The sequence below is a fragment of the Paenibacillus sp. HWE-109 genome (genome assembly GCF_022163125.1).
Classification (GTDB): domain Bacteria; phylum Bacillota; class Bacilli; order Paenibacillales; family NBRC-103111; genus Paenibacillus_E.
In genome coordinates this window covers 7,667,844-7,898,529 of the sequence record NZ_CP091881.1, presented here as the reverse complement: position 1 = coordinate 7,898,529, position 230,686 = coordinate 7,667,844, and the positions used below count along the sequence as shown (strand labels likewise).

Genomic DNA, 230,686 nt, shown 5'->3' with positions numbered 1-230,686 from the left:
CATTCCCTCGACAACAAGCGCATAAGTCAGCATCTCTGTTAGCACAAAAAAGCTATCCCCAGGTTCTTCAACCTGCCGGATAGCTTAGCTTTTATACCGATTCCTCATACCAAGGATTCAGATGCACGAGCACCTCATCCACGTCGCTATGAGCTTCTTTGATTTTTTGCTTGATAGAGCGGCTGATATCATGGCCTTCTTGAATGGTCAATGTCCCGCGAACGGCAAGCCTGGCGTCGACTAGTATGTAATGGCCATGCTCCCGCGCCCGCAAACGGTCAATGCGTTTGATTTCTGGTACAGAACGGATCAAGGCCGCGTATTGTTCAATCTGATCCAAATTTACACTTCGCTCCATGAGAATGTCGAAGGATTCTCTGCCCATTTCGTAGGCCAGCTTCAAGACCAGAAAAGAGACGATGATCCCCGCTACGGGATCTCCATACGCCAGGATGGCATAGCCGAAATGCTCGCCAATCAGAGCCAAACCGATACCTACGGATGCAGCAATAGAGGCATAGACGTCCGCCAAATGATCGTAGGCGGTAGCGATTAAGCCTTTGCTGTTGAGTTGGCGGCCGATGCGCATGGTGTAGACATAGAGAATTTGCTTCCAGATCAGCGAGATGACCGCTGCGACAAACGCGATCCAATGCGCCGCGCCCGCTGGCTCGAATAGCGCATGTATGGAGTGATAGCCCATATAAATGGCCGCTCCGGCCAAAATAATCGCGACGATAAAGGCGCCAAGCACCTCAGCCTTGCCGTGGCCATAAGGATGATCCGCATCGGCCGGCTTCGAAGACACGCGCATGGAGCTGTACGCCGTCGCAGAGGCGATAACATCACCGGCGTTATGGATGCCGTCGGCGATGAGCACTTGGCTTTGGAACGTGAGTCCGACGATGATTTTGATGGCGGTAAGCACGACATTGCTGGCAAGGCTAATCCAGATCGCCAGCATCGAGGCTGTCTTCTTCATACTTGCCACATCCTTTCCCACTTCTAGTATGGACCTCCTAGAAGATAAGCATCCGTCGCCGCTAGCGCAGCATGGTCCCCATCCGCCGCGCCGCTTCCATAATCAGCGGCGCCTGCTCTTGCATGACCTCCAGCGTCAGCCTGTTCGCTGGGCCAGAAACGGCAAGGGCGGCGACCAGCCGGCCGCCCCGATCCAGTACCGGTGCGGACACGGCCGCTGCACCGGGCTCGCGCTCTTCGACGCTCGTGGCGAAGCCAGCGAGCTTGGTGTCGCTGAGCTGCTGCAGGAACGCCTGCTGGTCCAGCCCTGTCGGCCAGTCGGCCGAGGCTAGCAGCTGTTCCCGCAGCGCGGGCTCAGCGAAGGCGACGAGCACCTTGCTCGAGGCGCCGACGTACAAAGGCATTCGCGCCCCGACAGGGGCTACGCGGCGAATAGCCTGGTTGCTTTGCACGGCTTGGATGCGCACGCGAAGCAAGCCGTCCTGGACGTACAGCGAGATCGTTTCGCCGAGTTGGTCGCGCAGCCGCTCCATCTCCGGCAGCAGGATAATGCCGGGGTCTCCCTCTTTGGAAAGGTTGGCGGACAGCTCCCAGAGCCGGTAGCCAAGCCGGTACTTATCAGTTGCGGCATCACGCATGACAAAGCCCTTCCCTTCCAGTGAAGCAAGCAAACGGTGGACGGTGCTTTTGTGCAAATCAACGCGGCTCGCAATTTCTGTTAAAGTAAGCTCGGTTGCCCCCGTAAAACAGAGCATAATATCTAAAGCGCGCTCTACAGCACGCACGGTCAGCTTGCCATCTTCCATGACGAACACCACTTTCCTTATATGGATATCTAAGATATGCCAGTTGTGCAAAGAAGTTGATTAGTTTCACTATATGAAACCCAATTACATCTAGTATAACCAAACTCCCCCTATGCGTAAAGGTCAATGATCTGTTTCTTCCATTGTTACAGAACGATTACAGAGGCCTTACAATTGGTGCATCTTCATTGACTTGAAAGCGCATTCAGAATAATATTAAGTTAATAGACTACTTATCAGAATATTTTGTCAATTCCGCTCCTGATTCATTCTCCCTATGACCTCTTAGAGCAACTTGGATAACTCACACTAACTTTTATGGAGGGAGGGTGCTGCGATGTCAACAACATCTCTATCCCCTGGTTCACTGCAACCCACACTTGACGAGGTCGTAACTCGACCCCTTTTACGCAAAAAAAGGCTGGTTCTCACCATCCTCATCTCATTCCTGACCCTATGTCTGTCACTCTTGCTTGCCTTTCATGCTTATATTGCTTGGACGCTCGCCAGGCCGCACATTGACCCGCTTCATTCAGATCCGATGAGAGCTGTCGGACTGCCTTTCAGCAGCGTCACTTTCCCGAGTATGGACGGAACATCGCAATTGGACGGCTGGTTCATTCCCGCTCAATCGACCAAAACTGTCATCTTCTCGCATGGCTATGGCGGCAATCGCGAAGAGTTATGGGTACCGCTCTACAACTTGGCGCGCGAGCTTCATTTGCAAAACTACAATGTCCTCATGTTCGACTATGGCTATGTCCACCCTGGCAGCAAACGATTGATGACTGGCGGTATTCAAGAATCTCAGGAACTGCTTGGCGCTATTAATTACGTTAAGCATCTTTCCAACAACGGTTCCATCTATATTTGGGGCTTCTCCATGGGGGCAGGAACCGCGCTGCAAGCCGCTCTCCAGAATGGCAATGATATCTCAGGAATGATCCTGGACAGCACCTTTCTGCTGAATCCGGATACACTCTATCACAATATGAAGCAGGTCGTGAACGTTCCCAAATTCCCATCTTTACCGCTGGTTCGTTTATTCTTCCCTCTGCTTAACGGCGTTAGCCTGCACGAAGTGCCTTATAATAAGGTCACCTCCACTGCTTACCCGATGCCGATCTTCTTCATCCACGGGACTGAGGATTACAAAGCTCCCTACGGTATGGTGGAGGATATGTTCAAGCAGCAGAAAGATGCCGAATCCAAGCTATGGATCATTCCCAAAGCGCAGCACGAACTGCTCTACCGGGCAGAACCCAAAGCCTATATTCGCAAAACGATGAACTTCCTGAATGGCATTGCGACGGCGCCTGTCTCTTAATTCTGGTATTCCCTCCTCCCTATAAAATCGGCCCTAAACAGAACAAGAACGCTGACACTGGTCAACGTTCTCGTATCTGCCTATGAGGTCGATATTTTTTTGGCCTAATCCATCTCGTAGATCGATCCGGACTTGCTTGCGAACAGCTCCGCATAGACTTTCTCCGCGTACGCATCCGTCATCCCTGAAATATAATCGGCAACGAACCGCGGCCAGCTCCAATTGCCTTTGCGCCGCTCATAGCTGTCGATCCAGTCAGGCGGAATAATCCATTGTCCCTTGTCTTGATCGATAAAGCTGTCCCACAAGCGTTCCACGATGATTTCACTGCGTTTTTGCAGACGCAGCACACGGAAATCTTTGATCAGTGTGACCCAAGCGAGCTTCTTGAGAATTTCCATCGTCCGCAGCATGTTCATGTTCTCCGCTCCGTCTTTGACGAGGGCAACCTTCTTCCAGCCACGGTCAGGATCATCTATAATATCCAGACAACTGGCGAAGGAGCTTACCCAACGCGCTTTCATCTCTCTGCGCGTCCGTGATTCTTCCCGATTGCATTCGATGAAAATCTGCTTCCACTGCTCCAAGTAATCAGTCAGCACCTGTCTGACCATGACTTCAATATCCACTTGCTCCCAGCCGAATTTATGCTTATTGGGATCATTCAGGATCTCCATGACCAGATGCCGGATCAATCGCTGATCTTCAAAAAAGGTCGCGTTCATTTGAATTTTCCCCGCACGGATACCGTCTTCGATGTCATGGGTCGAGTAGGCGATATCATCACACAAATCCATCAATTGGGCTTCCAGCGTGGAGCACCCCTCCGGCATCTGCCACTGTGCTCTCAAATCACGGATAATGTCCCATTCGGAACCGTACACCCCTTTGAGCCTGCCTTCCTCCTCAATCAGGAACGGATATTTATTAATCCCCAGCAGTACCGCCGCGGTTAGATCCAGACCGCTTTCACTGCCTGCTCTTTTTTCCAGGAACATCAGGATTCTGAAGTTCTGGGCATTGCCCTCATATTTCAGGCCGTGATCCTTCAGCAGAATATGGTTCAGCACTTCCTCCCCTTTGTGCCCAAAAGGCGGGTGACCGAAATCATGGGCGATCGACGCGCATTCTACCACAGTAGGATCGATTACGAGCCCTGGATGCTCTCTTTTTTGAAGAAAAGGATTCGTGCGTTCCAGACGTTTGGCCACTTCTCTGGCAATTTGTGCAACCTCCAGCGAATGGGTGAGTCGTGTCCGATAGTAGTCCCCTGAACCAGCACCGAACACCTGTGACTTCCCTTGCAGCCGACGAAAGGTCGGTGACTGAATGAGCCGCGCATAGTCGCGTTCAAATTCATCTCGTTCTTCACTCACTTTAGAGGAAGCGGCCTCGCCGGGCCGATATTTCCGTATGTCATTCATAAGTTTGCCTCCCCTAGTGCTTTGCCAAATCCCTGCAACGTTTATAAAAGAATACTATATCTGTCGCCCCTGCAACAAGTCGTTACCAGCGATCTGAACAAAAAAAAGGAATGCCGCACAAGACCACTGTCTTCATGCACATTCCTACGCGAGTCTCTTATTTTAACAATGACAGAAATTCCGACCGCAATGTTGCGTCTTTTCGGAATGAACCGCGAACCGCCGAGGTAATCGTCTGACTGCCATATTTCTTCACGCCTCTGGCGCACATGCACATATGTTCACCTTCCACCACAACCATCACGCCATGCGGTTTCAATACTTCATCCAGAATGTCTGCAATTTCAGATGTAATCCGTTCCTGCACCTGCAGCTTGCGAGTAATAACATCGACCAGACGGGCAAACTTGCTTAATCCCGCCACTTTGCCGCTTGGCAAGTAACCGATATGCACTTTACCGAAAAATGGCGCCATATGATGCTCACATTGGCTGTAGTAAATAATGTCCTTAATAATGACCAGCTCTTCGTGCTTCTCGTCGAAGGTCACACCCAATACATCGCGGGGATTCGCTTCATAGCCGGAGAAGATTTCTTCATACATCCGAGTGACGCGAGCCGGAGTCTCCAGCAGACCTTCCCGATCTACATCTTCACCGATTAACCTCAATATTTCCCGGACATGCTGTTCGATGAGCTCCCTATTCTCGGAAACTCTGCTATTTTTATAATCGATTGAAGCCATGTTTTCTCTCACACCTCTTTCTATGTCTCTACCCCATGCAAACCGTCAGAAGCTTGATACTGTCGCGCATTGCTCTACTATCTTTGTGCGCTTTGGTCAGCAGCATACCACCCTGCAGCAAAGATACAATAGGCATCGCGAACTCCACGGGCGTTAACCCTTGCAGAGACAGCTCCCCCCGCTTCGTACCGTCTTGCAAGCAATTCTTGACCTCAGTCTCCATCTCGCTAAAAAAACGGCTTAGCGGCTTGCGCAGCTCCTCTGAGCTGTCACTAAGCTCCAAGGCCAGGTTGCCGAAGAAGCATCCTTTCCGACAAGCGTGCTCTTCACAGAAGCTCAGCATTCTTTCGAACAAGTCCAATACGCGCTGTTTTGGCGATAATTGCGAATTGCCCAGACTTGGTTCCAAGACGACTTGCCGCATCTCCTGCACCTTGCGTTCAATTACTTTCACGCCCAGCTCTTCTTTGCTTTTAAAATGATAATAAAAATTACTTTTACAAACCCCGCTGCTCGACAAAATATCTTCCAGTCCCGTTCCTTGAAAGCCATGGTCGTGAAACAGCACCATCGCTGCTTCGAGGATCCGGTCTTTGTTGCTTGCCATCGATTAGCCACCTCTGAATAGTACTGGTATGTCCTACAGCTTCCATACCTGACCATAATAGGAAGGGCTCATGCTGTCAGCCGTTGGTACGGTGGACAGCAAAGCCCTTGTGAAGGGTCATCTAACACCCAACGTCTTATTTCCATTTTTGGTTTTTCATCATTTGCTGCGCTTTGTTCAGTTGCTGCTTATTCATGTTGTAGCCCATTTGCTTAGCCATTTTGGCCAGCATTTCGGGATTGTTCTGCATCGACTCCAGCTGTCTTTTCAAATAGAATACGCCGATGAAAAAACCGCCGACTAAGCCCACAATCAACGTGAGAATAGGTATAAGATAACTCCACATCGTGAATGCCCCCTGCTTGTACATAGTCATATTGTTGCATTACTTTATCATATCATTTCTGTTCATCGCTTTACAAATGGGTTTCTAGGCCAAAATCACAGTACTTGCTCAATAAATAGAGTGGTGTGTTTGGCCAAATCAATCTCCTTGATGTCCAGTTCCCGGTCCATCGCGTCTTGCTTCACAATGCGGACAATGGGACGGCTTGGCAGTCCGCGGTGCTGTCCCACCACGACGCCGGTCTCCCGACTTGAGAGACGCACCGAAGAGCCCGTCGGGTAAATCGAAACGATTTTCAGAAATTGAATTAATATATCACGATCCAGCTTCGTCTCAGCTAACGCCATCATATGCTCACAAGCCTCATAAGGCATCATCCTTCGCCCTAAGGAAATATCGAAGAGCAAGTTATCATACATGTTAGCGACAGCTGTGATTTTGGCATAGACATGGATCTCCTCACTCAGCAGCCCTCTCGGCAATCCGGACCCATCCATGGCTTCGTGGTGCTGGAAGGCGACGTGCGCCACCAACAGGCTGAATTCCCGTTTGCTTTTCAAAAGTTCAAAGCCTCTCCACGTATGATGCCGCTTCAGATCAAGCGATTCATCGTCAAACAGAAGCTCTACTTTGCCTACATCATGCAGCAGTGCGCCTACGGCGAGCTCTTTCAATTGCGTTTCATTAAAGCCCATATTAATGCCGATCAACACAGCCATCATGCAAACATTCGTCGCATGAACATACATTTCGTTATCCTTCGTGCGGATATCGGTCAACTGAATCAAGACGTCGCGATTTTTCATCACTTCATCCAGCAGAGTATTGATGGAAATACTCATCGAACGGGAGTTAAACTCTTTGCCCGATTGAATCGCCGCGAAGGTCTGGCCCATCTGCTGCATGACGATCCGTTTCGTCTCTTCCGAGAGAATTTCGGGAATCTCCACATCCTCCAGATTGGGATCCTGAATGTAGATCATCGTGACCCCGATGCGATTGAGTGTATTGATCATGAAAACCGTTAGCTGCACGCCTTCAGAAAGCAGGATAGATCCATTGCTGGCAAATATCGTACGCCCCAAATATTGACCCGATTCAACGGAATCCAAATGGACATATTTCATAGAATTCACTCCATTTTATTCAGTTTGTTGGTCTAGTCATAGGAAGGAGTAGTCGTCTTGGGTTGTTCCAAATCCAGCAAACACACTTTGATATCCAACCCTCCGCCGTAGCCAACGAGTTCACCGCTTGCGCCAATCACTCGATGACACGGGATGATGACCGGAATTGGATTTTTATTATTGGCCCCGCCTACAGCCCTTACAGCTTTGGGTGAGCCGATGGCTTGGGCAATATCTTTGTAGGATGCTGTCTTGCCATACGGAATGTCCAGCAGTGCCGTCCAAACACGTTTCTGAAAGTCCGTTCCCTGCAAATCGATGTCCCCCTCAAAACGCTCAAGCTTGCGGCCAAAATACTGGGTGAGCTGCTCGGCAACCGGCGCCAACTGTGAGGCGTCCTCCTGCCATTCATGCTGGACCTTGCCATAATAACGCGAAGCCCAGGCTTGCAGTTGATCTTGATTCTGCTCAAAAGTCCCAAAAGAAATGTTGCAAAGTCCACGCCGGGTTGCAACGATGACAAGCTGACCTATGGGAGAGGCCACTTCTGTATAGGAAAGAACGTTGTTTGTAGTCGGTTGTGTTTCTTTCATTGGTTTTCCTTCTCCTTCAGGGAGTTCGACCTGTTCATTGCCTGCACAGCTTTCTCCACATCCTGCAGGACAGCGGGCTCCTGTTCCTTGGCTTGGGCTCTAGCCAGCGCAGCCTCGGCTTCCTCCCCGCCAATCCTCCCCAGCGCCCATGCACAGGTTGCCCGAATCTCGGGCCTTGGGTCGCTCAGGAGCAGTTCGCTTAGAACCGGCACAGCCGACACGTCCTTGAAATTGCCAAGGGCGATAATCGCGTTGCGCTGAATCGGCTTCTTGCCTCTCCATGAGGCAGCGATACGTCCGTATTGTTCCTTGAATTCCTTGTTCGTCATGGTGAGCAATGGAATTAGCAGCGGCTTGACTTTCTCTGGGTCAGGCTGCAGCTCAGGCTGATGTGTCCAATTCATTCCTTTATTCTTAGGGCAAACGATTTGGCAGGTGTCACAGCCATAGATACGGTTGCCAATTTTAAGTTTAAACGCGTCATCGACATACCCCTTGGTCTGTGTAATGAAGGAGATGCAGAGGCTTGAATTCAGCTGCCCCGGGCCAACCAGCGCCCCTGTGGGGCAGGCGTCTATGCAAATCGTGCAATCCCCGCACTGATCCATAATAGATGTATCGGATGCAAACGGAATATTCGTAATCATTTCGCCCAAATACACCCACGAGCCCCACTCCGGCGTGATGACCGCACAGTTCTTGCCGCTCCAGCCGATCCCTGCGCGCTCGGCCACGGCCCGGTCGACCAGGACACCGGTGTCGACCATGCTCATCAACCGCGCATCCGGCACGCGCTGCGCGATGAAAGCTTCCAGCTTCGCGAGACGGTCGCGAAGCACATCATGGTAGTCGCGCCCCCACGAGGAGCGCGAGATGATGCCCCGATAAGCCCCTGGCTCGGATCGGGGCGGGTTCGGCAGTTTCGACGGGTACGCCACCGCGATGGCAATGATCGACCGCGGCGCGTCGAAGCTCAGCTCAGGATGGACCCGCTTCTCGATATCCGGCTCCTCGAAGCCGGATTCGAACCCCTTCTCCCGGTGGCGGAGAAGGATGTCTTTCAGCGCCGTGAACGGCTCTGCTGACGTGAAGCCGATCTTGTCGATGCCGAGGGACGACGCGGCTTCCACGATCTCTTGCTGCAGCTTGCTGAAATCCGCAGGCGTCCCTGCTGCGATGGTGGTGGGAACCGCCATTCGTCACACCTCTCTTCTGCGTTTAGAGTTTCGCGGCCATCGAGAATGGCCATAGGACAAACTCGGCTCGGCCTTGAATCAGGCTCGCCGGGACAGCCCCAAATCTGCGGCTGTCGGCGCTTGCCGCCGCATGGCGGTTATCGCCCATAACGAAGACGCAGCCCTGCCCGATATGTATCGGGCCGAAGTCGCCGTCTTCTATGGGCGTATCGGTGTACGGCTCTTCCACTTTGTCGCCGTTGACATACAAGAAACCCGCTCGGCCCTGCACCTCGTCACCGCTGATGGCAACAACCCTTTTCACCAGGTAAAGGTGCTTCACAAGAGCAAATTCCTTAGACTCCTTGAGGATAACAACCTCGCCGCGCTGGGGTGCCTTCAGGTAGGTAATCGCCTTGTTGACGAACAGCCACTCCCCCTCCTGCAAGGTAGGCAGCATTGAATTCCCGCGAACGGTCGAGAGGTTGAACCCGAACTGGTGCACAAGAATGACAACAAGAAGAGCTACGAGAATGGATTTCGTCCAATCCCACAGCTCATGGGTAAAGCTTCTCGACTCCGTATCCTGTCTGGGCCGAGCAGTCGCTTTGTTCGTTTCATTGCGCCCTACAAAGAAGCTCATTCATGCTCCTCCGTTCTTATGCTTTTCCCACTGTTCATAGTAATACAGCACCATCTCATCTTGAAAAGGAGGCTTGTCTGCATTCACCAGTTCGAGAACTGCGGCAAGCCCTTCCTGAACTTTCCTTTCGACAAGCGGCGAATAATGATAATTCAGCTTATGGCGTTCATATTCATCTTGATCCACGATATGCACAGAACGGTCCGGCATGCGTATAACATCAAGATCATAGTCGATATACGTTAAAACTTGTTGGATGACATACATGGGAGAAGCTACATTACAATAATATCTAACGCCTGCTTCTTCGATTAGAGCTACAATGTTAAACCACATTTTGGGAATGAAGAAAGAAACGCCTGGAATACGGCTTACCCATTCCTTGCCGTCAGCTTCCTGAATTTTGGTCTGGCTATTGATAAAAACCATCATTTCTTGCTGCTTATGAGCGGCATGCAAAATATGCTGCGGAACCCGCCAATTCGTCAGCCACATCCGGTGAAGATGTCCATCATGTTTGAAGCTTTTTATCACATAAGGCGCGAAATTATCCATGTCTCAAAGCTCCTCCGTTGATAGCTGGCGATAAGTTCCTTATTATATAGAAAAGCATATCTGACCCCCAAATGCAATGGCGGCACCGATATGCTTCCCTCGATCCAAATCTATTCAACTAAACGAGCTTCCGAACAATCCGTTAGACGCTGACTTTCTTCACAATACTTAGACGATGTGCGGCCCGTGAAAAATCAGATGTGCTGTAACCTACTGACTCATACACAGGTAGTACCATTTCGTTATGGACGTCTACCGTTACCATAATTTTGTGCACGTTCCGTTGGAGGAACCTTGCCTTCATGGACTCGATCAAGGCCTTGCCGATACCCTTACGTTGATACTCTGTGGCAACTGCAATGCGGTAATAGTAGCCGTTGTTGTTATCGATGGTCCCGATGATGATGCCAACAATCTGCGATTCTTCTTGAGCGATCAGAACAAGTTCCGTATCCCAAGAAAGTTGACGAGCAAATGCTTCCATCGTTTCTTCATAGCAGGATTCCGATAAAACGTCCTGCAAAAGTGTTGTCACGGAAGAAGTATCACCAAGTTGAAATGAACGAACATGCATACGGTTCTCTCCCAATCCCCTAGTATTGTTAGGATTAATTTTCTGGTAAATTAGTAAATACGACAAAAAAGTACGGAATCCTGCTGAAAATGTGTTAAAATTCACAAAAATCTTTGTTTTTTTCACATTTCCTCTTGAAAGCGCTTAATTGCAAGCGTTTTCAACAAAATTCATGCTTTTCACACGTTTTTTATGTCACTAAATACCTAGGATTTGCTCCTTGAGTAACCGTTAACAGCTTATTCTAATATTTAATAAAACATTCGCTTAACCTACCGGAAAAAGCCGTCCCTGGAGGGCGACCTCTTCTTAAATCCTATATGGACGGAACGAGAGAGCGCTGCGTTCCGCTAAGTGACAATTCACTCTGCTGAGGGAACAGCCTTCACCTTCGGTCCGCGATGCTTGAAGAAAAACGCGACACTGATGAGCGCCAGACCATTGACCGCAAAAACAAGCGGGATTCCAATCCAGCCGCCCAGGAAGCCGCCGATAATCGGTCCGCTCATCGTCCCTAGCTGTGTAGCTGATTGATTCAGGCTAAACGCCCTGCCTCGAAAGCTGGGATCGGTGAATTTCACGATAAGCGCGTTTAAAGCGGGATACACGGCTGCAAAAAACAGTCCGTAGCTAAACCGCAGTATGCCAAAAGCCAACAAATGATGGGTGCCTAGCTGCAAGAGATTCCCTATCCCGCCGCCCAGCAGGCCGATAAACAGAGTCTTGGAGTAGGTGATTTTTTGGCCGAGCTTCCCCCATCTCGGCGCTGCAATCACGGTCGCGATGCCTACCGCGGAGAAAATAATTCCTGAAGTCAGCGAAGCCGAGCCTTGGCTGCCGCCCATTTGGAGCACGTAGATGGTCAGCAGCGGCTCCACGATCATGACCGAGGTCGCTACCAGCATGGTAACGCCGAGAATCATCATGAAAGGCCGATTATGCGCAGCCGACTTCAAGTCATCCACCACGCCTGATCGCGCAGCCGAGCGGTTAAAGTTGGTTTCTTTGGCTCCAAAGAGCCCAATGAAAGCCGCAACCAAGACAACACAGCCAGAGACGAGGAACGATTCCCGGTTGCCCACCCAATGGCTGACGAATCCCCCCACCAACGGACCAATTACGCTTCCGGCGGCGCTTGCTGTTGACATGACGCCCAGCGCGTAGCCGACTTCTTTTTCCGGCGTATTCGTAGCAATTAATGCAATGGAAGCCGGGACGAAACCGGCCAGCAGTCCTTGAAGAATTCGCACACCCAGAAACAGATAAGGGTCATGTACGAAAAATGTCGCAAAATAAAGCACACTCAGACTGAAGCCGGAGCGAATCAACATCGGTTTACGGCCATACTTGTCCGCCAAGGAGCCCCAGTAAGGGGCAATTAGAGCGCTTGCCAGAAAAGTGATGCCGAATGTGATACCTGACCATGCTTCAAGCCCTTTATTAATGCCGAGTTCTGTGTGCAAAAAAATAGGCAAAAAAGGAATAGAGATCGTATACGCCATCCCACAGAAAAAGACACCGATCCATAACGTGATGAGATTTCGTTTCCATGAAAATGCCATTGTTGTAAACCTCCTGATGCTTAATAACTGCGTCCCCCACGATGATGTTCATCCGACAACCTCACTTGATAAACTTATTTTATCATCTTTGGGTAGATATTAGAAATTTCGCATCACATTCTGTATATGATCCTATTGCTCCTTTCTGTTCGCTTGGGCTGCCACGTTCGGAATCTTTCTATACACAAAGCGGATCACCAATTCAGCCAAAATAAAGTTAAGCAGGATGGCTCCATAAACCCCCATGGTGTAGCTTAATTCATACTTTAAACCAGCGCCTTCATAGAGAATGAAACTGATGAGATGGATGAACAAATTCGTGAAACAGAAGACATAGCTGCGAACCATCCACTTGCGATGCTTGATGATGTTCTTGCGCTTAATTTGCACAATGGCTGCAATCGTCATAGCAAACCAGACCATGCTCACCAGATTGAAAGCCACACTATTAATTTTCCCGCCGGTCGTATAAGGCGCCATATAACCCGAGGTTAGGACAACCACAAACACGGCAATAACATAAAGATAGCCATTTACTCTGTGAAATTTGCGCGCGATGCGCAAAAGGGTCTGCGAGAAGTTGAGGATCCCTGTCAACATAGCCAGGCAAGCGGCGCCTACATGGATATGCATGACATCCAACCAAATGGGTAGATTCATAGGACGTTTCAAATCGATTTTGCGACTCAGAAATACCGTTGCTTGCGGATCTACGAATAAATTCATCAACGTTACATAAGCCATATAAAGGATTAAAACGGTCAGTACAAGCGGATATATGTAGTTCTTTTTCGATGCAGCCTGTTTCGCCATTAGATGCGCTCCCCTTTTTCATTTTTGAGACCGAACCGTACGGTCTTTTTTATTGTACAATAATCTATGCTATGATTCACTTATAAAATGTTACAATATTACGAGAGTGTTATCGTCTCTGTGAAAGGATACTGAACATGCGCAAAGGTGAACAAACCCGACTGCATATTATTATGAAATCTGCGGAGCTCTTTAACGAAAAAGGCTACACAGGTTCAACTATACAAGATATCATGAACGCAACAGGCCTAACGAAGGGCGGCATTTATCGCAGCTTCGCTAATAAAGATGAGATTGCACTCGAAGCTTTCGCCTATGCGGGGCAAGTACTTTGGGGACATTTCGCGGAGGCTGTTGAGGGTGCCTCTACGGCAACGGGTAAAGTTATCGCGATGTGTGATGTCTACAGCGATACCGTTCATAATCCACCGCTTAAAGGCGGGTGCCCTTTTCTCAACACAGCGGTAGAAAGCGACCATTCCTTCCCCATTCTGCGCGAGCGAGCGCTGGGCGCTTATGAGCAAATGCTCGGTTTCATCCAGGGCATTTTGCAGAAGGGCGTTGCTGAAGGCGAGTTCCGAACCGACCTCCCTGCTGAGTCTGTGGCTTCCTTTATTTTCTCCGCCATCGAAGGCGGCATCATGGCCAGCCGTTTGAGCCGGGATAATAAGCATGTCGGCTATGCCAAAGCGAATATTGAACTGCTGCTAACTTCTTTCAAAAAATAACAGAACCCCAATTTCCATCTTAACTGGGATTTGGGGTTTATATATAAGTAAATGCAGGAAAAACGACATAACGGATAGAAACCTTCAAGGAATCTAGAGTCCTACGCACTTAACCGGAGGTCGTTCATCATGTCCATTGACCATAGATTAGCAAACGAATCTTTATTTAAACAAGCTTTTAAGTATGCACCGATTGGCATGGCTCTCGTACATTTGAATGGCGATATGCTAGAAACCAATCCTGCGATCTGTTCCCTGCTTGGCTATTCGGAAGCCGAATTAATCACAATGACGTTTCACGACATTACACATCCGGAAGATCTGGAGCTCGATTGTCTTTATTTGTCCGAATTGCTTGCTTGCCAAAGAGAAACCTATCAACTGGTCAAACGCTATTTGCATAAAGAAGGACATGTCATTCGGGCTTTATTAGCCGTTTCACTTGTTAAGGATGAGGATCATAATCCACAATTTCTAATTGCTCAAGTTATCGATCAAACCGACCATAAACATATAGAAAGTTGTTTGGAAGAGAAGGAACGCATGAGAATGATGTCCAAACTAGAAGAAATCCGAGCCCTGTCGCTCATTATTTCGGAAAATGTGCTGGATATCATAACAATTGCCACACCGGACTGTATAACCCGTTATATATCTCCGGCTGTTCGACGTTTGCTTGGATATGAACCGGAAGAAATGGTCGGAACCAAATTAACAACCCTCTGGCATCCCGATGATCTTGAGGACTTCTTGCAAAGAGGGCTGTTTAAGGACGGCGATGTTGATATCTTAGAATGTCGTATTCGCCATAATGAAGGACATTACGTTTGGTTCGAGACTAGAGTCAAAATGATATGCGACGAGCAAGGAATTGTCGCCCAGGTCGTTGGCATTGGCCGGGATATCACCATGCGCAAGCAAGCTGAAGCCGAGTTGCGCGCAACCAAAGAAAGACTTGAGTCTTTCATTGATCACAACATCGATCCCGTTATGATGATTAATTTGGCCTATGACGTGGTGAAAATTAATCTAGCTTTTGAAAAAACATTCGGCTGGACATCCCCTGAGATTGTTGGCGTCAATGTCTTCAATTTCCCTTTTATTCCCGAAGCTTCTAGGCCAGGCTGCCTCCAGGCTCTTGAACAACGGCAGCCCTATTACCTCGAAACAATCAGAAAGAAGAAAGACGGCGGCGAACTACCCGTGATGGTTTCGTTGTTTACCATGCGGGATGAGTCTGGCATACATAGTGGTTGGGCGGTTACTTTGAGAGACCTAACAGCTCACAAGCAAACGGAAGCGCTATTAATCAATTCAGAGAAACTAACCATCGCAGGTCAACTTGCTGCAGGGATTGCTCACGAAATCCGCAACCCGATTACGGCGATCAAAGGTTTCATGCACCTCATGCGATCAGGCAAGTCCGAGAAACAAATGTATTACGATATTGTCTCTTCCGAGATTGAGCGCATCGAAATGATTCTCAGTGAGCTGCTGATTTTGGCCAAACCGCAGTTAATTCATTCCGAGTGCAAAGATCTTCGTGCTCTTTTGAACCAAGTCACAACCTTGTTGGAATCCCAGGCGAATATGAATAATGTTCAAATCCTAATGGACTTCGAGCCATGTAACACTTACGTTCAATGTGACGAAAATCAACTGAAACAAGTGTGTATCAATTTCATAAAAAACGCGATCGAGGCCATGCCCCACGGGGGGGACCTGTTCATCCATCTCAAAAGCAATCATACCGACAGAATCCTGCTGCGTTTTATTGACCATGGATGCGGGGTTCCTGAACAGATATTAGCTAAACTGGGTCAACCCTTCTTCACAACGAAGGAAAAAGGAACGGGTCTTGGCTTCATGGTGAGCAAAAAGATCATTGAAAATCACCATGGTACTGTAACGGTTATAAGCACAGAGAATAAGGGTACTACAGTAGAGGTTAGTCTTCCGACTGTTCCTAAGAATCGAACCAACTGAAATAAATTATGTGGATGATGCATAAAAGATGGCAAAATTTCGGATTGTATAGGATGAATGCGAGGTGAGACTATTGTCCAACCAAGAGGAATCCTCTTCAGGCTATCCGCGAAACATACGAGATTTCCAAGAATTAACTTCCGTTAAACCCAGTGAGTGGACGGAGATCGAGCTGCACTTCAACCACCGGCAAATGAGTGATTTATCTCCTTGGCTCAATGAGCAAGGCACTCATATCCACAATCAAATTATTCAGGAAATTGAGCGGCGAGGTGTCTGACTTAGTAAACATACATGTTGCTTTATTATCGAAATTCCTTCATAATGAACATGAAACTACATAAATTTAGGAGGTATTTATACAATGGCACATCAATTACCAGCTCTTCCGTACGCAAACGACGCACTAGAACCACATATCGATGCAAAAACAATGGAAATTCACCACGACCGTCACCATAACGCATATGTAACAAACTTGAATGCAGCTCTGGACAAACACCCAGCTTTGCACGAGAAATCCCTTAACGATCTGATCGCTGACCTGAACAGCCTTCCTGAAGATATCCGTACTGCTGTTCGCAACAACGGTGGCGGACACGCGAACCACTCCCTTTTCTGGGAAACAATCGCACCTAACGCTGGCGGAGCACCTACTGGCGCTTTGGCAGCAGCTATCGAGAGCGAGCTTGGCGGTTTTGAGAAATTCAAAGCTGACTTCGCTGCAGCAGCTACTACACGCTTTGGTTCCGGCTGGGCTTTCCTTGCTGTTGACAAAGCTGGCAAATTGAAAGTATACAGCTTGCCGAACCAAGACAGCCCGATCTTCGAAGGCGAAACGCCAATTCTTGGTCTGGATGTTTGGGAGCATGCTTACTACCTGAACTACCAAAACAAACGCCCTGACTATATCGCAGCGTTCTGGAACGTTGTGAACTGGTCTGAAGTTGGCAAACGTTACGACGCAGCGAAATAAGCAGCGTTGATCGTAAAGAACCTCACCCCCTTGTGGGATTGAGGTTCTTTTGCGTTTTTGGACGGGATAAGTTCTTTACGCAACTGCTGGAAAGCTGTACGATATAGATATGGTCAAGCTGAAATTAGCGAGCAGCTGGTCGTTGAATATGACCGAAACGAGATGAATGCATAATGAAAACCATCATTTCTTTGCTTCACAATGTTCCCTTATTTCAACAACTCACCGAAGATGACTTACTGGGAATTGCGCCTTTATTCACGGAAAAAAAGGTCAAGAAAGGCAGCATTCTATTCTTCGAAGGAGATGCTGGCGGAGAATTTTTCCTCATTAAATCCGGTGTCGTCAAAATCTATCGTTTGGATGAAGCCAAAGAAATTATCCTTGCCTTGTTTCGAGATGGCGATTTCTTCGGTGAAATGTCCTTGATCGGCAGCCATCAAACCCGTTCTGCCACCGCCGAAACGCTAGAATCATGCACGCTTTATATATTGAAGCACTCCGATTTCAGTCAATACATGGAAAAGAGCCCGAAGCTCCTTTTCAAGCTGCTTGAAACAACCATGAACCGACTTCGCCAGGCTAATGAGCAAATCTACGATCTAACCTTCCTCGGGGTACGATCCCGCATTATGAAGACCATTATTCGACTTTCCGAGCAGCATGGCGTGGCAACGCCGGATGGGCTTCTGATTAACGTCAAACTGACCCATCAGCAGATTGCCAATATGGTGGGCACTGTCCGTGAATCAGTCACCAAAGTTCTGCAGGAACTCCTCGACGATGAATGCATTCAGATTGATAAAAAGCTAATCACCTTGCGAAATGTAGATGCCATTAAAAATGAGATTCGCTAGACATACAATTCGCGAGAAGAACCTAGCCACAGGCTAGGTTCTTTAATTTATTTTATGCCCTATTCTCACCGTATCGCCCCCCATCCTGCATGGGCCGGATCAGAGATGGTGCTTCTTCAAAGCGACCCATCCTATGAGGGAACTACAGGACGCTATTTAGGCAAATAGCAGGGGTACTATGGCGCAAGCGGAACTACAGGGTCTTATTTCCACGAAAAGCGCTGAATTTCGCATCAAACAACAAAATAGCGTACTGTAGTTCCCTCAAGCTTGCTATAATGGCACTTTTGGCTGGAATAGCGCACTGTAGTTCCTTTATCTCCCCGTGATGCAGGTTAAGACGTAAGTGGGCCGACGGTGTGTACTCCCGCAATGATGCCGGGTGTGGTCCCTCGTCCATGAAAAGATGCGACCATAACCCTTCACACAAATTATTATTCCGCGTCCCGCTCCTGCCATTCCTTCATGATTCGCAAGAATACATTCGGAAAAGCATATTGCTGCAGATCCTCCGGTCCTACCCAACGGTAGTGGAAAGGAATCCATGCCCCCTCATGTCCTGGCCGATTCACATCGCCCAGCTTGGCGCGGTATACTTTCATTTTCCACACAATATGGCTAAAAATATGTTCCGTATCCATAAACCACTCGTCGGGCTGGATTAGAAGTTGCTCTTGATCGGCAAGGCTTTGGCGCAGCACATGACCATTTTCTTCATCGGAAAGCCAGTCGCCAGGCTCCCAAGCCACATGCGGCAGCTCCCACATTCGAGCCAGCAAGCCTTCTTGCGGACGCTGCCGGATCAACCATTTTCCTTCATTCTCACCCGTACCCGCAATCAAAGCCACAGCTCGCAGCTCAGGACGCGGCGGCTTGGCTTTCTTCTTGATTGGCAGCGCCTCTTCCATCCCTGCATCCCGCGCAGAACAATGCGCCATCACCGGACACGTCAAGCAGTGCGGCGAACGAGGCGTACATACCATAGCCCCTAGTTCCATCAACGCTTGATTGAAATCGCTAGCCGTTCCATCGAGGATTAGTTCACGCGCCAGTTTCTCCATGACGGTTCGCGTCGAGGGCTTCATAATATCTTCCTCAATGAGAAAATAGCGCGATAAAACCCGCATTACGTTGCCATCTACAGCCGGCTCTGGCTTATTGTATGCGATACTTAGCACCGCTCCAGACGTATAGGGTCCAACACCCTTCAAGGAAGAGATCTCCTCTTTCGTCTGCGGAACGATGCCGCCATAACGCTCGTGAACCTCGCGGACTGCAGTTTGCAAATTTCTTGCCCGCGAATAATAGCCCAGACCCTCCCAAGCCTTCAATACATTTTCCTCCGGCGCTGTCGCCAAAGCTTCAACAGTTGGAAATTGATCAATAAAACGATGAAAATACGGAATCACCGTATCCACCCTTGTTTGCTGCAGCATGACTTCGGAAATCCATATATAATAAGGGTTTTTACTTCTTCGCCAAGGCAAATCACGTTTATGTGTATGATACCAATTCAGTAAATTAGTGGAAAAATATTGCTTTTGTTCTTCGCTGTACATGAGCTCTCCTTCTCTATGGGGCACGTTCCAGTTATAATGGTTGAATGGACATGTCTCCATCCATTATACGAGAAGTGCGGAACATAAAACTAGAGGTGAATGTATGCAAAACACGAAACAAACCGATTTGGCCACCAAAAGAAAAGCCTGGCTTAGCCAAGCTCATGCCTTAATCCCGCTGTTATTTATCTGGGGCGCGGAATGGATGTTCAGCGCGATCATGGATTTCGCGATCTACTGGCGGGATCTGGATTGGTTAAAACAAGCCGCTTTCATCACGGCCGTAATAGCAAGCTTGGTTCAGATCTGGGGCCTGCGGAAGGACTTCCGCAAGGATGCTTCCGCCGAGCAGAGCGGCTGGGGCCACCCTGCGCTGCTGCTGCTGCCAGGCGTGCTGCTCATCGCAGCTATCGCGCTGCTGGAGGCCATTGGCGCCGTCACGCCACTGTTTGCGCCAATCCTGCGAGCGTTCGTCCTCGCGATTGGATTCGTACAAGTCGGACTCCTGCTCGGCAAGCCGCTCATGTATTTGGGCCTGTGGCTTTTTGCCTTAACCGCCCTGATGGGCGTGTGGTATTTGGGCTACTCTGCCGTCATCCTCGAAGGCATGGGCGGGATTAGTCTGATTGCCGGCGGGTACATGCTGCGGGTCTGGGGACGATAGGGCGAGAGGCGGCGGCGGATGAGCGAGCGTATGGATGAGTGAAGGTTGAGCGAACATGTGGATGAGCGAACTTAAGGTTGTTTTTCACTCTTATGTTGTGTGAATCGAGCGAATTCTTCACGTTAACGTTGTTTTTCAACCTCTCCGCCGAAATAAACAGTGATTTGAGGCAAACGCCTCGGCATAAGGTTGTTTTTCACTCTTATGACGAGGGAAATGAGAGCATTGGTCACTTTAACGTTGTTTTTCACGCTTACGGAGCGTGAAAACCTTACTTTAGCGATGTTTTCACGCCGCTAAAGCTTTAAAAAAAGGCGCATAGGAGGAAACTCATGCTAAAGATGAACAAACAGGCTTGCGCAGACGCCGCAAGCCTGAACGCAAACAAGCCGCGCACGGCGCGGCGTCGTATCACTGCCGCGCTCATCCTCGCGCCGATGGTGCTCGCGCTAGCCGCATGCGGCGGCACTTCGGGCAGCACTTCGGGCGGCAGCGCCACCCCGAAGGCCCCGGCCGCAACCGCTGCAAGCGAGAGCAACCCTGCGTACGTGAAGGCGCAGGAGCTCTTCACTACGAACAAGTGCATCAGCTGCCACGGAGTAGATCTGTCAGGCAAAGCCGGCGCCAAGACGAATTTACAAAAGGTCGGCAGCAAGCTGAGCAGCGAGCAAATCGCGAATCAGATCAAGAACGGCGGAGGCGGCATGCCCGTCTACAAAACGAAGCTATCCGATGAGGAAATCGGACTGCTCACGGACTGGCTCAGCTCCAAAAAATAACAGCCGGTCCTCGCATCTTTACACCTGTTCCACAATCGCATAGGCGGCAGCCATCGATTCCGTATGCGTAATGCTGATATGGATGCGGTGGCTGCCTATTAGGCCTGCCCGCAGCAAGGCCTCTTCCCGCACCTGGCAAACCGGTTTGCCTAGAGCATCCGGCAGCACTTCAATATCCTGAAAGCCAATTTGCTTGCCAATTCCGCAACCAATCGCTTTGACAATCGCTTCCTTGGCGGCAAAACGGCCGGAAGCAAACTCCGCAAGCCGCCCCCGGCGCTTCTGTGCCAGCTCTCTCTCTGGAGCCGTCAGAATCCGCTCCAGAAATCTTTCGCCTGACGAACCCTCGAGCATCTTGCGCAGTCGTGCTATCTCAACCAAATCTGTTCCGACACCTTTAATCATCGTGGCTATGCCCCACTTTTCTTCCAGCATTTTGGGTTCAATTTACATGATTCTGCGCCTGCGGTCAAGGCTCTCTGCCATTTTTCATCAGCCTGGCCTCCCCCCTGGTTACTTCAAGGTAAGTAAGTCACCCTATTTTCAGTTCTTCTACGTTCTCTAAACTGGGGGTATACTGAACATAGACTAAATTGCTAGGAGGCCAACAGAATGAGAATTATGCCGCTTGAGAAACGCGGAATCTCGAATAGCCGGATTGTTTTCGGTTGTATGGGAATTGGCGGAGAATGGAACAACGCCCCTTATACCAAAGAAGATTACATCATTGCTGAGAAAGCAGTGGAAGCTGCCTTATCCATAGGCATTACCATGTTTGATCATGCCGATATTTATAAAAGAGGCAAATCCGAATCTATTTTTGGCGAAATCCTCAAAAAAAGACCTGATCTACGCGACCAAATTATTCTCCAATCCAAAGTTGGTATTCGCTTTCAAGACGAAGTGAATCCACAGCGCTTTGATTTCAGCAAAGGCCATATCATCAGCGCGACGGATGGGATTCTACAGCGCCTCGGTGTAGAACATTTGGATGTGCTTCTGCTGCACCGTCCTGACCCGCTTATGGAGCCGGAAGAGATCGCAGAAGCCTTCAACACGCTGCGTTCCGCTGGAAAAGTGCGGCATTTCGGGGTATCCAATATGAGTTCTGCCCAAATTCGCTTCATTCAAAATTCACTGCCTGAGCCACTCGTAGTGAATCAGCTGGAGATGAGCTTGGCTCGCATCGACTGGGTTGAACAAGGCATCTTGGTCAATCAAAAGGACGGCCTCGGCGTGAACTTTGCTGATGGCATCATGGAGCATTGCCAAATGGCCGATATTCAAATTCAAGCTTGGGGCCCGCTGGCCCAAGGCAAATTCTCCGGCAGCGTGCCGGAAGATGCGCCTGACACGATCGCAAACACAGCCATTCTCGTACAAAAAATGGCTACCGAAAAAGAAACAACACCAGAATCAATCGTTCTGGGCTGGTTAATGAAACACCCTGCGCGTATTCAGCCGGTCATCGGTACATCCTCAGCTAAGCGTGTCCTTGCTTGTGAAGATGCTGTGCGCATTGCCGAAACCATGACACGCGAAGAATGGTACACACTGCTCGAGAGCTCCCGCGGCGCTCGCATGCCATAGATGAACAACAACCCCCGGCCACAATTGGCTGGGGGTTGCTTATTTTAGATACCTGGAATCGGGATCCGTTTATGCTCCGTTTTCAAATATTGCTTCTCCAGCTTCTCTTGCGCCTCAGCCGATATTTGCTTGCCTTCCAAGTAATCGCTGTTGTCGCCATATGTAATTCCCAGCTCATTCTCGTCCGTTTGGCCGTCCCATAGACCAGCTGTAGGCGCCTTATCCAGAACGCTCTGCGGAACGCCCAGCTTCGCTGCAAGGGAACGCACTTGGCGCTTGTTCAGCGTGCTCAGCGGTGTAATATCAACCGCTCCATCGCCATATTTGGTGAAGAAGCCTGTGATCGCTTCAGAGGCATGGTCTGTGCCGACAACGATCAGGCCCAGTTCAAAAGCCAACGCATACTGCATCACCATGCGCGTGCGCGCTTTGATGTTGCCTTTGCCGCCGCGGCTGACATGCTGGTGCACGCCGATATGCTTGAGTCCATACTCAACTTCAATGGCGATTTCATCGACAGCCTCTTCAATGTTATTCTCGATTTGATGTTTCAAATCGAACGCCTTCGCCACCGCATAGCTGTCTTCGATATCGACTTGCTGCCCGTAAGGCTGGAATACGCCAACGGTTTTGTACTCCTTGCCCTTCTCCGCTGTCAGCTCGTCCGTCGCTTGCTTGCACAAGCCAGCCGCTACCGCGCTGTCAATGCCGCCGCTGATTGCAATCAGCAGACCGTTGGCGTTTGCACCCAGCACATAATTTTTCAGGAAATCCACGCGTTTGCGAATTTCTTCATCAATGTCGATCTCCGGTTTCACGCCAAGCTTAGCAATAATTTCAGTTTGCAAACTCATGGTTCTCTCCACCTTTTTCTATCATTTGGAAAGCATCGTTCTTTAAGCTTCAGTATAGACTTTCGTACTGCAAATTTCAAAGGCCAGCCCTGTGCTTTTCCGGTAAAAAAAGAAAAAGCCCCCTTCGCAGCAACTGCAACTGCAAAGCGGGCCTTTCTTATGATGCTATTTGTTATTACTTACAGAATTCGTTGAAAGCACCGATCAAATCGCCAGCAATCATGTCAGCGGAACGATCTTCGATTTGATGACGTTGAATGAAGTGAGCCAGCTCACCATTCTTGAACAACGCGATGGATGGGGATGAAGGCGGGTACGGCGCCAAGAATTCACGCGCTTTCGCAGTTGCATCCTTCTCTTGTCCAGCAAACACGGTGTACGTGTAAGTTGGCAGTGTGTCGTTTTGGAGCGCTTTTGCCACGCCCGGACGACATTGACCTGCTGCGCAACCACAAACGGAGTTCACAACGAGCAGCAACGTGCCATCCTTCGATTTTTCAATCGCTTCTTCCACTTGCTCTGGCGTTAAAAGTTCTGTAATTCCCAGACGAGTCAAATCTTCTCTCATCGGTTTAACCATATCTTTCATGTACGAATCAAAAGACATTGCCATATGTGCCCCCCCTTAGGATTTAATAGTTAATAATAAAACGTAAATGGTATTCATTCTATTATACATCCGTTGGTGATGAAAGCAAAGTGCCGGCACGTCTATTCCATTAATTCGCAGGAATTATTTCTACCTTCAGAGATTGTTCGGGTTTCTCCGTATAGTACCAGAAGATGTTCAGCTCAGCTTCATTTTTCTCATAATTGGCATACATGTCGATCGCCCGATTATTGCCATCACCGTTGAAATTAGCCGTTACTGGCTTCCCAAGAAGCTCATCTTTTCCTTTGCCCATATAGGTCTGGTTCACACCGCCAAAGCTAGGATCAGCACTTTCGCTCTGCACGAACAGATTATTATCCTGCCTATAATAAGTCCATACAACTGGATATCCGCCTACCTGTGTCGTCAAGGTCTGTTTCTTTTCATTAATATTCGTGAGCCTAATCAGATCCTTGGCATCTTTATGTTCCTGCACTTGATAGGAAGCAATGAAGGCGATTGGCTTATCTGCTTTAATCTCCATACCGATCGGCCGTTCGAAGCGGTAAATGCTTTCTGTCGGATCCTTCTCGTTATGGGAAGACCCACCCGTCAATCGCACTCCGTCGATTTCCAGTTCATAATTCTTATATGGAAACTGAACGTATTTGTCATGGCTAACCTTAACTCGAATTTGCGTCGGTGTAATGAGCATTTCCTTCAACACCATCGTGATGCCTGAATCCTCCATCGGAATGTTCAGCTCACGCTTGATCGTGCCGCTAAGCATTTGCTTTCTGTCCAAATGCAACTGATACGTCCACGCCTCGTCCACGCGTCGAGTTTCTTTGGTGTAGCTCAGTTTATAACTAATTCCAGATGCCTTGAGTTCCTCCGTCTTAAAGGCTTGCTGGCCTGTATATTCACCGTGCTCCCCAGGTGTCCCGAATACATTATGGCCGTCACTTTTGAGAAGAACCCCGTCTTTATAGACAGCAATATTCGGGTAGGCCAACGCTTTGGCCTCGGGGTCGTTAAAGGTGATGGCCGATTTCAACAGCGTCTTCTCCCCCTGTTCAAAAGGCCGAAGCGTCAGATTGTCAATGCCGTCCTGATGAATCGCAAATGATCCTGTTTGACCGTCCATCGCATTGAAATCAAGCTCTCTCTCCACCGTCGTGAAAGAATGCAGTTTCTGCGCCGTGAACTGGACATCATCTTCGGACTGTTTGGGGGTCCACTCCGTTTCGAAGTAGCCGTTCATCGATTGGGTCGTTTCATCCCAGCGCTGAAACCTATTGCCTTCAATAACCTTTCCTTGACTGTCCTTCATCGTCACTTCCGTAAAATACATATCTTTCACGGACCCTTTCTGGGCGCTGAGGCTATATAAAATAACGGTACGGTTATCGTCTACAATCGCTTTATTGACTGTAAGCTTAATGCCTTGATGTGTAACAGATTGATCCATAACTTGGCCGAGTCCTTGCTGCAAAACAGCCTGAATCCCGCTGCGATGCGGAAATAAGCTCTCCCAGTTATACGTAAAGGCTGCAAAGACTGGTGTTGCGACCAAAATTGCCGCTGATGCTGCAAGAATTGCGACTTTGCGGTATCTTTTTTTCTTGGGCAAAGATAAATCAACAGCCTTAAGAGCCGATCTTTCACTGGGGAGGCTCGGTTCAATTCGTTCCCACATTTTATCGAAATCGGGGTAAGCCATCTCCTGATTATCGTCTAAAAACCGAGAAAAGGTTTGTTCTGCCTTGTCCATAAGTGCCGCCTCCTTGTCGGGTATCTACGCTATGCTTTTCTACCATGCGCCTCATCAACTGCAAGCTTTTGTTCAAACGCGATTTGACCGTTCCTAGCGGGATGCCAACGATATCAGCAATTTCATTCAAGCTGTATTCATTTAAATAACGCAAGGAGACGACAACTCTCATCTTATCGGGCAGTCGCTCTAATAGCTGTGCGCATTCCATGGCTGATTCCTTATCTGCAAGAATAGCTTCCACCGTCTTCTCCGAAGCTGGCGTGTGGCCTTGCTGCCATCTGAGACGCTTCGCATGATCGCGAGAATGCTTCTTCAAATGGTTTAAACATTGATTTACCGCGACTCGCAGAATCCACGTTTTCAAATATTCGACCTGTCGCCAATCGTGTCTGAACACGCTTATGAATACTTCCTGGCAGACATCTTCCGCATCTTCGCCATGCTGAAGCATGAAGTAACAGGTTCGATAGACTTCCTTCTTATACAGGTCGAATACGTCCTTTTCCGTCAATGCATTCACCTCTCTTTTTACACTATAAACAATCTGAGTCGATAAAAGGTTCATTATTTATGGGCGAATACATAAGAAAAACGGCTTCACCGGCCTGAGAGATCAGCCTCTTCTTATCGACAGACCGATTAAGGGAACTGTAGTCCGCTATTTAGGCAAATCGCAGGAAGGCGAGGGTCTTAGCGGAACTGCAGGGTCTTATTTCCACGAAAAGCGCTGAATTTCTCAGGAAACAGCAAAATAGCGTACTGTAGTTCCCTGAAGCTCGGGTTAAGGACTCTTTTTGCTAGAATAGCGTACTGTAGTTCCCTCCACCTCCATGGAGGCAGCTGGAATAACTCCACGTTCATGCCAAAACATATAAACTCTTATATCTAAACAAAAGGCCCACCGAATGCTCGGCAGGCCTCTTTGTTGTAAATTCGGTTGATTGGTCACGCCTCATCTTCCTTTTGCTTCGTGGTGCTCTCGCCTGGATCGAAAGAAACATCCTTATCGGGATGCGTAAATATACCGCCTTGCGGCGCGATCCCTTTTTCAAAATAGTCGCGGTTCTCAGCTGTTTGGAAGCCGATATCCTTATAAGGATGAACCCACTCATCCCCCGCCATAACCTCGGGATCGGTCTGGGCCGTCCACTGCTCCAGCGGGGAATTGTCGGATTCATATTCATGATCGCCGATGACAACGCCGTGCTCGTTCACGAAAGCTTCATGAGGACCGCGGCCTTGCTCAAATTGCGGGAGAAAATTAATTTCGAACGGGTCAAGCTCACTCTGTTCCTGAGCGGAGGCAGCCTTCTTCTGGTCCTTGCTCATGTCGATGGCCGGTTGGGACCGTCCAGTTTCTTATCAACAAAGCCCTCTTTCCCCGCTGGCGCGGCTTTCTCGCGCTCTTTGTTTTGCTGCTCTTGCTGAACTTGGGTTTTGGAATCATTTTGACTCATATTCATCAGCTCCCTTCTGCCAGTATTATGTGCCAAAGTTGGGAGAAGCATTCCAAGAATGATCATCAATAGGTACGCAAGCTGCGGTACGCTCAGGTAGACAACGGTTGCTTCAGCAGCCGCGAACAAGCTGGCCAGCATCCCCGCCGCGCCCCCATAAAGCAGCGAATATTTAAGCAGATTGCCTTGTCCAATCGAGTGTTTGCGCCATTCCCGCGCATGCTGCCAAATTAGTAGTGGTACCAGAAGAAACGCCGTATAAGCATGATAAGGGTGGAACCGAGATATCGTGCCTTCGGGGCCTATGCCCCACGGCAAATCTGTTGGCAATCCGTAGACTGGCAGTAAGGTGCAGACGAGAAACAAGGAAGCCGTCAGGCCCAGCGTGAATATATCCAGAAACACATAAAGCCGTATGGCATGTTTGCGCAGTTGAATATAGGTGTAGACACAAGCGAAGAGCAAGCCAAGCAAGATCTCCATGCTCGAACCGGACACCATAAGAATTTTCAAAGGACTCTTCCATAACATAGAAGGCTGCGTCAGCAGAATGCCTAGTTTCCAAGTCAGCAGCATGATGACAGCCGCATTAAAGGCAATGTCGCTTATAGGTTTGGCTTGCATATCTTGCGTTCGCCGCACTGACCTCCTGCTAAAGATTCCAATCATCCATAATCCCAGCATTGCCGCCAGCAATACAGCCACTAATTTGCCTTGCAGTTGAAGCGGTCCGATTTGTAACACGTCAGGCATTGCCGCCAGCCCCTCTCTTAACCATTATTTTACTTCTCAACGAAGGGAAATAACAGCTTTTGATTCTCGCTGGTGTACATATTCTCTTTGGTGATCACCTCTGATCCCGTATCTATATTCACCTTCACTTTCTTTCCCTCATAAGCCTCGAGTGCTGTTCTCACTGCTAAATATCCCATGTTAAAAGGTTTCTGCACGACAGTTGCTTGCAAAATGCCCGCTTCCAGAAATGCCACCTCATCCGTCGAGCTATCGAAGCCAATTAATTTAATCCGTTGTTCCGGATCAAGTTCCTTGAGTGCTCTTGCAGCGCCAATGGTAGAAACCTCGTTCAATCCGAAAATGCCGCGAATATCCGCATGCTCGGACAGCAGCTTTTTCGTCTGCTCATACGCTTTGTCTTCCGAGCCATTGCTGTATAATGTGTCTAAAACCTGTATAGACGGGTCCTGCGTCAAATGATCCCGCACGCCGTTTTCCCGATCCATCTGCGTCGTGGACGTTTTGACAAAGCTGACGATCGCATAGGTCGCGGGGCCCTGCACATAGTTTTTCATAGTTTCCACCGCTTTGCGTCCTGCCGCGTAGTTGTCGGTGGCAATCAAGCTAGCCGAAAGACCGCCTTCCAGCCCGGAATCCACCGTAATGAGTGTAATACCTGCATCGATAACTTTCTGCGCTGTAGGGACCAAGCGATTATAATCAGTAGCTGCGAGGATGATCGCTTTCGGCTTCTCGGTTATAGCCATTTCCAGCAATTTGATCTGCTCTTCAATATCAGACTCCGATTTCGTGCCGATGACTTTCACTTCCGTCTTATACTCTTTGGCTGCCGCGCTCACTCCTTGATTCAAGACACGCCAGAATTCCACATGGGGATCGATGGTCTTGGGAATGAGAATCATCGGCCGTTCTTTCCCCTCCAGGCCTTGTGATAAGACAACATACCCAGCCGTTATCAGGAGGATCATAATGACAGCAATCGCTACCGAGCCTACCCTAATTTTCAACCTGACACCTCAATTCTCACGATCGTTTTCATTAGGCAGGGGAGGCATATCCGGAATCCGCACAGTGACCGACGTGCCCTCTTCCCGTTCACTTTCAAACTGCAAGCCATAATGATCGCCAAAATAAAGCTGAATCCGATGGTTAACGTTGTGCAAGCCAAACCCTTTGCCTGACTCTGCCTGCCGTGTCTTGAGCATTAACGACTTGAGCTGCTCTTCGCTCATCCCTACGCCGTTATCGAGCACTTTGAGCTCGATCATCCCGTCCAACCTTCTTCCGGTGATATGGATATGACCACGTTCCGGCGAATGCTTTATCCCATGATAAATCGCATTTTCGACCAGTGGCTGCAAAATAATTTTCAAAATACGACGGTTCTGAATGTCCGGGTCCACCTCAATCGCGTAAGTAAATTTATTGCGATACCGGATACTTTGAATGGTCAAATAGTTCTCGATATGCTGCAATTCAACGGCAATGGGAATCAGTTCTTCCCCTTTGCTGATGCTTGAGCGAAGAAGCTTGGACAAGGCCGAGGTCATCGTGACCACCTCATCCACCTTGCCCATTTCGGCCATCCAAATGATAGAATCCAGCGTGTTGTATAGAAAATGAGGCTGAATCTGCGCTTGCAGCGCCTTCAGCTCACTGATCCGTTTCACCTCCTGATCCTCCAAAGTTTGGCTCATCAGCTCTTTGATTTTACCGATCATCAGATTAAAAGTCCGTGACAGCTTGCTGATTTCGTTCGCACCTTCCACATCGACCCGAATATTGAAGTTGCCTTTCTCCACCTGCTTCATATGGGCTTCCAGCACCTTGATAGGTCTGGTTAACGTGATAGACAACAGAATGGAAATCCCCAGCGCAATAATCAGCGCAATACCGCCCCACATCATCGAAGCCAGCTGCATGTCTTTCTTATTGCCGATCAGATCCCCTGCATACGTAACCCCAACAATTTTCCAGCCAAAACTAGATGTGCTGACGGTATAGATTTTATTCTGCTCCTTCTCCGGCGACGGAAAGGTTCCCTCTTTGGCTTGCATAAGTGTCGGCATATCCTCGGATTTAAGCCCCGAATAAATGAGCTGCTGCTGGGGATGGAAAATAAGATCTCCGGCTTGATCTAGAATGAATACGTAGCCCCGCTGCCCGAGCTGGATTTGATTGCATAGATCATTGATGACGTTATAATTCAAGTCTACCAACAGAACGCCGCTAGCGGTCCCAGGTAATGGATTCGGCATTGGCTTGCTGATCGAAACAACCCATTTGTACTCATCCTTATACAAGTGCTGAACATGAGAAGGGGAGATGAGCACCTTACCGCTGCTTCGACTTGCTTTGGCATACCAATCTTGCGTAATCAATTCGGAATAAGGTTTAAAATCGCTTGCTGGTCGCTCTGAGACTAAGGCGCCATTAGAGCCAGCAAATAAAATGGAAGCGATATCATTTCGCGAAGCAACAATGGATTGAAAGTAATTGCTGATCTGATTCGTGAGTTGTAACCCTTCAGGATCAGCCGGATTTTTCAAGGCGAGGTAACGCTTCAGGTCATTATTGCTCAGTGAAAGGGTTGCTATGCTTTCCATATTCCCGATATAGGTTTGAATGTTTTTATCTACTTGATCGATCAATTGCTTGGTATATGCCAAGGATGTGTCCGTAACGGCCACCGTGGATAGGCGATAAGCGCTGTAGCTTAAGATAACGGTTGTGCACAGAATTAAACAGGAGAACGCCAAGGCAATCTTCGTATGAATGCTTTTGAACTGAATAGGTCGGCTCCAGATTCTCATAGGCTCAACGGGCCTTTGTGCGCAGCTCTGAATTCTTTGGGGGTCATGCCTGTATTTCTTTTGAAAATCACGCTAAAATACTGCGGATCATTATAGCCCACCTTAGCGGCTAATTCATAGGTCTTCAGTTGCGAGGCCACCAGCATTTCCTTGGCTTTCTCCAGCCGATGACGGGTTACATACTCCACGAATGTCATACCTGTGTGGGGTTTGAATAAAGCGCTGAAGTAGCTCATGCTCATATAGATTTGGTTGCATACCTGCTGAAGCGACAATTGTTCGTCGGCATAATGCTCATGAATGTAGGCTACGGCTGCTTCCATCTGGGCTTGGGAAACCTTGATCCGTTTCTCCGTGAGTACTTCCACAAGTTCCAAACATAACGCTTCCAGCCATAACCGCATATCATCTAAGGTCTTCTTCCCATACAGCTCTGCAAAAGAATGATCCCCCAGCACGTTTGCTTCATCATAACCCGTTTCTTCCAAAACATTCATTAAAGCGACGAGCAGTTTATTCATTTTGCCGTAACAGCGGTCCATCAAACAACCAGCCCTCTTCATTTCGTTGATCCATTCACATACGGTTTGCGTGACAACGGCTTGATCCCCCGTTTTGATCGCTGAGATCAACCTCTTCTCCATATGCGTGTAGCTAAGATTATCGAGACTTCTCCCGAATTCCATATCACCGATCGAAATAATTCGATTCTTCCCAAGCAGGAAACGATAATCCAACGCAGAAATGGCTTCTTGATAAGATTTAGGCAAGTCTCGCAGCTGTCCATAGGTTCGTCCGAGGCCCATCGTAACCGTCATGTTCAAATATTTCTCAATGCTGTGCCTCACGTGCTCCGCAAGTGTCTGGCAAGTCAGCTCGATCTGCTGCATGTCCCCGGAGAGCAGGGCAATCAGCTTATCATCCCGCGTGCGGAATACGATGCCACCCTGCTCTTTTTCGGCAATTTCATGCAAAATGTTGTAGGCCGCAAAGCGCAGCAATTCTTCTTCGGCAGCTTGGTCATTGTAAGCCTTGCGATGAAACTCATCGATATCGAGCGCAAGCACCATATAGCCAGGCCCGCTCAGCGAGAGGCCAAACATCTGGAATTTACGCTCGATTTCAGCCTCCAGGATACATGAAGTAACCAAGCGCTCAAGAAAGCGCTCTTTGAGCAAGGGCATGCTCTCGTGAAACTGCCGGCGGAGAAAGCTAACATCCTCTCGCTGCAGTTGCTCCTCATCCAATTCCCCCCTTAATTTACGCAGAAATTCGGTGAATTCCGTGGCGTTGATCGGTTTTAACAGATAATCTTTTACTTTTAATTTAATCGCTTGCTTCGCATACTCGAAGTCCTCATAACCGGTTACAATGACCACCTTAATATCTCTGTAATTCGCCGAAATGAGTGAGGTAAGCTGCAATCCGTCCATGAATGGCATGCAAATATCCGTGATAACGGCATCCGGCTGCAACCGCTCCACCGCTTCGTACGCATCTCTGCCGTTATCGAAATCTCCGATCAATTGAAAGCCGCAGGCGGCCCAATCGGTCTTTCGCTTGATGCCTTCTCTTACTTCATCTTCATCGTCAATTAGGATGATTTTGTACATGCGGGATTCACCTCTGATCGATATCAAGCGCTAAGTTCATTGTACACAGCCATTCCATGACATGACAATAGAGGCTGCCCTTTGGGAGCGCAGCCTCTTTCATTTTATTCGTACAGCAGCGGCTTAATATCAGCGGCATCGATATTCGTTTTGTCGTACCAATGGAAGCCAGTATCGATGGATTTGGGTACGGTTTCCCCTTTAATTGTTTGTACCGCCGCCTTGACTGACCAATACCCGATGCCGATCGGATCCTGCGTAATGGCACCGGCCATTTTCCCGCTGCGGATCGCATCCATCTGCTGCTTGCCGGAATCGTAGCCGATGATAATGATTTTGCCTTCTTTCTTCAGCTCTGACACTGCGTTGATGACACCGATAGCTGAACCTTCATTAGCGCCGAAGAAGCCTTTGATATTAGGGTGTGCTTGCACGATAGCCTTGGCCAAATCGGTTGATTTCAGCTGATCGCCACCGCCATATTGCGTATCAACGATTTTGATTTTCGGATATTTCTCTTTGATCCGATTCGTGAAACCATCCCGGCGATCAATCCCCGTACGGCTGGTTTGATCGTGTACGACCAACGCGACTTCGCCTTCGTTGCCGATGAGCGCAGCCATCTTATCCGCCGCAAGCGCAGCAGCCGCTTTGTTATCGGTGGCGGCCGTCGTCACCGGAATATCGCTGTCGACACCGGAGTCGAAGCCGATGACGGGAATTTTGCCGGCTTTCGCCTTCTCCAGCAGCGGCGTAGCGGCTTTGCTATCGAGCGCTGCGAAAGCGATCGCTGCTGGCTTTTTGCCAAGCGCAGCCTGCAGCATTTCAATTTGCTTATCCACTTGGCTTTCTGTTTCAGGACCTTCAAACGTTATTTCGACGTTGAATTCTTTCGCTGCTTTCTCGGCGCCCTGTTTGACCGCCTGCCAAAATTGGTGCTGAAAGCCTTTGGAAATGACAGGGATATAGATTTTATCTGTCTTTGCTGCCGCAGGAGCTGCTGTGGATGCTGCCGGAGCGGCGGTTGCCCCCACTGTTTTGGTCTCTGTTGTTTTGGCACCGCAAGCCCCTAACATCATGGCCGTGACTACCAATAAGGATGAAACTACCGCAAATTTCTTGTTGCCCTTTTGTCTTTGCAAGTTCGATCTCCCCTAACGTTTCATTTTGGTGTGTATGTGACTCCATCTCGGAGCAGATACCAGCTTATTTCTTGCGGCGCCGCATCATATCTGCGTACACCGCCAGAACAACGACGATGCCTACGATAACGGTTTGCCATTCTTGCTTCACAGACAAGATGCGCAGCCCGTTGGTCAGCACGCTCATGATGAGCGCTCCGATGACGGTTCCGAGAATGGAACCCTTGCCGCCGCTTAGGGATGTGCCGCCAATGACGACGGCGGCGATCGCTTCCAACTCATAGCCAGAGCCAAGGGCTGGCTGAGCGGAGTTCAGCCGGGAAGCCATCATGATGCCGGCGAGACCGCTGAATAAGCCGGTCAGCGAGTAGATCACGATCTTCCAGTAATCCACATTCACGCCGGAAAGCCTTGTGGATTCCTCATTGCTGCCTAAAGCGAAGTTATAACGTCCGATAATCGTTTTGGATAACAGGATGCTCGCAATAATGGCAGCTCCGAAGAAAACTAGAATGGCATTCGGAATTTCGAGACCGGGTATCACTTTGCTGATGACAGAACCCATCGAAATCTGCGAAAAGACAGGCGTATCGTTAAAATAAATCGGTTTCGTTCCCGAAATAACCAAGGACAAGCCTTTGGTCACCATCATCATCGCCAGCGTAGCGATAAATGGCGGGATTTTCATTTTGGCGACGAGCAGGCCACTGATCAGGCCGCAGACAGCGCCGGTGAGAATGCCGCCGATGATGCCCAGCGGCATGGGCATGTGCCACGTCGTAATGATCACACCGGCCATGACGGACGAGAAGGTCATCACGGTTCCGACTGCCAGATCGATACCGGAAGTAATGATGACGAAGGTGGAGCCCAGTGCCAGCACGCCGATTACAGCTGTTGAGAGCATGATCGCGACAAGGTTGTCGAACTGAAAGAAATTGCTTGAAGCGGCTGAGAAAATGATCATTAAGATAATTAAACTTGCGAAAGCGAGCAGTTTCTGGGCAGCTCCTGTTTGGCTGCGTATGGTTGGGACTATTTTTTTACTTTCCAGCCATGTTGACATAAGATTCCTCCTAGATTCCTCCTGAACTGTTTCGACTAACTAATCCGCATCGTTGCGTAGGTCATAATGGCTTCCTGTGTAGCGTCTAGCCGATTCAATTCGCCCGTGATCCGCCCTTCACACATCACCATGATGCGATGACTCATTCGTAATATTTCCGGCAGCTCGGATGAAATCATAATGATCGATTTCCCCTGTGCGGCCAGTTCATCCAGCAGCTTATAAATCTCTGTCTTCGCCCCAACATCAATGCCTCGCGTGGGCTCGTCGAAAATCAGAATATCGCAATCGCGCAGCAGCCATTTGCCAATAACCACCTTCTGCTGATTGCCGCCTGACAGAAATTTCACTTGTTGATGAATGCTTGGCGTCTTAATTTGAAGCGCTTCCACGAAGTGTGAAGCAGAATGATCCATTTTAACGTCGTTCATCCACCCCAACATGCGCTTTACCTTGCGGTAAGAAGCAATTGCAATGTTCGTCTTTACATCCATATCAACCATCAGCCCAAATCGCTTGCGGTCCTCGGATAAATAGCCTATCCCGTGCTTCACGGCATCATGCGGGGCTTTGATCTGCACGCTGTGCCCGTGGATGAGAAGCTCGCCGGAGTCAATCGGATCGGCTCCGAATATCGCTCTGGCCACTTCCGTTCTGCCCGCTCCCATCAAGCCCGCGAAGCCAAGAATTTCGCCTTTCGCCAGATGAAAGCTGACATCTTTGACCGTGGAGCCGCGGTTTAGATGCTTGACTTCGAGCACCTTAATCTTCGATGCTTCGATCTCTTGCTGCTCGGAGGAGACGAACAGTTCGCGTCCTACCATCATCTTGATAATTTGATCAATGGAGGTATCTTGGGTCCGCACCGTATCGATATAGCAGCCATCGCGCATCACCGTGATCCGATCCGTGATTCGCTTGAGCTCTTCCATCCGATGTGAAATATAGACAATGCCCACACCGCGCTCTTTCAGCTGCCCGATGATGCGAAACAGTTCTTCGATCTCCGCATTCGTCAGCGCAGCCGTCGGTTCATCCATAATAAGCACTTCCGATTGGAAGGATAAGGCTTTGGCAATCTCCACCATTTGCTGCTTCGCCACGGTCAGCTCGGACACTCTGGTTCGGGGATCCAGTTGGAGATTCATCTCACTTAGGAGCCGTTGCGCCTGCTCATTCAGCTTCCGATCATCAACGAACAGCTTCATGCCCTTTCTCGGCTCTCGGCCGATAAATATATTCTGGGCAATCGTCAAATCCGGCATCAAATTGAGTTCTTGATGAATCATCGAAATGCCCAACTGCTGTGCTGCTCGCGTATTGGGCAAGTTCACTTCCTTGCCTTTGAACAAGATACGGCCTTCATCTTTCTGATAGACACCCGTTGCAATCTTCATCAACGTAGATTTCCCAGCGCCATTCTCGCCGACAAGCGCATGCACTTCACCAGCAGCTAACTCCAGGCGACATTGATGGAGAGCGTGCACGCCCGGAAAATGCTTCTCAATTCCTTCCATACGAACTAGGAACTCACTCATGACCTCACCTCGTACCTTGTCATTCATCTTCTGTGATATAACGCTATTGTATCTTCTATTTACTGGGAAAAGAGTGGATAAATCTCTTCAAAAACGTTGAAATTCCTCTGATTATTCAGCATACAAAAGAACCCGCCAGCAGAAAATCTCTGTCGGGTTGCTTATGGGGTCATAAATTGAAACGTAAACGAGGATCTATTCAATGTGTCAAAATGGAACCCAGCCGATTGCAGCTTCCCAATGACGACAGGCAGGGCTTCGAGGGTTGTCGTCTTGTAAGTACTATCGTGCATAAGTACGATAATGCTTTTCTTCCCGCGGCTCGCGCTGACTACGGAATCAATAATCATGTCCCGTTCCTGCACAGGCGCAGCGGCATCCGTTGAGCTGACATTCCAGTCAAAATACTGGTAGCCCTCTGCTTTTACCACTTGTGCGACTCTGCTCATGATGCCTCTTCCCCCAGGCTTCCAACTCAGGTGATTATTCGACCCTCCCGGAAAGCGCAGGATATCAGGCCGATAACCAACCGTCTCCTCGAGCAATTGGTCGAGCTTATGGACATCCTTCATGAAAGCTTCCGGTGATCGATAGATACGGTTATAGTCATGCGAAAATGTATGATTGCCAAGAGCGTGGCCATCGGCAGCAATTTCCCTATACAATGTCCTGCCTTCATTGGTATCTGAACCAACAACGAAGAAAGTTGCTTTGATACCGTAGTTTTTCAGAATGCGAAGAATTTTCCTCGTGCTATCAGATGGACCATCGTCGAAGGTGAGAAACGCCGTTTTGCCTGACGAGGCATCGATCGGCTTATGTGGCGGCCCCGTGTAGAAATGTCGAGATTCTACTAGATCCTCCGAGTAAGCTTCGGCAGACAGCCGGTTCGGATTCGGTGGAGCAGGTAACGCGTGATTAGGTGCTAGCTGCTTCGGCGCCTGTTCGATAGTTGGGTGTGTTCCCGAACATCCGACCAAGGCAATGCAAATGCTTACCCATGTGAAGTATTGTTTGCGTAACTTTTTGCGCATTTCACCCATGCCACTCTCCCCCTCGCTGCTGTAACTGAGCAAATCTGCAACTTCACCCAGTCACCCCCTTAGTATGGCTTACTTGCCTTTCGACATTAAAACCAATATTTCCCGGGAAATTTGGAAAATGGACAGGGATTTGCGTGAATCGGGCAGAAATTGAGAGAATTTTCACATATTAAGGAAGGCCCTTCGTCGTACATGCTTGTGCGGATGCGTTAATGGAATAGGAGCCTCTGGGAGCTTCTATTTGCGATAAAATGGTGGTTTCGTCCCGACTAAGAGTCTCAAGGGACTCTTATCTGGCACAGATAAAAAAAAGGAGCGATCCCTCAGGCCATTAATGCCATGGCTTGGGGACGGCTCCATACAATTCAATGCTTATAACCGAGAGAACTACTCAACTTCTTTAATGTTTAATTTCTCTTTCAACAAGTTCAACTGCTCATCCACTTTCGCTTGCTTCGCTACATCAACTGGTGTATAGCTGCCTACTGAACCAGCAGGCACGTATGGCTTGCGAGCGATTTCTGCTTCCACTTCCAGCTGGATGATTTTCTCTTCCATGCGTTGGAAGCCGCGGGATGCGCTGCCGCTTTCGATGACGCCACTGTAGGATACTTGGGCCATTTGTTTTTTGGCTTTCGCTAGTTGAGCGCGGGAAACGAGCTCATTGCGTTTGTTCCGCATTTTGTAGAATTCATCTTTCATTTCGTGCAGTTGTTGCGTCAATTCATCCGCATGCGCTTTAGCGGATGCATGTAGATCTGTATACTCAACGATTTTATCTTCGTGATACAATTTTTCTTCAACGGCTTGGCGAGCTTGCGCTTCTTGGCCGTTTTTGATGGCTGCAGCTGCTTTGCCTTCACGGTCAGCAACCAAGCGTACGGATTCTTCCAAACGTTGTTTCAGCTTGCGCTCGCTTGCGATTTGTCTGGCAACTGTCACTTCAGCCTGTGCAATTTCTTGCTCCATATCGCGCAGATATTGATTCAACATAACGATCGGATCCTCGATTTTATCCAATACCTCGTGAATTGATGCTTTTGTCATATCCTTCATTCTTGTAAATACTCCCATGGTTTACACGTCTCCTTTTTTAATATCAATTGTTGGTTTTTGTTCAAAACGAGCGACTTTGGCTCTCAGTTCTTCCACTTCTCTTTGCAGCGCTTTTTTCTCAATGTCTTTCATCATCTCATCGATGTTGTTCGTCGGTACACCTGCATTGTACGGGGGGGTATTATAGTTCGCAGGCTGCTGTGGCGCTTGATGAGGCGGATATGGCTTATGTCCGTTCCAACCTCCGCCACCGTTATAGTTTTGACGGCCATATGAGCTGGCATAAGGATCGTACGGTTGGTCATAGCCAGGTTCCTTAGGAATCACAATTGCCGCTATGAAGTAGATGAAAATGACCGTACCTCCGGTGAAAAATGTCGTAATGACCACTAGCAATCTTAATAATGTTGCATCTACATTCATGGCCTCGGCGAGTCCGCCGCATAAGCCGGTAACTTTTTTATCTCTTCGTGAGCGGTAGAGTTTGCTCATGATCTTATTATCCCTCCTGCTTCAGTCTATTTCGCAGAGCTTCCAGCTCCGCATCTACGGCTGGGTTACCCCCGCTGTAGTAGCTTTCACGTCCCATTCGGCGTACATCTCGAAGCGTTTTTGCCTGTAACTCCATATCGGATACGCGCTCTTCCAAGCGTCCGAACATCCGCGGCGCTCCGTCTTGCGTCACACTGCTGCGGGCATGCAATCTTTGCTGCAACCGCGCGGATTCCATTCGGGCCAAGAAGTAGCTGCGTTTATCTGCCACTTCTTTGTAATCAGCCTTGAGCTGCTGCAGATCCTCATCCATATCGAGGATCGACTGCTTCGCTTGCTCATATAGCTCACGGTACTGCTCGCTCTTCTCTTCGGCTTGCAATTTCTCTTGCAGCACAATGCGTGCCATATGTTCTTCGCCGGCTTTCAAGGCCAGAAGCGCTTGATGCTCGCGCTTCTCTTTCGTTTCCAGCGCCGTCAAATATTGCTGGCGGAGCGAAGCGGCGTGGCTGACACATTGCTGATACAGCCTCTCAGATTGCTGAAGCTGCTCACGCTGTGCAGCTAAGTACTGGTCAATCAAGCGAACCGGATCTTCGGATCGTTCCAAATGTTCATTCAGTGATGCCACGGTAATGTCTCTCATACGCCTTAATAGGCTCATCTCTCATACCACCTTTTTCACTCTCTGTTTGTTGGTTCAACTTACGCGGTTCTTCTTGTCAGCATCGATACTCCGTAGCCAATCAACCCGATTGCCAGAAGAATGATGACCCAACCAGCTAATTTACCCAGCAGGATGACCCCGCCGATTCCTGCAATTAACCAACCAATTTTGCTGCCGCGCTGAATGCCGACATAACCTAGACCCACCATTGCGATCGGGATCACATATCCCATCACCGAGCCGATAAACGGTCCAAGGTGAAAGCCTAGTTTATTTAACAAAATCAGGGCACCGAATGCGATTAGCAGAGCGGCTAAGCCTGTATTTCTTTTCATCGTTTCGTCACCGCCTTTCGTTTATTTGTTGTGCTCTTGTTCATGTCTTTATTCTAGGTAAAAATGAAGCTTTCCAAAACGGACCGCAGGCGGTATTTGATCCTAGACCTTAGTCGGGGCGCTTCTAAGACCTCCATAAACATTATGTTTATACGACACGGATACGGGTTAAGTACTTTACAAACGAAGTATCGACAAATTTCGGATGCGAAAGGCGGAAACCCTCACATGAAATCAATGAAGCTATCTAATGGACGAATACATACGAAGTCGAACCTAAGATCCGTGGTGATCCGGATCTTGCTCTTCTCGTTATTGGTGCTGCTCCTCCCAACCTATGCCTGGGAAGCAACCGCAACGGCTCCAGCTACACCAGCAGCGACGCAATTGCAATCCTTAGCACCTCTGACTATTAAGAAGCTGCAGATGCCCATAAGCACTGAGCCATTGTTCTCTTTCTCGGTGCTGAGCGATGTGCATGTTGGCGCCAAGGATAAGGATTCACAGGAGCGTTTCCGAGCAGCACTAGCCGATCAACTGGCTATCCGACCGGACAGCAAATTAATGGTTCTGAACGGTGATCTTACGAATGGCATCAACAATGATTACAAAAGTCTATTCAAAATCATGTATGAGTTCACCCTCCCGCCTGTTCATGCAACGATGGGCAACCACGAGTACTACGGCTTATGGGAAACGAAGCAAGAGTACTTGGATACAAGCAAGCTTCGTACGGATTGGTCCAGCAGACAAGCCATTAACTCCTTCCAGCAAATGTTCAATTACGATAAGCCCTACCATGAACTGGTCATGGAGGATTATCATTTTCTGTTTCTCAGCGGCGAAGCCTATCAGGATCTAGATGCCAGTGTCAAAGAAGATGCCTACTTATCCCCCGATCAACTGGCATGGTTCCAAGCCAAACTTAAGCTTGCTGCTGAAGCCGGTCCGGACAAGCCTATCTTCGTATTCCTGCATCAGCCGCTCGTCCATACATTAGGAGGTTCCGACCAAGATCTTGGCGTTGTTCAACATGAAGAACTGCGGGCGATTCTTAACCAATATCCGAATATTGTCTTCTTCACTGGCCACACGCATTGGAACCTAGAAACGACGGAACAAATCAAGCAATTACAATTCCTTGCCGTGGGCAGTTCATCCGTGAGAGAAGTCTGGAATGACCACAATGAACCGGAAGGCAGCAAGGCCAGTCAAAGCTTGGTCGTCGATGTCTTCGCGGATCAGATTGCTATCCAAGGACGCGAACATTCGGAGAAGCGTTGGATTGAGCCTGCTTTTGTGAAGAGGTATAGCGAGAAAAGCAGAAGCTAGCTACTCAACTCTAACTTCATCTAACGCATGATAAACCTAGGCTGTGTGGCTAGGTTCAGTGGTTCAGCCCTCTTGCACCCTGCGAATTGGCAACAAGGAACAAAGTCACGGTGACAGTTAGGCTTCCGTATACATACAATGGGTTTAGAGCGGAAAGGGGGCGGCGGCAATGCCGGCTGTTGTCTATGGAGGTATCAAAATCAATAGTGTGAATTCAGGATCGAATGTCCAGATCGGAGATACCGCCTTTATTCGACTGTCCAGCAATAGCAAGTACTATGCGGGAGCCAATTCTTTTTCCCCTGGGGATAGTTTTGGAAGTAATCAGAACATTGTCGGCAATACCAATACGATTGATCCAGATTTAATTGATAACAATAGCAATAATATTGTATAGAAAAAAAAGCCCAGGACTGTTTGCCGTGGGCTTTAACCTATTGAATTAAACCGCGGCTCTGCGCAGCAAACTATATGTTGCCGTCAGGTAGACGGCTAACAAAGGCAGCATCCACCAAAATAAAGCCATGTAATGCTGGACGAGCCAACCAAAGATTCCTCCCCAAAGTCCAAGGTGTGTGAGGGAATAAGTGCCAACTGTCCCTATAAGGAGCAGCGCCGTGAAAAAGGCGTACATCCCGGTACTCCCGAATCTTCGGTGAATGCTTGAGATGGCAAAGCCGAAAAAATACATATTAAGCAAGAGAATCAGGTAGATACCTAACATGCCAATTACAGAAACATCACTCAGAAAGCCTACTTTAAACAGGCTCATTTGAACCCCCCAGCCATCCGTAGCCTCTTCCAAGACCGAAAATAGCGTCAAAAGCAAGGCTGAAATGGCATTGACAAGAAACGCCGTTAAGATGGTTCCTAACACATAATCCTTGCGTCGAATACTGAGTCCTAAGGCAAAAGGAAATGTCTCCTTAATCGTAACAGTACCCGCTACGAACGTGTAGATGAATATTGAGGTAATCGATCCTGTATTCATCCTCTCCCCAGTGTTCAATGCCGTGCCGATAATGAAATTGATAAGGAAGTTAACACCGAGAATAATCCACGGAATATAGAACCAAGTATATTTGTTGCGCAAATGGAGCTGTACGACTTGTTTGGATCGACTCATACGCCCTCACTCCCCTTTCCAACATTCGATGTGCGTGTTAGATGAATAATCAGTTGCTGCATAGATACTGAAGTAAACTCAAGCCCCAGCGACTCGGCATCCTTGCGATCTCGTTCATTCAGATTCCCCAGAATGGTAGCAGAAGCAGCTGCGCCAATCGCAGTGCGTTCCAGCACCTCCTTGCCTCTCGTGAACGCATCCACAGCTGTTGCCAAGCCGGATACTGTACAAGCTCGGCCCCTAAGTGCATCCGCATCCTCATTAAGGATCAGTTTGCCTTGATCGATCACCAGCACATGCTCAAGTAAGCGGCTTACTTCATCAATCAGATGCGTAGAAAGGATCACGGTCCTCGGAAACTCAGCATAGTCCTCCAGCAAACGATCATAGAAGAGTACGCGAGCAACGGCATCCAGCCCAAGATACGGTTCGTCAAAGATGGTAAGCGGTGCGCGGCTAGCCAGCCCAACCACAATGCCTACAGAGGAGAGCATCCCTCTGGACAATTTTTTAATCTTCCTTTTCAAAGGCAGCCGGAAGTCCTCAATCAGTGCATGGGCATAAGCATCATCCCAATTAGGAAAGAGTGATTTGGCTACCGCCATAACATCATTCACACGGAATGTATCCGGGTACTTCTGGCTCTCCTTAATGAAGCAAATTTGGTTCAGCACCCGGCTGTTCTCATAAGGCTCCTCGCCAAACACCTTCAACTCGCCGCTGGTAGCGAACTGCTGAGCAGAAATCATGTGCATGATGGTCGTTTTTCCTGCGCCATTTCGTCCTAGCAGCCCGTAAATTTTATTGGGTTGAATCGTGAAGCTGACATGATCGACGGCGGTCATTTTCCCGTAGGACTTCGTTAATCCATTCACTTCCACAATGTTCGTCATTACGCTTTCTCCCCTCTGCGCACCATTTCTGTCAATTGTTCCACCGTAATGCCAAGCTTCTCGGCCTCTTTCACCATAGTAACGACATACTGCTCATAAAATAGTTCTTTTCGCTTTTCCATCAATTTCATCCGCGCTCCCTCCGCTACAAACATGCCAATTCCGCGTTTTTTGTACAAAATCCCTTGGTCCACCAACAGATTCACACCTTTGGCAGCTGTCGCTGGATTAATTTGATAAAAAGCTGCGAACTGATTCGTAGAAGGGACCTGGGTTTCTTCGGGCATTCTTGCTTCAATGATGTCATCCTCGATACGTTCCGCAATTTGCACAAAAATCGGGCGGCTGTCGTCCATCATTAATCCCATATTTCTCACCACCACATTGGTTAGTTACTCATGTAATTAACCATACAACCAATTAAGTTGAAAGTCAACACTTTACGATTAATTTGGGCGCTATCTCGCAAATAAATCTCCCGTGAACTGGGAATACCACTAGGACAAATGCCTAAATAATCTTTCTCAGGAAAGGAATTTTACGAATGAATTCTTTTAAAATACGCATAGCTTTCGTTAGCTTGCTGCTGCTTTGGGCTCCCCATCTGTCAGTGAACAGCAAGGAGTTTGCCAGAGCCGAGAAGCCGATATCTGCGCCCTTGTTCTCCTTCTCTGTGATGAGCGATGTTCATATGATCGCTTCGGATGAAGCGGCTCAACTGCTGCTGCGCAATGCACTGGCCGACCATCGTGCGCTGCGCCCGGACAGCAAGCTGCTCGTCTTGAACGGTGACCTCACGAATGGGAGTGAGGCCGATTATCGCAGCTTGCTGGCGCTCCTTAGCCGCCAGCCCCATGCCCCTGTGCATGCGACCATGGGCAACCACGATTACTATGGCGTGTGGCGCACGCCGGAAGGTGGCATGGATACATCGAAGATGAATCCAGCCTGGTCGAGCAAGCAAGCGGTCGCGTTATTCAACCGCATGTGGGGTTACGATAAGCCGTATCACGAGCTGATCGTGGAGGGCTACCGCTTCCTCTTCCTGAGCGGGGAAGCGTACCGGGACGTGAACGCCTCCTACGCGGAGGATGCGTTCCTCTCTCCCGAGCAGCTCGCTTGGCTGCGCGAGCGGCTGACGAACACGACCGCAGCGGACGCCGGCAAGCCCGTGTTCGTGTTCCTCCACCAGCCGCTGCCGCAGACGCTGGATGGCACAGATCGGGAGCTGGGCGTCGTCCAGCACAAGGAGCTGAGGGCGTTGCTCGACGCGCACCCGAACGTGATCTTCTTCAGTGGTCACACCCACTGGAACCTGGAAACGACGAAGCAAGTGAAGCAGCTGAAATTCCTCGCTGCTTCCAGCGCCTCCATCCGCGAGGTCTGGAACGCTGCGAATGAGCCCGAGACGGTGTCGATCAGCCAAAGTCTCGTGGTCGACGTCTACCAAGACCGCGTCGTCATCATGCGCCGCGAACACACGCGGAAGCGATGGATTGAGCCCTCCATCGCCAAAGGCTATGACGCTAGCTAGGCAGCTGCCGTCTCCGCTGCCGGCTTCTGCGCGTATGCTGTAGCGGAGGTGTTCGCCGGCATGCGTGTCCTAACAAGCAAAGGTGCCTTGAAGGTTCAAGGCCGTTTTTATATGGTTCAGTTCGGGGATAGCCTTTACACGATTTCGCAGCGATTTGGCGTTAATGTAGCCGAGCTGCTCACCCTGAATGATCAGTTGCAAAACCAAACTACGGTTTATCCCGGGGAAATTCTATATATACCTGACCTTGGGCTGCAAAGCGGAGGTCAGCAAAAGGGAACCAAGTCTGTCACCGCTTCGCGCAAGAAATCAACGAAGAGAAAACACACTCGTTGATGGCGCCAAGCATCTCATTTGTGCTTTCAGTAGCGTGGACTAACTGGAATTTCTCCAGCTAATTTCGCGATATGGCAAGAAAATTTGATTTTAACTGGAAAAGCTCCCTATAAATTTGGCTAATTTCTTGTATTCAACGTTAATCCGTATAAATAGCGGGAACTTTTCCATGTAAAAGGCGATAAAACGAGAAAACGGAGCGAATAACAGGAGGTTTTCCGGTTACTTGTTGTGCTGGGCGGGCGTTTGGGCGTCACTGGGCGCGGAGCGCGGGGCGGCATTCGATGCTCGGGGTTACGGGTCCAGAAGTTCAAAGTTCGGAGGTTGGGGTTCAGGGTTCAAGCGTCATGGTGTCGCGTTCGGCTTTCGGGGATCGGGGATCGGCGTCACGGGGGGCGGCATTCGGCATTCGGCATTCATCATTCAGCATTCAGCTTTCGGCTTTCGGCTTTCGGCTTTCGGCGTTCAGCTTTCGGCATTCGGCTTTAAGGCCGCGACGTCCCCGCCGCATCTCGGTGCGCGGAGCGGAAGGTTGCCCGGTCCTTGTTTCCAGCTACGCACAGAGGGCTGCCCCAAGTTAGATGACTTGGGGCAGCCCTCTGTTTGAAGTTATCTTACACGTTCACCTTCGTATAGCGATTCGCCGGGATGGGAATACCGAGATTGCCGCGCAGCGTGTCCGCTTCGTACTCTGTCCGGTAGATGCCGCGTTCCTGCAGAATCGGCACGACGAGATCAACGAAATCGTCCAAGCCTTTAGGCAGGGCCGCTGCGATAATGAAGCCGTCGGCTGCGTTTTCCTCGAACCAGGCTTGCACGCGGTCAGCGACATGTTCAGCCGTTCCCGTGAATTCAGAACGCGGCGTGGCAACATTCAGCGCGACTTGGCGCAGCGTCAGGTTCTTCTCTTTGGCGGTTTGCTTGATTTTGTCCGTACCGCTGCGGAAGCTGTTGCTGCCGATATCACCGATATCTGGGAACTGCTCATCCAAGGGGTATTGGGAGAAGTCGTGATGTTCGAAGAAGCGACCCAGGAAATCAAGCGCTTTGTCGATCGTTACGAGGTTCGCAACTTCTTGATATTTGCGCTCAGCCTCTTCTTCCGTACGTCCGATAATCGGTGCGATCCCGGGAAGGATCACCACTTCATCCGGGTTGCGCCCTTCGGCTGCGGCTCTCTTTTTGATATCCGCATAATACGCTTTCGCGTCTTCAATCGTCTCATGTCCTGCGAAGATCGCATCCGCCACTTTCGCCGCAAACGCGCGGCCATCTTCCGACGCCCCTGCTTGGAAAATAACAGGCTGACCTTGTCTCGAGCGAGCAATATTCAAGGGACCCTGCACGGAGAAAAATTCGCCCTTATGATTCAACGTATGCAGCTTGCTAGGATCAAAAAACACGCCGCTCTCTTTATCACGAACGAAAGCATCGTCTTCCCAAGAATCCCATAAGCCGCGCGTTACTTCCAAATATTCATTCGCAATGCGATAGCGCTCAGGATGTGTTGGGTGCTGTTCTTTGCTATAGTTCTTGGCTGAGCCTTCAAGCGGAGAGGTTACAATGTTCCAGCCTGAACGCCCATCGCTGATTTTATCAATGGACGCGAATTGGCGAGCCACCGTAAAGGGTTCACTATAGGACGTCGATAACGTGCCCACAAGGCCGATATGCGAAGTGACCGCAGCCAAGGCAGACAGGATCGTAATCGGCTCAAAACGATTGAGGAAATGCGGAATTGATTTCTCAGTAATAAAAAGACCATCCGCGATGAACACTAGGTCGAATTTACCGGATTCCGCTTTCTGAGCCTGCTGTTTGTAAAAACCAAAGTTCACACTTGCATCCGTAATCGCATCCGGGTGTCTCCAGCCCGAAACATTACCGCCAACGCCATGAATGATGGCACCCAATTTAATTTGTTTTTGCTTAGCCATGGTTATCTCCGTCCTTTCATAATATAGCTGCGGTTTGCAGCTGCAGCCGGTAGCTCTTGACGAGCGTCTCACCTTTATGAATATCTTTATCCTGAGCGCGTTCAAAGCCGAGTCGCTCGTAGAGCTTCACAGCGGATTCCATCATGTCTGAGGTGTGCAAATGCAGCGTTGCTGCTCCTAACTCTCTAGCGCGTCTAACGTGTTCTTTGATCAGAGCTGTAGCGATTCCGCGCCCTCTGGCACTTGGCGAAACAGCCAATAAACGAATGATAGGCGACTGGATCTCAAGTTCCGGCAGCCCATAGGCGGCTTCAGAAGACAGGAACAACTGCGAGCTCCCGACAACTTCCCCATCGATTAAAGCAATTATGCGAGCCGTTGGCTTATCACTATCAACAGAAGCAATAATGTTTTCTCTATATTGATTCCAGCCTTCAGGAGGCAGGACTGCGCGATATTGTCCATAAGCGTCTTCCAGGACTTTGCGAATTGCGTCCCGGTCAGCCTCCGTGGCTTCCCGAATTTCAAGCTCTTTTGCATCCGCCATACGTAAACCCTCCCTTATACACGCGCTTCCAATTCATTCTTAATCCGTGCGATTTGAGCCAAATGAACCTGAACATGAGCGACGAAGGACTGAACAACATCTGTTAATGTGAGAATTTGTCCTTTGAAATTAACGCCTGTTTTCGCCCAATCCTCGTTGGATAATCGCTTAAATAGTAAATGGTTATAAACTAATAACGCCTGAAACACCGCTAAAATATCCGATGCCGAGCCTTCATTCGCTTTGGCGCTGCTGACCCATGGATCTTGGTCAAAAGCTGGCAGCTGCGCCGATGCGCCGGAAATAATCGCGCGGATTCGGAAAGACACGACGATGTTGTGATCGGCCAAATGGGAAAGAACCTCGGTCACACTCCATTTCTCAGGTGCGGACTTCCATGTCAATTGAGCTTCGCTAAGCCCCTGAATGGCTTCTTGCAGTTGATCATGTGTGTGCAAATAGGACGGTAAATCGGGGGTTGCTTGACTCATGGCGATACCTCCAGTGGAATGTCGGATGATAGCTCTTTCAACGCTTTTTCAGCTAAAACAGCAAAGTAATTAGCGCTGATAGGCAAAGCTCGTTCGTCTAAATCGAAAGCCGGATGATGCCATTCTTGTGAACCCTCGGTGCCCATGAATACGAACACACCAGGAATTTTTTTCTGGTAGAAAGCGAAATCCTCGCCAGCCGGGGAGGGCGAAGGTGTAATGACTTCCAAGCCCGCCTCACGGGCTGCATCGGTTGCCAAAAGCGCTAATTCGCTGTCATTGAATACCGACGGCGGCCCTTTGACCCAGCGCACAACAGCTTTGGTGCCATAGGCGGCTGCTACGCCGTGTACGACTTGCTCAAACCGCTTGATAATCAGCGATCTTACGCTCTCTTCGAACGTGCGAAGCGTGCCGTCCAGTATCGCTTTGTCCGGAATAACATTCCAGGCCGTACCGCTGTGAATACGCGTTACACTGATGACCGCGCTTTGCAGGGAGCTAATGTTGCGGCTTACGATCGATTGCAGCGCAGTCACGATATGCGCTCCGGTCACAATCGGGTCAATGCCCGCTTCGGGAACCGCCGCATGGGTGCCAAGCCCTTCGACTTCGATGACAAAGCCATCTGCCGCCGCCATCAAAGGACCAGACTTGATCCCTATCGTACCGACAGGAAGATCGGGCTTGTTATGCATGCCATAGATCGCCCGCACGCCATCGAGAGCACCGCTTTTGATGACTTGTTCAGCGCCTTGCGCTTTCTCCTCAGCGGGCTGGAACACGAATCTGATCGTTCCTTTCAGCTCACTCTCCCGCTCCTTGAGCAGAAACGCAGCTCCCAGGACCGCCGCCGTGTGGAAATCATGCCCGCATGCGTGCATCTTTCCTGCAACCAGCGAGGCGTAGGCAAAGCCCGTTTCCTCTTGAATCGGCAAAGCATCTATATCCGCGCGAATCGCGATGATCGGCCCCGGCTGTTTCCCGCCAACTTCAGCGATCAGTCCAGTTTTGAGCGGGAAGTTCGCAATGCGAATGTCAGCTTCAGTGAGCCAAGCGCGAATCGCGGCTGTTGTCTGGATTTCCTCATGCGATAATTCCGGATTCTGATGCAAATGACGCCGAATATCGACCAGCTTCTGTGCAAATTCCGGCAGCGTCCGCTCCGAAGTTGATGTACTCATTTTCATTCCTCCTTCGAACCTAGACCAAGGTTTCCGAGAATGCCTCACTAAGCAGTTCGAAGGAACGCAGGCGCTTGGCGAAATCTTTGACCGATGTGGTTACGATGAATTCTTCGATGCCGTATTTCTGCTGGATCTCCAGCAATTTCTGACGCACCGTTTCTTTCGTTCCCTTCGTAATCTCAGCTTGCTTCTCCTCTACAGTGAACTTAGCTTGTGTTTGGCGGCCGTATTCCTCGGCTTGTTCAAGCGTACCCACCGTTAAGGTCTTGCCATTTTCCAAATGAATTTTCACATTTTTATATTCGCCAGCCAGTTCAATGGCTTCTTCTTCCGTATCTGCTACGATGAGAGAAAGCGCCAGAAGCAGTCTTGGTTGTGTGCCTTTTTCGAAATTAAAGTTTTGCTGATAAGCCTCGAATGCCGCTTCAGCGATCGCATGATCCCCGTTGATGAACTGTGCGAATACATAAGGAAGGCCTGCTTCAGCTGCTGATTGCGCGCTTGCCGCGCTGGCTCCAAGGATATAGATATCCACAGGTACTGTAGGAATTGGCGAGACGCGCAGACCCTTCAGAGGGTGATCATCATGCAATTTATTCTGCACGAACTGCTGCAGCTCGCTCAATTTATCCGCGAGAGAAGTAGCTTCTACAATACCTTGCTGCAAGGCTTTGGTAGAGCGAGGCAGTCCGCCCGGCGCGCGACCTACACCAAGATCGACCCGGCCCGGCGCCAGGGAAGCCAGCACATTGAAATTCTCAGCCACCTTGTAGGGGCTGTAATGCTGCAGCATGATACCGCCGGAGCCAATGCGAATGCGCTCTGTTTTGGCAAGCAGATGTGAAATCAACACTTCCGGTGATGACCCCGCTACCTGTTCAGAATCATGATGCTCCGATACCCAGAAACGCGTATAATCCAAAGCTTCCGCCTTCTGCGCTAGCTGGATGGTGTGTTTGAAGGCATCAACGGCAGTCTCCCCAGGAAAAACAACGCTTTGGTCCAATATACTAAGTTTAATTCCCATGACCACTCACTCCATTCCGATTCGGACGTTATATGTTATAGCTCCATTCAGGCGTAATTCGTTTCAAAAACTGTCTTGTGCGTTCTTCTTTGGCAGCACCGAAAATTTCCTGCGGCTTGCCCTCCTCGACGATCACGCCTTCATCCATAAACACGACATGATTGGAAACTTCACGAGCAAAGCCCATTTCATGCGTGACAACAATCATCGTGATGCCTTCCTTAGCGATTTTCTGAATAACATCCAGAACCTCGCCAACCAGTTCGGGATCAAGCGCGGAAGTAGGTTCGTCGAATAGAATGACCTCTGGATTCAAAGCAAGCGCACGCGCAATGCCCACCCGCTGCTGCTGACCGCCGGATAGTTGGCTAGGATAAGCGTCCAGCTTACTGCCCAGCCCTACTTTCTCCAACACCTTCACGCTGGTTTCCCGCGCTTTATCCTTGGGCTGCTTCTGAACGATAACGAGTCCTTCCATCACATTCTCGAGCACGGTTTTATGTTTGAACAGATTGTAGTGCTGGAAAACCATCGCTGTTTTTTGCCTGAGAGTATGAATATCCTGCTTGCTGGGGCGTTTGCAATTGACAGTGAAATCTCCGATGGTCACTTCGCCGTTATTCGGTTTCTCCAAATAGTTCATGCAGCGCAGAAGGGTTGTTTTGCCGGACCCGCTGGGACCAAGGATACAAACCACTTCCCCTTTTTTGACAGTTAGGTTAATCCCTTTCAAGACCTCATTTTTACCAAACGATTTGGTGATATTGGCCATTCGGATCATGATACGCCACCTCGGTTATACAGATTGATTCGCTTCTCCAGCAGGCCTGTTGCTCGTTCGATCAAGAAGGTAATTCCCCAGAACAAGATGGCAGCGGCGATATAGGCTTCGAAAAATTTCCAGTTGGTTGTTGCGACAATTTGCGCTTTGGCATTAATTTCAACGACCGATACGGTAAAAGCTAATGTGGAACCATGCAGCATCCCGATCAGCGTATTGGATAGATTGGGTAAGCTGACAGCCAGCGCTTGTGGTAAAATAATGCGTCGAAGCGCCTGCGTCGTCGTCATCCCGATCGAATAAGCAGCTTCCATTTGCCCCCGATTAATGGACACGATCCCTGATCTCACCACTTCAGAGAGGTAGGCTCCTGCTGTAATAGAGAAGGAAAGAAAGGCGAAACCGATCATCGGAATGGATACCGAGCGGAAGCTCCAACCCATCGCAGTCGCGACGGCGTCAATGAGCATCGGCAGTCCGAAATAGATAAGCAGCAAATGCATCAGCATCGGTGTACCACGAACAAATGTAACATAAGCCGTAGCTAGGTAATGGATAAAAGGCACTCGATATAGTCGGATTAAAGCTATCGCTGTTCCGATCAGAAATCCAAAAAAGACGGAAACAGCAGTAATAATCAAAGTCGTCGGCAGGGCAGACAGCAATTGAACAAAGGCGGTCCAAATGAACGCAGGATCTATCTTCATGCTTGGAAGCCTCCTTTATCCGGTTGAGAAGACCAGACGCCTTTGAACCAACGGCGCGATAGCGGCTGACGTTCTTCTGTCACCAACGGTTGTTCATGTGCAAGAAGTCGTTTCTCAATAGAAATAAACAGCTTCTCAAGCCCGAAACAAATGATGAAATAAATAATCGATAAAGACACATAAGTTTCAAAAAAGTGCTGCGTGGCAGCCCCCAATGTCTGCGCTTTGCCCATAAGCTCCATGGCGCCAAGCGAGAAAGCAAGCGATGTATCCTTAAGGTTGGCAATCAGTAGATTCGTAAAATTGGGAAGCGATATGGCCAGTGCCTGCGGAGCAATAATGCGGGTGAACGCTTGGTACCCGGTCATTCCGACGGCATAAGCAGCCTCTACCTGGCCTTTATCGACAGCTTTGACGGCTGCCCGGATCACCTCAGAGATATAAGCTCCGGAGTGAAGGGCAAACGTCAAGATGACGAACGTTAATACCGGCGCTTTGGAAACATCCACATGAATGGCTTTCAACATCTCCGGCAGCCCGTAGTAAATCAAGAATAGCTGGATCAGAATCGGCGTCCCTCGAAAGAAAGAGACGTAGATCTGTGACAACCGCTGCAGCACCGGCACTTTATACAGTCGAGGCAGGGCAATGAGAAGTCCAAAAAGGATGCCGAGCAGCATGGAGCAAGCAACAATGAACAACGTTATGTCGATGTAGGACAATAATTTGGGCAAAAAATCAAATACATAGGTGATATCGAATTGGTTGGCCATGACGGCGATCTCACCTTTCCTTTAATCGTTGTAGGAACTTTACTTGGTATCTTCTTTTTTCGTGAAATCTCCGCCCAACCACTGTGTGCTCAGCTTCGAAAGTGTCCCGTCAGCCTTGACAGCCTTCAGTGCAGCGTCGATTTTATCAGCAAGTTCTTGGCCGTCTTTATCATTTTTGCGGAACAAGAAACGAACCTCAGCCTCTTCGATAATAGGGCCGATTGCTTTCAGTTTGCTTTGGGGATCAACCAGCGGCAGCAAGAAATCTGCTCCTAGCGCGCCGTCCGCACGTCCTGTTGTAAGTTGATTGACTAAATCGTTGGCAGCACCGCTTTGATACACAATTTTGATCGCATTGTCGTGTGCTTTATTGTAGTTTTCCAGCAGTGTCGCTTCCGCGCTCGTTGCTGTTGTCAAAGCTTTCTTGCCTTTCAAATCATCAATAGACTTCACTGTTGTGTTGTCCTTGGCTACTATGACTTTTGTTTTCCAGTAAGCGTATGGCTCGTTATTGAACAGATATTTCTGCTCTCTTTCCTTGTTCTTCTCAATTTCATGAGCGACGAAATCGATTTTGTTCGTTTCGAGGCTAAGCAGCAAGTTCGCGAAATCCATCGTTTTAAATTCAAATTCATACTCTGGAAGACGTTTATCCAGTTCTTTCACAAGTTCAATATCATAACCGGTAAGTTTACCGTCTTTATCTAGGAAAGCTACGTTAGGAAACTGTGTGCCAGTTCCTACGATGATTTTTTTCGTTTTGACAGGTGCTGTTGCAGCAGCGCTTGCAGTTGGAGCTTTGCTGCCTTCTGCAGCAGCTTTAGGGGATGCATCTGTTGCCGTGCTTTTGGAGCCGCAGCCTGCTACCACCAAGGCTAAAGTTAGTGTTGTCACAGCAAGTGTTGTCAATTGTTTCATCGTGAACCCCTCCATTGTATCTTCTGTTTAAATTTAATGCTAATAATTCCTACCTGTTAAGTATGGATTATAGCTATGCCTTTAATTTATCATCAAGTGCAGCAACTGGATAATAGAGTTTTTCTATATGCATATTCAAAAGTCATATATGTTCTCGGATCGACTGAGCAATTCCCTTACACAAATCTAAGGCGCTATTGAAAAATATCGCGTTCTCTCCGTTCAGAGCGATCATATTCGTCTGTAAGGAAATGCCCGCGGTTTGCGGGAAATCGATTGGAAAGAGCTTCCCGTCCCTGACTTCCTGTTCCACGCATAGACTGGGCAGAAACGCGATGCCTGCGCCTTGCAGCACGAGCTTCTTGGCCGTTTCCAGATTATCTGTCTGAAACTCAATGCTCGGCGGCTGGTTCATACTGGCAAATAACCGATGGATTCGCATCCAGTCCAGGGAACCGCACTCGAAGAAAACCAGGGAATATTCGCCAATCTCTTCAAGCGAGACCTCTGCCTTCTGAGTAAAAGGATGGCCTGCATAGACATATAGACGAATAGGGTCATCATAGGCTTTGGCAGAGAGGAGATTCGGATGGCTGATATTACGAACAAAACCGAGATCCAGTTCGCGGTTCAGCACCCTATTGATGATATCCTCAGAAGCCGCTGTGGAGAGTTTATAGTTAACGTCAGGATATTTGTGCTTGAGCTTCGGTATAATCGTTGGAATGATATAATTGGAAACGGACACGGTACACCCTACGCGCAGTTCGTTCGGCAGTGTTCTTTTTTGTTTTAGCTGAATCTTACTTTTCTGAAAGGTTTGCAAAAGCTGCTGGGCAAAGGGCAGAAACTTCTTCCCGTCATCCGTTAGAGAAGTCTGTTTGCCTATGCGATCAAAAAGTCGACAATCCAACTCACGCTCCAGGGACTGTATTCGCGCTGTGACCGATGGCTGAGACAGATAGAGGACTTCCGCTGCCTTGTTGAAGCTGCCATAATGAATCACATAAACGAATGCTTCGATGTTCTCGATGTTCAACTTGAGCCCTCCATTCTCTTGGCGAATGCTTAAATTCACAATTCCGATCTACTAACTTGGTATTAGGTTGTTCTTACTATAGATCATCTCCTAAAAGGTGTCAATACAAAAAATCAACCACTTTCCCTCAAGGGGGCAGCGGTTGATTTATCATTTCGTTTTGATGAACCGGATTCCGGCTCTTAGTTTGTTGCAGCGGCTGCTGCAGTCGGTGCCGGTGCTGCGGCGCCCTTGCCCGCTTTGCCATCCGGACGTTTGTGGTCCGTGCCTTTTTGCTCTACTTGTTTTTTGATGCTGTCTGTCAGGCCATCTTTTATTTTGCTGATCAAGTCGTCTTCACTGATGCCTTTGGATGTGGCTACATCTACGAGGGATTTACCCGCTTCCAGCTCAGTTCTGAGCTCATCCTGCGTGATGCCAAGAATGGACGTTACTAACTCAGGGTTGCCAAAGAATCCACCAGGGCCACCGTGACCGCCAGGGCCTCTTCTGCCTTCTTGACCGCCCTCAGGACGCGTGCTTTCTACTTGCTTCGTCAAGCGGTCGGAAAGACCGGACAGCTTCTTGTCCGCTTGCTCTTGCGTCAATTTGCCAGCTGTGACCTCTGCATTGATGGACGTTGTTTCTGCTGCAACCAGTTTCGCCACGTAGTCAGCTTCTGTCAGCCCCTTCTCCACCGCAAAAGCGGCCAGCGTTTTGCCTGATTTCACAGCATCCTGCACAACACTTTGCTCTACGCCAAGAATCGTAGCTGTTTGCGCGATCAAATTGCTTCCTTTGCCGCCGCGATCTCCGCCTGGGAACTGGTCTTGGCCTCCACCAGGGAATCCGCCGCCGCCGAAACCTTTGCCCTGGATCTGTTTCGTTAATTGATCCGATAGACCCGCGATAACCTTATCCGCTTGTTCTTGGGTGATTTTGCCTGCTGTCACTTGCTCTGTAAGCGATGCCGTTTCAGCTGCAACTAATTTGGCCAGAAAGTCCGCTTCGGTTAGTCCTTTTTCCACGGCAAATGCAGCCAACGTTTTATCAGCTTTCAACGCTTCCTGAACGGCACTTTCTTCAACGCCCAGAATAGTTGCTGTCTCTTTCACCACATTGTTGCCATGGAAGCCGCCACGGTTTCCAAAATCACCACGACCTTTACCGCCATGTGCTTCCTGCGTCGTTGCGTTAGTTGTCGAACCTGTTGCCGTATCTGCAAATGCTTGATTATGTAGGGCGCCAACAAAACCAACTCCGAGTACGAAAGAAGCTACCAATGAACCTGTAAGAATTTTTCTGCCGATGTTTTTCATCATTTGTTTCCACCTTTTTCTTATATTTTTTGTTTGTTTCTTCCTTACAAAACCAAGTATAGCCCCCTTACCTGAATCCCATCTGAGTATAAACTGAGTGTTCGTTGAGAAGTTTCTGAGGGTTGGCTGAAAATGGAAGCATCTGCTCTACAGGTTCTCCCCTATCATCTATCTCCCTCCGCCGGCAGGACAAATGGGGCTCAGAGGGATCGTAGATTCGCTATTTGGGCGTGAACCGCTCAACATGGGGCTTCCGCGGATCGTCGTTCCTCTATTTCATTGTTTCACCCTCGAAATGACGCGGGATTTGCGTAAAATAACGCATCTACGATCCGCGAGGTGGCCTTGCTCCGCCGATTTACCGCAATAGCGGATCCTAGTTCCCTTTGGGCGAATGCGATGACACCGAGCGCAGCGTGAAAAGGAACTATGATCCGCTATTTGGCGGGGACCGGGGTAGAAGCAGCACGAAGGGGAACTGAGGTACGCTATTTAAGCGGAAAATGCAGATTCCGACCGGGAAAGGGTGAAATAGCGGACCGTAGTTCCCTTTTGCGTGGAATTAGGCAGTTTTCAGCTTTTTAGCGGAACCTAGTTCCCTTTGGGCAAATGCGATGACACCGAGCGCAGCGTGAAAAGGAACTACGATCCGCTATTTGGCGGGGACCGGGGTAGAAGCAGCATGAAGGGGAACTGAGGTACGCTATTTAAGCGGAAAATGCAGATTCCGACCGGGAAAGGGTGAAATAGCGGACCGTAGTTCCCTTTGGCGTGGAATTAGGCAGTTTTCAGCTTTTTAGCGGATCCTAGTTCCCTTTGGGCGAATGCGATGACACCGAGCGCAGCGTGAAAAGGAACTACGATCCACTAATTGGCGGGGACCGGGGTAGAAGCAGCACGAAGGGGAACTGAGGTACGCTATTTAAGCGGAAAATGCAGATTCCGACCGGGAAATGGTGAAATAGCGGACCGTAGTTCCCTTTGGCGTGGAATTAGGCAGTTTTCAGCTTTTTAGCGGATCCCTAGTTCCCTTTATGCGATGACACCGAGCGCAGCGTGAAAAGGGACTATGATCCGCTATTTGGCGGGGACCGGGGTAGAAGCAGCATGAAGGGGAACTGAGGTACGCTATTTAAGCGGAAAATGCAGATTCCGACCGGGAAATGGTGAAATAGCGGACCGTAGTTCCCTTTGGCGTGGAATTAGGCAGTTTTCAGCTTTTTAGCGGAACCTAGTTCCCTTTGGGCGAATGCGATGACGCAGAGCGCAGCGTGAAAAGGAACTACGATCCGCTATTTGGCGGGGAGCGGGGTAGAAGCAGCAAGAAGGCGATCTCCATTAAAGCCAAGCTTGCCGGAATAGTTGTCCATTTAAAACACACGGTGAGGCGGTTGGAAGGGACTTCACTATACCAGCGCGCCTGCAACAACGCAAAAAAAGCCTTATCCCCCAACGCGGGATAAGGCTTCTCTCACTTCCCTACAGGCAGCAGCACCTTGAATGTGCTGCCGCCCCCTACTTCACTCTCCACCTCGATCATACCGCCGTGGAGTTCGACGATCGTCTGCGTGATCGACAAGCCCAGTCCGGCTCCGCCGCTGCGTCTGGCCCGCGAGGAATCGATGCGGTAGAAGCGATCGAACAAATGAGGGAGATGCTCCGGAGCAATTCCCGGCCCATTGTCTTGAATGGCGATCTCGACGACGCCTGCCTCCCTTGTCGCCAGGGAAAGGCTGAGCTGGCCTGTCTCCGGATGGGTGTGCTGAACGGCGTTGTGAAACAAGTTGAGCACAACCTGTTTGATTTTGTCCGGATCATACAGACAATGTGTCTGCGGCTCTAGCCGGAACGTAACCGTCCTGTCTCCTGCAAGCAGACGGAGTTGATGCTCCATTTCGCGCAGCAGCTCATCAAGCACACCATCCGTCTTATGGAAAGACGGGGTACGATCCAGGCGCGCGAGCATGAGGAGATCCTCGACTAATTTATTAATGCGCACGGATTCGCCGTGCATGCTTTTCAGCGCTTTCAGCAGTTGCTCGGGCTGTTGATAAGCCCCGCGAAGCAGCACTTCCAGAAAGCCGTGAATCGAGGTGAGCGGCGTTCTCAATTCGTGCGAGGCATCGGCCGCGAATCGTCGCATCTGCTCTTTGGCTTCCTTTTCCGCCTCGAAAGAAAATTCCAGCCGCTCCAACATGCTGTTGAAAGAAACAGCCAACTGATCAATTTCCACTTGTCCTTGATGCGCTGGAAAACGTTCATTCAGATTCCCGGCATCAATTTGCTTCACGGTATCGACCATATTAGAAAGCGGCACCAGCGTCCGCCTCAACACGGGAAGGAAGCCCAGCAAGCCGAATATAAGCGCTAACAAAGAAAGGAAGATGAAGGTCACCAACTGCTGAGCCAGCACATCTTTCAATGGTGCGGTGCTCGTGCTTGCTTGAATCATGCCCTGTATGCCGGCATTTCCCCTTGACCGCTCCGGTTCGCCGCCAATTTGATGAAAAACGACCAATTGCTCGCTGCCATTGGCGTCATTCATAATCTTATATGGCAGCTTCATTCTCTTGGCCATCATCGCAACATATTCCGAAGGCGGAAGCTGCGGTGTAGGCTGCTCATTTTGTGTCGACATCAGCTTATAATTACCGCTGGCATCAATCAAAGCAATCGACAATTCCGAGACGAAGATTCGCTGCGGGTCTCCCCCATTATCGGCACGGTTATTATTGCGTTCTTGTTCTTGTTTCGGAAACGAAGGCGTTCCTATGGGGCCTTGAAAATCCCCCCCGACGGAGCGCCACATATTCGGCGGGAGCGCCGCCAATTGATTGCGAATCGTCTCCGCTTTATTCTGATACATGAACTTCTGCATAACGACATATTGAAATACGCCAATGAGCAGAAGCAGGGCAGACATGACTAGCAATGATCGCGATAATAGCTGAAATTTCAAGGAACCCATCACGAAGAGGTCGGCAAACCTGCCACGCCTTTTCATGTCAAATCCATCCGGTAACCGGCGCCGCGAATCGTGCGGATCAGCTTATGTTCCTTATCTCCCAGCTTATCGCGCAAGGAGCGGATGTACACCTCGACAATATTTTCTTCGCCTCCGAAATCGTAACCCCAGACTTTATCGAGGATCATCGATTTGCTGAGCACAAGCCCGTGGTTAATCGCCATAAATTTAAGCAACTCATATTCAGTTGGCGATAGCTCCAGCACTTTATCGTGCAAGCTGATTTCCTTCCGGCGGTCATCCATTCGCAGAGGTCCGATGACAACCTCACCGAACAAGTTGGGAAAATGATTGCGAATCCGGGCATAGATCCTGGCAAGCAATTCCTCAAAGCTAAACGGTTTGACCATGTAATCGTCCGCGCCCAGCGTGAGTCCCTTCACCCGATCATCCACTTCATCCTTGGCAGTCAGCATGATGACGGCGACATTCTCCGTCTTCTTAATCATGCGGCATACTTCAAATCCGTCCATACCCGGCATCATCACGTCCAAAATCGCAATATGCGGCTGAAATTTATTGCATGTCGTAATGGCTGAAAGCCCATCCGATGCTGTCATCACTTCAAAGCCTTCATTCGTTAAACCTAATTCCAGAAACTCCAAGATATGTGGCTCGTCATCTACGAGTAATATTTTAATCCCTTTTAATTGGCGCATGGGGCGTCTTCCTCCCGAATAAGTTTCCTGCCTTAAAGCTTTCTATACCCAGTATCCCATATCCTGCCTAAAAACAACCTGAGCAGTGGCTGAAAGGTTGCTGAAGATGGGCGATCTAAGATAACCTTACCGGAGTTTTCAGTATTTTTTCAGCTAACTATCAATTGAATCTCAGTTAACCCTCCTATAATAAGGCGTAAGGACACGAAGAAAAGAGGAAACCTTATGGAGCCTATTGCACCATCCTTTCATTCCTTTCAATTTCAAGCCATTGAATCCAATGTGGAACTTCTGCTCAGCTGCGAGGAGAAAGACTATGCCCCTATCAAGAAGCTGGCCACTGACTGGTTTCACCAAATGGAGAAACGTTTCAGTCGCATACTCGCTGATAGTGAAATCAGCCTATTAAATACCTTGGCCGGCGAGAACTGTATGGTCTCCAACACGATGCTAGAGGTACTCTTCCTTGCTGAAATGTATCAAGCCGTCACGGATGGCAACTATAATCCACTCCTGCCTAATGAAACGAATGAAGCCCTGGCTGCATCAACTGCCGCGTTGGAATGGGAAGTCGATCCGTCTTTGAAATCCATTAAACTGCCTGTACACTCCAACATTGACTTGCGTGGTATTGATAGAAGCTGGTCCATCAAACGGTTAGCCGAATATATCCGCAGGCATATGTCCCTGCAGCAAGGCCTGATCTTGGCTGGCGGCGACATGACCGTATGGGGACGCAACGAACAGAAGCTGGACCCGTGGATCATTGGCATCCAAAACCCTTGGCAGGCGAATGCCAAGCTGGGTGCTGTAGCCATGCCGGAAGGCTCCCTGTCTACTTACAACCAGTTTGAAGACCACCAGGCAGCCCCTTCCGCAAGTGACGTCGTGCAGTGCACCGTTGCAGGCCAGGATCTTGTGGAGTGCCAAGTATGGGCACGGCTGCTTTGCAGGCTTGGGGTAGCCGAAGGCCTAGCGCTCATGGCTAAGCGCACTTCGGTTTGCGAAGCTGTTGTGGTTTCTGCGAATCAAGAGCTGCACTATTTTGGAAAGGAAATCTCGCTCCATCGCAGGTGGCTGGATATGCAAATTGACCATTTTCATTTCCACGACTTAGTCTCTTGATTTCAGCTAATGTGGATAGCTACACTCGAGGATACGAGCTGCCATCTGCTCCCGAAGTACTTATCCACATTTATCCACACATTATCCACAACACATTTAGGATTTACCCACAAAATATGCAATTCCATCAACATGTTATCCACACCCTGTGCATGCTTTCGCTCTAAACAGGAACGCCAACAAAAAACCTAGCCTACGGCTAGGTCTTCGAGTCCACGCACCTTCGCAAGCTTCCTTACGAACTCAATACCCTTTATTCGACCAAAATCACTCCTTTTGAAAATCGAATGAATGCCAGATGCGCTATTTCAAGCAAATGATCACCATTTCACCAATAAAGTGATCGATAACGCCAATCCAGTTCGTTAAGTCTCCAAAGCAGCCAATTTCTCGTTGATAAGCATCCTACAATTCATTAGATGCCACTCAAGACCGAAAAAAAAATATCAAAAAAACGACCCGACAAAGCTTCAAGAAGCCTAATGTCGAGTCGTTTTTATTTCGAACCGATAGCCCAACCCCCGCACGGTTGTGAACTGGATGGCCTGCGAGAAAGACGCAAGTTTGCTGCGCAATCTTTTGATATGCACATCAACGGTTCGCTCGCCTCCCTCATAATTGACCCCCCACACCTGCTCAATTAATTGGCTTCTTGTCAGAATATGATTGGGATAACTGGCTAATGTAAACAGCAATTGAAATTCCTTAAGTGGAAGAAAGAGGCTTTGCCCCTGGACTTGAACTTCATGCATCGTTCTGTCAATCATGAACTCGCCGATGTGTATTTTGGTGCATGCCGCCACACGATTCCGCTTCAGCAGCGATCTCACCCGCATCACCAACTCCTCTGGATGAAAGGGCTTGGCCATATAATCGTCAGCGCCCAGCTGAAATCCCTTCACGGCGTCGGTATAATCGCCGCCAGGGCCGATGAGCAGCATTGGCAGATCAGCATCTTGCCGCAGCTGACGCGCGATCTGCCAGCCTCCCATTTGCGCAGCCGTCACATCCAGAATAATTAGTTCTGTCTGTAATTGTTCAATAAGTAGTGGAATTTGCTGTGTTTCATCCGTACAAACAACTTCAAATCCTTCGCGCTGCAGGCTGTATCGGAGAGAATGTCGAGCGGTACCTTCGTCGTCCATGATGAGAATGCGAGCCATGCGATATCCCCTTTCTACATGCAGCTAGTTTATAGGGATAGGCTGAATCCCCTCTGAGCGAAAGCTGAAAATCAGTTGAACATAAGCTGATTGTTTGCTGAAAATTGTTTACTGCAAATATTAGCGCACTAGTCTGAATAGTTGGGTTTGCCTCCATTTAATGCTACAATTTGCAAAAAGGTATAAAGGAGTTTTGTATGATTTATGATGTAACCGTAATCGGCGGAGGTTCCGCAGGATTGATGGCCAGTATCGCAGCCAGTCGCGGGGGCGCCAAGGTTCTGCTTTTGGATAAAGGGGATAAACTCGGGCGTAAGCTGGGGATTTCCGGTGGTGGCCGATGCAATGTCACGAATAATAAAGACATGGATGAACTAATCAAGCATATTCCGGGCAACGGCCGCTTTCTATATAGTGCTTTCACCCATTTCGGGAATAAGGACATTATTGATTTCTTTGAAAATCTTGGCATACGCCTGAAGGAAGAGGACAACGGCCGAATGTTTCCCGTGAGCGACAAGGCCAAGACTGTTGTCGACGCGCTCATCGGCCAAGTGCGCAAGCAAGGCGTCGAGATCCGGACGAACAGTCCGGTCAAAAAGGTCCTGTACCAGGATGGCAGCGTCCAAGGCGTCCTGCTTCAGTCCGGCGAAACGATGCACAGCCGCGCTGTCATCATCGCATCCGGCGGATGCTCGGTTCCGCACACCGGCTCCACGGGAGACGGTTACGCCTGGGCCGAGGCTGGTGGGCACACCATCACGCCGCTGTTCCCGACCGAGGTGCCGTTAACCTCGAAGGAAGCCTTTATCCGCAGCCGTGAGCTGCAGGGGCTGTCGCTGCGGGATGTGAGCCTATCCGTGTGGAACGCCAAAGGCAAGGCGGTAATTTCCCATCGGGGGGACATGCTGTTCACCCACTTCGGCCTGTCCGGTCCTATTGCGCTGCGCTGCAGCCAGTTCGTCGTCAAAGAGCTTAACAAATCGGAGCGCAAAGAAGTCCTCCTTACCGTGGATCTCTTTCCGGATCAAAGCACGGACGACGTGTATAACCACAGCATGGCTCTTGCCAAGGCCGATGCCAAAAAGGCCATCAAGAATGTACTCAAAAGCCTTCTGTCCGAGCGTCTAATCCCGATTCTGCTGGATAAATCCGGCCTCGACGAGCAATTGACCTATGACAATATCCCTAAGCAAAAATGGCTGGAGCTCTGCAAGCTCATGAAAGCTTTCCCTGTCATCATCAAAGGGACACTTTCGTTGGAAGAAGCTTTCGTCACAGGCGGCGGCGTCCAACTGAAAGAAATCGATCCGAGCACCATGCAATCCAAGCTCGTGAACGGGCTGTATTTCTGCGGTGAGATATTAGATATCCATGGATATACAGGAGGATATAATATTACCGCAGCTTTCTCGACTGGGTTTATGGCTGGTAAACATGCTGCTGATTTCTAGCAGAACAGCCGTTTCCTCAAAAATTAGTGGAAGGTTTTCCCGCTAGATGACGGTTCAGCGCTTGCAAAGTAAACTTAACGGGAGGAATTCCCGTTAAACATCAGACAAAAAGAGGGTGCTCTTTCGGTTCTTCAACCGAGAGAGCACCCTCTTGTTATCTCTTTATTACCACTTAAGCTGTAGCCAGCTCAAGATCATCTTCCTCGTCGCGGTCAAAAGCGGCGCGATCAAATTCACCTTCGGATTCTGCCACAAGCAGAGCCGTTACGGTTGTTCCTGTTGCGTTAACAGCTGTACGCCCCATGTCGATCAGCGCCTCAACGCCAAGCACAAGACCCATACCTTCCAGCGGCAAGCCTAATGCTGTAAGCACGACAGTCGTCGAGATTGCAGCAGGACCTGGTACACCGGCCACACCGATGGAAGAAATCACGCTTACTAGAATAAGCAAAGCATATTCAGACACGCTAAGCGGCAAATTGTAAACCTTCGCGACGAATATCGCTACAACTGCCGGCCACACACCGCCACAGCCATTGAAGTTCATCGTTGCGCCAAGCGGGGCAACGAAGCTTGCAATACGCGGTGATACGCGCAGACGCTTCGTGATGACTTCCAAGTTCACAGGCAATGTTGCATAACTGCTGCGCGTTGTAAAGGCAACTGCGATTGTCGGATATGCCTTTCTGAAGAACTTGATTGGATTAACTTTGGCCACGAGAAGAACCAACCCGCCGAAGATCAACACGAAGTGAATGATCAAGGCTACGTACGACGTAAGAATGATTTTAGCCAGAGGAGCAAGTGTATCCAAACCATATTTAGCCGCCATAGCCGCGATTAAAGCATAAACACCATAAGGCGTTAGACGGATTACATACTTAACTACTTGGTGAATAACAGCCGTAGCTGATGTGATAAACGCTTTGATAGGCGCTACCGTTTCTGGCTTTTTGGACCCTACGTGCACGATAGCCACTGCCACGAAAATCGCGAAAATCAGAACTGGAACAACTTTCCCCGTTGCCATATCGTTAATCGGATTGGATGGTACCAGATCGAGAATAACCTGTGAGAACGTAGGAATTTCTCTTGCTTTGAAATCTTTCGGTACAGCTTGGGCAATGCCGTTACCCGGGTCAAATGCCAGAGCAACCAACAGCCCGATTAATGCAGCAATCCCTGTTGTGAGCAAGAACCAACCAATCGTTTTGAGTCCCAACTTGCGAAGCTGACCCAGACTTGAGAGCGATGAAATACTATTAATAACAAGAATGAGGACTAGAGGCATAACCAGCATTTTGATCAAATTGACATAAATCGTTCCGATCGTGCTTACACTTTTGAACTCCAAATGTGTTTGGTTGAACACAATACCGGCCACTAAGCCAAGACCTAACGCGATGAATACGCGGTTGCCGAAGCTAACTCTTTTTCTCGCCAGAAAGACGAGACCCCCAATAATAATCAATGATACAACTAAGCTGACCCAGTTAGATTGAAATGCTGTCACTAGGTTGTTTTTCACTAGAATCATCCCCTTAATCCCTATAATGTCACTTGGTTTTATGGGTTAAGAATATGACATAAGGCATTACCTGTCAATGGTTAATTTTTTTCTATGCATGCGAAAAGCCGTCCCTTCTCTCGACAAGCTGAGATCTGGCACGGCTTTCATGTTCTAGACAATAATCACATCATATGCTGGTCCAATCCATCCCTTAGAATTGCAGGCCAATGCCGGAAAATGTGGCATGGCACTTGAGGAGTCGGCGCTGATACAGGTTACGGAAGCCACAGATTATGATTTGACCAATTGCATGGTTTGATTTTGCCAATCGGGTTTGAATATTCGTTGTTTCTTTGCTTCACTTCCAGCGGATTGACCCGGCTCGATCACTAATTGATCGTCCATAACTTGTAATTGTGTATTTGGAGCATAGTTGAAAGAATCAAACGTCCCCTCATCTGTTTTAAATTTAAAAGAGAAAGCAGCGCTGCCTTTTGTTCCTATTAAATAAAATTCAATACCATGACAGTCTGTGTAACGAGGAGCCAGGACAACAGCTTGAAAATCTTTGAAATGAAGTGTGGGTAAGGTAAGCTGCTTATTCTCAGATGTAATGAAGGTATCGATTTCAGGAAGCACAATGGTCGTTTTTTTCCCCGTACTATCTTTAAATATTGCCTCATAATCGGACTTTATGGAGTAATCCTCCGACTTCCCCAAACAACTAGGAGCTCCAAGCTGTTCTACTATTTCCATTGTTTTGGGAGCAATTAGAATCTCTCCATTAGTTAACGTTCCGATTGCTCTTGCCTCCAGTTGAGAGGGAGCAGAGGACAGAATTGCAGGTGCAGGTGAGGGAGTTGTTGCAGAGGATGGAGTTACAGTTGCAGTTGCAGTTGCAGGTGAAAAGGTTGCTTGGGGTGATGCTGAATTCGTGTTAGATATTGAAGAAGCACAAGCGCTTAGTGTTACAACACTTGCCAGGATGAGCATGCGAAGCCACCTTGCCATAAGCTAATCTCACTCCAATCCATGGGGATTTACTGTTTCCATTCGTTATTTCTCCTTTGAATGGCAATACCCAATAGACGATTAGACACGAATATTAGTTGATCTGCGTGCAACAACGTCATCCTCTAAGCAAACAGCTACTTTCCTTTGCTGCGGCTCTTCGCGGCTCCCGCATCCCTGATCTCGCGGCTCCGCCAGGCGGCACCAAACCATAACAGGAGGCTGTCCCCTAAGTCAATTTAATGACTTATGGGCAGCCTCTTTCTTTCAATGATATTGCACTACATGGAAAAGCTACCGTTAATTTAGGTATTTTTGCATGAAAACCCGGTTTATATGGAAAATCTCCCGTTATTTCTGATAATTTCTCACCGAATAGCGATTTCCCGCTAAATTAGCGGTAGATTTTCCAGTTAGATGACCGTGTAGAATTAGTAAAGCCAAAATAGCAGGAGAAATTCCTGTTAGATTTCACTCCAAATCTAACCTTTTGAGTCAGCGGCCTCCAAAAGCCTCCTGCTGCACGCAGGGAGGCCACTGCACTACGTTAGCGCTGCCGAGCCGCGCCAACCTTCAATTTCCGCCGCCGCCTCGCAGCCGAGGCTGCCAGCGGGCTGCGCCAGCCCCATTTCATATCCGGATGCCCGGGCTGAAATGGTTGTAGTCGTCCGACGACGGGTCGAACGCCGCCTCTTCCTCACTGGGCACCGCGTCGCTATCCAACGGTGCCTGCGCCTGTGCGTAGCTGTCAGGCCAATCCTCATTCACGGTGTGAGCCGGGATGCGGATTGAGCCCTCCAGATCATACGCCATGGCGAACGTCGCCTGCTCTGCCTGCGCCTGCTGCCGCTCCGCGAGCCGGCCACCGTGCGATTGCGCGATTTCCAGCGCAGACGTGATTTCCTGATCGTCCAGATGGATATGCAAGGTAGCCCGCTCTCCATCAAGCAGCTCCGGCTTGTAGCCGAGCTCTTCCAGTGTATCCAGCGCAAGCAGCGCATCACGTTCTTTATCAAATTCAAAAAAAATAGGAACAAAGTTATTCATCGCCCAGCATCCTTTCTTCCTCCGTAGGGAAAGTCTGCCACTAGCTTTTGCAAAATGTTCCTAGCCTATTCGTCGTCTATGCCCCTCTTATTCCTGCCTGCACAATCTTGAGCAGCTCTTCATGATACTCCTCTACAGCAGCCACTACATATATGCCTTCTCCAACGTGAATCCCCTCCGCTGGTTCGCAATGAGCGCTTCCCCCGCCACCCAGCAGCGAGATTGGATGACCTGAGAAATCCGTCACTTTTACGCCGGCCTCTTGCGCCAGCAGCATGCCCGCGTACAGATCCTCACCTTCAGAATTGTACAGCACAATGCCGTGCAAATCTCCGCGCGCCAGCATCGCCCAAGTCAATGATGGAGCCCACATACGCAGCACTCTTTTCAGCGAATGTTCCAGATGATGTCTCAGCCCTAACGCTGCAGCGTCATTCTTGCCCACCCCATGACCCTGAATCCAAGAGATGGTCGATTTCGCAAGGACACCTTGCGGCTTCGCTTCAAGTCGAATTCCTTCCTGCCAGGCGCCTTCCTTATGGGAGGCTAAGTAACTAAGCCCCATCACGGAATCATGGATGACCCCGAGCACAATTTGTCCTCGGTAGCTCAGTGAAATAGAAACACCATAAAGAGGGATCCCCAGAGCAAAATTATTCGTTCCATCCAGCGGGTCTACATGCCATACCCAATCGCTTGCAACCCCGCCTTCTCCTGCTTCTTCACTATAAATACGATGACTTGGGAAGGCAGCCAGTATCTCGTCTACAATTAAACGATCTGCCTCAATATCTACTTCCGTAACCAAATCACCCCGCTCGTCCTTGTGCAAGGCATTCATTGTACTTCCGAAGCGCTCTTTGGCAAGCGCGCCTGCTTTCCGAGCAGCCTCTCGTGCAACTTCTTTGGCTATAATCTTCTCATTCTGTTCCAATTCCTCAGCCCCTTTGTGCCATCTAGTACTCCACTCTCTCATATTACCATATGTTTCCTACGAAAGTTGTTGGTTAAGAGGACGGTTAGATTGACAAGCTGCCTGTTCATAAGTGATAATATAGCAAAATCTTACGCGACATAAGCTGTCGAAAGGGGCAATACGAGCATGGGTAAGCAACATCAACACAAGATATTGGATTGTACGATTCGGGACGGCGGTTTGGTAAACGATTGGGATTTTAGCGTGGAATTTGTCCAAGACATGTATCGCGGGTTAAGTGCAGCCGGCGTAGAATATATGGAAATTGGTTACAAAAACTCGGAAAAATTGCTGAAAGGCGGAGCTTCCGGTCCATGGAGATTCTTGAATGAAGACTTCTTGCGCGATGTCATTACCAAAAAAACCGATACGAAACTATCTGCTCTCGTAGATATCGGCCGTGTCGATGAGAAGGACATTCTGCCTCGTGAAGACAGCTTGCTTGACCTGATCCGCGTTGCTTGTTACATCAAAGATGTAGATAAAGGCCTTGAGCTTGTCCAAAAATTCAATGACATGGGCTACGAAACGTCCCTGAACATCATGGCGCTTTCGCATGTAATGGAAAACGAGCTTGTTGAAGCTTTCGAAGAAATTAACAAAAGTCCAGTTGACGTTGTCTACATCGTAGATTCTTACGGCAGCATGGATCACAAGGATATCGATTACTTGGTTACGAAGTTCCAACGTTTGCTTCCAGAGAAAGAGCTTGGCTTGCATATGCACAACAATATGCAGCTTGCTTTCGCTAACACGATTGCCGGCGCTGCCAAAGGCGTATCCTTCCTTGACTCTTCCGTATACGGAATGGGCCGCGCTGCAGGAAACTGTACGACTGAGCTGCTGCTCAGCTACCTCAAAGGCGCACGTTACGACATTCGTCCGGTTCTTGAAATTATCGAGAAACATATGATTACGATGCGTCAAAAATGGGATTGGGGCTACCTCATTCCATACATGATCGTAGGTGCGCTTGATGAGCATCCACGTACGGCAATGGCGTTATTGAACTCCAAGGAAAGAAATAACTTTGTAGATTTCTATGATCGTTTGACTTCCGTGGAAACAGCACCTGCTATTCACAAAGACTAATTCTTTCCTTGATTTGCACATAAAAACCCCTTGCGGTCCACTCGGCGTGGATTCGCAAGGGGTTTTATTAGTTTTCGTTTATTTAAGCAACTTAGCTGAAACCACATAATCCTCGGCATACGCCCGATCAATGAGGAAGATGAACTCCTCCTCGTCCCGTCGGGACAAATTTCTTTTGCGCGACACCTCGATATATTCACTTTCAATAAGCTCTGTACAGTCTTCATCGGCATAAATCAATCCATCCTCCAAGCGCTTAAGCGCTTCGACCATCACCTCACGCGACTTGAGACTGCCTTGAATTTCTACATAGACCTTACCCGTAGCATCATGATCTTGGAGGATAATGGCTACCTTTTGATTCGCTTTAATACGCACCTTCTTTTTGGGAGATATACTCATTTGTCCTACTCCTTCATTTTGTCTTCTTTATTCTATTTTATGTCGCTAAGGACGAACGCGGACTAGGCATATGAACGCTACATGTGATTTAGGAGAAAAATACATAGGTGATCTCAGGCAAGGAAGGATATTTCTGCTCCGTTCTGAAAATAGTATGGTAAAACAGCACGCCAGGAGTGACATCTACCCACTATGAGCCGCATATTGCTGATTGAAGATGAAGAACGCATCGCCCGTGTCCTCCAACTGGAACTGGAGCATGAAGGATATGAAGTCCACACAAGATCGGATGGACGTTCCGGCCTGAATGCGGCATTGACTGAATCCGATTGGGAACTTATCCTGCTCGACGTCATGCTGCCAGAGCTCAGCGGCTTGGAAGTTCTCCGCCGCATCCGGCAAGTGAATCCAACGCTGCCGATCATTCTATTGACGGCGCGCGACGCCGTGCCTGATCGCGTAAGCGGTCTGGATCAAGGAGCGAATGACTATGTGACGAAGCCTTTCGCCACCATTGAGCTGCTGGCGCGCATCCGCAGCTTGCTTAGACAGCGAAGCCTGCAGGATCAACCGCCGGAACAGCCCCATTTGCTGAAAGTAGATGACCTGACCATGGATTTGAAAAGTCGGGCTGTCGCCCGTGAGGGTGTGCCGATTGAGCTGACGCCAACAGAGTTTGATCTTCTGCGCTTCTTGATTCAACATCAAGATGAAGTGATGACGCGCGAGCAGATCATTTCGGAGGTATGGGGCTATGATTTCGTAGGGGATACGAATGTCGTGGATGTCTATATCCGTTATCTGCGGCAGAAGGTGGACAAGTCCTTCTCCTCTAAGCTGATTCAGACGATACGAGGTGTTGGGTATTTGCTGCGATACGAGCCTTCTGCCACAGACAAAGAAGCCGATGACAACACCGGTGCCTCTCTCCCCAAAGACGAGCCCAAACCCTCATGAGCCTGAAATTGAAAATCACATTGTGGGTTAGCGCGGGGCTTATGCTGATCCTCTTCTTCAGCTTTACATTCGTTTACTACATGTTCATCCGGGTTACCACCAAGGGCGAGCTTGATTTGTTAAAAGAAAAAGCGCAAACGCTGCTGCTCAAAGATTTGCCCAACCACCCGGAGTACTGGCAAGACAATTCCCAAATGGATGAGCTGCTGATTCCCCAAGAAGTGCTGAGATACATTGCTCCAGACTCTAAAGTCATTCATGAAATTTATTCGGATACGAAGCTGTTGCGCTATGCAGGAGGTTATGTCAATAAAGAAACGGTCACCCTTAAGACAGATACCGATGGGATTTTCATCTTCATTAGGATGCCGGTTTACAAAGAAGGGCATCAGGTCGCCACTTTAGAAATTGGAAGAAGCTTGCGAAGGCTGGGCGAATACTCGAATATGCTCATCTCTATTCTACTTTTAACGTCCACAGGGGCATTGATTCTAGCTCTTGTTGGCGGCTATTTCTATACGAATGTGCTCTTTCGCCCGCTTCAGCAGCTCGTCAGCACGATGCAGAACATCGAGAAAAGCGGCTCCTTCCGGCATATCGATTTGCCAGCCAAGAGGCCCAATGACGAATTGACAATGCTTGGCGCTACGTTCAACAGGATGATTGACCGCTTGAAAGATATGTTTCAGAAGCAGGAGCAATTCCTTGCTGACGCTTCTCACGAACTGCGCACACCATTAACCATTATCGAAAGCTATGCCAGCCTGCTGCGCAGATGGGCGCTGCAAGATGATAAGCTGCGGGAGGAAGCGCTGGAAGCCATTATCTCTGAGTCGGCACAGCTGAAACAGCTCACACAGAACCTGCTCTCTCTGACAGATACCGAACGGGAAAACTGTGAACAAGGCCTCTCCTTCGATCTCCTGCCGATCGCCAGAAACACCGCGGCAGCACTGCAAGTGACTTCTGGTCGTGAGATTCATGTGGCATGCCCTGCGGATCTGAATGAGCTTGCCATGACGGGAGATCCGTATAAAATCAAACAATTGCTCGTCATTTTCATCGACAACGCCCTTAAATACAGTCAGGAGCAGGTTGAACTGACTATCCGCTTGCTGGAGAACCAATGGGTCGAAATCAAGGTGATCGATCATGGCATTGGCATCGCAGAAAACGAGTTGCCTCACCTGTTTGATCGCTTTTATCGAACCGATAAGGCAAGAAATCGCAAACAAGGCGGTGTTGGGCTCGGACTTGCCATTGCCCAGCACATTGTCCAGAAGCATGGCGGTCATATTGAGCTTCAAAGCCGCTTGGGCGAAGGGACTACAGCCATTATTCAGCTTCCAAAGACTTGTCAATAGAAAGATTATAATGGGATTATCATCATTTTCTCAGAATCCCTGCCAATACCTGTGACAGCAAGGAAGCGAAGGTTGCAAGGTAAATAATAGGCGGTTTTTCATCTGCTATACTTGGGCTCATAGAACAACAAGACATCCCAAGGAGGCAACTCAGATGAAAAATCAACCAACATGGTACAAGAAATTAGTCATAACGGCTTTGACCGTTTCTATAGGACTCTCGGCAGGAATTGCAGGTGCTCCTCATCAAGCTGATGCAGCAACCGCTTCAATTACGGCAGCTTCTCGTGCAAGTCAGGTCATTTCCATCGGTAAAAACTACCTAGGACGACCTTATCAGTTCGGAGCCAAAGCAGGTCAAACCCGAACATTTGACTGCTCATCCTTTACGCAATATGTATTTAATCGGATTGGCGTGAACTTGCCTAGGACTTCCAAGCAGCAGTCCCATGTAGGCAGCTATGTGTCCAGAAGCAACCTGCGCACTGGCGATCTCGTGTTCTTCTCCATTCCAGGCAAACCTGGCGTCATTAACCATGTCGCCATCTACATGGGCGGCGGCAACTTGCTGCACACGTATGGCGCAGGTGGTGTGCGCATCACTAATATCAACAGTGGAACTTGGTCTTCCCGTTACATGACGGCACGCCGCGTGTTATAAACACTAAGAGCCCCCAACGCATATAAAAAATCCAGTACCGCAGCCTGTGGTACTGGATTTTTTTGTGCTGACCAACATGGGAGCCTCTGTACACTGATGTCCGAGAGTGTCCACCTATCTGACAACGCGCGATTCCACGTGACTGCATCCCAAGTTACTGTTCTCGCCTGCGGCACTACTCACTATGCCGACAATGCGGCATTTCGCTTGACTGCTTCCCAAGCTCCTAATTTCGTGCACCACACCATGCACCCCGCAACTACTCACTCTGCGGCACCATGCACCTAAAACTAGCTAGTGTTTCTACTTCATTGGATTAATCCAATGAAAACACAAAAAACAATCGCAAGATCCCTCCTTGGTGAAACCGATATAACAAAAGCAGCCCGCCCTCTGATGAGGAACGAACTGCTTTTTCTAATATCTAATATACGCTTCAACATAACTTTCTTTCAAACCTCGCTTACGCACCTTAATCTGCAGCAGACGCTGTTTGTAGCTCACCCTGGCCGTTCTTGGAAGCACAAGAGTGGGAAGTTTAAGAATTCGACTTTTGTCGCTTAGAAAGCCCGTCAGCTTGATTTGATTCGATTTGACGAACACCTGAAGCGCTCTTGGATCTTCCTCTTTGGCAATTTTCACCTTAATAATGACGTGCTCATGCGTCTCAAAGATTTCCGTACCCGCCGGATGATGCGAGGAAAGGCTCGCTTCTGCGCCTGGCATCGCTTTTTTCAGCATGTCCTGTACATATCCCTCAACCCACGTCATATTATCTAGAAAGGTCTGCCCATTTTCACCGAAAGGCAGCTTTTGTCCAAGGAACTTTTCGACCTGTTCCCACTTCAGCCAAGGATGGCGATTAAACCCGCTCAAGCCCATCACCTCGTTTTCTCTTGCAGTATATGTGCCTATGTCTGGAAATGACACCCTAAGGAAAATCAGGGCACCTCTAGGCGAATACCCTCATATACTTTAAAGAGTGATAAGCCTGAAGCGAGGGAGATCGACTATGCCATCTATCGTTGGGAATGTCAAAATTATTAGTGTGGGACCGAGCTCTGTCGTCCACTTCGGCGATTCCTTCATCATTGCACCCACCAGTTCCTCCAAAACATTTGCAGGAGCAGGCTCATTTAATACCGGTGACTTCCCACGCATCTATAATGCATATAGCAACACCATAACGAACGATTCCGACTTTATCGATGCCAACGCCAGCGGCATTGTCATCTAGTGCACGCTTGTATGACGCATCGGCTCAGGTCGGCGGTTAACTACTAATTCCCAATCGAGTGAGGTGTTCATTTTCTATGAACTGGTGCATTCATCAAACCATCATGATTCAACATTTAAAGGTGAGCTCTGTGTCCAATTCCTCGGTGTTGCAGATTGGTACGGCTGGATCGATCCGTTCCTTGTCCAATTTATATAACACAGGCGGTTATGTTGAACCAACACCAGAACTGGGCGCATCCCCTACGAATCCCGTGTCTCTCGTCCCCTTGCCAGCCCCAACTTGATCCCCAAGAATCTAGGACCCGCAGGATTTAGGAAGGAGGTGCCTTTCATACATGCATAACTCTATTACGTGGCAGCAATGGGCCCAGCAGCTCTCCGCCTATATTGAAATGCAGAAACAACGCATAGATAAGCTCGAACAAAATGTCAAAAAACTGCAAGACGATCTCACTGCCCTGAAAGATCAAAAACGTGTCCACATCGATAAAATCGAATATAATTTCGATCAGCTTAAAGTAGAAAAATTAGACGGCACCCTCACCATCGGCATCAGTCCAAGCGCGCTGGACAATATCGATGACTTCACCGTCAATGGTTCTCAGATGGGGAAAAGCGATGGCATGACTTCCGACCAGAATGCCTTTGGCTCTGGCTATATGCAGGGACAGGGGCCGGGGCCGGGTATAGGACCGATGCAGGGGCAAGGCCAAGGAGCGGATAAAGGAGGAAATCGGGGACACAGACAGGCAACTCCGCAAGAGGATGCTTATGGCATGCAGCGGGAAATATCGAGCGGACTTGAACAATACTTGCAGCATGGGGTTCAGGCCGATATGAACAACTTGGAAAATAAGTATCGCTATGTGCTGGATGAAGATTACAAAAACCTCATTATCGAAGATATTCGCAAACAACTGGACACTCGAGTCCAGCACTATATCAACCAATACCGCGGCGTGGGATTCAGTGAACCTATGGAGGCTGTTACGACCAGCATCATCGACCGCACCAAACAAGACATAGTCAGTGCCATAGAGAGCTACATATCCAGTTTACCGAGGAAAGAGGGTTAAGCTTATGCTGAATTTGAATGTCGAAAACAAACAGCTTTTCGTGGGCGATGTACGCATCATTGGGGTATCCAGTTCATCGATCTTTCTGATTGGCGATACCGAGGTCATTTCCTTGTCCTCTATGTTCGACACACCACCGGAATCCATCATTATCTCCCCCTTCGTCCCGCTTCCAGCGGAGAGCTAACCATGGTTAGACTATCCATCGTTGGCTGGATGGATATCTACGGCATATCCTCTAGCAGCACACTGCATGTCGGAGATAATATCAACACGCTGCTCCAAAGCCGGGTTTTTGCCGTGCAGCGCGAAATCCCTTATTTCAATGGGAATGAAGGCAGCTTCGCGGCTTACCCTTTTTATCAAAGACCCTTCCCGATCCCGCAGCCGCCAGAGCCATTCACAATGTGTGTGGATAACTTAGGCTCCTTCATTCGTGTCGGGGGCATCCGCATTCTGGGGATTTCTTCAACCTCCCTGTTCCAGATCGGCAGCAACCGCATCACCAGCGCAGAAACCCGCATCAAAAACATCCGCCAATTCGTCACCGACAAACCAGGTCCGAAGGAACAGACCACCTTCGTCAAAACAGACAACGATTGATGGTATCGACACGCGACAGCCGCAGCAAGCGCGAAAAAGCCTTCAATCCCCGCACAGCCGTGTGTGGGATTGAAGGCTTCGCTCATTTCGCGAGCAGCGGTTGGGCGCGGCTGAGCAGCGCCGCCATCTCCCCGCGCGTCAGCGACGCGCTCGGGCGGAACGTGCCGTTCGCGTAGCCGTCGACAAGGCCATTGCTGCTCATCGCAGCAATGGCCCCCGCCGACCAGCTGCCAGCCGGCACGTCAGCGAACACCTGCGCAGCGGCGCCGCCACCGGCCTGCGAGGTCAAGCCCAAAGCGCGGGAGAGCAGCACACTCATCTGCTCCCGCGTTATGATCTGATCCGGCGCAAAGCGATCGTCGCTGATCCCTTGGATCAGCCCACTCAGCTTCGCAAGCCGGATCGACTGCCACGCCCAGTGGGTGGCAGGCACATCACGGAACGAGGCGCTGCCTGCAGCCGCCTCGCCCGTTAAACCCAGCGCGCGTACGATAATCGTCGCCGCTTCAGCCCGCGTGAGCGCCGCGTCCGGCGCGAACCGGTCGGCGGCTACGCCGAGCATCCAACCAAGGTTCGCCGCGGCAAGCACATCCGCTTTTGCCCAATGCTTCTGCACGTCGGTGAAGTAAAATCCATCTGACCAAAGGCTATAATAATCCCACGTATCGGAAGTTTCCTGATTCAGACTCCAGCTGCCTGTCCCCTTGAGATGGTATTTGCTAACCAGCTTGAGCTTCTCCTTCAAGGACTGTTCGTTCTCATACCATACCGTGTAATCGCCAGGGCCCAGCTTATTGCCATACGCGCTGATTGCTGCGTCTGTCGAGGAGATTGAGAATGTAGCCACAGGCGATTGGCTTGCTGCATCATATCGCACAGTTCCTTTATATGTGTCCAAGAGATTCTTTATCATTTGTGAGGAAATACCCGCGCCATTAGCTGCGGGATCTTGATTCCAGTACCTTCCGTAGAATGGCAGACCCAGCACAATTTTATCGGCAGGGGCCATCTTAATCGCATATTGAATGGATTTTTCGACAAAGGGCAAGCTAGCTACTGGACCTGGTGTCGCATCGCCGGGATAGCTTTCATCATACGCCATCACCATCAAATAATCGCTAACGGCAGCCAATGCCGTGTAATCATATAAAGCAATCCAGCTTGTCGTTGCGCCTGTTGGATTCGCGGCTACAGCCACCGAAACCTCAGCTGAACTCGGGAGCTTTGCTCGCAGCATTTTAACCAAATCTGTATATTGATCCCGGTATTCCGCTCCAACATTCTCGATGTCCATATTAATGCCATCCAGTTGATTCGTTGTGATGAATTGAACAATTTGATTCACCAAAGTTTCGCGGTTAACAATGGCTTTCTCCCCAAGCACCTGATCAAAATCATTGCTCAAAAAAGGAACAACCCGCTTCCCTCTTTGGTGCATATCCGTTACGAAAGTCGCTTGGAATGAATCATCGATTTGCAAACTGCCGTCTGTTTGGATATGAAAATAGCTCGGCGAAACGACATCAAGTGTTTGACCGCTTTTATCCACCTGAGACGTATACGAATTGGGTGCCCCAAAGTAAAGATAAGACATAGCAAAGGTGCCTTTAGCTGAACTTGTCTGGGCCTGTGTCACAGGAGCTTCAGTCGTCGTAGCCATCGCTACTAATCCCGCAGTTGCCAGAGCAACCACGACTTTGCGCCATGATTTTCTGGATTTTCTCATCCACATCCCTCTTTTCCTATCCTATTTCGCTCCTTCTATCATCATGGAAAGTCACGAATTGCGCTAGGAGTAAATATTGGTGAACGCAAAAAAACCGCTAGCAGCAAGCGATTAGCTCTCTGCTTAACGGTTCTTTGAGATCGTCAATTAGCCATTACGGGCTATGATAAAATTGATAGTGATTGCGACCTTTTCCTTTTACTTGATACAGCGCAATGTCAACTTCCTTCATCATTTTGGCTGAATCCGTGATCCCCTTATGGTACAAAGTTATCCCCATGCTCACTGTTGCTTTAAAATACTGATCGAGAACTTCCCAAGGTTGATCCACGCATTGAACGATCCGCTGAGCTACACTTTCTACATGCTCTTCGCAATCCACAGCCGGCAGCAAAATGGTAAACTCATCGCCTCCCATACGGGCAAACATATCGACCTCACGAAGACATCCCTGAATTCGCTGAGCGAACGTCTGCAAGAAAGCATCCCCGACATCGTGCCCCATCGTATCATTAATAGCCTTAAAATCATCGATATCCAAATATAAAAGAGCAAACGATCGATTCGTCCTTTTCACTTCGGCAATCATTTGCTGCAGATGATCTTTGAATAACCTTCGATTAGGCAAGCCTGTCAGCGTATCGTGGAAAGCCATCGCGACAAGTCGGCTCTCCTGTTTCTTGCGGAGCGTTATATCATTAAGTACGAATGAAATTTCGACCCACTCACCCGTCTCGTTCCTAATCGGAATCGCCTGGCAGTCTAACCAAATATCGGTTTCCTTGGCACTTTTGGCCCGGAATTCGAGCTTATTGCTGCTGCTGGATTGCAAGGTTTTAATAAACATTTTATATAAATCCATACGGTATTCCGAATCGATAAAATCCACAACTTGTCCAAAATCCTGAGGAATAAATCCGATCACCTGCGTAAAACTCTTCGATGCATAAGTCAAATTCCCATGAACATCGAATGTGCAAAACAGGTCCCACGCTTGCTCGATGAATTGACGTACACAAGCATCTTTCTGAAACCATGGAAGTGCAGCAAGATCCAAATCAGCCTTATGACTCATGACTTTCGTCGCCCCCTCTTATGATTATACATAGAGACTCTGGTAGCTTAGCACGAGAACATAAATTTTCCATAAAGATCAGCTAAATTTTTCGTCAAAAAAAGTAAAAAAATAGGTTTTTATGTAAAAAAAGAAAAATAATCAGGTTTTTCATATAGGCCATAATACCTATTATTAGTCGAAAACCGTATCATACCTCTCGTTTTTACAATAAAAGGATAGAAATTTTTGGGAGAATCGTTCTATAATAAAAGTAACCAGGGGGAATGGGAACACCATTTTCCCAACTGAGCCGTTCCGTGACTGAGGAGGACTTATCGTATGGCAGGAGAAACTATTTTAGTCGTTGATGACGAGCAAGAAATTGTCCAACTCATTCAACTCTACTTAGCTAGAGAAGGATATAAAGTGATAAGCACCAATAATGGACAAGATGTCTTTGAGATCGTGAAAGAACACAGGCCGGATCTAATTATTTTGGATATTCTGCTGCCAGGACTAGATGGTATTGAAGTATGCCGCCAACTGCGCAAAACAAGCAATACTCCGATCCTGTTCATCTCGTGCAAAAGCGAGGACATCGATATTATTCTAGGACTCAGCATGGGCGGCGATGACTACATGACCAAGCCCTTCAGTCCTAGTCAACTGGTTGCGAGAGTCAAAGCCCATTTACGTCGGTACTCCATTCGAGATCAACACAAAGATGACCCGCAGCTGGTGAAATTCCCAGGCCTTGAAATCGATTTGGTCAGCCACATCGTCCGGGTAAATGGTCAAACCATTTCCCTATCTGCCAAAGAGTTCGATCTGTTGTCTGTCATGGCTAAGACACCAAATCGTGTTTACAAAATTGAACATTTGTTTGAACTAATATGGAGCTTGGACAGTATGGGCGATCCACGAACGCTTATTGTGCATATCAGCAATCTACGCAAAAAAATTGAATCCAACCCGGCTGAGCCTCGTTATATTATCACGGTTCGCGGTGTTGGCTACAAATTCAACGGCTCTGCCGTTTAGAAAAATCGGTTCAGCCACCCGGTAAAATGTTCCTGCAAAGGAACCGCTATGGCTGCGATTACAAGCGCGGGGAGCATGTTCGCCACATTGATCTTCTTGATTTGTAAGATGTTGATCCCGACGCCAATGACCAGAATACCGCCTACAGCGGTGATTTGGACAATCATCACATCCAAGGATGCTTGGCTGAATGCCATGGCAATCAATGTTGCCCCAAGTGCAATGACGCCTTGCATCAGGAATACGGACACTGCCGAGAAGATCACGCCGACCCCAAGGGTCGAGGCGAAGATAATGGACAAGAAGCCGTCGAGCAAGGATTTCGTGTACAAAATATCATGATTGTGGCGAAGCCCGCTGTCAAGTGGTCCTAGAATCGCCATTGCACCAATGCAATAAATCAAAGTACACGTCACGAAGCCTTCCGAGATACTGCCTGTACCGTCTGCTGCCGAACCGTCTTTACGCATTATCGACTGCAGCCAGTCACCCAGTTGTCCCAGCCTGTATTCAATTCGCAGCAACTCTCCTATAATGCCACCAATAACCACACTCATAATGACGAGTACAATTTGGTTCGATTTTAACGCCATTGTTATGCCCAGCACAGTGATTGCGAGCCCCAGGCCCTGCATCACTGTGCTTTTTATGCCTTCAGAAATGCGGGGCAGCAGCATGCCTAATAATCCCCCAATGATAATAGCGATTGCATTGACAATCGTTCCCCATAACGCCATGCGATTCATTCCCTTTCTATCTGACAAATCTGTGGATGACTTTCTCATTCTACATGATTCTACTCATAATTTCCTCCATCGTTGGAAATGGTATGGATAAGCAACAGGAAAGGAGGAATACGGTATGTCGAAAGACAAAACGATGGATCCTATGACAGGCGATACGGTTGAGACCGATGGCATTTATGCCAATGAAGCTGGACAAGAGGTTACGTTGAAGCGTGGTGACGAGTTCCCAGCCGATCTTGTCTTGGGCCGAACAACATGGGAATTGCAGGGCTTCGCGGACGAAGCCGAAATTGATCATGATCAAACGGAGCTTAATCCGCTGCGCAAACGCGTAGATACACGAACTTAGGCACAGAACCGAGCTGCGAGGGATGCAGCTCGGTTTTTTGTTCCCATATGGTATACTAAGGAGATGAAATGAATCGTTGGAGGAACAAGCATGAACGGTAAACGCATCATTATTGTCACAGGCGGCACGCTGGGCGAGTGGGCTTTGGGAGAGATCCAAGCCGGTGACATCCTGGTCGGCTCGGATCGAGGCGCTTTGTATTTAATTCAACACGGATACACTCCGTATATCTCAATGGGAGATTTCGACTCCGTCACAGAGCGTGAGCTCGCCCTTATTCGCTCTTCAAGCCTAACTTTCATCGACTGTGATCCTGTTTTCAAGGATTTAACCGATACCGAAATGGCTTTCAATTGGGCACTGGATCAGCATCCTGCTCAGATCACCTTGCTCGGCGCGATTGGCACTCGCTTCGATCATTCCTTAGCCAATGTGCACCTCCTGCGCAAAGGCATGGAGCAAGACATTGACTGTTCCATCATCGATGCCAACAACCAGATCAGAATCATTGAACAATCCACCCGCATTACACGGGGCAACTATACGCACATATCCCTGCTTCCACTCAGTCTGGAAGTGACTGGCATCACATTGCATGGCTTTCAATATCCCCTTCATCAAGCCCGGCTTCAAATCGGTCAATCGCTGGGCATTAGTAATATTCTGGTTGAATCCCAGGGACTTATCGAGCTCGAAAGCGGCCTTTTACTCGTCATTCAAAGCAAGGATTAACAAAGATTTTCAAAATCGACAAATCATTTGGATAAGGTTAGGAAGTAACTCTGTTACAATGAATACAAGTGTTACCATTTTATATACAGATATTGAGGTCGTTCAAGTATGCCGCATGTCCAAGAAAATTCGATACGCATCCTTCCACATACAGGTGCCCACTCCGTCATTATGCAATTCGCAGCCATTCATATGCTCACGAATCGTGAAGCTGAAATCATTGGTCTTATTGCCATGAGAGGGCTCAGCAACAAGGAAATCGCTGACCATTGCAACATCAGTGAGAAAACAGTCAAAGTACATATCGATAAAATTATGGATAAAGTCGGAACGCGTTCCATGCGCAAATTACTGGCTACAATTATCTGCAACGTGGTTTAAGCATGGTTTAGTTTCCTGATTCAACATACAAAATTGACCTTTCAACTGTTCGCAGTTGAAAGGTCAGTTTTTATAATAGACCTACAAACCAGACCTACAAACAACAAGGAGCACTCTGCATGTCACATTTAAATAAGCGCTCCAGCTTCCGCATGCATCTTCAAATTCCTTTGTCTGCTAGATTCAAAATTATCGGGTTTCGCAATCAAGCAGCAGATACGAAGCAATCCAAAATTATGATCAAGGATATTAGCGCAGGGGGTATTCGCATTCATACCCCTTTGAATTTACCCGTAGATTTGAACTTGCTGCTGGAATTCACTTTCCTGCTTTTCCATGAAGAAATGAAGATCTTGGGCGTTATTAAACGAAAAATGACGCTCAACACCTCCCTCTATGAATATGGCATCGCGTTCAGCATCGCTGATCCTCTCATGGAGCAGCAGCTCATTCGTCACCTGATTCAGCTCAGCACCCGCTTAAAACAGACGAATCTGCTGGCCAGCTGCAGCTTCTGTTCGGAGGAAGATATGGCTGATATTTTATCTGCCAACTATGATCTTACATAGCAGCTGCGAGCTTTTGAACAAACTGCTCCAAGTAGTGCTGGTCGATCGTATCGAAGCGGTTTATTATCGGGCTATCGATATCCAGAACACCGATCAGCTCATCGCCGAGCAGAATAGGCACCACAATTTCCGATTGGGAAGCCGCGTCACAAGCGATATGGCCGGGGAATGCGTGAACATCCGGCACCAATACGGTTTCTCTGCGTGCCGCAGACGTCCCGCAAACACCTCTGCCCAGCGGAATCCGCACACAGGCAGGCAGTCCTTGGAACGGGCCCAAGACCAGTTCGTTCTTATCCTGCGTCTGATCAAGCAAATAAAATCCGACCCAGTTCACATCGTTCAGAAACTGGCCCAGCAGCGCTGCAGCATTCGCCAAGTTCGCGATGCGATTCGGTTCTTCGTGTATCAATGCTTCGACTTGCTGAATCAGCAAGGTATATTGTTGTTCCCTTGTTCCTTCATAACTGGATTTGGCAAACATCGGACTTCATCCTTCTTTCTTATTCTTCATTCGACATCTCAAGTAACCTCTCCATCTTACCAAAAAGTGCTCGCTCCCGCCAAAAGGAACAGCCCCAAGAGGTCGATTCAATTCGGTAGATCGTCAAAGAAGCCATTTTCACGTCAATATGCATCATACAGTTCGTTGGCAGAGACCAACTGATCTTGAGAGGCTCAACATTTTCTCGCTCTAGGCGTGCTACCGCATCGCCAACAAAATAGCTGCTCTACCTCTCACCAACTCAGTGCTCCTCCCAACCCTCTATCTAACCCCACACACACATGAGCAAATTTTACTCTAGAGGAGGATCGTAGATTCTCTTTGGGAATTCAGCGTATTCGAAGGCTCCTGCAGTCGCGAATTTACCAAACCCCACTCCCCTGAGAGATAGAGATGAACCTCTTAAGAGCGCCAAATCCTTTGAAAGGAACTCAGAGACGCTATTTAGGCCGATAGCAGGGATACGAGGGCGGTAGCGGAACTACAGGGTCTTATTTCCGCGAAAAGCGCTGAATTTCCCCATCAAACAGCAAAATAGCGCACTGTAGTTCCCTCAACCTCGTGACAATGCCACATTTGGCTCGAATAGCGTACTGTAGTTCCTTCACCCTTGCGATAACTTCACTTTTTGCTACAATTGCGGCTTGACGTTCCCTCACCTCCGCACGAGGCAGCTGGGGCAACTCCTCGATTACTCCAAACCATATGAACAAAGGGGCTGCTCTCCAGGTTTGCAACCTGTTGAGACAGCCCCCTTGTATTATTTTTGCCCGTAATAAGCGTTAGCTCCGTGCTTTCTCAGGAAATGACGATCGAGCAGCGTTTGGTCCATCGGTTCAATCACTGGATTCAGCGTGAAGGTGCGGTAAGCGATCTTCGCTACTTCTTCCAGGACGACTGCGTTGTGAACCGCATTATGCGGATCTTTGCCCCAACTGAAAGGCGCATGGCAATTGACCAGAACGCCCGGAACCATCGCCGGGTCCAATGCTTGGAAGGTTTCGATGATAACATTGCCGGTTTCCAGTTCATAGGCTCCCTTAATCTCAGCCTCTGTCATCAACCGTGTGCACGGCACTTCGCCGTAGAAGTAATCCGCATGTGTTGTCCCGAGCGCCGGAATACCTCTTCCCGCCTGCGCCCAACTCGTCGCCCAAGGGGAATGCGTATGGACAATTCCGCCAACTGCGGGGAACGCACGGTATAAGGCCAAATGGGTTGGCGTATCCGAGGATGGCTTGAGCTTACCTTCCACGATGTTCCCATCCAGATCAACGACAACGAGATCTTCCGCTTTCAAATCCTCATAAGGAACACCGCTCGGCTTAATCACTACCAGCCCTTGTTCCCGATCAATTCCACTCACATTGCCCCACGTAAATGTGACGAGACGATATTTGGGCAAATCCAAATTTGCTTCCAAGACTGCCTGCTTCAAGTTCTCCAGCACTTGATCTCAACACCTTCCGATAAAATGTACGAATAATAACTCATTATACACTTGTACGTACATGTTATCTAGATGGTGGGAATATAAAGTTTTTTCGCCTCACTTGTATGTACAGCCCAATCTTGTTCTAATTATGGATAATGGAGAAAATGATCGTCTTGCCATCCGATTCCAGCCTTGTTTCAACGGAGTAGCTGCCGATCTGTTTCGTGCCCGTTTCGAATACTCCCTTCGCTGCCGCCAACTGACAAGCTTCTGTGAAGTGTCGATAGAAGATATCCGCATCATAGCCAAATAAGTAATCCGTAAACATCCGCACGCTCTCCATATTTCGCGCCAGCGTTCCGTCTTCCAGGTGCACGGTTACACCGTAGGTCGAAAATTGCGGATCCAACCATAAGGAAGCCTCATTGCTATTCCGCTCTGCTGTCGTTGCTCCTTTCAACCCCGTAGCCTTGGCTTCCGCATCGCGGAAAAGTCGCAGCGTTGTTTCTTCCAGATCGTAGTTCGTACCGCGCAGCTTCCCTGCTTGTTCCATCACTTCATAGGCTTTGAGCATACGCTCATCCGGGAATATCAGCTTCTTGTAGCTGCCATCTTTCGTAGGAACAACCTTGATGAATCCGTTCTCGTTAACGACATTAATCCGCTTAGACTTCGTCTGCAAGCGCGTAATGATTTGCAAGGCTTCCGCACGAGTCACATAACGCCCTACACCGAAGTACCCGTTCGGATATCCTTCCATAATGCCCTTGGTCATCACTTCACCGATGAATTTCTGCTGCCTGGATGTCGCACTTTGGAGATCACCGAACTTGGAAGCCGCTTTAAGACTATAGACTTCATCCTCCAAATACTCGGTTTCCTTGAGCAAATAGTACAGTATTTCCGCCACATCTTCACGTTTGAGCTTGGCTTTATAATCCGTAAACTGGCCTTTGCTTATAAAATGAAGATCGCTGGCTAAATCTAGATAGGGCTTAGCCCAATATCCGACCGTATTCGGTTTAAATGTGAAATCCCGGTAGTCCTGCTGTAGAATACTTTGATTGCTTGCGCTTAAGGATTGCGTAAAGCTCGTTTTCCATTTCCGTTCTCCATTTGGATATATATCTGTAAAAGCGAGCAAAACAATTTTCACAAATTGGTCAGCCGTAACCGATTCATCTGGTCGAAAAGTCCCATCCGGGAATCCGTCCAGCAGGCCTTGCTGCACCATTTGGCTAATTGTTTGCTCTGCCCAGTGTCCTTTCACATCTGTAAGGCCCGCTGCTTCACTCTTTCCTGGTCCGACACCAATTGTCATTACGCAACAAATTGTTGCCAAAACGATCCATTTTTTCCATTGCCGCATCCTTCATTCTCCGCTTCTCCATAAGTTTATTAGGCACGAACAGGCGCCATTCTCTAGGATAAACCTTCTATATATCTTTGAGAACGGGCTTTAAGCCTAGTGAGGCCTTCAGGTCAAGGACTAAAGAATTCGGGACTATAGCCGTATAGACGTTGTTACACCAAGCTTCCGGCCCCTTTGGCCGATTGACGAATCTTGGAACTATGTGTCACTATCAGACAATAGGCTGTTAAGGAAAGGAGATCTTGATCATGAATTTTCATCAACTCATCTCAATTATTCCGCTTATGGCACATATTGAAGCCAATACGTCCTCCCAGACATATGAATGCCCGCTCCATCATTATCAGCTTCTTATTGTACGCAGCGGGCATGTGCAAATCCTTATGCAGGATCAGGAGCCGATCGTTTGCGCGCAAGCTTACGCGTTCCATTCCGAACTTGGCGCCTTCACGATCCAAGTGCCCAAAACAAGAGCAGCGGACTATACGCTCATCACCTATCGCATGCTGCCTGAAGATCATCTCTGGTCCCTCCGCGGTCCTCTGACCACCTTAAGCGAATATAAAATTCATTATATGATTGATGAACTTTTGCGTACAACGCATGAAATCCATCCGCTGACTGCGGACGAAGAAGCCGCTCACCAAGTTCGCAAACGCATGATGCTCGAACGTATTCTGTTCATATACCTCTACGAATCTCACCTCACGGAAGAGAAGAAACCAGCTTCCGTTTCGATTGAGGAGACCCTCTCCTATATCAATGAGCACTATATGGTTGAGCTTTCACTCCCCATGCTGGCTAGACGCGCCGCCATGAGTGTGGGCTATTTTACCGTTCTTTTCAAAAAGCATACCGGAACTACCCTCATGGATTACCTTTATGATTTACGTATTGAGAAAGCGCAAAAAATGTTTCAACAAACCGATTTACTCGCCAAAGAAGTGGCGCAACGGGTTGGTTTTATGGATTATTTCCATTTCAGCAAAGTGTTTAAAAAAAGGACGGGCATGTCGCCTCGGACTTTTCTCATCAAGCAAAAAGAAATCTAATAATAAGACATGTCTAATCTGCATCATAGACATGTTCTTAGTATGGAATATTCGGTATGATTCCCAATGAGAATAATAATCATTGTCACAGAGGGAATCACACCAATGAAAAAACGAATCACCCATCTACTCTTTATCGCACTGATTAGCGTATTTGCTATAAGCCTTGCCGCTTGTGGCAAAACGACCAATAATGCATCAGCTGCCTCAACAACGACACCTGCAGCTAGCACACAGCCTGCAACCCCGGCAAGCGGCAAAATTACCGTTCAAGATGCGGCAGGCACCCTTGAGCTGCCCAAAAAACCAGAGCGAATCATCGCCATGGAGTTTGGCTTTACCGATATTCTGGTTTCCATCGGCATACAGCCTGTTGGTGTAGCGGATGATAGCAGCCCTGATTTATTCATGGACTCTGTCAAAAGCAAATTAGGGACATACACATCCGTAGGCTCCCGCTATGAGCCGAACATTGAATTGATTAGCTCGCTCAAACCTGATCTTATTATCGTCGATATCAATAAACATAAAAATGCGATTCCGCAATTAAAAGGCATTGCTCCTGTGCTGGTACTGGATGATTTCCAAGCAGACTACAATCAAATGTTGAAGAACGTCGCGATCATCTCCAAAGCAGTTGGGAAAGAAGAAGAAGGCAAAAAACGGATGGCTGAGCATCAAGCAACGGTTGAAACTTTGAAAAAGAAACTGGGATCTACGAATCTGCGCGTACTGCCTGCGGTTGTGAATCCAAAAGGATTCTTCGCCCATTCCGACCATGCCTACAGTGGATCATTCCTGGCGATGCTTGGCTACACAGACCCGGTGAAAAATGCTGCCGCTTATCCGCAAATCACGTTGGAGCAGTTAGCCGAGGCTAATCCTCAAGTGCTATTCTTGCTTCCGACGGAAAAAGAAACGATTGTTAAACAGTGGGAGACAAACCCGCTTTGGCAAAAAATTGATGCCGTAGCGAACAAAAAAGTTTACACCGTCGAGAGACGCGACTGGTCCCTGTCTCGCGGAATGCTCGGATCCGAGAAAATTCTTGAAGACCTCGTGAAGAATTTGGGGCAATAATCCAATGGGATATAGTGATAAGAAGCAGAGCCGCACACGGCCTCTGCTCTTCCTTTTTTCTGCCTCCATCCTTCTGATGCTGATCGGCATTCTGTGCAGTTTAAAATGGGGCCAATCGCAAGTTTCCTGGCGGACGTTATTTGAAGCCATTACCTATCAGGGCAATGACAAGGCCCATCTGTACATTCAGACCCTGCGTCTGCCTCGAGCCATAATGGCATGTCTTGTCGGGATTCAGCTTGCTTTGGCTGGCTTGCTTACCCAACTCACCACGAAGAACCCGTTGGCTTCGCCACATATCTTCGGCATTAATGCCGGTGCTGCCTTGGCCGTCGTGGTTGGCTTGGTTGCCGTCCCTCATTTCGGGAATTTCGGGTTAATCGGATTCGCTTTTGTTGGCGCGGCGCTAGGGGCCTTGCTGGTTTGGTCGCTCGCTGGTACGGGGAATAAGCAATATGTGCGCTTGGCGCTTGCCGGAATTACGATTCATTTCCTGATGTCCTCGCTTACTGAAGGATTCATCATTATGAATCAACAGGCGACGGACAGTATGATCTTCTGGCTTGTCGGTTCTTTGAACCAATCTGCCTGGACGGAAGTTCGGCTTATCCTGCCTTTCTTTGTCGGCGGCGTGCTCTTGTTCAGCCTCATGCTCCCTTCCCTTAGGATGCTGCTGCTGGATGACGAAATTGCCACAGGCATAGGCGGCCGCATCCACTTCGTGCGCGGCATCAGTATTCTGCTCGTTATCGTTCTCGCAGGCTCAGCCGTTGCTCTATGCGGGCCAATTGGTTTTGTTTGCCTGATTGTGCCGCATATTGCTCGCGCTTTGGTCGGCACGAATTTGGCGGTTCTAGGACCTCTTACCGCCTTGCTCGGCGGAGTTCTCCTGTTGTATGCGGACTTTCTCAGCCGCTTCATCGCTTTTCCGTTCGAATCTCCCGTCGGCATTGTGACAGCCGCGATCGGAGCTCCTTACTTCATCTACTTAGCGCGTAAGCAAGGGGGAGCACGATGAAACGATCCGCATGGACAGTAGGAAAAAGAGTGCTGCCCTTATTGGTTGCCTTAGCCATCCTGATTGGATTAGCCTTCATTTATGCACATGTAGGAGCCGTACGTATCCCGTACCGGGATGTTTGGCCCGCACTTGTGGATGCCAAGCATCCCTCCTATTTCATTATTCATCAGGTGCGGTTGCCACGCATCTTGGTTGGCATCTTGGCTGGCTTCGGTTTAGCTGTTGGCGGAGCCATTCTGCAAAGCATTGTCCGAAATCCGCTCGCCAGCCCCGATGTCATCGGCATCACCAAGGGAGCCGGCTTGATGGCTGCGGCCGTCATCTTCCTGTTTCCCAAATCGCCCAGCTATTTGCTGCCGATTGCCGCTTTTGGAGGAGCCCTGCTGGCGTTCCTCCTGCTCTTGCTGCTTAGCCGGCGCTTGACGCTGCGCCCTTCGTCTCTTGCCCTGGTTGGTGTGGCCATTGGAACGGTGTTCCAGGCTGGCACCCAGTACTTAATCGTAAGACACCCCAGCGACATTAACATGGCGCTGCTGTGGTTGTCCGGCAGCCTGTGGAGCCGGAGCTGGCACGATGTGTACTCCCTGCTGCCATGGATCGCCGTGCTGATTCCGCTCGTGTGGGCGAACTACGCCAAGCTGAACATCTTCCAGCTTGGCGATGACATCACCGCTTCGCTTGGGCTGCATATCGCGAAGCAGCGCTTCTGGCTGCTGCTGCTCGCCGTTGCTCTCGCGGGCATCTCCGTGTCCGCGGTGGGAGCGATCGGCTTCGTCGGCCTGATCGCCCCGCACATTGCGCGAAGCCTCGTCGGCGGCCGGCATCAGTGGCTGATCCCGCTCGCAGCGCTGATCGGAGCGGACTTGATGCTCCTGGGCGACTTGCTCGGGCGGGTCCTCATCATCCCACGGGAGGTACCCGTGGGAATCATGACGGCCGTCATCGGCGCGCCCTACTTCCTTTATTTGCTGCGCAAAGAACGGCGGCGCAAGCTGGGATAGGCAAGAAAAGGACCAACCTTCACACGAAGGTTGGTCCTTTTCTTGGTTAGCCGAGCCGCTTGCCCGCTCCAACGGTTATTGCCGAATTATAATAGCGCAGCCAATCTGCGATGTATAACATTTTCGTCAAGAAATCCACAGAATTCCCTTGCAAATCCGTGTATTTCCCATTTTGCAGCAGCTGATGAAACTCCCAGCTCTTGATGAAAATCGCTTTGATGAACGCTTCTTCGGTTTGCGGTTTATGCAGATCCGACCCGCGTGAGAGTTCAATATCTTCAATAATTACACCTCTATAGTAGGGATGAACATTGACCAATTGCCCCGTATCTACATAAGCAAGTCCCGTATATTCGAAAGGCAGCCAAATTAGATTCGTCTTTCTGTCTTCGAGTTTAACCGTGTAAGCTAAGCCCAAATTCAATGCAATCGGCTGCGGATAATTGTTAACTTGTCCAGATCGTAAGTGATCCATGATATGCTCGACGAAATTCATGATGCTCTTCCTCTCTGAAGGACCTGATCTTGACGCAGTGTCCTATCTTCATATTGCGTGTTAGGACCTCTTATTGTCAAGACATTCCATTAGCAAACTTTCAACAAGCTTATCGCATAATAAAAACCATTTATTTACATACTACCTCAAACGAGTACAGCAGCGAAAAGGATGGGTAGATTATGGCAGCAAATTCCGCCCCCCGATGGGGACTGGCCTCTGTAAGAAGGTTTGACATTATCTATACTCAGCGGCGCAATCCCTATCTCATTGCCTGGTGGTCGGCATCCTTTCCAGGATTTGGTCACCTGCTTATGTACAAAAATGCCGTAGGTGTGCTTCTAACCCTTTCCGAGGTCATCATCAATTCGTTAGCATCTATCAATTTGGCCATGGTCTATTCCTTTTCCGGCAATTTCTCCATGGCCAAGCAAGTGCTTAATCCGTTGTGGCTATACGGTTATATGATTATTTATTTCTTTGCTATTTGGGATAGTTATCGCTGTGCGATTGAAACAAATAAGCATTATGAATTAGCTATTTTAGAGAACGCCCGCTTTCCTGTACAACTGATGCGTTCCACAGGCATCCAATTCCTTGAGAAAAAAAGACCCCTGACTGCCGCCATATGCGCATTGATTTTCCCCGGTCTCGGACATCTGTACAATAAACATATTTGGCTTGGCTTTTATGGCGTTTTCTGGTGGTGGATTTATATAACCTTCTCCCACTTTTATGAAGCGCTGCATGCTTTGATCTTAGGAAATAACCGGCTCGTGGCCAGTATTCTGCATCCTCAGTGGCTCATGTTCATGCCCTCTGTACTAGGGGGGGCTATCTTCCATTCCTATACGAGTGCCATTGAACAGAATCGCTTATTTCGCCTTGAGCAAAGGAACTACTTAACGGATCATTATCTCCAACCGAACCCGCAATCCATTAACAATACCGGAGGCAATCCCCCCTTGTGGATGATAGGTACTTTTGAACATTCCATTGAGTTGGAACAAGCTCTAAGCATACTTGAACATAACGGTATTTCTCGCAGCCGAATAACCCCCGTTCTCATGGATATTGATGCCGATAAATCCATTAATATCGTGGATCAGCGGTTCGATCGGACAGCCAAGTCCGTGGAGATTGGTTTGGCTAGTGCTACGGCATGCAGTGTGATTGGGATTAGCGCCGGTTTTGTCCTCGCATGGGGGCCCATTATCTGGGGACTCCTAACCGGAATAGGGGGCTTCTTGCTAGGGTTTGGAATCAGTCGGTTATTCAAAAACGAGCACAGCTTGCCCGCTAAAGCCAAGAAACTCCCCGAAGTCACTATTCTTGTCCAGTACGATAATGAGCGGGAGGCTGCTCTTATTTCCGAAACCTTTTGGCGGTACAAAGCTTTAACGGTTGGTCAAATGGCAAGCCTTGCAAATCATCCCCCCGTTATATCTTAAATTGCTGCACAACTCTTTGTAAGGCAGATGCCGTCTCTGTCAGATCAACCACGGAGCCATCTATCGCCTCCATCGCAAAGAGTTGGTCCTGCGTATGGGTCACAATGGCTTGGGATTGCCGCGAGGACTGTTTGGCTTGCTCGGCCATATCAGCAATCGTTGCGGCAACTTCCTGGGCTCCGGCCGACATTTCTTCCGTAACCGCTGATAAGTCCTGCACCTGATCTGAAATATGCGATACTGCATGCCTAATACCGTCAAACATATCCCCGGATTGTTTCATCAGATTCACACCTTGCTGTACCTCTGCCCTAACCTCATACATCGAGGATACGGATGCGCCCGCATCGTCTTGTATTCCTTTCATGATCGCATGAATTTGTGACGTCGACTGCAAGGACTGCTCGGCGAGCTTCCTCACCTCTGAAGCTACCACCGCAAATCCTTTGCCGTGTTCACCCGCTCTTGCCGCTTCAATAGAAGCATTAAGTGCAAGTAAATTCGTTTGCGAGGCAATGCCGGTAATAACCTCGACGATCTGATGAATTTCCCGCGATCTGTCTCCTACACGATCTATGATTTGTGTCGAAGCCTCCACAGACGACTCGATTCGCAGCATTTGCTGGATCGATTGCCCAATAACGATATGGCCCTGTTCGGCATCTTCCTTGGCCTCCACAGAAGCTGCTGCTACCGTTGCCGATGATTCTGCCATCCGCTGGATACCTGACGCCATCTCTTCCATGGCACGGGCGCTTTCCGCTGCCCCTTGATCCTGCGCCGCATTTCCCTCCGCAACCACGTGTATAGCTTGTGCAATTTCACTTGTTGCCACGATCGTTCGGCGAGCTTGGGTACCTAATTGATCCCCGGATTGTTGAACAGAATCGGCATTCCTTGTTGCTTGATGAAGCAGGGTTCTCAACTGATCAACCATGATATTGCAGGCATCCATCAATTGCCCCGTCTCATCTTTGCTCATCTTTCCTTCCAAGCGTGAAGTCAAATCCCCAACAGCAACACGACGCAGGAATCCAGCCGCTCTCGTGATGGGTTTGGTAATCATCCGCTCTAACGTGAAAGCCAATACCAAACCAATAATGACAACAGCTATACTAGATATAAGGAGCGTAAGAACCAACTGTGACATACTGTTATTCAGCTGATTTTCAGCGGCATCATTCGATTTATCATACGAGATGATCAACTTGTCCGTCAGCGCATAAATACTATTTTTAGCCTCATCCGTCTCATCATCTACCTTTTTATATTCTGCCTTTAATTGCTGGGCGGTGTAGTTGTTCTGATTATTATAGATCGCAACAACTTTATCGAACATCGCAACATACAGCAGACTTTGCTTCTTAATCTCTCCAACCCACTGACCTTCCTCATCGGTTCGAGCTGAGGCTGCTACGCGATCTACCATGTCGAAAAATGGCGGGGTATTGGCCTTATACTCGTCAATAACCTCTTTATTATTATTAATAATCAAATCCGCCTGATTGCTATAGAGAATACCGACCATCCCTTTTAAAGATTCAGCCAGCTTCTCATTCGTCATACTTGTTGTTTGTTCATTCATACTTATTTTCGTAGAGGACACCATGCGATAAGAAAGACCGGCTGATACCATAAACAACAAGATCAAGGCAATGAAACTAATTAGAAATTTAAAACGAATCGAATTTAGAAAAGCAACCACAAGCCCACCACCTTTGCCACTCATCGTAGATTCTTCTCAACAACTCCGAACCCTATAGCCCAGATAAAGAAGTTATCTCTCTTATTCTCTTCCATGCAGTGAAATTCCTCCACCATTCGACCTCTGCCAATTCCCAACAACGCCGCAAGTTCCGACCCATATGCCGGCCTGCTCCCGAATGATATAAACATACGCAAAAATACCCGAATTTTTTTTGTTTTTTTTCAAACTTTTATTGCACTTGAAGCGTCTAATTCAGAGAGGTGAGAGAATGGAGACGACCGGTGTCCATGTGTTTGATTATTTAAAGTACGTATCCGAAACAACGGATGAGAAAGCAATCCTTCGCAATTTAATGGAAGCCTACGGCAATGACGTATGGAATTATGCGTTCAGTATTTGTCGAAACTCGGATTTAGCCGATGATATTACACAAGATGCTTTCCTAAAAGTTTATCGCAATCTTACCACATTCCGCGGTGAAGCCTCGGTGAAAACCTGGCTATTAACGATTACCCGCAATACGACTTACGACTATCTACGTAAAGCATTCTGGCGCAAAGTTACGCTTGTCGGCTTCATTCAATCCGCAGGCACAACCAACTCGGCAGAAACCGAGGCTATGGAGAAACTATATGCGAGTGATATATGGAAAAAAGTGATTTCTCTGCCACCGAAATATAGAGAAATTCTGATTTTGCATGCTCATCATCAGCTCACGACCAAAGAAATGGCCGCTATACTCAAGATCTCGGAGGGAACCGTTAAATCCCGACTTCACCATGCCAGACTCAAGGTGATCAGTTTGAAGGAGCGTGAAGCGCTTGAACAATCCTGATCCGGATGACTTACATAAGGAGTTGGAATCAGGACCGCTTGAGCAGCCCGGCTTTACTTCCAAGCTTCAACGCAACATCGAGGAAGCGATTGAACGCAAGGAACGTGCAAGACCTAAGGTAAAACCCTTGCTTTGCTTCGCTGGAGTGGGGGCTATCGCTGCAGCGTTACTCCTTTTTCCATGGAGCAGCATTCATACACAGAGCGACGCAGCTCCTGCGCAGGACGCCACGATCATGACGACGGCATCCGTTAGCTCCGCCCCGTCTCCGATCAGCACGGCACTCTTGATCGGTTTAAGGACGGAGCATCCTCCTACTGTCAGTGCGACAGCAGGCTCTGCCAAAGGATTGCCTTACAGCACCTACCGAACCATGCTGATCGCCCCTGTGCGCGGACAGTTGCAGAAAACATCAGAGGGCCCAGGTATTCTAATGCCCTACAAGCAGAATTTCTGGAAGATCGATTCCCTCGTCCATCAAACGAAAACAGATGAATTCCGCTACTTATCTGCTCATTTGGCGGACCAGCCTGTGAAACCGGAAACGTTCATTGATCAACCCGAAGAACATTTGAATCGGGTAGAAACACTGTTATTTGCAGGGAATCAATATGTGTCCATCGCCGAATCCGAACAAGTGCTGCGTGGCTCTGCGCCTTATCAAGCCGATCGCGTCTGGGTGCGCACGCTCCCACAACTGAAAGAAGGGCATACCTTACAGTTCTATAACAAGACAGTAGACAAGAATCATGTGTCTATAACCGATTTATACGGCACAAGCCTGAACAATGTATTTACCAATGTGCGAAGCGGCCCAGCCGCTCCTACCACTGAAATTTCCGGCCAAAGCTGGACCGTTCAACGAGAACCTGGCCGCTGGGTCGGCAAAATTGCCGAAACGCCGCGCGCCGGAAGCACCGCACCGGACAGCTACTTACTGCACGATTTCCCTCGCGAACTGCCGGACAAAGTGGTCAATCACGACGAAATCTGCTGTTCATGGAGCGACATCCAAGCGTCCTGGCCGCAAGCGACTGATGTCTTAACATCGCCGATGAACGACATGCTCGTCATCTTCGAGCAGAGCAAGCTGAATTTCTATCCCTTCGCGCAAGCACCAGGGAATGCCCCACAGTTATCCGTAGACCTGCAGCCGGGCGAACAGCTCGTCATGGCACAATGGGCGACGGATCACTACGTACAGGAATGGATCGATAAAGTCGGCCGTTATTTATCGGATAATACGGCAACTCGAGGCCATCTGACCGAGCAATAACGCTACGCAAAAAGGCTGCCTACAGGGTTTTCAACCTGGTGGGCAGCCTTTTTGCGAAGTACTCGCCCCTATGGCTTATAAACATCCATAAAAGCCTGCGCAAACCGGGGATCCCACTGGGTCCCCTTGCCGTCTGCGAGAATGGCTAGCGCCTTCTCGACCGCCATCCCCTTCCGATACGGACGATCGGAAGTCATGGCATCGAACGCATCCGCCACAGCGATGATGCGGCCGAACTCCGGGATATCCTGGCCCTGCAGGCCGTCCGGATATCCCTTGCCATCATAGCGCTCATGGTGCGAGCGCACGCCGGGCAGCAGAGGCGCCATCGCTTCAGCTGGTTCGATCTGTTTGAGAATCGACTCCCCGAGGACAGGATGAAGCTTGATCTTCTCGAACTCCTCATCCGTTAGCCGGCTTTCTTTGAGGAGAACATCATCTCTCACGCCGATTTTGCCAATATCATGGAGCAGCGCGGTCTTATTCAGAAGATCCAGCTCCGTTTCACTCAAAGCAACAGCCCGTCCGATCATCAGCGAGTATTGGGCAACGCGCGTCGAATGGCCCGCGGTATAAGCATCTCTGGCATCGAGCGCGGCCGCAAGCGTCGCGTAATAGCTTTGCAGCAGCTGATTATTCATCTGTTCGCGGGCTTCAAGCCCTTTGACCATGTGATTAAAACCTGCAACGAGCCGTGAAAATTCATCGGAGTATAAATCGGAAGCTCTTACCTGAAGATCTCCGGCTTGGACTTCCTTCATCGCTCTGTGCAAATCGCTGATCGGCTGTTGAATATCTCTGGTCAGCATTCTGGCTCCCAAGGAGGAGAAGCCGACACCGAGCAGCAGAATAATGCCCGCCCATTTCCAATAATCCGCGGTCAAATCCGATGAATGTGAAATCAGACGAATTTGCGTCGCCAAACTAAAAAGGAAGAGCGGCATCGTGCCAATCAAGAACGCGCTAAGCTGAAACTTCCGCTGTATCGAAACAATCACGCGCCCGTCCAAAGAAACATCTTCGCCGTGCAAGCGCTGACCTACTTGACGGATATGCACAAGCACAGCTCTAATGGCCTGCGCCGTCGAGAAAAATTCAAGTAAAGCATGCATACTCGCAATAAGAATCGCGCCTATGCCGGCAAGCCCGATGTAATAGGCTGGCAGCGACAGCCACCCCATGGCAATTGCGGAACTAGCCATCGCTATCGCAGGTATCGAAAGTCCCAGGAAGTGAGGCCCCAGAATCCGTTTCACAGAAAGCGCCGGAAAGCGGTGGGTTTGCAAATAAGCTTCACGGATCGTTGCAATGTCGGGCTTCTCCTGCTCCAGCATCATCCGGATAGGCTTCATATGCCTGCGAAACATGAGGAATTCGGCATACATCATCACGCATAAGGAACTGATCATAATGAAAAAGATGCGAACCATCTCTACATCTGAAATGGTAAGCGTTGTAGATATAATGACGCCGCCAACTACGATGACAGCTACTCCGGAACCAATGATGTAATTACGAATTAAATCAAGTAAGAACTTCTTGTAAATCTGCATGATGTCTTCCTCATTTCTGTCCAACTAACAAGCATTTCCGCTTAGCCATCGATATGTCCTATTGTAGCGTAATTCGACAAATCCCGCTTCAAACTTAACTCTTTTCTAACAAAAAAATCCTCAGCCCATTGGGCTGAAGACATTTACGATGCTTATTATTCACTTTCCTTGCTAACCAAAGGTTCGATATCTTTCCCCAAGAAAGCGCGAGCGAGATCGGTCACGCTTTGGCCCGTGAGCGTCTGGGTAATCTCCGGCACTTGGGCGATCATCTTGGCAATGTCGCCTGTGATGCGGTTGACGCCTGACGTGGCGCCATCTTGCGAGATCACCGTTATCTTATCCACGTTGCTTAATGGAGCCGCAATTTTCTCCGCCAATTCCGGCAGAATGCGCAAGATTTCCACGGTGACGGCTGCTTGCGTGTACTGCTTATAGGCTTCGGCTTTCTTCTCCAATGCCTCCGCTTCCGCAAGCCCCGCCAAGCGAACGACTTCCGCGTTCGCCTTCCCTTTGGCAAGCTCGGCCTCGGCCGTCGCTTGGCCACGTTTGCGCGTCGACTCCGCTTCCGCCTCGGCTTCAAGAATTTGCCGCTGCTTGTTCACCTCAGCGCGCATAATGGCCGCCAGCTTCTCCGCTTCGGCCGGCTTAATGACCGATGCTTCGAGTTCCTTCTGCTTCAGCTCAACTTCAATCTGCCGAACCGTCTTGTTCGCTTCGGCTTCCATCTGCCGAATCTTCACCTGCTCCGTCACGAGAGATTGCTGAATTTGCTTCTGCTTCAATTCATAAGCCAAATCCGCTTCCGCCTGACGGCTCGTCGTCTCTTGCTTGAACTCCGCTTCCTTCATGCTGAGCTCTTTGCGATACTGCGCTTCCTTGGCGGATGCGGCGCTCTCCGCTTCGATCTTAAGCTGATGCGCTTCTGCTCTGCGAATGGCGGATTCCTTCTCGGTATCCGCCTGACGGATCTGAATATCCCGCTCGACTTCAGCTCGGGCAATGCTGGCGCTTTTGCGAATGCGTTCGACCTCGGGCACGCCCAAGTTCTCGATGTAGCCTTGATCGTCCGCGACCCGCTTGAGTACGAAGGATATAAGGCTCAGCCCCATTTTATCCAAATCCTCCGAGCACGTTTCCCTCATCTTACTGTTTAACTCGTCCGGATTCTTCAGAATCGCTTCGACGGTCAACTGCCCGACCAGCCCCCGCAGATGTCCTTCTACAGAATGCAGAATCATCATTTCCCGCTCGAGCAGCGTGTGATCTAGAAACTGTTCAGAGGCCGTTCCAATTGCCACAGGATCGCTTTGAATTTTGATCTGCGCTACGGCTTCAATTTTCAGGCGTATGCCTTGCTGAGAGAACATCGGCTGATCCGGCTTCACATCGAAGCTCATCAGCATCATAGAAATCGTCTTGAAGCTCTGGAATCCAGGAATGACGAAGGTCCCTCCGCCCTGTACGACTCTTTTGCCGCCCAAACCAAACACGATCATCGCTTCATTCGGCGGTACTTTTTTGTAGGCTCTAACAATCGAAGCTAGTAAGATAAAAACGACAAGCACAATCGCAACAACCGTATACAGAATCGTCAGCATAAATGAATTACCTCCAGTTTGTCTAAATTCTTAGCTAACCTAATCAGAAAATCTGGTGACCGTAGCAACGCCTTTGTTTACGTGCAGGATAATTACCTTCGCCCCTTTGGGGATCGACTCCCCTTGCTCCGATCGGACACTTAATGTACGCGTAGTCCCTTGCAGGACGAACATCATCTCACCGGTACCCGTACCGTGAATAGCTACTGAAAGCTTCCCTAACTGTCCGCTGAGATCAAAATCGCTCTCTTTCATACTGTGATCATGCTTATAGATGACTTTGGCGTAGAGCAGGAAGAACAGCCACCCTATGAAAAGACCTGCCCCTACTGCTATCAGTACGATGAGCAAAACGCTTGTCATCCCTACTTTGCCCAGCATATAACCCATACCGCCGAATACCGTCAAACTTGCCAAAATGGAAGAAAGATTAAAAAAGGACGGACCACCATGGCCATGAGCTGCGCCGTGATCGACATGTAAATCGAAGAAATCGCCACCGAAGAAAGTAATCAATATCGTAAGTACAAGGCCTACGAAAAAGCATATGGCAAACAAGGTCATCATAGACTTCACCTCCTAGACGTAAGCTCAGCTATCCAGTAGAAACTGGTTACACAAGCATTGTTCACCCCTACATATAGACGTTTCTGGGAATAAAAGGTTTCGTTCAAAAAAATTTACTTCTTGCACCGAATCCTTCTCTGCTAGTTCGCGTATAATCTTTCGACGTCTTTTCTAAATGTTTCTATTAAAAATAAGGAGTAGATCATCACATGCACAAAAAGAAACTGACTTGGTGGGTATCCTCACTGCTTGCTCTCATGCTTATTACACTAACAGGCTGCCAAACCGTACAAGGCTTAGACATTGGTGGCGTAATCAAAAACGACTGGTCTGTGAAGTCCTCAGAATCCAAAGGAACATTGCAACTCGAATTCCTGCCTGGCGATATCTCTAAATTGTCAGCGGACGAACAAAAGGCGCTCAGCGCACTGCAAAATGTGAAAATTGAACTCACTAACGTGAAAACAGAAGATGCCGCACATGTTTCTGCCGATGGTTCCCTTACATACAGCAAAGGAAAGATCCCTTTCAAGCTGGCGACGGAAGGCACCAAGATTGCGCTGAGCATCGAAGGCGCCAAGAAGCCGGTTGTGTTTGATCTATTAGGCGGTTCCAGTGTCTCTTTCCTTCAATTGCTGCCTAAAGCACTGCAAGAACAATTTGGCGGTAAAATTGCCGAGATCAAGCCAGCGATTATCGGGCTTATTCTGGCGAATACAGCCAATCCCACCCGTGTCTCCGTCACATCCGTTACGGACAAAGTGAACGGCGAAGATCTTGCTCTGCAGAAAGCACATATCGAGCTTAGCGGTACTGAACTGGCTGCTCTGCTCCAAAAACTGTTAGCGAACATTCTAGCTGATGAAGCTGGCCTCAAAGACTTGATCAATCAATTGTACGATGCTCTATCGCCAGTTATTCAAGAACAGATCACGAATGGTTCTGCCGATTTCACCCTGAAGCTGCTCGGGAACAAACAGTTAGCCGCAGGCTTGGTGTATCCTTCTGTTCATGACTTCCTGCAGAAGGCATCTGATTCTCTGAACGCGGCGATTGCCGGAGATGCATCCGCTGACCAAATCTCGCTGCCAATTCAAGCGCTGTTCAACGCAAAATCTGCGCTGCAAGCTGATATTTATGCTGATGCTGATAAACAAGTCCGCAAACAAGCTCTTGCTCTGAACTTGCCGCTTGCCAATACGCCAGGCGTCTCCGGCCTTAAACTATCTTATGTCAGTGAAACTTGGAACATTAACAAGCCAACCAAAGCCGCAACTATTGATATTTCCAGCGGTGCGGTGAAAGTGAACCCGGAAGCATCCGCTATCTATAGCTTCCTGAACAACCTGGATAAGCAATCACTTCTCTACACCTTGCTCAAAAATGATTTGAAAATCACGAAGAAGCAAGTTAGCCTGGCTACAACGGGTCCTGTGACGGATACACCGCAGCCATTTATCAATGCTGACGGCGTTACAATGGTTCCCGTCCGTTTCATTTCTGAAAAGCTCGGCGCTGAAGTCGGCTGGAGCGGAGAATTGCAGCAAGTTACGATCAAGGATCTGCTATCCGGGGCAACGATTGTGCTGAAATTGGATAGTAAAACAGCTAGTGTAAATGGCTCCTCACTTAATCTTGAAAGTGCAGCAACGCTTCATAACAGCTCTACGTTCGTGCCGATTCGTTTCATCGCCGAGCAGCTCGGCGGCGTCGTTTCCTTCAATGACGATACGCGTGTCGTCACGATCAAACGTGACTAGCCCATTTAAATTAACGGAACATGGGCGTTCGCCTACACCCTTTTCGCGCTGCTGCATAGTCTAGTAAGGAACTAGGCAAACAGCCTGCTGCCCAGAGCAGCAGCGCAATGAAGGAGCGAGCGTTATGTATACAAACCAACCTCATGTTATTTTTCAATCAGATCCTAATTGGCAGCACCAATTGATGCAAAAAAGAGATATGCTGATGGGCACGCTGCATCCGCACGTCGGTCGTACCCTTCGTGTTACAACCCTAGACGGCCATACGTATGAAGGCGTTCTGGTTAATCTGGATGGTCATCATGTCTATCTTCAAGTAACATCACATGGTCATCATCACGGTCAGAACAGACCCATCTATACACCAGCCCAGTACAACCAGATCTTGACTTTAGTTCTGTTCGAGCTCTTGGTGATCGTCCTGCTTTCCTAGAAAAGAAACTCGCGCCCCCTAATCGGTCTTATTGACCTAGGTGGTGCGAGTTTTTTTCTCAAAGTCCGCTTTCCCACCATTTGTATAATTTTACTGCTTCAACCGCATCTTTCTATCAATTAGCGCGTATAATCTATCACGGCTATTATTTATTAGCTATTATATTTAAGGAGTAGATTCGGAGATGGAAAGAAAGAGATGGACTTGGTGGGTATCCGCCTCACTCGTGATTCTGATGTTTGCACTAACCGGTTGTCAGAACCTACAAGGATTAGACGTTTCACAAGCCTTTCAAAATAGCGCAGCCGTGAAGTCCGGCGAATCCAGGGGATCTCTTCAATTGGAGCTTGTTCCCGGGGACCAAACCGCGTTTACTGCCAATGAAAAAGCCATATTCAACGCATTGAAGAATGTGAAGCTAGAGTTAACTAACGTTGCTATGCAGGACAAGCAGCACCTCTCCGTGAACGGTGCTCTCACGTACAGCAAAGGGACTATCCCTTTCCAAGCCAGCTTGGATGAGACCCAGATTGTCCTTCAAATCGAAGGTGCCAAACAACCGATTTTCTTTGATTTAACCGACGCCGAGCGCGGCTCCATGCCAAGTCCGTTAACAGCTGATATGCAGAAGCAAATCATGGATAAAGCCGAGTCGCTGTCACCGGCCATCTTGAAATTCATCATTGCCAATGCGCCGAATCCAAGTCAAATTGCCGTCTCATCCGTCTCGGAGCAAGTGTACCAAGAGACGCTTTCTTTGCAAAAACTCCATTTGGAGATTAAGGGCAGCGAACTTGTCGGCCTCCTCAAAACATTCCTAACCAACATCATCGCCGATGACAAAGGATTGAAGGAACTCATTGGACAGCTTTATGACGTTCTCGCTCCAATCATTAAAGAAGAAATGAAAAGATCAGCTACAGAGAATGAGTTCGCCTCACCTTTTCCTGACTTGATGATGGCCTACCTGGATAATAAAACGCTAGCTGTCGAATTCGTTTACACAACGATTCAACAAGGGCTGCAGAAGGTGCTCAAAGACTGGAATCAGAATGTGGAATCTTCGCTTTCTTCGATTCGAGATGATCAAGTCAAAGCCTTCTTAAGCGATAAAACGGTGCTGAAAACTGATTTATTCATCGATGGCGACAAGCAAATCCGCAAAGTCAATGCGGAGCTTTCTTTCCCTATTGCTGATGCAAAATCAGGGATAAGTGCTGTTAAACTAACATTCGTCAATGAAACCTGGAATGTTAATAAGCCTGTGAAAGCCGCTTCAATTGCCATCACCGACGATGCGCTGGATCTTAGCGAAGCACCTTTCTACGGCAGTGCCATTCTTAACTATTTCAAAAAAGATTCACAAGCCTACTCGCTTTTAAGAAATGATTTGCAAGTAGCCAAAGAAGATATTCATTTGTTGATGAGCACCAATGATGATGCAGATGAATACTCGTTCTATGATGCGAGCCATCCGTTCATTAATGAGGATAACATCTCCATGTTGCCGGTTCGCTTCCTTTCTGAGCGGTTGGGCGCAACCGTGAAATGGGATGATACGGCCAAACAAATCATCGTCAAGGACGACCTGACGGAGAAAACCATTGTGTTCACGTTGAACAGCAAATCGGCTCAAGTTAACGGCACCACAGTTGCTCTGGAAAGCGCCGCTATCCTGAAGAATGGCTCCACGTTCGTTCCACTGCGCTTTATAGCGGAGCAGATGGGCTGCAAGATCGTGTTCGACGATCAGACGCAAAGCGTCAATCTGACAAGACAATAGAAGTATCTATAAGAAAGCTCCCCCTCAGGTCTACGGACCTCTGAAGGGGAGTTTTTCTTTGGTTTTTTTATTAGAAAAAGAATTTTTGATGAAATTGGAATAAGCTTCCCTTTAAATGGATATATTATCAAAGCTGCGTTAACAAGCTGTCCGAGTCGATGTGATCTCGAAGACAAGACGCGCAGGCACAAATTATTGTTGGAGGTTTATGTCTACATGGAAACAGGTACAGTCAAATGGTTTAATGCAGAAAAAGGGTTTGGTTTTATCGAAATGGAAGGCGGAAAAGACGTGTTCGTTCACTTCAGCGCCATTACGGGAGAAGGCTTCAAAAGCTTAGACGAAGGTGAACGCGTACAATTTGAAGTTACTCAAGGTAACCGCGGACCGCAAGCTGAAAATGTAGTCAAGCTGTAGTCCTTCACCACATATTGCGATAAACTGCTTGCGAGTCTGAGTCTACTATGACAAGGAGGAGTTCGATTGTACTTTTCAAAGAAATCGTTGGAGCCTGTTCCTGAAGAGGAAACCAGCATCTGGACCTGCAGCACAGAGCAGTGCTCATGTTGGATGAGAGATAACTTCTCATTCGCGGATAGTCCGGAATGTCCGATCTGTCATTCAACCATGGTCAAGGATCAAAAGATGCTCCCAACCTTATCGAACACAAGCAGCAGGCGATAACCGTCGTACTGGAAGCCCTGACCACTCCTTCACCGGAGACGGTGAGGGCTTTCCTTTATCCAGCAGCCTCTACAACAAAAGAGGCTGCCTCGCAGTCATTTTCGACTTTTGAGGCAACCTCTTGTTCTATTTTATAAAATAGTTCGTTGGAAATCTTCGGTACTGTACGAATTCACTTCTGTCGAAGGGGTCGCCAGGACTAGGATCTTCCCCTTATCCAACTCGCCTTCCAGTCTGCTCGCTTCGACTTCAGGCACGCCCAGCGATTTCATCTTCGCCCGGAGCTCATCGCCGCGGGATCGGAAGAGATTCGCAATGGACGTAATCACGCCTTCCTCCGCTATTGAAATCTGCTCAGCGCCTGTGTAATTAGCTACGAAGTCGGTACCTTCTGCACTATGCGTCAGTACGTAGATATGGTCTCTCTCGAAACCTTCCCTGTACAGTTGCTGCACCTTATTCTGTGCTTCTTGAAGATTCGCTGTCACACTCACTCTAGTATAAGTATTCATGATCATTCCTCCTCTTTCGCATTTTATTTATAAGGGTGAAGCTAGGGTAAACGGAATTAAATACTTCTGCGTCTGCCGAAAATCAAGGATACAACGAACATGATCAGGAAGACAAAGAATAGTACTTTGGCAATCCCTACTGCCGCTGAGACAATCCCGAAAAATCCGAAAACACCGGCTACAAGTGCAATAATGAGAAACATAATGGCCCAACCCAACATAGGAAACACCCTCTCTTTATTATTAATTTTTGTTGTTCTTGCTATGTTGTCTATTACCCGTCATGTCTGATAGTGAAACACTTTTCCAAGAATTATTAGGTGCTGTACCCTGCTATTCGCTGGTTGAATGTCGATTCAACGCTTGCTGTTCCAGCCTTTCCATGCGCTGATCAAGACGCTCCAATAAAACTTTTAATTCGGTATTCTCCTGCTCTGCCCGATAGTTAATCGCGAAATCCAGAATAGCTTCCTGCTTGTCTCTGGCTGCCTGGCGATTCTGACTCATCAAGATTACGGGCGCTTGAAATGCCGATAAACAGGATAAAATCAAATTGAGTAAGATGAACGGCGGTTTGTCGAAGGCAAAACTCATCAGATTAACAAGCATCCAAACGACCAAAAATGTAATAAACAGAACAATAAACGTCCAACTTCCGCCAAACGTAGCAATTCTATCAGCCAAGCGGTCCGCCCATGATGATTTCTTATTTTGCTGCTGTGTCAGATGGGATTTAATACTGCCTTGGTATTCTCTCACCATGACCTTGATGCGATCTAACTGCTCCATATCCAGCTGAGCGCTTTGATCTTGTTCCAACTCCTGGAACAACTGCTCAGGCGTGCATTCCCCGCTGATTTCTTGGCCATTCGCCTCTTCCCTCATCCCTATCCCTTCCTTCCCCGTGTCCAGAGATCACACTACTCTTTATTTAAACCTTCCTCCCCCTCTATGAAACAACCTAATTTTCACAACAAAAAAACCGCTCATTGATGAACTCATCAATAAAAGCGGTCTGAGAGGTCTGCTATTTCTTACGGTAAATGCGCTCTTGCGGAACAAATTCCTCATAGTGTACACCTTCGGGTGTGAACAGGATCGACTCCTTTTTGCCAAGTCCAAGGTAGCCTCCCGACGACAAGCTTTCATGAAAGAGACTATGCACCTGCTGCTGCAGCTTGCTGTCGAAGTAAATCATGACATTCCGGCAAAGGATTACGTGGAATTCGTTGAATGAACCATCGGTCACCAGATTATGCTGGGCGAAAATTAGATTCTCCCTCATCAACGGTCGGAAATAGGCATATTGATGATCCGTTGTGTAATATTCGGAGAAGGCCATCTCGCCGCCGGCATCCAGATAGTTCTTGGTAAATAGCTGCATCTGTTTCAGCGGGAAGGCACCCTTTTGCGCTGCTTCGATCGCTCTGTCATTCATATCTGTGGCGTAGATCCGCGTTTTCTCCGCCAAACCCTCTTCCTGCATGAGGATGGCCATCGAATACACTTCTTCTCCTGTCGCACAGCCTGCATGCCAAATACGAATCTCCGGAAGCTTCCGCAGCTCAGGGACCACATGATCGCGGAACGCGCGGAAAAAGCTCGGATCCCTGAACATCTCCGTTACCCGAATGGACATATCATTCAGCAACAGCTCCACGAAGCCAGGTTCATGCAGCACTTTTTCCAGAACAGCACTGATGGTCGGCAGCTTCTCCGCTCGCATCCGATTAAGAATTCGCCTGCGAAGCGAAGAGCGCACATAATGCCGGAAATCAAATCCGTACATTTGGTACATGCCTTCCAAGAGAAGATTGATTTCTATTTGTTGCAATTCATCCTGATAGGGGAAATCCTCCATATCGCTTGACTCATCCCCGGTTTGATAGCTCAATGCTTTTTCACCTGCTTCGTCAACCATACACGCATGAGCGAGAATAATTGATCCATGTTCAAAGGTTTCGTAATGTAGTCGGAAGCGCCCGCTTCCAGACATTTCTCTTTCTCGCTCTTCATAGCTTTCGCGGTCAACGCAATAATAGGTAAGTCCATCAGCTGAAGCTGGCCTCTGATGGCCTGCATCGCTTCGTAGCCGCCCATGACAGGCATCATGATATCCATCAAGACAAGATCATAATCTGATCTGCCTTGAAGAATTTCAAGGGCCATCTTGCCATGATCCGCTACTTCGACAGTCACGCCTTTCATCTCCAGCGCAGTAACCAATGCGAATACATTGCGTGCGTCATCGTCGACAAGCAGAATTCTTTTCCCCTGGAATAATTGCGCATCGGATTTAATGGCCTCAGTCACAGGAGAATCACTAATCACATGCAAGAATTCAGACGATAGCGCCTCAACGGCAACCACGTCAGCATACTCACCTGCGGCTGCAATTTCTCCCGCAGGATACATAGTCACCTGATCATCTTGATCCGTTTCCTGCGCATTAGGAATGTACAGAGTAAATGTACTGCCTTTGCCTACTTCGCTTTTGACAACAATGGAACCGCCTAGCAAACGCGTGAACTCACGGCAAATGGATAAGCCTAGGCCTGTCCCGCCGTACTGGCGATTCGTGGTCCCATCGACCTGACGGAACGCTTCAAAAATAACCTGTTGCTTATCAATTGGAATCCCTATTCCCGTATCGGTGATGGAAATAGCCAGCACTTTATCTTCCGGATCCCGATGTAGAAGCTCTTGAACGCGAACTGGATCAGCAAGAGCGATCCGCATCGTGATTGAACCTTCTTCCGTAAATTTGAACGCATTGGATAGGAGGTTCTTCACGATCTGTTGCAAGCGTTGGCCATCTGTCAGCATCACATTCGGTACATTCTCTTCCAAGATAATATCAAAATCCAGCTTCTTCTTCTCGGCCACCGGGCCAAACATCAGCTTCATTAATTGCGGCATTTCCGTCACATTGAATTCATCGGTCATAATTTCAATCTTGCCCGCTTCAACCTTGGATAAATCAAGGATATCATCAATGAGTGCCAGAAGATCGTTCCCTGCGGCATACACAACACGGGAGTAATCCACGACCTCCGACATTTGCATTTCACCGTTATTTTCCGCCAGCATCTGCGACAAAATCATAATACTATTCAGCGGCGTACGCAGTTCATGCGACATATTCGCCAAGAAATCCGACTTGTATTGGGAACTCGTTTGAAGTTTAAGCGAGTATTCCTCCAACTCATCTTTGGCTCGCTTTAATTCCAAAGCCCTTTGTTCGGAGAAATGGTTCTGTTCTTCCAAGAATTCATTGGTCATTCTGAGCTCTTCCTGCTGCATCTGAAGTTCTTCGGACTGGGCCTGAAGCTCCTCAGACTGGGCTTGCAGTTCTTCCGTCAGCATCTGCGATTCTGAAAGCAGCCGTTCCACTTCCATCCGGCCCCGCACATTGACAATCGCTGTTCCGAACTTATCCTGCAGGGAATCGATCAATGTCAGATGCTGTGACTGGTAGGGCTGCAAGGAGGCTAATTCGATTACGGCCTCCGTCTGTCCATCCACCAGGATCGGTGCCACCAAGAGTGCACGCGGCGCGGATACGCCTAAGCCTGAAGTGACTTTGACATGATCCTCCGGCAAATTATCCATCAGGAAAATCCGCTGATCGAGCGCGCATTGGCCGACCAATCCCTCACCCAAGCGGAAACTGTCAGAAGCAGCGTCTTCACCAATAGCCGCATAGCTAGCCATTTTCACAAAACGCATTTGCCCATTCACATACTCCCTCAGATAAACAACGCCATAGAGACTGCCAAGCATAGGTGCCAGCGTATTGACAAACGTTTCACTCAAAAGCTTTATTTCATTAATCCCTTGATACAAAGTTGCGACTTCCGTTAAATTTATTTGAACCCAATTCTGCTTCTGCAAGCTGGCTAACAATTCATTGGTCGCTACGGCCAGCTCTTTGATCTCATCATTGGTTTTGACTTCAATTCTAGTGGTTAAATCGCCCTCCGACGCCGTAATATCTCGAATCGTTCGGATGACTTGTTTAATGGTGCCCGTAATCGAACTGGATAGGAATAAGGCCACAAGAATAGCAAAAATTGAAATGATCCCGAGAACAGAGAAAAGAACAACTCTAAGATTATAGTTGCTTTCAGCTAACTGTTCGACTCTGGCAGCCGTTAATTTCTTCTCCGCTGAGAGAAAGGATTCGAATTGCGTACGCAATTGATCCATAACCTTTTTGCCATTGTTTTGATCGAAAAATTCCTTAAGTGCTTGTTGATTGTTAGCCCCCTTAGCCTTGATGGCAAATTCACCGGCATTTTTAATCCAACTCTGAATAGTAGGCTTTATTTGTTCCAGACTTTTCTGTTGGGAAGGGTTATCCTCTATAAGCTGATGAAGCTTGTTGTAGTTATCCAGCCAAGATCGGTTGCCGGCATCATAAGGTTCCAGATATTGCGTATCCCCTGATATGACATAGCCGCGCATCCCCGTTTCCATATCAAGCATATTTTTTTGAATTAAATTTAATAAATCATGGACTTCCATGTCATGCGTAGAGACAAAACTGACTTCCTCCTGAAGCGAGTTTACACGGTCACTCACGACCAAAAGCGATATCCCTAAGCATATGATAATAAAGACATATCCAACTATAATTTTGGCACGTATATTGATCTGTAAAGATTTAAGCATAGTTGCCTCCTAGTATAGTTCGTAGAGAATGTTATGTTAACATTCTACTACTCTCACTATACCACATTCAGGGAACTAATAGAGAAAATCTCTCATTATTCCTGTAGCTGATCCAGCAGTTGATCCAGCTCTGGATCCGATGGCGGATACGCTAGATTCATGCTTTCCAAAGCGTCCACTGCAATTTGCAAGACGGCCAAATCACGGTACCAGCGATGGTTAGCAGGAACGACATACCACGGCGCCGATTCGGTGCTGCACTGTCTAAACACGTCCTCATAGGCTTGCTCATATGCCCCCCACGATTCACGTTCCACAAGATCATTCTTATCGAACTTCCAGCGCTTCGTATCATCGGTCAACCGATTGCGCAGCTTCGCCAGCTGAAAATCCTTGGAAATGTGCAAGAAAATCTTCACGATTTTCACGCCGCTGCTTTCTAGCAATTTCTCAAAACGGTTGATATGTTTAAATCGCTTCTTCACTTCCGACTCACTGATCCATTTATGAGTTCTTGTAATCAGGACATCCTCATAGTACGAGCGAATAAAAGCCCCAATCATGCCTTTGGCAGGCACAATTTTGTGAGCCCGCCAGAGAAAATCATGAGCTTCCTCTTCCTCCGTAGGTGTACGGAAGCTATTCACTTGAAAACCTTGCGGATGCAGGCCGCCAAGCGCACGCTTGACAACACCGTCCTTGCCGCTGCAATCCATGCCTTGGATAACGAAGAGTACTGCTTGCTGCTTGCCTGCGTATAAGACATTCTGCAGGGCTTCCAAGCGTTCCTTCAAACGTTCAATGTTCGGCTCAGCCTCTTCCCGATCATGAACACTCCCCGTTTCATTGGGATCAATTTGCGCTAGCTTTACTTTCTTCCCATGCTCCAAACGAAATTGGCTGCTTAGCATCAGCACGCCCCCTTATGAGTTCTCTGTCAAAACGGTCTTCAACTTATCTATTGCCCGTTTTTGGATACGGGATACACTCATTTGGGAAATCCCTAGTTGATCGGCGATTTGCCGCTGTGAGTGCCCTTCATGGTAGATGAGGCCAATGACGGTGCGTTCTTCTTGCTTCAAGCAATTCATGGCTTCTTCCAAATCCATCCGTCTCTCCAGTGATGTGTAATCATCGGTTGGTCCAGCGATCATATCGCCAATCGTAGCGCTGTCGCCTTCACTTGTAAGAGGTGTATCCAGCGACGTGTAGTTATAGTAGTCACGGCCCGCCAGAATCTCGATGGTTTCTTCGGAACTGAGTTCCAGATAAGCCGCAATCTCATCAATACTTGGTGAGCGCTCAAACTTGACCGTCAGTTCATCCAATGCCCTTTGGACCATGGAGCCTTTTTCCTTAATACGCCTTGGAACCTGTATGTACCATGACTTGTCACGCAAATAATTTTTGAGGTGACCGATCAGACTTTTCATCGCATAGGCTTCGAATGGGATTTCCATTGTGCTGTCATATTGCGTGAAAAGCCGCAGCATCGACATTTGACCGACTTGAAATAGATCTTCATACAAATCAGGACGGCTTCGCGACATTTTGCCAACTGCCATACGAACAATAGGTTCATAGTGCAGCAGCAGTGCCGTAGCCGTCTCTTGGCAAGCTGTTTCTTTGTAGATCTTCATCTTCAAATACATTTCATATAAAGGCTTTGAGGATGATGCATTGGCATTCATACCATTTCCTCTTTTCTATTCAGCTGCCCTGCTATATGTTTCAACAAAATAACCTCAGTTCCTCTTCCACTATGCGTAAGCACTTGAACTTCATCCATCAGCGCTTGCATCAGAAATAGGCCTAACCCGCCAACTGTGGCTTCACTGATCGATTTGTGATGAAGCGTCGCTTCTTCCGGGTCCGTTTGAACATAGTTAAAACTATTGCCCTCATCCTTAACCGAAATTTTCAGATAGCCATCGCTATGCTCGAATTGGATGTCTACCGTGCCTGTTTGATCTTCATAGGCATGAAGAATAGCATTATTGCATGCTTCCGCAACGGCTACCTTCATATCTTCAATATCTTCAAAAGAGAAGCCAGCTTTGGTAGCAACACCGTAGAGGGTAAGGCGAACAATATCCAAGTATTCCGCCTTCGCAGGTATAGTAAGTCCGATGTATGGTGTCATATGATTTCTTCTTTCCTTTCTGTTGCACGCTGATTGGCTGACTGTTGATCACCATTCACGAAGTATCTGGATACGCCTGTTAAGTCAAACAAACGTTGAATTTTGGCAGGAATGTGTTGAATTCGGAATGCGGCTTGCATAGCTGCTCTCACTTTAAGCACAGAGACAAACATGCCGATTCCCGTACTGTCGATATAACGAAGTTCTCTTAAATCCAGGGTAAGACTTTGGTTTTCCAGGTTCACGACGGAATCAAGCACAGCTGCCAGTTCCGATGCCGCGGACAGATCAAGTTCCCCACTTAAATAGATCATATTTTCTTTGCCATTTGATTGTTTATAGACAGTAAATTTACGTATTGCGTTCACAAGATGACCCCTTTCCTATTTCGTAACACCGGTGTGCGGTGATTTATTTGCTTTCATTTTTTGCCACATATCGAAGGAAATCGCTGCGCCTTGAATGATCGTCTGCCATTTGTGATTAGGCTTTGCTCCTTCTTTCATTATACTCGTTTGCTTCACAGCTGAGAGCAGGCTGGTTGCTGATTGCTTCACCGAAGTTGTCAGTTCGTGAATGACCTGACCCACATCATTCACCGAGCTGAATAAGTGATTCAGTTTAGCCAGCTTAACACGTACATCTATGGCCATCTCATTCGTATTGAGAATTACATCCTGTACTTCTGAACTGATTTGTGTCACTTCATTCTTCATCTGGCCCATGGTCGATGTGATTTCATCCAAGGAATGCTTCAATGATTTTAAGGTTTGTATTAAATAGAAGACCAGAAATACAAACGCAACGGCTGCAATAATCGCACTGATTTGGAATAACATTTGAATCACTCCTGTCTGCTTAATTACTTATTGTTACCCTCATTGTTCGAAGATGAAACAGGGAATGCAGAGAATTTCAATTTTCTTTTTGACTGTTTCAAGTACAGAGCTGCTGGGTACTTATCTGTATACACAACTATATAAATTAAGTGGAGGGATTCACATGGCCAAAGTCGCAATCAAAGCAAACCCAGTTACAGATATTCTGGATAAACAAGTCGCTAACTTCTCCATTCTTTATATGAAAATCCATAATTATCACTGGTATGTGAAAGGCGAGAACTTCTTCACGCTGCATATCAAATTCGAGGAATTGTATACTGAGGTAAGCTTGCATCTGGATGTAATCGCCGAAAGAATGCTCGCGCTTCGCGCTATTCCGACAGCTACCTTGAAGCAGCATCTGGATACAGCTTCCATTAAGGAAGCGAAGAATGATGAAACAGCGGAACAAATGGTCAAGCAGTTGGCTAGCGACTTCTCGCTGGTCTGCTCCGAGCTCACAGAAGGCATCGAACTTGCTGAAGAGAGCAAAGATCAGCCTACGGCGGATTTGCTCATCGGCATTCGCTCATCGCTAGAGAAGCATAGTTGGATGTTGGAAGCATTCCTTGGGAAATAATAGGAGTAAGAGTTACATGAAAAAACACCTAAATTGATGGTAGCTTTCCATGTAGTGCACTATTGAAAGAAAGAGGCTGCCCTTAGTCATTAAATTGACTTTGGGGCAACCTCTTTTTTATGACAAGCAGGCTATATCCTCATGTAGATTGTTCATTTTCTTTGGAGCCAGTATCTGGCGTTTGCACATATTTCACGAGCGTAACCTCGGTTCCTGCATCCGTGTTCACCGCCACCTCATCCATCAGCGCCTGCATCAAATAGATGCCGAGCCCGCCAGGCTGCAAATCGCTGGGCGAATTGCCCGTTAGCGGACCCGCTTGCTCGCTGCGCTCTTGGTAGTTGAAGCCGGTACCCTCATCTTTCACTTTCACAATGAACTTGCCGTCCTCCGCCTCGTAACTAATCTCGATCTGGCCTATCTGATCGCTCAGCGGCTCACTGTGAAGCACCGCATTGTTGCAAGCCTCCGAAACCGCTACTTTCATATCTTCGATATCTTCATAAGAGAAACCTAACTTGGAGGCAACGCCATACAGACTGAGTCTAACTATATCTAAGTATTCCGCAGTAGCGGGTATCTTTAAGCGAACGACGTTCATGCTCTGCCTTCGATCCCTTCGTTGAGGAATCCGGAAATTCCTGTAAGATCGAACAGTTTCCTGATACTGGACGGAATATTGCGCACTGCGAATGGCGCCTTCAGCTCATCCCGAATCTTCAAGGCCGATACCACAATGCCAATGCCTGTGCTATCAATATACCTTAGTTGCCCAACATCAAGGATTAACGCTTTATCAGCCCGATGGACAACTTCTTCAAGGGCATGCCGGAATGTTAAAGCTGCCGCCAAATCCAGCTCCCCTCTGATATGAAGCTCTATTGATTTCTCCAACTCTTCTTGATCAACCTGGAACTTTTCCGCTGACATTAGCCACACTCCTTTAAGTTATTCATCTTCTAAATAGTAACAAGACCCCTAGAATTTCACAAGTTCTGATTAAAAAGAAATGATCCTTCTGACACATAGCCAAGCTGACCGTATCCGGCCAGCCTCACCCTTATGTGCTCGAAAGATGGTAATAATCAACGGAAATAAGATCTTGTGTTTCCGGCTGTAGAAACAATTTAATCAAAGTGTCTCTTCGCTGAAATACGAGCCCGTCCTCAGCAACGAAATCCGGTTCACCTAGGAACTGTTTCAGCTCCGCTACATTTGATGGAATCTGTTGATCATTGATTTGGATATGCCCGACTGTCGCCGACACTTGGACGAAGGATACGACATCTTCATAGAAGCCTACATTAAAATTTGGGTACTGATAGATCGTTTCTCCGATGAATTGGGGATCTTCGACAATGGTGGAGGGAGGTCCTTTCTTGGCCGTTACGTCCGCTGTGTGATCCTCCAGAGAAATTCCCTCCAGACTGAACAGGGTTGCAGCCGCAGAACTGACCTTGGTCATTGCCATTGGATTAACAGCAGCTTCGCCGGCATCCTCTTGGGCCACAAGAAGAGGAGGATCGAGCGGTATGAACGCGGCGTTCGGACTCTCTGGCAGCATACTGATGACGGCTGGTGTAAGGACAACTTCCGGTTCACCGATACGTTCAGTAGTTGCCCCCTTGAGAAACAACAAAGCCAGGATCATCACCAGCGAGAACAAAGCTAACTTCAGAAAGCGGCGTCGATAGCTTGTTATGTGTGTCAGCAGCTTGATATCGTTTTCACGAATCATTACATTCATAACCAATCCTCCTCTTCACACCTTATGGATTATAAGACTCCGCTCTTCTCGGCAACAAAGGGGTGGGCATACTGTCCGCACAACACGGCCCCTCTCTCCACAATGACCTGTTTGTCCAAAATGACCCGATCCAAATACGCGCTGGCTTCGATGATGCAATCATGCATAATCACGCTATTTTTGACACTCGCGCCACTGCCTATCGTCACACCAGGGAACAGAATACTGTTCTCCACATAACCTTCAATCCGGCAGCCTGGAGCAACAAAGGAGTTGCGAACCAACGCTTGTTGATGGCAAGCAATCTGCTGCTCTTCTTCTTTGCGCGTATACACCGATTCCTGATTGATCATGAATTGTTTCCAACCCTGCGGTTGCAGAAGATGCATGCTGTGAGCATAATAGCTGTCAATTGAATCCATAATTGCGATATAGCCATGATTCGCATAGCCTTGCACATGAATATCGGCCAGATGCGCCCAAATGACATTTTTCAAATAGATCTCGCTGCCGCTCTTCATGCTTTTCTCAATGAGATCAATTAACAATCGGCGCTCGATCACCATCGTATCCAAATCGATATTTTGCGGGGCCAGACTCGGCAGCGCATGGTAGGTTGGCGAAGCGCTGACGACACGGCCATGATCATTCATTTCCAAATTATACGCATGTCCGATATGTGCGTGACGATCGATCTCAGTTAAATGCTTGTAGAGGACGGTAATTTCCGCCCCGCTGCTGAGGTGATAATCAACCATATTTTCGAAATTGGAACGGTAGATCACACTGCTCGGCGCAAGCAGAATGTACGTTTCCTGGCAAGATTTCAGATAATCCAAATGGCTGTACAGATGGAGAAGATCCCCATGTTCCAGCGTACGGAAGTTGTCCGCTGTATCGATGCGCAAAGCAACCGGAGGAAGGACCGAAACCCCGCCCTCTTGCGTGGCATCCAACCCCCAATCCTGTCCGTCGCCAACGTGCTCCAGCAGCGATTCTGCCTTCTCGCTGGCGAGCACCACAACTTTCTGAATACCCGAGTTGCTCATATTGGAAAGCGCAAAGTCAACCAAGCGGTACTTTCCGGCAAAAGGCACAGCCGCCACACAGCGGTTGCGGGTAAGCGTCGACAAATCATCCTGTTCATCCATCAGATTAATCATACCAAGAACGTCTTTCATGATTTCTCCTCCTTTTAACCAAAATTCACACGAGTACCTGTCAACGCCGCTGGAATTGACGCTGGGTAATGACGTCCAATGATGGCCTTTTCTCCAATCACCGTTAGCTCCGACCCACCGGGTTTCCCGACAATTGCGCCATCTTTAATAATAGTTCCTTCGCCGACAATCGCGTTGAGGACAAGGGCATTTTTGCCGATCTGCACGCCCGGCATAATCACACTGTTTAACACCCGGCTATTGTCTCCGACTCTGACGCCATCGAACAGCACCGAATGACTCACGCTGCCGTAAATATCCGTGCCGTCACCGATTACCGCATTATTCACCCTAGCGCTAAGCGCCACGAAGCTTTTGCCATAATTGCGTTCCTTGGTATAGACAGGCCACTTCTCATGGTCCAATTGCAGTGTCGGCGTGTAACCGAGTAAGTCCATATGCGATTCCCAGAGGCTTTCAATCGTGCCGACATCCTTCCAGTAGCCTTCGAACGGATAAGCTGACAAATAAGCGCCTGCTTCCAATAGTCCAGGAATAATATCTTTGCCAAAATCATGGCTGGAAGACTCGTCCATCGCATCGATCTCTAACGTGGAGCGCAGCACATCCCAATTAAAGATATAAATCCCCATGGAGGCCAAATTGCTGGTTGGCTTAGCCGGCTTCTCGGCAAATCCGGTCACTCGGTGCGATTCATCCGTGCTCATAATTCCGAAGCGGCTGGCTTCTTCCCATTTCACAGGAATAACCGATAATGTGGCATCCGCGCCAGAAGCTTTATGATGCTCCAGCATCGCGTTGTAGTCCATATTGTAAATGTGGTCACCGGATATCACCAAGACATAGCTGGGGTTATGCCTGCGCAGATAGGATAAGTTCTGATAAATCGCATCAGCCGTGCCTGAATAGGCATTCGGAGCACCCATTTGTCTTTCCAGCAAGGTGACGCCGCCCGCAACGCCATCCATGCCCCAAGCTTCGCCATTGCCGATATGCGCATGCAAAACAGCCGGCTTATACTGAGTCAGCACCCCAACCGTATGAATGCCGGAATTGCGGCAATTGCTCAACGTAAAATCAATGATTCTATATTTTCCGCCAAAATGAACAGCTGGCTTAGCAATATTTTTCGTTAACGGACTCAATCTAGTCCCTTCTCCTCCAGCCAATAACATTGCTACACATTCTTGTTTCTTCATCCTGATCTCATCCTTCCTGTGGGATATATTTCACTACAACTGCTGCAAGTGGCGGTATATTCAACATAATGCTATAAGAGCGACCCTGACAGGCGTTTTCTTCGGTAAGCAGCGTGGTATCGTTTACTACGCCTGAACCGCCGTACTCCGCTTTATCACTGTTAAACACTTCTTGATAACTGCCTGGCTTCATAACCCCTAAGCGGTAGCCCTCGTGCTTCTCCGTTTTAAAATTACAGATCATAATGAGATGCTCATCATCGTTTTCTGCTTTCCGGATGAACATCACCAGACCGTCGCTTTTATCTTCTTCTCCAATCGGTTCGAAACCGCTGGTGTCGTGATCGAGTTCCCAGAGCGCTTTTTCCCCCACATAGAAATGGTTCATTTGCGTGACGAAGCTGGCGAACTGCTGATGCTCCTCAAACGCAAGCAAGTTCCACGGCAGTGCACTTTCTGAATGCCAATCATCCATCTGGCCGAATTCATTGCCCATGAACAGCAATTTTTTACCGGGATGACCGATCATATAGGTGTACAGTACACGCAGATTGGCGAAACGCTGCCAGTTGTCATCCCCTGACATTTTACCCAGAAGCGACTTGGTGTCATGAACCACTTCATCATGGGCATACGGGAGTATGTAATTCTCATCCCAAGCACCGAGCAAGGAATTCGTCAATTGATCTTCCGCTTCACAGCGCTCCGCTTGATTCTTCTTCATATATTCGAGCGTGTTCCACGTAAAACCTAAGTTCCATTTATAATTAAAACCAAGTCCGCCATGCTCAACCGAAGCGGTTACCCCCGGATATGAGCTGGAATCCTCTGCCATCATCAAAGCATTGGGATAGCGGGAGAACACAACCGCATTCAGCTTCTGAAGAAAAGCGATCCCTTCCAAATTCTCGTCGCCGCCGAGTTCATTCGTAATCCGGTCCTCTTCTTCACGGTCAAAGTTCAGCGTCAAAATACTATAAACCGCATCCACCCGCAAACCGTCAATATGGTAAACATCCATCCAGAACAATGCATTCGAAATCAAAAAACTAAGCACTTCCGGCTTCCCATAGTCAAAAATTTGCGTTCCCCAAGTGGGATTCTCACCTTTGCGGCTGTCTGCATACTCATAAAGCGGAGTCCCATCGAATCGGGTTAAGCCATGAGCATCCTTGCAAAAGTGGGCAGGCACCCAGTCCATAATGACGCCGATGCCTTTCTGGTGACAACGATCGACGAACTGCATGAAATCCTTGGGTGACCCGAATCGACTCGTGACGGAGAAATAACTGGTCACCTGATAGCCCCAGGAAGCATCCAGTGGATGTTCCTCAAGCGGCATCAACTCGATGTGCGTGTACCCCCGCTCAAGAACATAATCAACCAACTCATCCGCCAACTCCAGGTAGGTATAGAAGCTTCCGTCTTCCTTGCGCTTCCAGCTTCCCAGATGCACCTCATAAATCAATAGCGGCTGTTGCAGAAATTGATTCGAGGTTTTTGTAGCCAGCCACTCCTCATCCTGCCAATCATATCCTTCCAAAGAAGTTACAATGGATGCCGTTCCAGGACGAAGTTCCGTATGAAAAGCGTACGGATCTGACTTCAAGTAACATTCGTCATCCAGCGTGACGATCTCGTATTTATACAAAGTTCCTTCTTCCAACTTAGGAACGAAGAGCGTCCATACCCCGCCTGACATCGACATTTTATGGTTGCTGCCGTCCCAACCATTGAAGCTGCCCGATACATTCACTTGCTTGGCATTGGGTGCCCACACAGCGAAGTTGATTCCTCTAACCGAATCTCGTTCTTCCACATGGGAACCTAGAAATTGATAGCTTTGATACTGTGTACCCTCGTGTAGTAAGTATAAAGCGTCTGTCGTAGGAGCCGATGCCATCGTCATCCCTATTCCTCCCATCCTGATTGGATTGATATTCCTTATTACACCTCTTTGTGCCTATTGAAACAAAAAACGCACAAGTTTTATTCCCGATTGGGATAAACTAGTGCGTTATCGATTGTAAATAATTAGGCGAAGAATTTATGAGGTCGCTGTGATCATCACCAAGCACATGTCGTCCTGGGGAGAACCGCTTTTGGTATAAGGATAAATGCTTTCAATGATGCCCTCAGGATCGTGCGTTTGCATCGACTGAAAGCTGCGTTGAATTTTGTTGATGCCTTCCTCCTGCTCATCATCAAGCCATTCCGAAAGACCGTCGGTGAACAAAACAATCCGTGCATCTTTCTTATAGGGAATAACCCCTTTGGTAATCTCAATCCCCTCGAAAAATCCGATGGCACAACAGCCTTCCGTCAGCAGCTTGACCTCGCCATCCAGAATAGCGATTCCTGTTGGATGACCGGCATTCACATATTCAATCGTGCGCTTCTCCGTATCCAAAACCAAATAAATCGACGTAAAGTAATAATTGATCAGATTATCCGCTTTATGAAGTTGATTCATCCGGCAGTTTAACTCGCGAATCACACCCTCCGGATCACAAATGTTCGTAATCGTATCCTTCAAGGCCGAGTAGATATACATACAAACCAGTGACGAGGAAATACCATGACCCATCATATCCAGCAAAATAATGCCATACCGGTTCGGCCCAATCGGGTACCACGCATAGAAATCACCCGCAAGCTCGGAAGAAGGCTTGTAAACCGCTGAGATGTTAATATGCTCATCCTGGATAGGGCTGCTTAATACGCTGCGCTGCACTTGTTTGGCCAGATCCAGCTCATATTTAATCCGCTTATCCCGTTCCTTATGCCAGTCCTTCTCGAACTTGAGACGGAGTGTGGAGCGAATGCGAGCCAGCAGCTCTACCTTGTTAATCGGCTTCATCACATAGTCGAGCGCCCCGGCGTCCAGAGCTTCGGCTAATTTATTCGAATCTCCCATCGCTGTTACGAATATAATCGGGATATCTCGAAACCGTTCATCCGCTTGTACCGTGCGGCACGCTTCTACCCCATCAATTTCCGGCATCATCATATCCATCAAAATCAAATCTACGGATACCTCTGAGGTACTGGGGGAATTCATTTCTAATAAGTGATATAGCTCTTTGGCAGAAGACACCATCATGAGATCGGTATACCCGGCTTTAAGCAGAATTTTTTCAATAATAAGTAAATTCGTCGCGTTATCGTCAACAATCACAATGCTCATAGCTCTAACCCCTTTTCGGGTAAAAGTTAACAAAAACCCTCACCGTAGTTTAACATACTTTAAATGTAAATATCGCTAGAGTTCTTCTATCTACTACCCGAATTCGAAAAATTCAATCAGAATTCGATCAACTTTTGGGTGTTTATATAATGAAAGGGAATTTAAATTAAATTTTTCCTGTTTCAAATGGGGGAAAGACGGTTACTTTCTACTAAGAGGCAAGACAACCAAAACCCCATTTGAAGGAGAGATGACTCATGAGTGAAGCAGTCGCAACAAATAAAGGCGGACTATTGTTAGGTCTAGTAATCGGTGGAGCAGTAGGTGCTGTAGCTTCCCTGTTACTCGCCCCTAAAGCGGGGTCAGAATTACGCGAAGACCTTTCCAATACGTATCGTACGTTAAACGATAAAACAAGCAAACTAGCTTCGACAGTTGGTCAAAAAACCCAGGAAATCGTCTCCAGCGTATGCGAGACTACTCAAGATATCGCTGCTGCGGCTAGCGGCACAGCCAAAGATATCGTTTCCACCGTGAGCGAAAAGTCACACGAGATCGGCAAACAAGCCTCTGAGGTGATCGATAAAGCCAAAGAAAGCAAAGACATGGTAGCGGAGTCCTTGCAGTCTGCCACGTCCACAAACAACAACCGCCATTAAAAAGCCCCAGCTCGGGCTGGTTGGACGAATTTTTTTGGCCGCAGGCCCGAAAGGAGTGTTAGGCAATATGGATAAAAACAACATGCATCAGCAATTAACCAATATGGGACTCGAACGTGTGGCGTATACGGAGAAATCCGTTTATCAAATCAACATTAAACATGAACCCACATCCGTTTCATATCCCCTGACGCTAACTACACTGACGACAGAACACGGCAATACGACCGTCCATTTCCACGAAGCTGACTTTCAAGAGAACGAATTCGTTCCTCTCGAAGTCCGCCGAACAGCTCTGGACAAGCTTATTGAGCTTGAGCGCTTATGCAACGGCTCTTCCAGCAAATCGCTGGAAGAGGCCAACAACAGCTCCATGGCTCAGGACATGGCTGAGATCAAGAAGCTGGGCAACGAGATGAAGCACATGAAAACGAACAGTGAGCTGCTTGAGCAGAACATGATCCCGGATCCGATTCAGTAACGGACGAGGCTAGGAACCTTCAAATCCACTTGTGTGGAGTTGGAGGTTTTTGGGCGTTGGCCCGTGAGATGGGGCGCTACTGCGGAGTAAGATGACTAATGCGGAAGCAGCGTTCCGCGTTAAAGGAGCGAGAAGACGCTATTTGTGACAAATCGGCTGATTTGGCTGTTCCACGGATCGTAGAGACGCTATCGCGCGAAAACAGATGAGGTTTACAGAGGAATAGCGGAACGACGTTCCGTGGGAACTTGTTTTTGCACAGATGAAGGTGAAATAGAGGTTCTGCGATCCCTCTCAGAATAATTCAGACAAAATAGAGGTTCTGCGATCCCTTTCGGGATATTCAGACAAAATAGAGGTTCTGCGATCCCTCTCGGGATATTCAGACAAAATAGAGGTTCTGCGATCCCTCTCGGGCTGAATTTGTTATGTTGGTAGAGTTTATGGGGAGGATTGGGAGAACGGCTAGTGTAACTGCATGGGAGAGTAGCTCAGATGGTGGACGGTGCGGCAGCACGTTGAACGTAATAACGGTGCGACCCCCTAATTCCGGAGTCCTCCCTTCAGAACCGACTCATGACGCAGTCATGCTCTTTATTTCGCTTTCTTCCTCGGCCAGAAGAAGGCTGAGCGGTCATCTAAGCTCATTACCCATGCTGAAAATTTAACCGGCGGCATTCTTCGAAGGCTTGTATGCATTCTTCGGTTGTTGTAAAAGTCCATGTATCGGTCGACAGCATCATAAGCATCCTCGAAGGTTGCAAACTCTTCTTTGCTGAATAGATCGCGTTCCATGTTACTATGAAAGGATTCAATAAAAGCATTTAAATCCGGCGTTTGAGGAGGAATACGTTCGTGAGTAACCTCCCAGCCTTCACACATATCGCCGAAAAGGTGGCTTACAAACTGTGGCCCATTGTCGGTCCTTATAAAAGGGGGCTCGTTATTCGTCGTGCAGTGACTGTCCATTGCTTTCCTAAGCGTCTGACAGGCGTGCTTGGCCTCACAGGACGTTCCTCTGTAGTAGCCGACGATGACCCGGGTAAATACATCAATTATGCTCAGTACGAAGAAATGTCGATCGCGACCCGCGACGTAACCGTATTTAATGTCCATCTGCCAGAGCTGGTTAGGTCCTGTAATGATACGATTCTCTGGCAGTTTCCGAGGATGCTTGAAGCGCTTCTGACGCTGTGGCTGTAGGATGTCTAGCGCCTTACACAACCGATAGCTCTTTTTGTGATTCAACCTTAATCTGTACTGGTTCCATAAACATTCTGCAAGCAGTTTGTAGCCGTACACATGCTCCTCTCCCGAGATGAGTTCGAGTAGCCATTCCTGGATTTGCTCGTCACTAATTTTTTCCGCAGACTCCGTAAGGGAATATCCAGGGATGCGTCTGCCGCGTTCACGTTCAGCCGTCTGTGGAGACTGTGACATGCGTTTCATGCGGTCATAATAAGTAGACTCAGCCAACCCCATGATACGCAGTACGAGAGTTGCTGGATTCCCCTGCTTAATAAATGTGTCGGCTATCTTAAATTTTTCGGATAAGCAGGGGTTGGCTTTTTTAGCAGCTCACGTAGGATCTCGATTTCTAGGTCTTTTTCGCCCAGTAATTTGACGGCCTTGTCGTACCTTTTCTCTACCTCGAGTAGGCGTTTCAGTTCTTCAGCTTGCTCCTGTGGATAAGGATAGTCTTGTTCACCATGCTGTTCACGATAATCCCTTACCCATTGATTCACCGTTCCGGGAGTAACACCATACTTTCTGGCAACAACGGCTGCCTTCATACCAGACAAAACTTCTTGCGCAGCCTTTTCTTTCTGCTCAGACATTTTTCCCATACGTCTCATCCTCCTCACATATTAAGTCTACATTTTTGTGGGTGAGGACTCCAACTTAATTAGGGGGCTGTGGAGATAATAGGGCTATCCCCACATGAGTTCATTTTCAGGATGCCTCTTTCTTTCAATTGATTAAGGTACATGGAAAATATACCGTTAATTTAGGTATTTTCGCATGAAAAGCCGGTTTACATGGAAAAGATACCGTTATTTCTGGCGATTTTCCGCTAAATAGCGATTTCTCCCTAAATTAGCTGGAGGTTTTCCAGTTAGATGGCTGTTTAGAGCAATTAACGCTAAATTTAGCAGGAGAAATTCCTGCTAGATTCCCCACCCCAAAAAATCAAGACAAAATAGAGGCTGCTCTCCAGGTTTGCAACCCTTGAGTCAGCCTCGTTGTAGGACAGATTACGGCGCCTTAGGATGCACCATATCCTCTGGACGGACATAGCTGTCAAACTGCTCAGCGGTCAAATAACCGCTGCGCAGGGCTGACTCCTTCAGTGTCAGCCCTTCCTTGTGGGCTTGCTTCGCAATGCTGGCCGCTTTCTCATACCCGATATACGGGTTGAGGGCTGTTACCAGCATGAGCGATTGTTCCAGATTGCGCTGAATGACCGCGCGATTCGGTTCCATCCCTGCGAGGCAGTGATCGTTGAACGAGCGCATGCTATCCGCAAGCAGCCGCACCGACTGCAGGAAGTTGTGAATAATGACGGGCTTGAACACATTCAGCTCGAAGTTGCCCTGGCTGGCGGCGAAGCCGATGGCCGCATCGTTGCCCATCACCTGGCACACGACCATCGTCATCGCTTCGCTCTGCGTGGGGTTGACTTTGCCTGGCATGATCGAGCTGCCGGGCTCGTTCTCCGGAATCGTGATTTCCCCGATTCCGCAGCGGGGACCGCTCGATAGCCAGCGCACGTCGTTGGCTATCTTCATTAAGTTCGCCGCCAGCGCCTTCAACGCGCCGTGGGCGTAAACGATCTGATCATGGCTGGTCAGCGCATGAAACTTGTTCGCGGCTGAGACGAAGCGCGTGCCCGTCTCGTGAGTCAAGGCTTCGGCCACACGCGCGCCGAATTCGGGGTGCGCGTTCAGCCCTGTGCCGACCGCGGTGCCGCCAATAGCCAGCTCGCGCATCGTGTCGATGCTGCTGCGCACCATGCCCGCGGCCTGCTCCAGCATGGCCCACCAGCCGCTGATCTCCTGCCCCAGCGTCAGTGGGGTGGCGTCCTGCAGGTGGGTGCGGCCGATTTTGACGATGGAGGCATAGGCCTCCATCTTGCTGTGCAGAGTCGCCTGCATAAGCTCCAGCGCTGGCAGCAGTTCTTGCTCTACCGCGATGACGCCGGCGACATGCATCGCGGTCGGGAACGTATCGTTCGAGCTTTGCGAACGATTCACATCATCGTTGGGATGGATGTGCTGCGCGCCATCTCCAATAATTTCACTTGCCCGATGCGCGATCACCTCGTTCACATTCATGTTCGACTGCGTGCCGCTGCCCGTCTGCCAGACCACAAGCGGGAACTCGTCGTTCCAGCGTCCCTGCACAATTTCGTCAGCCGCCTGGGCGATCGCCTCGGCTTTCTCCGTCGTTAACCCGCCAAGCTCGCGATTTACCTGAGCAGCGGCCTTTTTCAACAAAGCAAAAGCACTAATCAATCGCTCCGGCATTCGCTCCGTGCCGATTTTGAAATTCTCAAAGCTGCGCTGTGTTTGTGCCCCCCACAACTTATCCACAGGCACTCTGATTTCTCCCATCGTATCCTTTTCAATCCGATATTCTTGCGTCACCTGAACCGCCTCCTTTTACTTCGTCATGCTGGCAAACCCATCAGAATAAGGTAACCAACCTGCTGACATCGTCAAACACATAAGTCTTATTTTGCCCAAAACATGGAACACTATGAGCTGCGAACTGGTTTTCTTCTTCACCAACAAGCTATAATGAACAAAAACACCCGCATAAGCAGGCGCTAACGAATCAAAGGAGGATATCCCTTGGAAACCCGACTAGAAATCGTCGTTCGATCGACGGAAATCGATGTGAATGGTCACGTCAACAACGCCAAATATTTGGAATACCTCGAATGGGGCCGTGAGGAATGGTATGAGCAAGCGGAGCTATTCTATGATACTTTTGGCGAGATGGGCATTCAAACCGTAACGGTGAACATTAACATTAACTACAAAAAAGAATGCAAACAAGGAGACTATCTAACCATCACCTGCCGTCCTGAACAAATAGGGCGTTCCAGCTATGTGCTGAAACAAGAAATTATCAATAAGCAAGGCGACTTATGTGCAGATGCCCTTGTCACAAGCGTAACGATGGACAGCACAACACGCAAAAGCGTGGAAGCTCCTGAAGCTTTGCGGAAACATTTTAGCTAACGTTTAATTCAGAGCCTCTGTGGATAATTTTTGTCCGAGCGGTGTTGGCAGTCCATCCATACTGATCATGTTTTTCTGCTGCCAATAGTCATTTAAACCTTGCTCGCCTTGGTGGGCAGCCCACTTCTGCAACGTGTGACGCTCTCCCTCATAATTGTAAAAAGGAACGCTATAGCCGCAAGACGTCTTAACTTCATGAACATCCACGACGATAATCTGACGCGCTCCCGGCAGCAGAGTGAACCTTGGGACGAGAGTATCCCACTCCTGCGTACCGGGCAGCACAACACGACCGACCCCGTACAACCGCAGAATCATCGGCGGCCCCTCGAATGCCATGAACATCACCGTGATGCGCCCATTCTCTTCGAGATGCGCACTCGTCTCATTGCCGCTCCCTGTCAAATCCAGATAAGCCACTTCGTTAGTCGATAAAATTCGCAAGACATCATGGCCCTTGGGCGATAGATTCACATGTCCATCCCCCGCTAACGGGGCTGACCCCACGAAGAAAATGTGCTGCTTGCCAATGAACTGTTCATGCTCCGGCAATAACGCCTCGAACGATTTCCCCATTGTCTCTTCGCCTCCATTTCCCAATATCTTCTATTATGCTCCTCTGCACACTATTTGTGAAATACCTAAATAGACATTACTTTATAGTCTTTACCTATAGAGAAAATCCACTGCATTACTTTTGCAAATTTTCTGCATACTTCCATGCCATTCTAGGCATACTTAGTTAGTTGAAACTTAGAGGAGGTGACCTAACATGCCAACAAACAACAGTGATGATGTGGTGAGTCATGCCATTAATGCCGCTGAGGCGAATGCGGAAGACGGCCAATCCAAGCAACAAGTAGAGGAATTAAGCTCTCTGCTGCAAAATACGGCGACAAACTCCACTGCCGATGAAGATTCTTCCGAGCAACAATCGTAATTTGATCTTATTTTCGCGAGCTAGCGCAGATGAGCTTTTCCAGTTGGTCTTTAGGGACCTGGGGAAGCTCTTTTTAGTTTGTCCCATAATTTGCCTAATTTAGATGTATCGAATAAGCTCTTACTGAAGGGAGGCGGTTTCTGTTGTTTATTAACCCCTATAAAAATCGCACGCGTGCAAGCCTTTATTTTGAAATTCCTTTAACATTAGGCGTTATCATTTATGGGATTATAGCTCTTACTAGTTCAAGCGACTTTAACATTTCAATTTATATGTTATTGCTATCCACTGTTTTCCTGGTAAGAAGCTTCGATAAGAAAGCCAATTTGCTCAGTTTTTCGATCTTATTGATAGGTGCTATCATCATCTTCCTAAAATCCTAACTTCTATAAATAAATAAAAGCTCCAAATGCATTTAGACTTAACAGTGGACACAACGAATTGGGAAATTAGATAATAGACCTATCTAAATAACGAGGTGTCCGAGATGAGTGAATTCCGCCAACGGTACAATCAAAAGTTCAAAGAAGAAACGGTTAAGTACATTCAACAACATAGTAAATCGATTCCGGATATTGCAAACGAACTGAACATTCCAGCGAAAACATTGAGCAGTTGGGTCAGTAAATATCGCCAATTTCCAGATGAGCCCTTCGTAGGAAGTGGCAATCTACGTAGCCATGACCGGATCATGAAAGACTTGGAACAACGCAACAAAGACCTAGAGGAAGAACTAGCTATCTTAAAAAAGGCGCTGCACATCTTCAGCAAAGACCCGAAGTGAGATTCAAGTTCATTGATGACCACCGTTCAACATTTCGAGTTGAGAAGATGTGCAGCGTACTAAGTGTATCCAAGAGCGGCTATTATAAATGGCGAACCACACCCCCAAGTGAGCGGAAAAAGCACCGCGAAGCGTTGGCTAAAGAGGTGGAAAAGGAGTACTTGGAATCGGATCGGAATTACGGGAGTCCGAAAATCACAAAGGAACTGAGAAAAAAAGGTTTCAAAGTCGCTGTCAAAACGGTTGGACGCATCATGAAAAAGAAGGGCTTACGCTCACAAGCTATAGGGAAATTCAAGGTACAAACAACGGATTCCAATCACAGCCACCCGATTGCGCCAAATTGGTTAAATCAGCATTTTGATGTGTGTACAAGACCGAATCAAGTATGGGTTACCGACATCACGTACATCCATACACGTCAAGGAAACCTTTATTTAGCAAGCGTTCTTGACTTGTTTACCCGCAAAATCGTTGGCTGGCAGCTGGGCAATCGCATGACCGTGGAACTGACGCTAGACGCCTTAAATCAAGCATACGAAGCCAAAAGGCCGCCTAAAGGCCTTATCCATCATTCAGACCGGGGATCGCAGTATGCATCTAATGAGTACCGTAAACAACTGAAAGAATACCATATGATTCGTAGTATGAGCCGTAAAGGCAATTGCTACGATAACGCTTGTATAGAGGCTTTTCACAGCATTCTCAAGCGGGAATTGGTGTACAGATATAAATTTCAAAGCCGCCAAGAAGCACACCAACGAATCTACTGGTACATTGAGTTTTTCTACAACAGGAAACGTACGCACAGCAAGCTTGGCTATTTGTCTCCAGACAAGTTTGAATCCCAGTACTACAAGCAAATAAAACTAACTTCTTAGCTCTTTTTTTGTGTCCACTCTATTGACTTAGATACAAAAAGACTCTTATTGTGGGCAAAACGTCCCTTTCTGGCCCGATAGAAGTCTTCAGAGACTCTTATTCCGAAAAACGGCTGCTTTTTCCCCACTTCTAACACAAATAACAGCCCCAAGAGACTCCTAATCTGCTCAAACCGTCCCTTTCAAGCCGAATAAGAGTCGTCAAAGACTCTTATTGTGGGCAAAATGTATCTGAGTCAATAGAGTGGACACAAAAAAAAGAGCTAAGAAATCAGTTTTATTTGCTTGTAGTACTGGGATTCAAACTTGTCTGGAGACAAATAGCCAAGCTTGCTGTGCGTACGTTTCCTGTTGTAGAAAAACTCAATGTACCAGTAGATTCGTTGGTGTGCTTCTTGGCGGCTTTGAAATTTATATCTGTACACCAATTCCCGCTTGAGAATGCTGTGAAAAGCCTCTATACAAGCGTTATCGTAGCAATTGCCTTTACGGCTCATACTACGAATCATATGGTATTCTTTCAGTTGTTTACGGTACTCATTAGATGCATACTGCGATCCTCGGTCTGAATGATGGATAAGGCCTTTAGGCGGCCTTTTGGCTTCGTATGCTTGATTTAAGGCGTCTAGCGTCAGTTCCACGGTCATGCGATTGCCCAGCTGCCAGCCAACGATTTTGCGGGTAAACAAGTCAAGAACGCTTGCTAAATAAAGGTTTCCTTGACGTGTATGGATGTACGTGATGTCGGTAACCCATACTTGATTCGGTCTTGTACACACATCAAAATGCTGATTTAACCAATTTGGCGCAATCGGGTGGCTGTGATTGGAATCCGTTGTTTGCACCTTGAATTTCCCTATAGCTTGTGAGCGTAAACCCTTCTTTTTCATGATACGCCCAACCGTTTTGACAGCGACTTTGAAACCTTTCTTTCTCAGTTCCTTTGTAATTTTCGGACTCCCGTAATTCCGATCCGATTCCAAGTACTCCTTTTCCACCTCTTTAGCCAACGCTTCGCGGTACTTTTTCCGCTCACTTGGGGGTGTGGTTCGCCATTTATAATAGCCGCTCTTGGATACACCTAGTACGCTGCACATCTTCTCAACTCGAAATGTTGAACGGTGGTCATCAATGAACTTGAATCTCACTTCGGGTCTTTGCTGAAGATGTGCAGCGCCTTTTTTAAGATAGCTAGTTCTTCCTCTAGGTCTTTGTTGCGTTGTTCCAAGTCTTTCATGATCTGGTCATGGCTACGTAGATTGCCACTTCCTACGAAGGGCTCATCTGGAAATTGGCGATATTTACTGACCCAACTGCTCAATGTTTTCGCTGGAATGTTCAGTTCGTTTGCAATATCCGGAATCGATTTACTATGTTGTTGAATGTACTTAACCGTTTCTTCTTTGAACTTTTGATTGTACCGTTGGCGGAATTCACTCATCTCGGACACCTCGTCATTTAGATAGGTCTATTATCTAATTTCCCAATTCGCTGTGTCCACTGTTAAGTCTAAATGCAAAACGTCCCTAAGCCTAATAAGAGTCGTCAAAGACTCTTATTAGGTTGACCAGTAGGACCCACTCAAAAAACGCCCCCTTCAGCCATGAACAAAACGCCCATCCACTGAATAACGTATAGTAAAAACACAAGGATGGTCGAAGAAATGGACGGACTGGATCAACCCGTTAGTATACAAACGAATCAAATGCTGCGTAATAAATTAAAGCTGCTCTATCCGTCAGTTATCCACCACACGCCTTATTCATCCCAGCTTGCCATGAATACTGCAATAGTCAACGCGGTCAATAAGCAGTTGAGCGACCAAGGCTACCCCAAGAATCCGCTGGCTGATGTCACAGCTTACTACGAGATCAAAACCAATGAGCGCAATGTGCTCAGTCTGACGCTATGGAATTATACGTTCTCGGGCGGGGCCCATGGGCTTACGATTCAGAATGCGTTGACATTCAGTACGGAAACCGGCAAGTCTTACGCCCTCAAAGATTTATTCAAACCAGGCAGCGACTATGTCGGCAAGTTAAGCGCCTTGATTCAAGCCGAGCTTAAAACACGAGATATCCCGTTGTTGGTCGATTTTAAGGCGATTCGTCCAGATCAAGATTTCTATATTGCCGATAAATCGCTAGTCATTTATTTCCAAGTCTACGAGTTGGCAGCTTATGTATATGGTTTTCTTTATTTTCCTATTTCTGTGTACGCTCTTCAGGATATAATTGCCGAAGATGGGCCACTGGGCAAAATGCTCTACTAAGACGCTAAACACAGACAATAATTTGTCTGCTGAAATTGCTTTTATGCACGATACAGCGTTCATCGATACGGAAACCCGCCTGCTCGATGAGCGCATCAATCTGCTCTGTCGTGATAATAACCGCGCGCCTGGCGACGCGGCGTGCGGCCCTCAGCATCTCCAATTGCTCATCTTCCGGCAACTTAGAGCAAAGATTATAGGGCATGTCCAGAATGAGGGCGTCGTAACGCGCCTCATCTCCCGCTGCCAGGCCCAGCGTTCGCATGTCGGCAATACGCACCACATCCGGCATGCCGAAATGGGTTAGATTCACCCGCGCGCCGCGCACAGCCAGCGGGTTCATGTCCGTGCCCACGATGTCGATACCCATCGACATCGCCTCAATCAGCACCGTGCCGATGCCGCAGCACGGGTCAATGGCTTTGGCGCCCGCTGTATCGGGCACGGCAATATTCACCACCGCCCGCGCTACGCGCGTGTTCAGGGCGGTGGAGTAGTTCTGCGGCTTCTGCTGATGCTGAAGCCACACGGCTTCGCCGTAGCTGCATTCGCCGAACACCCACCGGCTTCCCAGCTCCGTGACGGCGAACCACATCTCCGGCCGTTCCAGCTCCGCTTTGCCGCGGAGATGCCGGCCTATTTCGCGTGCAACTTCACGCTGGCGGTCCGTGCGGACCACAGCTTCCGTTTCCGCGAACACAACCTTGAACGTTGCCTCCCGCGGCGTCAACGTCCCCACTTGCGAGGCCAGCTCCGGCAAACTGCCGGCCTCGACCAGAACATCCAGCCGCAGCTTCAGGAACGGGCTGCGGCTCGGTTCAACCTTACGCGCGCTAACTGCATAGCGCGCACCAAACAAAGCTTCTGCGCCCAGCAAACTGCGCAGCTCCAGCAGACAAAGCGCCTGCTCATCTTCATGACAGACAAAGGTATAGATATATTTCATGTTGCATCCTCATTTAACGTGTGACTTTCTAGTTCGTTTTGTTAGCAGCCGCTCCGCTCTTCGCAAACTGTTGGATCAACTGCTTCATAAAGGTATCTGTCGTCTTGCACACATGCATATCTTTGCGATAGACAATCCCCACATCCTTCTGCGGAATAGGATCAACAATCGGAATGCTGCTAATATCCTTGCTGCTGCGAATGCTGTCCACATACGAGCCGGGCAATATAACGCCCACCACATTCTGCTTCGCCATCTGAAGCAGCGACTCCAACGTCGACAGTTCCAGTGTTGGTTTCCACTCAAATCCATGCTTCTTGCAGCATTCGTCCATCATTTGCCGCACATAAAACTTGCCTGGCATCATCGCTACTGGAAGTTGTACGAGCTCCGCTAACGGGATCGTATCCGACTGTGCAAGCGAGTGCTCGCTCGACACCACAAATTGAAGCTTCTCGTTATACAAAGGAATACTCGCTAGCTGCTCATCCTCATCAGGCAGGAAAACAACGCCAATATCCAGTTGATTATTCAGCAGTCCCTCTTTGGTCTCTTCGGTGGCAAGCTCTGTTACCGACAGCTCGATTTTGGGATACTGCGCATGAAAAGCCATAATCGTCGCCGTCAGCAAATGATTGCCGGAACAGCCGATGCGCAGCTTTCCCCGCTGCATGCCTTGGATTTCATTCAACGCAGCTTGCGCTTGATCCAATTCATGAAAAATATTTCGGCTATGCTTGAGCAGAATTTCGCCGGCCTCGGTGATATAGACTTTCTTGCCGATCCGCTGAAAAAGAGGCGAACCTACACGATGCTCGATCAAGCGTATCTGTTGGCTGAGCGTAGGTTGGCTGATCCCTAACTTTTCGGCTGCACGGGTGAAATGCAATTCTTCACACACCGCCATAAAATATTCCAACAATCGATACTCCATCCTTGCCACCACCGATCATAGCTATTACCTATGATGGTAATTGATAATTCGGAATTGATCAATGATTGATATTTATCTATAGTAGAAGGAATACACTCATGGGAACGAAAGGCGGTTATTCGCGATGTATGGAACCATCAGATTCGAGCAAAATCCTCACTGTAAAACGATTCCTGGTCCAGATGAAAGCTTAGGCTTTGGGCGTTATTTTACCGATCATATGTTTATTATGGATTACGAGGAAGGTCAGGGCTGGCTGGATCCCCGGATTATCCCGTACGGTCCTTTATCACATGATCCTGCGGCTATGGTTTTTCATTACGGGCAAGCCGTGTTCGAAGGACTCAAAGCTTTTCGCACAAATGAAGAAGACATTGTCCTGTTCCGTCCCGACCAAAATGCCAAACGGCTTAATCGTTCCTGTGAACGCTTGAGCATGCCTTCCCTAGATGAAGAATTCGTCGTCCAAGCCATTCAGAGCCTCGTACGCGTAGATGCTAACTGGGTGCCTCGCAAAGAGGGATCATCGCTGTATATTCGCCCTTTTGTTATCTCTACGGAGGCAGGTCTTGGGGTGCGTGCTTCTTCACGCTATTCCTTTATTATCATTATGTCGCCTGTAGGCGCTTACTATGAAGAGGGGCTTCAGCCCGTTAATATCCTGGTGGAAGGCCATTTTGCCAGAGCTGTCCAAGGTGGTACAGGCAACGCCAAAGTTGCCGGCAATTACGCAGCCAGTCTGAATGCACAAGCTATCGCCAAAGAAAACAACTGCGCTCAAGTCCTCTGGCTGGACGCTGTGGAGAAAAAATATTTGGAAGAAGTCGGCAGCATGAACGTCTTTTTCAAAATTAATGGAGAGATTATCACTCCTAGCCTAAGCGGCAGTATTCTGGAAGGCATCACCCGCAAGAGCATCATTCATCTGTTGAAAGATTGGGGCCTCCCTGTGAAGGAACAAAAAATCTCCATCGACGACATCGTTGAAGCCTACAATAACGGGACGCTCGAGGAAGCATTTGGTACAGGCACCGCAGCCGTCGTTTCCCCGATAGGCAGTCTGTTTTGGCAGGGAACGCCTATGGTTATTAACCAAGGACACATCGGCGAGCTGGTTCATCGGTTATATGATACGATTACGGGCATTCAGTTCGGACGTATTGAGGATACACATAGCTGGTTGGTTACTTGTTAGGCATGTGCTGCCGCATAAAAAGCTCCAATTCCACGACGTTCGTGGAACTGGAGCTTTTTTACGCTAAGGCATCACTTCCCTAAATCCACGCCCTCTGTACCAACCTTCTGTTTCTCCGCCATCAGCTTACCGTCAATCTCAATAATGTCCTTGCTGTTCATCACTTCATCTCCAAGCAAACTCCTCAGCTTGCTCTTCGCTTTATACTTCACATCATCGTCAATATTCTTTGCGACAGCTAGCAGCGCCAATCCAAGTGCGCTGAAGTCATCCACGTAGCCGATAACCGGCAGCAAATCCGGCACGAGATCCAGCGGAAGAATCAGATAGCCGAGCGCTCCGTAGATTTGCACTTTGGCTCTCAATGGGGTTTTGGGACTTTCTACCGCGTAAAAAAGCAGCAATCCCGTATATATAACTTTGCTTCCTGCTGATTTCGCGACTTTTTTGAGCTTGGACCAGAAACCGTCGGTGGAGAAATATTTTTGATATTTGGTTGTATCCATCTGCCGATCACTCCATTCATTTGGGATCCTACACTGATGATCTGCTTTCCATATATATAACCATTTTCTGAAGAACTAACCCGCTATCCTTGTCTTTGGGGAGTCTAATTCAAATCATATACCAATTATACACCATTTGTATTTCGGGAGGTATTAGAGGTGTTGAAGGAGGGAAAACGCGGGATAAATAAGCAAGCTTGATGGTCTTATTCCCCTAACAATCGCGGTATACCGGGGCAATCCCACGCGCACAAAGAGGCTGTCCCAAAGATCAATTTAATGACTTAAGGGCAGCCTCTTGATTTCAATATTGCACGACAGATGACCTTTTAGAGTTAAAAAGCCAAAATAGCTGGAGAAATTCCTGTTAGATTTCGCTCCAGATATCTAAGATCAACATCGCTTACAGCACCTGATCTCCGTCATAGGTGGCGATTTTCTTGTACAGGTCCGGACGACGATCGCGGAAAATCCCCCACTCGATACGTTGGATCTCCAACTGATCGAGATCGAATTCAGCAACCAGTACGGTTTCTTCCGTACGGCCAGCTTCTTCAATCAGGTTGCCCTGCGGGCCTGCAATGAACGAAGAACCGTAGAAGTCGATGCTGGAATCCTCATCCACTTCCTTGCCGATCCGGTTGGATGCGATAACCGGCATCAGATTGCACGCCGCGTGGCCGCGCATGCACATTTGCCAATGATCCTTGGAATCGATTGATCCATCCTGCGGTTCGGAACCGATTGCTGTCGGATAGAACAGCAGTTCAGCACCCATAAGCGCCATAACGCGCGCTGCTTCCGGGTACCACTGGTCCCAGCATACGCCTACACCGATTTTGGCATAGCGGGTTTTCCATACTTTGAACCCGGTATCGCCGGGGTTGAAATAGAACTTCTCTTCGTACCCTGGACCATCCGGGATGTGGCTTTTGCGATACGTGCCCATGACTTGGCCATCGGCATCAATAACAGCTAGCGAGTTGTAGCGCGCGTAATTCTTTTTCTCGTAGAAGCTGATTGGCAGAACGACCTGCAGCTCCTTGGCGATTTCTCGGAAATGATTGATCGCTTTATTGGTTTCCAGCTCAGTGGCATAGCGGTAGTAGTCCGATTTCTCTTTCTGGCAGAAATAAGGCGTTTCGAACAGCTCTTGAATCAAAATAATTTGAGCACCTTTGGCGGCTGCTTGGCGAACCAAAGCCTCGGCCTTGCGAATGTTTTCATCTATGTTATCGGAACAGCTCATTTGTGTCGCTGCTACTTTGACATTTCTCACTGAAAATCACCTACCCTTTCTTGCTTGCTGGCATTTGCTGCGTTGTACAGTGAACGTTGCCGCCCTCTTTGATGATGGACATACCGTTGATTGTGCGGATACGGCGATCCGGGAAAGCTGCGCTTAACGCGGCTTCTGCCTTGCGATCCGTCTCTTCCGCTGTTCCGCCAAACACCGGCAAAATAATGCCGCCGTTCACGAAATAAAAGTTCAAATAGCTGAGCGTCAGACGCTGCTCTTCGAAGAAGGTTAAAGGCGGCTGCTCGATTTGGATAATTTCCAAAGAGCGTCCTCTGGCATCCGTAGCTCTGCGTAAGATCTCCAAATTTTCTTGGGTGATCCCATAGTTGGCATCCGACGGATCGTTGCACACTTGCAGAATCACTTTGCCGGGAGCTGCGAAGCAAGCGATGTTATCGACGTGACCGTCTGTTTCATCCCCGTCCAACCCTTTGTTCAGCCAAATGATTTTCTCCACATTCACGAACGATTTCACCAAATTCTCGATGTCTTCGCGGCTCAGATCGGGATTGCGATTCGTGTTCAGAAGACATTCTTCCGTCGTCAGCAGCGTACCTTCTCCATCCACATGAATGGACCCGCCTTCCATGACCAGCGGAGCGTCAAAACGCTTCACACCATGATGCGCAAGGATTTGCGGAGCGACGTTGTCATCCAGATCCCACGGCGCATATTTACCGCCCCAAGCGTTGAACTTCCAGTTCACCGCTGCGATCTCCTGCTGCTCATTCAGCAAGAACGTTGGCCCGTTGTCTCGGAACCAAGCATCATTGTGCTCGATTTCCAGAAAATCGACGTTGCTCTCCGTAAACCGCGCTCTCACTTGCTCCGCTTCCACAGGATTCACAACCACAGTCACAGGCTCAAACTCAGCAATCGCTTTGACCAAATCCTCATAGCCCTTCGTCACAACGGCATGATCTTCAGGATAGACCATGGAATCTTGCACGGGCCAAGAAATGAACGTTCTTTCGTGGGTTGTCCATTCGGCTGGCATTTTATAGTTTGCATCTGTAGGTTTCATCATCATCCATCTCACTTTATATAAATTTGTCGGTAGACTGCGTAGCGTAGACATCAAAGAATAGTGCCAAATGCACCGTCTATCATCATAACCCAAAAGGAGCTCAGGCTCAATGCAAATCCCTTTACAAATTTAGCAATTGCACGGGTGAAGGCAAGCTGGCTGAATGCATACTTTGGCTGCTTTTAATGAACATTAGTAAGGTTCACAAGCCCACCAGAAGAAAGGAAGATCAACTTTGGCAACGATTTTATACATTACCGCCCATCCGCATGATCACCAAACCTCCTACAGTATGGCCGTTGGTAAAGCTTTTATTGATGCCTACCAGGAAGCCCATCCAAGTGACGAAGTCGTTCCGATCGACTTATACAGCATCGCTGTTCCTCACATTGACGCCGATGTGTTTAGCGGTTGGGGCAAATTACGAGGCGGCCAAGATTTCTCAACCTTGAGCCAAGAGGAACAAAGCAAAGTCAGCCGCCTAGGCGAATTAACCGATCAATTCGTCGCTGCGGATAAATATGTGTTCGTCACACCGATGTGGAACTTCTCTTTTCCTCCGATCATGAAAGCTTATCTAGATTCACTGTGTACGGCTGGCAAAACATTTAAATATACAGAAGCTGGTCCTGTCGGCTTATTGCCAGGCAAAAAGGCGCTGCACATCCAAGCCAGAGGCGGTATTTATTCAGAAGGGCCGGCAGCAGCCATGGAATCAGGGCATCGCTACATCGGCATCATTATGGGATTCTTTGGCATCACCGATTTCCAAGGGCTGTTCGTAGAGGGGCATAATCAATTCCCTGATAAAGCGCAGCAAATTAAAGAAGAAGCCATCAGCCGTGCCCAAGAGCTGGCCAAAAGCTTCTAAGCATAAAGAAAAAGGGCTGTTCCAAAGTAGATCCCTCTACTTGGGGACAGCCCTTTTCTTTAGGGGCTCTTATTCAGCCCCGATACCTCCATTTTGCCACCACCTAAGCCTCCAATAGCGGTCCAAAGACTCCTATTTCGCTCAAGCGGCCGCTTTTTGAGTAGATAGCAGTCTTTAGGAGTCTGTCCGACGAAAAGAATTAAAAGAGCACTCCATCGTGAAACTGAACGATGAGTGCTCTTTATGTGTAGCTTTGTAGCTTTTCCCTGTTCAATCTGGTTTTTCCGTAGCCTACTCCCTCTCATCCAGCCACTCTTTGTTTACGGGCAGACCTCTCCCGTTTGTACAAAGTGGCTGGTTTGGGATACTTCGCCGCATGCAATTTGCGGATGTTGTGGCTTAGAGAGAGCAGTATGAACTCCCCAGATACTTTATCCTCGCCCCGCAAATGGAATTGACGAAATCCTTGAACCTCCTTCAACTGCCCCCATATCGGTTCAACGATCGCCTTACGCATTCGGTAAACGGCTGTTCCCTCATCACTTTGCACTTTCGTTCGCATTTCCTCTCGCAGGGGATCATGCTCGCTACGTGTGATGGAACGCTTCCCTGTTTTACTTTTTACACACTCGTCTCGAAAAGGACATTCGCTACAGACGCTGCATTCATAAACCCAAGTCGTTGGCTTATCTGCATCATTCGCATGCACGGTTCGTTTCCGTGTAAGCTCTTTGCCAGCAGGGCAGAGATAATAATCTAGCTCAGGTACATAAGTGAAGTTGGTCTTGTCGTAGGCATTATTCTTTTTTTTGTTTTCGCGATCGGCAGCAATGTAGGCATCCACTTCAGCCTCCAGCGCCGCTGCAATGTTGGACGCACTAAAATACCCTGCATCAGCACTCAGCTTCTGAGGCCTATCTCCTGTCATTGTTTTCATGGAATGAAGCACGTTTTCAAACTGCTGTTGATCGGTTGTTTGGTTACTCATTTGAAGTCCAACGATGAAGCCATGATCGCTGTCTACGGCAATTTGTGGATTGTAGCCTTGAATGACACCTTGGTTCCGTGTGCTCATGATGCGAGAGTCGGCATCGGTAAAATTAAATTGATCGCTCTGAGGAGATTCGGCCTGTTCCGCTGGCCGCTGTTCTTCCAAATTCTCCAGCGCAGATTTTATTTGCGCGATGCGGGCATAGCGTTCCTCCAACGATAGGGAAGGACTCGTCGGATGGGGTTCCTCCAACATTTCCTCGGTAGCAGAATACTCCAATGCTTGCCGGACTTCGTCTTCCAATTGAACGAGGCGTTTTTGCATACGCTCACGTGACATCGATTTATGTTTAGAGGCGCTTGCCTTTATTTTAGAACCGTCAATGCTCACATGCCCGAGCGAGATATAGCCCAGTTCCATAGCGATTTGTATGACTTGTTTGAATAAACCTGGAAGGGTATCCAGGTGGTTCTTCCGAAAGTCACTCAGCGTACGAAAATCTGGCAGGTATCCGCCACATAACCAGCGAAAAGGAATGCTTTCTTTCGTAGCTATTTGAAGTTTCCTAGACGTGAAGACGCCTGTCGCATACCCATAGAACCACAGTTTGAGCAGCATGGCAGGATGATAGGCTTCTTCTCCACGCTTGGAGTATTTGTTAGTAATGGCAGATAGGTCTAACTGCTCGACGATGTCGCTGACAAGTCTAACTTCATGATCATCTGTTACCCACTCGCTTAAATAGATAGGTAGAAGTTCACCTTGCTCTGTGGTATATGCTTTGAATTTAGCCATGCCTACGACACATCCTTTTGAAGTCTTATTACTACTTATTCGGAATTGTTTGACTAATTCCTGTTTCGTCGGACAGACTCTTAGGGGCTCTTATTCTCTACCTGAGGCAAATCTTCGGGCGTTTGACGCAAATAAAGCTGGTTAAGTTTGCTTCCTGCCGCGGTATTGTCCGGTCCGCAATTCTTTAATATATACGTCCGCATCGGGCATTCCCTCATCCGTCGCATGCTGCGCAGCCAGTTCAATATCATACGGGATTCGTACATGCTGAATATTGAATGCTCCAGGCTCTTTACTATGGTAATGCCCTTCAAGAAGGACATAGGAGGCTTGCGTAAGATCAAGCGGATTGCCTATACTGCCTGTGTTGAACAACATTTTGCCATTCAGAATTTGCAGAAAAGCATTATGCACATCGCCATAGCCCGCTACATCGGCAGTCCGCTGTTCCCTGCAAGCATCCGACGCTTCGAACATCGACAACCGACTTTCCATGGTGTCCCATGGCTGAATGCGTTCGTAAACACTGCGAGGCGAGGCATGGAACAATCTGATAAACTTACCGCTCATCCAAAATTCAAAGCAAAAAGGCAGCCCTTTTAAATACGTCATCCGATCACTGCCCAATCTAGCCTGCTGCCACTGCAAAATCATGTCCTCTGTAGGATTTCCAATGAAATCATCCCAATTGCCCATGATCACGACATCGCAATCTTCCCGCACCCGGTCCACGGCCTGCTCCGAATGCGGTCCTTTACCCACTAAATCTCCCAGACAAATGATTTGTGTCACAGCCCGCTGCTGAATATCCTGCATCACGGCTTCGTAAGCAGGCATATTACCATGAATATCGGAAATAATCGCTAGCTTCTCCACAAGCCACACCTGCCTTTATGTTAAAATTGTTCGTTCGTCCTTGTCGTCATGCGGGTACCTTGACCGCTCTGCTGACCAGAAATGGATACAACAAGTACAATCCAATCCCATATAGCATGACAGCTATGTAAACCGGAAGCAAATGAATGAAGTTCATATAGCCGATGTGAAAATGAATCAACAGGCCCGCTGTGAATCCTGGCAGGCCTCCCCAGAGGAAGGTCCACCACAGCCAGCTTTCGCCTTGGCCAACTCCCCACAAGGCAGAGGCTGTAATCGCTACCGCCAGTGAGAAGAGCGCTCCGCCAAAACCAGCTCGGTCATGAGCAATAAGCGGAATCAAGCGGTCGTTCCAAGCCGCCAATTGCTCGGCTGTTAGGCCAATATAGGTTAAATCGGTGTCCACAAATACATAGGTAACGCCAACACCCGAAATCGTTAATCCCCCAATAGCCAAACCAAAACCGAGGATAACGAAGCAGCATTGTCCTAATTGTGCTCTGCGCCAAACGGAATCATTCCGTAATCCAGGCGGTTTCCGCGAAGGATAATCTTTCAACCCCCGTAGTGTAAACAGCAGCATGGGCAGTAGAACTGCCGCAACCCCAGCATGCAGAGGATCAAAATAACCGTAGCCGAGATAGAGAAAAAAGCTGCTGAATCCTACGGCACACGAGGTGACGACCGCCGTCCGTGCCCAGTGCAGCCCGCTCTGCAAGCCATGCCTGGCTAATTGCGAATAAAAAATGCCGATCGAAATCATCGTCCCCGCCAAAGTAATCCGGTCATGGGACATGAAATGTATAATATGCCCGTTAAATCGATTTATGACACTTCGGCTTACGCCGAGAAATGTTTCATCATAGGGCAAGAGCACCGTGGTCGAGGCAATGAGCCAAGCCAGCACTCCGCCGAACATCATGCCGAGGCCAAGCAGATACATCCAGCCCCAATTCGACCAGAAGGAAGGCCGCGGAGGCGCTGCCGTGTCCCTGATGCGATCATAAATAATCGCTTCGTTAATGCGCTTGGGCAGCCCTGGCCCCGCATAGACCAGCCCGCTGTGCAGCTGGACGCTATCCGCGCCAGCCGCCAATAGCTCCAGAGCGTCCAGCGGCTGCTGCACACCGCCAGCCGCAACGATCGCGCTCTGCCCGCCCAGCGTCTCGCGGAGCAGACGCACGCGCTCCAGCTGCGCGGCGAGCGCGTCCACGCCGCCGACGCGGATGCAGCGCGTGCCCGCCTCGTGCCGCGCTTCGCCCACCACCACGCCGCTCCAGCCGTCGGCAGCGGCGATGTCACGCAGCATCCCTAGCGGGATATGCTGCGGCACGTACAGAAGCAGCGGCTTCCCCGGGGCCGCTGCCAGGGCTAGCTGGCGCACCTCGCGGAGGTACGCCAGGGTCTCTTCCGCTGGCCAGCCTTCGGCGAGGCCAGCGATGTAGAAGCCCGCCGCGTACGGCGCCAGCTTCGCGAGCAGCTCCTGCTGCTCGAGGAGCGCTTCGCGCGGCGAACTGCCCGGCATCGGCGTGAGCCGCACGAAGTGCGGCAGGCGATGCCCCGTGCCCTTGCGCAGGCGCGCGACGATCGCGTCCGCGCCGTCATTCGCATAGCCATCGGGGTACACGATGGCTTCCTCACCCGCGATGCGCTCAATCGGCGCACCACAGCGCACTTCCCGGACCGTGACGGGTCCGAGCTCAATATAGCCGATCCCGAATTGGGCCAGCGCTCTGTGCGCTGTCCCATGGGGATCGAGGGAACCGCTCAAGCCGATCGGGCAAGCGATCGGCACCCCGGCCAGCTGCCCCTCCAGGATCGGGGACAGCTCCATATGCCCCATCGTTTTGATCACGAAGGTGCCGCCTGGAATACGGCTTAATCCGCCTATGGCCTCAAGTGTCCAATTGCGAGCGATGCGCCCTGGCAGCCGAAATAACAAAGGACGAAATAGCGCATGGTACGACCAATCCGGCATCAGGATGCTCCTGTTCTTTGGCAAAATGGAAATTTCTTCATTCTAGTATATCGCGAATAAGCCGAGGTGGAAACAGACACAAAATGTTGAATTTTCGTGTGATTGCAATCACACAGCCGTTTCTTTGCTTTCCGTATACTTACCTCATCAACAGAAATCCTGTACGAAGGTGGGCAACCGATATGCTAAGTCAACGAACCATAGAAATTATTAAATCCACAGTTCCTGTATTAGAGATTCATGGCACTGCTATCACCAAGCGATTCTATGAGATGCTGTTCACCGCGCATCCTGAACTATTGAACATCTTCAATCATGCCAATCAAAAACAAGGCAAACAACAGACAGCTCTAGCGAATGCGGTATATGCCGCTGCCCTGCATATTGATCGGTTAGAAGCGATACTGCCTGTCGTGAAGCAAATCGCCCATAAACATCGCAGCCTAGGCGTTCTACCCGAGCACTATCCGATTGTCGGTCAGCATCTGTTGGCGGCTATCCAAGAGGTACTTGGCGCAGCAGCTACAGAAGATATTTTACAAGCATGGGGTGAGGCTTACGGGGTGATTGCTGGTGCTTTCATCGGTGTCGAAAAGGAGATGTATCAGCAAGCAAAATCCCAAGAAGGCGGCTGGGCAGACTTCAAGCCCTTCCGTCTTGTCCGGAAGGTCAAAGAAAGTGAGGTCATCACTTCCTTTTACTTGATCCCTGCCGATGGCGGAGCACTCGCTGCTCATGAACCTGGGCAGTATATAAGTGTCAAAGTCCAAATTCCAGGAGAACCTCATACGCATATTCGGCAGTACAGTCTTTCTGACACAGCCGACAAAGGCTATTACCGGATCACAGTGAAACGGGAAGATCCTGCAGCGGATCGCCCAGGCGGCAAGGTATCCGTATACCTGCATGAGCATCTGGAGATCGGTGATGTGCTGCCAATCTCAGCGCCTGCTGGCGACTTCACCCTGGATCAGCAGGATTCGCGGCCTGTTGTGCTCATCAGCGGAGGCGTAGGCCTTACCCCTCTGGTCAGCATGCTGAACACCTTGGCGGCAAAGCAGCCACATCGCCAGGTCACCTTCATCCATGCCGCTCAGAACGGTCAGCTTCATGCTCTGAAGCAGCAGGTAGAAGCCGTTGCCGCTCAGCATGACGATATAAGTGTCTACTGGTGCTATGACAAACCGACAGAGCGCGATCTAACCGAAAAAACCTTCCACAAAGAAGGTTACATCGATCTCGCCTGGCTGAAAACTGTTGTGCCTAACCGAGCAGCCTGCTTCTACTTCTGTGGTCCCCACCCTTTCATGAAAGCCATCTATGCGGCGCTTCGCGAGTGGGAAATTCCGACGGAAGATATTCATTTTGAGTTTTTCGGACCTGCGGGCAGCTTATAAAAGGTTCGTGCCGCGCTGCACTTGTTCCCGCAGCAACCGATTGACTGTCTCTCTGCGCAGTCCGATGAATTGGCCGATTTCTTCCTGGGTCAACACATCGGTTAAGACCAGACTGCCCAGATAATGATGCATCCAGCGCTGAAGCTTCACCAGCTTCATGGCTGGCGTCACTTCGGTCAACTGATCAATCCGCTGCTGCATCATCCGCAGCTTATCCTGCAATTGCCGCGCAATGGCGCGGAATTTCTCTGGATGCTGCTCCAGATCCCGATACCATGTTTCCGGCGAAATCGTCTCTATGTCGCACGTCACCAGCGCAATAGCAGTTCCATAGTTGGGACTCGGACTCATGAGGGAGTGATGCGGGATGGTCTCTTCCGGGACGATGATGTTGACCAGCGTCGGCGTGCCGTCTTCATGGACGCGAACAATTTTCAACAAACCGCTTCTTAGCCGGTATAATCCCCCTGTTTCGCCTTGGCGGAACAGGGTTTCTCCTTTATGAATGATCATCTGCTTCTCCTTCGAAGAGAAAAAGCGACAGCCATTGGATAGGCTGATCGCTTTTTTATCGTTTGATTCTCTAAAGTTCTTTTTTTAAAGGGATCATTTTGCTGCGAAACAGCGTGAAAGCATTGGACCACTTGGCAACGAAATTCAACTGTTCCACCTTGCCAATCAACCATACGGATACCATGAGTCCCAGCAAAGAAACAACCACTGCCGCAGGCAAAGCCCACAAAGAAGTCGGATGGGCAAAAAAAGGAATAAAGGAAACCGCCAGAATCGGCGCCGCGTTCCATTTGAAGAATTGAATCAAGAGAATCGTCATCAAAGCAGTCAAGAAAAATGAAACAGCGCCTTGGCTTAGGCTGTACATGAAACTGCCAATGGATACAGCTATGATAGCGCCAACGGTAATACGCCCGATATCTTTAATTTGATCCACGCGGTGCATGAACAGAAAGCTGAAAGCACCGAGGGTCGGATAGAACACCATCTTCATGGATGGGAAATGATAGGACGCCCAATACGCTCCCATCAAGTAGCAGCAAATAATAAATGAACGCAGAAGCATCGTTGATTCCCGTCCTTCTATATAAAATAAGGAAATACCGAGTTCATGACTAGGCATTCCCTATTCTACCGAACATACAAACCGTCGGTCAATCCCTTTTTCCTTTGGAAAATAAAACCTCTGCCGATTAATTTGTGGATCGATTTGTGGGCAGATTTGCGGATCAATTATGCTCTACAGACACGGTCGTAGACGCGAAAAATTTGGTTACGGCAAAAGAGGCCGCCCCAAGCACGGTGGAACGGTCGCTCAACTCGGTAAACGCCACGTTCAACAGCTTGCGCGGATGAGGCAGGGAGCGCTTCTCCAACAGTTGAAGCAGCGGCTTCATCAGCCATTTCTCCGCCCCGGCTAAGCGGCCGCCCAGAATGACGAACTCCGGATTGTAGCTATTGATGATATTGACGACGCCAACACCGAGAAAGTAGCCGAGACGCTCGAACAAAGCGATGATCGCGGGATCTCCAGCTTCTGCTTTTCTCAGCAGCATCTCTAGGGTAATGGAGCTTCCGAATTCTTGGCGCGCCCGCTCCAGCAGCGCATGCTCCGACGCATACAACTCCCAACAGCCTGAGCTGCCGCAGCGGCATTTGGGCCCGTCGTGCTGGATCGAGATATGTCCAATCTCTCCCGAAAACCCCGTGGCTCCGCGGTAAAGTTCGCCTTTGATGATGATGCCGGCCCCAATTCCGATGCCTATAGAAACATACACCAGGTTAGCCGTTTCTCTGCCGGCACCGAACTGCTTCTCGCCCACCGCTCCGGCATTTGCTTCATTGTCAATAACGACAGGTATATGGAAGGCCTCTTCCATATCCTTCTGCAAAGGGACATTCTCCCACTCGAGATTCGGCGCGAACAAGAGCGTGCCGTCCTCATCACAGATGCCTGGCACTCCGATTCCAATGCCTATAACCCCGTAGACGCTTTCTGGCGCGCCGTTGATCAGATCGCGAATTGTTGTCTTGAGCAAATCTATGACTTCTCGAGCAGACGGGTTGTCATGATTGACCCGCTTCTCACGAACGACCTTACCGGTTAAGTCAGTGAGCACCGCAAGAATATCATGTACGCCCAGATCGACGCCAATCGCGTAGCCAGCCGTACCGTTGAACAGCAGCATCATCGGCTTCCGCCCGCCGCTGGATTCGCCGACACCGATTTCATCGACAAGACTGCTCTCGATCAGTTCATTCACAAGGCTGGACACCGTTGCCTTGGTCAGCCCTGTGATCTCCGCGATCCGTGCGCGGGAGATCGGTGAGTCCGTGCGTATATGATGAAGTACGATAGATTTATTTATTTTTTTCACAAGATTCAAGTCGCCTGTTTGTTTCATGCCTGCCCCCACATTGCTTCGATTGCTTGTCTTGCTTTCACTTTGCTGAATATGGAAATAAGTTTACCATGAATGGCTTTTTCTCGCACCAACTAAGTTTGTTTAATGAATTTACAAACTATTCGAATGATGCTATGATGACTGCATAAGCATTTATCACCTACATTTGGAGGCTGAATTCATGAGCTACTTTGATAACATTCAACCGATTAAGTACGAAGGCCGCACATCCACGAATCCGCTATCTTTCAAATTTTATAATCCCGATCAAGTCGTGCTCGGTAAACCGATGCGTGAACACCTGCGTTTTGCAATCGCTTACTGGCACTCCTTTTCCGCTAATGGCTCCGATCCTTTCGGCAGCGGCACGATGGTTCGCGCTTGGGATCAATACTCCGGCCTAGAGCTTGCCAAAGCACGTGTTGACGCTTGTTTCGAATTGCTCCACATCCTCGATGTCGACTACTTTGCGTTCCATGACCGCGATATTGCGCCTGAGGGCGATACATTGCAAGAAACAAATCAAAATCTCGATGCGATCGTCGCTTTAATCAAAGATAAAATGGCATCCAGCGGCAAAAAGCTGCTCTGGAACACAGCTAACATGTTCACAAACCCGCGCTTCGTGCACGGTGCGGCTACAACGAATAACGCAGACGTCTTCGCTTACGCTGCTGCGCAAGTAAAAAAAGCTCTCGACCATGCCAAAGAGCTTGGCGCTGAGAACTATGTTTTCTGGGGCGGTCGCGAAGGTTACGAAACCCTGCTAAATACAGACCTCGGTCTGGAGCTCGATAACTTGGCCCGCTTCCTGCACATGGCTGTTGATTATGCCCGAGAGATCGGCTACACCGGTCAATTCCTGATCGAGCCCAAGCCCAAAGAGCCGTCCAAGCACCAATACGATTTCGATGCAGCTACGACGCTGTCGTTCTTGCAGAAGTATGACTTGCTGCCTTACTTCAAATTAAACCTGGAAGCTAACCACGCCACGCTTGCTGGGCACACGTTCGAGCATGAGCTTCGCGTAGCTCGTATCAACGGCATCCTTGGGTCCATCGATGCGAACCAAGGCGACTTGCTGCTTGGCTGGGATACCGACGAGTTCCCGACTGACTTGTACTCGACTACGCTTGCGATGTACGAAATCCTGCTCAACGAAGGCGGCATCGGCCGCGGCGGCGTGAACTTCGACGCCAAGGTTCGCCGGACGTCCTTCGAGCCGGTTGATGTGGTTTACTCTCACATCGCAGGGATGGACGCTTTTGCCCGCGGCTTAGAAGTCGCTGCCAAATTGATTGAGGATCAGGTGTTCGACCAAATCCTCGACACGCGTTATGCTTCCTTCAAATCCGGCATTGGAGCGGATATCGTGTCCGGCAAAGCCGACTTCAAATCCCTTGAAGCCTACGCGCTTGCCAATCATGGTGCCATCGTGAACCAATCCGGTCGCTTGGAATTGATCAAAGCCACCGTTAATCAATATCTGATCAACACCTAATTAGCAGGAATTCTGATTGGAATTCCCGAGTTCCCGAAATCCCGAGCTCCATCAATCTATCGCTCCAGATACGCCAACCCCTGATTCATCGGCGTATTTGGGGCGATTTTCGTATCATTTATCCCCTATATTAACCCGCCAGGTCACTCCAAACGACCCTCTGGATCATTCTCCCGAAAAAACCAGCGATTAAAGATCAGTGAAAGATGCAAAGTTACCCACGTACTCAGAAAAGTCCAGTACCAACTCCAAGAATGATAATCAATTAGCTCCGTGTACGTCTCAATCACAATTTCAAGGAGGGTAATTCCTGCTGGAAAAGCCGCTATGTACAGAATTCGCAGTCCTAACTTTCTGCCAGCCGGGTAAAAGATATTTAAATAAACAGCAATCGTTGGATAGGCCATAATTTCAAAAGTAAGGCTTGTAAAGTTATGTTTAAGCTCCCTGAGCGGATAAGACAACCAACCGTTCTGAACAACAACAAGTCCCATAATCCAGGTCAAAAACTGTTGAAACAGAAAAGCAACCTGCGCTTTACGTCGATGCCGCTTGGGCACGAGCACCAGCCCTATCAGGGAAACGCCCCAAACAGCTATCAGGATCATTCGCTCTGCCATCAAACTCATACTGGATTGTCTACCTTTCCTGAACTGCCTTCTTTTGAGAAAAACCATCCTTCATATTTTCTGGTTATGTTCAGAACGGCCCAAATTACCAGCATGTGAAAGTAGACATTGAAATGCCTATACTCCAGCAGGTTGGTGTACTTCGAAATAAGGGCAGAATACGTCCCAATAGCGATTACGAAGTGCGCCTGAAACAACCATTTCAGAACGCTGCTCTTAGAATTTGGATAGTACAAGGAGAACAGGGTTGATACAAAGGGAAACAAGAGATAGTTATTCGTAAAATTACTCCCGGATGCCGCAGGAAATTCACGAATCGGATTTTCATAAAAACCCCATTCCACAAACATGACACTCAAAACCCAGGTAATTAATTGCGTGGAAAGAAACAAAAGCACTGCTTGCCTGATGCGATTCTTCGGAACTAAGACGGGCATGAGAGTCATACAGATCACCCAAGCCAAAATTAAAATAGCTCGCTCTATGGACATAACCTCAGCCTTTCTACTCCAATTGTCCTATTATCCCAATATGCCCTTTTTACTTTTGTTTATCCCCCAAAAATATCAGAAAAAAAACGAGCCTCCCAGAATCGCTTCTAAGGCTCGTTTCATATTTAGCATTTCCCTTAAAATTCTTCGACTTTATTGTCAACCAGTGGCAATAAAGGTTCATCATCATTGTTATCACGCACGGTTTTCTGCAGGACGAAAGACGACATCGTAAGGAATAGCGCCGTAACCGCATAATAACCTTTCACTGAAAGCAGCTGTTCCAAGTTAATAATCCCTATAAACATACCGAGCAGCGCCAGGGCGAAAGAACTCCAAGCCAGGAAAGTGAATGCTGCTGTATTTCTTTTGCGGTTGCCATAGCCATCCTCCAAATTATCCCGGATGACCTTCTGCAGAACGAAGGCGGACATGGTCAGAAACAAGGCACATACGGCGAAATAGCCTTTGACGCTTAGCGATTCCTCCAAGGTATAAATCCCGATGAACATAGCCAGAAATGCGCCAATAAAAGATGTCCAAGCCATGAAAGTGAACGCTGTTGTATTTCGTCTCCGAGTGTTATTCATCTCAAAAGTCCCCCTGTGGTTGCTGCTGCAACGCTTTGATATCGTGCTCTTGGTCCTTATTATAGGAGAACACTTCCGTCTCAGATAGTACTATTTACCAATAGTACCTCATCCAAGCTTGCACACGACATCATTAAGAGGCTAGGCCTTCCGCTTAACCCCTGTTATTCACATATGGCAACGCCATAAGCAAGATGCTCCCAGAAGACTTCCTGAATAGGGGCAATTTCGTCTTTCACACAAGCGACAAGCACAATAACTTCGGATTTTTGATTGTTGGATGCTGCAATCACCCTTTTCTTTTGCCGAGATACATCAATGGTAAACCCAACCAGGAAACCTGTTACAGCACCAATTATACCCCATAGAATGGGTCCACCCGTCAAAATGAAACCATAGGATGAGCCTATGACTGCGCAAGCCGTGGCCAGAGCAGCACCTAGGTCGAACAAACTCGTACCGTCTGAACCTGTGATGCTGTCAAACATCCTAAGCTTCTGAGGCCTCTGATGCAGAGGGACTGCATAGATATTCTCCTTCATAATCCCCGCCTCTTCTAGGGCAGTAATCGCCATTTCCACATAAATCGAATGGTTGAATGAAGCGATAACATGCATAATTTCACCCTCCTTTACGAGATGGAGATCGCGGAAATACGAATCGTTGATCTTGATACTCCGCCTTTAACAGATTAGCTTGCTCATGATCAAATAACTTGTTGTATTCAACCGTAGTCACATAAGCATCATAGGCAGCGAAAGCATAAATAGATGGCAGGAATAAGAACCAGTGCTTATTAACTTCTTTCGCTGAACGCGCTAAATCGCCCAGCAGCAAATAGTGAATGCCTTCAAGCAAATGCGACCAGTAACAAACTAAAATCCAATTCCCCAGAACAAAGAAAGCATTCAGAATACGATGGGTAAACAATTGTCCCATGCCTGGCATCAGCAATGACCAGACAACCGCCATCGATGGTGAGCGCTTATCCAGATAGTTGATTTCTATGATGCCCATCTTAAACGGCGCGATCGGAGCATTTTCCCTCTTGGCCAGAATATATTGATGATTTAAATCAATGCTTGTCCGGTAACTGTCATAGATGGCGAATAAATAAACAGGCGCGTAGAGCGACATCCATCGAATTTGCATCACTTCAGTGGCTTGCTCAAATTGACCTATAAACGTGTAGACCATCGCTTCATTCAGATGCATTTGACTATTAATAAACATTTCCCACCCAATTAGAATAAAACCACGCAAATATTTAGATAAGAGCAAATGACCGAATCCGGGGAAAGCGGCAGACCACCAGGTGATGATGAGCGGATTGCGCAAATGGAGTTGAGTAATGCCTACTAAGCTAAGAAAAGCGATTTGACGACGTGGTTTGGGTCTCATGGACAGCTTCCTTATGAATTGATTTCCAATTGTTGTAGTATCTTCTTTCCCAAGCAAGATATACATCGATAAATTAGTTTCCCTAGACATACACCCAGAGCGGCCCTTTCGAATATGGTAAAAGAAAAAGTAGGCTCGGATGCAATCCTTTGCTTACGAAGAAAGTGAGGAACTCCCATGCAAATTCACGTAGTCCAGAGAGGACAGACGTTGTATCGCCTTTCGCAGGTATATGGTGTATCGGCAGACGCCATCGCAGACGCCAATGAGATGACGCCCAGTCAATCACTGGTTATCGGACAGGCACTGGTTATTCCGATTGCAGGCTCGTATTATTGGGTTCAGTCCGGCGAAAGTCTCTATCTGATTGCCAACAAACTCGGACTCGATCTACAGAACCTGGCTAAGATGAATGGCATTACCGTCTACCAGCCGCTTCCCGTCGGCTTTCGCTTGTATATCCCCCCAACTCCGCGTACACAAGCTGAGGTGAATGCTTATCTGGAACCCCGAGGCACCGATGTAGCGCCCAACTTGATTCAGTCTGCTAAGGAAGCGGCCCCTCATCTAACGTACCTGGCCCCCTTCAGCTTCCGCATCAAGCGCGATGGTACGCTGCAAGTTCCCCCATTAGATGATCTGGGTGCCATTGCCAAGCAGTATAACGTTACGTTGATGATGGTTGTAACCAACTTGGAGAATGATCAGTTCAGCGCTGAGCTGGGCCATCTCTTCCTAACGGATGAAGCCATCCAAAACCGTCTGCTCCAGACGATCCAAACGACGGCAAGACAATATGGCTTCAGGGATATCCACTTTGATATCGAGCATCTGTATCCCGATGACCGCGATGCCTATACCCGGTTCCTGCGCAAAGCAGCGGGTCAGATTCATCAACAAGGCTACCTGATGTCCACCGCCCTGGCGCCCAAGACCAGTGCTGCGCAAGCCGGCGAGTGGTACTCTGCTCACGATTACAGAGCGCATGGTCAGATTGCCGATTTCGTCGTCATTATGACCTATGAATGGGGCTACAGCGGTGGCCCGCCAATGGCCGTATCGCCGATTGGCCCCGTCCGCAAAGTGCTCGAATACGCGATTACCGAAATGCCCGCCTCCAAGATCATGATGGGTCAAAATCTGTATGGCTACGACTGGACGCTGCCCTTCGTCAAAGGCGGCGAATTCGCCAAAGCTGTCTCGCCACAGGCAGCTATCCAGCTTGCCCGCAGATTCAACTCGCAGATCTTGTATGATTACACGGCACAAGCGCCCCATTTCAACTACTGGGATGATAATGGCAAAGAGCATACTGTCTGGTTTGAAGATGCCCGCTCCATTCAAGCCAAATTCCGTTTACTTAAAGAGCTTGGCTTGCGCGGCATCAGCTATTGGAAACTCGGTCTTAAATTCCCGCAAAACTGGCTGCTGCTGGAAGAGCATTTCAATGTCGTGAAACGCCCATAAGAAAAACCCAGCCTGCGCTAGGTCATCCAATCCATGCACCTTGAGGCAAACCCAAGCCCCCCTAACGAACCCAATATCCTTTATTCGGTCAAAATCGCTCATTCTGAAATTTTAATGGATCCCTGATGCCCTATTTCAAACAAGTGATCACCTTTCCGCCTAAAATTCGCACGATAGCGTTAATCCAGTTCATTATATCGCCAAAGTAGCCATTTTCCGGTCTATAAGGCTCCTACAGTTCATTAGATGTTTTCAGCAATATAGCGGATCCTAGTCCTCTTTGGACTGTGCAATGACAGAGAGCGTCGTGTGAAAAGGAACTATGATCCGCTAAATGGCAGGAACTGGGGTAAACGCAGCATGAAAGGGAACTGAGATCCCCTATTTATGCGGAACTTACCAATTCCAGCCGGGAAATGGTGAAATAGCGGATCGTAGTTCCCTTTGAAGCGGAATATAGCGGTTTTCAGCATTATAGCGCACTGTAGTTCCCTCAAACTCGTTATCAGGACACATTTTACTAGTATCACGGCTTAATGTTCCCTATCTCCGCGCGATAGCCAGGCTAGAGGATCTCATTCTGCCAGTGCCGATTCTCATCAAAGAAAAAAGTCGGTGTAGGATGTCTTGTTTCCCTTATGCTTTCTATTCGACACGGAATCGACCAACCGCCTGCTGAAGCTGCTCGGCCATATCGAACAAACTCTTGGAGGAGAAAGAAATTTCCTCCATCATCGCCAATTGCTCTTCGTTGGCCGCAGCCGAATCTTGACTGGAAGACGCTCCCTTCTGTGCAGATACAGTCACGTTTTCCATAAAGGCAACGACCTCATCGCTGCGGGTCGCCACATGCGTGATCGCCGCACCCACCACTTCGACCTTTCTTGAAACGCCGCTGAAAGCATCCTGCATGAAGACCAGTGAATCATTCACCTGCGAAGAGGCGGCTACGCCATCTTCCGTCAGCTTCATCCCTTGCTTCATGACACTATCAACGTCTCTCGCTTTCCGCTCGATCTCATGCAGGAGAATAGCGATTTGTTTCGCTGCTTCGTTGGTTTGTCCAGACAGCTTGCGGACCTCACCTGCTACGATATTGAACCCTCTACCGCTATCCCCCGCCCTGGCTGCTTCAATCGCAGCATTCAATGCAAGCAGGTTCGTCTGCTCTGCAATCTCCGCGATTACCTCAGTAATCGAGCTGATTTGTCCACAGCTGTAACGAAGTTCATCCACGATCGTCCCAGCCGCTGAGACCTGATTGAATACAAGACCGATTCGTTCCTTCATCGTCTGAACGGATTCCATTCCGGCGCGGGAACTATCCGTCGCCTCCTCTGCCAGCTGCGCCATATGGAGGCTGTCCCCGTGAATGACCGCTAACTCCCCCTTCATAGCCTGAATGGTCGTTAGCGTCTCCGTTACTGTAGCTACTTGCTTTTGTATGCTATGAGACAGCACATCGGTCGATACCGCTATCGTCTCCGCCGCCAGCTTGCTTTGCTCCGCATTCCCGGCAAACTGTTCGGCTTGCCTGGCTAGCACATGCGCTCCCCGCTGCACATCTCCAATGAAGGCTCGCAGGCTGAACAGCATCGCCTGGAAAGATCGATGGAGCATGCCGACTTCATCCTTGGCAAGATCGTGCGTTGCCTGCTGGGACAGATTGCCCGTCTCGGCTTCGGCCATAAGCACTTGCATTGCCCTCAGCGGCTTAACGATCAGCGATGCTATCCATCGGCCGAAAAAGTAAAAGACAACAATGGCTGCAAGCGATGAGAGGATCAAAGTCCATATCAAACGGCTGTATTGCGAAATTCGCTCTTTATTCAGCGCTCCTGAGGTTTCCAGACGATCCTGCTGCAAACTTTCAATATAACCGCTGATGTCTTCCATCGTACTTTTTATATGAGTCTTATAGTACTGGTAGGCCTCTTTATCCTGCCCGGCTGCTGATAAACTCTTCACTTTTTTCTGATCTTCCTCGTAACTGAGCAACGCTTTTTTCAGCTTGGACATCCATAGCTCGCCTACAGGCTCACCACCTAAGGACTTCTCATAATCATCCAGCAGCAGATTCGTATGGCTGCGGATTTTGCTCATTTCATTATCCAACACTTCCTTATAGTGGGGGTCCGGTGCCAGAATATATTCTAATAATCGATCATTCATCGTATGTACATTGCTCTCTGCTTTATTGATCCAAGTCGTAGGCAAATAATCGTCTTCATACATCTTTTCCGCATTATGATTCATATCCCGTAGAAAAAAGAAGCTGGTCGCCGTTAAGAGCACAAGAAAAATAACCGCCACGACATTTAGGGTCAATATTTTATGGCTTATCCTCATATCTGCTGCTAGCCTGTTAACCTGAAATACTCTCATTATTTTTCTCCCTCTCCCTCTCTATGTAAAAACCTACCAGATAGGTCAACTATAACAGAGATTTGTAAAGAACGGATTAAATACAAGTTAATTAAGTTTTTTTTATTTGTTTTTTATTGTGTTAAGTTGCTTTATTGAACGTCGTATTTACCTATTCTTAACTCGTTAAATGCAGCGATTTCTTATGGTATCTATTCATTTTCGGCCCTTGCAAACCGATAAATATAAATAACTGTTCCAAATTTTTCATTTGTAATTACTTAAATAAAGGAACAACAGGAGGTAACAAAGCGTGAAGTCGAAGTCTAGATATAGTAAGTGGTTTTCGATGCTCATCATTTTCGCCCTAGCGAGTCAAACTTTATTTACAGGAATTGCATTGGCTGCTGAATCAATTTCCAAGCTTGTCCTGAATAAGAACGAGCTTGCCTTGCAAGTTGGAGATACTGCGAATTTAACGGCAACCGCTATTTTCGTAAGTGGAACTACAGAGAATGCTACCGTCAAAACGGACTGGAATTCCGGTACGACAGACGTAGCTTCCGTCTATGCAGGCGTTGTAACAGCTAAGAAAGAAGGTACAGCAGTCATTACTGCTACGTATATGGGCAAAACCGAGATTGTTAACGTTACGGTTAGCAAGAAGGTCAAGTCATTAACTAAAAACAAGTCCTCTATGGACCTCCGCTTGAATGCAAGTGATCAACTTATCATTACCGCTTATTATGATGACGGCTCCTCTGAGGTTGTAACGAGCAAGGCCGATTACACCGTAGATGCAAGCTCCATCGTTACCGTAACGAACGGATTAGTGAAAGGACAGAATCCCGGCAGCGCAACTGTGACAATCAAGTATATGAATCAAACGTTGACACTGCCTGTTGATGTTGAAGTAGTAAGACGTATTGATGCTGAGAAACCAGAAGTCTCCTTGCTGTTGAATGGAACAGAGAAAGTTAAGCTGATAGCCACCTACCCAGACGGTACTTTCGACGACGTATCCGAGAAAGCTGTATGGACCACAGACAAAGCCAGCGTAGCTGATGCGATCAAGGGCACAGTGAAAGGCTACAGTGTTGGAACGGCAAACTTAACTGCTACCTATGGTACGAAGTCCACGACGATCAAAGTGGATGTGGACAGTACGCTGAAAATCGATTTAGACAAGAAAAATGTACTAATGAAAAAAAATACGACAGATACGCTGAAGTTAACAGCGACCTATGCCAACGGAAGCACGGAAGATTTTACAGACCGTGCCGAATGGTCTTCCAGTGATGCTAACATTGTGCAAGTGTCCAAAGGAAAGATCTCCGCAATAGCTACCGGGGAAGCAACGATTTCTGCCAAATATGGCGAGAAAGTCGTGACAGCCAACATTGACGTAGAAGTTCCGCGCCGACTTGTTGTTAACACAGATTCGATATCTCTAAAAGCCGGTGATTCCCAAACGCTTATTCTGACCGCTACTTATGCGGATGGAACAAGCGGGCCGGTGACGGATGGCGCTGTCTGGACAGTGGATGATGATAAAGTTGCTTTTGTAAGCAAAGGTACAGTCACTACATACAAATCCGGTACCGCCACGATTACCGCAACCTACGGCGGCAAAACAACGACAACCAAAGTTGAAGTCGATATTCCGACGATCATCAAGCCCAGCAAGAAAATCGTAAATTTACAAATTGGCGGGTCTGAATCCATTGTTCTGATGGCCGATTTCAAAGATGGCCGTGGCTCTGTTGATGTCACTTCCAAGGCGGAGTGGTCAACAAGCTCCAAAGATATCGCTGAAGCTCGCTCCGGAGAAATTTCCGGTTTAGCGACAGGCGCAGCAACCATCACAGCCAAATACGGCACTCGTACAGCAGTCATTCAAGTATCCGTTGGTGTTCTCAAAAGCTTAACAGTCAACCAAGAAAAACTGGTGATGAAAAAAGGCGATGCGGTTACTTTAAAAGCAACTGCTGTATACACCGATGAGACAACGAAAGATGCAACTTCCGATGTTATCTGGACAAGCAGCAATGTCAAAGCGGCTACAGTTGATGCCGGCAAAGTGAAAGCAATCGCTTCGGGCGAAACTACGCTGACAGCTCAACTAGATAATAAAACAGTTACCATTCCTGTTCAGGTTGATATGGCCTCTGATCTTTCAGCAAATGTAACATCGCTAGTATTTGACCTTAACGAAACGAGAACCATCACTCTAACCGCTACAGATCTAGACGGCGCAAAGCGCACAGTTACGAATGAGGCAGAATGGAAAACGAGCAACAGTGCAATTGCCACCGTTTCCAAAGGGGTTGTAACCTCCGTTTCTCGCGGGAAAGCAACCATCACAGCTGTCTATGGCGGCAAAACGGTTACGATTCCGGTGGAAATCGGTGTGATTCAAGCACTTGTGGCTGATAAATCTTTCTTCGTTACCAAAAGCGGGGATCAAGTCCAACTGAAGCTGACAGCGACATTGGCCGATGGGACCATTAAAGATGTCACCTCAACGGCTACATGGAAAGTGTCTTCTTACAAATTAGGAACTGTTGTGAACGGACTATTCACCGCAACAGCATCTGGCAAAACGACCATTACTGGATCGTTTGGCGGCAAAACAATCGCGATTCCTGTAGAGATCGATTCTCTGAAATATTTGAAAACGGATGTCGTCAAAGTTGAGCTTCAAGAAGGCAAAACAGCTACAATTGAAGCTATTGCTACTTACACAGACGGATCGGAAGAAGATGTCACCAAGCCAGCGCTTTGGACCTCTTCCAACATTATGATTGCTGATGTGAAAGATGGCGTTATCCGCGCAACCGGTAAAGGGTCCGCCCGCATTACGGTCACCTACTCCAACATGAGAACAACCGTTCAGGTAACGGTTACGAAATAAGCTCAGCCAAACCGTTGTTTCCTTCCTGGGAAGCAGCGGTTTTTTCTTTAGATAAGACAGGAATTTCTTCTTCGTGCATACAAATTCGTACATAGGAGAATATATCCTTACCTGCATTTACAGAAAACACTATTCATCAAGTGCCTGGAGGTATGGATCATGCTTTCCCGTTCTATGAAACTAGCTTTGATTTCTTTTCTATGCATAACGACACTGCTTGGGGCGCACCAGTATCGGAAGCATTCCCGCAACCAGCAAATGATGGCTCAGCCAGCCAATTGGGAAACGGCCAAGCAAGGCTCGCCTACTTTTTTTCACACCAATCCATTCGGGATGCCTGGTGCAGACGTCAATTGGCAAACAAGGAATAACTTGACTAACCATGCTGCGGCTTATGGGCTTACGCCGCCGACGTCATTCAAAGCTTTAAGTGCCCAGGATCAGAACTTGGATATTACTCACAAGAAGGCTTGGTCAGGGTGGAATTACTTAGGGCTGCTCGGTCTACTCGGCATGTTAGGGCTCAGCAGACGCTCGGAATCACCGCCTTCCGACTAAATACCAAAGTATCGTCACAGGAGCTGCTCCCTTATGGGGAGTGGCTCTTTTTTATCCTTCATCCACACAATAAACATTTGTCTGTACACTAGACTTTTGTTTGTGAATGGTTTATGATACAGGTAGGTACTCGATGGAAAGGAGCTATTTCATGGATCGTGAACAGCAAATTCTAGCGCTTATCCGCCAAAATCCATTCATTTCCCAGCATGAAATGGCCAATATCATCGGCATTTCCCGATCAGCCGTAGCTGGATATATCGCGGCGTTAACCAAGAAAGGAACGATCCGCGGACGCGCTTATGTCACCTCTGAAGCACGTACAATCATGTGTATTGGCGGAGCTAACCTGGATAGCAAGGCGGTAAGCAAAGCGCCAATCCGTTTGGCCTCGTCCAACCCGGTAACCGTGAGCGAATCCTGCGGCGGTGTCGCGCGCAATATCGCGGAGTCACTCGCTGGGCTCGCTTGTCAGGTCTCTCTTCTCACCGTTGTCGGTGACGACAAAGCCGGACAATGGGTGTTGGATGCAACACGCCAACGCGGCGTTGACGTTAGTCAAGCCGTTACCCTTCAAGGCGAGAGCACGGGGAGTTACACCGCATTGCTCGATGCCACAGGCGAGATGTATTTGGCTTTTGCCAACATGGATATTTATGATAAATGCACACCTGCCCTGCTTAGGGACAAATGGCCGCATATGGCTGCCTCAAGGCTGATTATTGCCGATACCAATCTACCTGCCGATACATTAGGCGAATTGATTGAGCGCTGCCATGAAGAAGGGGTCACCTTATTCATCGACCCCGTGTCTTCGGAGAAGGCCAAGAAGCTGCCCCTGCAGCTGCAAGGAGTTAACGCTATATTTCCCAATCTCGAAGAAGCTTATCAATTAGCAGGCATTCCCGTTGGCGAAACTTCCGATTATCGGATGCTGGCCGAAGCGATTCGCAAGCGCGGCGTCCAGCATGTCTTCATTACACTTGGTATTGAAGGCGTGCTCTATGTCGGTGAGGAAGGCGACAAGCTCTTCTCGCCCCTTCCGACCAAGGTCGTCGAAGTTACAGGCGCAGGCGATGCCTTCGTCGCAGGTCTCGCCTACGGAATCATGCAGGAGCATTCTTACATGGATTCTTGCTCCTACGGCTTGTCTGCTTCTCATATTACTTTGCAAACAACGCAGTCCGTCGCTAGCGATTTAACCGAAGACCGGCTCCAACAAGTCCACAATTCGATAACTAAAGGAGACTAATCCCTATGCTGAATACATCCTATTTAACGTTCACTGATGAAGTCAAAGAAGCTTTAGCTGCTAATAAACCGGTCGTTGCCCTTGAAACGACAATCATTTCTCACGGCATGCCTTACCCGCAAAATATTGAAATGGCAAGAAAAGTGGAACAAATTATTCGCGACAACGGCGCTGTCCCGGCAACGATCGGCATCATGGACGGCAAGATCAAAATTGGCTTGAATGAGCAAGAGCTTGAAGCTTTTGCGACAAATGGTCAAGTTGAAAAAGTCAGCCGCCGCGACTTCGGCTATATCTTGTCCTCTGGCAAGATCGGTGCGACTACGGTAGCAGCTACGATGATTGGCGCAGCGCTTGCGGGCATCGAAGTGTTCGCAACGGGCGGTATCGGCGGCGTTCACCGTGAAGGTGAAGTATCCATGGACGTCTCCGCCGATTTGACCGAGCTGGCACAGACGAACGTAGCCGTTGTCTGCGCAGGCGTGAAGTCGATTCTTGATATTGGCCGGACGCTCGAATATTTGGAAACTCACGGCGTTCCCGTGGTTGGTTACCAAACGAGCGAATTCCCTTCCTTCTACGCACGCGAAAGCGGCTACGGCGTAGACTTCCGCCTTGATGATGCAGCGGACGTGGCAGCTATGCTCCGCACGAAGTGGGAGCTGGGCATCGCCGGCGGCGCCATCATTGCCAACCCGGTTCCCGCGGAATCCGCGATGAACCATCTGGAAATCGAAGGCGTCATTCAGCAGGCGCTGACTGAGGCCAAAGAGCAAAACGTGACCGGCAAGAAGGTCACGCCATTCCTGCTAGCGCGCATCAAACAGCTCACCGAAGGCCGCAGCTTGGAAACGAACATCGCGCTTGTTTATCACAATGCAGAAACCGCCGCGAAGGTTGCGGTTGCGCTCAAAAAATAAAGCAAAAAGACTGTTAATCACATCCATGCGACGTGATTAACAGTCTTTTTTTTGTAAGCTATTCACTCACCCAGATCGTCTTCTCGGCGAACGGCACGCGCTTCGATGTGGGAGCATCCACATCTGGATAACCGAGATAGATCAGAGCGACAAGTTCCTCCTGGTGGGCGAGACCGAACGTCTCTTTCATTTTGGCATGATACATTGGGGCACCTGACCGCCAGATCGCTCCGAGGCCCAAGGCGTGAGCGGTTAACAACATATTCTGTACCGCAGCATGTGCAGCTCCGTATTCCTCAATAACAGGAATGATTGGCGTTTCTGACGGTGTAACCGCAACTGCGATAACAACGGGAGCACGGAACGCTTTCTTCTCGCTGATGCTTTTCAGCTTCGCAAGTTCGTCCTCTGTGAGCGCCGGGTCCGCTTCAGCTAATGCCACTGCGGCATATCCTTGGCCGAGCAAACCTCTGCCATCTCCCGTCAAGACCCAGAAGCGCCATGGCTCTGTATGGCAATGGTTGGGCGCCCATGTGCCTGCCTCCAGAATTTCTTCGATCAACGCCTTGTCGATGGATTCCTGCTTCACCTTCCCCATGCTGCGTCGATCGCGAATCGCTTCTTTTATATCCATGTTTCTTTCCACTCCTTCAACTTGATCTTCCTCTATTGTTGCACGACCTCTTGCCTTGTGCAAACCTTATTCAAGCCTTATTCGGAATGGAAAGCCATGGACGCTCACTCTGCCAATTCACCTCAACCTGTGTCTCAAAAAAGGACGACAAGCCCTCGCTTGTCAACACATCACGTGAAGCCCCTTTGGCAAACACCTCGCCGCGGCGAATCAACAACGATTGATTAAAGACCGGAAGAATTTCTTCAATATGGTGCGTCACGAATAGCAAAGTAGGAGCATCCGGACCTTGAGCCAGCTCATTTACACTCGCCAACAAAGCTTCCCGCGATAGAAAATCGAGACCATTCGTCGCCTCATCCAAAATCAACAATTTGGGCGCAGCCATTAATGCTCTGGCAATCAGCACCTTCTGCTTCTCCCCTTGGGAGCAGGACTGGTACGTGCGATCGTATAAATGGAAGCAGGATAGACGCTGCATCAACTGCTTAGCCTGTTCGAAGTCCTCCTCGCTGGGCTTTTCATAAAGCCCTATGGAAGCATGCTTGCCGCTGATAACAACGTGCTGTGTTTTGTCAGAGGCGTACAACTTCTCCTGCAAAGAGGAGCTTACCCAACCGATCGATTTGCGCAGATCCCTTAAATCTACCGTTCCGAAGGGATGCCCCAACACGGACATATGCCCTTCACTCGGCCAGATATAGCCATTAATCATATTGAGCAGCGTTGTTTTGCCTGAACCATTCAACCCCAGCACAGCCCAATGCTCTCCGTGGGATACCTGCCAATCGACTTGGTTCAAAATCGTTTTATTTTCGCGGAACCAAGAGACTTTGTTCATTTCAATTATGGGAAGCATAGCGGTTCTCTCCTTCGCATATTAGGCGCTAACGGTTGCTTGCGGCAGTTCAGCTTCTTGCAGATTCAGCTTTTTATCAGTTGGAAGGAATACCGCCAACAGTCCGATTAACGGCAGGAAAGCACACAGTTTAATGACGAAAGAAATGCTGGTTGCGTCCGCCAACGTGCCAAGCACAGCCGATCCAATCCCGCCTAAGCCAAAAGCTAAGCCGAAAAACAGACCCGACACCGTCCCCACCTTGCCAGGCAGCAATTCTTGCGCATACACGACAATAACCGAGAAGCCGGATAACAAAATAAAACCAATACATGCACAAAGCACACCTGCCCAGAACAAATTAGCGTAGGGCAGCAGCAAGGAGAACGGTGCCGTTCCAAGGATCGAGAACCAGATCATATTCCGCCTGCCGAAACGATCTGCCAGCGGGCCTCCCATGAAGGTGCCTACGGCTCCAGCTGCCAACAGCGTGAAAATGAAGAGCTGTGCTTTTTCAACCGAAAGTTGGCTGTGTTCAATTAAATAGAAGGCATAAAACCCTGTCATGCTAGCAACGTAAACGAATTTAGAAAATAATAACATAATTAAAATCGTGATGGCATAGGCAACCATTTTGCGAGGGAGTTGCTTTTTGACAACACCTGTGGATTTGGATTTGGCAGGACGAGCTCCCATCTTGCGATACCATTTGGCCACGAAAAATTGAACGATAATACCGGCAGCAGCCACAAATGAAAACCAAATAATGCCGAACTGTCCGAAGGGCACGAAGATCAGTGCCGTAAATATAGGGGCTAGTGCCTGCCCGATGTTGCCGCCAGTTTGGAAGATCGACTGGGCGAGTCCCCGGCGGGGTCCGGCAGCCAAATAAGCAACCCGCGACGCTTCAGGATGGAGAACGGAGGAGCCTAGTCCGACGAGAATAACCGCTATAATGATCTGTGTGAACGAGGAAGCCACAGCTAGAACAATCACACCGATCAGCGAGAAGAATACACCAGCGGGCAGCAAAAAAGGCTTAGGTTTGGCATCTGTATACAGACCAATCAAGGGCTGGAACAAGGAAGCCGTCACATTCAACGTAAAGGCGATCCAACCGATTTGACTAAAGCTGAGGTGCAAGGATTCGTGAAGGATCGGGAAGACAGCTGGAATAACAGACTGAATGGCATCATTCAATAAATGCACCAAACTGATAGAAAATAAGATGGCGTAAACCGTTTGGTTGCGAGCGATACTTGAATCGGACATGTGAGAACAAACCCCTTTCGTCATATCATCTGACGTTTGAAATGATAGGAGAGTCGAGCTACTCCTGGTTAAGTACTTTGCGAAGCTGGCTGACCGTTTCTTCTAGGTTTTGCCTAGTCCATTGCTCCGCTGCCGCTACATCCTTGTCTTTAATCGCTTGATACATGCTCTCATGAAACAGATGCTGCGGGTCGTGAACTGTTTGAACGCTCACCAATTTATGCGATGTCTCCAGCAAAACGGATGTAAAAGAGCGATACAGGTCGATGACAACGCTGTTTTTGCTGGCGATCGCAATGGACAAATGAAACTTCACGTCGGAGCTCAGATACGTGCTGATGTCCCCTTTCTCCAACGCTTCCAACCGTTGATCAAGTGCGCGGCGCATCTGCTCCAAATCATGCTCGTCGCGGCGCTCGGCAGCCAATCGGGATATCTCCAGTTCCAGCATCCGCCTGACCTCATAAACCTCCAGAATCTCGGCTCTGCGCAGCCGATGGTCCAGCGGTTCCTGCACCCCCGTCTGGGCTGTCAAAAAAGTACCGAAGCCCTGCTTCTTCTCAAGCAGACCTGCATGGACAAGCACCCTAACCGCTTCGCGGATGGTTGAGCGGCCAACACCGAATTGCTGCATAAGCTCGGGTTCCGTTGGAATCTTCTCTCCAGGCTTAATATCGCCTTCGGAGATCTTCTTCTGCAATTGATTCACAACATCATCCACCAGCTTGGGCCGATTCAATGGTTGAAAAGACATCTTCGAATTCATCTGATCATCTCCTGTTTGTAGAGTATAGCATAGCTTGCTTTACGTTTTCCAGCATATTTTTAGCAACCAGTGCAGCTTGTCGCTGGCACTCTCCTATGTAGATTGCCAAGAATTTGACAATGACGTACTCTATCGTGCAAGGTATAGTTATAGCAACAGAACACGCTCGATAGTTTGCTAGATTCAAAAATGCATTCAACTTCAGGAGGTACTATGAAAAAACTGACTATGATCGCGACGGCCGCAATGGCTTTCTCTCTATTTGCTTCTGCAACACTTTCTAATCCAGCTGCTGCTGCGGCGAAAACAAGCGCTGATTTCACTGACTTGTCCAATACTGATGCTGCATTGAAAGCCAAAATTGATGCCATGTTGGTAGAAGGCATTTTCGATGGCGTTTCGGACAACTCTTTCGGCATCAATCAAAATATGACTCGGGCACAATTTGCTAAAGTAGCCACTCTTATCTATGACATCAAAGTTGATCCTACGGTTAAGGTATCCAGCTTCTCCGACGTTCATGCGAATGATGCCGCAAACGGATGGGCGATTCCTTACATTGAAGCCGCTAAAAAAGCAGGTCTTATTGATGGTGTGACTGACACAACATTCGTACCCGGTGATTCGGTAACAACAGGTCAACTGGATACGCTGCTGCTCAAAGGTTTAGGCAAAAAAGTCAGCACAACGGGTTCACCTTGGTATTCGGATGCTGTGAAACAAGCGTCAGATCTCGGCATTCATCCTGCTGGCAAAACTGGCGAGCAGTTGGCTATTCGCGCTGATCTCGTTCAGAGCTCATACACAGCTCAGCAAGCTTTCGACAAGCAAAACCTTGTTTCCATCACTAAAGCCGCGGCTGCTTCCGATACCAAAAGCGTTCAAGTAACGCTCAACCGCAGTGTAGATACGACGAAAGCGACACTCGTTTTGAAAAATGGCACGACCGTTGTCCCAACCAAAGCCGTATGGTCCACTGATGCGCAATCCGTCACCCTGACGGCAGATTTGGCGCTTGCTGCCGGTGACTACACAGTAACGCTTGGCGGCCTTGATGCTTCCGCTATCCAAACAGGCACAGCTAGCTTCAAAGTAGCTGCAGCCCCTAGCGATTCGGGCAACATTTCAATTGTTGGCACCTACACACTTGCTGCTGTTCTTGACAGCGGACTGACAGCTGCTGCAACGGGTTCTAACGGTCTTGCTGATAAAGCGACAGCTGAAGACCCAACGCTCAGTAAATTTGCCAAAGAAATTGAAATCAAAGTAAAAGATGCTAGCGGAGATACGGTTGCAGTTCCTGGTATTATTCAATCCATTCATTCTTCGGATCCAAGCATTGTTAAAACAGGTCTGAACGCAACCACGCATCGCGGCTATGTCCTTGGCAATAAAGTTGGAACTGCAGACGTTAGTGTCTTGGTCCAAATCGGAAATGGCGATGCCAAACAGCTTCATGTTACCGTGACTGTGACTAAAGATTCGATTACAGCCAAAGAAATCAAAGCTGGCACAACGACCATTGATAAGACGTTGGCGCTTGTAGGCAGCAACTACGAAACAACTTTTGATGCCTACACCGCGATGGATCTCTCCATTACCGATAACTATGGCATTACTTATAAAAACAGTGAAATCCCTAAATACAACTTTGCACTTGGCACTCTTTTCATCACGAACGATGTCAAAGGCAACGCGGCTGACGGGGCTGTAGGCACTGTAACCGTGACCGATGGCAGTGTGCATGTCGTTGGGAATGTGACTTATTTCGAATTGACAGCTGTCACAGCATCCGGCCAAAAAGTTACCAGCTATGTGAATCTCAAGCATTAATCAAAGTGAAAAAAACCTCAATTCCACTCGTGGAGTTGAGGTTTTTTTCGTCTATCTGACATCTATGGCATTAACAATGGGCCAAACAGTACCCGCCCAATGGGCAATTACGACAATTAGAATCCAATAAATCACATAATAGAAGTCTGCCAAAGAGTAGGATACGCGGTAATAATACGTCCTCTTCTTTGAGGTGGAGAAGCGCTTCGCTTCCATCGCGACCGCAGTCCGATGAGCACGGCGAATGCTCTGAGCCAGCAATGGGATCGTATACATCCGCAGCGTCGCGTACCATGCGGTGAGCGGGCTGCGCTTCTTTGGCCGCCCTCTCACTTTCAGCGCATGGCGAAGCGTTTGCAACTCCTCGAGCATTTGCGGCAGCATCCGCATCGCGGCGAGGAAGCTGTACGCATATTTCGGCGCCACCTTCCATTGCTGCATCATGGCATAAAATAAGGCGACTGGCCGAGTCGTTAAACTAAAAAGCAGGCCAACGGCAGCGACTTGTGTCCCTCGAAAACCAAGGTGAATGCCGCGGTAGAAGCTTTCTTCTGTGATGCGAATGAAGCCCCACTGAAACCATAGCGTCTCTCCGTTTCCGAACATCATCATGCCCATAGCTGAGGATACGAAAATAAGCAGAAACGGTGAAGCATACAGCAGCAGCCGCTTAACGGGGTGGCCGGAGAACAACACCAACGGCAGCAATGCACCTAAAGTCAGGTACATCATCGTATTCAAGTTGTGGGTGAATACAACCACAATAAACAGAAGGATGGACAGAACAAGCTTCACGCCGGGATTGACCCGGTGAAGCCAGGTTTCTCTATATGCGAAGGTTAGCTGCATAGGACCGGAGCTCCTTCCTGGCTGGCTTCTCGTTTACGCAGCCAGCCTTAACTTCCCAGACGCGGGACGCCCAGCGCTCTACGATCTGCGGATCGTGCGTGACCATGACGATCACCGTACCGTCCGCGCGCAGCCGTTCCAGCTGCTGCAGCATGCGCATCGTACCGTGCGCATCGAGCCCGAAGGTGGGCTCATCCAGCAGCAGGATGCGGGGTCCGCGCACCATCGCGGACGCCACGCTAAGCCTGCGCTTCTGGCCCATCGAGAGCTGGAACGGATGCCGCTTGCGCAGCGCGAGCAGGTCGTAATCCCTGAGCATCGCTTCTATAGATGCGCTCTGGCCTTCAGCCGGCTGCTCTGCCTCCGGCAAGGAGTAGCTCAGCTCTTCCTCCACCGAATTCGTCACGAATTGAAATTCCGGATTCTGAAACACGAAGCCGATCTGCTCAGCTAGCTGTTCGATTCGGCTGCCCTTAACCCCCTCGACCCAGCACTCGCCACGGGTCTTGAGCAACCGCATGATGGCTAGCAGCAGCGAGCTTTTGCCAGCGCCATTGGCGCCGATCACGGCAATCCAATCGCCAGGATACACCTGTAAGTTATCCACAGAGGTCTTAACCTGCCCGCCGCGAAGCCCGGCGAAATTACGGAAGATCATGACAGGCTGCAGGCTCTGCGCATCTGTTCTTACAGATCTGCCCGCGCCCCATCCCCCATTCGCTTGTTCATAATCATCCCAGACACCTGGATACCAAATGCCGTATTCCGCAATCTGTTTCCTATATGCCTGGAATATTTGCTGCGGAGGACCATCCGCCAATAGCTCTCCATTTGGAGCCATCACGATGATGCGATCAATCAGATCGAGCATTCCGCTGATTTTATGCTCCACGATCACCAGTGTCTTATCGGAGCTGATCTCGCGGATAGTGTCCCATACTTGCCGGGTCCCTTCCTCATCGAGAAGCGCGGTCGGCTCATCCAAGAACAGCACCTCAGGCTCCAACGCAAGCACACTCGCTATCGCCAGCCGCTGCTTCATCCCTTGGGACAACTGACCGATTAACGTATGCGTATCCGCCAGATCCAGCCCCACTAACTGGAGATAGTAGGCGATCCTTGCAGGCATTTCTTCGCGCGGCACTTGCAAATTTTCCAGTACAAAAGCAATTTCCTCATCCACATACGGCATGCAGAACTGGGTATCCGGGTCTTGAAAAACATACCCCCATCTGGTCGGTGTGCGAATTTCTTCCGCTTTCAGCGGGATTTCGATAATATCAGGGACAATCCCGCTGAGCACTTGAAGCAGTGTTGATTTGCCTGAACCGCTTGGCCCCAGCAGCAGCACTTTTTCCCCTGGCTCAATAGAAAAGGAAACCCCCTGAAATAACAGGGGGGCGTCTTCTCCGGGATATTTTAGCCTAAGATTGGTAACTCCTATTCGCTCACTCATCGCATTACCCCAGTACGTCGTAATCTTTCTTCGAAACAGGTCGAATCAGATTCAGTACTCCTGTGCGTCCTAACGCACTTGCCAAATAGTAAGCGAATACGCCTGCAATCAAGGCGCTTCCCAAGAGACGCAGTCCAATAAACAAGCAATAATTCCAGAACGTCAGTTGATCAATATACCCATAATAGCTGTCAATGAACAGAGACAACACCGCGGATGCGATAGCTGCCAGAACCGTCACGCCAACGTTCACACGACGATATAGGAAGAGTGCAAAGATAAGTTCCGCTCCCAATCCCTGCAAAATACCATAAACAAGCGTAGCTGGGCCCCATGACCCGCCAAACAACGCTTCAATAGTTGCCGCCGCGAGTTCAGCCAGCAGGGCAACCCCCGGTTTGCGAATGACGAGGAAAGCGAAGGTCGCTGCCATAAACCACATGCCATAACCGAGCTGGTCAGCGTGCAGCCCTATGGGCTTTAACATATCGTACACTGGCCCCCAAATGCGATAAATAACCCCAAATACCGCTGCGATCACGATTGTGATCAGAATATCGGTTAATTTTAACCCCTTGCTTGCTGTTGCTTTTTGCGCCATCTGATTTTCGACTCCTTTTCTTGGAACGTTTTTGGTAAATGAGATAGGCGAACACGTAAAAAAAGCCCACCGAATACCGGCAGGCATAAACTTAGTGCTAGGAAAGGCACTTCATTCTCTACGCTGGCATTATCCAGATCAGATTAACGGTCAGTGGCATAGGGCCACTATCTCAGCCTGACTTCATCAAGCACCCGTGTTGCTATTCATTTGGCTTAACTGTAGCTGATTGCCTGCTGTTTGGCAATCCTTTTTTTGGAACCTCTTATTTCTCTATCAAATGCTGCAGGTCATGCGTGAGCCCGTTCAATTGGCGGATGCTATCTACAATATCCTCAACGCGTTTCTGTTGGACTTCCGCACTGGCCAAAACCTGTTCAACCGAAGCTGCAGATTGCTGGGTAATCGCCGCGACGGACGTCATCTCCTCAGCTACGCGCTGCGATGAACTGTGCAAAAGATTGTTCATCTGCTGCAAATTCTCGGCTTGTTCCATTACCTCAGCCGTATTTCTATGGATGACTTCGAAGAGTTGATCCACGCTTTCTGCTGACTTTTTGCCTGATTCTACAGCTGTTTTGCCGATAGCAACCTTCGCAACCGCTGACTCCACTTTATTCTGAATAGAGCCCAGAATTTCCGAAATATCCGTTGATGCCATATGCGCATTCTGTGCCAACTTACGAATTTCATTGGCGACTACCGAGAATCCTTGTCCATGTTCCCCAGCTCGCGCAGCCTCAATCGATGCATTCAACGACAGCAGGTTCGTTTGATTCGCTATTTCGGCAATGGTCGTTACGATATTTCCGATTTTCACATTTTCTTCGTTGACTTCATTCATGATGTCCGATGTTTCCGTCACTATTTCAGTAATATCCTTGATTTTGAGCGCTAAATCTTCCATTTGACTCTTGCCTTCATTCGTCATTTTCGCCGTATCCCGGGATCTGCTGCTCATCGTGTTGGAAGCGGAAGACGTCTGTTCAACCGTCTCATTCACATCTTGAATGGCCGATGTAATGTCCGTGATACTGGTCGCTTGGGAGTCGATACCGATAGAGATTTCTTGGAAAGCAGCTACGACTTCTTCAGTGATTCGGCCTGTCACCGAGGCATTCTCCTGCAGTGTTTGGCTTGATGTGCCAAGCACTTCCGTCGTTTTGCGAACGCCTGTTAAAACCTCTTCCGTCTTAACCCGCGCAAGCTCCGACTCCCTTACACTCTTAGCTACATTAGCCAGCATCCGCGTTCCGATTTGCCCCTGCCCAATAAGTGTAATGATGGTCAAGACATAGAAAACATTAATCGCAATCAGATCGACACTGCCCGGAAGGGTTGAACAGAAATAATTCAAATTGATAAGACCGATTACGCCATTAAGTATCAGTGGCCGAAAGTTCATATACAAGGAAACGAGCGTAAGTCCGAGGTACAAAATAAGGATGCTGGATAGAGCAGGATCATTGGCCATGAAGAAATAGGAAATGACATTAAACCCAATAGCAATGACATACATCGTGTAGGGTACCCAGATTTTTTTCCACACCAGCAAGGTACAAATCAACGCAATCGGTGCCCCATAAGCCAGTAGAATCATAATTAAATCCGGTGATCTGTAAGCGGCTGCAAGACCCAAAACTAAACAGCCCCATAATAGCTTAACCATCAATCCATTTCTTCTATGAAGCTCTAATTTCTGTTCCGACACTTTCGCTTTCTCCCCTTTTTTCTACATAAATAGACATGAATCGCAGTATTCAACAAAAGGGCCGCGAAATCCTCTTTTTTCCAAATAGACCGCCTGTAAAAACTTAACTATGGGCAAGATTTGACTTCCCACCCCCTTTAAAACTACAATATGTAGTGTTGATTGGTTTCATCTATACTACTTATTTTATTTGCAAAGGAGATCATATCTATGGATCATTCAAACATATCAACAGGCACGGATGCTATTGCTATTTTGCTTTATATAGGCTTGGCTTTTTTTGTTGCTGCCATTATCGGCTACTTGCTAGCTGCGAAAGCCCACAAAGCCAATACAAGCCGCTTAAAAAAAGCCGAGAAACAGGCGCAAAACAAAAAGCGCAGGACCCTGCTGACGATCTCTCACACGCTCGTTATTATTGCTATTATATGCGTAGGAACCTCCTTGATTCAGCGCTCTTCCAGCAAGTACAGCGTCGAGAAATTAAACTACAATGCCCCGATTCAAGTCACTACGGATAAAGATTACGGGCGCGGACACGATGAAGGTATGTTGACTTATGAAATGAAAATTCCGACTTCCGGGACGCACAGTCCGCACGATCTGAAGTTCGGCTTTTATAAAGAAAGACCCGGATATGAGAAGCTGGTTCATAATCTGGAGCATGGTGATATTATTATCCATTACCATCCGGATGCTCCTCAGGCGCTGCTTGACCAATTGGAATATTTGACTCATTTTAAAAAGGCTGGCGCTGGCATTCTCGCTGTTCCCAATCCCGATGTGCCTAGCGATAAGGAAGTCGTTGTAACCGCTTGGACCAAAACGATGCAGCTCGATAAATACGATGAAGCCAGTGTAGGCACATTCATCTATCAGAATATAGATAAAGGGCCTGAACAAATTCCTTCTGAAGTGCGCCGCGGCGGCGGAACGATGTAACCATTTATTTGCGAATCGTTTCGCGATCCGAGACCAAATCCGTGGGAACTAAGCCAGTCAAGCGCCTGAATACACGATAGAAATAGGACGGATCATTGTATCCGATAAACTCGGATATCTCCGATACGGTTAAGGCAGAATGCCTTAGCATGTAGACCGCTGTTTTGATTCTGGTCGCGTGTACGAACTCGCTGATCGTCTGACCTGTCACCTTGCGGAAAAGCGACGCGGCGTAGTTCGGAGATCGGCTGATGCAAGCGCCTAATTCATCCTTGGTCACATGCTCTCGGTGATGACTCTGGATGTATCCCTTCATCTGCTCCACCAGGTGAATGGACCCAACCGATGCAGCGGCTTGATCCCACTCCCGGTGCAAATACACAAACAGCTCTTTTAGCAGCGCTTCGCAAAGCGTGAGATAATAGGGCTGTTTGTCTTGCCATTGCAGATGCATGAGGCGCAGCTTGTCGAGAATCAGTTCATATTTGCTGGTAGATGCGCTTGTATATTCGGATGTCTGGAGAAGTGGGAAAAATTCCGCCATTGCCTGTGCGTTGAACTGCACCACATACTTTTCGTGAATCATCGTTGGAACGCTTCTGCCATAAAAGGGAACATGGTTCGGTATAAGCAGCCATTGCCCTTTGCTCAGCAGTTGCTTCTTCTCATTGATCCAATACACGCATCGCCCATACGTGACGAGAACGAGCAGCCAGTCCTCGCTGCCTCCCTGCTCTTCTACATACCATTGACTGCTCTTGTCATAGGTAAAGTTGGTAACCTTCATGGACTCACCCAATTCTGTACTATAGTACATATACTATACTATATTTCATAGAAACTAACCTCAATTAGGCATATAATGAAGCCAAAATTGTTTCGTCCACGATGAAAGGAAGTCCTACACAATGCGTAAAACAAAAATTATTTGCACCATGGGACCCGCTTGCGATTCCATCCCCACTTTGAAAGAACTGATTCGTGCAGGCATGAGCGTTGCGCGGTTAAATATGGCACATGGCGATTTGGATGAGCATCGCGGTCGCATTCAGCGTGTTCGCCAGGCCGCCCAAGAACTTGGCGTCATTATTCCGATCCTGATGGATATCAAAGGTCCGGAAATTCGCATCGGCCAATTGAAAGATGCCGGCTACGATTTGCAAAGCGGAGATCGTATCGTCTTGACTACCGAACAAATTATCGGTGATTCCAGCCGCGTTTCTGTCAATTACCCTGGGCTTCCACAAGACGTGGTGCCAGGCAATCTCGTTCTGATCGATGATGGTTCCATAGAACTTCGCGTCGAGAAAATTGAAGGCACGGAAGTGACTTGCGTCGTCCTGAATCAAAGCGTTCTGAAACAGCGCAAAGGCGTTAACTTGCCTGGCGTACGCACATCGCTTCCAGGTGTTACTGAGCGCGATGTTATGCATCTTAAATTCGGTGTCGAAGAAAACATCTCCATCATCGCGATGTCTTTCGTCCGCAACGGCAACGATGTTCGTGAGGTTCGCGGTATTCTGGAGCAGCATGGCGCTGGCTTGACGCCGATTATTTCGAAGATCGAGAACGAAGAAGGCATGACGAACTTCGCTTCCATTCTGGAAGCATCCGATGGCATCATGGTTGCACGTGGCGACCTGGGCGTAGAGATCCCGACAGAAGAAGTTCCTATTGCGCAGAAGGATATGATTCGCGCTTGCAACCTCGCTGGCAAGCCGGTTATTACCGCAACGCAAATGCTCGATTCCATGCAGCGCAACCCGCGTCCTACTCGCGCAGAAGTGAGTGACGTAGCGAATGCCGTTCTGGATGGCAGCGATGTAGTGATGCTGTCCGGCGAAACGGCTGCCGGGAAATACCCGATCGAATCCGTCACTATGATGGCGACAATTGCTGAGCGTGTCGAACAGACCATGGAACGCAGCTCCTTGATCGATGCCCAGCTGCAATCGAACAACGAAATCACCGAGGTGCTTTGCCAAGCAGTCGTCTCTTCTTCCGACAAGTTGAACGCTGCAGCTATCCTGACACCAACGGAAACCGGCTTTACAGCGCGGATGATTGCCAAATACCGCCCGCAAGCGCCTATTATCGCGGTTACAGCAAGTCAACATGCCATCAGCCAACTGAGTATGGTTCAAGGCGTTATCCCCGTTCTAGGCGAGTTCTGCGAGTCCACCGACGCGATGATCCGCTCCGCTATTCAACAAGCCGAAACACTTGGCTATGTGAAAAAAGGCGACCTTACCGTTGTCTCCGCCGGTGTGCCAGTGGGCAAATCCGGTACGACTAACCTGTTGAAGGTTGAACGCGTTTAAAATAAAAATGAGCCCCCGATCACCATGATTTCATGGGATGGGGGGCTTTTTTCCTTCAAGCAGCTTGCTTTTATTCATGGCGCTGCGAAGCCATCAAAAGTCCGATAATCACTATTTCACAGCTGCCAGCTTCTCTTTCATCTCCAGACGGTCCTTCTCGGTCCTTTTCGGACAGGTGTAACACAACTCCCCGCCCTCGCGGCAATTGTACATACAGCAGGAGGAGCGCATCAGAACCTTTTTCCCCTCTTCATTCGGACTATCCAAATAAATCGGCTTTAGATGCAGAAAAGGATTCCGTCTCCGACCAAACACATCCGCACTGATTCCTTGCGTCAACACTTTGTAGCCATTCAAATAACGTTCCTTCATCTCCGCCGGAAGCGGCTGCCCCAACAAGAAATCCTGAGCAAATGTCAATCTCGCAGCATATTGATTCCAAATCATGTCGGGCTTTACATCTGCCTGCTCAGCAATCGACTGAACAAGTGGATTGAAATGATCCCGGAAAAATTGAGCGTATAATTCCTGCAATGTTTCTTCCCAATTTAATTCAGGCAAAACCTGCAAACGAACTTCCTTGACCTCAAAACCGACATGAAGATGGTCCCCATGATCTTCCAGATAAAAGTTCAAATTAGCCAAGCTGAGATCTAGCCAATGATTATAGGTAGCAGCTGCATAATGTAGAGCTCCGACTAAGTTAAAGAGCGCCACACCCAGTAAGGAGGCCGGCAGCAAGCGAGAAGTTGCTTTATACTGCTCAAGCCCTAAATCTAATAACCCCTGCATCGTTTCTGCCTTCAACAAATCCGTTATAGGCATAACTTGTGAAGCGCCCGCCGGGGCTTTGTCCGTCACGTGCAAGTATTTCTCAAGTAAGGCAAATTGAACAGCTGGTTTCTCCATGCCTGCTTCCTCCGCTTCCTCCATGTGGCTAGATAGCAGCTACTGCTTCCTTGCGTTCCGTCGGGATGGTGACCGTTTCACTTTTGGAAGCGCCGCTATGCGCTTTGTCAGCTAGTTCATAAGGGATACAAATAGGAACTCCCGAACGAGGATCGGGGACAATGTCCGCTTCCACATTGAAAATGGTACGCAGGGTTTCACTCGTCACGACTTCCGCTGGAGTTCCCTCGCACATAACTTTGCCTGCTTGAATAGCCACGACATGCTGGGCATACCGCGTAGCGTGGTTCAAATCATGCACAACCATGATAATCGTACGGCCTTGCTCGCGATTTAATTTCTCCAGTAATTTGAGGACCTCAAGTTGATGAGCCATATCCAGGAACGTAGTCGGTTCATCGAGAAATAAAAGGTCCGTTTGCTGCGCAAGCGCCATGGCAATCCAAGCCCTCTGACGTTGTCCGCCCGATAGTTGATCAACAGGACGGTCTGCAAACTGCATCAAGCCGGTTACTTCAATCGCCCAATGAATGACCTGGTTGTCTTCCTTGCTCAAGGATCCCATCGCACGTTGATGCGGGAAGCGGCCGTAGCCGACAAGTTCAGAAACCGTCAGACCCTCCGGGGCAATCGGATTTTGCGGCAGAATAGCCAATTGCTTCGCGACTTCTTTCGTCGACTGGCTGTGGATGGATTTCCCATCAAGCAGAACCGTTCCCTGCTGAGGCTTCATAATTCTCGCCATCGATTTGAGAATCGTAGATTTGCCTGAACCATTGGCACCTACGAGCGCCGTAATTTTCCCGGTTGGGATACTTAAATTCAAATTTTCAACAATCAAATGCTCGCCATAAGAAATATTCAATCTATCTGCAACTAAACGATGAATAGTACTCACCCGTTTCTATGTAAATTTAGACACTGATACCCATTATCATAAATATATTGAAAATGAGAATCAATGTCAATGAAATTATAACGAAATACTTGGGACAAACTACTCTTACTGACTACAGGACCACTACCGGAGGCTCAATAATCCATGCTTATCAGACTCGGATTCGTTTCCATTGCCATGGCGATCTATCAAAACACGCCCAGCTCGACATTCACATATAAGTTATTTTCTCAGCGGCCGCGTGAGGAAGCTATCCAGCGCGCAATCGATATCGGTCGCAGTAATCTCGCAGCCACCCAGCGCATCCTCTATTACAACGCAGCCCATGGCATTCACTTATTTCGCCTGTCCTCTCAGCTTATTCCCCTTGCCACTCATCCAGATGTAAAGATTGATGTCGCAGCGGCATACAAAAAAGAGCTGCAGCAGCTCGGAGATTTCGCCAAAGCTCATGATATTCGCCTAAGTATGCACCCCAATCAATACACCTTGCTGAACGGGAGTGACGCTGTCGTTGAGGCCTCCATTCAAGATCTACTCTATCACGCGGCTATTCTGGATGGAATGGGACTGGATCCCTCAGCGATCATCAACATCCATGTTGGCGGAGTATATGGTGATAAAAAAGCCGCTACGGAGCGGCTATTCGCGAAGATCCCTGAGGTGCCGGAGCAGGTCATGCGCAGGCTTACTTTTGAGAATGATGACAAAACCTATACATTGGAAGAAACGCTGGCTGTGAGTCAAAAAGTTCAGCGGCCCTGCATGCTGGACCTGCACCATGACTGGTGCAACCCCTCCACAGCTTCGCCTGCGGAACTGCTGCTGCAGATTGCCCAAACGTGGGGCGATCTCCCGCTGAAGATTCACGTCTCCTCGCCCAAAGCCGCTAAGGACACGAAGGAGTTTCGCTCCCATGCGGACTACATCGAGCCCGATCAGCTAATCGCTTTTCTGAAAAGCTGCAAAGAGGCCGGCTTACCACGCGTTGACGTTATGATAGAGGCGAAGATGAAGGATTATGCGCTATTTCGGCTAGCGGAGCAGCTTGGTAAAATTCGCGGCGTAAAGCGATTGGATGGCGGTATTCTCGCCTGGTAGACAAAAAAAAGCATAGGCAGCACGGCCACGGATCGCAGGATCCAGTCGTGTTATCTATGCTTTTTATCAATTGTGAGACTTTGTAGGTCATTCTGTTTTTTCACATGCTTGAGCGCGTTGATTTCTCCGCCAATAATAATGATCAGCGCCGAGATGTAGAACCAGGTCATCAGCACAATGATCCCCCCGACACTTCCGTAGGTCGCACTATAATTAGTGAAATTGTTGACATAAAAGGAGAAGCCCAAGGAGGTCGCCTGCCAGCCAATGGCTGCGAACAGCGCGCCGGGAAGTACACTTTTACAAGTTAAGCAGGTGTTGGGAGCTATGTAGTAAATCCCTGTGAACACAATAAAGAGAATGATAAAGTTCAGAATCCAGCGAAAATTATTCCAGATACTAATCTTCGTTGTCGCGATATGGACATGTGCCGCCATCCAATCCCCGATCCAGTGCCCGAATACGCTGAGCAGCAGCGCGGAAGCGATAACGATAAGCATGCCCAATGTCAGCATCACAGCGAGAAATCGCGAGTGGATGAAACTTTTGCGCTCCGGCAGTCCATATGCTTTGTTCACGGCAATAACGATGGAATTCATCGCAGCGCTGGCGCTCACCAAAGCCAGAATTAATCCAAAGGAAAGCGTGCCGCCTCTTTTTACATTCAGCAGGTTGCTGAGTGTTTCCTCCAGCCAACCGGAGACCGCTCCCGGGATGTACTCTTTGATCAGCAGCACAACATCATCCGATGAGAAGGGCAAATATCCCAGTAAACTCAAAATAAACAGAAGAAAAGGGAACAGCGACAGTAAAAAGTAGTAGGCGCACTGTGCGGCAAGTCCTGTCGCATCATGCTTTTGAAATTGACCCCATAGCAATTTAACATTAGATATAACCATAGGATTAGTTGTCCTTTCTTTAGACAAAAATTGTGATAGAATAGGTAGTTCAGAAATGCTAGAAAACAGGTGAATAATAATGAGTTCTCTTTCTATATACCCTACTCCGTTAGGCTCGAAACCTACACTTGAACGGCCGATCCCCCATGCCTCAATGGCACAATTAACCAATAGCTCAGATTTCGTGTCCAATGAGGATCAGGATGCGTTCTTTTTTCGCGACTTGGAGCGCAGTCAAATTCTATTAAATGAAGCGCAAGTTCAGGCGGTGCGCCATTTCAAGGGACCTTTGCTCACCTTAGCCGGGGCCGGTTCAGGCAAAACCACCGTTCTGGTCTGCCGAGTGGCTTACTTGCTGCGTGTCCACCGGGTTCATCCGAGCCATCTGTTATTGATTACTTTTTCCAAAAAGGCTGCGGAAGAAATGCGCGAACGCCTCACCTCCATCCCCGGCCTTGACGGCAGTATGACGCAGGCGATGCAGGTGCGGACTTTCCACGCCTTTTGCCTGCGATTGCTGCGTATGAATGGGTTCCAGCAGGAGATTTTGAGCGATGGCCGCTATCAACAGATTGTTTTTAAGCGCATCATGCTGAGCATGGGGCTGCAGGATACGTATCAACCCGAAGTCCTCATCGCCCTGCTTTCCTCTTACAAAATGCAGCTAATCGAAATTAGCGACCTCCCGGAACAAACGGAAGAAGATCAGGAAATGAAGAAAATCTTCCTGCAGTATGAGCAGTGGAAAATGGAACAACACAAGATGGACTTCGACGATATTCTGCTGATGGCTTACCAGTTGTTGAAGCAAAATGCCGATATTCTTCGTTCCCTGGAGCGCAAATTCGCGTATATCAGCGTCGATGAATTCCAGGATACCAACACCGTTCAGTATGAAATTATTCAAATGATTGCCCAAAACCACCAGAATCTCATGGTTGTCGGCGACGATGACCAAACCATTTATTCCTTTAACGGGGCGCGAAATGAATTTATTTTGCAATTCCATCAGAAGTATCCTACCGCCAAAACGGTCACGTTGGATATTAACTACCGGTCAACATCCAGTATCGTCGGATTGGGCAATGCGATCATCCGGCACAATATCCAGCGGAAGTCCAAGACGCTCCTTGCCACCAAACAGAGTGATTTGAAGCCGCTCTACGTCAGGCCCTCCAGCAGCGATGATGAGGCTGATTGGCTCGTGAATGATCTTAGGATCAAGGTCGCCGAAGGCGGCAAATCCTATGGGGATTTCGCCATTCTCTATCGAACTGCGAACAACAGCCGGGCGATTATTGAGCAATTGATTTTGCATAACTTGCCTTTTGTCGATTATGGCAGCAATGACTCCTTCTATGATCAGTGGATGGTGAAGCCCATTATCGATCATCTTCGAATTGCACATGAGCGCCGAAATTTCGAAGCGATAGAGGGTGTCCTACCTTCATTATATATAGGTCGCGACCAAGGCATGCGGATTATTCAAGATCAGGAAGCCATACAGCCCAAGAAATGGCCGCTCATCCACCTGCTTGGCTTGCCGCAGCTCAAAGAATTCCAGAAAGAAAAGCTGAAAAGCCGCATCAAACTTATTAAATCATTGGCTGACATGAAGCCTCTGACTGCTGTGCAGGCGATCCGCAAGGATTTCTATGATACTTTTCTGGAGACGAACAAGCGCAGCAAGCTGACGCATCACCGAGAAATGCTCAAAGAAACACTCGATGAGTTGGAGTCCTCAGCCAAGCGGTTCGATTCAGTGGAGCAATTCCTTTATTTTATCCATGAAGTGGCCGAAAAACGCACGGAAATGAGCGCACTGAAAAAAGATCAAGCAGCGAACCGCATTTCGCTCATGACGATTCATAAATCGAAGGGCCTTGAGTTCAGCGTGGTTTACTTGCTCTGTGCGATTGAAGGCAATATGCCGCATAGCTCGGCACTGGACGCTGGGCATCTTGACGACGTCAAGATGGCTGGAGTTGCGGGGCGCGACAAGGGTCCCGCCGCGCTCGAGGAAGAACGGCGACTGGCTTATGTCGCCGTCACGCGCGCCAAGGCCGAGCTGCTGATCAGCTCGCCGGCGTATTATCGCGGGAAGAAGGCGGAGCCTTCCCGCTTCCTGCTGTCCGCGTTCCCTGGCGCGGACGCAGGGATTGTGACCAGCCGCAAGCCTGCGGCGGCTGGTATAAGCGGCACGCGGCGGTTTGACGCCGCCGCGGGGGCCGGGGCCGCGACGGAAGAGGTCGCAGCGTGGTTGTGCAGCCAGGCCGGCTGCAAGGCCTGGTCGCGGATCTCGTCGCCGCAGGAAGCGCGGTTGACGGCCAAGGCATGCCCGCTCTGCGGGGCGGCCATGGTGAAAGGCAAGCGCACGGTTTCACTCGCGCGCTCACGATAAGCTGGGGCTCAAGCGTGGCCCAGCTGCATGACCGGCCTCCTACGTGGACAGACTACCTCTATCTGACCAGTTGGAGGGATACCCATGATCAAACGTTTCAATCGTTTAGCTATTGAATTACCGCAACCGACAACGGCGGATCCGAATGCTGCGGCGGCTGTCCAAGAACTGCTCGGCGGCAAATTCGGTGAAATGTCCACGTTGAACAATTACATGTTCCAGTCATTCAATTTCAAGAACAAAACAAAGCTAAAGCCCTTTTACGATCTCGTCTCAAGCATTACGGCCGAAGAGTTTGGTCATGTCGAGTTGGTCACCCATGCGATTAATCTCTGCCTGGCTGGTTCTACGCAGCCTGGCGCCCCCGACACTACGCCTCTGGGCGCGGCTAAGGATGTGCGCAACACCCAGCATTTCATCGTTGCCGGTCAGAATGCCCTGCCTTTCGATTCGATGGGCAAGCCTTGGACCGGTGAGAATGTCTTCAACAGCGGCAACCTGATTCTGGACTTGCTGCATAATTTCTTCCTTGAATGCGGGGCCCGCACGCATAAGATGCGGGTCTACGAGATGACGAGCCATCCCGTGGCCCGGGCCATGATCGGCTACCTCCTCGTCCGCGGAGGCGTGCATGTCGTTGCTTACGCCAAGGCGCTTGAAGTAGCCACCGGCGCGGATGTGACGAAGCTGATTCCGATTCCAAGCCTGGATAATAAAGCTTTTAACGAGACGCGGAAGTATGAGGAGAAAGGTGTCCATCGTGTTCTGTATCGCTTTAGCGATGAGGACTACAGGGACTTGGAGCAGATCTGGAAGGGCGTCCATCCCGAGGATGGCGGGGAATTGATTGTGAAGGAAGGGATTCCCGAAGGTGGTCCTGTTCCGGAATACGCGGATACACCAGAGGAATTCGCCCCTGGTATCTTCCCGGAGGATTTCATGAAAATTGCCGCTAGGTTGCAGCAATCGGCAGGTATACCTGTATAAACAAAAGCAGCATTTCCCGCTAGCAGGAAATGCTGCTTTATTATTTTACATTTGCGTCGATCCATTATTTGTCCCAATAGAACCTCTCACATTAAGATATTAGCAAGGAGGTCGATACGCATGGCATATTCAAATAAAGAATTGCTTTTAAAAGTTAACAGCGATGGGATTAGCATTACGGATAATACGTTAAGAAATTTAATCCGTTATGGTCTCATCCTATCCAACAAGAAAGGCTACAAACGAGGTGTTCCTCCAAAAACCTATTATCATCCTTCTGATGTAAAAGCACTCCAGAACATTCATGCATTAAAACAAACCTACAAAGCAACTAGTTGGGAAAATATGATCTTCCTTCTATTCTGCAAGGGGCACAAAATCCATACAGAAAAGCTGCAATCAAAATTGGTTCAATTCGTAAATGAGATGAGTACAAACTTCGAATTCATTGCTAAGAATCCAGACAAAACTGAGGATGCTATATTTATATTGTCAGAACAACCAAATAGTAAATCCCTTCCAGATCAACGAACACCAGAAGAATACGAGGCTGAACAACAGTATAGATTAATTGTACGAATGATCAAAGATATCTCAACAGCTAAGGGGATCCCTAACGTTTATATGTTAACCTTTTTAAACCGTATGAAGATCCTTGGGCTTCCAGATTTCCAAAAAACATTCCAAGAGCATTTTGGTCATTTTGACTTATCAAAGCTGCGCAAATCCGTTCATACCTGTGAAGAATCAGATCTTCATCGCATTCAGCAGATCATCATTAACGGTCTTGATCTTTGGTCAGAAATTTCCATGTTCTACCCAAATCCTGGACAAGTACCCATTTTTGGTAAACTGATCGTTAAGCTGCAAGACCAATTTAAAACGACCGATTTATTTTCCAAACCAGATTTCCTTCAACTTATCATTGTCTGTCTCATTCATATCTCGAATACTAAAAGAATTGAGCTCCTTGCATTCTTATTAAACCAAACTTATAGAAAAAGAATCATCAAGCTTTTCAGCTGTATGCGTCCATTATCTACCTATTTTCGCCCTAACAGATTGAAGGTGAAGAAATGAAAAAAGTACATATCCAAATTGAACGCAAACGAGTTAAGCTCGTCTTACCAGCTTGGCTGACACTAATTATGTTTATTGTGTTGGCTACTGTATTCTTGAAGATTGCTTAGACATTCTTAGTCTCCAATTAAGTAAAAGCCTGCACTTTTAGCTCAATCAAGCTACGTGTGCAGGCGGTGGTCTTTTTTTATACTAGTTCCTTCAAAGCGCTCAAAGCCGCATCATAATTCGGATGCTCTTTCATCTCCGTCAAGTATTCCACATAACGCACGGTGTCGTTCGCATCCACGATGAAAATGGCGCGTTGATCCAGTTGGATTTCTTTAATCAATACCCCATACGCTTGGCCGAAGCTGCGGTATTTGTAGTCTGAGAGAGTAATGACTTTATCGATGCCTGCTGCTCCGCAGAAACGGCTTTGGGCAAACGGCAGATCCACGGAAATCGTTAGAATAACGACATCTTCCCCGAGTTTATCAGCCTCTACATTAAACCGCCGCGTCTGAGCGTCGCAAGTGCCTGTGTCCACGGATGGAACGACAGAGATCAGCTTCACTTTACCCGCATAGTCCGCCAAGCTGACTTCGGTCATCAGGTCCTTATTCACTTTAAAATCAGGCGCTTGATCGCCAATTTTAATTTCCGGTCCTAACAATGTCACCGGGTTCCCTCCAACAGTTGCTACTCCTGTGCGTTCAGTCATTTGTGTCATGTTATATGCCTCCTGAATTTGATTGATGTGCTTATGCGTTGGCAATAGCGGCTTTTAATTTCTCTTTGGACTGCAGCCCAACAAGTTGGTCAACGACTTGCCCATCTTTGAAAACAAGCAAGGTAGGGATGCTCATAACGTTATATTTGGCAGCGGACTCCGGATTGTCGTCCACATTGATTTTGACAATTTGAGCGGCATCGCCCACTTCGGCGGATAGTTCATCCAGAATTGGAGCAATCATTTTACAAGGACCGCACCAAGGGGCCCAGAAATCGACGAGTACTGTGCCTGACTCTGTGGCGCTTTGGAAAGTTGCATCGGAAATGTGGTTAACTGACATGGTTCATTCCTCCTTAGGATCATTTACTTACGCATGCTGCTCAGATATAAATCGTTCTGCATCGAGCGCTGCCATACAGCCGCTTCCTGCCGAAGTAATCGCTTGACGATAAATACGATCCTGTACGTCGCCGCAAGCGAAAATGCCTGGTATTCCTGTTTGCGCCGTCCCGGGAATAACTTGCAGATAACCCAGCTCATCGGTTGGCAGCTGTCCACCCAAGAAGGCTGTGTTCGGCGTATGCCCAATCGCTAGGAAAATGCCGTCTGCCTCCAGCAGTTCTTCCTCGCCTGTTTCGTTGTTGAGCACTTTCAATCCGCTCACTCCCATCGGCCCAGCCACCACTTCTAGCGGTGTGCGGTTGAGGCTCCAAGCTACTTTTTGATTGCCGCGGGCGTGGTCCTGCATGATTTTCGAAGCTTTCAAATCGTTGCGACGATGGACAACACGCACTTCCGTAGCGAATCTGGTCAGGAACTGTGCTTCTTCCATCGCGGTATCCCCACCGCCAATGACGATGATTTTCTTGTTGCGGAAAAAGAATCCATCGCAGGTCGCACAAGTGCTTACGCCTTTCCCGATGTTCTCGGACTCGCCGGGAATGCCTAATTTTTTGGCTGAGGCGCCTGTAGAGATAATCAGCGAGTCTGCGGTTAATTGGCTGCCGTCTTCCAGAAATAAAGTGAAAGGGCGTTTGGACGTATCTACTTCTGTTACCCGACCAGCTTGAATCGTTGCTCCAAAACGCAGCGCTTGTCTGCGCATATTGTCCATCAGCTCCGGCCCTGTAATGCCATCCGGGAACCCTGGAAAATTGTCTACCTCGGTTGTTGTCGTAAGTTGACCACCTGGCTGAATGCCTTCAATAACTAAGGGAGATACATTGGCTCTTGCCAAGTAGATCGCTGCAGTTAAGCCTGCAGGTCCAGTTCCGATAATGATCGCTTTGTGATGCATAGGAATTCCTCCTTTTGAAGCTCTTCTATTTGCGCTTGTTTACGTATTTTTAATTGTTATAAATTGAATTTGATGCAAACTTTATATACGAATCATATCAATTCTCTTTAATATTGTCAACAATTAATTTGTGTGCAATTAAATAATTGTCGTGCCCGCTCCAATCTTCACTGGCAGATAACACCTCCATTTTCATGAAGTTTTCAGCTACCGCTCAAGTTCCTTTCAGTTTCCATAGGCATAATGAGAAGAGTAAAAGGAAAACAACCGCATTGAAGGGAGCAACGGATAGATGAATACTCATATAAAAACGAACCGCGCTTGGAAATGGGTAAGCACCGTGCTGCTGCTCAGCATGATCGCTTATGTTCTAATTTATCCTCCATTGAAGAAAGCTGAAGGGTCCACGGCAATGGCCGCCGGTACGGCTGTAGCCAAAGTCAACGGGGTCACCATCAGCAGCTCACAGCTCTATGATGCGATGCTGGCTACAGGCGGCGATCAGACTTTAGACTCTTTAATTACAGAGGAGCTTATTAATCAGGAAAGCCAAAAATCCGGTATTCAGGTAACGGATGCAGATATTCAAGCCGAATTAACCAAGGTCCAAAGCTCGTATGGGTCCGACACCGAGTTTCAGCAAGCTCTTACCTCCTACGGCATGACCCTCGATGATTTGAAAAAGAATATGAAAACGCAGGTCCTGCTCAAGAAAATATTAGCTCCTCAAGTGACAATTACTGATGATGATATTAAAAAGTACTATGATGCGAATCTGGAATCTTTGAAAACACCTGAACAGGTACAAGTTTCCCATATTGCTGTTGCAACCAAGGAAGAGGCCGATGCCCTCGCAGCGGCATTGAAAGCGGGAGGCGACTTCGCAGCTTTAGCCAAGGAGAAATCGTTGGATGCCGCAACCAAAGACAAATCCGGCGAACTTGGTTATATCGCCAAGGGCAGTGCAGATGCCGCGTTCGAAACGGCTGCCTTCGCTATGAAGGTGGGCGCTAACAGTGACCCGATTCCGACCAGCACAGGATATGACATCATTAAAGTAACCGATCATAAAATGGCTGCGACACCTACGCTAGAGGAGAAAAAAGAATCGATCAAGCAGTCCTTAACCGATGAAAAATTGTCTACTCTCGCCTCCAGTTGGCTGGAAGAGCAGAAAGGCAAATCGACGGTAGAGAATTATTTAACTAAAAAATAGGCAATTCTCTTAACTTAATTCCGACATGAAAAGGAGGTCCCGCACTCGTGCGAGGGACCTCCTTTTTTCATGGCGTATGTGTCTTCATCTGATCGAGACTCTTGAACTCGTACCCTTGGCTTCTGGCATCGTCAATGATTTTGGCGAGTGCTTCGGTATTATCTTTGGATACCGAGTGCAGCAGAATTACAGCGCCCGGATGAAGTTGGGCCATCACGTTCTTGTAGGCGTACTGCCAGCCTTTCTGCTGCTTAGGCTCCCAGTCACGGTAAGCCACAGACCAGAACACATTCGTGTAGCCAAGCTGCTGACTCACGGCTAAGGACCGGCCGTTGAAGATCCCCCGCGGCGTGCGCAGATAGCGCATTTCCTTCTGGTCGGTCATCGCGCCAACGCCTTCTTTCACTTGATCCAACTCTTTGCGAATGCGCTCCGCGGAGATTTGGCTCATGTCCGGATGACTCCAGGAATGGTTGCCGATCAAGTGGCCTTCCTGCGCCATACGTTTCAGCAGCTCAGGCTCCGTCTTGATGTAATGCCCCGTCACAAAGAAAATGGCCGGTACTTGCTTCTCCTTCAGAACGTCCAGAATCTTGCCTGTATACCCTTGCTCATACCCGTTATCGAAGGTTAAGTACAATTCTTTGACGGTGAGATCGCCTGTAAAGATAGCGGCATGCTGCTGCAAAAGACCTTTGAAACCTTCCTCGTCAATCGATGGTCGCTGCCCATTTGCGCTTTTTTTGAAGCCGAAATGGTAGGAACCGTCGGCGGATACCAACGTCGCTTGCCCTAACAGCATCGCAAGCACGAGGGTCATGATACGGATGTAGTTCACGGGTGCAGACTCACTCCTTGCCTTTTGTGATTGGTTACAGCGGACTAGGCTGTTACTAATATGCCACATTTTAGACGGTGATTATGTGAGGAGCAGGAGTGAGCGCCGCAGGGTAATACTGGTATCTATAGCCTCATTCTTGATTCAAAAGCATCCAACTTGGTTAATAAGGTATATAGCCCCATACCACTTCGCATCCGTCTGAATATAGATAAGCATACGCTATGTGAGGATGACGAATCGTTTGAATAGTAGAAAAGAGGATACAATGAACACGAAACAAATGCTTATGGCCAGCACCGTCGCCATCACGTTAAGTATGGGTGGAACGACTTGGACGCACTCGGCTTATGCAAATCCGATAACTAACAAACAACATACTAAGCCCATAAAAGAGGATCTGCTACAAGTCTTAGGAGTGCCCTCAGATGACGATATCTACAAAGCACAATATAACGGACAGTCGCTGGCTGACATTGCCGCAGCCAACCAGGTTGATGTCCAGAAGGTTATTGAACTTCAACTAGCTGAGTTAACTGAACTGTTGAAAGAACGGCTATCCAGCGGCAGCATTACACCTGCACAATATCAGGCACAGCGAGATGAGCTGCCCGAGATTATTGTCAGAAGTGTCTATGCGTTATAGTAAAGGGGCAGCCCACACGCAGAGAAATCTACGTGTGGGCTGCCCCTTTATGTTAAATCATGCCTCTGAGTCGATCCGCGATAACGCGCATCATGCTTCGCAGGACATCGATATTTTGGAAACAGAAGGTCATGACCTGATCGCGATGAAGCTCAAGCAGCACTGTACCTTCCTTGGCCGTGCAATCGGCGGAACGAGGCCCGCTGTCGATGATAGCCATCTCACCGAAGAAGTCCCCTTCTCCCAGAACGGCGTACTCCTCACTACCACTATGCACCCGGACACGCCCTTCAATGATGCCATACATGGTATCACCGAAATCGCCGGTTCGGCATATCGTTTCACCGGGTCCATAAGCGACTTCATCAACCCGCTGCGCAAGCCACAGGAAATCATCGGGTGCCAGATGCGTGAACAAATCGATCTTTTGCAAGACCAGGATGCGCCGCAGCAGGACTTCGTCCTTGGTCAGCTCATCGGTCCTGTGGGCCATAGCGAGGGCCGCGGCTGCCCCTGATTCGGCCGGCTGCAGCTCCATTTCACGGGGATTCGCTTGCTTGCCTCGCGCCAATTCAGAACGCAGCCGCCGCGAAAGCAGCTTCATCATTTCAACTGCAATGCTTGTCTGATCGAACATCATATCATAGAAAACGGAAGAATCGAGCTTCCATAGGAGGACATCTTCCTCAGCTTTAATCGACGCTGTACGCGGCCCCTGTGTCAGAATAGCCATCTCGCCGAAGCAATCTCCGCGCTTCAACTCGCCGAGCAGCTGCCCCTGCCGGTACACGCTGGCACGCCCGCTTCCCATGATCATTAAGGAATCGCCAGGATCTCCTTCCTGAATGATGATCGTTCCCTTCTGCACATGCAGATGGTGAAGCCTTTGAGCGATCTCGGAGAGGTCCTTGCTTGTCATTCCTTGAAACAGGGAGACAGGGCGGAGCATTTGTACCCGAAGCATCAGATCGGCCAGTTCTTCATCGTGTGAAGTCCCCAACTTCCGCAAACGATGATGCTGGATCGTTTGGGTGAGCCAGTCGTCTCCTTGTGCGGACAACCAGCTCAGATGAGCTTCAAGCTGCGAATCGGCTGCGGCATTCCGCGTTATTTTACGAGAACCTGACATGAACTTCGCCATTTCCGTGCGAAGACTGCCTTGCAGCGTCTGGTCCATCACTTCCTCCGCATTCGCTTGCTGCCTCGTATCTCCTTCTGACCAGTCCAGGAACACAGCTTGCATCGTCTGCTCTTCATAGATCAGAGATAGTAGTTGAAAGATACGTCGACTGATCGCGACTCGTATTTCATTAATGATATCCTTAATATCTGCATAGTCCTCCACCCCAACCAGACAAGATCCATGTTCCGCAAATTGTCCGTATACGTGCAGTTCCTGCAAGAGATAAGCCTCGGTTTTCTGGCGATCTACATAAGAGCTTCTTCGCTGCATGCGAAGCAATGATTCGAGCAACCGGTCACGCATCTCATAAGTAGCTGACTCATAGGAAGCGAATAGCTGATCAAAAGCCGACTGCGTAGCAAACCGTTCGAACACGGCCGGTAGATACAATGCGACTTCCTTCTGGTCCAAATAGGGCGCCAGCTTAGGCAGCACATCTTCCTCATTGTAAGCCGCCAGCGCGCTAATCGCGTAACGGCGGGTTTGGCTGTCTTTTAACAAGCTAATAATCGATATCAGCAATGGAGGAACGTGCAGAATCGCAGCGGATTCCAGTGCTCTTATGCGAACTTGTGGACTGCTGTCCTGCAGCAGCGAAATAAGCGGCTTGTAGAAGTTTTTCACACGAATTTGGCCGAACAAAGCAGCCATCGCGATGCGTTCCTCATCCTTCCCGCTCTCCATCATTTCTTTCAATTTGCCAACGGCCCGGAACATCCCTTCAATGCTGTAGTACTTTACTAGTCCGGCTATTGCAGCAGCTTGGACATCGACCAGCGGAGAATCCAGGTGAGCTGTAATCTCATCGACATACTCCTCTTTCGCATAAGCGGCCAGTGCTAGCAAAGCTTTCGCTTTAATCTGGGTGTTCGCATCCGCGGTCAGAGATTGCAGAGCTGCTTCAAAGCCATCAGGCACCTTTTGCTCGATATATGCCAAGGCTTCCAGACAGAGTTCGGGAATCGGATGCCGCAGCAGCCCGTCCAAATAAGGCGTCAGATCGAAAGCATCCATCTCCCGTAAAAGGCCAAACGCATACAGCGCCTGCTGCTTGTCCATACTGGAAAGCGCGTCAATCAGAATTTGCCGGCTTGCAGGGTCCATTAGGTTGAGCTCGACCTTTTGGAGATCGTCGCCTCCCGTCTTAAGGTTGGACAGCAGGGTGCTTAAATACGCTTTTTTCACTTTCACCCCGGCAAAAATCCCAACCGCCAATAACACGAGAACAAGATAACTCAGCTGCTCAGGAGCTAGAAAACGGGAGACGACAAGCAGGCAGACCGCCGCAAGTCCTTTGGCGCCATTCCGCACAATGCCGTCCAGGAATCCTTTCGCTTTGCCGCGCCATTCCGGAGGAACTGGGAACATGACCAATTGGCTGACAGAGGAATAGATCGTGTCGCCGATGACCTTATCACTGCCTTTCACCACAACAGCCATAGCTAACACGGGCACTATCAAAATGCCCAAACTGCCGGTCAGCAGCGCAATTGGAAAAATAAGCAGTGCCGTCATCACACCGAATCGCGTCAGAATTCGTCCGGAGATAAATAATTGAACGCCTAAGGCGATCAACCCCGAAAATCCGTAGAAACTTCCCATAAACCCAGCCAATGCTTCATTCTGCAAAGTCCCTCGCAAGATGACCTTGAATTGATAATCAATGAGCGTCAGCGAGACCACTAGAGCCGCCGACAAAATAGCCACATATTTCAAATGCGGGACGCTCGCGAAGAGGCCTTTTTTCTGCTGATCCACCTGCTTCGGCTTTGCTGTTGATTTCGGCTGCGCAGGTTTTCTTTCTGCCGCCTCTTTGGCCACTCGTAAAATAACATATACCGCAGCCAAACCAAGCAATTGCAAGCCTGCATAGAAATAAATCAGATTCGCCGTGCCGACGAGCGGGACAAGCGCTTTTAGTCCAAAACCACTGAGAATCCCGCCTGTAATGCCCCCGCTTCCAACAATCCCAATCATCTGCTTCGCTTTCCTTTGATCCATGACAGAGGTCGCGAACTGCCAGAAACATACGATCATGAGGAAATTAAACACATCATAACCGATATAGATGACCGGGAATACCCAGCGCAGCTCAAGCCCTACACCGAATCTCGAAACTAATACCAATGCCGAAATAAGCGGAATTAAGCTCTTCATGAGGCTCTCAAGCCGCACTTTAGGCGAGAACCGCTGAAACAGGATGCCTGCGGTAATCATGACAAGAGCTTGCGGCAAATACATCAAGGATAGATACGAATTATCAAATCGGCTTAAAAAGAGCGTATCTGCCGCTGTCCGACCAATCGTGGATGCCGACACGACACAAAATAAATAAGCAAACAACAGGAATACCTTGCTGTATTCCACCTTATCCTCTGTGAATTTATGCAAAAACGTTTTGTAGAACTTTCCTGACCATACACCGTTCATTTTACACCTCATCTTAGAATCAACGACCAACTTCCATCTATTGAAATTGTATCAGAAGTCCTAGGATAAAATAACTACCCTGCCCGAATAAATCAAATAAAAAAAGACACGCTCCCAAGGAGGTGTCCTTCACTTCATACCGATTTTCATGATTTCCCGATGATTTCATCGATCTCGCTTTTGAGCAGCAGATAGCGGTGCACACTTCTCATGATCGGCACCTTGGTCAACTTATTTTTGTCCACGTAGAGTTTCATTTGATCTTTGGTAAGACCCAAATATTCCCCTGCTTCCATCACCGTTAAAACAACTTCATTGCTTGTAGCGTTGAACGTTGACTTCACTTTTTGATTCCAATCTTCAAATACCTGCATGTGCTCGCAACACCCTTCTAGTCCGATTCTTGTATTATACCACAAAAATCAACTCTTTGCGGGCGGAGGAATTATTGGGAATCACCATCGCTTAAAAGTTCCAGCAAAGCCTGCGGCAGTGCAAACTGCTGGTTGTTGATAACGATCCGGTTGAGGGTTTCATCCGCTGTTGACGTCTGCTCTTCCTTGATTACTTCGATTTCGGCATGCAGTCTTTCCATTTGCAGATCCAGCGCATACGCAGCCGCAGCTGCTTGCTTCAATTCATCCAACAGCCTGCCGGGCACCGCTTGATTGCCTTGATTAAATTTGTAGTAAATCTTATGTTCCAAACTCGCCCAGAAATCCATCGCAATGGTGCGAATTTGAACCTCAATGCATACATTTTCTTTCCGATCAGACATATGTACGGGGACTTCAATTAACAAATGCAAACTTTGATAGCCGTTCGGTTTCGGATGTTTAATATAGTCTTTTTCTCCTAGTACCTTCAGGTCACCTTGGTTTTTGAGCATATTGCTGATCACATAAATATCGGAGATGAAAGAGCACGTAATCCGCATACCGGCAATATCTTTAATGCTGTCTTTAATCCCTGAAAATGAAAAGTCGCCGCCCTTGCGACTCAGCTTATGAAAAATGCTTTCCGGCGATTTCAACCTGGATTTCGTATGCTCAATCGGATTATATTCATGCAGCATTTCGAATTCCTGCACCAGAATTTCCACCCGTGTCTCCATCGCATCCAGAGCGAACTTGTACGTCATCATGAAACGGGTAATATCATTTTTGAACGTTTTCAAATCATTTATAGAAAGTTGATTCATCATCGTTGTTCCATCCTTTGGTCATGGTTATTTTACCAGTCTTACCTAGTGTAAAGCACCGGGTTCACTTGGAGCAAATTTGGCGTTCGTATTGACACTTTCTGGATGTCTTGGTATAGTACAGCTAATCTATTTTGAGCGAATACTTACGTCGGAAGCACCCGTAAGATCAGGCTAACTGCCTGTCTTGCTGGTGCTTTTTTGTCGTATTCCTCACCATTTCCCCATTCGAAGGAGGATTTCATTGAAAAATTATATCGTGCTGCTCACCGCTCTTGCCTTCGCCTCAGCGCTCCCCACAGAAGTCGCCGCCGCCTCCATTGAATTCACATCCACGATTCAAACCTCACTGGACAAAACTATTGCGAGCGCTTCGCAAATCCAAGCACGAACCATTCAATCTTTACACACCGAATTCCTGAACCTTCAAAAGCAAGATCAAAACTGGGAGAGCAAGATCGACTCGCTGCACAACCGAAATAAAGATACCGCGGCAACCGTTAATAAGCAAAGCAAAGAGATCGACAATGCTAAGATCGCTAGCTTGGAAGCTGATGTCTTACAGGCAAGAGAACGGCACAAGCCCTTATTATCCCGATATACCACTTTAAATAAACAGATTGAGGCGGCCCGCTCATTTAAAAGCAGAAGCTTAAACGCGCTGCTCCGCATTCAAGCCACCGCACTCAAAATCCCCGTCGGATTCGCGCGAGCTGATATTGCCTCCAAAGTGAAAATTCACAAAACCGCCAAAGACAGTGCTGCCCAAGCGGCCAAAAAAATCCGCGATCGCCTGGATGATATCGATCCGATAAATGCTCAAATCAAAGCCAAGCAAGGGGCTATCAAAGCAACGCAAAACAGCTTATCTTCGACATGGAGCGCTTTTAAACAAGCGGCCAAGAAGTCAGACCCGACTGGGGTACAGAACTCTCTATCCTCCATGGTCTCACTATCGCGCCAAATCATTGAGGAGGAGCAAAAAATCTTTAAACTGGAATCCACGGTTAGCGAAACGTTGGCGGCAATTCAATTGCAAATGAATTAACCGGATAAAAAAAAGACACCGAAATGGTGCCTGCGTTAGAAATTAGCGACCCTGCGATATTTCAGGAAACTTCCAATCCGCCAAACACAGATATACAAGTAGGCCATCACCATCGTAAGCAAAGTGAACTCTGTATAGTCCAGGCTTTTAAAATATTGGGATAAAGCGACTCGAAGAATGATGATCGCAATGAGCACATATTTGAAATTCTTATTTTTCTTGGCATACACAAGTCCATCCTCACGCTTCTCGTACCCTGTGTGATAGAGCATGATACTGCCTAGTCCAACCCCTAGAACACCTGCGCACAATATTTCCCACAATGCCGGCAGATGAAACGGATGATCTGGTATATGTGTTAACGAACTAATCGAGAAGCCAAATACAATCAGCAAGAGAACGACAGGGGTCAGCATGCCAATCCCCTTGTTGCGAATAGGTCGGCTTTTGCCGCGCGTTCGAAGCCAGATAACCAATATGATAATGACAGCACCAATCCCATAGCCAATCAACGTTTCAACATTCATGTGATCTTCCCTTTCATTTCTCGGATGGCAGCCAAAGAGCCCGCTCCAATTTCTCATGAATTTATTTTAGCGTATTTGTGTTGAGATGCAATCAGACCGCAGCAAGAACACCATGTCCGTCTTTAGGCGGAGTAAGTCAGGACTCTTCACAAAATAAAACGCCACCTCTCTTTTGTAAATATATCATTTACTTAGGGATAATACTCCAGTTACATATCCACCGTACAATGAAGCTATCTTATTGTGACGGAGGCATCGAACTATGACAGCAAAAATACTTGTTGGATTTGTTTGTATATTATCCCTATCCGCTTTAGGTGTTGGTGCAACAGAGAATCACAGCCATATCGTGCCTCCTTACTCGCCAGAACTTTATAGCTCCACCGCACAATTTGAATATGAATTTGAATGGTTGAATGGAACCATCCTCGCGAACCCTCAATAACAAGTGCCTCTGGTTTATGCAAGCATATAAAAAGCCACCTCCTTTTGGTTAAAGAAGTGGCTAGCTATCAGGTGAACCTTGTTCATGAAGTAACCTTACCTTACAGGTGCTTCCGGTTTAAAATACGGGGGCGCTTTAAGCCATCCTCTTCTTACCAATAGATCTTTTAACGTTATGGCGAACGTCAACTTCTTCATCTGAAACTTGGCAAACATGAGAGCTACATCCGGTCGCACAGCCTCAGTCAATCCCCGGCAAGCATAATTGATGCCTAACACAAGATTGAAGCTGAGCAGACTTGCAATCTCCTCATCTGATAATCTGGAGCCCTCCGGGATATCCCGAAAATCCCCGACTGGTTTATCCGGTGATAGCTCCGTTAACGGGACACCCTCTGCATTTAAAAACGCAATCAATTCCTCAAATATCGGACGATGAACATCATTAATAACTTCCTGCAGCTTTTCCTTAAGTTCAGGATCCAGAGCAATATTAAAAGACACCTGCTCACCGCGCATGGTTTGTTCCGTAGCCGTCAAATAAAACCAAAGATTCATGACCTCTCCGACATTTAAAGGCGGCTTTTCGCCATCCAGAAACGGCTTAATCGTATCATTAAGTACCTCTAGGATATTCATGTTCGCAGCTCCTTTTTACTAGTTATATTACCCTTTAACCCCATATTTTATTAACTGGTACATAAGGCATTTACTGCGGCCCAATGTATAGCAAAATGTACTGGCCTACGATATTATTGGGTTAACAATAACTAATAAGGCGGTGCTGCTCGAGTCATGATTTTCCAGGCATTCGGCAAAAAAATTTCCAGTATTTTAATTGTAATCCAGTTTCTTTCTTTATTTAGTTCTTCTTTAGCTTTCGCGCTAGATGATCAGAACACTCCCCTTAGTGAATCTTCCGTTAATTCGGCAACCTATGGGAATCAAACCATTCAGGCGACGATTACGTCCAGCACTTATTCACTTCCTGCCGATGGCGTCAGCCAGACATTAATAACGGTTCAACTCCTTGATCAGAACGGCATTCCATTATCGCATGATCCAGGAGGATTGCAGTTATTCGCGTCTATCGGATCCTTGGGAAATGTAAACTTTCAGCAAGCCGGCTCCTATCATGCCACATTGACTTCTCCAGATTTATCCGAAAAAATTAGGTTTCAATCAGATCCCGAATCCGATGTGCTTATTCCACTGTTAGCAGGCACCATTAATTTGCCCCAATCAGATGGTAGCTCTATTAAAATGTCGATGGAGTTAACCTATGAAACCTATGGCAAATATACAGCTGTTTTAACTTCTCCTACAACTCCGGGGACAGCGATAATTACAGCCACTTTAAATCAGACTCCTTTTCCCACGCAAGGCATGGTGAATTTTTCTCCAGTAATAGATCCTGTCCTTATTGAAGGAATATCATTCGGCAGGAATGTTTATCAATTAAATGCCGGGGAAACCGTTCAGACGGCTTTGACTGCGCGTTATTCCAGCGGAACTACCGTTCACATAACTTCTGCTGCTTCCTACACTTTACAAGATCCAAGAATTGCAACGATTACCCCCGATGGTTTAGTTAAAGGTATTTCAGAGGGAACGACCGTACTCACGGCTGTTTATCAAAATATGACATCATCCACAGAAATTCGTGTGGCTGCCCCTGTTACAAATAACCCAAATCCTTCATCTGGATCCGGAAATGGGATTGGTTCACCACAACAGCCACCGAAACACTTGATTCAAATATTTGATAGCTCTCCTAGTGGCAGACATGTCGAAATTTCATCTCAACAGTTACAAGATGGCATTATTAAAGTGAACTCTGCTGAACGAAATGCAGAAATGAAAATAACAGCACTTCAGCAACGGCAACTGCTTGCTGAGAACCCAAGCTTACAGATCAGATTTCAGACGGCTGGCGCTTCGATCAATGTCCCATTAAGTGAAATGAAAATTGGAGAGTTTTCCCGTTTATTAGGCATTCCGGAGAGCGAATTAACCGTTAGCTATACGATTGCTGAAGCCGCCCTGGCTCAACAGCGAGATATTCAAGAAAGAGCAGGTTCTTTACACGCTAATTTGATATCAAAGCCGGTAGAGTTCCAAATTAATCTTTATCGTGGCGATGATAAAGTGGGCTCAGTAACTTCATTCAGTCCCTATATTTCACGGACGATTAATCTGCTCACATCGAATCTATCAGATACCGCAACAGGAGTACGAATAGATCCCGGATCAGGTGAGTTCCGTTTTGTACCTACACGGTTTGAAGTCGTTGACGGAAAGAAAGTGGCTGTCTTGCTAACGAAAGAATTAAGCAACTATGTGATTATCGATCATAAGACGTCTTTTGTGGATATGCAGAAACATTGGGCACAAGAAATTGTTGAAACAATGGCTTCTAAGATGATCATCCAAGGAAAGGAGCAAACCGTCTTTGATCCAGATGAGTCAATTTCAAGGGCAGAGCTTGCTGCTTTGCTGGTCAGATCATTGGGCTTGCCGGATGTAGAAACACCATCACCTTTTGCGGATATTAAGGGTCAGTGGTACGAATCCACAATTAACTCAGCTTATAGGTCCGGGCTAATTAACGGGTATGCAGATGGTACGTTTCAAGCGGAACGGACGATTAACCGTGAGGAGTTAGTTACCATGGTACTTCGCGCTTTAGAATACACCAAATTCGTTCCTCAAGGTGACAATACCGGTGTAAGAGGCGCGTTTCAAGATCAAGCTGCTTTCTCTGACTGGGCTAAAGCGATGATATTGAAAGCATCTGCTTTGGGGCTTGTAGAAGGCGATACCACGGGACGCTTCAATCCTGACGGCAAAGCATCACGCGCAGAAGCTGCGGCAATTCTCTATCGCATGCTGCGCTCGATTCAGTTCCTTTAAACTAATTTTGACAAAAAGCCAGCGAATTGCTGGCTTTTTGTCTGCAAAAAAAGAAGAAAAAAGCGCCGGTTGCGACCGACGCCAAGTTACTATGATAACTATCTAATTATGATATTTTCAGGTTCAGGAACCACAGTTGTAAAGGTATAGCCGGCTCCACCAGCTTGAGCCGCAACGAATGCGGCGCTACTCGTATCATATGCGCCACCCTTGCCGCCATTGCCTCCAGATGCCCCGCCGCCTCCGCCGGGATAGTTAGTGGCACCCGTGTTTGCATCTGTACCTGCTGCACCGCCATTGACCTGAATAGTGCCAGTGACAGCAGGACTAGATGAAGAGATGAGGTGAATAATCCCGCCACCTCCACCTCCTCCTCCTCCTGAGCCACTGGTTCCAGCGTTACCATTAACACCTATTGCTCCGTTGCCGCCATTGGTTCTGAGTGTTCCACCGATGGTCATACTCCCCTTAGCCACCAATATAATAACTCCTCCTCCACCTCCGCCGCCTCCGCTAATGTCACTGGCTCCTCCTGGATTCGTTGCATTCATGCCATTGGCATTGATGGCTCCTCCAACGTTTACGCGTATGTTCCCTTTAGCCATAATGCTCAGAGAGCCGCCGCCTTCTCCACCAGTTGTTTGATAATTTCGGTCTCCGGCTCCTCCAGCACTAGTTGGCGGGGTTAAAATGTGTGAGGCTGTGAGAGCCGAGAGTCCGATACCGCCGCTAGAATTAGCGTTCGGTGAAGCAAACGTAGTGCCTGGGGCAGCTAATGATAGGCCAGGATGAGGAGCGCCATTGCCTGAATCTTGTGCTGCCGTCGCTACAGTTATTGTACCCGTGATAGTCACGTCCCCAGTTGCTCTTAGTACTACTCCACTGGGGATGATGAGATTCCCGGCAATATTGATACTTGTAAATTGAAAATGATCCTTGCCTGCCAATGAATTAAAGCCCGATAGTGTCGTGAGGTCCAATGTGCTGCCAACTGGAACGCTAAAAGCACCTGCCGTTCCATCACCGTATATGGCAAGCTGTCCAGGTAACCCCATTGGTCCCATTGGTCCATTCACACCTGCTACACCTGCTATTCCTTGTGGACCAGCAGGACCTGCTGGTCCTGTTACGCCAATGTCACCTTTCGGACCTGGGGCACCAGTAGGACCCGCTTCCCCTGTGTCGCCTTTCAGTCCTTGAGGACCTGTTGCTCCGGCTTCGCCTGTGTCGCCTTTAGGACCTTGAGAACCAGTAGGACCCGCTGCGCCAGTATCGCCTTTGAGTCCTGGAGGACCAACAGGTCCGATCATTCCAGTATCACCTTGGATTCCTTGGGCTCCAATGTCCCCTTTATCCCCCTTAGGCCCTGTTGCACCTAACTCCCCTTGGGGACCTTGAAGTTGTAGTTTTAACTTAGTCTCGGTATCCTTGCAAGCTGCATCAGGCGCCAGGAGATACACTTGCCCATTTGGCTTCACACAAACATTTAGTGTATTGCTAGTTGGGATTACCTCCGCGCTAGCAGAAGTACTATAAAACATAACTGCACATAAGCTAATTATGATAGGCAATCTTTTTTTAAACATAGTTCCCCCCTGGATCTTATTAATATTCAAATCATAGAAAGCTAGTGTTAATTTGCTTCAGTTATCGCAACGTTTTTAATGCTAATGGTCTCTATAGGCTTGCTCTTTTCCTGATTACCATTTTGCTCTACGGGGGTGGATGCAAGGTCAAGAACGACATCCATTCCTTCGATTACTTTGCCGAAAATGGTATAATTCGGAATCGTATTTAAGTAATCACTGTCCGTACCCGTACATATAAAAAATTGGCTGCCGTTCGTGTTCGGTCCTGAATTTGCCATCGCAACAATTCCCGGTTCATATTTATGTCCGTTATTCAGCTCATCTTCAAAGCTATAGCCAGGTCCTCCACGACCTGTCCCAGAAGGATCTCCCGCCTGTATGACGAAATTTTTCAATACTCTATGAAAAGTAACATCATCATAAAAACCCTCTCTAGCAAGAAAAAGGAAATTGTTCACAGTCTTAGGCGCATCTTTTGCGAAGAGTTCAATACGGAAACTCCCTTTGGTCGTTTCAATCGTAGCCTGATAAGATCGATTAGTTGCAATACTCATGCTAGGAGAACTTGAATAGCGGTCGCCCACCCAAATCGTTTCCCGGTTTGCATCATATTGAACGGTTTTACCGAGTGCTTCACTCATAAAACGAAGTGGAACATAAGTCGTACCTTCATAAACTAAAGGCTTTCCTTGGGCGGGGCTAATCTCTTTTTCATTACCGTCAAACATAAATTTCAGCTGCTTGAAGTAAACTTCAATCTTCTCGCCAGCCGCGTTTGCCCCGAGGGAAGTGGATACCATCGCCCCTATGACTATACCTATAGATAACAACTTGAGCTTCTCTTTCATATAGTAAATAAACCTCCAGTCATGAATTAATAATCCTAGTTATTTTTGATTATAATCTACCAAGAATAAGTTGAATACTACAAAGACAAAAAGGCAGCCCATGAACGTCTTACATTCAATGGGACTGTCCTATTCGTTCATCTTGTTGAATCAGTGTGACGCAACAATTGAGTAGGGATATTAAACCTTGATCTTCTGAAGCTCATCCATGAATGCAGATCTATTCGGATAAGCAAGGCGGAATTGCTGGATGACCCTCTCTGACTGAATCTTCCCACCTGCTTTGATCAGTTGAGCGATAATTCGACATACCTTCTGATATTCTTTTCGATTCGTTGATCGCGCGGCTTCCTCCACAATGAAGTCGACAAACAATGCATAAACGTCATCTGCATGCTCATCTACCAGATGCGTATAATAGTCAACTACATATCTTTTATTCTTTTGGACATAACTTAGCAATCTCCGTGTCTCTTTCTCTTCTATTAGTAAACGGGAATACAAGGAATTTACTTGCCAATTATGATTCTGATTCTCCAGATTGTTCAAAATCCGCTCATATACAAGAGGCCATTCATCCTTACTAAATAATTCTTTTAACTTCACATAAAAGGCATGCTCACCTGATACGACGAATTCCTCGGCCAGCTTTTTTTGAAGTTCAACTTGGTTTGTGAGTTGATATATCTCATAGCGAGACTTTTTCCACTCATCAACCAGACCCGGATAACCCTTACTTGTAGCTTGACGCTCGCCATCTTCGGCTAACTGCAATGCCTTATCATATTGCTGATGTTCCATAGCTGCAGCAATGGCCATTTTGCGAAAAGCCGTAAAACCTAGATGATCTTGCATAAATTTATTGGCTTGTTCATCATCATCAAACTTCAGAATCACTTGATACCTGAGCCTAGCTAAATGCTCAAACAAATATGAACTATAGGAGGACTCCCTTTTCTCTTTGCTTTCTAATTTTACTACCTGCTGTTCCCATTCTGCCCTCTCCTGATCATTCTGTATCAAACATAAACTACTTTCCAAAAGAGATAGCTGCCACTCATTCCAGCCTTCGAGGTTCGGATGAGATACCTCTTTTAGAAGTAGCCTAAACAGGGGCAGTCTATCCAATCCAGCCATGCTTTCAGAGTCACAAGCTGCACCATGGACCAAATCCAGGCATCCTTGAATCATATCACCTACGATGCCATCTGAATCATCACACGACTGAAGCAAGTCCCCCATCTCATGCAAAATGCAAAAGGCTATCTTGGCAGCAGACAGGTGCTTTCCCTTTTCGAAATCTTCCCCGGCTTTCAGCATCACCCGTTCGGCACCAATTACAGCACCAGAAACCTGGCGATAAGGTACAAAGCCATGTCTGTCGGAGTTTTGCTTCACAGAGGAGCGAATTATTTTTTTATATTGAGCTAACCCCTCGTCCTTACTCGAGTCGTGAAATTTCAGAGTGAGCATTTGCTCTACTTCCTTAATCTCTTTGGAAAAATCGACTACTAACGCAATCAGCTCCTCCTTACTAAGCTTAGATAGATGGTCGGGTAAGCTCACTTTCGGTGCAGGTTTAGAAGGCCTCTTTGCTGTATCCCCTTGAGATAGGTCATCTCTAATTTCCAGAAGCACAGCAACGGCACGCTTACATATGTCCCCCATGTCATAAGGACAGTCGCACGCTGCATACATCACTTCGCCGCGAGATCCAAGATGAACACCCACTTCGTAAAGCTCACTCCCCTTCACCTCAGCATGGTACATTAGCGGCTCTACCTCTTCAACAGATACAACATGACCTTTCTCTCGATACGCCTTTCCGCGGTCAAAAGTGATTTGATCCACGCTATTCTCAAAATCTTTCAGCTTCATTTATGGGTTCCTGCTTTCTTAATTATCGTTGAATTTATTTTCTCAAATTTCTCTTTTGCTGCCTAGTGGTATTGAATCTATAGAAAAAGCACCCGTTAGGGTGCTTTTTTAGTAGCTAGACAATTTATTTGTATTTCGTACTAAATCAAAGAAAATGGATAGAGATCAATATCCTCAACGTTTTTATTACATTCAGGAGCGAATCGGCAGGAGAGCTTTTCTCAACGAAGAAGAACGAGCGTAATCTCATTGGAAAAAGACCTTCCTGGCATGCCTGTTATTTTTCATCACCTATCGGAGAAACTTTAAGTGATATAAATGCATGGTTCATTGATCTCCCTGGATTTGGACGCATCCCATACCATCATGAACCTTCTGTTATAAAAGGCTATGTAGAAAGTGTAACCGCCATGATTATGGAGTTGAACAGACCCGTTACATTGATGGGCCATTCTTTTGGCGGATTGATTGCCGCCCGAGTGATGCAACGCCAGCCTTCACTGATCCATCAACTCATCATGCTGCAGCCAGTTTTGCATCCTGTAGAACCTAAATACAGAAATATTTAGAGGATTCTCGTATTCCATATGGTCATCAGTTTCCCATTGAACGTCCCGAACTAACGGCCCATTGGATTCTTCAGGCTCTGAAAATGTAATTGACAGAGGAGACCTGTCAGAAGTTTGAAGCGGTCTTTTAGGTACAAATAACGGAACATGTGTCCTTTAAATTATACCATCGCTGATTCGAATCTCTACCATGTAAACCCCCAACCTCTTGCGATCGGGGGTTTACATGGTAGAGGCGAGCAGTGGTGTGCCAAATCCACAATTCGCCGTAGCCTAATTTCATCTGGGTTTAGCTATGCGCTTAACAATATTCAAAGTTAAGATTAGCAGGCTCACTCGGAATTTGATTATCTGCATCTTGACCTGTTGTTGGCGTTTTTTCATCTACCTCTTCAAAACGAAAGCTATCGGCCCACACCTTCCCTTCACCACTTAACAGCAACCCAAAAGCGATAGCATGGCTGTGGTCGGAAATATCTAATACCACTGAATACTGTTTCCAATTTTGAGTTCCTTGTATTGGTCTATCTTGCATATTATCAAATTGCAGCAGATCTCCGTTTTTACGATCCACCCGCATCCACAATCCTGCCCAGCCTTTTAGCTCTTCCGCTTTCACAAATACCGTCAATCGTATCCTCTTGCCGAGATAACGTTCTGAGCTGAACATTTGCATTAAGCTAACAAATCCTTCTGCTCGGGGTTTCACCGAATGAAGCTTTGCAGAAGCAGTCCCAAAGTGCACCTCTTGTTTGTCGAGCGAGACCTCATATTCTTCAATGCGATTCCCAGTAACCGACCAACCTTGAGGAATTGTTTTACGACTCATATTCATCTTCTCCTTCTTAATTAGCGATCTTGAATACGTGCGATACTGACCTGGCGTAATGCCATAAGTCTTTTTGAACGCTCTCGTAAAGTGCTCTTGCGATTGAAAATGGTATTTAAATGCAATGTCCAGAATCCCATCACTCGTATGAACTAGTTCTGCTGCAGCCTTCGTTAATCGACGGTCCCGAATATAATTAGCGGCTGTCGTTCCGATGATAGAGGTAAAGATGCGTAAGAAATGTCGCTTGGAGAACCTGCCTTCCCGTGCAAGATCGTCGGGTCGAATTGTTTGTGTAAGATGTTTCTCTATATACACTAGAGAATTATTTACCGATTTTCTGTGCATCGTATCGTCCGCCATTACAACCACCCTCCTTATTAATAAATTACCATACTGGACCGCAGTCGTTTTGATCTTTTTTGCCAAGTTCATGATTTCTGGAAATAGCAAAAGCCCGACCTCCCCGGTCGGGCTTTTCATGGTTTTGGTGAAGGCGACTGCCGTTCATTCATTTGATTCAAGAGCTGTACAGCTAGAGCATGTTTTGTTGCCCACAAGTGAATTCGCTGCCAAAGCCGCCCTGTCTCTAGCAATACTGATCTCGAACCTCGAGCTTGTACGACAATGCTTCCAAAAGCAGATGCAGTAGGAACATGAACCTGTCTCGTAGTTTTAAGCTTTTAATATCCCAGGAATCGTCAACGTATGAAACGTGTAATTCATTTCCTCAACATGTTAAATATACAAACACTGATTTTAAGATTGAGCCTAATTTAAAAAAAAATTACAAAAGAGCTCATCCATTTTTAAAAATGAATGACTCTTTTGTGAATTTGCCATATGGAGGTGAACCGCGGCTCGACAAAACCACAACTCGCCGCCTTGAAATCACTTTACTCATCTCAAGGTCATGTACTGTTATAGTTGCGGTTCATTATTTATCAATAAGACTTCGCTTTGGCGCTTCGTGCCATAAGCCAAAGCAGATATGGCGTACCGATTACCGCTACGACCAAGCCGGCAGGAATCTCTTTCGGGGCAATGATGACCCTGCCGACCACATCTGCGGCTATCATTAGGATGGCCCCCAACATCGCTGCCAGTACGACCAACCGTTTATGATTCTGACCAACCATCGTACGGGCCGCATGCGGAGCTAACAAACCAATAAACCCGACAGTGCCGACAGTAGTTACAGCCAGCGCCGCTAGCCCAACCCCGGCCATAGCTGCGATAAGCCGGGTTTGTCTTAAGCGCAAGCCTAATCCCAAAGAGGTATTATCACTAAACGACAAAAGGTCAATGCGACGACCTAAATACCACGCATAAGGGCCAAGCACGATTAAACCGGCACTCATCCATAGGAATTCACCCCAACCGCGACCATATGTGCTTCCTGCAAGCCAAGCAAGAGCAGAAGCAGCATGCATCTGGGACTTAATAACAAGAAAATGAATGATGGCCGACCCCATCGCAGTAATCGCGATACCGACTAGAGTAACCACGGTCGGATGCAACCCTTTACGCCAGGAAAGCGTATAAACGGCAGCAGCAGCAAGCGCAGCCCCTGCTAATGCAAAAACAGGAAGCAGGAAACCAGCCGCACCAGGCCATACAACAATCAGCAGCAACGCACCAACACCTGCGCCTGAAGTTACGCCGATAACAGAAGGATCGGCAAGCGGATTACGGACGGCCCCTTGAAGCAGGACGCCTGAAATAGCAAGTCCCGCACCAGCCAACACTGCGACGAGCATGCGAGGGAGCCGAAGCTTAAGAATGATATTCTGATACATATCTAGTCCTGTACCGGTCAATACCTTGATCACTTCACCGACAGGCACTTTTAAGCTGCCTTGAGTCAAGCCGAACACTAACAAGGCAATTAGAAGCACGAACGCCCCTGCGATCAGGACCGGATAATGCCATCTGAAACGAGCCGTTCCAACGCTCATCGAGGAGCCTGTTTCCCCCGACTTTGGGGATCGCGTGCTTCGGACGGCAAGCCAGATAAGCCACGGCGCTCCAAGCACAGCCGTAACCGTACCGACAGGAAGCTCCCCAATCGTGCTGCGAACCAACTTAGCGACTGCATCGGCTCCAACCACAACCGAAGCCCCCCAAAGAGCCGCTGCGGGGATAAGCACCAGATGTCTACGGTATCCGATCAGCCGAACGAGATGTGGAGCAATCAAGCCTACAAAGCCTATTGGTCCTACTACACTTACGGCGACAGAGGCTAATAATATCGCAATAATCAGCGCAGACAGCCTCACAACACCGACCTTTTGCCCCAAGGATCGCGCTGTTTCCTCGTCAAGTTCAAGCAGATCCAGCGTCCGTACGAAAAACATTAGAACCATCAATGCTAATGCAATCCAAGGCCATGAGAACTGCACGCCCTTCCAATCGTTCTGGACAAGCGAACCGGAGCCCCACATAAAGAGCCCGTTGGTTTCATTCTCGAATAACAGCTGGAGAGCGCTCGTGAATGAAGCCAGCGCCATTGTCACAATCATGCCTGCCAGCGCCAATCGAACGGGCGTGCCTTTTCTTCCTCCTGCCAGGAAATAAGCGATCATCGCGCCACCAAGACCACCAATCAGCGCCAGCAGAAGCGGGACGGAAAGAACCAGGGATGGGACAAAAACAGTAGCAGCAACAATCACAAAATAAGCGCCGGCATTGATGCCGAATGTCCCAGCGGAGGCTAATGGATTTTTAGTTACCGTCTGGAGAAGCACTCCTGCAACGGCTAAAGCGGCTCCCGCCAATACACCCATCGTCGCTCGAGACAGCCGCATGCCAAGTACAACATGCTGTGACTGCTGATCCCCCGCAGCCAGAAGCGATCCGATCACGTCCTGAAAGGTTATATCGGCCTCCCCTTGCGTAAGACTTATAAAAAAAAGAAGGGTGAGACTTACTAAGCCCCCCCCGAATACCGCAATCTTCTTCCACGTGGATCTCGCCCTTGATTTTGTTGCAATTTCGATCGGCTGCGTCATCACTTTTTCGTCAACTGCTCAACCGTTTTTTCCACAAGCAACTTCAAGGAACCCGGACCGCCGTACAGCCACATATCGCCACCAAGCGGATACAGCCGGCTTTCTTTCACGAACGCAAGACTTTTCCACACATCATTATCCTTCAATTGTTTCGCAAATACGTCGTCATCTGGTTGAACAACGTAGAGGAGGTTGGCTTGCTGAACAGGTAGAAGCGACTCTACCGAAGCTGTCGAGTAGCCGTTTGTTTCATATTTTTGAGATTTATAGGCGTTTTTCAACCCAATCCGGTTGAGCACTTCGATTGCCGCCGAGTTATCCAGAAACAGACGTAACGAAACCGCGTTTTGGTTCGAGGAAGCCGACGCCAGCACATAGTCGGTTCCCGCTTTGCCTGCCGCTTGAAGCTTCGTCTTCGCAGCTTCATACGACTTGTTCAAGTCGGCCAACACAACATCTGCCTCGGTTTTTTTGCCGACAATGTCCGCGATAACCTTGTAGTGGGATTCCATCTCTGCGTATTGATTTTTAGAGGTATCCTCTAAATACTGGTCAAACACAAGTGTTGGTGCAATGGCGCTAAGCTGCTCATAGTTATTTTTGACGCGATTCCCAGCGGCAATAATCAGATCCGGCTTAAGCGAGGTAATTACCTCCAGACTCGGCTCCTGACGGGTTCCTACATCTTGAACATTCGCAGCAAGCTCCGGCTTCGCGCTGATCCACTTCTTGTAACCAGCAATATCTGCAACGCCGACCGGCTGAATGCCGAGTGTGAGCAGTTCCTCCACATACTTCCATTCGAGGACGACAATGCGCTTTGGTGTTCCCTTAATTTTGGCCTCGCCCCTCACATGTTTGATGACCCGCTCAGCATTAGCACTTGCGGCTTCGGGGCTAGCCGATGGAGATGCGCCACTATTCGTTACCGATTTGGCTCCGCAGCCTGCTATAAGTAGCAGCACGGCAAGTAATACAACTAAAGGCTTTAATCTCTGTCTCATGAAATACATTCTCCTTATAAATGATGTAATGACTACGATAATGACAGTTATCCGACCCTTATATCCTTCCCTTTAGCCGAACTACGCTCCCCTTCTTCCCGTAAACAATGTGAAACTGCTCGGCGAACATTCAAGAAAGCAAAATACCAGTATCTTCTAATCAATTATAAATGATAATGAATATCATTATCGATGTCAACTTTTTTTGTAATCTCGTCTATCTGCCGTAGACGACATCCCGATGTCCCCCCTATTCATAAGAGCGCGATATACATAGGTATCGATTACGTTGGTGGTCTCCAGCAATAACAGAAAAAGCAGCCATCACAGAGGAATCTCTGCGACAACTGCTGAAATGTCTCATTTAACCTGCTGACGTAGCTAATTCACCGATGACTATTACCTGCGTGCCGGTGGGATGCTCTGTGGAAAATGGAAGATGTTCTTAGGGTCGTACTGCGCCTTTACTCGTGTCAGTCTGGTGAAATTACTACCGTAGTAAGCCTGCTGCCAGTTTTTAATTTGGAGATCTGGTGTATTGACGTAGACACCGTGGGTATAAGGAAGCATCGCCATACGGAAGTTCTCTACCCAACCGATTCCCCGTCTCGACTCCGCTTGTGTGTTCCAGGTTGCAGTCGGAGTCATATTATACAAAGCCCGGCGATAGTTGTAAGCTGTAGCGCGATTCGGCACCTTAGCTACCGCACCGCCTAAGCCGTGAAATAAAATGGAGACCCCAGAAGTAGGCGGTGATTCAATGTAACGTCGTATTGTCGCAATGGCAGCCTCGGGCAGCCGGTGATAGACGTAGGGTCCAACACTTTTAAAAGGAAAAGGAGTTGTTGGCGTAGTCTTCGCTACTCGTCCAACGGACTCAATCCAAGGTATCTCCTCAATAACTACCTTCCGTGGCGACCCGGACCGAAGTAATGGCTGGAGTAATTGTCGCAGCTCTTTAGCAGATCCGAGGAAGACGCCCTGCATTAATATTTGAGAATCTGAAGACTGCTTGTTTGAAGATCTTGGTTGTGAGGATTGTCGTCCATTGGCAATCCCAAGGGTAACGGTGAGCCGCTCGTTAGCTCCTGGAACCGTATAGCCCTGCCAAGTCCGAAGGACTGCTTCCAAATCACGAAGGTCCCACCCGATTTCGGCAAAACCAACTGTTTCAATGGGGTGAGTACGGAAGCGGAAGTTTGTGCAGATTCCGAAGTTTCCACCACCGCCACCACGTAATGCCCAGAAGAGGTCAGGGTTCTTGTTGGCACTGGCGTGAATCAAACGTCCTTCAGCGTTAACCATTTCGATATCGACCAAATGGTCGAGTGTGAGACCATAGGGACGAGACAGAATACTGTGACCGCCTCCAAGAGTAACTCCAGCGATACCTGTCGTTGGACAAAGTCCTACGGGCACTACTAACCTTTCGTTCCAAAGTGCTGAGTTCAAGGCACCACCCCTAATGCCCGCCTGCACCGTAGCAATGCCACGCTTGCGGTTCACATCCACCTCGCGCATGTCGCTCACGTCAATTACGATTCCTCCGTCAACGACAGATAAGCCCTCGTAACTGTGACGGCCAGAGCGCATACGGATCGGTACGTTATTATAGCGGGCCCAACGAAGGGCGTTGATTACATCTTGCGTCTTCTGAGCAAATACGATCACTCGCGGAAATTTGTTAAAGTAAGTGTTGAACTCCCGACGAGCCGAGTTGTATTGGGAATTCCCTGGCACAACAATACGTCCCGTTAGTTCCGGTTCCGTCCCACGTCTCATTATTCGAGGAGCGTATCGTTTATCGATTAGTAATCCTAGAACTTTGCTTTCCTTCTTATTCTTCTTCAGGCTTCGCAGCACATTAATGTTGACTTTCAATTTACGCATTGGCTTTTTTATGTTCATTCCTTCCACATCCCTATCCACATTTTTTGCTTTTACCGAAGCAAAACAGCTGCTGTAGACCATATTCTCGTATACATAGGATGTTAGCCTGAAAAGAAATGCTTGGATGAACGTGGAGAACTGTGAGGAAATTTATTTTGTGCTATCCAAGGTTAACGGATGTCGCTCCGTTAGTTGCCATTCTCCCTACTCTCTAAGTTAATATAAATAAAAATGAGCCTAAACCATCGCTACAAAAATGGCTTGGCTCATTTTTATTTTGTTTTCCACATTTCGCCTAAAAGAGCAAAATCCACAACCGGATAGTTGTGGATTTACCATCAGGTGAGCCGTGGCTTGGCAAGTCCATAATTCGGCGCCGCGAGCTGCTATTGATGCAGTTAGACTTTATCCAAGCAGTTCAAACAGCTTTCTGGAAACCGTAAACCTTCACTCATGTAATAATCAGGGTTCGTTTCATCGAATATGAAAGGAGTGCCACATTGCCGACATGCCATGATAATCGGATCGCTCGTGCGGATAAGCAATGATGTAGCCCGCTCCCGTTTTAACCGCTCCCATTCCGGATTTTCCAATTCATCCAGCTGCTTCAACACCTCGATTACCTTCCGAATCTCAGCCTGAACTTTCTTGAAATCGGTATTTTCCCATTGAGTTATGAAGTAAAAACAAAGAGCAGGTTCCCAGCAGACTCCTAGCATCCTTCCCGGTTTCGGCCAATCGCGGCCGCAGATCCATAACTTTCATCAGCCTGATTCCTTTAAAACATAACCGAATCCCTGGGCTCGACCAGCTCGGTCGCGATGACTACCCTAGCGGTCCATTTCAATGCCGTGCTCCCTCCGCTTACGCTCCGGTCCGCGCGGGCGAACCCTGTAGGGGGTCAGCTCCTACTATCACCACCATTAAAGTACGGAAAAGACACCTCGAAAGGTGTCTTTTCCGTACTTTAATGGAGGTGAGCCGTTGATGGGTAAATCCACAATTCGTCGCCGCTCAGCCGCATCCCACTCTTACTAATCCGGTGCCGAAACGCACCTTTTCGATGTTGATATGCATATTGTCCAAACCGTTTGAACCTTTTATTCACAAACAAGGCTGCTTTGAATTTGACTTCAAAGCAGTCTTGCAAGAGGTTCATTTACTTGCTCTTTTGCGCCAGCATCTTCAATAACACCGTTACTGCCTCTGCTCTCGTAGTCTTATTCACAGGAGCAAATTCGTCCGCACCTTTGCCCTCGATAATACCAAGCTTCTTCATGGTCGCCACTGCGCCTTTCGCCCAGCCCGGAATGTCCTTGTCATCCGCGAAGCCTGTTGCCATTGTAGCTTCAACTGACTGTCCCAGCGCCTTGGCGATCATCACTGCCATCTCCGGGCGAGTGATTTCGGCATCCGGGCGGAAAGTGCTGTCCTCGTAGCCTGTAATGATACCTGCATACACAGCTTGTGCGACCGACTTCTGCGCCCAAGCGCCGATCTTCGCCTTATCGGTGAACGATAGTGCCGAGCCGTCTCCTTGCGGTTTGAGCACGTTCATTAGCATGACCGCAAATTCCGCGCGCGTTACGGTATGATCCGGCTTGAACGTGCCGTCCGGATAGCCGCTGACGATTCCGGCGCTTACCGCTTGCTTGATGGTAGCTCCCGCCCAGTGTCCAGAGATATCGCTGAAGTTGACTACCTGCTTCGTGTCTGCCGTCGAATCTGAATCTTGCCCTTCGCCGAATACCGCATACTTCGTGAAGTGATTAACTTTTACGGTGATGGTATTGCCGTTTACCGTGCCACCGACTTTCACCCATACCTTCTTCGCTTCGTCATAGTAGAATACGGAAGGCTGTTGACCTTTCTTCATGCTTTTCGGATCGAAGGTGAAGGTCAGCGTGATCTCCTTGCCGAAGTTCTCCGGGAAATTCTTCAGAATTTCGAATACCGGGCTGGCCAGTACATCGTTTTTCGTGAGCAACTTTTGAGTGTCCGCCACTTTTTCAATCGTTAATTTCAGCTCTTTGCCGGAAGCATCGGCAGGAATCGAGATGCTGACCGCATCACCCAAGCTAACCTCACCCATTTTGCCGACGGGGAGCGTCAGTGTACCGTTGGTCGAGGTAACTATATCGCTTGTGGACGTTGATGCTGAACTTCCACCGCCGCCGCTTGAAGAGCTGCCCGTGTTGTTGGCCGTCCACTTCGCGTACAGTGTCACATTCGTCGTTCCCATGCTGAACGTAGTGCCTGCGTTATAATTCGTTCCGCTTCCGTCCGCAGCTGTGTTCCAACCCGAGAACGTATAGCCTGTCTTTACCAGATTTCCCGTGTTACCGTACACCGACACCGTGACGCTCTGCTCATACGAGCTGCTGTCGGTCGGTGCGCTGCCTCCGGAGTTGCCATTACCGTTATAGGTTACGGTGTAGGTAGGATTCGCTGTCCACTTTGCGTACAGCATCACGTTCGTCGTTCCCATGCTGAACGTAGCTCCAGCGGCATAAGTCGTTCCGTTGCCATCCGCTTGCGTGTTCCAACCCACGAACGTGTAGCCGGTCTTCACCAGATTTCCCGTGTTGCCATACACCGAAACTGTGACGCCCTGCGCATACGAGCCGCTATCGGTCGGTGCGCTGCCTCCGGAGTTGCCATTACCGTTATAGGTTACGGTGTAGGTAGGATTCGCCGTAGGATTCGCCGTCCACTTCGCGTACAGCGTCACGTTCGTCGTTCCCATGCTGAACGTAGCTCCAGCGGCATAAGTCGTTCCGTTGCCATCCGCTTGCGTGTTCCAACCCGCGAACGCGTAGCCGTTCTTCACCAGATTTCCCGTGTTGCTATACACCGAAACTGTGGCGCCCTGCGCATACGAGCCACTATCGGTCGGCGCGTTGCCAGATGTAGCGCCGTTGCCGTTATACATCACCGTATACGCCGGGATAACCGCTACCGTATACGTGACCTTCGTGGTCCCATCCTGCGCGGTAACAATTACCTTCTCGCCGGTTGCCAAAGCTGTAGCTACGGTTGTTCCGTCTGCATCGTACACCTCAAACGTTGCATTCGCTGCTGGCGTGATCGCTGCCTTGAATGCCGTTAAGGTAGTTCCGTAAGGAATGTTCGTGATGCTTTCATTCGTGGTTCCGCCTGTGCTTACCGTTCCTATGGTCGAGGTCAACGTTGCGGCTGTGCTTACGATCACTGTTACCGTATACGTTACCTTCGTAGCTCCATCCTGCGCGGTAACAATCACCTTCTTGCCTGTTGCCAGAACCTCTGCTTCCGTTGTTCCATCTGCATCGTAGACTTCAAACGTTGCATTCGCTGCTGGCGTGATCGCTGCCTTGAGGTCAGCTAACGTTGTGCCGTATGGAATGTTCGTGATGCTTTCATTCGCGGTACTGCCACTGCTTACCGTTCCTATCGTCGAAGTCAAAGTTGCTGCTGTGCTCAGTGTCTGAACCGGGATCGCCCCGCTCTTCGCCGATTCACCGGCCGCATTGTATGCGCTCACCGCAAACGTATAAGAGCTGTTCGGTGCCAGCCCGCTCACCATGTAGGTAGCGCTGGTCACAGTGGCAATCGCCGTATTGCCTCCATCCTTGTAGAGGTAATAGCCTTTCGCTCCTGCTACGGCATCCCATGATAGCGTAGTCGATGTAGTCGTTGTGCTGCTGGCCTGCAGATTCACAGGTGCTCCGGGAGAGGTCATTTGATGTACACCGTGCAGTCCCGCTGCATATAGCTTACCATTTGCCTCTAGGAGGGAATGCAGTTGACTCGGCGAGCCACTTACCTGTTCCCATGTGCCGTTGCTATACGACCATACGTCGTTATTACCGTTATCAGTCCCTGCATACAGCGTACCATTCACATTGATCAAGGTATTCACATCACTCGGTGCATGGCTGGTCGTCATCTGCGTCCATTCGGGTGCAGTTGCGTTAGTATCGTAAGTCCATACATCATTGCCACCATTAAAAGTCCCCGCATACAGCGTTGCATCGACATTGAGCAAGGCATGCACACTAATCGGCACATTGCTCATCGTCATCTGCGTCCATTCGGGCGTAGTCGCGCTCATGTCATACGTCCATACGTCGTTTATTCCTGTTCCCGCATACAACGTACCATTCACATTGAGCAAGGCATTTACATTACTGGGCATATTGCTTGCCGTCATCTGCGTCCATTCGGGCGTAGTCGCGGCAGTATCATAGGTCCATATGTCATGGTCACCGTTATTCGTCCCTGCATATAGCGTACCGCCTACATTGAGCAAGACATACACATTACTCGGCGCATGGCTGCTCGTCATCTGCGTCCATGCGGGCGTAGGCGCGGTTGTGTCATAAGTCCATACGTCATTGTCATTGTCGTCATTTGAAGTCCCCGCATATAGCGTACCGCCCACATCAATCAAGGCATACACATAGCCCGGCGAGCCGCTCATCCGTGTCCATCCGCTACTGTCCGTGTACGCCCACACGGAATTCGTGTCGTTATTTGTCCCGGCATACAGCGTACCATTGACACTCAGCAAAGTGTTAGTATCGCCTGGCACAACGCCCATTTGTGACCATGCGCCATTCCTGTACGTCCACACGTCTTTGTCTCCGTTTTTCGTCCCTGCATACAACGTCCCGTTGTCATCAAGCATAGCATATATGTTGCCCGGAGATCCGAACATATGCGTACATGAAGTGCTCGTACATGTCCACATATCATCGGAGGTGGAAGCAGTCCCTACATACAACGTGCCGCCCATATTGAACAAGGTTCGCGCATAACGCGGCGAATTGGAAATAGGCGTCCATGTACCGCCACTGTACGTCCAGACATTGTGGGTTCCGCCGAAAGTCGCCGCGTACAGCGTGCCGTTGACATCAACTAAAGAAACTACATTTGTTAACGTGTTAGACCCACTTGGCGTGCTGCTCATCGGCGTCCAAGCCCCATTACTGTAGGCCCAAATGCCATTGCTAAACGTCCCTGCATATAGTTTGCCATTTACATGAATTAAGGCTTGCACGTCAGTCGGCGTATTGCTGGTCGTCATCTGTGTCCATGCAGGCGTAGTCGCAGTAGTGTCGTAAGTCCATACATCTTTACTGTTGTTAATGCCACTAGAAGCCCCCGCATATAGCGTGCCGTTGACATCGATTAAGGAATACACATTGCCCGGCGAGCCGCTCATCTGTTTCCAACCGTCACTGGCCGTGTACGTCGACACGCCGTCACCCCAAGAACCCGCATACAACGTGCCCTCCGCATCAACAAGAAAGGTTCGCACACCTGCCGGTGAGCCTTCCATCTGCGTCCAAATGCCATTCGTGTTCCGCCATACGTCATTGTTGAAGTTCCCCGTCCCTGCATACAGCGTCCCGCCCACTTTGAGGAAGGTTTGCACGTTGGACGGTTGCACACTTTGTCCCGCCGCTGTCCAAGTTGGCGAAGTCGCATGGGCTGCCTTGCCTGCCCCCATGAATGGGATGAGCATTAAGGCGAGTAGACATGCCAGAACGATCCTACCAGACCGGGAAAACCAAATCTTGAGTCCTGATGTAGATAGCTTCATAAGTTCATACACACCTCTTCATTTGTCATTATGATTGCAAGCGACGACGTAGCGATGCAAGAATACACCGACAAACAACGATACTTCCCTCGCCATTCTTGTCGAATATTGCCACTTTAGTCCTAATTTTATGACTTTCATCCCAATAAAAAAATCCCCCATAGATGGGGGAGAAAAGTTAAAATAATGGGGGATATACATGATGCCAATCTGTATTGTATAATCATGTTTTTCTTCGTTACGATAACTAGCTTTACAGCAATTTCAATTCTTTTCCTTGCCTCAGCGCCTGTTCTCTGCTGTTCACATCAAGCTTTCTGTATATACTTTTCAGATGGCTTTTGACCGTTTCGGCTGTGATTTGGAGTTGTTCGGCGATCTGTTTATTCGACAGCCCCAGGTCAATCATCCGTAATATTTTTAACTCCTGTTTGGTGATAAGGGCTCCCGAGCTTGCAGTCTCATCCCTATGATCCGACATTAGCAGGAGCAATTCCCTGGCGTAGAGCACGCTCGCAGACTTGCGGTTAGCGTTGATCTGCCTTTGCCGGATATATTCACGTAACAGCTCAGCCATCTTGGCCCCTTCATCCACGAAACTGCGGATGTATTTCCCCGGTTCCGCCAATTGGAGTGCCGCCTCCAGCTTCATTACAGCGTTCGTCATATCTCCTTTTTGATAAAACGCTATGCTTTGCAGGGCGGCCACCTTCACCTTATCCCAAGTCCGATCCGCATCATCGACAAGCCGGTACAATTGTTCTAGCAATTGCAAAGCTTCATCAACTTCCCGACGTTCCATAAGCACACTTGCCAAAATAAGATATTCTTTGATCGGACCGAGCGGGATCGTATCGGTATGCTTGATGCCGCACGTTTGCAGCCACCGCTTATCGAAAGAACCGTTCGCAAGCGACAAATAGGCCTTCTCCGCCTCTATCCTCCGCATAAACATACTCTTGTCCACGGAATGGATCTTAGTTTTAAGCCCCTCAAGCAAATCAAACGCTTTAACCGAATCTCCCTTGGCCTGATAGATCCGCGCAGCATTGACAGTAGCGCTTAACAGGATAAGAGCATAAGGCTGCATACACGTTGACCTCAATACCCTCTCCGCATAAACTTCGGCCTCTTCCAAGCGGTTCCATTCATATAACAACAAACTGTACGTATTGTAGAAAAAACCGACGTAGGGATAATTGTCTCTATCTTCCCATACTTTGATCCATTTATAGAAGAATCTCTCCGCATCATGCAAATCATTGAAAAAGCTCAATAATGTGTCGAAATACATCGAATACGAGTTTGCTTCGATCATCTGGACATAGCTGCCCTCCGGCGTATGCCGATCAAAAACCTCAAAATACTCATTAGCCCGTCGAAAATCTCTTCGGTAAAAAGAAACAGCCGCGGACAAGAAATGGACGTTTTCTGCGTAAGGCTTCCATTCCGGATCTGATAGCTTATCCTCCATGAGGCGAAGTCTGGCTTGTGCCAACTCCATTTCATTCGTTTCCACCATCACTTTGACATATAGAAACTGAATTCTCAGCTTTCCAGTAAAGCAGGACTCCGGTAGATCGCGCAGCCATCGGTGAAGCACGCCCCTCTTCGCATGAAGGTTTTGCAGATGCTTTTCGATCAGATCGCTTGCTTCGAGATGATGCCCGTCCACAAACAGTTGCTCTACCGCTTCCTCCAAAAATCCGTGCTCCTCCAACCAATGGGCTGCCTTGACATGCAACTCCTTCGATTGTCCCGCATACCTCTGCCGGAAAAGCCTCCGTAAAAACTCGGAAAACAAATGATGATAGCGATACCACTCGCGCTGACCATCCAGAGGAATGATGAACAAGTTTTGTTGCTCCAGTATTTCCAGCAGCTCCTGACAATTGGCTTGTCCGGTAACCGTCTCGCACAAAGGGGCATTCATCCTGTTTAATAGGGAAGTTTCCAATAAAAAAGACTGAATCTCCTTGGACTGGAGACTAAAGGCCTCCTGAAACAAATAATCGGAAATGCTGCGATGTTCACCGCTAAAAGTGTGGATAAAATCCTGATAATTGCTGCTTTTATTCAGCGAAATTGCCGCAAGGTGCAATCCGCTTATCCACCCCTCCGTGCGGCTAACAAGATTCGCTATCTCATCTCCCGACAATGGCAATCCCAAGCATCCCTGATAGTAACGAATTCCCTCGTCAAGTTGAAAGCGCAACTCCTGAATCGTTATTTTCACCATCTGGCCGGTAGCCTGCAGCCTGGCTGAAGGAAAGGGCATTTCGGAGCGACTTGTTACATAGAGGTGGATATGAGCGGGCAAATACGCAAGAAAATAAGCCACCGATGCGTGAATGGGAGCAAGATCAATTACGTGATAATCATCGAATACAATGACCAATTCATCCGAAAAATGATCAAGCTCCTGAATCAAGGCTGTAATGAAAGACTCAAAAGCTCCCGACTTTAGGGATGGTAGATACGGTGTGACAACTTCTGCAAAATTGGGGTTCTTACTATTGACTGCAGCAATTATATAGCTCCAAAATTCAATCAGATCGTTATCTTCCAGGCCCCAGGAAATCCACGCGGCAGGTATGGCGATCTGCTGAAGCCACTGACTCAAGGCTGTTGTTTTACCATACCCGCCAGGGGCCGTTACAGTTGTTAGTTTGCACTTCAATCCTTCATTTAATAGCTCGGTAATCGCCTTTCGCTCAATGAGGTCATCACGCCGCGGTTGCGGGATATGGAGCTTGGTATTCAAAATCATAGTTCGGCACCTCGAATCTAGCTGTGAACATCTTTTCATCATTATATCTGATTCTAATGATTTCAAGATAGGTCTCACTCAAGGAAATTCTCGGCTTGGACTAATCCCATCCGGTAGTTTTGGCGAAACTATCTCATCTATTTTCCACCTGCATTTGTAATTGCTCATATAACTGTTTGGTTTGAAGTGGATCCTTCTCATTATAGTAAATATATACGTCCTCCAGTTTAATTTGGATATAGGGTGGGTTATTTTTGACAATATATAGCTTTGAGTTGCCTAAATCCTTTAAGTGAAAATTTCCTCGTAAATTTTTTTCTGTAGCTTCGCCATTTGACCTTGTCCCCGTAGGCACTTGCTCAACAAGCTTCAGTTGTTTAATTTCAGTCACATTAAAATCGAAGGAATACATAGGGTAATCAATCTCGATTTTGTGCTCCGGTGTGATTGTTAGAGTTGGCGATGTCAGCTCTGATCGAATCAGCAGGAAAGATGTACCTGCTATAACTGCTGCAGTTAAACCTACGATGCCCCCAATAATTATTTTCCCAGTCAAGGTGCCCGTATTTACTGTTAAACCTATTCCAACTCGTTTTGGGACTAAAACACTTCGATCTAGAGGGTTATGATAGGTAAATCCATTTGCCCAGTATTCATCATCATCCGTGTAGATTGTCTTACCGTCCTGTGCTAATATTTCTTTCTCTAAGGCATTGATTTTACGATATACATGCAATACCATCCAAATCGGAAATCCAGTAAACAGTATGGTAATTGCAACCCACACACCGGTCATACTTACTCCTTCATTAACAAGGAGTAAGCAGATCAATAGATAGTGAATATTCTCAATAATCGCCATATTGATCCATAAGTAAGATACAGCTCTGCGGTTTGCTTGATTTAAGCTTACATTCACCTCACTATTTGTGCTGTAAACTTTAGCCTTACCTCTACGCATTTGAAGTGAGATGAGCAAAAAAATACAAGTAAGCACGAAACCACCAGAGCTAATACCCAGTAGTTGAATTTCTTCGCGTGCCCCCCATAACATCAAACCAATCGCCATCGCAAAAGGGATACTGAACAGCCACAAAGGTGCTGATCGTTGGTTTTTTAAATAAGCAACACGAAGATCGCTCTGGATAACGTGCTTCGTACCGACAAACCAGTCATTATCCAACTTTAAAGCCAATGTATCACGATTTGCTCGACGAAACGGGACCACCATGATGATAACAAAAATGCAGAGCCATACTAAAAAATAAACAACTTGATATGCCGTCCACAAGTGGAGTATGAAAAAAGGAGAGAGAAATCCAGTCATCCATAGGCTGAGCTTTGTAAAATCCTTTTTAAATCGCTCTTGAATGTCCCGAATATTCTTATTATCGATGACATGATCAGGTAAGGTAACAGCAAACAGCATGCCATTGTTATGTTTAGCTTGTGGTTTATAGGTGGCAAATAACGCGATATAACAGATGATCGCCGAACCTAATAAAATCGCAGTTATGATAGGAATCCCTCATTTCTATGAGATTTATTAGTGCTGATACGTCATCCTCGAAAAAATCTGTGAGCATAGCGTTTGAAAGCGTGATTGATCCATCCCGCGAATGGTCGCTTGTGCAATAATTAATTGAAGCTGCTCCTCTAATTCTGCGGAATGATTAGGACTTTCATGTGCTGTAGGGCTTACCTTAGCTCCATGTCGCCGATCAATCACAATGTACCCTTGTTGTTTTAATAGTGCATACGTTTTGTTGACCGTCATCGTATTGATCCCCAAATCTTCAGCTAACTGGCGAACTGAGGGCAACTTCTCCTGTTCTGCTAATTCACCAGTCGCAATTCCGATGACAATCTGATTGCGAAGCTGTTCAAATAGTGGCGTTTCACTATCTAATTGCAATGAAATAATCATCTTATTTTTTCAACCTCCACCACCGACTTTTGTATTACTTATAGTAATGCAAACAATACTTAAAGTCCATACTTTATTGGAAAAATAATACTATTATAATTGATTCACTTGGATACTTAGGAATGCACGGCAAAAACCCACAACCTCAAGGTTGTGGGTTTGCTGTATGGAGGTGAGCCATGGATGGGTAAATCCACAATTCTCCGCCGCGTGATGTTGAGGATGTTTGGGGAGGTCGCCTAGTAATTCTTATTGGGAATCGAAATAAGCCTTACATCCATCGCAGAAACCATTAGAACCACTTATATTTAAATTGTAAACTTCTTCACAACGAGCACAAAACTTTAAATCATGTTGATGCCCACAAAGTACACATTTCCCAATACCACCAATATGATCAACCAAGCTTACGGAATTCTCCCCGCATTCTTCACAATCAAAATCAGCAATGGGATCCAAACCACCATCCTTTACAGATGAATACTGTTCAGCCTGTAGCTCAGACAAGTAATCTTGATAATTATCATCAACCGCTTCAATTATCTTTTCTGCAAAGTCTTTGAGTTCACTAGTATCAAATTTGTCTACAGCCGTTTGCTGATAATATCCTTCATCTGAATCCCATTCTGCATTACCATTAAAATTACTAATTTCGCAAGCTGCGATCTCTTGTTCATCAAGAAATAATTTCAACTCCAAAGAACTAGTTTCCCCAGGATCACCAGAAAGTTCTCTTATGACTGATTTTAATGTAATAATACTATTGTCAATACGACTACTGATATTTAGAAGTTCAGTTGTTTCTGACACTTCCAAGTTAGGCTTAGTATTATAGTCAACATCAAGAGCAGGACGGAAATATATCCGATCTTGAATGTCCGAAACAAACTCCACTAAAGTAGTTTCAAATAAACTTAATATTTGCCTCTCATTTCTAACCTCAACACCAGCCATCTCAAATGTCCGGCTTTTCATATCCTCTTCTATTATTTCCCTTAGTATTTCTATTTGTTCACGGCCTTCATCGGAAATTTCCGTTTGACTAAATTTCTCGGAAGCCTTATTAATCATCTCTCCAACAGAAGCTATATTTTTAGAAATCTTTTCATTCGCAATTTTATCTATTAATTTATTATGAGCAATATGGTTGCGATTTTTACTGAAGTTATCCCATTCTGGTAAAAATAGATCTGTTAAATATGGTTTAAAGAGCGTCTCCCATATTTTAACTTCTACTTTTAATTGACCTTTTAATTTCTCTGTTAATTTTATCACCTCACTTTGAGACAGGCTTCCTTTCTCAATTAATTTCTCTATTTCAATATCATGAGAAGGTTCCCACTTATGAAGTACATTTGTCATTACAGTCAGCAAGTCATCCGTATCAATTGCCATTAAATGATCATTTACATTTTGGAAAGAAACAGCCAGCCTCTTATAAGCCCCCTGACGAGCTTTATGTTTGTTACGAACTTCTTCAGGTACATATTTATCCCACCAAGATGCACCTAATTTCTTTACCATAACCATATTAATAAAATTTCTAAGCTCATTTTCAACTCTGTAAATACGCCCATATAGTTCTTCAGCAAATCTTGATGATTGTTCATCTGTTAACCATAGTATTTGTTCCCAATCTTTCTTCAAAACTTCTTTCAATATGATTTTGAGATCATGGAGATGGTCATCAAAGTGCATATCTTTTTGTGGCTGTAAAATAACACTTAATTGCTTTGTACCGTTGTATGTGTATAATGCAAACTTCCCAAAATAAAGATGGGAATTCCCAGTTTCGATTTTTGCTTCCCATTCATTTTCTGATTCATCGAATATGGTACAATTCTTAATAATAGCTGCCTGGTTACTAATAGTCTGAAGAAAACTAGGAACATAATTCAAATCTATATCCTTTTTAGGGTTGACCATTACGAACGTTATCATAATTTCCTCCAAACAGCAGAACTAATATAATTAATGTTTCCATCACCTATTTAACCCCCGTAACCATCATCAGAGTGTCAACTTAAACAAAAAACCTTCTGAACAAATTTGGATATTCCTCGGGAGGTATAGGTTCGTTATTGGGTCCCTTTCTAATGTGATATTTACCATCGTACAATGATGGTTCATTTCTACTTTCAATTTGGAATATCAAAATTGATTTATCGTAATAATTAATGAGTTTAATATTTCTTGAAATTTGATTTTTATCAGCTTCCGAGATCGGCATAGAAGCTATTTTTTGAATAATGAACTGAAAATAACTGTCAAGACCATTTTTATATTTTGCTGCCTCACCCTGAATACCTGTAATATGAAATTTGTTGAATACGGTTGAACTTGTTCCGTAAGTTGCTTCCACCCGTTTGGCTGCCACATCATTATCCGCTACTCCAATAATAACGTAGCCAACAATATTTGGGCCTACGTTAGCCATTGCAGTTAAGGTCTTAATGACTTTCTGAAAGAGTGCATCATCAAAGTCTCCATTGTCACCCAGCCTGTGAAACCCTTGTTTAAAGTCATAAAGTGATTGTTCTGTATAAGACTGTGTTAAAATATTTTCGAATTGTGTAATCCATGAATCTATAGCTGGGTCTCTTCTTTCTCTTTTAACAAATTCAGTTTTTATTATTCCCGCTACAGCAGCGATGTTGTTCTGACGTTCTCTAGCACTCCATCTTCCGCCTCCGCCGCCAAGATTCATGTTGCTACTTCCCATATTACTTAATAGACTGATTAATCCCTTGTAATTGGAAACATTTAGATTCTCAATAATTAAGAGTTCATATAATGCCAAGAACAGTATTTGAAAATAACGCGGTATCCTTGGACCTGCATCATCGAAAAGTAATCTATTAAAAGTTTGACCTGAAATGTTTAGTATCTTTTTAAGCTCATCATAAACGTGGACAAACTGACGACTCAGAACTTCAGAGGTAATTTTCAAAACAGCCGATTCGATTTCCTGAAATCTATTATCCAACTCATTTCCAATTAATGAAAGTCCATAGTATTCGTCAAGAATTTCCGAGCTTGATGGTGGTTTCGTACTGAGCGCCATATAAGCAAGGATATCTGCTACAACTTCCTCATCACGGGAATTTCTTACATATTCACGAGTTAATACACCCTGAGCTACCCAAAATACATTATCCACATTAATTCCATAAGGTAAATCACGGCTTGTTATACTAATATTTTTCATATCATTTAAAAGAAGTCTATCGTGTGCGGACACATCACCACGGACCTTACTAGATAGTTGTCTAACTAATTGCGCAAAATGGCCTGTAGCACCCGCTTGCCTTAGCTCTTGTTTAGACAAATGTTTACCGTTAGAATTAATTCTACGAAAAATTTCATCTATTTTATCAAGTCCTTCAAATGAGTAGATTGATAAAGGCAAATTATAACCTGCTATTTGTGTACACACTTTCCTGTCCATCTTTGGACTCTTTTGAATCAATTCCTCACTATCCAATAACAACTTAGTTTTTGCCATAGTCTCAAGATCAAAGTATTCCCCATCTAAATCGAACTCACCTTCGATGAATGAAATAATTGCATTTAAGCGCTGCATACCATCAATAATTTCGAAGTTCTTTTGGTCATTAAAGTTTATTTCAGCTACCAATATTAATGGGATAGGAAACCCTTTTCTTATAGAATCAATAAATGCCTTTTTTTCTTCAATACTCCAAACTAATTTTCGTTGATATCTACGATTAACTAGAAAACGCTCACCAACAAAATAATCATATATCCTTTGTATATTTTCTCCACGTATGGCTAAATCCTGCATCAATCTATCCAAGTTAATTACCCCCAATTTTAAATCCATGAATTAATAATTCCATATTTAACCATGAATTTCCTTTATTTAAGTTCTATATTCTTATTGAATTTTTAAAAATCGCAAAAAAGCTCATCCATTATTGAAAATGGATGAGCTCTTTTGTGGATTTACCATATGGAGGTGAGGGGAGTCGAACCCCTGTCCGAAAATATCGCAACACAGGCATCTACGGGTGTAGTCACAGTTTTGATGTCACCCGAGCATCGCCCCGTAACCGGCTATGCGTTGGGTCAGCCTGATTGTCTTCCTACGTCCGACCCCAGGCGGAGACCAAACGTCGTATCCCACTATAGTTGAGCCCCTATCCCAGTCACATGGGCGATGCTGAGGAGGAGCACGCTAACAGGTTATTAAGCTGCTAAAGCGTAGTTGTTTTGTGTTTTGCCATTTAATAGGCTTTAGCGTTTTATAGTGGACGCGGCCCCACTACCCGCAACCCGAGCCCAAACTATCCCCGTCGAATCCAAGAACACCCCCGGATTGCCTTCATGTCCGTCATAGACGGCGAAGGTTAAGACGCTGCAAGTTGGAACTAGGTTACATTTAAATCTTTGCTGCTAAATTAGTATACCACAAGCTGAAGAAAAATGAACGGCTAGGTTCATGGAAGTCGAGGTGCTGGCTTCCAGTCTGGACTCAGCCCAGCTATTTAGCGATCTTTTGTTTCTCACGCAGCGCACGCTGGATATCTCGCTGTGCATCTTTTTTCGCTGCGGATTCCCGCTTGTCATACTGTTTCTTACCTTTACCTATGCCAATCAGAAGCTTCGCGTAACCATTGCGAATATACACTTTCAAAGGAACGACGGTATATCCTTCTTGTTTCGCTTGGCCTAGTATTTTGGCGATTTGCACTTTTTTCAAAAGGAGTTTCCGCGTCCGTGTTGGATCTTCCGGATTACTGCGGTTGCCTTGCTCGAAAGGGCTGATATGCATGTTGTGTACAAAAGCTTCACCATTTCGAATGGTCGAAAAGCTGTCGCCTATGTTAGCCTTACCTGCTCGCAAGGATTTGATCTCCGTGCCGGTCAGGACAAGACCGCATTCATACGTATCTTCAATAAAATAGTCGTGTGATGCCTTTTTGTTCTGGGCGAGCAATTTGCCATCGGCCTTTTTGGTTGCCACGTGAGATCCTCCTCCCGCATACTGATCACGCAGGTAAATAATGCTACAATGTGCATCCTATTGTAGCAAGATCGCGATCGAAAAGCAAGAAGCGGCGACTATCTCCGCCGCTTCTTGCTGCCGTCCCCGTCGTCGCTCCGGCGACGACCGCCCTTGGCGAGCGCGTTCACGCCGCTCGCCCAATCACTACCGCCCGCTGGGGCTTCGCCACCCAGCGAGACCGCGCCGCGCCCGCGCTTGCTTTCGCCGCGGGTCACACCGCTCTCTGTCCGCCCTGCGCCGACAGATTCAAGCCGTTGGCTCAGGCTGCCGCCTTCGCTGAGCTTAGGGCCACGCGCCTTGCCGCCGCGCCCTTTGCCGCGGCTGTCGCTCCACGGCGTGCCGCCAGCCTTCGCGCGCCGCGGTTTGCCTTGCCCCGCCGCGCCTTCGACGCCTGCGCCCTTAGCTCTCGCTCCCGCCGCACCTTCGACGCCCGCGCCCTTAGCTCTCGCTCCCGCCGCGCCTTCGACGCCCGCGCCCTTAGCTCTCGCTCCCGCCGCGCCCTCGACACCCGCGCCCTTAGCTCCCGCTGCGCCTTCTGCGCCACCAGCTCTTGCGCCCGCTCCGCCATCAACGCCAGCCTTAGCCGCCTCTTCAATCCTGCGAGCAGCTCCACCTTTGCGACGCCCTTGTTCCTGACCCTCTGCTGCCGGCCCCGTATTCACCGCTAAGCCATCAACAGCGTCACCGCGTTTTCTTTTTCTTCGGCCTTGCACAGCGTTCGCATCGACGGCTCCGCCAACCGCAGCGCTATCACGCTTTTTCCCTTGTGCGTTGACATAGCCGCCCTTGCCTTTAGCGGCAAAACCGCCTTTATCTTTACCCGGTTTTCCCGATTTCCCCTGACCCGCAGCAGCGCCCGGCTTACCGCGGAAGCCCTTAAAACCAGCAGCCCCCTTAAACGGTTTCCCGCTGCCACCGCCGCCGCGCTTAAACCCACCCTCTTTGCGAGGCTTCATATCCAGCAATTCAAAATCAATCGTATGCTCCTCCATATTCACGCGAGCCACACGAATTTTAATTTCATCACCGATCCGATAAATCTTCGACGTGCGCTCGCCAACAAGAGCAAACTGTCTTTCATGGAAATTGTAGTAATCATCGGTCAAATCACTTAAACGTATCAAGCCTTCAACGGTGTTATCCAGCTCGACAAACATCCCAAAACCAGTAACACTGGAGATGATGCCTTCAAATTCCTCGCCAACTTTATCCAGCATATACTGGGCTTTCTTCAAAGCTTCTGTCTGACGCTCAGCATCCACAGCCACGCGCTCACGCTCGGAAGATTGCTGCGCAATATCGCTCATGCGGGAAGACAGATATTCATGACGAGTATCCGATAAATTCCCGCTCTCCAGTACTTCTCGAATAACACGGTGAATAATTAAATCCGGATACCGCCGAATCGGGGATGTGAAATGGGAATAGAATTCCGCAGCCAAGCCGAAATGCCCCAAGCTCTGCGCATCATAACGCGCCTGCTTCATCGAGCGCAGCATGATTTTGCTAAGAACTGTTTCTTCCGGCGTACCTTTGATCTCTTCCAGCAACGTCTGCAAAGCACGAGGATGAATGGCGTTGCCCTTGCCTTTGATCGTGTAACCGAAATTGGTCACAAACTCCATGAAATTCATTAATTTCTCAGAATCCGGGTCTTCATGAACACGATAGAGGAACGGGACTTTCATCCATTGGAAATGCTCAGCCACGGTTTCATTCGCCGCTAGCATGAATTCTTCGATCATCATTTCCGCGACGGAACGCTCTCTTTTCACGATATCCGTTGGTTTGCCGTCAGCATCGACGAGAATTTTGGACTCCTCAAAATCAAAATCAATCGCGCCGCGCTTCATCCGTCTAGAACGCAAACGATCAGCCAGCTCTTCCATGCGTTTGAAGTCTTCCATCAGGTAGGCATAACGCTCCACAAGCTCCGGCTCAGCTTCACCAGTCAAAAGCTTGCGTACATTTGTATATGTCATTCGCTCACTAGTTTTAATAACACTTGTAAAAATCTCATGGTTAACGACTTTTAAGTTCTCATCGAATTCCATCTCGCAAGACATCGTTAGGCGATCTACTTTAGGATTCAAGGAGCAGATCCCGTTAGACAAACGGTGCGGCAGCATCGGAATAACCCGATCGGTCAAATACACCGAACAGCCTCGGTTGTACGCCTCGATATCCAGTGCAGACCCTTCACGCACGTAATAGCTCACATCGGCAATGTGCACACCTAATTTATAGTGGCCATTTTCCAAAATCTCGACATTTACCGCGTCATCCAAATCCTTGGCGTCTTCTCCATCAATGGTTACAATCCGCTTGGAACGAAGATCACGACGGCCTTGACCAATGATCTCTTCCTCCGTAATGGAATCCGGTGCCGCTTCTGCTTCAGCCAGGACTTCCTCGTTAAACGCTTCAGGGAGCTGGAATTTACGCACAATCGCAAGGATATCCACACCTGGATCGTCCTTATGGCCCAGGATTTCAATAACTTCCCCTTCAGCCGCAGAGCGACCTTCCGGATAGTTAACGATCTTGACTACAACCTTCTGCCCTGTAACCGCTCCATTAAAAGAATGCTGCGGGATGAAAATATCTCTCGATACCCTTTTGTCATCAGCAATCACGAACGCATAGGTATCCTGACTTTGGAAAACACCGACGATCTGCGTGTTGGCACGCGTTATGACGCGCACAACCTCGCCTTCCATGCGGCCTCCGCCTTGGCTTCTGGAGGTTACCTTCACGAACACGATATCTCCGTTCATGGCTGTGTTCAAATCATGTGCATTGATATAGACGTCCGGGTGCTCCCGATCATCTGGAATTAAGAAAGCAAAACCCTTCGCATGCGCCTGCAGCTTGCCTCTGACTAAATTCATCCGCTCCGGCACGCCGTAACGGTCACTTCCGCCACGCACAATATGGCCGCTTTCTTCGAGTTGGTTTAATAATTTAATAAAATCCTTAAACTCGTTCGCACTTTCAATACCAAAATGCTTCTCGAGCTCTTTATAGGACATAGGCTTATAAGCCTCTTCTTGCATTAAACTGATGATTTGTTTATCTGTTGTCATACTCTCTTCACCTTCTTGTTGTTGTTGAGCTAGCCTTCCAGCGCCGTTCCTGATTCCTTTACTCCATAGTATGCCACTTCCAGCGAAAGGATAAACTCGGCAATATCGGCGTAGACTCGCTCTCTCTCTTGATCCAGCAGTAATCCATGCGAGGATTCCGGATAATAATTCAGTTCCTTCACTTTGGAGCGAACACGTTCATAGACGAATGCAGCGCTCTCTTCACGAACTACGGCATCTTTACTGCCCTGCCCTATCCATAACGGGGCCTCCACTTGGGGCAGCAATTTTCTTACTTGTTTTAACAACTTGCGCAAGCTGACGACACAACGAATCGGCGTTTTGGTATATGCACATGACTCATCTAATAACGTAGAGACTCGTTTGGGCTTTTTAGCTATGTATTTGATAAAATACTGCAGCAATACGGCCAGCACCGTCTTCCTGGAAGCCAGAAAGATCGGCGTCGCTATTGAAACAACACCTGCGGTACGACGTTCCACAGCTAGCTTCAAGGCCAGCAATCCACCCATGGAATGCCCCATAACAACGATGTTCTTGCATTTCTTGGCAAGTTCATCATAACTCTCCAGCACATGCCCATACCAATCCGTCCATCCGGTACGCATCATCTCTTCGGGTGAGGTCCCATGGCCTGGCAGTCTAACAGCTTGGATGGTATATCCTTCTTCACGAAGCTCATACCCAATTCTTCTGAATTCCGAGGGCGAACCTGTGAAGCCATGTATCATTAATATACCCATTTCTTGCTTGTTCCCACTGCCTGTCCAATAAAAAGGCTCTGTCGATTTGTATACTCTACGCTCGATGACAAACAACTCCTACTAGTGACCCGTTTAAAATGAAAAAACAGCAGGAGTAGATTTCCCCTGCTGTTATCGTTTTATGTGTGTTAAGCCTTCACTACGTATGCTACGACAATGGAAAGGATAAAAAATGCAGCAGCAAGCCCCATCGTGAAACGGGACAAGAATAGTTCCAAACCGCGCGCTTTTTGCTTGCCAAATAAGTGTTCTGCACCACCGGAAATGGCACCGGACAAGCCTGCGCTCTTACCTTTTTGTAAAAGGACGATTGCAATTAGTCCGACTGAAGCTATGATCAACAAAATTTTCATAAAGATTACCATGTTATTAGCACCCCAATTGCCTATTCTTTGCTTATACAACTAGCATGAGTATTTTAACACAGATCGTCCTAGAATACAATAAAACGGGTTCCTAAGGACTTCCAGTTCATCTTAGTCACGGTAGGCGGATGCTGGTGTTTGTCTATTCGAGGCTCTAACGCCTCTGCTGCGCCCCAAGAAAGCTTGCACAGCACGCTTCGCACACCATAAGGCAAACAGTGTGAAGAAGAGCGCCCACGCAATCGCGGGAATGCCTGTGTGATTCGCCAAATTGGTCGCATCCCCCGCTGCCCGGCTATTCTGCCAAGCATATAGGACCAACGACAACGGACCAAACACGGATTCTTCCAAGCATAGGAAGGCCATCAACAAGTAGTAGAAATCACGCAGCCATTTGGGCGTGAGCGCCAAAACAATGATGGTTAAAGCCATGAAACCGATTAGGAACATGATTCCGAATCCGTTGCGAACGAATAGGGCTAGCGATAAGCCAGACAACGCAATCATCACCTGCAAACCAAGACGCTGCTTGCCTTTGGCATAAGCGGAGAACAGGAACCAGGCAAATATCGATGCCGTCATGTAACCTGCGAGCGAAACCGGAATAAGGGCCCATGATTTGGAGATCGAGGAGTACGTCACCCCGCTGTGATCCGCATACAGCTCAATGTACATCACTTTCCCCGATAAGGCCAAGGTAACAACCGCATGCCCAAATTCATGAACCATCGTATCCAGGTTGCGAAAAAATGAAGAGGGGATCCAGTGCGTGAGCAGCGCCGAACCTACCAGAAATAAAATAGTTTTCAGCCAATTGCTCATACAGAGGACCCCCAAAGGTAATATTTAATTATTAAGTACGTCTGCTATTACTTGAAGTTTCTCAAGTTGTAGAATGCTTTTTTGCCAGCGTATTGAGCAACGTTGAACAACTCGTCTTCGATGCGAAGAAGTTGGTTGTATTTCGCAACGCGATCCGTACGGGAAGGAGCACCTGTTTTGATTTGACCAGCGTTCGTTGCAACAGCGATGTCAGCGATTGTGCTGTCTTCGCTCTCACCGGAACGGTGAGAGATAACCGCTGTGTAACCAGCGCGTTTCGCCATTTCGATCGCGTCAAAAGTCTCAGTCAGCGTACCGATTTGGTTTACTTTTACCAAGATGGAGTTACCGATATTTTCTTCGATACCTCTGGAAAGACGCTCAGTGTTCGTAACGAACAGATCGTCACCAACCAGTTGAACTTTGCTGCCCAATTTCTCAGTAAGCAATTTCCAACCTTCCCAATCATCTTCGGAACAACCGTCTTCAACTGTGATGATTGGGTATTTGTCAACCCATGCAGCAAGGAAGTCAACCCACTCAGCGGAAGTGAAGGATTTGCCTTCGCCTTCAAGGTGGTATTTGCCATCTTTGAAGAATTCTGTGGAAGCAACGTCCATACCCAAGAATACGTCAACACCTGGTTTATAGCCAGCTTTTTCGATCGCTGTAAGGATCGTTGTGATGGCTTCTTCGTTGGATGTGAAGTTAGGAGCGAATCCGCCTTCGTCGCCAACTGCTGTGTTAAGGCCTTTTTCTTTCAATACGGATTTCAAGCTATGGAAAATCTCAGCGCCGATGCGAAGAGCTTCTTTGAAAGTTGGAGCGCCAACCGGAAGAACCATGAACTCTTGAACGTCAACGTTGTTGTCGGCATGCGCCCCACCGTTGATGATGTTCATCATTGGAACCGGAAGTGTTTTGGCATTGAATCCGCCAAGGTATACGTACAAAGGAACGTCCAATGCGTCTGCTGCTGCGCGAGCTACGGCCATGGAAACAGCAAGGATCGCGTTAGCGCCTAATTTAGCTTTGTTAGGAGTACCGTCAAGCTCGATCATTTTGTTGTCGATGCCAACTTGATCAAGTGCGTCTAGACCGATGATTTCAGGAGCGATGATTTCGTTGACGTTGTCAACAGCTTTCAGAACGCCTTTACCAAGGTAACGACCTTTATCACCATCACGAAGCTCAACAGCCTCGTATGCGCCTGTGGAAGCGCCTGAAGGAACGATAGCACGGCCGAAACCGCCGGACTCCAAATATACTTCAACCTCTACCGTTGGGTTACCGCGGGAATCCAATACTTCGCGTGCATAAACATCAGAAATCGTAGTCATTGTTAGAAAACACTCCTTTTATATAATAGGTGACTTGCTATTTTTTTAGAATAGTGGCTCCGGTCATTTGAACCGGCTGCCCAACTTGTAAGAAATCAAGCATGGTTGGTGCAATATCTGCCAAAATTCCGCCATCTCTTAGTGTAACAGATTTGTCCGTCACAATAAAAGGTACGGGATTTGTTGTATGTGCCGTGTTGCGTGATCCGTCTGCATTCGTAACAACATCTGCATTACCGTGATCGGCTGTAATGCACACCACGCCGCCTTTGGCGAGGATTGCTTCTACAACTTGACCTAGACAAGCATCTGTTGCTTCGATGGCCTTCACGGTAGGCTCCAGCAAGCCGGAGTGACCAACCATGTCAGGGTTAGCGAAGTTGAGGATAATCACATCATGACGCTCCGCTTCAACTTCCTTAACCACAGCAGCCGCTAGTTCATAAGCACTCATCTCGGGTTGCAAGTCGTACGTAGCTACTTTGGGTGAAGGAATGAGAAGACGCGTTTCGCCTGGCAATTCCGCATCGCGCCCGCCGCTGAAGAAGAACGTGACGTGCGGGTACTTTTCAGTTTCCGCAGCGCGAAGCTGTTTCAGACCGTTCTGAGCCAATACTTCACCCAGCGTGTTGTCGAGATCCTTAGGCTTGTAAGCTACGAAGCCGTCAACCGACTCGCTGAACAATGTCAGACATACGTAGTACAGGTTTTTGGCAACTTTAGGACCACGGTCAAAGCCGCGGAAATCTTCGTTCGTGAACACTTGGGAAAGCTGAATCGCACGGTCAGGGCGGAAGTTGAAGAAAATAACCGCATCGCCTGACTCTACAAGTCCTACCGGTTGACCATCGTCACCAACAATAACGGTCGGCATAACGAACTCGTCAAACACGGATTTCTCATAGGATTCAACAATCGCCTTCATCGGATCTGTATAGGCAGGGCCTTCGCCATAAACCATAGCGCGATAGGATTTCTCTGTCCGCTCCCAGCGTTTATCGCGATCCATCGCATAATAACGACCTTGAACCGTCGCAATTTTGCCTACGCCGACTTCCGCGATTTTTTGCAGCAAGCTTGCCATGTACACCTTAGCGGAGTCCGGAGCTACGTCGCGGCCATCGAGGAAGGCATGGATATAGACATCTTCGAATTGCTCTTTTTTAGCCAAGTCCAGCAAAGCGAACAAATGCTGAATGTGACTATGTACGCCGCCATCGGAAAGCAGCCCGTACAGGTGCAGCTTCTTGCCGTTAACTTTGGCATGACGAACAGCGCCTAAAATAGTTTCATTATCATAAAATTCGCCGTCACGAATCGATTTGGAAATCCGCGTCAAATCCTGATAAACAATCCGGCCTGCGCCGATGTTCAGGTGTCCTACTTCAGAATTCCCCATCTGGCCTTCCGGCAAACCTACAGCTTCACCGCAAGCGGTTAATGTGGTATGCGGGAAAGTCGCCCAATAACGGTCGTAATTCGGTTTTTTCGCATGAGCAACCGCATTCCCCTGCTCTTCCGAGCGGAGTCCGAAGCCATCGAGAATGATGAGTGCTACCGGTTTCGGTCTGGACATGTTACTTCGCCCCCTGGACAAGTTGGATGTAGGAAGCTGCTTCCAAGCTCGCTCCGCCTACAAGTGCGCCGTCAATGTCCGGCTGTGCCATGTACTCAGCAATGTTGTTTGGCTTCACGCTGCCGCCGTATTGAATACGAACTGCGTCTGCTACGGAAGCACCGTACAAGCCGCTGACAAGCTGACGGATGTAGCCGATAACATCCTGTGCATCTTCAGCCGTGGAGGATTTGCCTGTGCCGATCGCCCAGATTGGCTCATAAGCGATAACCACTTGCGCTGCTTGTTCTGCGCTCAGACCAGCGAAAGCTGCTTCTGTTTGCACTTTGCAAACATCTTTGGTTTGACCTGCTTCACGCTCTTCGAGCTTCTCGCCTACGCAAAGGATTGGCGTCAAGCCGTGTTTGAAAGCTGCAACGACTTTCTTGTTCACGATTTCGTCTGTTTCCGCGAAGTAAGCTCTGCGCTCGGAGTGACCGATAATGACGTACTCTACGCCAAGATCCTTCAACATCACGCCGCTGATTTCACCTGTGAAAGCACCGTTGTCTTCAAAATGCAGGTTTTGTGCGCCAACATGAACATCCGCGCCTTTCGCAGCTTCAACCAGTGCTGGCAGATTCGTGAAAGGAGAGCAAATTACGCTCTCTACGCCTTCAATTGTGCTGCCTTTGATTTCATTCACGAAGCTTACAGCTTCGGAAACGGTTTTGAACATTTTCCAGTTACCCGCGATAATCGGTTTTCTACTCATTGGATTGATGCTCCTTTGTGAAAAATTATTTATCGTTCAAGGCTACTACGCCTGGCAATGCTTTACCTTCCATAAACTCCAAGGAAGCTCCGCCGCCAGTGGACATATGGTTCATTTTATCAGCCAAATGGAACTTCTCTGTAGCTGCAGCGGAATCACCGCCACCGATAACCGTGTAACCGGAAGTTGCTGCACAAGCCTCAGCTACTGCACGTGTACCATGGGAGAAAGGCTCGATTTCGAATACGCCCATCGGTCCGT

The 230,686-nt window shown here is 48.2% G+C and carries 219 protein-coding genes, 1 other RNA gene, 3 pseudogenes and 1 riboswitch (1 of these 224 running past the window's edge); of the genes and pseudogenes, 71 read left to right on the top strand and 152 right to left on the bottom strand.

Features of this window, described 5'->3' with window-relative positions:
• Positions 1-91: 91 nt before the first annotated feature.
• Entirely contained in the window at positions 92-982 is an 891-nt protein-coding gene (locus LOZ80_RS34105; protein ID WP_238168677.1) for a cation diffusion facilitator family transporter, read from the bottom strand.
• Between the two features lie 61 nt (positions 983-1,043).
• Positions 1,044-1,787 carry an IclR family transcriptional regulator gene (locus LOZ80_RS34100; protein ID WP_238168676.1) on the bottom strand — a complete coding sequence of 248 codons (744 nt, stop codon included), beginning with the start codon at positions 1,785-1,787 and terminating at the stop codon, positions 1,044-1,046.
• Between the two features lie 337 nt (positions 1,788-2,124).
• On the opposite strand from LOZ80_RS34100, the gene LOZ80_RS34095 reads away from it, so the two are divergent.
• Positions 2,125-3,114: an alpha/beta hydrolase gene (locus tag LOZ80_RS34095; RefSeq protein ID WP_238168675.1), complete on the top strand. Its 990-nt coding sequence runs from the start codon at positions 2,125-2,127 to the stop codon at positions 3,112-3,114.
• 104 nt (positions 3,115-3,218) lie between these two features.
• Here the strand turns inward: LOZ80_RS34095 and LOZ80_RS34090 are convergent, their stop codons facing one another.
• The 12 genes from LOZ80_RS34090 to LOZ80_RS34035 form a co-directional block, all read right to left on the bottom strand.
• Positions 3,219-4,538 (bottom strand): deoxyguanosinetriphosphate triphosphohydrolase family protein, encoded by a 1,320-nt coding sequence (locus LOZ80_RS34090; RefSeq protein ID WP_238168674.1) that lies wholly within the window; start codon positions 4,536-4,538, stop codon positions 3,219-3,221.
• A gap of 157 nt (positions 4,539-4,695) precedes the next feature.
• Positions 4,696-5,283, bottom strand: a complete 588-nt coding sequence (folE, locus tag LOZ80_RS34085; RefSeq protein WP_238168673.1) for a GTP cyclohydrolase I FolE — start codon at positions 5,281-5,283, stop codon at positions 4,696-4,698.
• A 28-nt stretch (positions 5,284-5,311) separates the two neighbouring features.
• Positions 5,312-5,890 carry a TetR/AcrR family transcriptional regulator gene (locus tag LOZ80_RS34080; RefSeq protein WP_238168672.1) on the bottom strand — a complete coding sequence of 193 codons (579 nt, stop codon included), beginning with the start codon at positions 5,888-5,890 and terminating at the stop codon, positions 5,312-5,314.
• A gap of 136 nt (positions 5,891-6,026) precedes the next feature.
• Entirely contained in the window at positions 6,027-6,236 is a 210-nt protein-coding gene (locus tag LOZ80_RS34075) for a YneF family protein (protein ID WP_047687552.1), read from the bottom strand.
• A gap of 95 nt (positions 6,237-6,331) precedes the next feature.
• A complete protein-coding gene (locus LOZ80_RS34070; protein WP_238168671.1) occupies positions 6,332-7,363 on the bottom strand; it encodes an HD-GYP domain-containing protein in 1,032 nt (343 codons plus the stop codon).
• A 32-nt stretch (positions 7,364-7,395) separates the two neighbouring features.
• The gene (locus LOZ80_RS34065) at positions 7,396-7,956 is read right to left on the bottom strand and encodes a methylated-DNA--[protein]-cysteine S-methyltransferase (protein ID WP_238168670.1); all 561 of its coding nucleotides are present in this window, start codon (positions 7,954-7,956) and stop codon (positions 7,396-7,398) included.
• Positions 7,953-9,152, bottom strand: coding sequence for a tRNA epoxyqueuosine(34) reductase QueG (gene queG, locus LOZ80_RS34060; RefSeq protein ID WP_238168669.1), 1,200 nt, complete (start codon positions 9,150-9,152; stop codon positions 7,953-7,955). Before queG ends, LOZ80_RS34065 begins: the two co-directional genes overlap by 4 nt.
• A 22-nt stretch (positions 9,153-9,174) precedes the next feature.
• The gene (gene lepB, locus LOZ80_RS34055; protein ID WP_238168668.1) at positions 9,175-9,774 is read right to left on the bottom strand and encodes a signal peptidase I; all 600 of its coding nucleotides are present in this window, start codon (positions 9,772-9,774) and stop codon (positions 9,175-9,177) included.
• Positions 9,775-10,329, bottom strand: a complete 555-nt coding sequence (locus LOZ80_RS34050) for a DUF402 domain-containing protein (protein ID WP_238168667.1) — start codon at positions 10,327-10,329, stop codon at positions 9,775-9,777. It abuts the gene before it with no gap.
• Positions 10,330-10,471: 142 nt separating this feature from the next.
• A complete protein-coding gene (locus LOZ80_RS34045) occupies positions 10,472-10,903 on the bottom strand; it encodes a GNAT family N-acetyltransferase (RefSeq protein WP_238168666.1) in 432 nt (143 codons plus the stop codon).
• Positions 10,904-11,265: 362 nt separating this feature from the next.
• The gene (locus LOZ80_RS34040) at positions 11,266-12,465 is read right to left on the bottom strand and encodes an MFS transporter (protein ID WP_238168665.1); all 1,200 of its coding nucleotides are present in this window, start codon (positions 12,463-12,465) and stop codon (positions 11,266-11,268) included.
• 132 nt (positions 12,466-12,597) lie between these two features.
• Positions 12,598-13,278: a DUF2306 domain-containing protein gene (locus LOZ80_RS34035; protein WP_238168664.1), complete on the bottom strand. Its 681-nt coding sequence runs from the start codon at positions 13,276-13,278 to the stop codon at positions 12,598-12,600.
• 137 nt (positions 13,279-13,415) lie between these two features.
• Between LOZ80_RS34035 and LOZ80_RS34030 the strand changes: the two genes are divergently transcribed.
• The 5 genes from LOZ80_RS34030 (at position 13,416) to LOZ80_RS34010 (ending at position 17,825) form a co-directional block, all read left to right on the top strand.
• Positions 13,416-14,006: a TetR/AcrR family transcriptional regulator gene (locus LOZ80_RS34030; RefSeq protein ID WP_238168663.1), complete on the top strand. Its 591-nt coding sequence runs from the start codon at positions 13,416-13,418 to the stop codon at positions 14,004-14,006.
• 129 nt (positions 14,007-14,135) lie between these two features.
• Positions 14,136-15,992, top strand: a complete 1,857-nt coding sequence (locus LOZ80_RS34025) for a PAS domain-containing protein (protein WP_238168662.1) — start codon at positions 14,136-14,138, stop codon at positions 15,990-15,992.
• 64 nt (positions 15,993-16,056) lie between these two features.
• On the top strand, positions 16,057-16,272 hold the full coding sequence (locus tag LOZ80_RS34020) for a hypothetical protein (RefSeq protein ID WP_189015855.1): 216 nt from the start codon (positions 16,057-16,059) through the stop codon (positions 16,270-16,272).
• 84 nt (positions 16,273-16,356) lie between these two features.
• Complete coding sequence (locus LOZ80_RS34015; protein WP_238168661.1) at positions 16,357-16,968, top strand: superoxide dismutase; 612 nt, start codon at positions 16,357-16,359, stop codon at positions 16,966-16,968.
• Between the two features lie 173 nt (positions 16,969-17,141).
• Positions 17,142-17,825: a Crp/Fnr family transcriptional regulator gene (locus LOZ80_RS34010; protein ID WP_238168660.1), complete on the top strand. Its 684-nt coding sequence runs from the start codon at positions 17,142-17,144 to the stop codon at positions 17,823-17,825.
• A gap of 434 nt (positions 17,826-18,259) precedes the next feature.
• Here the strand turns inward: LOZ80_RS34010 and mutY are convergent, their stop codons facing one another.
• Positions 18,260-19,384, bottom strand: coding sequence for an A/G-specific adenine glycosylase (mutY, locus tag LOZ80_RS34005; RefSeq protein WP_238168659.1), 1,125 nt, complete (start codon positions 19,382-19,384; stop codon positions 18,260-18,262).
• Between the two features lie 40 nt (positions 19,385-19,424).
• On the opposite strand from mutY, the gene LOZ80_RS34000 reads away from it, so the two are divergent.
• Together LOZ80_RS34000 and LOZ80_RS33995 are read left to right on the top strand one after the other, a co-directional pair.
• Positions 19,425-20,048: a hypothetical protein gene (locus LOZ80_RS34000; protein ID WP_238168658.1), complete on the top strand. Its 624-nt coding sequence runs from the start codon at positions 19,425-19,427 to the stop codon at positions 20,046-20,048.
• Between the two features lie 332 nt (positions 20,049-20,380).
• Positions 20,381-20,827: a c-type cytochrome gene (locus tag LOZ80_RS33995; RefSeq protein ID WP_238168657.1), complete on the top strand. Its 447-nt coding sequence runs from the start codon at positions 20,381-20,383 to the stop codon at positions 20,825-20,827.
• Between the two features lie 18 nt (positions 20,828-20,845).
• Here the strand turns inward: LOZ80_RS33995 and acpS are convergent, their stop codons facing one another.
• Positions 20,846-21,232 carry a holo-ACP synthase gene (gene acpS, locus LOZ80_RS33990; protein ID WP_238168656.1) on the bottom strand — a complete coding sequence of 129 codons (387 nt, stop codon included), beginning with the start codon at positions 21,230-21,232 and terminating at the stop codon, positions 20,846-20,848.
• A gap of 207 nt (positions 21,233-21,439) precedes the next feature.
• Between acpS and LOZ80_RS33985 the strand changes: the two genes are divergently transcribed.
• Positions 21,440-22,417 carry an aldo/keto reductase gene (locus LOZ80_RS33985; RefSeq protein WP_238168655.1) on the top strand — a complete coding sequence of 326 codons (978 nt, stop codon included), beginning with the start codon at positions 21,440-21,442 and terminating at the stop codon, positions 22,415-22,417.
• Between the two features lie 44 nt (positions 22,418-22,461).
• On the opposite strand, the gene nadE is transcribed toward LOZ80_RS33985, so the two are convergent.
• From nadE to LOZ80_RS33900, 17 genes are all read right to left on the bottom strand, one after another.
• A complete protein-coding gene (gene nadE, locus LOZ80_RS33980; RefSeq protein ID WP_238168654.1) occupies positions 22,462-23,271 on the bottom strand; it encodes an NAD(+) synthase in 810 nt (269 codons plus the stop codon).
• A gap of 175 nt (positions 23,272-23,446) precedes the next feature.
• Positions 23,447-23,884, bottom strand: a complete 438-nt coding sequence (locus LOZ80_RS33975) for a BrxA/BrxB family bacilliredoxin (protein ID WP_189015809.1) — start codon at positions 23,882-23,884, stop codon at positions 23,447-23,449.
• Positions 23,885-23,990: 106 nt separating this feature from the next.
• The gene (locus LOZ80_RS33970) at positions 23,991-25,637 is read right to left on the bottom strand and encodes a DUF4179 domain-containing protein (protein ID WP_238168653.1); all 1,647 of its coding nucleotides are present in this window, start codon (positions 25,635-25,637) and stop codon (positions 23,991-23,993) included.
• The gene (locus tag LOZ80_RS33965) at positions 25,594-26,151 is read right to left on the bottom strand and encodes an RNA polymerase sigma factor (RefSeq protein WP_238168652.1); all 558 of its coding nucleotides are present in this window, start codon (positions 26,149-26,151) and stop codon (positions 25,594-25,596) included. Before LOZ80_RS33965 ends, LOZ80_RS33970 begins: the two co-directional genes overlap by 44 nt.
• A 434-nt stretch (positions 26,152-26,585) precedes the next feature.
• Positions 26,586-26,969: a DUF3905 domain-containing protein gene (locus tag LOZ80_RS33960; protein WP_238168651.1), complete on the bottom strand. Its 384-nt coding sequence runs from the start codon at positions 26,967-26,969 to the stop codon at positions 26,586-26,588.
• Positions 26,966-27,850 (bottom strand): prolipoprotein diacylglyceryl transferase family protein, encoded by an 885-nt coding sequence (locus tag LOZ80_RS33955; RefSeq protein ID WP_238168650.1) that lies wholly within the window; start codon positions 27,848-27,850, stop codon positions 26,966-26,968. Before LOZ80_RS33955 ends, LOZ80_RS33960 begins: the two co-directional genes overlap by 4 nt.
• A gap of 29 nt (positions 27,851-27,879) precedes the next feature.
• Positions 27,880-28,860 carry a substrate-binding domain-containing protein gene (locus LOZ80_RS33950; RefSeq protein WP_238168649.1) on the bottom strand — a complete coding sequence of 327 codons (981 nt, stop codon included), beginning with the start codon at positions 28,858-28,860 and terminating at the stop codon, positions 27,880-27,882.
• Between the two features lie 9 nt (positions 28,861-28,869).
• Positions 28,870-30,666, bottom strand: coding sequence for a cache domain-containing sensor histidine kinase (locus LOZ80_RS33945; RefSeq protein WP_238168648.1), 1,797 nt, complete (start codon positions 30,664-30,666; stop codon positions 28,870-28,872).
• Complete coding sequence (locus LOZ80_RS33940) at positions 30,663-32,279, bottom strand: response regulator transcription factor (RefSeq protein ID WP_238168647.1); 1,617 nt, start codon at positions 32,277-32,279, stop codon at positions 30,663-30,665. The genes LOZ80_RS33945 and LOZ80_RS33940 overlap by 4 nt, the downstream gene beginning before the upstream one ends.
• 104 nt (positions 32,280-32,383) lie before the next feature.
• Positions 32,384-33,358: an ABC transporter substrate-binding protein gene (locus tag LOZ80_RS33935; protein ID WP_238173197.1), complete on the bottom strand. Its 975-nt coding sequence runs from the start codon at positions 33,356-33,358 to the stop codon at positions 32,384-32,386.
• A 127-nt stretch (positions 33,359-33,485) separates the two neighbouring features.
• The gene (locus LOZ80_RS33930; protein ID WP_238168646.1) at positions 33,486-34,487 is read right to left on the bottom strand and encodes an ABC transporter permease; all 1,002 of its coding nucleotides are present in this window, start codon (positions 34,485-34,487) and stop codon (positions 33,486-33,488) included.
• Positions 34,488-34,522: 35 nt separating this feature from the next.
• Positions 34,523-36,025, bottom strand: a complete 1,503-nt coding sequence (locus LOZ80_RS33925; RefSeq protein ID WP_238168645.1) for a sugar ABC transporter ATP-binding protein — start codon at positions 36,023-36,025, stop codon at positions 34,523-34,525.
• A gap of 161 nt (positions 36,026-36,186) precedes the next feature.
• Entirely contained in the window at positions 36,187-37,068 is an 882-nt protein-coding gene (locus LOZ80_RS33920; protein WP_238168644.1) for a polysaccharide deacetylase family protein, read from the bottom strand.
• Between the two features lie 387 nt (positions 37,069-37,455).
• A complete protein-coding gene (locus tag LOZ80_RS33915; protein ID WP_238168643.1) occupies positions 37,456-38,142 on the bottom strand; it encodes a PspA/IM30 family protein in 687 nt (228 codons plus the stop codon).
• 3 nt (positions 38,143-38,145) lie between these two features.
• Positions 38,146-38,616, bottom strand: coding sequence for a PspC domain-containing protein (locus LOZ80_RS33910; protein WP_238168642.1), 471 nt, complete (start codon positions 38,614-38,616; stop codon positions 38,146-38,148).
• Positions 38,617-38,623: 7 nt separating this feature from the next.
• Positions 38,624-39,280 (bottom strand): PspA/IM30 family protein, encoded by a 657-nt coding sequence (locus tag LOZ80_RS33905; protein WP_238168641.1) that lies wholly within the window; start codon positions 39,278-39,280, stop codon positions 38,624-38,626.
• A gap of 41 nt (positions 39,281-39,321) precedes the next feature.
• Entirely contained in the window at positions 39,322-39,618 is a 297-nt protein-coding gene (locus LOZ80_RS33900; protein WP_189012431.1) for a LiaF transmembrane domain-containing protein, read from the bottom strand.
• Between the two features lie 228 nt (positions 39,619-39,846).
• Here LOZ80_RS33900 and LOZ80_RS33895 point away from each other — a divergent pair, with 228 nt between their 5' ends.
• Both LOZ80_RS33895 and LOZ80_RS33890 read left to right on the top strand, forming a co-directional pair.
• Entirely contained in the window at positions 39,847-40,950 is a 1,104-nt protein-coding gene (locus LOZ80_RS33895; protein ID WP_238168640.1) for a metallophosphoesterase family protein, read from the top strand.
• Positions 40,951-41,119: 169 nt separating this feature from the next.
• Complete coding sequence (locus LOZ80_RS33890) at positions 41,120-41,347, top strand: spore germination protein (RefSeq protein ID WP_238168639.1); 228 nt, start codon at positions 41,120-41,122, stop codon at positions 41,345-41,347.
• A 45-nt stretch (positions 41,348-41,392) separates the two neighbouring features.
• On the opposite strand, the gene LOZ80_RS33885 is transcribed toward LOZ80_RS33890, so the two are convergent.
• The 3 genes from LOZ80_RS33885 to LOZ80_RS33875 are packed head-to-tail and all read right to left on the bottom strand — an operon-like array spanning position 41,393 to position 43,337.
• The gene (locus LOZ80_RS33885; protein WP_238168638.1) at positions 41,393-42,076 is read right to left on the bottom strand and encodes a hypothetical protein; all 684 of its coding nucleotides are present in this window, start codon (positions 42,074-42,076) and stop codon (positions 41,393-41,395) included.
• The gene (locus LOZ80_RS33880) at positions 42,073-42,969 is read right to left on the bottom strand and encodes an ABC transporter ATP-binding protein (RefSeq protein WP_238168637.1); all 897 of its coding nucleotides are present in this window, start codon (positions 42,967-42,969) and stop codon (positions 42,073-42,075) included. Before LOZ80_RS33880 ends, LOZ80_RS33885 begins: the two co-directional genes overlap by 4 nt.
• Positions 42,969-43,337 (bottom strand): GntR family transcriptional regulator, encoded by a 369-nt coding sequence (locus tag LOZ80_RS33875; protein ID WP_238168636.1) that lies wholly within the window; start codon positions 43,335-43,337, stop codon positions 42,969-42,971. Before LOZ80_RS33875 ends, LOZ80_RS33880 begins: the two co-directional genes overlap by 1 nt.
• Before the next feature lie 176 nt (positions 43,338-43,513).
• On the opposite strand from LOZ80_RS33875, the gene LOZ80_RS33870 reads away from it, so the two are divergent.
• Positions 43,514-44,503, top strand: coding sequence for a metallophosphoesterase family protein (locus LOZ80_RS33870; RefSeq protein WP_238168635.1), 990 nt, complete (start codon positions 43,514-43,516; stop codon positions 44,501-44,503).
• Positions 44,504-44,563: 60 nt separating this feature from the next.
• Positions 44,564-44,839 carry a LysM peptidoglycan-binding domain-containing protein gene (locus LOZ80_RS33865; protein ID WP_238168634.1) on the top strand — a complete coding sequence of 92 codons (276 nt, stop codon included), beginning with the start codon at positions 44,564-44,566 and terminating at the stop codon, positions 44,837-44,839.
• Positions 44,840-45,453: 614 nt separating this feature from the next.
• On the opposite strand, the gene LOZ80_RS33860 is transcribed toward LOZ80_RS33865, so the two are convergent.
• The 13 genes from LOZ80_RS33860 to LOZ80_RS33800 all read right to left on the bottom strand — a co-directional run bounded on the left by LOZ80_RS33860 (position 45,454) and on the right by LOZ80_RS33800 (position 59,228).
• A complete protein-coding gene (locus LOZ80_RS33860) occupies positions 45,454-46,776 on the bottom strand; it encodes an LLM class flavin-dependent oxidoreductase (protein WP_238168633.1) in 1,323 nt (440 codons plus the stop codon).
• 16 nt (positions 46,777-46,792) lie between these two features.
• The gene (locus LOZ80_RS33855; protein WP_238168632.1) at positions 46,793-47,323 is read right to left on the bottom strand and encodes a GNAT family N-acetyltransferase; all 531 of its coding nucleotides are present in this window, start codon (positions 47,321-47,323) and stop codon (positions 46,793-46,795) included.
• Positions 47,324-47,337: 14 nt separating this feature from the next.
• Complete coding sequence (locus LOZ80_RS33850) at positions 47,338-47,814, bottom strand: DinB family protein (protein ID WP_238168631.1); 477 nt, start codon at positions 47,812-47,814, stop codon at positions 47,338-47,340.
• A complete protein-coding gene (locus LOZ80_RS33845; RefSeq protein WP_238168630.1) occupies positions 47,811-49,004 on the bottom strand; it encodes a M20 peptidase aminoacylase family protein in 1,194 nt (397 codons plus the stop codon). Before LOZ80_RS33845 ends, LOZ80_RS33850 begins: the two co-directional genes overlap by 4 nt.
• 13 nt (positions 49,005-49,017) lie before the next feature.
• Positions 49,018-50,028, bottom strand: a complete 1,011-nt coding sequence (locus LOZ80_RS33840; RefSeq protein ID WP_238168629.1) for an LLM class flavin-dependent oxidoreductase — start codon at positions 50,026-50,028, stop codon at positions 49,018-49,020.
• A gap of 28 nt (positions 50,029-50,056) precedes the next feature.
• Complete coding sequence (locus tag LOZ80_RS33835; protein ID WP_189012444.1) at positions 50,057-50,809, bottom strand: amino acid ABC transporter ATP-binding protein; 753 nt, start codon at positions 50,807-50,809, stop codon at positions 50,057-50,059.
• Positions 50,806-51,516, bottom strand: coding sequence for an amino acid ABC transporter permease (locus LOZ80_RS33830; protein ID WP_238168628.1), 711 nt, complete (start codon positions 51,514-51,516; stop codon positions 50,806-50,808). The genes LOZ80_RS33835 and LOZ80_RS33830 overlap by 4 nt, the downstream gene beginning before the upstream one ends.
• Positions 51,513-52,289 (bottom strand): amino acid ABC transporter permease, encoded by a 777-nt coding sequence (locus LOZ80_RS33825; RefSeq protein ID WP_238168627.1) that lies wholly within the window; start codon positions 52,287-52,289, stop codon positions 51,513-51,515. Before LOZ80_RS33825 ends, LOZ80_RS33830 begins: the two co-directional genes overlap by 4 nt.
• 39 nt (positions 52,290-52,328) lie before the next feature.
• Positions 52,329-53,207, bottom strand: a complete 879-nt coding sequence (locus LOZ80_RS33820; RefSeq protein ID WP_238168626.1) for a transporter substrate-binding domain-containing protein — start codon at positions 53,205-53,207, stop codon at positions 52,329-52,331.
• A 142-nt stretch (positions 53,208-53,349) separates the two neighbouring features.
• A complete protein-coding gene (locus LOZ80_RS33815; RefSeq protein WP_238168625.1) occupies positions 53,350-54,246 on the bottom strand; it encodes a LysR family transcriptional regulator in 897 nt (298 codons plus the stop codon).
• A 182-nt stretch (positions 54,247-54,428) separates the two neighbouring features.
• Positions 54,429-55,547: a hypothetical protein gene (locus LOZ80_RS33810; RefSeq protein ID WP_238168624.1), complete on the bottom strand. Its 1,119-nt coding sequence runs from the start codon at positions 55,545-55,547 to the stop codon at positions 54,429-54,431.
• Positions 55,548-57,015: 1,468 nt separating this feature from the next.
• On the bottom strand, positions 57,016-58,548 hold the full coding sequence (locus tag LOZ80_RS33805) for a sensor histidine kinase (RefSeq protein ID WP_238168623.1): 1,533 nt from the start codon (positions 58,546-58,548) through the stop codon (positions 57,016-57,018).
• Positions 58,545-59,228, bottom strand: a complete 684-nt coding sequence (locus LOZ80_RS33800) for a response regulator transcription factor (RefSeq protein WP_189012451.1) — start codon at positions 59,226-59,228, stop codon at positions 58,545-58,547. Before LOZ80_RS33800 ends, LOZ80_RS33805 begins: the two co-directional genes overlap by 4 nt.
• A gap of 225 nt (positions 59,229-59,453) precedes the next feature.
• Here LOZ80_RS33800 and LOZ80_RS33795 point away from each other — a divergent pair, with 225 nt between their 5' ends.
• Positions 59,454-60,353: an FAD:protein FMN transferase gene (locus tag LOZ80_RS33795; protein ID WP_238168622.1), complete on the top strand. Its 900-nt coding sequence runs from the start codon at positions 59,454-59,456 to the stop codon at positions 60,351-60,353.
• A 479-nt stretch (positions 60,354-60,832) separates the two neighbouring features.
• Here LOZ80_RS33795 and LOZ80_RS33790 read toward each other — a convergent pair whose 3' ends face one another.
• Positions 60,833-61,516 carry a response regulator transcription factor gene (locus tag LOZ80_RS33790; protein ID WP_238168621.1) on the bottom strand — a complete coding sequence of 228 codons (684 nt, stop codon included), beginning with the start codon at positions 61,514-61,516 and terminating at the stop codon, positions 60,833-60,835.
• A gap of 197 nt (positions 61,517-61,713) precedes the next feature.
• Between LOZ80_RS33790 and LOZ80_RS33785 the strand changes: the two genes are divergently transcribed.
• Complete coding sequence (locus LOZ80_RS33785) at positions 61,714-62,970, top strand: BaiN/RdsA family NAD(P)/FAD-dependent oxidoreductase (protein ID WP_238173196.1); 1,257 nt, start codon at positions 61,714-61,716, stop codon at positions 62,968-62,970.
• Between the two features lie 172 nt (positions 62,971-63,142).
• On the opposite strand, the gene LOZ80_RS33780 is transcribed toward LOZ80_RS33785, so the two are convergent.
• The 4 genes from LOZ80_RS33780 to LOZ80_RS33765 all read right to left on the bottom strand — a co-directional run bounded on the left by LOZ80_RS33780 (position 63,143) and on the right by LOZ80_RS33765 (position 67,514).
• On the bottom strand, positions 63,143-64,498 hold the full coding sequence (locus LOZ80_RS33780; protein ID WP_238168620.1) for a dicarboxylate/amino acid:cation symporter: 1,356 nt from the start codon (positions 64,496-64,498) through the stop codon (positions 63,143-63,145).
• A 273-nt stretch (positions 64,499-64,771) separates the two neighbouring features.
• Positions 64,772-65,473 carry a hypothetical protein gene (locus LOZ80_RS33775; protein WP_238168619.1) on the bottom strand — a complete coding sequence of 234 codons (702 nt, stop codon included), beginning with the start codon at positions 65,471-65,473 and terminating at the stop codon, positions 64,772-64,774.
• A gap of 648 nt (positions 65,474-66,121) precedes the next feature.
• Positions 66,122-66,538 (bottom strand): hypothetical protein, encoded by a 417-nt coding sequence (locus LOZ80_RS33770; protein WP_238168618.1) that lies wholly within the window; start codon positions 66,536-66,538, stop codon positions 66,122-66,124.
• 76 nt (positions 66,539-66,614) lie between these two features.
• Positions 66,615-67,514 carry an inositol monophosphatase family protein gene (locus tag LOZ80_RS33765; protein WP_238168617.1) on the bottom strand — a complete coding sequence of 300 codons (900 nt, stop codon included), beginning with the start codon at positions 67,512-67,514 and terminating at the stop codon, positions 66,615-66,617.
• A gap of 126 nt (positions 67,515-67,640) precedes the next feature.
• Here LOZ80_RS33765 and LOZ80_RS33760 point away from each other — a divergent pair, with 126 nt between their 5' ends.
• Positions 67,641-68,606, top strand: a complete 966-nt coding sequence (locus tag LOZ80_RS33760) for an aldolase catalytic domain-containing protein (RefSeq protein WP_238168616.1) — start codon at positions 67,641-67,643, stop codon at positions 68,604-68,606.
• Between the two features lie 78 nt (positions 68,607-68,684).
• Here LOZ80_RS33760 and LOZ80_RS33755 read toward each other — a convergent pair whose 3' ends face one another.
• On the bottom strand, positions 68,685-69,008 hold the full coding sequence (locus LOZ80_RS33755; protein ID WP_238168615.1) for a hypothetical protein: 324 nt from the start codon (positions 69,006-69,008) through the stop codon (positions 68,685-68,687).
• Positions 69,009-69,200: 192 nt separating this feature from the next.
• Between LOZ80_RS33755 and LOZ80_RS33750 the strand changes: the two genes are divergently transcribed.
• The 3 genes from LOZ80_RS33750 (at position 69,201) to LOZ80_RS33740 (ending at position 71,990) form a co-directional block, all read left to right on the top strand.
• Positions 69,201-69,965, top strand: coding sequence for a response regulator transcription factor (locus LOZ80_RS33750; RefSeq protein ID WP_238168614.1), 765 nt, complete (start codon positions 69,201-69,203; stop codon positions 69,963-69,965).
• The gene (locus tag LOZ80_RS33745) at positions 69,962-71,329 is read left to right on the top strand and encodes a sensor histidine kinase (protein WP_238168613.1); all 1,368 of its coding nucleotides are present in this window, start codon (positions 69,962-69,964) and stop codon (positions 71,327-71,329) included. Before LOZ80_RS33750 ends, LOZ80_RS33745 begins: the two co-directional genes overlap by 4 nt.
• A gap of 154 nt (positions 71,330-71,483) precedes the next feature.
• Positions 71,484-71,990, top strand: coding sequence for a C40 family peptidase (locus LOZ80_RS33740; RefSeq protein WP_238168612.1), 507 nt, complete (start codon positions 71,484-71,486; stop codon positions 71,988-71,990).
• A 417-nt stretch (positions 71,991-72,407) separates the two neighbouring features.
• On the opposite strand, the gene LOZ80_RS33735 is transcribed toward LOZ80_RS33740, so the two are convergent.
• Positions 72,408-72,866, bottom strand: coding sequence for an Hsp20/alpha crystallin family protein (locus tag LOZ80_RS33735; protein WP_238168611.1), 459 nt, complete (start codon positions 72,864-72,866; stop codon positions 72,408-72,410).
• 136 nt (positions 72,867-73,002) lie between these two features.
• On the opposite strand from LOZ80_RS33735, the gene LOZ80_RS33730 reads away from it, so the two are divergent.
• The 5 genes from LOZ80_RS33730 to LOZ80_RS33710 all read left to right on the top strand — a co-directional run bounded on the left by LOZ80_RS33730 (position 73,003) and on the right by LOZ80_RS33710 (position 74,908).
• On the top strand, positions 73,003-73,227 hold the full coding sequence (locus LOZ80_RS33730) for a spore germination protein (protein WP_238168610.1): 225 nt from the start codon (positions 73,003-73,005) through the stop codon (positions 73,225-73,227).
• Positions 73,228-73,303: 76 nt separating this feature from the next.
• Positions 73,304-73,513 (top strand): spore germination protein GerPB, encoded by a 210-nt coding sequence (locus LOZ80_RS33725; protein ID WP_238168609.1) that lies wholly within the window; start codon positions 73,304-73,306, stop codon positions 73,511-73,513.
• 51 nt (positions 73,514-73,564) lie between these two features.
• Positions 73,565-74,305: a spore germination protein GerPC gene (gene gerPC, locus LOZ80_RS33720; protein ID WP_238168608.1), complete on the top strand. Its 741-nt coding sequence runs from the start codon at positions 73,565-73,567 to the stop codon at positions 74,303-74,305.
• Positions 74,306-74,309: 4 nt separating this feature from the next.
• Entirely contained in the window at positions 74,310-74,492 is a 183-nt protein-coding gene (locus tag LOZ80_RS33715) for a spore gernimation protein GerPD (RefSeq protein WP_443146993.1), read from the top strand.
• Positions 74,493-74,494: 2 nt separating this feature from the next.
• A complete protein-coding gene (locus LOZ80_RS33710; protein WP_238168607.1) occupies positions 74,495-74,908 on the top strand; it encodes a spore germination protein GerPE in 414 nt (137 codons plus the stop codon).
• 82 nt (positions 74,909-74,990) lie between these two features.
• Here the strand turns inward: LOZ80_RS33710 and LOZ80_RS33705 are convergent, their stop codons facing one another.
• Positions 74,991-76,634, bottom strand: a complete 1,644-nt coding sequence (locus LOZ80_RS33705; protein ID WP_238168606.1) for a glycosyl hydrolase family 18 protein — start codon at positions 76,632-76,634, stop codon at positions 74,991-74,993.
• A 154-nt stretch (positions 76,635-76,788) separates the two neighbouring features.
• Positions 76,789-77,709: a GGDEF domain-containing protein gene (locus LOZ80_RS33700; RefSeq protein WP_238168605.1), complete on the bottom strand. Its 921-nt coding sequence runs from the start codon at positions 77,707-77,709 to the stop codon at positions 76,789-76,791.
• A 321-nt stretch (positions 77,710-78,030) separates the two neighbouring features.
• Here LOZ80_RS33700 and LOZ80_RS33695 point away from each other — a divergent pair, with 321 nt between their 5' ends.
• A complete protein-coding gene (locus tag LOZ80_RS33695; protein WP_238168604.1) occupies positions 78,031-78,732 on the top strand; it encodes a response regulator transcription factor in 702 nt (233 codons plus the stop codon).
• Here LOZ80_RS33695 and LOZ80_RS33690 read toward each other — a convergent pair.
• Positions 78,729-79,469, bottom strand: a complete 741-nt coding sequence (locus LOZ80_RS33690; protein ID WP_238168603.1) for a DUF554 domain-containing protein — start codon at positions 79,467-79,469, stop codon at positions 78,729-78,731. The two genes, LOZ80_RS33695 and LOZ80_RS33690, sit on opposite strands and share 4 nt — an antisense overlap.
• Positions 79,470-79,593: 124 nt before the next feature.
• Here LOZ80_RS33690 and LOZ80_RS33685 point away from each other — a divergent pair, with 124 nt between their 5' ends.
• The 4 genes from LOZ80_RS33685 (at position 79,594) to LOZ80_RS33670 (ending at position 81,509) form a co-directional block, all read left to right on the top strand.
• On the top strand, positions 79,594-79,827 hold the full coding sequence (locus LOZ80_RS33685; protein WP_238168602.1) for a hypothetical protein: 234 nt from the start codon (positions 79,594-79,596) through the stop codon (positions 79,825-79,827).
• Between the two features lie 90 nt (positions 79,828-79,917).
• Complete coding sequence (locus LOZ80_RS33680; RefSeq protein ID WP_238168601.1) at positions 79,918-80,559, top strand: thiamine diphosphokinase; 642 nt, start codon at positions 79,918-79,920, stop codon at positions 80,557-80,559.
• Positions 80,560-80,667: 108 nt separating this feature from the next.
• Positions 80,668-80,940, top strand: a complete 273-nt coding sequence (locus LOZ80_RS33675) for a helix-turn-helix domain-containing protein (protein WP_238168600.1) — start codon at positions 80,668-80,670, stop codon at positions 80,938-80,940.
• Between the two features lie 119 nt (positions 80,941-81,059).
• A complete protein-coding gene (locus tag LOZ80_RS33670) occupies positions 81,060-81,509 on the top strand; it encodes a PilZ domain-containing protein (RefSeq protein WP_238168599.1) in 450 nt (149 codons plus the stop codon).
• On the opposite strand, the gene LOZ80_RS33665 is transcribed toward LOZ80_RS33670, so the two are convergent.
• The 3 genes from LOZ80_RS33665 to LOZ80_RS33655 all read right to left on the bottom strand — a co-directional run bounded on the left by LOZ80_RS33665 (position 81,502) and on the right by LOZ80_RS33655 (position 84,818).
• Complete coding sequence (locus LOZ80_RS33665) at positions 81,502-81,993, bottom strand: GAF domain-containing protein (RefSeq protein ID WP_238168598.1); 492 nt, start codon at positions 81,991-81,993, stop codon at positions 81,502-81,504. The two genes, LOZ80_RS33670 and LOZ80_RS33665, sit on opposite strands and share 8 nt — an antisense overlap.
• A gap of 781 nt (positions 81,994-82,774) precedes the next feature.
• The gene (araD, locus tag LOZ80_RS33660) at positions 82,775-83,464 is read right to left on the bottom strand and encodes an L-ribulose-5-phosphate 4-epimerase (RefSeq protein WP_283214720.1); all 690 of its coding nucleotides are present in this window, start codon (positions 83,462-83,464) and stop codon (positions 82,775-82,777) included.
• Positions 83,465-83,591: 127 nt separating this feature from the next.
• On the bottom strand, positions 83,592-84,818 hold the full coding sequence (locus tag LOZ80_RS33655; RefSeq protein WP_238168597.1) for an S-layer homology domain-containing protein: 1,227 nt from the start codon (positions 84,816-84,818) through the stop codon (positions 83,592-83,594).
• A 251-nt stretch (positions 84,819-85,069) separates the two neighbouring features.
• Here LOZ80_RS33655 and LOZ80_RS33650 point away from each other — a divergent pair, with 251 nt between their 5' ends.
• The 4 genes from LOZ80_RS33650 to LOZ80_RS33635 all read left to right on the top strand — a co-directional run bounded on the left by LOZ80_RS33650 (position 85,070) and on the right by LOZ80_RS33635 (position 88,975).
• On the top strand, positions 85,070-85,873 hold the full coding sequence (locus LOZ80_RS33650) for a helix-turn-helix domain-containing protein (protein ID WP_238168596.1): 804 nt from the start codon (positions 85,070-85,072) through the stop codon (positions 85,871-85,873).
• A gap of 105 nt (positions 85,874-85,978) precedes the next feature.
• Positions 85,979-86,953, top strand: a complete 975-nt coding sequence (locus tag LOZ80_RS33645; protein ID WP_238168595.1) for an ABC transporter substrate-binding protein — start codon at positions 85,979-85,981, stop codon at positions 86,951-86,953.
• Positions 86,954-86,957: 4 nt separating this feature from the next.
• Positions 86,958-87,971, top strand: a complete 1,014-nt coding sequence (locus LOZ80_RS33640; RefSeq protein ID WP_238168594.1) for a FecCD family ABC transporter permease — start codon at positions 86,958-86,960, stop codon at positions 87,969-87,971.
• Positions 87,968-88,975 (top strand): FecCD family ABC transporter permease, encoded by a 1,008-nt coding sequence (locus LOZ80_RS33635; RefSeq protein WP_238168593.1) that lies wholly within the window; start codon positions 87,968-87,970, stop codon positions 88,973-88,975. The genes LOZ80_RS33640 and LOZ80_RS33635 overlap by 4 nt, the downstream gene beginning before the upstream one ends.
• Before the next feature lie 46 nt (positions 88,976-89,021).
• On the opposite strand, the gene LOZ80_RS33630 is transcribed toward LOZ80_RS33635, so the two are convergent.
• On the bottom strand, positions 89,022-89,471 hold the full coding sequence (locus LOZ80_RS33630) for a hypothetical protein (protein ID WP_238168592.1): 450 nt from the start codon (positions 89,469-89,471) through the stop codon (positions 89,022-89,024).
• A gap of 182 nt (positions 89,472-89,653) precedes the next feature.
• Here LOZ80_RS33630 and LOZ80_RS33625 point away from each other — a divergent pair, with 182 nt between their 5' ends.
• Complete coding sequence (locus LOZ80_RS33625) at positions 89,654-90,922, top strand: hypothetical protein (protein ID WP_238168591.1); 1,269 nt, start codon at positions 89,654-89,656, stop codon at positions 90,920-90,922.
• Here LOZ80_RS33625 and LOZ80_RS33620 read toward each other — a convergent pair.
• A complete protein-coding gene (locus LOZ80_RS33620) occupies positions 90,912-92,651 on the bottom strand; it encodes a methyl-accepting chemotaxis protein (protein ID WP_238168590.1) in 1,740 nt (579 codons plus the stop codon). The two genes, LOZ80_RS33625 and LOZ80_RS33620, sit on opposite strands and share 11 nt — an antisense overlap.
• Positions 92,652-92,898: 247 nt before the next feature.
• Between LOZ80_RS33620 and LOZ80_RS33615 the strand changes: the two genes are divergently transcribed.
• Positions 92,899-93,465, top strand: a complete 567-nt coding sequence (locus LOZ80_RS33615) for an RNA polymerase sigma factor (protein WP_189012484.1) — start codon at positions 92,899-92,901, stop codon at positions 93,463-93,465.
• Positions 93,452-94,741 (top strand): hypothetical protein, encoded by a 1,290-nt coding sequence (locus tag LOZ80_RS33610; protein WP_238168589.1) that lies wholly within the window; start codon positions 93,452-93,454, stop codon positions 94,739-94,741. The genes LOZ80_RS33615 and LOZ80_RS33610 overlap by 14 nt, the downstream gene beginning before the upstream one ends.
• Before the next feature lie 68 nt (positions 94,742-94,809).
• Here LOZ80_RS33610 and LOZ80_RS33605 read toward each other — a convergent pair whose 3' ends face one another.
• From LOZ80_RS33605 to LOZ80_RS33595, 3 genes are all read right to left on the bottom strand, one after another.
• Positions 94,810-96,294, bottom strand: a complete 1,485-nt coding sequence (locus tag LOZ80_RS33605) for an HD-GYP domain-containing protein (RefSeq protein WP_238168588.1) — start codon at positions 96,292-96,294, stop codon at positions 94,810-94,812.
• 155 nt (positions 96,295-96,449) lie between these two features.
• Positions 96,450-97,895, bottom strand: a complete 1,446-nt coding sequence (locus LOZ80_RS33600; protein ID WP_238168587.1) for a flotillin family protein — start codon at positions 97,893-97,895, stop codon at positions 96,450-96,452.
• A gap of 39 nt (positions 97,896-97,934) precedes the next feature.
• The gene (locus LOZ80_RS33595) at positions 97,935-98,462 is read right to left on the bottom strand and encodes an NfeD family membrane protein (protein ID WP_238168586.1); all 528 of its coding nucleotides are present in this window, start codon (positions 98,460-98,462) and stop codon (positions 97,935-97,937) included.
• 209 nt (positions 98,463-98,671) lie between these two features.
• On the opposite strand from LOZ80_RS33595, the gene LOZ80_RS33590 reads away from it, so the two are divergent.
• The 6 genes from LOZ80_RS33590 to LOZ80_RS33565 all read left to right on the top strand — a co-directional run bounded on the left by LOZ80_RS33590 (position 98,672) and on the right by LOZ80_RS33565 (position 103,259).
• Positions 98,672-100,222 carry a copper amine oxidase N-terminal domain-containing protein gene (locus LOZ80_RS33590; RefSeq protein ID WP_238168585.1) on the top strand — a complete coding sequence of 517 codons (1,551 nt, stop codon included), beginning with the start codon at positions 98,672-98,674 and terminating at the stop codon, positions 100,220-100,222.
• Between the two features lie 124 nt (positions 100,223-100,346).
• Positions 100,347-100,655, top strand: a complete 309-nt coding sequence (locus LOZ80_RS33585) for an LSm family protein (RefSeq protein ID WP_238168584.1) — start codon at positions 100,347-100,349, stop codon at positions 100,653-100,655.
• A gap of 184 nt (positions 100,656-100,839) precedes the next feature.
• A complete protein-coding gene (locus LOZ80_RS33580) occupies positions 100,840-102,438 on the top strand; it encodes a copper amine oxidase N-terminal domain-containing protein (protein ID WP_238168583.1) in 1,599 nt (532 codons plus the stop codon).
• 216 nt (positions 102,439-102,654) lie between these two features.
• Positions 102,655-102,855, top strand: a complete 201-nt coding sequence (locus LOZ80_RS33575) for a cold-shock protein (protein WP_079410998.1) — start codon at positions 102,655-102,657, stop codon at positions 102,853-102,855.
• 66 nt (positions 102,856-102,921) lie between these two features.
• On the top strand, positions 102,922-103,122 hold the full coding sequence (locus tag LOZ80_RS33570) for a cold-shock protein (RefSeq protein WP_238168582.1): 201 nt from the start codon (positions 102,922-102,924) through the stop codon (positions 103,120-103,122).
• Positions 103,044-103,259, top strand: coding sequence for a hypothetical protein (locus LOZ80_RS33565; protein ID WP_238173242.1), 216 nt, complete (start codon positions 103,044-103,046; stop codon positions 103,257-103,259). Before LOZ80_RS33570 ends, LOZ80_RS33565 begins: the two co-directional genes overlap by 79 nt.
• Here the strand turns inward: LOZ80_RS33565 and LOZ80_RS33560 are convergent.
• The 10 genes from LOZ80_RS33560 to LOZ80_RS33515 all read right to left on the bottom strand — a co-directional run bounded on the left by LOZ80_RS33560 (position 103,254) and on the right by LOZ80_RS33515 (position 111,290).
• Positions 103,254-103,634 carry a YflT domain-containing protein gene (locus LOZ80_RS33560; RefSeq protein WP_238168581.1) on the bottom strand — a complete coding sequence of 127 codons (381 nt, stop codon included), beginning with the start codon at positions 103,632-103,634 and terminating at the stop codon, positions 103,254-103,256. The two genes, LOZ80_RS33565 and LOZ80_RS33560, sit on opposite strands and share 6 nt — an antisense overlap.
• A gap of 56 nt (positions 103,635-103,690) precedes the next feature.
• Positions 103,691-103,855, bottom strand: a complete 165-nt coding sequence (locus LOZ80_RS33555) for a DUF1328 domain-containing protein (protein ID WP_079411004.1) — start codon at positions 103,853-103,855, stop codon at positions 103,691-103,693.
• Between the two features lie 112 nt (positions 103,856-103,967).
• Positions 103,968-104,519 (bottom strand): DUF1003 domain-containing protein, encoded by a 552-nt coding sequence (locus LOZ80_RS33550; protein ID WP_238168580.1) that lies wholly within the window; start codon positions 104,517-104,519, stop codon positions 103,968-103,970.
• 142 nt (positions 104,520-104,661) lie between these two features.
• On the bottom strand, positions 104,662-105,495 hold the full coding sequence (locus LOZ80_RS33545; protein ID WP_238173193.1) for a CheR family methyltransferase: 834 nt from the start codon (positions 105,493-105,495) through the stop codon (positions 104,662-104,664).
• A 29-nt stretch (positions 105,496-105,524) separates the two neighbouring features.
• Positions 105,525-108,308, bottom strand: coding sequence for a CHASE3 domain-containing protein (locus tag LOZ80_RS33540; RefSeq protein WP_238168579.1), 2,784 nt, complete (start codon positions 108,306-108,308; stop codon positions 105,525-105,527).
• A 95-nt stretch (positions 108,309-108,403) separates the two neighbouring features.
• Positions 108,404-109,219: a PPK2 family polyphosphate kinase gene (locus LOZ80_RS33535; protein WP_238168578.1), complete on the bottom strand. Its 816-nt coding sequence runs from the start codon at positions 109,217-109,219 to the stop codon at positions 108,404-108,406.
• Positions 109,220-109,231: 12 nt separating this feature from the next.
• A complete protein-coding gene (locus LOZ80_RS33530) occupies positions 109,232-109,999 on the bottom strand; it encodes a sigma-70 family RNA polymerase sigma factor (RefSeq protein WP_238168577.1) in 768 nt (255 codons plus the stop codon).
• Positions 109,996-110,451 (bottom strand): anti-sigma B factor RsbW, encoded by a 456-nt coding sequence (gene rsbW, locus LOZ80_RS33525; protein ID WP_238168576.1) that lies wholly within the window; start codon positions 110,449-110,451, stop codon positions 109,996-109,998. The genes LOZ80_RS33530 and rsbW (LOZ80_RS33525) overlap by 4 nt, the downstream gene beginning before the upstream one ends.
• Complete coding sequence (locus tag LOZ80_RS33520; protein ID WP_238168575.1) at positions 110,448-110,819, bottom strand: STAS domain-containing protein; 372 nt, start codon at positions 110,817-110,819, stop codon at positions 110,448-110,450. Before LOZ80_RS33520 ends, rsbW (LOZ80_RS33525) begins: the two co-directional genes overlap by 4 nt.
• Before the next feature lie 15 nt (positions 110,820-110,834).
• Positions 110,835-111,290, bottom strand: coding sequence for a DUF948 domain-containing protein (locus LOZ80_RS33515; RefSeq protein ID WP_238168574.1), 456 nt, complete (start codon positions 111,288-111,290; stop codon positions 110,835-110,837).
• Positions 111,291-111,453: 163 nt separating this feature from the next.
• On the opposite strand from LOZ80_RS33515, the gene LOZ80_RS33510 reads away from it, so the two are divergent.
• Complete coding sequence (locus LOZ80_RS33510; protein WP_238168573.1) at positions 111,454-111,912, top strand: Dps family protein; 459 nt, start codon at positions 111,454-111,456, stop codon at positions 111,910-111,912.
• A gap of 139 nt (positions 111,913-112,051) precedes the next feature.
• Here LOZ80_RS33510 and rsbW (LOZ80_RS33505) read toward each other — a convergent pair whose 3' ends face one another.
• The 7 genes from rsbW (LOZ80_RS33505) to LOZ80_RS33475 form a co-directional block, all read right to left on the bottom strand.
• Positions 112,052-112,513, bottom strand: a complete 462-nt coding sequence (gene rsbW, locus LOZ80_RS33505) for an anti-sigma B factor RsbW (RefSeq protein ID WP_238168572.1) — start codon at positions 112,511-112,513, stop codon at positions 112,052-112,054.
• A complete protein-coding gene (locus LOZ80_RS33500; protein ID WP_238168571.1) occupies positions 112,510-112,842 on the bottom strand; it encodes an STAS domain-containing protein in 333 nt (110 codons plus the stop codon). Before LOZ80_RS33500 ends, rsbW (LOZ80_RS33505) begins: the two co-directional genes overlap by 4 nt.
• A gap of 130 nt (positions 112,843-112,972) precedes the next feature.
• Positions 112,973-113,659: a hypothetical protein gene (locus LOZ80_RS33495; protein ID WP_238168570.1), complete on the bottom strand. Its 687-nt coding sequence runs from the start codon at positions 113,657-113,659 to the stop codon at positions 112,973-112,975.
• Between the two features lie 29 nt (positions 113,660-113,688).
• Entirely contained in the window at positions 113,689-114,840 is a 1,152-nt protein-coding gene (glgD, locus tag LOZ80_RS33490; RefSeq protein ID WP_238168569.1) for a glucose-1-phosphate adenylyltransferase subunit GlgD, read from the bottom strand.
• A gap of 14 nt (positions 114,841-114,854) precedes the next feature.
• Positions 114,855-116,039: a glucose-1-phosphate adenylyltransferase gene (locus LOZ80_RS33485; protein WP_238168568.1), complete on the bottom strand. Its 1,185-nt coding sequence runs from the start codon at positions 116,037-116,039 to the stop codon at positions 114,855-114,857.
• A 7-nt stretch (positions 116,040-116,046) separates the two neighbouring features.
• Positions 116,047-117,948 carry a 1,4-alpha-glucan branching protein GlgB gene (glgB, locus tag LOZ80_RS33480; protein ID WP_337950986.1) on the bottom strand — a complete coding sequence of 634 codons (1,902 nt, stop codon included), beginning with the start codon at positions 117,946-117,948 and terminating at the stop codon, positions 116,047-116,049.
• Between the two features lie 138 nt (positions 117,949-118,086).
• The gene (locus LOZ80_RS33475) at positions 118,087-119,226 is read right to left on the bottom strand and encodes a SpoIIE family protein phosphatase (protein ID WP_238168567.1); all 1,140 of its coding nucleotides are present in this window, start codon (positions 119,224-119,226) and stop codon (positions 118,087-118,089) included.
• A gap of 257 nt (positions 119,227-119,483) precedes the next feature.
• Between LOZ80_RS33475 and LOZ80_RS33470 the strand changes: the two genes are divergently transcribed.
• Together LOZ80_RS33470 and LOZ80_RS33465 are read left to right on the top strand one after the other, a co-directional pair.
• Positions 119,484-119,885 (top strand): YtxH domain-containing protein, encoded by a 402-nt coding sequence (locus tag LOZ80_RS33470; protein ID WP_238168566.1) that lies wholly within the window; start codon positions 119,484-119,486, stop codon positions 119,883-119,885.
• A 67-nt stretch (positions 119,886-119,952) separates the two neighbouring features.
• Complete coding sequence (locus LOZ80_RS33465; RefSeq protein WP_189012585.1) at positions 119,953-120,366, top strand: hypothetical protein; 414 nt, start codon at positions 119,953-119,955, stop codon at positions 120,364-120,366.
• A 594-nt stretch (positions 120,367-120,960) separates the two neighbouring features.
• On the opposite strand, the gene LOZ80_RS39625 is transcribed toward LOZ80_RS33465, so the two are convergent.
• The 3 genes from LOZ80_RS39625 to fumC form a co-directional block, all read right to left on the bottom strand.
• The gene (locus LOZ80_RS39625) at positions 120,961-121,857 is read right to left on the bottom strand and encodes an IS3 family transposase (protein ID WP_443147093.1); all 897 of its coding nucleotides are present in this window, start codon (positions 121,855-121,857) and stop codon (positions 120,961-120,963) included.
• Between the two features lie 41 nt (positions 121,858-121,898).
• Complete coding sequence (locus LOZ80_RS33455) at positions 121,899-122,213, bottom strand: helix-turn-helix domain-containing protein (RefSeq protein ID WP_238168564.1); 315 nt, start codon at positions 122,211-122,213, stop codon at positions 121,899-121,901.
• Between the two features lie 408 nt (positions 122,214-122,621).
• Complete coding sequence (fumC, locus tag LOZ80_RS33450) at positions 122,622-124,013, bottom strand: class II fumarate hydratase (RefSeq protein ID WP_283214719.1); 1,392 nt, start codon at positions 124,011-124,013, stop codon at positions 122,622-122,624.
• A 207-nt stretch (positions 124,014-124,220) separates the two neighbouring features.
• On the opposite strand from fumC, the gene LOZ80_RS33445 reads away from it, so the two are divergent.
• Positions 124,221-124,613, top strand: a complete 393-nt coding sequence (locus LOZ80_RS33445) for an acyl-CoA thioesterase (protein WP_238168563.1) — start codon at positions 124,221-124,223, stop codon at positions 124,611-124,613.
• Between the two features lie 3 nt (positions 124,614-124,616).
• On the opposite strand, the gene LOZ80_RS33440 is transcribed toward LOZ80_RS33445, so the two are convergent.
• Entirely contained in the window at positions 124,617-125,189 is a 573-nt protein-coding gene (locus tag LOZ80_RS33440) for a pyridoxamine 5'-phosphate oxidase family protein (RefSeq protein WP_189012512.1), read from the bottom strand.
• A 196-nt stretch (positions 125,190-125,385) separates the two neighbouring features.
• Between LOZ80_RS33440 and LOZ80_RS33435 the strand changes: the two genes are divergently transcribed.
• Positions 125,386-125,553, top strand: a complete 168-nt coding sequence (locus tag LOZ80_RS33435) for a hypothetical protein (protein WP_238168562.1) — start codon at positions 125,386-125,388, stop codon at positions 125,551-125,553.
• A gap of 487 nt (positions 125,554-126,040) precedes the next feature.
• Positions 126,041-127,218, top strand: a pseudogene (locus LOZ80_RS33425) (IS3 family transposase).
• 263 nt (positions 127,219-127,481) lie between these two features.
• Here the strand turns inward: LOZ80_RS33425 and LOZ80_RS33420 are convergent.
• A pseudogene (locus LOZ80_RS33420) lies at positions 127,482-128,659 on the bottom strand (IS3 family transposase).
• A gap of 222 nt (positions 128,660-128,881) precedes the next feature.
• Between LOZ80_RS33420 and LOZ80_RS33410 the strand changes: the two are divergent.
• The gene (locus LOZ80_RS33410; RefSeq protein ID WP_238168559.1) at positions 128,882-129,490 is read left to right on the top strand and encodes a DUF3298 and DUF4163 domain-containing protein; all 609 of its coding nucleotides are present in this window, start codon (positions 128,882-128,884) and stop codon (positions 129,488-129,490) included.
• Positions 129,491-129,494: 4 nt separating this feature from the next.
• Here the strand turns inward: LOZ80_RS33410 and LOZ80_RS33405 are convergent, their stop codons facing one another.
• Both LOZ80_RS33405 and LOZ80_RS33400 read right to left on the bottom strand, forming a co-directional pair.
• The gene (locus LOZ80_RS33405; protein ID WP_238168558.1) at positions 129,495-130,436 is read right to left on the bottom strand and encodes a TRM11 family SAM-dependent methyltransferase; all 942 of its coding nucleotides are present in this window, start codon (positions 130,434-130,436) and stop codon (positions 129,495-129,497) included.
• A 28-nt stretch (positions 130,437-130,464) separates the two neighbouring features.
• A complete protein-coding gene (locus LOZ80_RS33400; RefSeq protein WP_238168557.1) occupies positions 130,465-131,370 on the bottom strand; it encodes a LysR family transcriptional regulator in 906 nt (301 codons plus the stop codon).
• Positions 131,371-131,494: 124 nt separating this feature from the next.
• On the opposite strand from LOZ80_RS33400, the gene LOZ80_RS33395 reads away from it, so the two are divergent.
• Positions 131,495-132,565, top strand: a complete 1,071-nt coding sequence (locus LOZ80_RS33395) for a branched-chain amino acid aminotransferase (RefSeq protein ID WP_238168556.1) — start codon at positions 131,495-131,497, stop codon at positions 132,563-132,565.
• Between the two features lie 71 nt (positions 132,566-132,636).
• Here the strand turns inward: LOZ80_RS33395 and LOZ80_RS33390 are convergent, their stop codons facing one another.
• The 3 genes from LOZ80_RS33390 to LOZ80_RS33380 all read right to left on the bottom strand — a co-directional run bounded on the left by LOZ80_RS33390 (position 132,637) and on the right by LOZ80_RS33380 (position 135,395).
• Complete coding sequence (locus LOZ80_RS33390; protein ID WP_238168555.1) at positions 132,637-133,071, bottom strand: YkvA family protein; 435 nt, start codon at positions 133,069-133,071, stop codon at positions 132,637-132,639.
• A gap of 403 nt (positions 133,072-133,474) precedes the next feature.
• Entirely contained in the window at positions 133,475-134,350 is an 876-nt protein-coding gene (gene aguB, locus LOZ80_RS33385; protein WP_238168554.1) for an N-carbamoylputrescine amidase, read from the bottom strand.
• 10 nt (positions 134,351-134,360) lie between these two features.
• Positions 134,361-135,395: an agmatine deiminase family protein gene (locus tag LOZ80_RS33380; protein ID WP_238173190.1), complete on the bottom strand. Its 1,035-nt coding sequence runs from the start codon at positions 135,393-135,395 to the stop codon at positions 134,361-134,363.
• Between the two features lie 238 nt (positions 135,396-135,633).
• Here LOZ80_RS33380 and LOZ80_RS33375 point away from each other — a divergent pair, with 238 nt between their 5' ends.
• The gene (locus tag LOZ80_RS33375; RefSeq protein ID WP_238168553.1) at positions 135,634-136,269 is read left to right on the top strand and encodes an FMN-dependent NADH-azoreductase; all 636 of its coding nucleotides are present in this window, start codon (positions 135,634-135,636) and stop codon (positions 136,267-136,269) included.
• A gap of 301 nt (positions 136,270-136,570) precedes the next feature.
• Here the strand turns inward: LOZ80_RS33375 and LOZ80_RS33370 are convergent, their stop codons facing one another.
• The 3 genes from LOZ80_RS33370 to LOZ80_RS33360 all read right to left on the bottom strand — a co-directional run bounded on the left by LOZ80_RS33370 (position 136,571) and on the right by LOZ80_RS33360 (position 140,456).
• Positions 136,571-138,055, bottom strand: a complete 1,485-nt coding sequence (locus LOZ80_RS33370; RefSeq protein WP_238166762.1) for an IS1182 family transposase — start codon at positions 138,053-138,055, stop codon at positions 136,571-136,573.
• Positions 138,056-138,196: 141 nt separating this feature from the next.
• A complete protein-coding gene (locus LOZ80_RS33365) occupies positions 138,197-138,931 on the bottom strand; it encodes a metallophosphoesterase family protein (RefSeq protein WP_238168552.1) in 735 nt (244 codons plus the stop codon).
• A 46-nt stretch (positions 138,932-138,977) separates the two neighbouring features.
• Positions 138,978-140,456, bottom strand: a complete 1,479-nt coding sequence (locus tag LOZ80_RS33360) for a hypothetical protein (RefSeq protein ID WP_238168551.1) — start codon at positions 140,454-140,456, stop codon at positions 138,978-138,980.
• A gap of 635 nt (positions 140,457-141,091) precedes the next feature.
• On the opposite strand from LOZ80_RS33360, the gene hmpA reads away from it, so the two are divergent.
• A complete protein-coding gene (hmpA, locus tag LOZ80_RS33355; RefSeq protein ID WP_238168550.1) occupies positions 141,092-142,306 on the top strand; it encodes an NO-inducible flavohemoprotein in 1,215 nt (404 codons plus the stop codon).
• On the opposite strand, the gene LOZ80_RS33350 is transcribed toward hmpA, so the two are convergent.
• The 3 genes from LOZ80_RS33350 to LOZ80_RS33340 form a co-directional block, all read right to left on the bottom strand.
• A complete protein-coding gene (locus LOZ80_RS33350) occupies positions 142,301-142,819 on the bottom strand; it encodes a Crp/Fnr family transcriptional regulator (protein ID WP_238168549.1) in 519 nt (172 codons plus the stop codon). The genes hmpA and LOZ80_RS33350 overlap by 6 nt on opposite strands.
• Positions 142,820-142,889: 70 nt before the next feature.
• Complete coding sequence (locus tag LOZ80_RS33345) at positions 142,890-143,441, bottom strand: hypothetical protein (protein WP_238168548.1); 552 nt, start codon at positions 143,439-143,441, stop codon at positions 142,890-142,892.
• Positions 143,442-143,547: 106 nt separating this feature from the next.
• A complete protein-coding gene (locus tag LOZ80_RS33340) occupies positions 143,548-144,723 on the bottom strand; it encodes an ROK family transcriptional regulator (RefSeq protein ID WP_238168547.1) in 1,176 nt (391 codons plus the stop codon).
• 181 nt (positions 144,724-144,904) lie between these two features.
• On the opposite strand from LOZ80_RS33340, the gene xylA reads away from it, so the two are divergent.
• On the top strand, positions 144,905-146,224 hold the full coding sequence (xylA, locus tag LOZ80_RS33335; RefSeq protein WP_238168546.1) for a xylose isomerase: 1,320 nt from the start codon (positions 144,905-144,907) through the stop codon (positions 146,222-146,224).
• Positions 146,225-146,367: 143 nt separating this feature from the next.
• On the opposite strand, the gene LOZ80_RS33330 is transcribed toward xylA, so the two are convergent.
• The 6 genes and pseudogenes from LOZ80_RS33330 to LOZ80_RS33305 all read right to left on the bottom strand — a co-directional run bounded on the left by LOZ80_RS33330 (position 146,368) and on the right by LOZ80_RS33305 (position 149,335).
• Positions 146,368-146,853: a CBO0543 family protein gene (locus LOZ80_RS33330; protein WP_238168545.1), complete on the bottom strand. Its 486-nt coding sequence runs from the start codon at positions 146,851-146,853 to the stop codon at positions 146,368-146,370.
• The gene (locus tag LOZ80_RS33325) at positions 146,850-147,344 is read right to left on the bottom strand and encodes a CBO0543 family protein (RefSeq protein WP_238168544.1); all 495 of its coding nucleotides are present in this window, start codon (positions 147,342-147,344) and stop codon (positions 146,850-146,852) included. The genes LOZ80_RS33330 and LOZ80_RS33325 overlap by 4 nt, the downstream gene beginning before the upstream one ends.
• Positions 147,345-147,481: 137 nt before the next feature.
• Positions 147,482-147,739 carry a YiaA/YiaB family inner membrane protein gene (locus LOZ80_RS33320; RefSeq protein WP_238173189.1) on the bottom strand — a complete coding sequence of 86 codons (258 nt, stop codon included), beginning with the start codon at positions 147,737-147,739 and terminating at the stop codon, positions 147,482-147,484.
• Positions 147,731-147,934 (bottom strand): annotated as a pseudogene (locus LOZ80_RS33315) (YiaA/YiaB family inner membrane protein); the annotation flags it as partial. The pseudogene LOZ80_RS33315 and the gene LOZ80_RS33320, both read right to left, overlap by 9 nt.
• 164 nt (positions 147,935-148,098) lie before the next feature.
• The gene (locus LOZ80_RS33310; RefSeq protein WP_238168543.1) at positions 148,099-148,551 is read right to left on the bottom strand and encodes a hypothetical protein; all 453 of its coding nucleotides are present in this window, start codon (positions 148,549-148,551) and stop codon (positions 148,099-148,101) included.
• Positions 148,552-148,555: 4 nt separating this feature from the next.
• Complete coding sequence (locus tag LOZ80_RS33305) at positions 148,556-149,335, bottom strand: hypothetical protein (protein WP_238168542.1); 780 nt, start codon at positions 149,333-149,335, stop codon at positions 148,556-148,558.
• A 177-nt stretch (positions 149,336-149,512) separates the two neighbouring features.
• On the opposite strand from LOZ80_RS33305, the gene LOZ80_RS33300 reads away from it, so the two are divergent.
• Positions 149,513-150,802 carry a glycoside hydrolase family 18 protein gene (locus LOZ80_RS33300; protein ID WP_238168541.1) on the top strand — a complete coding sequence of 430 codons (1,290 nt, stop codon included), beginning with the start codon at positions 149,513-149,515 and terminating at the stop codon, positions 150,800-150,802.
• Between the two features lie 645 nt (positions 150,803-151,447).
• Here LOZ80_RS33300 and LOZ80_RS33295 read toward each other — a convergent pair.
• A complete protein-coding gene (locus LOZ80_RS33295) occupies positions 151,448-153,187 on the bottom strand; it encodes a methyl-accepting chemotaxis protein (RefSeq protein ID WP_238168540.1) in 1,740 nt (579 codons plus the stop codon).
• A gap of 292 nt (positions 153,188-153,479) precedes the next feature.
• Here LOZ80_RS33295 and LOZ80_RS33290 point away from each other — a divergent pair, with 292 nt between their 5' ends.
• The 4 genes from LOZ80_RS33290 (at position 153,480) to LOZ80_RS33275 (ending at position 158,810) form a co-directional block, all read left to right on the top strand.
• Positions 153,480-156,080: an Ig-like domain-containing protein gene (locus tag LOZ80_RS33290; RefSeq protein WP_238168539.1), complete on the top strand. Its 2,601-nt coding sequence runs from the start codon at positions 153,480-153,482 to the stop codon at positions 156,078-156,080.
• 159 nt (positions 156,081-156,239) lie between these two features.
• Positions 156,240-156,638, top strand: coding sequence for a hypothetical protein (locus LOZ80_RS33285; RefSeq protein ID WP_238168538.1), 399 nt, complete (start codon positions 156,240-156,242; stop codon positions 156,636-156,638).
• Between the two features lie 151 nt (positions 156,639-156,789).
• Positions 156,790-157,890 carry a carbohydrate kinase gene (locus LOZ80_RS33280; RefSeq protein ID WP_238168537.1) on the top strand — a complete coding sequence of 367 codons (1,101 nt, stop codon included), beginning with the start codon at positions 156,790-156,792 and terminating at the stop codon, positions 157,888-157,890.
• Between the two features lie 5 nt (positions 157,891-157,895).
• Complete coding sequence (locus tag LOZ80_RS33275) at positions 157,896-158,810, top strand: pseudouridine-5'-phosphate glycosidase (RefSeq protein WP_238168536.1); 915 nt, start codon at positions 157,896-157,898, stop codon at positions 158,808-158,810.
• A gap of 58 nt (positions 158,811-158,868) precedes the next feature.
• Here LOZ80_RS33275 and LOZ80_RS33270 read toward each other — a convergent pair whose 3' ends face one another.
• The 4 genes from LOZ80_RS33270 to LOZ80_RS33255 form a co-directional block, all read right to left on the bottom strand.
• Positions 158,869-159,444, bottom strand: coding sequence for a nitroreductase family protein (locus tag LOZ80_RS33270; protein WP_238168535.1), 576 nt, complete (start codon positions 159,442-159,444; stop codon positions 158,869-158,871).
• A 70-nt stretch (positions 159,445-159,514) separates the two neighbouring features.
• Positions 159,515-160,303: an ABC transporter ATP-binding protein gene (locus tag LOZ80_RS33265; RefSeq protein ID WP_238168534.1), complete on the bottom strand. Its 789-nt coding sequence runs from the start codon at positions 160,301-160,303 to the stop codon at positions 159,515-159,517.
• A 21-nt stretch (positions 160,304-160,324) separates the two neighbouring features.
• Positions 160,325-161,554 carry an MFS transporter gene (locus tag LOZ80_RS33260; RefSeq protein WP_238168533.1) on the bottom strand — a complete coding sequence of 410 codons (1,230 nt, stop codon included), beginning with the start codon at positions 161,552-161,554 and terminating at the stop codon, positions 160,325-160,327.
• A gap of 58 nt (positions 161,555-161,612) precedes the next feature.
• A complete protein-coding gene (locus tag LOZ80_RS33255; protein ID WP_238168532.1) occupies positions 161,613-162,320 on the bottom strand; it encodes a FadR/GntR family transcriptional regulator in 708 nt (235 codons plus the stop codon).
• Positions 162,321-162,533: 213 nt separating this feature from the next.
• Between LOZ80_RS33255 and LOZ80_RS33250 the strand changes: the two genes are divergently transcribed.
• The gene (locus tag LOZ80_RS33250) at positions 162,534-164,153 is read left to right on the top strand and encodes an S-layer homology domain-containing protein (RefSeq protein WP_238168531.1); all 1,620 of its coding nucleotides are present in this window, start codon (positions 162,534-162,536) and stop codon (positions 164,151-164,153) included.
• Positions 164,154-164,204: 51 nt separating this feature from the next.
• Here the strand turns inward: LOZ80_RS33250 and LOZ80_RS33245 are convergent, their stop codons facing one another.
• The 4 genes from LOZ80_RS33245 to LOZ80_RS33230 all read right to left on the bottom strand — a co-directional run bounded on the left by LOZ80_RS33245 (position 164,205) and on the right by LOZ80_RS33230 (position 168,770).
• Complete coding sequence (locus LOZ80_RS33245; protein ID WP_238168530.1) at positions 164,205-165,002, bottom strand: energy-coupling factor transporter transmembrane component T family protein; 798 nt, start codon at positions 165,000-165,002, stop codon at positions 164,205-164,207.
• Positions 164,980-166,458, bottom strand: coding sequence for an ABC transporter ATP-binding protein (locus tag LOZ80_RS33240; RefSeq protein WP_238168529.1), 1,479 nt, complete (start codon positions 166,456-166,458; stop codon positions 164,980-164,982). The genes LOZ80_RS33245 and LOZ80_RS33240 overlap by 23 nt, the downstream gene beginning before the upstream one ends.
• 4 nt (positions 166,459-166,462) lie before the next feature.
• A complete protein-coding gene (locus LOZ80_RS33235) occupies positions 166,463-167,059 on the bottom strand; it encodes an ECF transporter S component (RefSeq protein ID WP_189012546.1) in 597 nt (198 codons plus the stop codon).
• Between the two features lie 98 nt (positions 167,060-167,157).
• Positions 167,158-167,267, bottom strand: a riboswitch (TPP riboswitch).
• A gap of 57 nt (positions 167,268-167,324) precedes the next feature.
• Complete coding sequence (locus LOZ80_RS33230) at positions 167,325-168,770, bottom strand: methyl-accepting chemotaxis protein (protein ID WP_238168528.1); 1,446 nt, start codon at positions 168,768-168,770, stop codon at positions 167,325-167,327.
• A 210-nt stretch (positions 168,771-168,980) separates the two neighbouring features.
• Between LOZ80_RS33230 and LOZ80_RS33225 the strand changes: the two genes are divergently transcribed.
• A complete protein-coding gene (locus LOZ80_RS33225; protein ID WP_238168527.1) occupies positions 168,981-169,712 on the top strand; it encodes a DUF3105 domain-containing protein in 732 nt (243 codons plus the stop codon).
• Between the two features lie 4 nt (positions 169,713-169,716).
• Here LOZ80_RS33225 and LOZ80_RS33220 read toward each other — a convergent pair whose 3' ends face one another.
• The gene (locus LOZ80_RS33220) at positions 169,717-170,499 is read right to left on the bottom strand and encodes an AraC family transcriptional regulator (RefSeq protein ID WP_238168526.1); all 783 of its coding nucleotides are present in this window, start codon (positions 170,497-170,499) and stop codon (positions 169,717-169,719) included.
• A gap of 121 nt (positions 170,500-170,620) precedes the next feature.
• Here LOZ80_RS33220 and pyk point away from each other — a divergent pair, with 121 nt between their 5' ends.
• Positions 170,621-172,033: a pyruvate kinase gene (gene pyk, locus LOZ80_RS33215; RefSeq protein WP_238168525.1), complete on the top strand. Its 1,413-nt coding sequence runs from the start codon at positions 170,621-170,623 to the stop codon at positions 172,031-172,033.
• Between the two features lie 111 nt (positions 172,034-172,144).
• Here pyk and LOZ80_RS33210 read toward each other — a convergent pair whose 3' ends face one another.
• The gene (locus tag LOZ80_RS33210) at positions 172,145-172,942 is read right to left on the bottom strand and encodes a hypothetical protein (RefSeq protein ID WP_238168524.1); all 798 of its coding nucleotides are present in this window, start codon (positions 172,940-172,942) and stop codon (positions 172,145-172,147) included.
• 28 nt (positions 172,943-172,970) lie between these two features.
• Complete coding sequence (locus tag LOZ80_RS33205) at positions 172,971-173,831, bottom strand: ABC transporter ATP-binding protein (protein WP_238173188.1); 861 nt, start codon at positions 173,829-173,831, stop codon at positions 172,971-172,973.
• A 153-nt stretch (positions 173,832-173,984) separates the two neighbouring features.
• Between LOZ80_RS33205 and uvsE the strand changes: the two genes are divergently transcribed.
• A complete protein-coding gene (gene uvsE, locus LOZ80_RS33200) occupies positions 173,985-174,941 on the top strand; it encodes a UV DNA damage repair endonuclease UvsE (RefSeq protein WP_238168523.1) in 957 nt (318 codons plus the stop codon).
• A gap of 50 nt (positions 174,942-174,991) precedes the next feature.
• Here uvsE and LOZ80_RS33195 read toward each other — a convergent pair whose 3' ends face one another.
• Entirely contained in the window at positions 174,992-175,840 is an 849-nt protein-coding gene (locus LOZ80_RS33195) for a YihY/virulence factor BrkB family protein (RefSeq protein ID WP_238168522.1), read from the bottom strand.
• Positions 175,841-175,919: 79 nt separating this feature from the next.
• Between LOZ80_RS33195 and LOZ80_RS33190 the strand changes: the two genes are divergently transcribed.
• The 3 genes from LOZ80_RS33190 to LOZ80_RS33180 all read left to right on the top strand — a co-directional run bounded on the left by LOZ80_RS33190 (position 175,920) and on the right by LOZ80_RS33180 (position 180,308).
• Complete coding sequence (locus LOZ80_RS33190) at positions 175,920-178,241, top strand: UvrD-helicase domain-containing protein (RefSeq protein WP_238168521.1); 2,322 nt, start codon at positions 175,920-175,922, stop codon at positions 178,239-178,241.
• 84 nt (positions 178,242-178,325) lie between these two features.
• Positions 178,326-179,228 (top strand): manganese catalase family protein, encoded by a 903-nt coding sequence (locus LOZ80_RS33185; RefSeq protein ID WP_189012555.1) that lies wholly within the window; start codon positions 178,326-178,328, stop codon positions 179,226-179,228.
• A gap of 120 nt (positions 179,229-179,348) precedes the next feature.
• On the top strand, positions 179,349-180,308 hold the full coding sequence (locus tag LOZ80_RS33180; RefSeq protein ID WP_238168520.1) for a hypothetical protein: 960 nt from the start codon (positions 179,349-179,351) through the stop codon (positions 180,306-180,308).
• A 187-nt stretch (positions 180,309-180,495) separates the two neighbouring features.
• Here the strand turns inward: LOZ80_RS33180 and tpx are convergent, their stop codons facing one another.
• From tpx to trxB, 3 genes are read right to left on the bottom strand one after another with little or no spacing between them, the layout of a single operon-like run.
• Complete coding sequence (gene tpx, locus LOZ80_RS33175) at positions 180,496-181,020, bottom strand: thiol peroxidase (RefSeq protein WP_238168519.1); 525 nt, start codon at positions 181,018-181,020, stop codon at positions 180,496-180,498.
• Positions 181,021-181,051: 31 nt separating this feature from the next.
• Positions 181,052-181,363, bottom strand: coding sequence for a thioredoxin (gene trxA / locus LOZ80_RS33170; protein WP_238168518.1), 312 nt, complete (start codon positions 181,361-181,363; stop codon positions 181,052-181,054).
• 27 nt (positions 181,364-181,390) lie between these two features.
• A complete protein-coding gene (trxB, locus tag LOZ80_RS33165; protein WP_238168517.1) occupies positions 181,391-182,320 on the bottom strand; it encodes a thioredoxin-disulfide reductase in 930 nt (309 codons plus the stop codon).
• Positions 182,321-182,612: 292 nt separating this feature from the next.
• On the opposite strand from trxB, the gene LOZ80_RS33160 reads away from it, so the two are divergent.
• Positions 182,613-183,536, top strand: a complete 924-nt coding sequence (locus LOZ80_RS33160; RefSeq protein ID WP_238168516.1) for a peptidyl-prolyl cis-trans isomerase — start codon at positions 182,613-182,615, stop codon at positions 183,534-183,536.
• Between the two features lie 67 nt (positions 183,537-183,603).
• Here the strand turns inward: LOZ80_RS33160 and pdaA are convergent, their stop codons facing one another.
• A complete protein-coding gene (gene pdaA, locus LOZ80_RS33155) occupies positions 183,604-184,356 on the bottom strand; it encodes a delta-lactam-biosynthetic de-N-acetylase (RefSeq protein ID WP_238173187.1) in 753 nt (250 codons plus the stop codon).
• Between the two features lie 286 nt (positions 184,357-184,642).
• Between pdaA and LOZ80_RS33150 the strand changes: the two genes are divergently transcribed.
• Complete coding sequence (locus tag LOZ80_RS33150) at positions 184,643-185,020, top strand: hypothetical protein (protein WP_238168515.1); 378 nt, start codon at positions 184,643-184,645, stop codon at positions 185,018-185,020.
• A gap of 52 nt (positions 185,021-185,072) precedes the next feature.
• On the opposite strand, the gene LOZ80_RS33145 is transcribed toward LOZ80_RS33150, so the two are convergent.
• The 3 genes from LOZ80_RS33145 to LOZ80_RS33135 form a co-directional block, all read right to left on the bottom strand.
• Complete coding sequence (locus LOZ80_RS33145; RefSeq protein ID WP_238168514.1) at positions 185,073-188,633, bottom strand: Npt1/Npt2 family nucleotide transporter; 3,561 nt, start codon at positions 188,631-188,633, stop codon at positions 185,073-185,075.
• A 146-nt stretch (positions 188,634-188,779) separates the two neighbouring features.
• The gene (locus LOZ80_RS33140) at positions 188,780-189,007 is read right to left on the bottom strand and encodes a DNA-binding protein (protein ID WP_189012569.1); all 228 of its coding nucleotides are present in this window, start codon (positions 189,005-189,007) and stop codon (positions 188,780-188,782) included.
• A gap of 71 nt (positions 189,008-189,078) precedes the next feature.
• Positions 189,079-189,834 carry a GTP pyrophosphokinase gene (locus LOZ80_RS33135; RefSeq protein WP_238173186.1) on the bottom strand — a complete coding sequence of 252 codons (756 nt, stop codon included), beginning with the start codon at positions 189,832-189,834 and terminating at the stop codon, positions 189,079-189,081.
• Between the two features lie 244 nt (positions 189,835-190,078).
• On the opposite strand from LOZ80_RS33135, the gene LOZ80_RS33130 reads away from it, so the two are divergent.
• The gene (locus LOZ80_RS33130) at positions 190,079-190,882 is read left to right on the top strand and encodes a coiled-coil domain-containing protein (RefSeq protein WP_238168513.1); all 804 of its coding nucleotides are present in this window, start codon (positions 190,079-190,081) and stop codon (positions 190,880-190,882) included.
• Between the two features lie 35 nt (positions 190,883-190,917).
• Here LOZ80_RS33130 and LOZ80_RS33125 read toward each other — a convergent pair whose 3' ends face one another.
• The gene (locus LOZ80_RS33125; protein ID WP_238168512.1) at positions 190,918-191,409 is read right to left on the bottom strand and encodes a CcdC protein domain-containing protein; all 492 of its coding nucleotides are present in this window, start codon (positions 191,407-191,409) and stop codon (positions 190,918-190,920) included.
• Between the two features lie 262 nt (positions 191,410-191,671).
• Here LOZ80_RS33125 and LOZ80_RS33120 point away from each other — a divergent pair, with 262 nt between their 5' ends.
• Positions 191,672-191,854, top strand: a complete 183-nt coding sequence (locus tag LOZ80_RS33120) for a hypothetical protein (RefSeq protein ID WP_238168511.1) — start codon at positions 191,672-191,674, stop codon at positions 191,852-191,854.
• A gap of 95 nt (positions 191,855-191,949) precedes the next feature.
• Here LOZ80_RS33120 and LOZ80_RS33115 read toward each other — a convergent pair whose 3' ends face one another.
• On the bottom strand, positions 191,950-192,492 hold the full coding sequence (locus LOZ80_RS33115; protein WP_238168510.1) for a DUF3231 family protein: 543 nt from the start codon (positions 192,490-192,492) through the stop codon (positions 191,950-191,952).
• A gap of 156 nt (positions 192,493-192,648) precedes the next feature.
• On the opposite strand from LOZ80_RS33115, the gene LOZ80_RS33110 reads away from it, so the two are divergent.
• A complete protein-coding gene (locus LOZ80_RS33110) occupies positions 192,649-194,766 on the top strand; it encodes an S-layer homology domain-containing protein (protein WP_238168509.1) in 2,118 nt (705 codons plus the stop codon).
• A gap of 98 nt (positions 194,767-194,864) precedes the next feature.
• Here the strand turns inward: LOZ80_RS33110 and LOZ80_RS33105 are convergent, their stop codons facing one another.
• The 3 genes from LOZ80_RS33105 to LOZ80_RS33095 form a co-directional block, all read right to left on the bottom strand.
• Complete coding sequence (locus LOZ80_RS33105; protein ID WP_238168508.1) at positions 194,865-196,352, bottom strand: collagen-like domain-containing protein; 1,488 nt, start codon at positions 196,350-196,352, stop codon at positions 194,865-194,867.
• A 47-nt stretch (positions 196,353-196,399) separates the two neighbouring features.
• Positions 196,400-197,203 carry a peptidylprolyl isomerase gene (locus LOZ80_RS33100; protein ID WP_238168507.1) on the bottom strand — a complete coding sequence of 268 codons (804 nt, stop codon included), beginning with the start codon at positions 197,201-197,203 and terminating at the stop codon, positions 196,400-196,402.
• A 180-nt stretch (positions 197,204-197,383) separates the two neighbouring features.
• Positions 197,384-199,081 carry an SWIM zinc finger family protein gene (locus tag LOZ80_RS33095; RefSeq protein ID WP_238168506.1) on the bottom strand — a complete coding sequence of 566 codons (1,698 nt, stop codon included), beginning with the start codon at positions 199,079-199,081 and terminating at the stop codon, positions 197,384-197,386.
• Between the two features lie 128 nt (positions 199,082-199,209).
• Between LOZ80_RS33095 and LOZ80_RS33090 the strand changes: the two genes are divergently transcribed.
• A complete protein-coding gene (locus LOZ80_RS33090; RefSeq protein ID WP_238168505.1) occupies positions 199,210-199,650 on the top strand; it encodes an alpha/beta hydrolase in 441 nt (146 codons plus the stop codon).
• A 301-nt stretch (positions 199,651-199,951) separates the two neighbouring features.
• Here LOZ80_RS33090 and LOZ80_RS33085 read toward each other — a convergent pair whose 3' ends face one another.
• From LOZ80_RS33085 to LOZ80_RS32985, 21 genes are all read right to left on the bottom strand, one after another.
• On the bottom strand, positions 199,952-200,932 hold the full coding sequence (locus LOZ80_RS33085) for a helix-turn-helix transcriptional regulator (protein ID WP_238168504.1): 981 nt from the start codon (positions 200,930-200,932) through the stop codon (positions 199,952-199,954).
• A 491-nt stretch (positions 200,933-201,423) separates the two neighbouring features.
• On the bottom strand, positions 201,424-203,490 hold the full coding sequence (locus LOZ80_RS33080; RefSeq protein WP_238173185.1) for an iron ABC transporter permease: 2,067 nt from the start codon (positions 203,488-203,490) through the stop codon (positions 201,424-201,426).
• Entirely contained in the window at positions 203,490-204,494 is a 1,005-nt protein-coding gene (locus LOZ80_RS33075) for an ABC transporter substrate-binding protein (protein WP_238168503.1), read from the bottom strand. The genes LOZ80_RS33080 and LOZ80_RS33075 overlap by 1 nt, the downstream gene beginning before the upstream one ends.
• A 399-nt stretch (positions 204,495-204,893) precedes the next feature.
• Complete coding sequence (locus LOZ80_RS33070) at positions 204,894-206,276, bottom strand: FAD-binding oxidoreductase (protein ID WP_238173184.1); 1,383 nt, start codon at positions 206,274-206,276, stop codon at positions 204,894-204,896.
• 506 nt (positions 206,277-206,782) lie between these two features.
• Positions 206,783-206,998 (bottom strand): hypothetical protein, encoded by a 216-nt coding sequence (locus LOZ80_RS33065; RefSeq protein WP_238168502.1) that lies wholly within the window; start codon positions 206,996-206,998, stop codon positions 206,783-206,785.
• 545 nt (positions 206,999-207,543) lie between these two features.
• Complete coding sequence (locus LOZ80_RS33060) at positions 207,544-211,971, bottom strand: S-layer homology domain-containing protein (RefSeq protein WP_238168501.1); 4,428 nt, start codon at positions 211,969-211,971, stop codon at positions 207,544-207,546.
• A 253-nt stretch (positions 211,972-212,224) separates the two neighbouring features.
• The gene (locus tag LOZ80_RS33055) at positions 212,225-214,741 is read right to left on the bottom strand and encodes a winged helix-turn-helix domain-containing protein (protein WP_238168500.1); all 2,517 of its coding nucleotides are present in this window, start codon (positions 214,739-214,741) and stop codon (positions 212,225-212,227) included.
• 133 nt (positions 214,742-214,874) lie between these two features.
• The gene (locus LOZ80_RS33050; RefSeq protein ID WP_238168499.1) at positions 214,875-216,170 is read right to left on the bottom strand and encodes a DUF5808 domain-containing protein; all 1,296 of its coding nucleotides are present in this window, start codon (positions 216,168-216,170) and stop codon (positions 214,875-214,877) included.
• 117 nt (positions 216,171-216,287) lie between these two features.
• Positions 216,288-216,668 carry a GntR family transcriptional regulator gene (locus LOZ80_RS33045; protein ID WP_238168498.1) on the bottom strand — a complete coding sequence of 127 codons (381 nt, stop codon included), beginning with the start codon at positions 216,666-216,668 and terminating at the stop codon, positions 216,288-216,290.
• Between the two features lie 249 nt (positions 216,669-216,917).
• Positions 216,918-218,609: a hypothetical protein gene (locus LOZ80_RS33040; protein WP_238168497.1), complete on the bottom strand. Its 1,692-nt coding sequence runs from the start codon at positions 218,607-218,609 to the stop codon at positions 216,918-216,920.
• Positions 218,610-218,691: 82 nt separating this feature from the next.
• Entirely contained in the window at positions 218,692-220,485 is a 1,794-nt protein-coding gene (locus tag LOZ80_RS33035; protein ID WP_238168496.1) for a GmrSD restriction endonuclease domain-containing protein, read from the bottom strand.
• A gap of 154 nt (positions 220,486-220,639) precedes the next feature.
• Positions 220,640-221,004, bottom strand: a transfer-messenger RNA (tmRNA) gene (gene ssrA / locus LOZ80_RS33030).
• Between the two features lie 168 nt (positions 221,005-221,172).
• A complete protein-coding gene (gene smpB, locus LOZ80_RS33025) occupies positions 221,173-221,655 on the bottom strand; it encodes an SsrA-binding protein SmpB (RefSeq protein WP_238168495.1) in 483 nt (160 codons plus the stop codon).
• A 98-nt stretch (positions 221,656-221,753) separates the two neighbouring features.
• Positions 221,754-224,783 (bottom strand): ribonuclease R, encoded by a 3,030-nt coding sequence (gene rnr, locus LOZ80_RS33020; protein ID WP_238168494.1) that lies wholly within the window; start codon positions 224,781-224,783, stop codon positions 221,754-221,756.
• A 29-nt stretch (positions 224,784-224,812) separates the two neighbouring features.
• Positions 224,813-225,547: an alpha/beta hydrolase gene (locus LOZ80_RS33015; protein WP_238168493.1), complete on the bottom strand. Its 735-nt coding sequence runs from the start codon at positions 225,545-225,547 to the stop codon at positions 224,813-224,815.
• 149 nt (positions 225,548-225,696) lie between these two features.
• Positions 225,697-225,933, bottom strand: a complete 237-nt coding sequence (gene secG / locus LOZ80_RS33010; RefSeq protein WP_029196004.1) for a preprotein translocase subunit SecG — start codon at positions 225,931-225,933, stop codon at positions 225,697-225,699.
• Between the two features lie 111 nt (positions 225,934-226,044).
• On the bottom strand, positions 226,045-226,755 hold the full coding sequence (locus LOZ80_RS33005) for a M50 family metallopeptidase (RefSeq protein ID WP_238168492.1): 711 nt from the start codon (positions 226,753-226,755) through the stop codon (positions 226,045-226,047).
• A 47-nt stretch (positions 226,756-226,802) separates the two neighbouring features.
• Positions 226,803-228,095, bottom strand: coding sequence for a phosphopyruvate hydratase (gene eno / locus LOZ80_RS33000; protein ID WP_079416373.1), 1,293 nt, complete (start codon positions 228,093-228,095; stop codon positions 226,803-226,805).
• 37 nt (positions 228,096-228,132) lie between these two features.
• Positions 228,133-229,671, bottom strand: a complete 1,539-nt coding sequence (gene gpmI / locus LOZ80_RS32995; protein WP_238168491.1) for a 2,3-bisphosphoglycerate-independent phosphoglycerate mutase — start codon at positions 229,669-229,671, stop codon at positions 228,133-228,135.
• A 1-nt stretch (position 229,672) separates the two neighbouring features.
• On the bottom strand, positions 229,673-230,425 hold the full coding sequence (tpiA, locus tag LOZ80_RS32990) for a triose-phosphate isomerase (protein ID WP_238168490.1): 753 nt from the start codon (positions 230,423-230,425) through the stop codon (positions 229,673-229,675).
• 25 nt (positions 230,426-230,450) lie between these two features.
• Positions 230,451-230,686, bottom strand: partial view of a phosphoglycerate kinase gene (locus tag LOZ80_RS32985; protein ID WP_079416367.1) — the end only. The gene runs 946 nt beyond the window's last position; 236 of the gene's 1,182 nt are visible here — the last part of the coding sequence; its start codon lies off the right edge, out of view — the gene reads right to left on this strand; its stop codon occupies positions 230,451-230,453.

What these genes read in the sequence shown, in the direction of transcription:
- LOZ80_RS33160 (WP_238168516.1), top strand. Translation starts at nt 182,613, where the DNA reads ATGAATACTCATATAAAAACGAACCGCGCTTGGAAATGGGTAAGCACC.
- LOZ80_RS33650 (WP_238168596.1), top strand. Translation starts at nt 85,070, where the DNA reads ATGAATTTTCATCAACTCATCTCAATTATTCCGCTTATGGCACATATT.
- LOZ80_RS33600 (WP_238168587.1), bottom strand. Translation starts at nt 97,895, where the DNA reads ATGCTGACGATTCTGTATACGGTTGTTGCGATTGTGCTTGTCGTTTTT.
- pyk (WP_238168525.1), top strand. Translation starts at nt 170,621, where the DNA reads ATGCGTAAAACAAAAATTATTTGCACCATGGGACCCGCTTGCGATTCC.
- LOZ80_RS34015 (WP_238168661.1), top strand. Translation starts at nt 16,357, where the DNA reads ATGGCACATCAATTACCAGCTCTTCCGTACGCAAACGACGCACTAGAA.
- LOZ80_RS33485 (WP_238168568.1), bottom strand. Translation starts at nt 116,039, where the DNA reads ATGAAGAAACAAGAATGTGTAGCAATGTTATTGGCTGGAGGAGAAGGG.
- LOZ80_RS33635 (WP_238168593.1), top strand. Translation starts at nt 87,968, where the DNA reads ATGAAACGATCCGCATGGACAGTAGGAAAAAGAGTGCTGCCCTTATTG.
- LOZ80_RS33625 (WP_238168591.1), top strand. Translation starts at nt 89,654, where the DNA reads ATGGCAGCAAATTCCGCCCCCCGATGGGGACTGGCCTCTGTAAGAAGG.
- mutY (WP_238168659.1), bottom strand. Translation starts at nt 19,384, where the DNA reads ATGTACAGCGAAGAACAAAAGCAATATTTTTCCACTAATTTACTGAAT.
- LOZ80_RS33885 (WP_238168638.1), bottom strand. Translation starts at nt 42,076, where the DNA reads ATGAGTCGATCCAAACAAGTCGTACAGCTCCATTTGCGCAACAAATAT.
- LOZ80_RS33260 (WP_238168533.1), bottom strand. Translation starts at nt 161,554, where the DNA reads ATGTCCGATTCAAGTATCGCTCGCAACCAAACGGTTTACGCCATCTTA.
- LOZ80_RS33255 (WP_238168532.1), bottom strand. Translation starts at nt 162,320, where the DNA reads ATGAATTCGAAGATGTCTTTTCAACCATTGAATCGGCCCAAGCTGGTG.
- LOZ80_RS33530 (WP_238168577.1), bottom strand. Translation starts at nt 109,999, where the DNA reads ATGAATGCCAATGCATCATCCTCAAAGCCTTTATATGAAATGTATTTG.
- LOZ80_RS33675 (WP_238168600.1), top strand. Translation starts at nt 80,668, where the DNA reads ATGCCGCATGTCCAAGAAAATTCGATACGCATCCTTCCACATACAGGT.
- LOZ80_RS33380 (WP_238173190.1), bottom strand. Translation starts at nt 135,395, where the DNA reads ATGAAACCTACAGATGCAAACTATAAAATGCCAGCCGAATGGACAACC.
- LOZ80_RS33220 (WP_238168526.1), bottom strand. Translation starts at nt 170,499, where the DNA reads ATGAAGGTTACCAACTTTACCTATGACAAGAGCAGTCAATGGTATGTA.
- LOZ80_RS33135 (WP_238173186.1), bottom strand. Translation starts at nt 189,834, where the DNA reads ATGAATCAACTTTCTATAAATGATTTGAAAACGTTCAAAAATGATATT.
- glgD (WP_238168569.1), bottom strand. Translation starts at nt 114,840, where the DNA reads ATGAAAGACGTTCTTGGTATGATTAATCTGATGGATGAACAGGATGAT.
- LOZ80_RS34040 (WP_238168665.1), bottom strand. Translation starts at nt 12,465, where the DNA reads ATGGCATTTTCATGGAAACGAAATCTCATCACGTTATGGATCGGTGTC.
- LOZ80_RS33275 (WP_238168536.1), top strand. Translation starts at nt 157,896, where the DNA reads ATGCTGAATACATCCTATTTAACGTTCACTGATGAAGTCAAAGAAGCT.
- lepB (WP_238168668.1), bottom strand. Translation starts at nt 9,774, where the DNA reads ATGAGCTTCTTTGTAGGGCGCAATGAAACGAACAAAGCGACTGCTCGG.
- LOZ80_RS33310 (WP_238168543.1), bottom strand. Translation starts at nt 148,551, where the DNA reads ATGCATGTTATCGCTTCATTCAACCATTCGATTTATGTGGAAATGGCG.
- LOZ80_RS33870 (WP_238168635.1), top strand. Translation starts at nt 43,514, where the DNA reads ATGAATTCTTTTAAAATACGCATAGCTTTCGTTAGCTTGCTGCTGCTT.
- LOZ80_RS33150 (WP_238168515.1), top strand. Translation starts at nt 184,643, where the DNA reads ATGAACACGAAACAAATGCTTATGGCCAGCACCGTCGCCATCACGTTA.
- tpiA (WP_238168490.1), bottom strand. Translation starts at nt 230,425, where the DNA reads ATGAGTAGAAAACCGATTATCGCGGGTAACTGGAAAATGTTCAAAACC.
- LOZ80_RS33550 (WP_238168580.1), bottom strand. Translation starts at nt 104,519, where the DNA reads ATGAGGGAAGAGGCGAATGGCCAAGAAATCAGCGGGGAATGCACGCCT.
- LOZ80_RS33395 (WP_238168556.1), top strand. Translation starts at nt 131,495, where the DNA reads ATGTATGGAACCATCAGATTCGAGCAAAATCCTCACTGTAAAACGATT.
- LOZ80_RS33875 (WP_238168636.1), bottom strand. Translation starts at nt 43,337, where the DNA reads ATGGGATTAATGATGGACGACAGCCGCCCGATTTTTGTGCAAATTGCG.
- LOZ80_RS33760 (WP_238168616.1), top strand. Translation starts at nt 67,641, where the DNA reads ATGGGTAAGCAACATCAACACAAGATATTGGATTGTACGATTCGGGAC.
- LOZ80_RS33700 (WP_238168605.1), bottom strand. Translation starts at nt 77,709, where the DNA reads ATGAGTCATAAGGCTGATTTGGATCTTGCTGCACTTCCATGGTTTCAG.
- LOZ80_RS33800 (WP_189012451.1), bottom strand. Translation starts at nt 59,228, where the DNA reads ATGCGCCAATTAAAAGGGATTAAAATATTACTCGTAGATGACGAGCCA.
- LOZ80_RS33400 (WP_238168557.1), bottom strand. Translation starts at nt 131,370, where the DNA reads ATGGAGTATCGATTGTTGGAATATTTTATGGCGGTGTGTGAAGAATTG.
- LOZ80_RS33630 (WP_238168592.1), bottom strand. Translation starts at nt 89,471, where the DNA reads ATGAATTTCGTCGAGCATATCATGGATCACTTACGATCTGGACAAGTT.
- LOZ80_RS33940 (WP_238168647.1), bottom strand. Translation starts at nt 32,279, where the DNA reads ATGTACAAAATCATCCTAATTGACGATGAAGATGAAGTAAGAGAAGGC.
- LOZ80_RS33905 (WP_238168641.1), bottom strand. Translation starts at nt 39,280, where the DNA reads ATGAGCCTATTAAGGCGTATGAGAGACATTACCGTGGCATCACTGAAT.
- rnr (WP_238168494.1), bottom strand. Translation starts at nt 224,783, where the DNA reads ATGACAACAGATAAACAAATCATCAGTTTAATGCAAGAAGAGGCTTAT.
- eno (WP_079416373.1), bottom strand. Translation starts at nt 228,095, where the DNA reads ATGACTACGATTTCTGATGTTTATGCACGCGAAGTATTGGATTCCCGC.
- LOZ80_RS33410 (WP_238168559.1), top strand. Translation starts at nt 128,882, where the DNA reads ATGGACGGACTGGATCAACCCGTTAGTATACAAACGAATCAAATGCTG.
- rsbW (WP_238168572.1), bottom strand. Translation starts at nt 112,513, where the DNA reads ATGAACGTCGTTCGCTTAAAGATACCCGCTACTGCGGAATACTTAGAT.
- LOZ80_RS33725 (WP_238168609.1), top strand. Translation starts at nt 73,304, where the DNA reads ATGAACTGGTGCATTCATCAAACCATCATGATTCAACATTTAAAGGTG.
- LOZ80_RS33930 (WP_238168646.1), bottom strand. Translation starts at nt 34,487, where the DNA reads ATGTCAACATGGCTGGAAAGTAAAAAAATAGTCCCAACCATACGCAGC.
- LOZ80_RS33500 (WP_238168571.1), bottom strand. Translation starts at nt 112,842, where the DNA reads ATGTCAGCGGAAAAGTTCCAGGTTGATCAAGAAGAGTTGGAGAAATCA.
- LOZ80_RS33575 (WP_079410998.1), top strand. Translation starts at nt 102,655, where the DNA reads ATGGAAACAGGTACAGTCAAATGGTTTAATGCAGAAAAAGGGTTTGGT.
- LOZ80_RS33180 (WP_238168520.1), top strand. Translation starts at nt 179,349, where the DNA reads ATGGCATATTCAAATAAAGAATTGCTTTTAAAAGTTAACAGCGATGGG.
- LOZ80_RS33770 (WP_238168618.1), bottom strand. Translation starts at nt 66,538, where the DNA reads ATGAATAACTTTGTTCCTATTTTTTTTGAATTTGATAAAGAACGTGAT.
- LOZ80_RS33765 (WP_238168617.1), bottom strand. Translation starts at nt 67,514, where the DNA reads ATGAGAGAGTGGAGTACTAGATGGCACAAAGGGGCTGAGGAATTGGAA.
- LOZ80_RS33470 (WP_238168566.1), top strand. Translation starts at nt 119,484, where the DNA reads ATGAGTGAAGCAGTCGCAACAAATAAAGGCGGACTATTGTTAGGTCTA.
- LOZ80_RS34045 (WP_238168666.1), bottom strand. Translation starts at nt 10,903, where the DNA reads ATGCATGTTCGTTCATTTCAACTTGGTGATACTTCTTCCGTGACAACA.
- LOZ80_RS33995 (WP_238168657.1), top strand. Translation starts at nt 20,381, where the DNA reads ATGCTAAAGATGAACAAACAGGCTTGCGCAGACGCCGCAAGCCTGAAC.
- gerPC (WP_238168608.1), top strand. Translation starts at nt 73,565, where the DNA reads ATGCATAACTCTATTACGTGGCAGCAATGGGCCCAGCAGCTCTCCGCC.
- LOZ80_RS33330 (WP_238168545.1), bottom strand. Translation starts at nt 146,853, where the DNA reads ATGAGTTTGATGGCAGAGCGAATGATCCTGATAGCTGTTTGGGGCGTT.
- LOZ80_RS33655 (WP_238168597.1), bottom strand. Translation starts at nt 84,818, where the DNA reads ATGCGGCAATGGAAAAAATGGATCGTTTTGGCAACAATTTGTTGCGTA.
- LOZ80_RS33510 (WP_238168573.1), top strand. Translation starts at nt 111,454, where the DNA reads ATGGCCAAAGTCGCAATCAAAGCAAACCCAGTTACAGATATTCTGGAT.
- LOZ80_RS33080 (WP_238173185.1), bottom strand. Translation starts at nt 203,490, where the DNA reads ATGACGCAGCCGATCGAAATTGCAACAAAATCAAGGGCGAGATCCACG.
- gpmI (WP_238168491.1), bottom strand. Translation starts at nt 229,671, where the DNA reads ATGTCCAGACCGAAACCGGTAGCACTCATCATTCTCGATGGCTTCGGA.
- LOZ80_RS33830 (WP_238168628.1), bottom strand. Translation starts at nt 51,516, where the DNA reads ATGAAGATAGATCCTGCGTTCATTTGGACCGCCTTTGTTCAATTGCTG.
- LOZ80_RS33890 (WP_238168639.1), top strand. Translation starts at nt 41,120, where the DNA reads ATGCCGGCTGTTGTCTATGGAGGTATCAAAATCAATAGTGTGAATTCA.
- LOZ80_RS34095 (WP_238168675.1), top strand. Translation starts at nt 2,125, where the DNA reads ATGTCAACAACATCTCTATCCCCTGGTTCACTGCAACCCACACTTGAC.
- LOZ80_RS33105 (WP_238168508.1), bottom strand. Translation starts at nt 196,352, where the DNA reads ATGTTTAAAAAAAGATTGCCTATCATAATTAGCTTATGTGCAGTTATG.
- hmpA (WP_238168550.1), top strand. Translation starts at nt 141,092, where the DNA reads ATGCTAAGTCAACGAACCATAGAAATTATTAAATCCACAGTTCCTGTA.
- folE (WP_238168673.1), bottom strand. Translation starts at nt 5,283, where the DNA reads ATGGCTTCAATCGATTATAAAAATAGCAGAGTTTCCGAGAATAGGGAG.
- LOZ80_RS33285 (WP_238168538.1), top strand. Translation starts at nt 156,240, where the DNA reads ATGCTTTCCCGTTCTATGAAACTAGCTTTGATTTCTTTTCTATGCATA.
- LOZ80_RS33825 (WP_238168627.1), bottom strand. Translation starts at nt 52,289, where the DNA reads ATGGCCAACCAATTCGATATCACCTATGTATTTGATTTTTTGCCCAAA.
- LOZ80_RS34070 (WP_238168671.1), bottom strand. Translation starts at nt 7,363, where the DNA reads ATGAAATATGTCCATTTGGATTCCGTTGAATCGGGTCAATATTTGGGG.
- LOZ80_RS33535 (WP_238168578.1), bottom strand. Translation starts at nt 109,219, where the DNA reads ATGCTAAGCAGCCAATTTCGTTTGGAGCATGGGAAGAAAGTAAAGCTA.
- LOZ80_RS33545 (WP_238173193.1), bottom strand. Translation starts at nt 105,495, where the DNA reads ATGGAGGATTTCCCCTATCAGGATGAATTGCAACAAATAGAAATCAAT.
- acpS (WP_238168656.1), bottom strand. Translation starts at nt 21,232, where the DNA reads ATGATTAAAGGTGTCGGAACAGATTTGGTTGAGATAGCACGACTGCGC.
- LOZ80_RS33730 (WP_238168610.1), top strand. Translation starts at nt 73,003, where the DNA reads ATGCCATCTATCGTTGGGAATGTCAAAATTATTAGTGTGGGACCGAGC.
- LOZ80_RS33910 (WP_238168642.1), bottom strand. Translation starts at nt 38,616, where the DNA reads ATGAGCAAACTCTACCGCTCACGAAGAGATAAAAAAGTTACCGGCTTA.
- LOZ80_RS33690 (WP_238168603.1), bottom strand. Translation starts at nt 79,469, where the DNA reads ATGGCGTTATGGGGAACGATTGTCAATGCAATCGCTATTATCATTGGG.
- LOZ80_RS33360 (WP_238168551.1), bottom strand. Translation starts at nt 140,456, where the DNA reads ATGCCGGGCAGTTCGCCGCGCGAAGCGCTCCTCGAGCAGCAGGAGCTG.
- LOZ80_RS33055 (WP_238168500.1), bottom strand. Translation starts at nt 214,741, where the DNA reads ATGATTTTGAATACCAAGCTCCATATCCCGCAACCGCGGCGTGATGAC.
- LOZ80_RS33300 (WP_238168541.1), top strand. Translation starts at nt 149,513, where the DNA reads ATGCAAATTCACGTAGTCCAGAGAGGACAGACGTTGTATCGCCTTTCG.
- LOZ80_RS33565 (WP_238173242.1), top strand. Translation starts at nt 103,044, where the DNA reads ATGTCCGATCTGTCATTCAACCATGGTCAAGGATCAAAAGATGCTCCC.
- trxA (WP_238168518.1), bottom strand. Translation starts at nt 181,363, where the DNA reads ATGTCAGTTAACCACATTTCCGATGCAACTTTCCAAAGCGCCACAGAG.
- LOZ80_RS33495 (WP_238168570.1), bottom strand. Translation starts at nt 113,659, where the DNA reads ATGAATGTAATGATTCGTGAAAACGATATCAAGCTGCTGACACACATA.
- LOZ80_RS33945 (WP_238168648.1), bottom strand. Translation starts at nt 30,666, where the DNA reads ATGAGAATCTGGAGCCGACCTATTCAGTTCAAAAGCATTCATACGAAG.
- LOZ80_RS33685 (WP_238168602.1), top strand. Translation starts at nt 79,594, where the DNA reads ATGTCGAAAGACAAAACGATGGATCCTATGACAGGCGATACGGTTGAG.
- LOZ80_RS33750 (WP_238168614.1), top strand. Translation starts at nt 69,201, where the DNA reads ATGAGCCGCATATTGCTGATTGAAGATGAAGAACGCATCGCCCGTGTC.
- LOZ80_RS33595 (WP_238168586.1), bottom strand. Translation starts at nt 98,462, where the DNA reads ATGATGACCTTGTTTGCCATATGCTTTTTCGTAGGCCTTGTACTTACG.
- LOZ80_RS33790 (WP_238168621.1), bottom strand. Translation starts at nt 61,516, where the DNA reads ATGGCTCGCATTCTCATCATGGACGACGAAGGTACCGCTCGACATTCT.
- LOZ80_RS33515 (WP_238168574.1), bottom strand. Translation starts at nt 111,290, where the DNA reads ATGTTATTCCAAATCAGTGCGATTATTGCAGCCGTTGCGTTTGTATTT.
- LOZ80_RS33110 (WP_238168509.1), top strand. Translation starts at nt 192,649, where the DNA reads ATGATTTTCCAGGCATTCGGCAAAAAAATTTCCAGTATTTTAATTGTA.
- LOZ80_RS33605 (WP_238168588.1), bottom strand. Translation starts at nt 96,294, where the DNA reads ATGCAGATTTACAAGAAGTTCTTACTTGATTTAATTCGTAATTACATC.
- LOZ80_RS33665 (WP_238168598.1), bottom strand. Translation starts at nt 81,993, where the DNA reads ATGTTTGCCAAATCCAGTTATGAAGGAACAAGGGAACAACAATATACC.
- LOZ80_RS33620 (WP_238168590.1), bottom strand. Translation starts at nt 92,651, where the DNA reads ATGAGTGGCAAAGGTGGTGGGCTTGTGGTTGCTTTTCTAAATTCGATT.
- LOZ80_RS33960 (WP_238168651.1), bottom strand. Translation starts at nt 26,969, where the DNA reads ATGAGCAAGGACCAGAAGAAGGCTGCCTCCGCTCAGGAACAGAGTGAG.
- LOZ80_RS34100 (WP_238168676.1), bottom strand. Translation starts at nt 1,787, where the DNA reads ATGGAAGATGGCAAGCTGACCGTGCGTGCTGTAGAGCGCGCTTTAGAT.
- LOZ80_RS33560 (WP_238168581.1), bottom strand. Translation starts at nt 103,634, where the DNA reads ATGAATACTTATACTAGAGTGAGTGTGACAGCGAATCTTCAAGAAGCA.
- LOZ80_RS33145 (WP_238168514.1), bottom strand. Translation starts at nt 188,633, where the DNA reads ATGAACGGTGTATGGTCAGGAAAGTTCTACAAAACGTTTTTGCATAAA.
- LOZ80_RS33190 (WP_238168521.1), top strand. Translation starts at nt 175,920, where the DNA reads ATGAGTTCTCTTTCTATATACCCTACTCCGTTAGGCTCGAAACCTACA.
- LOZ80_RS33745 (WP_238168613.1), top strand. Translation starts at nt 69,962, where the DNA reads ATGAGCCTGAAATTGAAAATCACATTGTGGGTTAGCGCGGGGCTTATG.
- LOZ80_RS33435 (WP_238168562.1), top strand. Translation starts at nt 125,386, where the DNA reads ATGCCAACAAACAACAGTGATGATGTGGTGAGTCATGCCATTAATGCC.
- LOZ80_RS33925 (WP_238168645.1), bottom strand. Translation starts at nt 36,025, where the DNA reads ATGAGTGAGTTCCTAGTTCGTATGGAAGGAATTGAGAAGCATTTTCCG.
- LOZ80_RS33810 (WP_238168624.1), bottom strand. Translation starts at nt 55,547, where the DNA reads ATGATGAAAAACATCGGCAGAAAAATTCTTACAGGTTCATTGGTAGCT.
- LOZ80_RS34050 (WP_238168667.1), bottom strand. Translation starts at nt 10,329, where the DNA reads ATGGATAATTTCGCGCCTTATGTGATAAAAAGCTTCAAACATGATGGA.
- LOZ80_RS33015 (WP_238168493.1), bottom strand. Translation starts at nt 225,547, where the DNA reads ATGGGTATATTAATGATACATGGCTTCACAGGTTCGCCCTCGGAATTC.
- LOZ80_RS33465 (WP_189012585.1), top strand. Translation starts at nt 119,953, where the DNA reads ATGGATAAAAACAACATGCATCAGCAATTAACCAATATGGGACTCGAA.
- LOZ80_RS33005 (WP_238168492.1), bottom strand. Translation starts at nt 226,755, where the DNA reads ATGAGCAATTGGCTGAAAACTATTTTATTTCTGGTAGGTTCGGCGCTG.
- LOZ80_RS33270 (WP_238168535.1), bottom strand. Translation starts at nt 159,444, where the DNA reads ATGGATATAAAAGAAGCGATTCGCGATCGACGCAGCATGGGGAAGGTG.
- LOZ80_RS33295 (WP_238168540.1), bottom strand. Translation starts at nt 153,187, where the DNA reads ATGAGAGTATTTCAGGTTAACAGGCTAGCAGCAGATATGAGGATAAGC.
- tpx (WP_238168519.1), bottom strand. Translation starts at nt 181,020, where the DNA reads ATGACACAAATGACTGAACGCACAGGAGTAGCAACTGTTGGAGGGAAC.
- LOZ80_RS33860 (WP_238168633.1), bottom strand. Translation starts at nt 46,776, where the DNA reads ATGGCTAAGCAAAAACAAATTAAATTGGGTGCCATCATTCATGGCGTT.
- LOZ80_RS33840 (WP_238168629.1), bottom strand. Translation starts at nt 50,028, where the DNA reads ATGGGAATTAAACTTAGTATATTGGACCAAAGCGTTGTTTTTCCTGGG.
- glgB (WP_337950986.1), bottom strand. Translation starts at nt 117,948, where the DNA reads ATGACGATGGCATCGGCTCCTACGACAGACGCTTTATACTTACTACAC.
- LOZ80_RS33475 (WP_238168567.1), bottom strand. Translation starts at nt 119,226, where the DNA reads ATGAGCATTGTGATTGTTGACGATAACGCGACGAATTTACTTATTATT.
- LOZ80_RS33615 (WP_189012484.1), top strand. Translation starts at nt 92,899, where the DNA reads ATGGAGACGACCGGTGTCCATGTGTTTGATTATTTAAAGTACGTATCC.
- LOZ80_RS33710 (WP_238168607.1), top strand. Translation starts at nt 74,495, where the DNA reads ATGGTTAGACTATCCATCGTTGGCTGGATGGATATCTACGGCATATCC.
- LOZ80_RS33850 (WP_238168631.1), bottom strand. Translation starts at nt 47,814, where the DNA reads ATGAGTCAAGCAACCCCCGATTTACCGTCCTATTTGCACACACATGAT.
- LOZ80_RS33845 (WP_238168630.1), bottom strand. Translation starts at nt 49,004, where the DNA reads ATGAAAATGAGTACATCAACTTCGGAGCGGACGCTGCCGGAATTTGCA.
- uvsE (WP_238168523.1), top strand. Translation starts at nt 173,985, where the DNA reads ATGCTTATCAGACTCGGATTCGTTTCCATTGCCATGGCGATCTATCAA.
- LOZ80_RS33680 (WP_238168601.1), top strand. Translation starts at nt 79,918, where the DNA reads ATGAACGGTAAACGCATCATTATTGTCACAGGCGGCACGCTGGGCGAG.
- LOZ80_RS34090 (WP_238168674.1), bottom strand. Translation starts at nt 4,538, where the DNA reads ATGAATGACATACGGAAATATCGGCCCGGCGAGGCCGCTTCCTCTAAA.
- LOZ80_RS33345 (WP_238168548.1), bottom strand. Translation starts at nt 143,441, where the DNA reads ATGCCTAGTCATGAACTCGGTATTTCCTTATTTTATATAGAAGGACGG.
- LOZ80_RS33095 (WP_238168506.1), bottom strand. Translation starts at nt 199,081, where the DNA reads ATGAAGCTGAAAGATTTTGAGAATAGCGTGGATCAAATCACTTTTGAC.
- LOZ80_RS33075 (WP_238168503.1), bottom strand. Translation starts at nt 204,494, where the DNA reads ATGAGACAGAGATTAAAGCCTTTAGTTGTATTACTTGCCGTGCTGCTA.
- LOZ80_RS33540 (WP_238168579.1), bottom strand. Translation starts at nt 108,308, where the DNA reads ATGCTTAAATCTTTACAGATCAATATACGTGCCAAAATTATAGTTGGA.
- LOZ80_RS33350 (WP_238168549.1), bottom strand. Translation starts at nt 142,819, where the DNA reads ATGATCATTCATAAAGGAGAAACCCTGTTCCGCCAAGGCGAAACAGGG.
- LOZ80_RS33795 (WP_238168622.1), top strand. Translation starts at nt 59,454, where the DNA reads ATGGAGCCTATTGCACCATCCTTTCATTCCTTTCAATTTCAAGCCATT.
- LOZ80_RS34030 (WP_238168663.1), top strand. Translation starts at nt 13,416, where the DNA reads ATGCGCAAAGGTGAACAAACCCGACTGCATATTATTATGAAATCTGCG.
- LOZ80_RS33240 (WP_238168529.1), bottom strand. Translation starts at nt 166,458, where the DNA reads ATGAGTGAGCGAATAGGAGTTACCAATCTTAGGCTAAAATATCCCGGA.
- LOZ80_RS33455 (WP_238168564.1), bottom strand. Translation starts at nt 122,213, where the DNA reads ATGGGAAAAATGTCTGAGCAGAAAGAAAAGGCTGCGCAAGAAGTTTTG.
- LOZ80_RS33670 (WP_238168599.1), top strand. Translation starts at nt 81,060, where the DNA reads ATGTCACATTTAAATAAGCGCTCCAGCTTCCGCATGCATCTTCAAATT.
- LOZ80_RS33115 (WP_238168510.1), bottom strand. Translation starts at nt 192,492, where the DNA reads ATGAATATCCTAGAGGTACTTAATGATACGATTAAGCCGTTTCTGGAT.
- LOZ80_RS33050 (WP_238168499.1), bottom strand. Translation starts at nt 216,170, where the DNA reads ATGCTGTTTGCTGTTACCTTACCTGATCATGTCATCGATAATAAGAAT.
- LOZ80_RS33185 (WP_189012555.1), top strand. Translation starts at nt 178,326, where the DNA reads ATGATCAAACGTTTCAATCGTTTAGCTATTGAATTACCGCAACCGACA.
- LOZ80_RS33235 (WP_189012546.1), bottom strand. Translation starts at nt 167,059, where the DNA reads ATGGCGCAAAAAGCAACAGCAAGCAAGGGGTTAAAATTAACCGATATT.
- LOZ80_RS33645 (WP_238168595.1), top strand. Translation starts at nt 85,979, where the DNA reads ATGAAAAAACGAATCACCCATCTACTCTTTATCGCACTGATTAGCGTA.
- LOZ80_RS33970 (WP_238168653.1), bottom strand. Translation starts at nt 25,637, where the DNA reads ATGGACAAGGCAGAACAAACCTTTTCTCGGTTTTTAGACGATAATCAG.
- LOZ80_RS33405 (WP_238168558.1), bottom strand. Translation starts at nt 130,436, where the DNA reads ATGAAATATATCTATACCTTTGTCTGTCATGAAGATGAGCAGGCGCTT.
- LOZ80_RS33590 (WP_238168585.1), top strand. Translation starts at nt 98,672, where the DNA reads ATGCACAAAAAGAAACTGACTTGGTGGGTATCCTCACTGCTTGCTCTC.
- LOZ80_RS33125 (WP_238168512.1), bottom strand. Translation starts at nt 191,409, where the DNA reads ATGAATGTTGAAACGTTGATTGGCTATGGGATTGGTGCTGTCATTATC.
- LOZ80_RS33325 (WP_238168544.1), bottom strand. Translation starts at nt 147,344, where the DNA reads ATGTCCATAGAGCGAGCTATTTTAATTTTGGCTTGGGTGATCTGTATG.
- LOZ80_RS33715 (WP_443146993.1), top strand. Translation starts at nt 74,310, where the DNA reads ATGCTGAATTTGAATGTCGAAAACAAACAGCTTTTCGTGGGCGATGTA.
- LOZ80_RS33280 (WP_238168537.1), top strand. Translation starts at nt 156,790, where the DNA reads ATGGATCGTGAACAGCAAATTCTAGCGCTTATCCGCCAAAATCCATTC.
- LOZ80_RS34035 (WP_238168664.1), bottom strand. Translation starts at nt 13,278, where the DNA reads ATGGCGAAACAGGCTGCATCGAAAAAGAACTACATATATCCGCTTGTA.
- LOZ80_RS33120 (WP_238168511.1), top strand. Translation starts at nt 191,672, where the DNA reads ATGACAGCAAAAATACTTGTTGGATTTGTTTGTATATTATCCCTATCC.
- LOZ80_RS33975 (WP_189015809.1), bottom strand. Translation starts at nt 23,884, where the DNA reads ATGGCAATGTCTTTTGATTCGTACATGAAAGATATGGTTAAACCGATG.
- LOZ80_RS33045 (WP_238168498.1), bottom strand. Translation starts at nt 216,668, where the DNA reads ATGATTATTTCATTGCAATTAGATAGTGAAACGCCACTATTTGAACAG.
- LOZ80_RS33920 (WP_238168644.1), bottom strand. Translation starts at nt 37,068, where the DNA reads ATGGGTGAAATGCGCAAAAAGTTACGCAAACAATACTTCACATGGGTA.
- LOZ80_RS33755 (WP_238168615.1), bottom strand. Translation starts at nt 69,008, where the DNA reads ATGAGTATATCTCCCAAAAAGAAGGTGCGTATTAAAGCGAATCAAAAG.
- LOZ80_RS33915 (WP_238168643.1), bottom strand. Translation starts at nt 38,142, where the DNA reads ATGGGAGTATTTACAAGAATGAAGGATATGACAAAAGCATCAATTCAC.
- LOZ80_RS33210 (WP_238168524.1), bottom strand. Translation starts at nt 172,942, where the DNA reads ATGGAGAAACCAGCTGTTCAATTTGCCTTACTTGAGAAATACTTGCAC.
- LOZ80_RS34080 (WP_238168672.1), bottom strand. Translation starts at nt 5,890, where the DNA reads ATGGCAAGCAACAAAGACCGGATCCTCGAAGCAGCGATGGTGCTGTTT.
- LOZ80_RS33195 (WP_238168522.1), bottom strand. Translation starts at nt 175,840, where the DNA reads ATGGTTATATCTAATGTTAAATTGCTATGGGGTCAATTTCAAAAGCAT.
- LOZ80_RS33440 (WP_189012512.1), bottom strand. Translation starts at nt 125,189, where the DNA reads ATGGGGAAATCGTTCGAGGCGTTATTGCCGGAGCATGAACAGTTCATT.
- queG (WP_238168669.1), bottom strand. Translation starts at nt 9,152, where the DNA reads ATGGCGGTTCCCACCACCATCGCAGCAGGGACGCCTGCGGATTTCAGC.
- LOZ80_RS34075 (WP_047687552.1), bottom strand. Translation starts at nt 6,236, where the DNA reads ATGTGGAGTTATCTTATACCTATTCTCACGTTGATTGTGGGCTTAGTC.
- LOZ80_RS33895 (WP_238168640.1), top strand. Translation starts at nt 39,847, where the DNA reads ATGAAATCAATGAAGCTATCTAATGGACGAATACATACGAAGTCGAAC.
- LOZ80_RS34105 (WP_238168677.1), bottom strand. Translation starts at nt 982, where the DNA reads ATGAAGAAGACAGCCTCGATGCTGGCGATCTGGATTAGCCTTGCCAGC.
- LOZ80_RS33225 (WP_238168527.1), top strand. Translation starts at nt 168,981, where the DNA reads ATGGATCATTCAAACATATCAACAGGCACGGATGCTATTGCTATTTTG.
- LOZ80_RS33740 (WP_238168612.1), top strand. Translation starts at nt 71,484, where the DNA reads ATGAAAAATCAACCAACATGGTACAAGAAATTAGTCATAACGGCTTTG.
- LOZ80_RS33555 (WP_079411004.1), bottom strand. Translation starts at nt 103,855, where the DNA reads ATGTTGGGTTGGGCCATTATGTTTCTCATTATTGCACTTGTAGCCGGT.
- LOZ80_RS33265 (WP_238168534.1), bottom strand. Translation starts at nt 160,303, where the DNA reads ATGCTTCCCATAATTGAAATGAACAAAGTCTCTTGGTTCCGCGAAAAT.
- LOZ80_RS33040 (WP_238168497.1), bottom strand. Translation starts at nt 218,609, where the DNA reads ATGATAACGTTCGTAATGGTCAACCCTAAAAAGGATATAGATTTGAAT.
- LOZ80_RS33900 (WP_189012431.1), bottom strand. Translation starts at nt 39,618, where the DNA reads ATGAAAAGAAATACAGGCTTAGCCGCTCTGCTAATCGCATTCGGTGCC.
- LOZ80_RS34025 (WP_238168662.1), top strand. Translation starts at nt 14,136, where the DNA reads ATGTCCATTGACCATAGATTAGCAAACGAATCTTTATTTAAACAAGCT.
- LOZ80_RS33245 (WP_238168530.1), bottom strand. Translation starts at nt 165,002, where the DNA reads ATGCAGCTAACCTTCGCATATAGAGAAACCTGGCTTCACCGGGTCAAT.
- LOZ80_RS33305 (WP_238168542.1), bottom strand. Translation starts at nt 149,335, where the DNA reads ATGAGACCCAAACCACGTCGTCAAATCGCTTTTCTTAGCTTAGTAGGC.
- trxB (WP_238168517.1), bottom strand. Translation starts at nt 182,320, where the DNA reads ATGCATCACAAAGCGATCATTATCGGAACTGGACCTGCAGGCTTAACT.
- LOZ80_RS33390 (WP_238168555.1), bottom strand. Translation starts at nt 133,071, where the DNA reads ATGGATACAACCAAATATCAAAAATATTTCTCCACCGACGGTTTCTGG.
- LOZ80_RS33855 (WP_238168632.1), bottom strand. Translation starts at nt 47,323, where the DNA reads ATGGCGGATGCAAAAGAGCTTGAAATTCGGGAAGCCACGGAGGCTGAC.
- LOZ80_RS33785 (WP_238173196.1), top strand. Translation starts at nt 61,714, where the DNA reads ATGATTTATGATGTAACCGTAATCGGCGGAGGTTCCGCAGGATTGATG.
- LOZ80_RS33805 (WP_238168623.1), bottom strand. Translation starts at nt 58,548, where the DNA reads ATGAAAAGGCGTGGCAGGTTTGCCGACCTCTTCGTGATGGGTTCCTTG.
- LOZ80_RS33250 (WP_238168531.1), top strand. Translation starts at nt 162,534, where the DNA reads ATGAAAAAACTGACTATGATCGCGACGGCCGCAATGGCTTTCTCTCTA.
- LOZ80_RS33340 (WP_238168547.1), bottom strand. Translation starts at nt 144,723, where the DNA reads ATGAAACAAACAGGCGACTTGAATCTTGTGAAAAAAATAAATAAATCT.
- LOZ80_RS33640 (WP_238168594.1), top strand. Translation starts at nt 86,958, where the DNA reads ATGGGATATAGTGATAAGAAGCAGAGCCGCACACGGCCTCTGCTCTTC.
- LOZ80_RS33370 (WP_238166762.1), bottom strand. Translation starts at nt 138,055, where the DNA reads ATGGCTAAATTCAAAGCATATACCACAGAGCAAGGTGAACTTCTACCT.
- LOZ80_RS34065 (WP_238168670.1), bottom strand. Translation starts at nt 7,956, where the DNA reads ATGAAAGAAACACAACCGACTACAAACAACGTTCTTTCCTATACAGAA.
- LOZ80_RS33835 (WP_189012444.1), bottom strand. Translation starts at nt 50,809, where the DNA reads ATGATCCGAATGGCCAATATCACCAAATCGTTTGGTAAAAATGAGGTC.
- LOZ80_RS33585 (WP_238168584.1), top strand. Translation starts at nt 100,347, where the DNA reads ATGTATACAAACCAACCTCATGTTATTTTTCAATCAGATCCTAATTGG.
- LOZ80_RS33775 (WP_238168619.1), bottom strand. Translation starts at nt 65,473, where the DNA reads ATGCTCATCCTGGCAAGTGTTGTAACACTAAGCGCTTGTGCTTCTTCA.
- LOZ80_RS33955 (WP_238168650.1), bottom strand. Translation starts at nt 27,850, where the DNA reads ATGCCTGACGTGTTACAAATCGGACCGCTTCAACTGCAAGGCAAATTA.
- xylA (WP_238168546.1), top strand. Translation starts at nt 144,905, where the DNA reads ATGAGCTACTTTGATAACATTCAACCGATTAAGTACGAAGGCCGCACA.
- LOZ80_RS33935 (WP_238173197.1), bottom strand. Translation starts at nt 33,358, where the DNA reads ATGATGTTAGGGGCTTGCGGTGCCAAAACAACAGAGACCAAAACAGTG.
- LOZ80_RS33695 (WP_238168604.1), top strand. Translation starts at nt 78,031, where the DNA reads ATGGCAGGAGAAACTATTTTAGTCGTTGATGACGAGCAAGAAATTGTC.
- secG (WP_029196004.1), bottom strand. Translation starts at nt 225,933, where the DNA reads ATGGTAATCTTTATGAAAATTTTGTTGATCATAGCTTCAGTCGGACTA.
- LOZ80_RS33820 (WP_238168626.1), bottom strand. Translation starts at nt 53,207, where the DNA reads ATGAAACAATTGACAACACTTGCTGTGACAACACTAACTTTAGCCTTG.
- LOZ80_RS33140 (WP_189012569.1), bottom strand. Translation starts at nt 189,007, where the DNA reads ATGCAGGTATTTGAAGATTGGAATCAAAAAGTGAAGTCAACGTTCAAC.
- LOZ80_RS33705 (WP_238168606.1), bottom strand. Translation starts at nt 76,634, where the DNA reads ATGAGAAAATCCAGAAAATCATGGCGCAAAGTCGTGGTTGCTCTGGCA.
- rsbW (WP_238168576.1), bottom strand. Translation starts at nt 110,451, where the DNA reads ATGACACCATACATCGGACTTACTATACCTGCGAAGGCGGAATACTTG.
- nadE (WP_238168654.1), bottom strand. Translation starts at nt 23,271, where the DNA reads ATGAGTTTGCAAACTGAAATTATTGCTAAGCTTGGCGTGAAACCGGAG.
- LOZ80_RS33865 (WP_238168634.1), top strand. Translation starts at nt 44,564, where the DNA reads ATGCGTGTCCTAACAAGCAAAGGTGCCTTGAAGGTTCAAGGCCGTTTT.
- LOZ80_RS33985 (WP_238168655.1), top strand. Translation starts at nt 21,440, where the DNA reads ATGAGAATTATGCCGCTTGAGAAACGCGGAATCTCGAATAGCCGGATT.
- LOZ80_RS33580 (WP_238168583.1), top strand. Translation starts at nt 100,840, where the DNA reads ATGGAAAGAAAGAGATGGACTTGGTGGGTATCCGCCTCACTCGTGATT.
- LOZ80_RS33100 (WP_238168507.1), bottom strand. Translation starts at nt 197,203, where the DNA reads ATGAAAGAGAAGCTCAAGTTGTTATCTATAGGTATAGTCATAGGGGCG.
- LOZ80_RS33070 (WP_238173184.1), bottom strand. Translation starts at nt 206,276, where the DNA reads ATGAGACGTGGGACGGAACCGGAACTAACGGGACGTATTGTTGTGCCA.
- LOZ80_RS33880 (WP_238168637.1), bottom strand. Translation starts at nt 42,969, where the DNA reads ATGACGAACATTGTGGAAGTGAATGGATTAACGAAGTCCTACGGGAAA.
- LOZ80_RS34010 (WP_238168660.1), top strand. Translation starts at nt 17,142, where the DNA reads ATGAAAACCATCATTTCTTTGCTTCACAATGTTCCCTTATTTCAACAA.
- pdaA (WP_238173187.1), bottom strand. Translation starts at nt 184,356, where the DNA reads ATGACCCTCGTGCTTGCGATGCTGTTAGGGCAAGCGACGTTGGTATCC.
- LOZ80_RS33060 (WP_238168501.1), bottom strand. Translation starts at nt 211,971, where the DNA reads ATGAAGCTATCTACATCAGGACTCAAGATTTGGTTTTCCCGGTCTGGT.